Raw genomic sequence first — 176924 nt, forward strand, 5'->3', positions numbered from 1 at the left:
AGAAGATACTCCTCATATGAGGAAACACTATCTGGGTCATCTTGATCCGTTAGAATCATATACTACATTCTTTGTATTATTTTCTGGAGGTAAGGATTCTGTAGCATCGGTATTGAATCTTCTAGAGTTGGGAGTCCCTCGATCTAAAATTGTTCTCATCCATCATGACATTGATGGTGGGTCTGAAAGAAAAATGGATTGGCCGGCTACCAAAGCGTATTGTATAGCCTTCGCAGATGCGTTCGGTCTCGAGATTAGATTTTCATTTAGAGAAGGCGGATTTTGGGGTGAGGTGTATCGTTACGGGTCCAAAAAACCGGTCCAGTTCCAGGATGCTGATGGATCAATGAGACGAATAGAACCGGTTGCCTGGCAAAGAAGCCAAGAGCTCAAAATGTTAATGGATTCGGCTGAGAGAGAAGATAATCTGGAACTATTCAAACAGTACGATGAGGAGCTGCGAAGTTACGGCTATCGATTCCAGTTCCCAGCAAAGGGGGCTAATTTACAGACCCGCTACTGTAGTGGAGTTCTCAAGATCGAAGTAGGCTCTGTGGCGATTGCCCATCAATTGGATACGAAAGAGAACTGCAAGATCATGGTGGTCAGTGGTGAGCGTAGAGGAGAAAGTACTAACCGCTCTAAATACAACATGATGGAAATTCATAGAACACATGCTCCTAAACGACGAAAACGCATCGTTCATCATTATAGAAATGTAATTGATTTCTCGGAGAAGGATATCTGGGAGGTTCTAAAGCGAAATAGAGTAGTTCCGCATCCATGCTATGTTGTCGGATGGGGGCGGGCTTCCTGTGCGTGTTGCATCTTTAGTTCTCCATCCCACTTTGCAGGCATAAAAGAAATCCTGCCAAATTATTATGAGAACATAAGATCAGCAGAAATTGAACTAAACTTTACTTTTGATAACAAAAAGTCTATCGATGAGTTTGTAGGAAATGCGAAAAGCTGTGTGGACCACAGTGAACAAAGAGCAATCCATCAGCTACTCACAGGAGAAATAGGTCCTGAAGATATATTGTTGGATCATGTAGAAGAATGGAAGTACCCCGCGGGTGCATTTCGTAGTGGAGTCGGAGGACCGTGCTGAATTATGTTATTGCTTGACTCAGATAAGTTCTAAAGAAAAGCTAAAATCTCAAACTAAATGATAAATAAAGTTAAAAAACATAGAGCATTTAACTAAAGGAGAAATAACTAATGAGAACAATTGAAATTGTTGAAAACTACGAAGAAGCAATGAACAAAGCTGCTTTGATGGGATTGGATGTTACACACTTAGATCCAGATGCTGCTATTATGACGGTGAACAGCTTCTTAGTCATGGATGAAATAACTGTACCAGTGAGACCGGTTGATATCAGTGTTCTTAAAGAACATGACCTTTTATCTTTAAAGGACGATATTACCTTGGATATTGAAGAGTATCGAATTGTCAAAATTCTTGAAGAGAATTTCAGAAAATATTTAGTCCTGGTGAAGGTTAGCGAGGAGAATGAAACTGAGCACAATTTATATTTTTACGGTTTTGAAGAGAGTCAACATGAGCTGATTATTTTAACTGAAGAAGAGTGGCCGTTGGTAGAGAAGCTATATGATCTTGCTCTTCAGGAGCCCGCAATAGATCTTCAACTTGTCTAGATCCTATGGAATGAAAGTAAAAGTTGAGTATTACAAATTGATCGTTTACAATAGTAGTATTAATTACTTTATCAATATTCTTCCTTAAGCAGGCATTCAGGCTGTATACATGAATTGATCATGATGACAGATTTATATGTACCTGCAGCGGACCATTCAAAAGGATTGGAAGAATTACGTGTGTACTTACATCTATGGTGTGAGAAGGCACGATTGTGAGTCAGATTGTGGTATTAAACAGTATGACATATGACTGTTATTGCCGACTTTCAACTTCGCTATTAACACGATTTTTAGATTCCTTACAAATTAAAGTCAATCCATATTTGGACTCAAAAGACGCTAGGCTACTGAAAAGTAGCTGATGCGTCTTTTTTTATATACATAAAAAAAATTTAGAAAGTAGGAAAAAACGATGAACAACCCTTTGGACTTCCAACTATTTCTTTGTGATGCTTCAGTCATTCTGTTGCATGGACTAAGAGACCTTGGATGCAAAACGAATATGTTTGCAATAAAAAAAGAATCAGATAATACCACCTGGTATAGCAGTTATCATCCTGAACTCTGTGATATTCAGATCCCTTGGGTTGCCGTATCAGCGGACCTGGATCAGATACTGTTACATCCTATAGATCAATACAAGCGTGATCGGGATAAGATTTCAGGGATTAACAGGTTTTACATCCTTGAAATGCTGAGAAGAGGTACGAAAAAAAGAGAAGAATTAAATATTCAACGTAGAAAGTCGGTTGAGGAACAGACTCGACAACAACGAATTGATAAAGAAAATCTTAGTAAAACACTTCAACTACGTACAAGGAATTTACCATCAATACAATATAGAAATTAAAAAGGAGATATTTTCTATGAATGATTTTTTTCAGCAGCTACATCAATTAGGTTCATTTTCTTATCACTCCCTCATAGAAGGGTACGAGAACGTAGGACATGTATGGGAAGTCTATCCAGAGTATAACGAAAACGAGCTGTTTTATTACGGTTGGGTGTATGAAAAACAATGTGACAGCAGTTCTCACCGAATTATTCTTAAAAATACTGGTGATAACTGGCTTAGTTTTTTAACACCAGGAAATCCTGAAGCTATGAGAGTGTTTTCTCAGGCTCCAGCGTATGTAACAAATAAAAAAGGGGCCTAATCTCATGACTATTGATCATCAATTACAAAGCTATAATTTCTCTTCACCCTGTCCTATGGATTTTAGATATTTCTTGAATCATAGGTTTAATTGTTCAGTGTCTACGAGCCCCGTTTATAAGTTAAAGCTCAAAAATCGGGTACTGAATAAAACATTAATGAAGCTCAGAAACTTAGGAGACCTTTTTTATAAACATTGTATTTTGGACTCTTACGAGGTATCAATGAATGAAGACAACCTACTAATTGAAGAGTTAAATATTGCTGGTGACATCTACCAAATAGTCAATCAGATCGATATTTATCAAAAAGAAGATTTCTTTAAGATGATGTGTGAATTGTTCCATATCGTTATGTACGGCACCGTTAAATCTCATGAAGACGTTATCTGTAGAGATCATTTATTTACTCAACTAAGTGAGATAAATGATCGAAGTCAATATCAGATAAGGTTTTTGGATGTATACCCCAATATCAATCAATTTGTTCTGTGTCGAAGTTCAGTTACAGATGTTGTTTTAACATTAGGTGGCGGGCCGGTAACCATTTGCGGAACACCAAAAAAGTACTCTCGGTACCAATGCGTTTATTTTATGCGTCCATTGGAGACGTGGGATGAGAATTCAATTATGAAGACTCATTATACGAAGGAGCATCTACTTGAGGAAGAAGCTCTGGAACAAGTAGTGCATGACTTTAGAATTCATTATGATTACTCCAACTTATGGAGTTCAATAAGAGTCAACAATTAGGTGGGTGCACAAGATGCAGCCACTTTTTTGTTTCTAAATTTCGACTAAAGGAGAAATCAAAAATGTTGAACATATTACAGAAGTTAATCATGGCGTTGCCTCAATTAGGTGCAACCGTAGTTGATGGCATAAACACGTACACAATCACTCTCAAACCAATTCAAATCGAATTGCACTTTAAATCCAGGCATACCATCGCTTCCGTTAGGATTACCACGCCAATACACGAGCGATCGTTTGCAGCTGATGAATCCAATCCTGAACTCCTGAACATGTTGAATGTTGTCCTAGACTTCATAATCTTAGATATTGAAATCTGTAATCATCAAGACATAAAAGAAGATGTTAAAATCGATCAAATCTTAGATAGTATCGATCAACATAAGGGGAAACCCACAAAAGGTTCTTATCTCAAAAAGAAACGATTGTTTCAGAACTATTTGGATCTGAAATATGTAAAAAGGCACCATGAACGGAACCTGAATCAATCGTTGAACCCCCTATTCCATATTAGGGACCTCATTTACCGGAAGCAGTTACTTCTAAACGACATTTATATAACTAAGGTAGAGAGGGGCTTTAGAGCATATGGTGCAACCCAATCACAATTTTATGGGACGGGTCAATCTGTACCAGCTGCAGTAGAGAACTATAAACGACTGAATAAACTGAATCAGAATAGCTCAGCTTTTGAATTTGGGGAGTTAGATGAAAGTGAATTTATGGAGAGTCTAATGGCACCACTATTAATGGGAGGTTTATTCAATGATTAGGACTAGAAGCGAAAAACAGGCTCGACTTAACAAGATGAAAGAAATGAATTTTATGCTAAACCAAATAGGGCAGTGGCTTATGGATCTAGCTCTTGTCAAAAACGATCCAACATTAGTGAAACAAGCCGAAAGCTGTGGTCTTCCTGCAATTACTTTCTTAATAGAAAATCCGAAGATGCTTTACAGAATGAGCAATAAGGATGTTGAATGCATCGTACAACATGCTTTGTACAAAGCACGTAATATGGACAGTTTATTGGTGATAGACCTAGCAGAGTTGCATAGATGATTCTCAATTTAAACTTAAAGGACAGAGGAGATGTCTATGCCAAAGCCTAAACCCATAGTTCTACATGTGAATAGTAAAGGCCGTAAAAAGCATCTAATGTTTCAGAAAATCATATCAGGTTCAATGGATTGTTTCTTTCTTTCCATGAACGGCCTTCTAAAAACCGCGATTTATAACCGCGGTTTTTTAGATGGCAGAAAACATAGTATTCAGCTAGAGGATGAATTCCCTTTGTATGTTGAGGCTAAATCTATATTGATTTTACCTAAGGATGATCTTAAAGATGGCGTAATCAGTGGAACTTCATTCATAGGGGTTCTTTCTCTTGATAAGTTATTCGTTATTGATAATCAAGAAGCAACTACCTTCTTTGAAGTAGAATGTGGTTCATGTGAATTCTATGGTTCTCACGCTTGTTTTAAAAACTATGATTGCGGGGATGAAGATCGAGCTCGTTATAAGGATTCGTCATGGTTTGAACATATCAAATTTCACAAAAAGGAACTAAAGCGGGGTAAAGCATTTCCTGTTAACAGGTTGGATGAACAACCTACATCAATGCCACAGTATCCATAAAGGATTGATGTAGGATTGGTTCTTTAGTAGTCCATAAAATCATTACAGCAGAAGGTAAGGGCATAGAATGCCTTCTAGCAAGTGTAGACGATCTACCCTAAAGTTCGTCTTTATTGGTTGCCCTATTTAGAAACTGTGAGTTTCTAAATAATGAGGGCTAATAAATGCATTTACAAACCGAAAAAAAGTTCAAAGCACTTTCTTTCTTTTCCGGAGGAGGATTGTTGGATTATGGGATGAAAGAATATTTTGATTTCATCTGGGCAAACGAACTTAACCCACAACCGGCACTATGTTACAAACATAACGTGGGGAACCATATTGTTGTTGGAGACTTAGAGAATATCATCAATCATACGCCTTCAGCTCTCCCAGAAGTGGATGTAGCCGTAGGTGGACCACCATGCTTTGATTTCACATCCAACAACACTGCCGGCAAAGGGCAGCAGGGAGAACACGGAAAGCTCATTTGGGCGTATTTTAATGGCATTAAATTAGTTAAGCCCAAAGCGATCATCTTTGAGAACGTTATAGGATTATACAAGAAGCATAGATCTACTCTTGATGAGCTAATTAACTCTTTCCGCGCTATAGGCTATCAAATATCCGTTGGAAGCTTAAATGCAGAACCATTTGGTGTTGCCCAGAGCCGTGATCGATTATTTATTGTTGGCATTCGTAAAGATTTGGGTTTTACTTTTCGATTTCCTCAACCACCACACGTTCATAAAACGGTTAGAGATGCACTAAGTGATCTACCCGCCCCCACAGAAGTAAACCAACCTATTCTTGTTCCAAACCATGTAGTTACTTGGACAAGTCCAACACCTGAACGTATTCACGATTTAATGCTGCATCCTCGAAATCAGTGGATTGGAGCGAGAAGATTACAGTGGGATAACGTAAGTCCAATGATCGGATTCAACATAGGTAAGGATGGACGAGCTTTTCTGCATCCTGAAGAGGATCGAAAGATCACAGTCCGAGAATTTTTAAGGCTTATGGGCGTAGATGATTCATTTGTGATTCCGGATACCGTTAAAATCACCAATCAGTACAAGCTTATTGGTAACGGAGTAGCTATGCCGGTAGCAAGAGCTCTTGCCGAGGCCCTAAATCAACAATTAAGAGACGCACTTAGCACTTAAAGAAGGAAGAGGGTTTTAAAATGACTTTACTATTTGGAGTATGCATTATTTTCATATTACGAAAAGTCGCCTCCTGGCATTTTGAAAAAACGATGGATAGATGGAGCTACATTAACACTCAAGCCGGAGCAACAGGGGGAGAGATTGCTGAATGTTTAATCCAGCGTAATAATATACAGGCTACCCGTGTGCATATCACCGAAGGTGTTAAAACAGGTGCGTATAGCCGTTATGGGAAAACCATCTTGTTATCTAAGGATATCTATGATGGTCGTACTGTAGCTGCTATAGCAATTGCAGCACACGAAGTAGGGCATTCTGAATGTGACCGTGATAATGGGATGATAATGTATGCTCGTTATTGTTTAATCCCATTTGGTATCATCCTTTCAAAAGCTGTGCCTATTCTCCTGGTCATGTACTTTTTCATAAGTTGGATCATTTACTTCCTTGTAGCTGCAGTACTTGCCATTATGTGTCTCCAGCTTATGAGTGTATGGGTTGAACATGATGCAAGCAGACGTGCCCTGAAAATGCTGAAGAATGCCAGAAAGTACAACGCAAGCGAGATACGTGCTATAAAGAAGACATTAAACGCTGCATGGATGACTTATCTGGTGAATGTGTTCAACTTTAAAATTGGTTGAGTAATGTTTTGGACTGTCCTATGAGGAGCTTTTTACTAGTAGGACAGTTTATTGATTATAAGCGATGCTATAATTATATTATTCAAGACTTACTGAATGGAGTGATCTTTAATGAAGAGTTCAGATCTTTTTAAGTTAAAAAAAGAGAAACCCATTGTTGTTTTTACACAAAAGATTGATGACTATCAAACGGGATTCCATGAGAAAATGAAAGCAAGATTAGTTGATATGACTGATCACGTGAATGGATGCTACCGCCTTGTTTTTGATTTATCAGAATTCGAAAACAATAACAAGGTGTATGAGCAACCAAGTTACTATGATGAAAAAAGAAATTCAGTTTTAAGATGGAGTGAAATTAATAAAAACAAACTTGAGGTCTTTTTCATAGATGTAGACTCTGAAATCGATTTTCTTGAAATTGTGTCTCAAGATGCCTCTACTGTTGAAGGAGAAGCGAGTGTAAATGATATTATTGAACAGTATAAAAGCTCGCGCGAACGTAAACAAAAAATTCTAAAACCTTTACATGATAAAAAGAAAGGTTTGATTGATTTAACAATTTCCGAGAGTAGTGAAATGTTAGTCTTAGAAGCGGAAATTCGTTTGATCAATGAGTTTTTAGAAGACTTAAGCTTCTTTATCAATGACAAGCAGGGAATATAATAAATAAAGGAGATAACAAACCTATGTGTATAGAAAATGATTGGTTAAATACTGGACAACTTGAGAACGGACTTCAAGTATGGGAAAAGGAATACACTGAATCAAATGTTCCTTATTTAAAGTTGGAGTATCGAGATCATAATGGTAATCGTGTGGGAGGAAGCGAGGTCATACCAGTTACACAGATTAGATTGCATAGTGCCGTTCTTGAAAGTATAGAAATTGAATACGGGAAGAGGATAGTATAAGTACTGTAAAGCAAATTTAAAGAAATAAACAAAGTATAACAGCAATCTTATAGTAGCTGCCCCAAGATCTTACTTGAGAATACATCTGATTGATTGTATGATAATATCATAACTTTTAATTAAACTACTCAGGCACAAAATTCCATCTAGTCATATTATTTGATTGAAATTGAAGAGAATTTTGATAGGATTTCATTTCATTATTATTTACAAAATGATGAATTGAATGAACTATGAGTTAATGTATGCACATTGAGAATTTCTCTCTAATGAAGATACAGGTGGCGTAAGATATCTTTAGATGAGCAGTGGCTTAAGCTACCCATCAGTCGGATATTTTAGCTTACACGCACTACCCTAATAATCCAAAACTCAATCTATAATAAACATATTTATAAGAGTTCACCCTTTTCTAACTGGTGAGCTCTTTTTTTATGCTTAAAAACGGTATTCAGCCATTAGTGGCTTTATATATATTAAAAAATCTTGTGGAGGAGGTGGCTATATTGGAGAATGTTCCACCTTGGGTAGTTTTACTAGCAGCAGGGAGTGAGTTCGAACATCACCTTACCAGATTACTTCATGAAGAACATCTAACTGAAGATGAGGTGCATCGCCTGCTAGTTGTTGAAGGAGCTGAGTTGGATGTAGAAGAGCTTGAATTGGAACAGATCCAAGTTCTCTTTACGGAGTTCAACGCAGCGGGGAACATCGAGGAACTTGAAGAAAAGTACGGTGACAATTTGAGTAACGAAAATGTGGCATATGAACAATTGATGTGCTACTACGATCAACTGTTTACTTACTACACTAATAAAGAAAAATTGGAGGGTTCAAAATGACAATGAATAGAGCTGCAATTCTATGTATTGTTGAAACAGACGAAGGTATTTCCCCTAAACATTGGACCAAGTTAACGGAGCTGCTACATAAAGAGCCAGAAAATGAATGGATTCCATATGTGTTAGATGGAGAAAACAATTCAATTGCGTATGGCTTCATGCTAAACGAGTTGTACAGTGATCATTTTCAGAAGGATATGAAGGAAACAATCCTGCCCATTCTGAACGACTCAAATCTTGAAAAACAGGATGATCAGTACACTACTGCTTCTGGCTATCTCATATATTTAGCAAAGCATGTTGATTGTATCATTTCTGCAGAAACCTACCCATAAGGAATTGTTTCGAAAATATCTAAAGTGTAGAATAAAAGAATAAGAGTAAGTACCGAGGAGATAGAAAAGTGGATAACAACCTTAAAGCAGACTATGTATCAAGTATTACTGACGCTGAGTATGATGAATTGTTAGTGCAGTTTGAAGATTGTGATTGGTCGTGGATGGAGATGGAGCGTCCAAGATATCGTAATGTTCGTGAAAAACTGGGCATAATATTGGAGTTAATACAAGACAGTGATCAAGTAATTAGAGATCAGATACCACCACGTACAAAATATGAAATGAACGGTGGAATTAAGATTGCCATCCGGAGAGGTGCGCGACTTCAGGAGGTAGAAGTATACAACCTTTATTTTCGCTTTCGCTCTCATCTTCCTGGTGATGGTCTTGCACTTATGTACAAGTCCCCTCGGACTGATAAAGAAATCATTATCCTTCTTCCCGATAGAACTGAAATTCGAATCGAACAAGAGAGAATGCTTTATAAAGAAGAGGCCCGTAATCTTGTCTTTAAAGGCTTAATGGACCCCGATATTCAAAGTGAATTGCTTGAAAACCTTACCTTGCTGAATCTACACGAACGTTGTGCGCAGTCCTTGCAACATGAATATGGACATGTTCTTAATGTTAGAGCGTTTGAAGCGTTGAATATCTCTCCAGGGGATGAGCAGAATATATACAAGTGGTTCCTGGAATCCGGGTACTTGCATAACGTAGATAAAAGGTTTCCTGACTTTGCATCATTACATGTTCTAGACAAGCTTCATGTTCTGAAGGAGTCGCTTGTGGAGGACTACCGCATATCATTGAATATTAATGCTGAGCGTGGTAAGTTTATATTACCCAATAAGTATAGCTTCTCAGGTGATTTTCAGAAGCCCTTATTATTAAAAGAAGGAGTGGATCTTATGAAGCGGATGTTGAATAAACAACTTCAAGTCACTGCTCGTCGGCCTGCCTCCTCATCGGACTATGACACAATTAAAGCATATCGATCGGTTGTAAGTCGAAGAGAAAAATTAAACTGGTCAGCAGGTAATCCATCCATTACTGATGAAGTAATCAATCGTGACCTGGATCAGCTGAAACATTTGGCCTCGAGCCAAGTTGCTTCAACAAAATAATAGATATGCCTCGTACTCAGTACAGAATAGGTGGTTTTTAATGCTTAGAATATTTCAACTTCACTGGCTAAATGGCGAAATCAATCGCATTAAAGGTGAAACTATACAGGAAGCTTGTATTGCTGCTGGGTACGGATCTGGTGCCGTTCGAGCGCTTGATTATTATAAGGAAATTGATGAGGTACCTTATAACGAGAAGTGTTTTCATTATACAGATCTATCTGGGAAACTTAGTGAAATCATCAATCCTATATTTATGGACCAGATTAAAACTCAAAATCCATGTGTCGGAGATGAAGTAACAGTTAATTTTGCTAATACGACTTTTAAGTACACTCTTGAAGAAATAACGAAATTTAGTTATCGATTTGGAGAACAGACCATGTGTTATAATTAACTACAAGACTATAGTGTAATAATGTAGAGGCACATTCATAAAAATGTGTCTCTTTTAATTAACGAATGATGTATATATATGGCCATTTTTAAAATTTTATATAAAAAAGAAAGCGAACATGTTATGGAAGTCAAAGCTGAGACTGAAGTAGAGGCTCTTGCAAAGTATAAGAACTTTGATTGCATTAGGGTTTATGAAGTTCAGGGGATATCGGAAGAAGTTATCTCAGTTAAAGAGCAAAGAATAACAACATAAAAGGGGAGGGAGCTCCTACGCAGATAACACATTGCGAGGGCTCCCTCGTTTTGTGTTTCTGCTGTTAGAGCGAATATAGTGAATAATAATGAAACATACGTTTTTAAAGACACGGCGAGTAAAATAACACCGGTTGAGAACCTAGCAAAACATAATTCATTCTCACGGAAGATTTGGAGAATGTTGAAGAAGAGAAATTGGAACTACTTTGGAACTGTACGGAACTGGACATCGGTTTTTGAACACTCCGGACAATTTATCGCAATTCATCATTTTATAAAAGACAAGCCGCTTCAGGAGTTAATGGGCATACCCTATGGAATCCATTGGTCCGAGTTCTTAAATGAATCTGATTTTAACGAGATCATGCTATTCACACACGCACTGGAAGAACAACTCCATATGCAATGCATGATACCTGAGCAAACTTTTGTTGATGCTTTAAAAGACCCTTACAACCCTCTAATGAATTCTCCTAAACATAAGCTAATGCTTTGGTTTACTGGAGAAGACGTTACACTACTGGTTGAAATATTCTTCAACCCGCAACAATTCCCCCCATACGGCGTTAAAGCCCCTATGAACTGGCCAGATATTTCACATAGAGTAGAATATGAAACGCAATCCCTATTCGCTGCATTGGATTACATCGTACAACCAGAGAATACGTCCCCTGACGCGATGATCATAGAAGAAAGTATCAATCCAGATATCCTTCAAACATCGAAGATGGCCATTGAACGTATTTTTAAAGAATGTACTAAGGTTATCGTGGCTTATTCAGGAGGCAAGGATTCAAGCGTTATCTTGCAACTGTGTGTAGAGTTCGTTATAGAACATCCAGAGTACCAGCAAAAGCTCTACATTGTTTCAGCAAGTACCGGTGTAGAGAATCCACTTATTGAGAAGCATATTCGGACTATGCAAGAAGTTGTTACGATTAAACTTGAAGAGTTATTCGAGAATGGTTTCGATGAGAGCCGATTTGTGATAGTTGAACCAAAATCGGATCAGACCTATATAACGTGTGTGTTTGGAGATGGATTTATTCCACCATCCTCCACATTCAAGTGGTGTGTAGAAAGATTGAAGGTTAACCCTGGTAGGGAAGACTTGTTAGAACGGTTTTCTGATGAGGAGCTGGTATGCCAAGTGTTAGGACTCCGCACGCTTGAGTCCTCCAACAGGTCCAGGTCAATTCAGGAACACTTTGGAGATGATTTTTATGGAATACATGTTTTACGTGGTTTAAAGACGGCTCCCCCAATCAGACATTGGTCTGGAGCGGACGTGGCCACCTACCTTGCAACTATGCCTTCACCGTGGAATGATGAGTACTCGAATCATAGGTTAATTAATATCTACGGTATGGCATCAGGAATAATGGAATGTCCAATCGGAGCCATGATACAAAATGACAATGATGCAATCAAAAGCTGTTCTGGTTCTTCAGCTCGCTTTGGTTGTTGGGCATGTACAGTCGTGAAGGAAGACCATTCCCTTAAAAATTTGGTAGAGGCATATCCGGAAGAGTTAGGTTCTTATTATAAGATGCGAAGTTTACTTAAAGCTGTTCAAGATATTCGGTATGGTGGCTGTACCGGGTATTACAGAAATCATGGTGGTTTTAGTTCAGGCTATGGAGATTTGACCATCGATGTCCGGATCACCTTACTTCGTTACTGGTGGGAATTAAACATTCCGCTGCTGGAAATAGAAGTGATTGAGATTATCAAAAAAGTAAAAGCTCGTGAGGGACCAGAAGGATTAGCGGTTTCAAATCGTTTCTGGGATACGATGTATCGCTTCTTACCGGTCCATCCAGGTATCAACCACAGGGCGATGTATGATCCCACCTGGGAGCCAAACTACTTACGAAATGAAGTTAATAAAAAAGTAAAACTGGCTTCAGTAGGAATAGATCGAGTAACTCAAAAAGACCTGAGTTGGATTGCCAATTATAAATTTGTAAGTCAACAAATTAAAGCTATAGATATAAATGATCGTGTTGAGATTGTTTTGAAAAATCAAATAGTACGAGGTGAAATTATTGAGGTTCAAGTAGAGAAGGGGATTCCTAAAGTTCTAAAACTTCAAGTGGCCAAGCGGCAAGTCGAACTCCCGGTAGCTGTTATTAAACAGATCAAGGTTACCGAAAGTCATGCACACAGAGTTTCTTTATATCAACAGATGTTAGATTTCAGTCTGTGATTATCTATTTGCAATTACTTGTATTCCCCAGTAAAATTACACTATAATCTTTTTCTTCTATTCCGTTTTATTTGTAATCCCATGTACACATAACCAGTGAAGATGGATTATTTCAAGTAATGTAGGACTTCAGAGCAAATGCAGTCTGCTCTCAAGGAGAACGGAATAAACCTTGAACATTCAGTTATTCACTGATGAGGAAGGTAGGGTAAGATGTCTGCACTGTTACCAGTCCAACGACTTGTAATTAGTATTACATTGGTCCGGAAAGAAAAAGAGTTTCCTTCAAACATTAATTTAAACAGTCATAGAACTATTTTTAAAAGCTCATTATCATTTTGATGATATTGGGCTTTTTTTGAAGGTTTTGAGACTGCGATTTCTAAGAAAAGGAGATGTGAAAAATGGATCTGTCTAATATACAAATAAAAAACCTACTTAACTTAGGGAACTCTTTGTGTAAACCTACAATTGATAAATTTGATACGGAAGCAATAAAAGTATTAAAAAATAATGGGTTGGTCGAGGTGCTCGAAAGCAATGTAATTAAGCTGACGGACAAAGGACGCGAATTAATAGAAGAATTATAGTTATTAAAGTGGGGAGAAAAGAAGTAAATCGGGTAAAAAATCAAATCTACATTCAATATCTGAATGTAATACGTAAAGTCTCTATTTTGGTCCAATGCCAAATATAGGGACTTTTTTTATTTTCAATAAAGCGAGGGAATCCAATGTCCAGAGTAATAGCTATCAAAAATATAGATCCAGTAATGCAGTTAAATGTCACAGGTGACTGGGGACCGGCGGAAAACTCAATTAGCTATCCTGGTAGTCGGGTTGTGTATACGACTATTGAAGGGAACAAACGATACGGTATATCAAAAGGATGCAACGGATATAATCATGTCCTTGTGACCATGGAAGACAACCTCCATACTTCATTCATTGAAAAGGGCAGACTCAGTTTATCAGACGAAGACGATTCAGTTAAACCATTAGAAATTCCTAATGAATGTATTAAGAAGTATCTAAACTTGTATCCATACATTGGGTCCGAGAGTGTAGATGAAATATTATCATACGGCCGATCGTTCCATTACGAGCCTCTATATTTCTTCCTGAACAAGAAGTTTCACATTATTCTACAGAGACCTGATTTTGAATGGTTAAAGTGCGCTGCCAAGTTTCAATATTGGAAAATAATGTTTGAAAGATTAACGAAATTCAAATTACCCGATCAATGTACCAGTGATGAACTGCTTCAGTTAATGATCGATCATCACGAAATGAATAATCAAATAGATCAAGTAACATTTGATATGGAGTTCTAGTAAATAACCGTTATGAACGGAGAAAAATGAAGAAAACCATAGCAGATATAAATGTAACAACAAACGAATTTATTGGGAGATGTTATATGTGGAGAATCAATTACTAATTGGAAAAGTTAATGAATTGGAAGGTGTTAGAACGAAAGTTTTGAACATGTTTCACTTACACGAATTGCTCGTCGATGATGTTCTAGTAGGGTATATACGAGCAAATGATAAGGGGATAACTGTCATACCTGCACATAAATTTGCTGTCCATGTTGGCAAAAGTTTTGATGTAAGAGCAGAAGGATTTCATCAGATGATTGATAATTGTAGGACTTCTAAATGTCTGTATCCACTCAAAGAAGCTAACTGGAGGCTAAAATGACATGTCAGTAGATTATCAAGCAATTTCCACTGAAACACTTCAGGATAGTTCGCAAACAGTATATCAAGACTATTTAATGCTGGATAAACTAAATAAATTAAGTGGAGAAACTGCTATACTTCGCTACAAGGATGACTTAGTTGATCTTTCTATACCATTCTCTCTTTTACATATGTGGTATACGACTGTCCTGATGGATTCTAACGTACCTAAACCTATTAAATTGGGTTCAAAGGATTCTTACCTTATCATCCGGAAGTCTATTCATGAATTAATTGAGTGTAACGATAGCTACACCTTCAATTATGTTGGTGGAAATACCTTCTACAGGTTCAAAAAGGCTCCTGAAGAAGTCTGTTTGGGGAAAGCTAGGTTCTCATTAGAAGCCATAATGGGAAATGAGGAAGGTATTTTCCCAGAGATTGAAGCTGTAGAAGTAGAAATGCCTTTTGAACAAGTGAAAACACGTCTATTAGGTGCATCAATGAAGATTCATATACCCATACCAGATGACTGGATTCGTTCTATTGTGAGTTTACCATTCACACTAACGGGGTTCGAACTAAAAAGAAAAACAATTACACTTCTAGGGACGAATGGGGTAGCTGTTACGTTGAAGGGGTACGCTGGATTGAAGTCATATAGGGATAACGTATGTATCTCAGTGATTGATAAGCAAAAGAGAAACCGTGATGTTACGCTCTGTAGTAAATATTATGATCCGAGATAGATGATTTACCACTAGGGTACTATTCAACCAAACCGGTTGGATAGTACCCTTTATTTTTTGTTCTTAGATTCATTTTTTTCGTTGGATTTCCCTCAATTCTTTCTCTCTTAATTTGGGTTCGTAGTATGTCTTCATCACAATTTCGTGTATTTTAATATACCGACCAGATAATTTAACCAGCCCGAGATCCTCAAACTCTTTCAATTTGCCAAGCTGCCTGTCTTGCTTAATTGTTCCAACACGTAATCCCCATTTTGGTTCAGCTTCATTTGTAACCATAACTTTGTCCATTGAGGACATACAGTTGTTACATAGTGTCATATGTACAGGTTTAGTTGTTTTGTACTGAAAATTCAATACAGTTGGATCTTCATTTTCTTTGATCCAGTTGCTACATTGAGTACACTGTTTTTCTGATTTGAGAAACGTAAATCTTTCTAGTCGAAATCGTAAGTCATTTAGTTCATGATTGAGCAAGCTCTGAACAACATAATTGATTTCTGTAGGAAGTTTGCTACTGATAACTTTATATTCTTCAATTGTAGATTCCATCTCCGTTATCTTTTTCCTCATATCCTCAACAATCGACAAAACAAATCACCTCAACTTAATATTTTATTCTAATTAGACTATTATCATATACCAATTAGATTATAATATCCAATTGCTATGTTTTATATATTACTGGGGGAAGCTTTAGGATATGAAATATGCTTTATGTAAAGGGTTTATTGTATTAACGAGTAATTACATCGATGAAAAGAGGGGGTGCGTTTAATTCTAGTCTTCTATACGAATTTATGAATATTATCCTATGTAATTGGATATAAATGAAATTAACTATATATCAAAATCGTAAGGAGTGTTAACAATGGAAACGCGCAAAGATGGTTGGGATATTGACGCTGATATTTATCTAGCAGAGACAGTTCTAAAACATATTGAAGCTGGTAGCACACAATTAAAAGCATTTGAAGAAGCTGGTGTAAAATTAAAGAGAACAAGTGCAGCCTGTGGGTTTCGATGGAATGGGGCCTTACGAAAACAATATGAAAAATCGATTGAAAAAGCTAAAAAGGTTAGAATTAAAAATAAAAATAGCGGAAATATTGTATCGATCAATGATTCAAAGACTCAACTAACGGAGGTTCCACAAGAAACGAGAGCTAAAGATAGTTTGGTTGAGAAAAGTACTCAAGCTAATGAGGCAACCATACCCTTCCAGTTAGATCAAGAATTCGTACATGCTTTTAACGATGCTATGGATCAGGTCAGTAATAATATTATGATACTGAGACAGATTACTTTAGATTTGGCAGGGCGCCTTCAAACGGCAAATGAATTAAACTTAAAATTGCAAAGTGAATATTCAAATCTTCAAAATGAAATAATTAATGCAGTAGACATGAAGGTTTTCTTAAAGATTGCGGGTAATTTAGAATCTGAACAAATCACTGGATAATTGAAGGAGCAGCCATAAGCTGCTTCTTTTCTTTAACTATGCTGTTCCCCGGATATGATTAAATTATATTGGAAATTATACCGATATAAAGCTTAATCTAGTGAAGTGAGGAAGAGATATGTTGGAAGAAGAGCAGAAATGGTCACCTTTTATTCTAGCTGCAGAGTGCCCACATTGTTTGTCGGGAAATACATATAAGTACGGAGTCAACTCAGATTCAAAAAAACCCCGTTTCAAGTGTAATTCTTGCAAGAAAACGTTTAGTTCACGGACTAAAGAGATTTTGCGTAAACGTTTATTGAAAGAGGTCAATAAATAAGAACGCTCGAAATCAGAGGATCATTAAGATCTATTCCATTGTATAAATTAGACGGTGAGACAATAATCGGTGAATTTAAAATAGGAAGTACACAAAGCAATTAAGTGGGCATTTATATCTGGATATCTAAAGTAGTAACAAAAACTTTGGATAGGTCACTTTTGGTTTAAAAACATGAGTTGTGTTTTAAAACGTTCCTGAGATATATTCAGGAACGTTTTTTTTTGCCGAAGATAAAATAGAATACTTCAAATCACAATATCAACTGGTGATTATAAAACTAGAGATTTAACAAAAGTATTGACCGCTGGTATAATCGACCATAGAATTACTTATATAGAGTTAATCACATAAAAAATGGGTTTAAAATCTGGAAGGTGGTATCTTTTTGATGCAATTAACCAAGACGATCCGATCAGAGCTATTAAACTACATAGATCAACATGAAATAATTTTATATCGTTTTTCAGAACTGTCCGGAATCAACTCGGGAACACTTAGCAGAATAATTAATGGATCTCAACCCATATCAGTGAAAATCCTTGATAAAATTACCGCAACCATGGGTTTAAAAGAAGGTCACTTTTATGAACAGTACATCGATGAATTACGCAATCATACCAATCTGGATTGGAGAAGGGTACGCCCCTTAATCATCCGTAGTGCAGAATTATGTAAGCTCAATTGCATTGAACGGATAGTAGATATGATGATGGAAAACACTGCATACATTGCCTTGCTTTTTGACTTAGCGGATGTGTTACATACAGAAGGTAAAACGGAAGCTGCCTTGATTTTATATCGTAAAGTTTCTGAAGGAGAAAGATTCCAGCATGCAGAACGTTTGGCAATTTGTCAGTACAGGATCTTTAAAAGCACTCAAAATGATGACCAACAAAATAATCTAGAGTGTGCTGTGCAATTCGAACCATATGCTGCACGGTTAAACGAGTGGGATCAGCTTGATGCACTAAAGGATTTAACTAATCTATATCTCTCATTGAGACGCTGGGATAAAGCAAAGCATCTAGCAAAGCATATGGGCGAACTTGCTACAATACAATATGAAATTAAACATGAGCGCATAAAACACAATAAAAGATTTACTGAACCCTCCAAACCACTGTTTGGTTATATTCTGTATTCTAACCTTATTCTAGGATCAATCTCTGAAGAGCAGAATGAATATCAGCAAGCCCTTCATTATCTTTCGTATTATGAGGATCATAGTTGGATTGTTGAAAATGAGTATGCAGACGAGCAGACCAAAAAGCAATTTCGTATTTGGGCAGAAGGAAACAAATATCTCTACCGACTAATGGCAGGGGAGGTTGAAGTACTAGACGATTATATTGAATACCTGGCATCTAGGGAGCATGAAATATTAAAAGGATTATTCAAGGTAATTAAGGCAGCGAAAAAATATCATATAAATGTCGACCATATATTGGCCCGATTTGAAGATACCATTGATGCTCAAATTAAAAACCAAGAAAATGTAGGGTCCTATACTGATCAAATCATCAACGATCGCTTTGTAAATTTCTTAGCAGACGTTGGTGAATACTATGTTAGTTCAGATCGGGTCGATACTGGGATTCAATTTATTTTAAATAGTTTGGCAATCTCGGCTAAAATTAACAGTAATGCTTGTATTTTGAGGTGTTTCTGTATGTTCGATGCATTACGGCACCTTGTTACTGAGGTTGATCTCAGAAGATACAAGGAAATCCTGAAGGAGGTCCACAGACAATTATGAAGAAAAAAGCAATCTCAATCCTAGCTATATTATTTATTACTGTTCTATCGTGTACACCATTTAATTATGTGTCTGCAGATAGTGAGACTCCGGTAATTCCTGATATCCAGAAGGCAAATAGAACCAGCTCACATGGCGAAGGTGGATGGTAATACAATAATGCAATAAAACCCTACCCCCTGCTTGCTGAAGGGTGCTATAGCCTATTCTAGTCCATGTGGGGGGATGTCTACTGAATATTTTGTATTACCTGGTTAATTCTAGATTTTTACATAAAATGATAGGATATTACATAGAGGTGATGACTTCTATGGATATTCGTTGTAATGTTAGGGAATGTTTAGAGCGGGAAAGGAATTATTTGTACCAATTAGTGGATACATATGGTTTACTTCATCCCGTGGTTGTTAAACAATCACAAATTTTAGATGAGATTATAAATATATATAATAAAGAAACCGAGAATTGAGAAGAAACCCATATTTTTTGGAAGTAGCCTAATTACTTATATGGGCTACTTTTTGTTTTTATAGGGTAACTATCTGCTCATTTTTTCGTGGAGCTATCAGTTCGTTCATTGAAGAAATCAACATTATTGAATTCGTATTGGAAGCATTAGCATATAAATTATGCTCATCCTATAGGGTATTTCACAAGAAAAATAAGTAAAACATAATGATTTTTTTTGTAATTCATGTTTTACATTTCATATATTTAATGATATATTTCAAATGTTAATTGCTTTTTCTATTATTTATGTAGGGATCTTGTCTTTGAAATAGGTTTCTTCTGTAGTAAGAACTTTTGATTCTTCTTACGAATATTAAGAATGAAGTTGAAAGGGTCAGGCGTTCACACTGCTCAGAAACTATACCATGTAGACAAGAATCAAAACAGGGTTGGTCAAGATGAGCGTTCTTCGATTCTATAGAGTCAAATAAATTTTAGTAGACATGGTGGGGGAAAGAGTACAGATGATAAATGAATGTTTAGCTCCAGTTGCGATCTCTCTTGGGGATAAGATAATTGAAATGTTGGTGGATAACGGAATGGTTTTGGATGATTTATCTCGCGAAACAGGAGTCAGTAATGAAAGCTTAGTGCCTTTTTTTATGGGGGAAGAGGAACTGACTCAGGATTTTGCCGACCAGCTTGCTAAAGTGTTTAGCACGTCCGCCGAGTTTTGGCTTGAACTTGATAGGAAATACCACACACTCTCAAAAGATTATAATAAAAAAATGAATTTTTAAATCGCATTTGTATTGGCCATTTCTATTCTTTTTATAACGTTTAGCAATTTGCATACTGAAGGAGAGCATAGGAGGGCTAACGGGGCTTTTCGAGCTTCTATAAATCTACTTTTTAGCCACTCCTCTTTTCATATTCGTATGTTCGCTTTCGAATCAAAGGAAATTCTTTTTAATATACATATGCTGTTTGTATAGGGTGGACAAGAATCTGTTCGTTTAGTAATTAGATACTCTTCTAATAAGGTGCATTGTAAAGTGGATTATAATAAAGCAAAAGATTTAAATTTTTTTTATTAGTACTCTGTAAATTCATAATTGACTCTTGTTGAGTTCATCACCGTATGCTGGAACGTTTAAAGATATTGATCCAGAAGCTTGGTAAGTGTCAGAGCTTAACTCGGCCATTGAACACAAGATTACTAAAGGGTTTGATGATAATACCAATCGTCCAAATGAGGTCATTTCAAGAGAGCAAGCTGCAAGCATGCTTTCAAACGTGTTGTTGAAGAATGGATCATCCCTGTCGTCTGCTGCTCAATATAAAGATCAAGCAAACATTGCAATTTGGGCCAAGGAGAGTGTAGAACTTGTGACTCAAGAGTCCGTGATGAGTGGGTACCCTGGTAACAAATTTATGCCAAAACGCTCCTTAACTCGAGAAGAAGCAGCAATGATGATTCACAATTTGATTAATCTGATTAAATAATTAATCAACAAAGATTAGGCCGGTTTTCGATGCGATCCATCGAGCCGTCCTAATCTTTTCTTGTTTTAAGACATACCATTAGTAGATAATAAATAAAAAACTTAATCACAATTAAGAATCCCCATGAGGAGGAACTACTGTATGCATGTAAGACAAATGAAATCAACGCTGGAAGCTCTCACACGCTATAGTAACGGCGAAACGATCTCACATGAAGTAATGAGAGTTGTTGCATCCGATATCCTTGAAATGCACAATCGTATCTCAGAGGAACTGGCAGAACTAGAAAAGGAATACGATATATTATTCCATGACAAACAGGGTGATGGGAACGGGGACACTGAATTTCATTCTGACCAGGAGGATTTCTCAATAGATAATTTACTTGTCTATTTTCCACCAGATGGGAAAGATTCTTTAGAGTTTTCATTCTTTCTCGAGCATGAGGGTAAGCGATTTTTTCAATATTATCAAGATCTCTATGAACGACATACAGAAATATTACCGTTTTGTGAGACATACGACCAATATCTCAAACAATTCCTTGAACCGGCAATCAGTAAGTATACAACGATTAGGTTGGGAGTTGACCCATTTGATAGAAAGACTACATGGATGGGATTGAAAGATAAAGATCAATTCACATTGAATTTTTTGCCTCAAGTCAACTATGATTTTTTTAATGGGGCAGCCCAATATAGGTCAAAATTATTGAATGTTTAAATTCGATTTCTTTGGGGAAATTGAAAAGGTACTGGCGATGAATACATAAAAAAATTTAGTAGATAATATATTGTGAGTCTATTACTGGAGGTAAAACATATGAAGGCAAATGAAATTTTGAGGGTGCTGGAACAATACCGAAACTCAAGCTATAAGAAGATTCTTATTGATGGCCCCTGGGGCATTGGAAAAACGAAATATATAGATGACTTCATAGCTAATCATACAAATAGTTGCTATGTATCACTATTTGGAAAAAAAGACGTGGAGGCTATTCACCAGGAAATTTATTTTAGAATATTAGAGAATGCACCTCGAGGGAAATTTAAAAAATTTGTAAGCATGGTGGGCGGGAAAACAAACTCTGTAGATATATCGATTTCTGGGCTATCTCTGTCTGTACCACTCATACAGAATACACTAAAAACAATAAATAAAGAGTTGAAGGAAAGAAATACATTTGTTATTGTTTTCGATGACTTAGAAAGAAAACATGATGATCTTGATATCAAAGAAGTCTTCGGACTTATCGATAGTCTCTCTAAGGTGGACAATATCAAAATTGTATTAGTTGCTGCAACTGATAATATTAATAATGAAGATAATAAGAATTATTTGAACTTTAGAGAAAAAGCCATTGATAGAATATATTCAATTACTGATTTTGCCGATGAGGCTCCTAAAGCAATATTAGGTACTAATGTTTGGATGATTGTTGAGAAAATTGCTACAAATTTCTCCTTTAACAATTTGAGAACGTACGAAAAACTACATCATTTTATTAATGAAGTAACTCAGTCATTGGGGGATAACGTTTTTAGCGATAAATTTTCTAAAGATGATGTTTACCGTATGTGTTTTGCTACTGTGATCTTTAATGTTGAACATAAAGGTGAAATGCTACTTATAAATACATCTGATGACCGAAAAGACGCTACTACTAAGGCAATGTATGAAGGAGAAAGTAGCGGTAAGACAGCATATCTTTCAAATTACATTTTAAAATACTCGCCACTTACAAATACAATGTGCCGTCTCATTTTTCCGCTTATAGATGAATGGTTTAGGACTGGATCTTACAATGAAGAAGAAATCACAACTTTGATCACCACGATCAATAATTACCAGGAAAAACCCACTAGCTTCTATTCATCTGAAGATCAGATCGTAGCAATGATAAACAACACAAGATCATACATTCTTGAACTTCAAGAAGACGAGAAAATTGTTGATATTATTGCCAATCTAACCACAGCACTTTCGTGGTGTGAGGTCTTACAAATAGATTTTGGAATCGACATCGAAAAAATAATTGAATTGGTTCACTCTAATATTTTGTATGAGGTTAATACGATGGACGGCCTCAATTCATGGTATCCACCTGCTGATAGTGAAAATGTTAGAAAGATAATATCAAGAATTATACAGGTGTCAAACAATGAGTACCTAAAAAAACAAGTTCATGATGTTAAACTTGTTTTTGAAAATAAAAGATTTGAAAAATACGGAATACTGAATGCACTTCAAGATGCTCTGATGGCAAACCGTGACGAAGCGACACAAAGGGAAGTCGCAGAAACAATTCAGAATAATAACTTTTTCTTTCCAGTACCCGCTGGAATATTAAATGAAGAACATTGGAATTGGTGTCATCTTATCAAGGGGATAATACAACGAATAGAGACACAATGGCAGATAAAAGGGTATTATAAGAAGTTTGAGTTGTTTGCTTACTCTTTACATGTTAATGGTGAAGAGAGACTGATGAAACATCGCTTAAACACTCTTTTTGGTAAAGGGAATGAAGACAGAACTGAGATTAGTCACTGAGATATTTATAAGTGAACTTAAGTGTATATTTCTGAAGGAGAACTACAGATGGATTTAATGAGGTCGCTACTTATAATAGCGGCTTTTTTTATTTGGAATCTAAGTGTATATGCAAGCAGAATTAGAAGCTCGGTTCAACGATATGTTACTCGAAGCCCGATGTGATTTTGGTAGTATGATACAGCCGTATTTTCCCCAGCCGGCACACTGTTGCTGAAAGGACAATTCGGGGATCAGGCGAATAAGCAGTTGGAGATACGTCGAAAAACAGGAACTTGTACTGATAGCCTGCATGGACAAGAACATAGTAGCCCGATTTTCTACTAAATATTTATTTAATTAATTCATATAAAAAATTAGGTTTATATAAGGATGGGATAAAATACCTATTTATAAGCTATTGTACATGGTAAAATATTCTTAGTAATTCCAAGTTTTTTGATATTTAGGATTGGTTAGACCTAGTAAAAAAATATACCGGGAATTAATAGTAAGAAGAAGTACATATGAAAAGTAGAGGGAGTTATGCAAGTTTAGTAAAAATGGGAAGACGAGGGGAGAAACATCATGAACGCAAGTAAACATAGCAAAAACAGGCCGAATCGGGGGATCGGCCGGAGATCGGGGCGCAGGTGGGCAACCTGTCTGCTCGCTGGGGTCTTGGCCCTTACTGTTATCGTACCGGCTTATCCGGCAGAACGCGCATCCGCGGCATCGGCCTCGACGGCGTCTCAGGGAGGATTCACGCAGGATCAACTCGACGGATTGGCTTATCTGAACGAGATTAGGGCGAAGGTAGGCGTAGGCCCATTGGAGCTGGATGCGAGATTGACGCAGGCGTCGCAGGCGCACGCGGCTTATTACAATACCACCCGCTTCGAAGGGTTGACGGCCCATCGGGAGGAGCCGGGTACGGCAGGATTTACGGGAGTGACGGCCGGAGAACGGGGCAAAGCAGCGGGGTGGCCAAACACTTCGGTAGCTGAAGTCATGTCTTTTAATAATGCAACGACACGCGAAGCGATCGATTCCTGGCTAAGCACCGCTTATCATCGCAGGATTATATTGGACGACCAATATAAATCGGTAGGTATCGGGTTGCAAGGTGGTACAGCGGTTATGAACCCGGCCTTCGTGAAGTTTGAGAAGAAGGGCCCGGAAGCCAAAGTGTATCCATATGACGGCATGAAAGGAGCAGACGTTGGATTTTATGGATTCGAGAAGCCGAATCCGCTTGTCCGCTTCGGTGTTGAACATTCGGGTGGTATTATCTCGGCAGCAGCAGGCTTCGCCATCGACTCCTTCGAAGCGAGTATTATGGACTCGAAGGGGCAAGAAGTCCCGTACAACAGCGAGTTGCAAGGTGATACGGTGTTCTTGTATCCGAAGGATGTGTTGGACGGATACAGCGTCTATACGGTGAAGCTCAATTATACGCTGTATAAGGAGACGCAGCTTCACAATAAGACTTGGTCGTTCACGACAGGAAAAGGGCGTACGATGCAAGGCTTATCCGCCCAATATGACGAACTGGTGCTGAATCCGGGAAACAAGTTGCCGATTCAAATTGTGGCATCTTACGACGACGGCACGTTCGGGACACCAAAAACTCCTGTCGCCTACTCTAGCAGTTCGCCTGCCGGTCTGAAAGTCTCAGCGGACGGCACGCTTGAAGGGGTTAAGCCCGGCAGTTACAAGGTGACCCTTAGCTCCGGTGCGGTGCGAGGGACGGTGCCAGTGCGGGTATTCGAGCGCCTCAAGAGCAAGAGCTATCCAGCAACTAATCCGACCAAGGTCAAAGATATTGCAGGACGATCCGATCAAGCTGCCATCGAGTGGGCGCTTCGTTCGGGCATTGCTGGAGCGGACGCAAACGGCAAATTCCGCCCGGAAGATTCCGTGAGCGAAGCGCAGTTCCTCATCATGCTGCTGCGCACCTACAAAGTCGATGACGAATCGTATGCTTCCAAGAAGAAGAAGCACTGGGCGGAAGGCGCCTATAAAGTGGCGACGGCCCGCAATCTGCTGCTGTTCAGTTCAAGCCCGGGCAAAAGCGATTTTCGGGACAAGCCAATTAACCGTTATCGCGCGGCTGGCCTGATCGCGTCGGCGGACGGCGTGAATTTTGATTTTTTGAATGCAGTAAACTACGTGCTGGCTCATAATTACATGCGCGGGACTGAAGGCAATCAGAGCTGGATGTTCGGTTCTAACGATATCGTTACTCGGGCACAGGCTACAGTGATATTAATGCAATTGCAGTCCAGCATGAAGCAATTGGTCGGCGCACCGAAGTCGGTCACGTCCGAGAAGAAATTACCTGAACATCTGTTTCCGGAAGTGTATATCAAACCAGCGCTTGGTAGCAAGACGTTGATAGTTGAATTCCACGAGGACGGCACGCTATCGGTGGAAGGACGATTCGTTGATCAGGCGAACAAGCAGTTGGAGATTCAGATAGATCAATACAAGGATAAGGTGCAAAGTGGGAAGATGCTGGCGAAAATTCCAGTGCAGATCGATTCGTCGGGTCGATTCTCTATTTCGTCCTCAGGTACGTATACCGACGCGCTCCTGAATGTGTATCTAAGAACGGAAGGAACGACCTATGCTATCGGGGTCAAAAGAGGTACTATGAACGCGTCGGATTATTCAAGGTGAAAAAGGAATCGCCACTAGTGTGTGATGCGATGGTGGCGCTATGGAGTTGACGGTTCGGAGGGACCAGCCACATGCATGCGCATGCGCTTCAGGTTGTGGGCGCTCCTATTGTCTGATGATCGTAGAAAATTTAAATGTAGACTGGAAGTAGTCACTTCAAACTAATTAGATACGGATGTGAATCTAATGATTATTGGTACCCCTAAAGAGATGGACATTAGAGAACTCGAAAAGTGTCCATCTACAAGAGCAGATTTGTTTGATTTCTACAAAAGAAAAAGTGTAACAAGGGAACATTTTGAAACCGTGGTTAGATACGTTGAAAAAGGCAAGACAGTGTATTATAACAAAAACTTTCTTGCTTTTTATAACCAAGATGGAATGTTATTAGCGGGCGAAGGACTAGATTGGGGAGATTAAAGCAAGGATTACTGACTATGACAACTATGTCATAGTCATTTTTGATTCTATTGATTGTGTGGGGATTTTATTGAGTTTGCCTTACTAACTCTCAAAGGATCTCCAATTCTTTACAATACATTTCAGCTACTAGATAATCTTTTATTGCAACTGGTATCATTTCTGTTGGCATATCCCAAGTCACTCTAATACCGGCGATAATTGCTGTGACTTTCCAACCAATTAAAACTTTCCCGAAGCATGACAAACAGATTAGAAAAACCAAATAATGATTTGAACTTAATAATATCCAACCTTCTTGGAGATAAAGTAATAGAAAATGTAACTTCTATGGAGAAATTCATTGGAGAAGAAGAAAAGAAGTTGGAAACAACTGATTTAACTGCTCCTATAAAGTGTGATAAGGTTAATGTCAAATAAAAGAGCGATCAATATCGATCGCTCTTTTATTTGAGGTAAAATAGGATTTGAGATTTTCCAAAGTATTATTACCAGATACCCGATGTTGCACGCGACGCTCTTCCTGACCAATATGAAGTGTAGATCATAGTTGTATTTAAATCAGAATGAAAGACTATTTTATTAATGAGTTTAAGTTTTTCTTCTTTTTCCTAAATGTTTGGCCGTTTCTCGCGCTTTTTCTAATTGCGAGTTTGCGTACAAAACTGTTGTCGAAGTAGATGTGTGACCAAATTGATCCATTAATCCTCTCAAATCCCCAGTTTCTTCAATGTATTTTGTACCATACGTGTGTCTTAATTTATGAGGTGACAACGATTTCTTATTTTCAAAGAACTCCTTTGTATATTTCTCGACTATATTTTGAATTGTTCTCTCTGATAGTGGAGAGCCGGCACCATTGTACTTTGAGAGAAAAACGTAGTCTCCTGGATTATCTGAACCATTATAACGACTAATACGGATCTCTATATAGGATTTAAGATCAAGCATACTTTCGGGGAAAACAGCCACAATATCCTCTTTATTACCTTTACGAATAACTTTAATTTCATTCGTTGAGAAGAAGATGTCCCTTAATCTCAGGTTTGCTAATTCATTTAGTCGAATCCCTGAAGATAAAAACAAGGACAATATCGAGAAATCACGTTCCTTATCGCGCAAGAAGAAACTCCGTTTCCTCGAGTTCTCCGGAAGTCTATTTTCATAATCGTCCCTAACAAAGTTTAGCAGCTGAATATCCTCTTCATTATGCAGGATTTTAGTTGATATATTCTTGGCCCTAGAGTTCAAAGTACTTTTCTCTTTGTAAACCGGGATTTTTTGCATAACATTTCTGTGAAAGTAAGGTTCACCAATATCTTTGTTTTTGAGACATGGGTATTTCAGTTTTTTTTCCATTGTGATCTCTGTCTCGGTCGTCAAATATTTGAAAAGTGAGCGAAGAGAGGATATCTTGCGGCTAACAGAGTTTTCCTCAGGCTTCTTCGTTTCCTGATCAGTAACTTTGATATCCGTTCTTCGTAAATGCTTAAAGAAATTTTTAGCATTTTCTAAGGAAAGGACATCTAAATCAGATAATTGAATTTCTTTAATATCCTTAGCTTCGACCAAACATTCGGATATAAGCCATTCAAAGAATGACTTATAATCCAGCACATAGTTCAGTAGGGTAGTAGGAGAGCGCGGCCCTAGCTTATCATCAACGTACTCTTCAACAAAGGGAGGAAGGATAAGGAGTAACTCCAAACATTTTTTCTCATGTCTTTGATGTTGTCTCGAAGTTCCAGCCATATATTAATCATACCTTTCTTAATATCGTTTCGTTAACACGGTATTACAAAATAAAAGTAAAATTATGTAAGTTCGCGTATTAGACAATTAATGCGAGAAATTAATGACATTAAATATTACTATAACCTTATGCTTAACAAATCAGATGATTTAAACTGATTCAAGGTTAATTAAAGTGTTAGCAACCTGGATATTGAAGCCCAAACAAATAAGCAAAGACCCCAATCTAACGGTGAGTAACCTACCTGGTCAGTGCATAATTTTAATTATTGTGATGATCTCGTGTTGTAATATTAAATTTGTCAGAATCTCAATATATTGTGACTCATTTTTTCAATATTATTGTAACAGAACAGAACCCGAACAAATTGTGACAGAATAAAATTTAGATTAAACCTACTGTTGCCAGTATGGTGACTACAAGAAACACTAGCTCCCTTCCTGATATAAAATTAAGTTTGCAATATTTCGTATAATTAGTATTATACGCGAAGTTAATGCGCCTTGTATAGATTACTTCTAACAAGAGTTACGAAATAGTTCAAGTGAGACTTACAGAGGAAGATGAATACATCTCTTGGCTTGAAGTCCTCTCCAGAGAAGTGGTAAACTGAAAGAATTATAATCTAAGGCCTTCGAAAACAACAAACTTGATATTGAGGTGATGAGCCGTGAGAATAGTAAATGTCGGTATAAACTGTAACGAAAGACAAAAAAATAGTGACTGTGATTGTGAAAGATATGATTTTCCCTATGGCTCGATTCATAGAATAGTATGCGAAATAGTTCAAGTGAGACTTACAGAGGAAGATGAATACATCTCTTGGCTTGAAGTCCTATCACAGTATCCATCTCTTGGTTTGACTAGAGATGAATTCATTGAAAAATATGGTTGCAAAAGCTACTTCGCTGAAGATGATTTACATTCATTTAGAAATTAGTTTTAATCAACCCTTCTCTAAAAACACTTAACCGATAGTGTCTTCTGCTACCATATCACCAAACTCAAACCCTGCATTATCAGCTATCTCTTGGCGATTTTCCTGCGGGGTTTTCTTTCATCCGGAATCCGCGATATGTTTTCTTTTTTTCAAAAACAAGATCTGGAGACAGGACTTTTTCTGCAAACTATGTCTTCACTTCTCCTTCGACATTAACCAACCACAATATCGTCATGGCTCATAATGTTCAGCCACGTATCCGTTACGGACCAAATAAGTTGTCACACCTATAATTTCACCAAAGCCTCAATAATTACTTATCTTTTTTGATTCCTCCAATCTGCCCCAACCATCACATTCGGATCTAGCTTAGAGCGCCGCTCTAATGGATACCTGTGACCGGAAGAGCGGATTGGAGAATCTTTGTATCTCCTTTCCGAATGATTCTCGCATTTCGTACCTGTGTTTAGCGGTTCATTGCAATATATGCAAAGTCCCTTCTCTAATTGGATTTGTTTTTTTTGTCTTTGAACAGCTGCGTGTGCTGCGCACATCGTTTTAGTATCGAGTGGTTCTTCGCAAAAGGAGTATACACACTTACCTTCCTCCTTTCTTCTCCTCCGCAATTCACGCATTGCTTTCGCCGCATCATATTTTTGACTCATCACTAATTCCATTCCTCCTCTTTTAGAACACGCTAAGGTTCCTTATTCACTGTTTCCAATAAAATAAAAAAGCCGCTATGATAGCGACTTCAATGGTACCATGTTCTTGTTATTTGACAATTCGAAAGGCTTCCCGCTGTAGAACACACATACTCCATATAACATATTCTTCTTCATTAATAGAGGAATTAAATCCTCATAGTTGATTTACTCATTTACAAAAGATGAAGATCTTCAAGTTCCACATAACCAATTCTGCCGGTTTCGTCAAATTTAATCCTTGCTCTTAGGGGATTATCTAACTTGTCTACTTTAAATCCAACTAACTCGCCTACTTTGTCACGGTGTTTAAGTTTCTTTGGATTATCAGGGATTACTTTGTATATTCCTCCATACTTCAGTATAACTTCTCGAACTAGTTTACCCTTGTGCAGTGCTTTAACAGTACATGTTAGTGGTTTACCAGTAACTTCTGAAAACGATTTAATGTCATACAGCATAGCATTACCTCCCTCCTTAAGATTCTCACTTCTACCTCGTATTTAAGTGGTGTGTCCTTAATATTGACTTAAAGTAAATTCCCGAATTTATTAAGCTTATTAAGGATGTAGCCAGCACATTAAATCCTAAAACTGCAGCTTTACAAAGTTTTATATCGCCAAGTCTTGTAGTTCTTTCGAATCTGTAAAATTCGTAGTGCTCTTAACGAAATCTTCCGCCTCAGCTAATGTTCTAAAATACCTTATAGCTCGGAACATTCTCTTCCCAGGCATGTGATCCAAAATACATTCATATTTACTAGGATTACTTACATTCGGTATTATTTCAATAACTTTGATATCACAAAGTCCTATTACTGCGAAAAGGTCGATTTTCACCCCTAGTAATGTTAAATTCTGTTCTTGAATAAAGGTGACCATGGAATTTTGTCTTTCTATAAGTTCATCTATCTTAAAAACTGCATCAGGTTCTATCATAAATTTAGCATCTTTAAGGTACTCTCTAAAAGCTTGCTCTCTGATAAAGGAAGCATGCATTTCATGAAGTATATTAACCTCTTCCGTACTTAGTGGGAGATCTAGATAGAAAGTAATACCTAACTTATTCTCAAGAAGACTTATGTTTCTCCAGTACGATAGTAATTCATTTAGAGACTCTTGTTCAACTTCTTTTAGTGGCAAAGCGGGTAAGGACGTCGCGAAAAGTACTCCATTACCTTTGATGAATGCATCATACAACTGTAACACCTTTAAAACTTCATTTACAGAATGTAATTTTGTTAGATCAAAATTAATAGTGAACTCGATTGTATCCTTTTGCTCGTCGATTAAAAGAGAAATCTGTAACCCTGTATCATCAATATTTTTAATTAAAGTCTTGTTGAATTCTGCTAGTGGTTGTCTCTGTAAAGTTAATACTAAGTTAATATCGCCGCCTGTTAATTCGGTTTCGAGTGGAGGCGGAAAAGGTTTTGGTGTCAAGTAAAACTCATTCATTTTATTTGCCGATAGAGGGGCCAAAGCTACTTCGGTTATAGGAATTGATATACCATTGATTTTAATTGGAACGTTCTTGTCAATTTTAATTTCTGTTTGCGTACGATACAACATATCGTAGATTTGATCCAAGTTATAAATCTGCATAGCTTCAGGTATTGCTAATTTTAGTTCTAATTTCAGTTTTCTTTCGCTTTCTGGAACGGCAACAACTAAATCATGCCGTAATCGTTTATACTCAAGTCCTTCAGGTAGATTTTTACTCAATGCTGCAACTATTTCACTGGGAATGCTGTACCCTTCTGCCTTCTTAAATGTTTTTTTGAAGTTTGAGAACATGATTCACCAATCCTTTTCTATTTGAGTGAACACAATGATTTTCGATATAAGAACATATTTTTCTTCATCTTCCATCAAAAGTTCCTGAATAATAAAACGAATTAACTCTCTTCTATTGTCTTCAGAGTCTACGATCAAGTATTTAATGTCTGCATATTCAAATTCTAACCATAGTTCGCGTTTCTCTCTGATTCCCTCGGAATAAGCATTACAAACAGAGTTATTTGTGTTGTTAATCATCAGTTCAGGTGGTATGACTAATTCTAAGTCAGTGTCCAGGCCAGTGAAATTAGGAATGTATCTCCACTCTCTTTCATCGTGAAAGTTTTTTGTTATGTGTTCAAATCTCGATTCTCTTTGCTTGGCCATTGATCCATTTAAGGGTTTTATATATAGCAGCTGTGTTAACATGAAATTATGTAGTATTTCATCCCCTTTCTCCTCATTTTTTTGTTGTAGAGCTTGTGTGAATGCTCTTTTGTAATCGGATAAGAGTGCAGAAGAATCATTCATATAGCTAATAGGCTGTATTCCGCCGGTTATCCCCCAATCTTTATTCATACCAATTCCATATCTTCCGTATCCATCATAGCTATTTCTGTCACCCATGTGATAAGTCAATTTATTTAGATGGATGTCACAGAAGCAAACCATTGGAAATGCTATTTTTTTAATTACCTCTAAATCTAAATATTCCACAGTTTCTTCGTAATATCTTGGTATCATTGCTTTGTATCTTAGTTTATCTATTAAATAATCGAGTTTTGGCATGAAATTGAAGAGGACATTTGCACTTTGTCTATAAGTTACGCTTTCTCTGTTAACCTGTGGTGCTTCTTTTAAGGCCATTTGATTGATATTTGTGCTATTACCCATAAGTCACTCCATCAATAGAATTTTAATCTTGCTAAGATTAATAAGGTTTTCGCCTGAATTAAATGCGTTGATAAAGCGGTCTTTTTAAGCAGTATTGATTTAAGCTTAATTAGAGCTTATTGATACGACTATATCCTTCATATACTACTATAGCAATTCTGTTGTGAAAAATAAGAAATACCGTCCCTGTGCTAAGAGAAACGGTATTTCTTTTATTACATGCTTTAATGAATTCCTTTTAGTACTTAAAGGTCGAGATCAACATATATAGCCGCATGATCCGAAGCAGTTTGTACGGACCTGGTTATCTCAAGGTTGACTCGATCCCCTTACATCGGCAAGGTAAATGCCTTCGCTGCGTGTAATCTGAAATAGTGTTGGCGAGATCATATATAATCTCATGGAAGTACCATTACCCTTATTTTCAGGCGGCCAGCAAAATCAAGACCTTCTATTTCAGTTGAATTTTTAGATTAGAACCTTACCCTAGAATTAATGATAATGTATCTCTATCAAGACCATCATTAAAATATCCCATTACAGCAATTCAATCATTAGTAGCACAAACATTTCCAGATATTTTATGTAATCGCATTATCTGTTTCTTTCTTATTGCATCATTGCAGCCATTTGGACTTGGGACAAAGCCGCTAAGTAGGCGACTTCAATGGGACTATGTGTTTGAATTCATTCTAAACTCTTTTTTGGAACAGGTTTACTAATAGATATTACCGAAATCTGATTTTGTATCTTAGCAAGCTTGATTTTTTGATTATAAACATTTTCCAACAGATCTGTAAGACGCACTCTTAATGTGAACTCTTCTTTGTCAGGTAAAGACTTTATAGTTAAAGCTATAACCATTGCGGTACCGACTTTTAAGGCCAAAGGATCAAGATCAAGATTGATATAAAAACCGTCATCTTCTGGAAAGAACTCTATTCCTATAGCATTACCCATACCCACATTTTCAAGTCTAATCGCAGCAGTCAAGCTATCACATAACGAACTATCTTCAACAATCTGTAGACAATCAATTTTATAAGAGTATTCATTGATGTCACTTTTTCGAGCTAACCTTGCAGCTAGGTATGGTTTCATAGACAAATTTCTTATTTCTTCCTGCTCTGTTCTCAACGTCGATTGCATTTCTGCCTGTTTTTCGATTGTCTTTTTAAACACAAATAGCGTAATAATTCCACCAATTATCCCACCTAAATAGCTCCCAAAAAAACTAACCCAAGAATCCTCTTTACCAATGGTCCAATTACCTAATGGGATTCGAATGATCTGACTAATGATTATCGGGAATGCTGAGGCGAAAATTAATAATACCCAATATTCCTTAATAAATGAATTCATTGCTTTCACAATATTCTCCTCCGTCTCTATCTTTTACTTAAATATACCACTCTTCAACTTTATTAGTGAGTGAATAGAAATAAGTGTATAAATCTTTTCAACTTGGGAGAACGAATTTTTCCCCTCTTAGTGTAAAAATGGAAATGATTTTCTATTTATTAATGTCTGATTAAACGCCTGCATCTATATTCATCACAAATAAGCTTACATGGATAAACGCACATATTTCTACATGGTGATGCCTGCAAAAAATAAAATATTTCCTACTCAAGCAACCTATACTATGACATATTCGGTCCTTTAATAGAGGAAATGAAGGATTATTTGAACCACACCTCGAAAAATAACCAAATGATATTACAATAATGAGGTGACTCCAGTTGATTAAAAGCACTCGATATTGCAATTTGATTACCGAAGGACAAAATACTATGGATCAGATAGACAGAGCTGCTATCCAAAAAATATTCGTCAAGGGTAAAGCTCGACATGAGATTCGATTTGCATGGTATAAGAATAAAAATGGAAAATATTACTTTCAAGCAAGACCTCTTGATCTCACTGAGTCTGATCTTTTATCTGTTTTTGCATCTGCCCTAAAAAATGAAGTCTTCAGTCCGGAGTTCATCCGGGATCTTAAAAATATGCTTTAAGATTTTTTTTGGTGCAAATCTTTCTATGTGGATACGGCCAGGTCCTGCCGGGAACATACCGGATCTTAAGTGGCCTCCTTGCCGCTGTAAAGCCGGTAGTATAACCCCGATTGCATTTGGGGCATCAGCTCCCTTTTAAAGTGCCAGATCAGCTTTACTTCAGTCACAGCAATAAGCGCCCAAGAGGAAGAACTCCACCTGAACGCTTTTTTATTACTTAAGTTAAGATGTGCTTAATAAATTTCAGCGCCCCAAACGATAACGATTTGAATCAGCACTTGTCGTCCCTCACGTGTTCTTAAAAATTCTCGCATTTCACGACACACGCTCACCAAGCCTGTCCACATATAGTGGACGATAGATTTGAATCTCTTCAATATACCCCTCCTTTCTCCTGCTCAGCAGCCAGTAGTAATTCTCAGCCCTGGAATTACTCAGTAGATCTTAAAGCGTAAACAGGTTGTCTAACGATTCAGATAAGATATGATAAGCACTCAACTTGAAATATATAACGATTGTTGTCGTATTCCCTGTCGAACTAATAAAGGATTAATCAGGTGTATTCAAGTCTCTACTTTTCTCATCCGGGCTGGTCAATCTTGTATAGGAAGGAAGAAGATGATTCCAAGGTTTTTACATCTAAACAAAATGAAACAAAAATGAGGTTTTTAAGTGTGACATTATCATCATACGTTTTTTTGTAAGGATTATAACGCTGACCAATCAATCCCCTGTAACCTCCATTGGGTAGAATAAATTCCTGTTGGTTTAATGACGATATCGAAAAAAGGCGCTCCTAATAATCCAAGAGCGCCTTTCTCATATTTAATGTTCGTTTTGGACCAAGTAGGTCATGAAGTTATAAATAACTCCGTCACTTCAAGTGCGTGTTGGTCAAATCGTGCCTTTAGCTCAAGGCGCTCCAGGCAGGAGAAGCTTTGCTGCTCTCCCTTCAATGGGGGAAGCGGCATGTCAGTTGCCTGAGCTTCATCTCATGAGCGTTTCAGTTAAGTACAGGGAAATGTCCTTCTATAAATAAAAAGAACGGCCATCGCCGTTCTGGGTAGTGAGTGTGTACTGCGTCGGTGAGTCTATTGAGCTGCGTGGTATCGTTCTGTTCGAAATGAGCAAAAGCGTGCCGTGGGAAAGTGCTTTATGTTAGTATCTCAATTTCTTTCAGAATATCGCTGTAAGTAACCTCATTGTTCATTAGATTTTGATATGAGTTGAATGCTTTATCAAACTGAGCATCTGTAGCTTTTATATAGCCGTTATCAATCATTTCTTGATCCGTTTCATCTGGATCGCTTACCATCCTATATTCTATACTGTTTATTTTCAGAAAATTTCTTCCCATGATTCGCCTCCTATTCTTTCCAATATCTATCTACTCTCTTTGAATTATACCCCTGATAAGCTAGACAGTTCCAGATAAGATTAAATGAGCGTTTCCCGTATTGAATACGGGAAACGCTCATAACTTTACTATTTTTCTGTTTTTTCTTTTTCTCATAGGAAAGCTTAAATATCCAGATCTACGTAGATTGCGGCGTGGTCAGATGCAGCGGCCCTACCACGCTCTAGAGGGGGATTTATTGACTCGTCTATCCTGTTTCAAGTGAAAATATTTTAATTGATTCTAGAGCATTTCAGAAGGTGAAACGACCCGTGTACCTGACGTTCAGTCAAATTAGGTACACGGGTCGTTTAGGAGAATTCAGTATGTTCAGTTTCAAGTTAAGTATATTGTTCAGAAGAATCCAGAATCCACTATATCAATCGTGAAATAACGGTACCCTCATTCTTCATTGCAGCGCTATGGAGGAAAGAAATTAGTAGACAATGTGAAGTCTTCCATCTGAGTTCAATTGCACATCTTGAGACGACATTGCGAACTCTATACCACTTGTAGATCCTGATTCAGTCAATTCCGTTATTCCTTTTTCCCAGGCCAATCTATTATGGATTATAGTATAAAAGTATATTTTATCCGCACCAATTCCTTCCGAACCCTGAAGCATAAATTGATCCCCGAAGAGTCCCTTAAAGAACGTCCTCGCTTCTTCGTGTGATTTAAATAAGGGTAGATCAGCCTCAAATTTTCTACTCAATATTTTGTAGGGTACTCCTTCGCGATAATATGATGCTAAATTTTCTACTGTCACCATGGCGCTCTCTCCTTAAGGTGTAGTTACATCAATTAAACAGAATTACTGCTACAGTCAAACGGATCTTATTCATTTGTTTAGTATCTTCCATGTGATTCCAATCCTGCTTTATATTTTTTGGTCCTAGTTTCTATGTTTTAGAATATTACCAGCATCTCTGGCACTAAAATATTCGCCACTCCTCTCTTGATATTCCTCTGGTATTTCCTTTTCCCAGTGCTCTGCATATGACTTTAGTTGTCTCATGCCTACACCTTTCCCTGTCCAACCAAGAAGCATTAAATGCTTCTCGTGGTGGTTCTTCAAATCAGTTGTTCTCTTCATCAGCTCATCTAAAAATGAACTTTTCTCTGCTATATCATTTGAATAATTATGGTTACAAAAGATGTAGTTGGGTTTTCCTTTGCCTTTATATTGTTTCATTGCTGTCACTCCTAATATTTTCTTTTCGTCATTTTGTTGATTAGTTCTTATTCTTCTATCACTGTGACGATTAATTCCTTTTATTTGTCCAGTAAAGTAATCTCTAGCAGTCACTAAATAATATAATATCAAAAAAAGAGTGTGAATTTAAAGAAATCTATGGAATGTAATTTTGTTACATCTTAATTTTAAAAACTCTAAAATATCTTAATAATATATAGATTTATGTGATAAATGGTTTATTGGGAATCGAAAGAAATTCCAATTTCTATATTAGTTCCATGTAATTCAAAACTTTCGGTAAAGTTTGAAGTAGATTCGACATATTTCCAATTGGTACCCTTACAAATTGCGGATAGTATCTCTTTAGCAGTTTCTTTTGTGATACCTTCATTGAAACCGGTGCTAAAAAGAGATCGAGATTTCTGGACTTTTGCATACACTTCAATTCGTGGGTCAACACCATAAAGGGAACGGACAATTTTCCGGATTTCTAAGAGTGCATTTGCGATTGGGCTATATTTTTTTGTTGATCGTGGGAGAGTTCCTATTCGATGTTTAGTTTGGCGTTCTGATTTGTAAATGATGATCTCTGAATAGTGGTATTTATTAGAACCCTTTTTAGCGCTAGTGAATGACATACTTCCAAAAGCACCCTTGTCGTCAATAATTTCATTTTTTGTGGTCCAGTTGTTGGTTCCTTCAACCATATCTGAAATGACCAGTTGAGCTAGACGGCTTGTAGAAGGCCATGAGTGTATTCGTAAACTAATTTCTACATCTAATCCAAGTTCATTTTTGATAAGCTCTTTAAGATATTCAAGATACCTAGCAACGCTTACAGTAGGAGGAAAAGAATTTGAAGTCATACGTTATCTCCCCTATTTCTTTTAATGATAATGCAGAATTATTTCAACTTATTTAATTGGTCTCTAGGTACATATGTGTCAACTAAGTCATCGTAACCCTCCGGACGCGGGAATTCTCTATTAACGAACTTCTTGTTTGTCATGAATAAACCTTTACCAAAGTGAGTATCAATGATTCCTGCAGAGTAATCAACAAAGACTCGTTCACCGCAATATTTACATTTTGAGAATGTAGTAGTTTTTCTATAAGGTGCATGATATGTAGCAGAACATTTGCAAGTGATTTTAAATGTAACCCTAGGTATTGGTAATGAATTGTCCGTTTCAAGTATGTTACGTGTTTCATGATCTAATTCTGTTTCTGTAGAATTCTCTTCAGTTTGAGAACTATTAGGGGTATAAAGTTCAATTTGCTGTTCGTTTTGTTCAAGTTTAAAATCAGCTACCAAAGACGCATTTAAGCCGAAAATATCTTTTCCAACGGAAGTTATAAATCGTGTCTCGTTGTTATAACATTTAATCCACTCTTCAGACTGCTCTTTTGAAAGCTCAACCGTACCCTTAACACCACTATTTAGTGTGTAAACCATTATATTAAGCCCATTATCTTTTTTCATCCAAATAACTCCCCTCCCCTTTTATTCTTATTTGGTTATTATTTTTCTAGTGTTCCTCTTTCATATTCACCATATGCCTACTGCGGTAATTAACTTCACCATGTAGATATCAGTATAGCATGAATTTTAATCAGTTAATCTTCGACTACCTTCCCTTCCTTTACGAAGTGCAGGAGTAGTTCTTTGTATTCTCAATAGGATTACATTCACTTACCCTATCCCTCCCCCATCCCCTGCCTTGTATTACAGATTGAGTACTTTATAGTAACCTGGTTGTACCCGCTCATAGTCTTCATAGTACGATTTGTGATGATGTGTTGCGTTAGAGCAGCACCTAGTAGTAATGTGTGTTCTGATGGTGGATTCTACGAAAAGTGTGTTCGCTTTCTTCATATAATCTATTACTTCCTTTGGTGTAAACAAGTTATTACCTTTAGCTGAATCAATTTCTCTTGTAGCCCACAAAATCTCTTCTCTACAATTCAATTCTCCCATCAGATTACCCCCATTAACTATTTCTTTTATCTTAACATGACTTATGTTTCAGAAGAGTATAGGTTGTTTATCATCCGAGCTCTTATTTCCCCATTCAAATCCTTTGTTTTTATTACTTTTACAGACTATGCTTAAAAAAACGAGGTGAGACAATTGTTGAAAGAGGAATTAAAAGCCCAAGCTAAATCACGTGGCATTGAACTTACTGATAAAAAGATTGAACGCTACGTTGGATATGGACTACTTACGGGTATAAAAACAAGCCAAGGAAATGCAAGCCGTACCGGTGTGGTAAAGCTGTTTGATGAGCGAACCATAGATGCCATTTGCTTAATTAATGAACTGAATATGAACAAAAATATTAGACGTCAACAGGATTACATCTATGTATTGTTCTGGCGAGGTTACCCGGTTGATCTGGAGAAGCTACGAATCAGATTAATGGAGTATCAGACAAAGATGATAAAGTGGATCGAGGATAGATCAGAGTATACTGACGATCAGAGCGAATTTATGGATATGATTCGTTCGGAGGATGCAGGTAAGCTGCCTAGGAACGTTGGAAGACCGTCTAAACAGTTCTTAGCTAGGGAAAACATAGAATTTCAAAAAACTGCACATACAATGTTTAAAACAGGGAAATTACTTAGGGAGTTTCTGAATGGAAGGATTACTCCAGGAGTATTTCGTGAATTCATTCAAAGTAAGGATACACTATCAGATGAACCCCATGAAGAATCACTACTTCAACATGTGAACGATTGGATTAAAAAGAATGCTTGGGTGAACGCTATTATGACATCGAATGTTCAGGACTACAAGGATTGCTATGAACTAATTGCTTTATTAAAGGAATATTGGTTGGTAATAGAACAACAGTATGGAGACATTTATAGCATTCCGGGGGTTGGGGATACCCTAAATATACTTGAAGTACATCATCATATATCGAAGTTAGCTGATCAGCCTTTCATTTATAGATTTTTAATTTTAATTCTCATTAATGGCGGATTTAGTTGCCGACTAATAGAGTTTTTGTCCCGACCTTCAGTTTATCAAGGGTGGAAGTCGATAGTATCTGATTTAAGTCCCGCTTCTGGAGAGGAGGTGAGATTCAATGGATAACATCGGAATAGCTCTGGGTGGAGGTAAAGCCTTCTCAATCCCAACTATGTTTGTACTGTTCATCATTGCAATTGCAATATTTGGTATGTGCAAATTTGTTCATCAATTTAGAGAAGAATTGGTTTAAAACAAACAGAAAAAGCACTAATCCTACGTAGATTATGTGCTCTTTTTGTTTGATTTTGATATGTTAAAAGTTTAACAACATGTCACAGTTTTGACATTACCTTTTTGTTACATTATATGGTATATTATGTTCGTTCACTAGTTGACATTTAAAAGGTGAATAGTAAATAGAAAGGAGAATACTAATATCTTACATATTGTATCTTGTCAAAAAAGGAGACGTTAACATGTTTAAAAAGATGATAGCTGTTACTTTAGTTGCTGCAATATCGCTTCCAGTAACAGGGGCATTCGCTTCGGAATATATGAATAATAGTGGTACACCTGATACCCAGAACTTTAACGTGTCACGTGCCACAGTAACAAAATATTGGACAGTTAACACAACCGCTAATATGAGAGCTACCCCATCACGAACTGGTGCACATGTACTCTCGTTATACCCGGGAGATAAATTACAGGGTGGTTCATACACTGTTGTTGTGAACGGAGAAACATGGGGATTTTTCGTGAATCCAAATGGTATTGAGGCGGGCTATGTTTTACTCTCTTCTCTGACAGCGGACAATTAAAAACCATTGAAGAGATTCATTCAAGATCTTTAAAGGGCTGCTTTGACTTCACGAAATTTGATATTTTCAATGCCTATAACTTGAAAACTCCTCTTAAGCAAGGCGAATTGTTAAAATTGGTCATTTAAGAGAACGGAGTAACATGGGTTCGTGTTGAGACTTTAGATCAAAAATATTCGGGATTTATGCTTCTCTCAGCTCTAACTGAAATTGGCTAATAATTAAATGATTTGTCTTTTCAGATATGAAGATGAATCTATAAAAACAAAAAGATCCATTCGCTATAAATTCGCGAGTGGATCTTATTCTTAGTTAGAGTACCTTCACGCTTCTATTGATTTTGATTTTACTTCTTTCAATAACTGACTTACCCTACCCTGTGATAGATCTAACAGTCTAGATAGCTCCTTCTGAGAAGCTTTGGGATTCTCTTTAAGTAAAATTAGTAAACGTTCCATAGAGTTAGCTTTTCTTCTTACTTGTTTAACTTCTGTTTGAGTATCCTGATTTAGTATGTAGGCATGAGTACTCGTTTGCTTTGATCCTTCATTTGAGAATGATACCGAACAAGATTGGCAAATCAACCTATCTCTATATAGAAAGAGATTGTCCGGCGAACCACAAAAAATGCATAAGCGGTCCTGATACTTTCTTAACACAATCGTTCCTCTAGTGTTGTCTATTAAAAACTCAATAGGATCTTTCTCTTCTATTTCCATTGTGTCTCTCAATTCTTTCGGAAGGACGATTCGTCCCAAATTGTCCAATTTTCTGACGATCCCTGTGCTTTTCATCAACTTCCCCCCTTCTCTATTGTAACATAATATACCATTAAATACCTTAGATATATATATTTGTATCATATATAGTGAATGATAATTGTAAGAAGGTACAACCGGTAATCCAGAAACTAATGATAATGTCTTAATATAACTTTGGCTCTTAATGTTAAGACTCTTTTACTTAAAGAACCAAATTGAAATTGTTATGATACACGAAACAGATTTTTAATCCACTCGAACAGAGTCTGCACATTTGGCCAGTATTATTTTCATACCGAGGGCAATAGCTCTCCCTTCTTCATCTTAAGTTTGGGATACTGAAAGTTATTTTTCAACGCAGCTTTGGAGCTTTAAAGGAAACGATGTTTCAGAGTGAAGAAGATAATGTTATATGACTTGCTTTTAGATGGCGTTACTGCAGAAAGCTTTACGGGGCATTTCGAATTAAACATCCTACTATTCTGACAAAGTTTAAGCCTTTTTTAACTCCTAAGCATCAATCTTCGTATTAGATGAAGAATATAAGAAAGTATAAATAAAAATACTTGCTACCTAAAAAGTCAGCAAGTATTATATATTGAAAATATCATGTGGAATGGAATTAGAAGAGACCCTGGCTCATGATACTTAATTATCATTAACATCGACTATTACCGACGATCGTAGTTTACTGTAAAGAGAACACGGCTGAAATCTTACGTTAGCATGATTGGGTTCGTGAGATCTAAGATGTCCAAAACACATCATGCGCGCTGGGTTAAGACATACGAGGTATTTTGACACAAGTCTCAGTAATAGTGTTTAGCCTTTGAATAGCATCGTCTCAGGATGACGATCCAGTAAATAAGTGAAAACAGTTAAACTCTCCTGCTACTCCCCTCTTGGTAACAAATGATGGAATCACTTCCCTCTCTCGTGTACGGATGATTCGCAACAAAGGTTTAAACTTGTATGGTCCCTCCTCAATTTTACCTTACCACTGCTCAATATTATTTACATATGTTATCTCTAATGATTTATACCACAGTTTTGAACAGTTACTATGTAAAAATGTTAAAAGCTATACACCAAAGATGTACAGCTTAGCGACGTTAATTCTATCCTCCTCTCCCCTGCCTTATCTTAATTTATGCTGGTGTTGATTGACGATTAATTCTAGGAGTCCAAGTTTAAGTGATTGCATGACATCCTCTTTTGGCATTTTAATGTACTTAGCAAGCTGCTCCATCTCATCTTCAAAAATATCAACGATTTTCATGAAAGCATCTTGATCTCCCGCCCTAGCGAGTTCAACCAATCCTATGAACTCAGTTTCATTGACAACATTTTTAACGTCTTCTTTTTCCATTTGTTCACCGCCTGTTGTGAGATTTGCAGCTCAAGAGCAACTTCCTTTTCAGATTTCCCATCTAGGTATATGGCATGGATTATCTTCTTTCCTACTTCGTTATTGATAAGGTTAAATATGTCTTGAACAAAAAACTTAGAAACAGAAGAACTTTCAAATGATTCAATGGAGTTGATATCAAATACCATACCAAACTCCTTGTTAGCAGAGACTTTGCAACGATATTGCAATCGCCATGCTATTTTCTTTAGTTCAGAGCTAAACATATCTTTTGTCATTTCCATTTAGATCACCCCTCTATATATAAGGTAAAAAACGGAAGTATTTAACAACCAACAAGAACAAATGTTCTTATTTTATTTTACTTTATCATGTATAATTCATCCAGTTAAAAGTTGTAAAATGACTCTCACATTTACCTTTATTTATAAGAAGGAGGGGAGGGAATGGACATTGAAACTTTAATCCAGTTGGTACCAAATTTCGGGTTTCCTATTGTAATTACGTTTATGCTGCTGAAATATTTGATGGATAACATCAAAGAAAAATTTGATACTTTAGACAAGACTCTTAAAGAATTGATGACTCTAATCAAAGATCAAAAAAATCAGCATTGATTTTCTACATGTGTAAGTTAGTCACCGATTGGTGTTTCGGCATCAATCGGTTCGTTTTGTTCCTTGTCTCAGACATGAACTAATTATCTTAGAATAGCCTGTGGTAATTACAAGTTTACTCACCTCCTTTCCTACTCTTAACATACGAAGTGCTTTTAGGACTTAACAGCGAAAATACTTAAATTAATTTAATATGGAATATTTGGAAGTGTTGTAATATAAGCGTTTACGATGAATATGTGTCACTAGTTTCATTACAAAATTGTTAGAAATGGAATTTGTATCAATCTTCACTTGAGTAGGCGTGCTTATAAAGAATTCTTACAAGAATCTAAAATATCGTTGATCGTAGATCGTAGACTAATTACAGTCTTAGCTTAACTTCGGTATGATTATTGAATTTAAGGAATACTCTCTGAAGATTTTCATAGAATAGACTGTAGAACCTTGAAATAATGCAGAAATCAAAGGATTTTTCACAATAAACGAACACTTGTATGCGTTTAATTGTGTCACACAATTGTGCCACTTGAATGTGATGCATAACATGGGTGTCAAAAAGCCTGATTTAACAATGTTTTTTGATATACTTTATATATCAATCTGTTAATGTCGCTAAATATAGTCACACAATTGTGTGACTATATTTTTCTTTACTTAATGGCGCGATGTACTCTATAATTAACAATATAATCCTCTAAATTGGAATGTTAAGTGGGGGTGATTGAGAGTTGGAATATAGAGGTGTATCACCTGGGGAAAAGGAAGATAATTACGACGACGTTCTTTATAGTGAACGTACTCTATCTTTCTTAAGAAGCAAATTAGATGATTTCGCTATTGCAATCTTTTTGAAGATTGTAAAAGAGAATAAAGATCATCGAGGATTTGTGAAGACAAGATTAGAAGACTACCGCAGCAAAAGGTTCTATATAGACCATGCGATCTTGATCTTAGATGCTCAGGGGTTCATAGCGAGCAATAAAGATGGCACTATGAATCCCTACTTTCTAACGGATAGAGGTAGACAACTCTTAAACCTCGTCATCAATGAAAGAAATGAACAGAAGAAACAAGCGCTTAAAAGGAGTGACCAATAAACGATGGAAATTAATGAGAAGCTCATTAATATTGGCTCTCCTAAACAGTTCGTTATCGGTCTAGGTGTTGGTGGCTGTAGGCTTGCTGCTGATTTTAGAGGAGAACCTACTCATTTCCTCAGCACTTCTAAATCTGAATTACTCGAACATGTTGTATCAGTTCCTAGTGAAACAGAAATTGCAGCTGTGATAAAGCATTTTGTCAGCAGAAATGCAACCGTATAGAACTGAAATTTGTCTTAAATAAAAATTGAAGTAAGGAAGGGTTGAACTCGATATGAGCAAAATGGATTTAAATAATCTTGGATTTATGAGAAAAATGCTTTCTCCATTTGTATTTAGCGAGAGCATACAGGCTGAAATGGAAAGGCTCCCGAATCAAGTTATAATTGGATTAGGTCAGGGTGGCGGTAGAATGGCTGCTGAGTTATCTAGGTTCGGGCACCCTACATATTTATTCAACTCTTCCAAATCAGATTTAAATGAACATAAAAATTTGATTCCGGACGAAAGAAGAATTGAAACAAAATCTAAGCGACTTGTCGGCTTAGAGGGAACAGATAAAAATGCACGTCTCGGATTTGAGATTGCGAAGGAAAATATTGATTTATACAAAAAAGTTGCTGTTGAAGAGGCAGTTCAATTAGCAGATTTCGTATGGGTTACAGTGTCATTGGGTGGTGGTAGTGGTAACGGAGCTTTGAAAGTTATCATGGAGATTCTTTCAATGGTCCGTCAGAGAAAGAAATTACCGGGCGATAAGATACCACTTGGTGTTATATGCTCTCTCCCTTCATCAGACGAACGTGGTGTTGCCTTTAGAGACAATGCTTTAGCTGGGATCAATGTAATCCAGGATCTGATGTCTAAGGGGAAAATGGGCTCAGCCTTGGTGATTGATAATGAGAAACTGAAGGATTATTACGAAAATGAAGATCGTATGGCGGGTGTCGATGCACGTTCATATACTAACTTAGTAGTGGCATCCACGCTGTTTGACACATCTGCTCTTCCATTGCTTGAGGGTCGCTCAGTGTATGATAAAACTGAGTTGCTATCTACTTGGTCTACTCCAGGTTGGCTATCGATCTCGAAACGCTCAATCCCCCTCTCTGATGATGTGATTTATAAGGCCGAGATTGAGAATCTCTACAAGCGAAACGAAGTGCTGGCTAATTATAAACTTGAAAATGTTTTGACCGGCGCTATTGCCGTCATTCATCCAAGTAACCGTAAAATTTCTCCTCAGATTGCAGATGATATTTATAAAGACACGTCAGAGATTCTTGATACACGAGTCAATCACGCGATTGCGCGTAACGAGAGATTGCAAAATGAAATTCTCTTATATGGCCTTGCTGTGGTGGCGAATCCTCCTTTACGGATCGAAGAATTAAAGGAAGAACGGGATCATTGGATGAAGATTGAAGAAGAACAAAGATTATCAAGAGAACAATCTGCAGCATCATTAAGTGATTACAATGACTTCTTCTCCATCGATTCGAACAATAATACTGAAACTAACTCGGGACTCATGACTTTTGAAGATCTAAATGAGAACAATGATGAAAGCAAGACTGCAAAACTTTTTGATATTTCTGATCTAAAGGACTTGGATTTTTAATTTTTAGACTAAAAAAAGCGACTCATCAATGGATGAGTCGCTTTTTATTGTTGCTAATCAATTATCTCCCTAGATGTTGCACTTTCTTGATTCGTGTATGCGAATTCTTTCATGCCTTCTTCAATGTATTTTTGTATATATGCTTCTTTATCCGACTGGGATGAAAGAAGATTCTTAAAGACTCCCCTACTGTTCCATGATTCTGTTGCTTCTAAACGTAGAATTCTTTTCACTTGCTGCTCTTTTAACTTCAGATCCATTTCAAGGGTTCGTGCTAAAATTTCATTTGTTTTTTTAGCGCTCTCATCCAATTGTTCTTGTCTTTCCTTTAACTCATTGTGTTCTTCTGAAAGGTTTCTGAATTCGGTTCCTATGAATTCGACGCTTTCTGTTATTTCGGTCTCGAATCTTTTCTCATTATATTCAACATACGCTATTATAGTATTCTTAAGTGCATCAAAGCTTTCAATATTGTGGATCTCGCCAGATTTAACCATTGAAACAATGGTTTCTGGGGCCATACGAGCTGATGACTTTATGGATAGACCAGTTGCCATCACTTTAATGTCCTTTTGAGAGTACTTATGACAATATCTTAAAATACTAACGATTTTAGCTCTAACAATTGCGTATACATCCCAGGTCCATGAATTACCTGTTTTCTGTATGTTCAAATAGTCAATTAAGTTGTCTTCCCTTTTTGCATTTAGCCACCAACGTAATCTTGCATCATCTATCTGGTTTTCTCCAGTAGTTGTTTTCAAGTAATCGTAGGATTGCAATATTTCTGCTACATCCGCTGTGGCATATCTTGATGACTGATCCAATTTAAGTATATCAGCAGTTACTATTGGGTATGAATCATGATTAACATATTTATATAAGATGTCGGACTCTTCTAGATATGTTTTAAGTTCTGCCTCAAGAGTGTTTGGTTTTAAAGCATCATCCATGTTGTTGGAGTCGCTAGTTTCGTGCTCTGAGTTAGTTACGCTTCTTCCTGGTAATTCTTTCAAGTGAAACCCCTCCTACCCTATCAAGCTGGCTTAATAGCGCATGCAGACCGCATATGTAAGCTGTTGTTTACAATTTTATATCAAAGACTACGTCCACGTCCAGTTTATTGCTGTGATTCTACGAAAGATAATACTCTACGATAAATTCCAATCGCGAGTCACTCGTAGACTATGTAAAAACGCATGTAGATGGAAATCTACGCTGGGTTCACACTGGAATAAGGCATAAAATTGACTGTAAAGCATGATGGATTGGTTCGTGTTTCATCGTAGGAAAAGTCTACGGATGAATTATATTATATAAATTAAATGTAGACTACGATCATTTATATCGCGGGTTGGGGACTATAGCGCTATCCGTTCAAGAGTAAAATGTATGTAGGTAATGTAGTTTTGTAGATTTTAATCCGATACTAAGCTCAGTTTGATTCTACAACTACGAATGAATGTTTAATTTCTATCTACGGTCTATGCATACATGATTATTTATTCAATAAAAATCTCTACGACCATTTATGTAGTGATCTTACGTAGATGACTAACTACGGTTCGAATGTTGGCTCTGGAGAATGGATATCAATCGAAGATTGAATTCTGTGGATACTTTATACGGAATAGATGTGGTTTTGATGATGAAATCAGTCGAAGAATAAAAATTTATATGTATTGTAGATATATATCTACGTCTACAATTATTTTATTAAATCTAATACAACGATGTCTACGAATGAATAAGTGTGAAGGCTGTGTAGACGAAAAAGAGAATCACACACCTTCACACCATTTCAATATTACTTCTTAGTTTTAACAAATTCTATTTGTAATCTACCGTTTTCGGAACCTTCGAGAAGCAATTTAGCTTTATAATTTCCTTTGCCCTTTGAACTTTTGAAGGTTATAGCTGCCGTTTTTCCAACACTGAGTAGATCGAGAAGGTTTTTTGAAGTTAATTCTTTACCCAGTTGTATTTTGTTGATTCTAATCTGACACGAATTCCTGCATTTATAATAAGACTTGTCAGCGACGATGCTTTCTTCTTTACATTCTGGACATTTTCCGAGAGTGTTTATGAACTCGTCTTTAGGCGTGTCCAGTGCTGAATCTTCTTTCACCTTTTGAACAATCTTTTGAGTGAATTTGACGACTAGTTCAGAGAATGCGTTGCTAGAAGCTTGGCCTTTTGCTATAAGTCCTAGTCTTTGCTCCCAGAGAGCGGTCATTTCGGGACTGGCTAATACATGCAGATCCATCTTTCTAACAGCTTCAATTAAACTGCTGCCTTTAGCGGTTGGTTTTAATTTCTTCGCATCTACGACGATATATTCTTTTGATTTTAGGTTCTCTATAATGTCAGTTCTAGTTGCTGGCGTACCTAATTGAATATCACTCATTTCGTCTTTTAAATTTTCATCTAGAATAGATCTTCCTGCCCGTTTCATCCCATCGATCAGTGTACCTTCGGTATAGTGGGAAGGGGGAGTAGTTAGATTCTTTTTCACCTCAGAATCCATACAAAATGCTAATTCTTTCGGATTAAATGCAAAATTGGTCCGTAGATCTGTTTCTTCGACTGAGTTATCCTTCTCTTGATGTTCTTTTTCATCTTTGTAAAGAGTCTTCCATCCAGGTGAGATGTTCTCTCTAATGTTAGTTTGAAAAATATGTGAGTCTACAGTCGTAAAGATCTTATGTGTTTTATATTTTGCTGGTGGATGAAAATGAGCTAAGAATCTTTTTACTATTAATAAATAGATCTTTTCTTGATCTACAGTTAAGTCATTTGGGATTTTATCTGTTGGGAAAATAGCATGGTGATCTTCAATCTTTTCCGGACGACATATATTCTTGTTCGTTGGATTTACATATGCTTTATCGCCTGTAGCGTATATAGCGTACTTAGTATTTTTTAATTGATCGAATATGTGATGCATGATGGGCAAATTATCTTCGGCTACATAATTGGAGTTTGTCCGCGGGTAGCTGATCGCTTCAATTTGTTCATAAAGTTGCTGTGCAATTTCCAATGTTTTCTTTGCAGGGAAGTTTAGCTTCTTATTCGCATCTGATTGAAGCAAACCTAAATCATAGAGTAGAGGAGGTTTGTCCTCATTATTTTTAGCATCATATTGCGTAATACGCCCAACCTTTCCTTTGATTGTTTCCGAGATTTTTTGTGCTACATTCATGTCGATCATACGTTCATTTGTTTGTAGTGTGCCGGTATATGAAATAGATTCTTGTTGAAGTGTGGCTTTAACGGTGAAGTATGTTTCGCTTCTAAAATTAACGATTTGCTGGTGTCTGTCGTAGATCATTGCTAGAACAGGAGTCTGTACACGACCAATGCTAATGACATTGTTATGTCCACCAAATTTTGTTGAAAATGCCCTGGTACCATTCATACCAATTAACCAATCGGCTTCTCCTCTGCATCGAGCAGCCTTGTAGAGGTCATCATAATCTTTTCCGTCTTTTAATTTACTAAATCCTTCTCTGATTGCTTCCTTAGTAAGAGATGATATCCAGAGACGTTTGAAAGGTTGTCTTAAATTTAGGTACTCATATATATACCGGAATATAGCTTCGCCTTCTCGCGCTGCATCTGTACAATTCACAATTGATGTACACTCTTTAGCAAGTTCTTTGATTAGTCCAAGTTGTTTCTTTGATGATGCACTCGCTATCAGTTTAAAAGAGTGCGGTACAATTGGGAGATCCGTTAGATTCCAAGTTTTGTATCGTGGATCGTAAGTTTCGGGATTTGCCAGGCCAACCAAGTGCCCGAATGCCCATGTGATAATGTATTTATCACTTCTTAGATAGCCATTATCTTTGCTAAATCCTCCAAGTGCTTCTCCAATTTTACGACCCATGTCTGGTTTCTCTGCAATGATAAGTATTATTATATTCAGCTCCAATCTTATTAATAAGTTCTTATATCTGTATTCGATGAGAAACGTTGTTGTAAATCAAAGTTTACATCTTTAATAAATGTAGTATCATTAAGTGAATATTTCAAGTGATTAGAAGTTAATTTACTTATGAGGAGATTGGGTTAAATGGATTTACTAAAAACGGAGCTTGTAGAATACGCAATTGATAAGAGAATGCATAAATTACAGAAGATTCAGTCAGTGATGTTATCTTTCTGCTATCGGAATATACAAGAGCCGACTGAGTGCAATGACATAGAGCGCAGAAAGGCTCAGAGAAAGATTTGGACACAAGCAATAATAATCATAAAAATGTACAGTCTTACCCTAGAAGAACTGATTGATGATATGGTGTTAACTATTAATTGGATCAATCGTCAACAACTAAGCTTGGAGGATACAGAATATTTATCTAAAGAACAAGAATGGTTACATAACAAGCTAAATCAATATTATGAAGATAGAACTCACGCAGGGGAAGCTCTCTTGAAAGTTGCATATTTGTTAAGAACATTAAAAATTAAACTAACTCGGCTAGAAATTATTAATACCCTATCTCTTAGTAAGATGGATTGGGACAAACATGTTCTAATTTGTAAAGATAAGAAAGAAAATGAACGGGATATCTTTAACGTTTTAATTTTGTCATCGGTGGGTCCGAAACAGATGACTTATCAAATCATGGATGCTGCCATCCAGGGAGTGTTAGACAATAAACAAACGCGATCTAAAGTTTTATGGACTGCTAACACAATTTTCAAAGGCTTAATTTAATTAGTTATTATTGATGTGAAGACACCGGATTCCCCAATGATGGGAACCTGGTGTCTTTTTTATTTCTGAGTGAATATTGTTTTATATCGATAATAGGTTACTCGATTAAATGAAGAGAATGTATTAAAATTAACATGTCAACAAAAAAACGGAGAGGAGAGGAGGACATGAATTTTTACGCGCAGGACGAGTATAGTGCTTACCTAGTAGAGGTAAGGAAACGAAGAGAAGCAACAATTAAATCATATGTACTTGAAATCAGTTATTTTATGTCGTGGTTTAACTCAAACTATCCAAACACTGATTACATACAAATAAGTCGTGTAATACTTTTGGAATACATAGCTTCGGAAAAACTAAATGGTAAAGAGATTGGGACAATAGATAAGAAGATATCAATACTAAAATCTTACTTTGATTTTCTTTGGCAGAATAATCTTCTTGCTGGATCAGATCCTGCTAGTAAAATTAAGCGTTCCAAGAGAGAAGACAGAGGTAATGATTCTGATGTGTTAAATGACGTTGATCAAAGAATACTAAATGATTGGTTATTAACAAAACCTATTACTAAAGTGCAGAAAGCAGCTAGAGACCGTGCATTAACGGCCATGTGTTTGTACGGCGGCTTGACAGCCCGTGAATTCCAAAATTTAAGATTATCGAATATAGAAATCCTATCTGATCGGATGGTTGTTACCGTAAATGGGATGGATAGAAAAAGAGAGGTAATCATTCACTTTGGAGACGCCAAACCAATACTTGAGTACATAGCATCTATGCACCAAGAAGCGGAACCTAATTTTTATTTATTCCCTACAAGCAAAGGATCAGCATTATCTCAACGAGTGATCCAATTTATTTTTCAGAAGATAAGCAAAGATATTGGAGTACATGTATATCCCAGAATACTAAGAAATACGTATGCAAATAATAAGTTTGAAGAAGGCTTCACACGCGAAGATGTTGCTGCCTTATTAGGTATTGATCAATGGAAGCCTCCTGAACGGTTATAGATAAGAACTACGTTTGTTCTAACGACTTAATTATTTGCTCCATAACCTTTTTGCTATTTCCTTTCTCAACTTCGTGAACAAAATCTATAACCAGGATACTTATTAATTCTTCAAGAGTCATATCAAATTTGGGAGAGATCTTGATAAGGTCATACAGAAATATTTCACCACGTTCTATATACTTCCTGTGAAATTCGACTGTGATTTGTTTGGATTTCATTTTTATTGGTATCTTCTTTTCAACAAGTGCCCAGTGATTAGGATTCACCTCTTCGAAAGAAGTAACTATCCTATGTTCTTTCTCAGCTAGTTCTATTTTTTTATTCAGTATTTTTTGGCCAAGTGTTGAGAACTTTGCAGTGCTTCTCACTTGGATTAAAAATTGTTGGTAAAGTAGAGCTATGAGATCTTCGATACTTAGCAGAATCGTGTGATCGGTTAGCTCCATCACATCATCAAGAAAAGAGTTCGCGCGTAATACTTCATAGTAAGGTAACAGGATATGTAATTCATTACGTGCGTATTTCTCGAATTTCGCTAAGAGGTATGAATGCAGACCTTTTTTGTTCTCAGCTAGTTCAAGTAACCCTTGGGATAGTAAATCAATTTTGCTTAGGGGTCTCATATTAAAATTCCTCCTCCTCCAAACATCGTATACTTTGATATCTATTATTTTTTTCGAAGATTATGTATGTTTTCAAAGAAATTGGGGAGAATATTGATACAGTTTACATAAAGGAGATTTTTATATGAAAAAAGAGGATGGTTTGAAAAGTACTGCTTTGAAATTTGCAATGCTGGCTAAAAAATCTTCAAAACAATTAGGAGTGCGTAAACCACTTAAACCTGTTAAATAAGGTGGTGTAAATATAGATGTAAGTTTCGGTTTATTGATTGTTTGAGTAGTGTGGGACTAGGTCTTGAAAAAGGCTTAGTCTTTTTTTATGAATATAGATGTTTTAAAGAGTTGTTTTTTTCGATGTTTAAGCCTATGTATAGAAAATTCGAGTTTTGGTTGTAATTTTGTGTTTAGAAACACCTTATAAGTGAGGCAGAGATGATACATAAACCCAAAGAATGTGGAGCCATTCGGGGTTTTAAAGACTCCATCATATTTGCTTAAAAAACTACTTATGGAGGCGTTTAACAATGGGTTATCACATTATTGCAAATTTTCCATCCAACAGAAATTACAAGGGTACACTAAAAGTTTACGACGATAGTGGTAAGTTGGTTTATGGGCCAAAAGATGCGCTAGGTCGAGGTTCAAATCATGAGACAAATGGTGGGGATCATACCAACTGGAAGCTTCAGAATGCAGATATTCCTACAGGTGTGGCTAATACAATCATACATCCTGCGGGAGGATCCGTTTCATCTTATGGTCCACACAAACGCGTATGGTTAAATAAAGCGGTTAGTGGGAATTTCCTCACCGCAGAAAAAAATGGACGTAGCGAGATAATGATCCATGGCGGTGATCCGGCTACAGATACAGCCTTAACATGGTATCCACTGCGTCCGACTATGGGTTGCATTAGACTATCAAATGATGATCAAAAAGGTCTAATTGACGTACTCGTTAAAAACGGAAGTTCTGGGAAAATCACAATAAATGAAGTTTAAGTAAAAAGGGCGGGTATACTCCGCCCTTTTTATTTTACGGAGTTGGATATTTATCTAGCTTGAACCATTCTTTAAACTCGTTTTTGCTTATTTTTTTTACTGGTTTTACTTTTTTACTTTCCAGATTGTAGCGATATAGAATCCTATTATCTGCTGGGTATTCGCAAATATAGTCCAAGGTTCTTCCGTTTTTCTGCCAGAGAATAATTCCCGTACTGATATAATTTGTTGCTCTAGGAAGATATACAAAAGTATCATCTTTAGGGTTGTAAATGGCTAACGAACTTTTCTCTGTATCTCCGTAAGCAAAAGCAATTTGTTCTGATTTTGGAGACCAATTATAAGAAGTAACTGTTTCTATACCCTTTTTACCTGCTTTTAATAAACGATCATTTAAAATTGTTGTTTTACCCGTTTTAAGATCCATTAAGATTAGTGTGTTTCCTGAACTGCGATTTGCTTGTATAGCAAGCCAACTGTTTGATTCAGATGCTGAAACGCTACTAATATCCAGTAATTTGTCTTCATATTTATCAGTTTCTAAGGTGTACGTCTTTTCTCCCTGTATTATTACAATTGAATCAATTACGGTTTGTTCGAAAGTTGGGACATTTTCTCGCTCACTCGTGTTGGCAGTTAAAGATACATTCTTACCAGACCAAGAAATTTTAGTCGAGCTGACATTCTTTTTAAATTTACTCACGCTTTGATACGTGTTTTTATTGACTAATGTAGATTTGGCAGATATTTTGCTTACTTGTCTGTCCATTTGATTTGAAGCTGATGCCACCGATAGAGTACTAAAACTTCCTAAAATAATTGCAGTTGTTAATAAAACGGCTGTGTATTTCATTTGTTTACAACTCCTTAAGTTTGAGATGCGATTTTAGAGGGGAGTTCCCCATAATTGCTATCCGTATAATATAGACGAAGATAAATGTAAAATGTTTCTTTTTTTATTTCTTTTTTAGTAATAACCTGGATAGAATTTCTTTAAACAATTTTTGCTGAGCTCATTAGGCGAAATTTAAACTAAGAAGGGGGATTCAATCTATGTATGTGAAATGCCCATTATGTCATAAGACGGTCGTAATTAAGAATAGTGGCAATGGAAGATGTTCTTGTGGAAGTCACATTAGTGTTATAGATGATAGCAGATGTAAAAACTGAATAAAGAGTTGTGAGAGTGTTCAAAAAATAAATGCCTCAATTTGTTTAATCAATAATCGAGGTGATTGAACAATGGCGAATTTGAATTGACGTGCTAGAAAATAAGATTGGACTGGAACACGTTCTAGGCAGGTAAAAGCGGCCAGAGCCCGGGTTCGCCATCATATAATGGTAACCAACCTGGTACGTATGTGACTGCGGGTACCTTAGCTAATCTGAAGGTTTGGCAAACCTCGAATAAGATAACGGTGAGCGTCAACGTGCTCATTGTATCTCCGACGATTTTTTCAGTGGAAGCTTTGTTGGACGTCCATGTCCCCAACGGGTCGTACTGAGGTAATGTCTGTTTGCCTGGGTGCGTCTATGAGACGCTAAGTTACCTGAGAGACGAAAAGAGCGGATGTACCAGCACGTGGGCATTATTCCTGCATAAGATGAAACACAGCCATGGACATATACGTTCTTAGTAAAGATAATTGTGCCTTATGGTTCAACGAATTCCCTTGAACAGTAGCAACCGTAAATGTAATCGTGGATTCTAGGACCATTATGACTGTGGATGCTTTAACAGATGTTGAAGTAACGACGGAACTATACTTCATCCGATTTGAAATTGGCGCAAAGCATGGGAGTTACGCTGGGCAGTGGTAAGCCGGTCTACTGCATCTGTTAAATGGGGTTTGGCAGTTTAGGAGCATAGTGGCTTCAACGCCTGGCTAAATAAGCGTCGTCGACACCGCCAACCGGATCAACGAATCTTGCTGAGCTTAAAGCGAATGTGTAGGCAAGGCTGCAGCGGACAAAGAATCACTATACTAACGGGGGTGACACATAGTAGTGTTGCGTGGAATAGCGCCTCCGTGAATCGGGACATAGCAAGCTTGGACTACCGTGCTACGACACCTGGGCTGTGTACGAATACCGGCACACTAACACCACCGAGTGGATCGACCTCCCCGTCAACTGTGTTAGTAAAAGTGAAAGTCAAATTGATTCACCAGTCACGTCACCTCCTTTTGAAACTACACCAGCTGCATGCAACTACTGTGGTCCAGAGGGATGTCGGGTCGTAGTGAAAGATCAGATGGTTGTTATGACTAAGCCTGATTCCATTACGGATGTTTTTATCTCAACCTCTCAGAGACAGCAGTTCCCAGTATGCCGGTTCCGGAAATATTGGCGTCGGGAGGCCTGTTCTTTGTATGTAGTGAACAAACCGGTTACGAATCATCCCCGAGAAATTGCATGTTAATGATTCATATCAACCTCGCGAATGATCTATCAAATGTAAGGAAGTGTCACACGAATCGCCAAAAGCGTCACTTTATAGTCAGAAATCGTAATTTGATTAGCCAAAATCATACATTTCACAGCCAAAGTCGTTCCTTCACTGGATCGGCTTTTTTTATTGGAGGAATTGAAGTGATCAGCAGAAGACGGAAGAAGATACGCATTCGCCCCAACGAGCAGCCGGAGAAATGCATAGTTTGTGTATAGGGTCGCTTCGACGTGGTAAAACAGTTTTGCAGTAGACCTGTTTGTCCTAAAGAGTTAATATTTCCCTATTCAAATAAATAGAAGAGGGGATTATAAGAGTGGATTCCAAGGAGATACCAATTGAATCATTCAACAACATCTTATTAAAAAGCTTTGAATTTTTAGGTCTTATTCTGTTAGTGGTTATCATTGCGAGAGTAGTCTTCAATGTTAAGTCTGATTTTTTTAACAGAGGTCTGAGTGTGGTGAAATTTTTAGGTTATTTGTTATTAGCATGTGGTGCATACTTTGTAACTTACAGTGATGGCAGGCTTCATGCTGGGATGCCCGAAGCTCTTTCCATATCGCAATGCTTTGTAGTTGTTCTGTCTATATTCGAGGCCCTTTCTAACTTTGTAGCTATATGGAAATATCCTAAAAATGATGGTTGAGTACAGCATCCTTCGGGGTGCTTTTTCTTTTGCTCTCATATGACAGAATATGAGACGTTCTGAGCTTCTTGACATGAGAACGTCCGTTTGTAGGTATGAACCTTGTAAGGAGCGGAGAACAGCATCTGAATGAGCGTACGCATGCATATGATGGTCACCCAAACGTTGAAACCAATTCAACAGAATTCAGGTGGATCTCGATGATTCAATTCATTCATCTCCATGGAAAGATGCGTCAGAGATCCCGGTATGGTCTCAAGGTGACATTGCAATATTGAAGAAAACGCGCTTACAAAGGAATATATGTTACGTACTTTGCTTCCGCGTGGAACATGACACGAGCTGAAGAGCAGTAATGATATTACGCATGAAAACAATGATGTCACTACAGGCCGATTTGAAATGAAGCTAACATTTATAGATTTGTAAGGTCATAAACTATTTCTAAAAAAAGCCCACATCTGGGGGCTTTTTTTAAGGTTGAGAATTAGGTAACCAGTATCGAAGGGGGATAGAGCGACTCATTTGTTCAGTCTTGAATTATATTTTTTAACAAAGATTAATTATCTTGTTTTAGATTCTGATCTTTAGGTTGGGATAATTCTAGAATTAACTTAGAAATAGTATTAGTATTTTGGGTATTTAATTCACTAATTTCCTGATTCATTTTTTCATGCCACTTAGCTTTTTCATCTAGGAGAACCTCTTTAGCTTTGGTTTCGATTTCTTTACTCAGTAATTCTAGCTCCCTTTTATGGTCCGCTTCCTTTTTAACAGCCTCCTCTTTTGCGAGTACTTGAAGACTCTCATATTTTTGGTTTGCCTGCTCTAACTCAGTATTCACAGTGTTAAACAACTGTAACTGCTTACTCATCTCTTCTTCATGGAGATTATTTATCTCATTAATTTTAAATCTCAATTCTTCTGCAACTTTTACAGCATCCTCTTGTTTATCAATAGTTTTCTTCAATTTTTGGTTTTCTACTGAAGTGAACTGATTCAATTCTTCTAACAGACGCAGTGATCTTTGGATCTGCTCTATGTTAGCGGTTAATTGATCGTTACTTTCCTGGACTAGAGCTAACTCTTCCTCTTTTTCATGGAGTTTCTTTTGAGTTAAAGATAGTTTATTCGCTAATTCCTCAAGCTTTTCTTCAATAAGAGACTTTTCTCTCTCTGTCTGTTCCTTAATGTCATCTACAGTGTCAGCGCCACGGTGATACATCCGAATTAAGATATGGTATATCACATTCATATGTTTTTCGAAATCCTTCAGATCATACTCAACTGCAGGATCTTTTTTGCGCATTTGGTGAACTGTTTCTAGTGACATTAAAGATTCTAACCAGTCATATGCATCCATCCCGGACGCGGCGATCCGATCATTAACAATATTTAGCGCATCCTGTGACATTCTAAACCCTTTTATTTTTTCCTCAGCCATTAAATTTTCCTCCAATTTTGTTAACATTAAAAAGCCTGAAAATAAAGGATGTTAACGTGTTAACATCTATAATTAAGTTAACTTTATCATGAATTCATGATAAATACTATGGAAAACAAACAACGATCCTAGCTTCCGATAAGTGTAGCGTTATCGGAAGCTAGGATCTGCTATAGTATACATATTGAATATGCGAAAAAGAGGGAGGAGATGTAATGTATTTTTCCTACCATATTATTTAGCCGATGTTGAACAGATATACTCTATACGAAATTGTGTCTCAAAATTTAGCTCTCTTATGTATGATGACCATTAATTTTTTAAATATACCCTTTAGGCACAAGTTATTGATTACACATCTATTTCCATCACATTTCGATATAGAATTATTCAAATTGTCCTTATTTAAAAGCCATTAATCAGAAAAACGGAAGGTTAGCGAAATAATCACCTGAATTATAGTCACATGTATCTTAAAACTGCTAACCCTAAGTTAGTATTTTGAGTGTGCGTACAACAATCTTTATCAATTATACTTTGATGATACAATGGTAATAAAGAGCATGAAGAAAGAGGGATTAGATAACGTGAGCGTAAATGAACATTTGGAGTATGAGCTATTAGCAAAGGAAATCTACGATTCCCTTCATAGAGCTGAAGGAGTAGCTACAATTGATATTAAACATAATGTTAGACTTCTAGGGAATTCGGGTTGCAATCATCAAATCGATGTTTATTGGGAATTTGAAATGGTTGGGGAAGTATACATAGAGTAGCTGTTGAATGTAAAAATTATACTAATGAAATCTCTGTAGGGAGAATAAGAGATTTTTTTGGAGTTCTTCATGATTTGGGTAACAATACCAAAGGTATATTTGTGACTAAAGTTGGTTATCAAAGTGGTGCTAAGAAATTCGGTGACTATTATGGAATATCTTTGAAAGAGATGAGACCTCCAAATCACGAGGACTGGAATGGGAGAATTCGGAATATTGAAGGAGTTTTTAGTATGATAAAAGCGGACAATATCAGATGCGAGATAGAATTCGATGATAAATGGATTCTGAAACACTATAAACGTGAGGATTTCAATGCAGATATTTTACAAAAAAAAAGAGATCTGCGCCAACTTGTGATCGAAGATGCTAGAGGGAATATAATTAAAACATTCTCAAAATATGTACAGAGATTTACCTATATTTGGTCAGGAAGAACATAATAACCTGACACATGAGTTTGAATTTGAAGATGGTTACTCCGACGCACATGATGCAATACGGCTTAAAATTTCAAAAATTCACTTTACTTATGATGTAATCACCCTTGCAAGAGATACGGTAGTTATTGAAGGAGATGAAATTGCAAAAGCGATTCTGAAAGATGTAACAACGGGAGATGTGAAATTCTTCGATAAGTTAGGTAATGTACGTAGAAGAGAATAGATGTTCCAGATCTATTCTCCTGATAAAATTATAGCTTTATGTATTATTTGTTTGAGTGAGTATGTAACAACGTTTACATTTCTGTTTTAGGAACACTTTCTTTCTACATCTTTTCATGTGACAAACACTATAATCGTATTTTCGTAATTCATCCATTGTTTTGTAGGGCATTGTTTTGTAAGGGACATGAAATAATGGCATTAGGTTTAACAGATAATTTTTACATTTAAAACAATACTGAGCTTCTTTGTTCAGTGAATGAAATTCTACGCCGCATGCTTCATTGCAACAGATACGATAATTTTTAAATTTCACATAGTCAACCTTCTTTAATCTCGTTAAAATATATTAATATCTTAACTTTACTGCTATTTGAAGTCTAGGTTTATCAGAGGAATATTTCAATTTTCCAGCTATTCTGGATTGTGATTAATCAATTATCAGTTAAGCTTACATTAGTAGATTGCAGGGGAGGATGGGATATTTGTTATCACAAGAAGATTTAAGAAAATTAATTGTTAGAGAATTAGATGAGAGAGATCGACACAACAAGCATGAGAATCTTAATCAGATATATCGTTTCTCCAGGATCTTCTTTCCGATCATCTTAGTTATAGGATCTCTTCTATTTGTTTTGGTATACAGTGGGGTCTCATTGAGTGCTTCACACATTAAAGATATTCTGTTAACTAGGATTACCTATATCCTATCAATTATGTTTTTCATTTTTAGTTTTCTCGGAATATTATTAATATTATGGCTTCGTACTCAGTTAAAAGTGCTTAAGGGGAAATCGTTATGAAAAAAGTACGTGCTGTACTTCAAGAGGACAAGCCAAATGATGCTCTTGAAGTGAGGAAAGAAATTCTTATTAAAAATGGGAAAAGGCTTATCGGACTTTCTCATTCAAGTAACACGAACACTGCATACAGAAGCGACTGGGCTCAATTTGAAATATGGTGTTCTAAGCATGATTATACAAGTCTACCAGCAAGTGAAGAATGCATTGGAAGTTATATATCAGATTTAGTCTTACAGGAATATAAAGCAAATACGATCAAGCGTAAGATTAATGCTCTTCAATTTGCACACCAGGCTGCCGAGAAAGTATTACCTATTACACATTCCATTAAGCTGATGTTAGCTGGCACCCGAAAAGAATTAGGAACTAAACAGAATGGAAAAACCCCGCTCACTATCAAGATGTTAAAGCAAATGGTAGAAGCTACAAACACAATTGATAACAGCCTTAAAAGTTGCAGGGATAAAGCTTTGTTACTCATTGGTTTCTTGGGAGCATTCAGAAGAAGCGAGATTGTAAGTATTGATGTTGAGGATATAAAGATTGAGCCTGAAGGGTTAGTTGTTAACCTAAGAAGATCTAAGACAGACCAAGAGGGGGAGTCTGCGCTGATTGGACTACCAAAAAGTCGCGACGAGCGTACTTGTCCTATCATAGCATTCAAAAACTGGATAGAACTTTCTCAAATAAAGAGTGGACCTGTATTTCAAAGTGTAAATCGTCACGGACACTTAACTGGAAAGAGGCTCTCTGATCGAGCAATTGCAAATGTAGTTAAAGAATACGTGGAATTATGTGGTTATGATTCGGTAAACTTTTCTGGTCATAGCTTAAGAGCTGGTTTTGTTACTGAAGCAGCAAGAGCGGGCGCGAATGAAAGATCAATTGCAAATCAGAGTCGTCATAAATCAATGAAAACACTAAGACGATATATCCGGATGGGGAATGTATTTACTGAGAATGCCGCGAATGATCTTGGACTTTGAGCAGTATAGAATCACAAAAAAAAGCGAGTTCCAATTGGAACTCGCTTTCTTGTTATTTTTCTTCCATTTGACGTTGTGATGCATCTGAAAAAATAACTTTTACGGCTGCAATAATTTTACCTTTGTCCTCTTTAGAAAGAGGCTTTCCGTATAGTTGTACACCAGCTCCATTGATGAAGGAGAGCAATTCGTTGAGTTCCGGAGTGTCAGGGTGGAATCCTTTTTTGTCTGCCGCATAACCTGCAAGATAATCTGGCGTAACCTTCAGTGCTGCTGCAAGGCTATAAATATCTTCTATTGAAGCTTTAGCGGTGCCTTCAAGTATTTCAGTGATCTGCTCCATTGAAATCTCTGTTTTCTTAGCCAACTTCAGAATACTAATTGAATTCTCTTCGATCAGTTGCTCTAGTCGACTTATGAAGATAACATTTCGTTCCTCGTCTGAGATTTCGGGCTGAGCTTTTTTAACAATGCCGGCTTTCTCAAGCAGAGTTTCATAGGGGATTTCATAACCCCTAGCAAATTTTTGAAGTTTATCTGTTTGAATAATGATTTCTTTTTGTGAGCGCGGATCAATACCGTTTTCAACGTTTTTGATATAAGAGTGACTAATATCAGTTACGTCCGATGCCTGTCGGTAAGAGTATCCTTTATCTTCTCTTATTTTTCTCAAGTACCGTCCTAATACTATGGGTGCTGAAAGGAGTGCAGGGTGATCCTGATCTATAGTTGTTGTTGAGTTCTTATCTTTAGTCATTTTTATTTCCACCTTTCTTATTCTCAATCAAAGGTTCAAACATTATATACACATCTAAGGAAGTTCAATAGAGAGTCCAATTGAACAAAATTTGATGATCGCCATGGTTCTAATAATATTCCCTAACTGCTTTTGTGTAAACGAATGTAAAACTTAATATACATTTATTAAAATAAGTGTAATTCATGATTGACACTCTTGGTGTACATTCTGTAATATAAGCATTGAAAGTTGTTTTGAAATTCTCCCGTCTACCAAACGGGTTTTTGTTTCTTACATAAATTTAATTAGTTTTGGTTCTGAAAGGAGATTGTAACGATTGACAGTTTTAAATAGAGCCTTGCCTGAAGTTAATCCGTCAATTCAAGTTATTGTTAAAAGTAATCTTCGTTCTTTTCGAAAAAAGAACGGTGAAACGCAAGATGAATTAGCAAGAGCTATAGGAGTTACTCGTCAAACAATCCTCAAAATTGAGAAGAATAGACAAGTTCCTGTTTTTATCTTGGCTGCATTACTGGCGAATCACTACAATGCAACAATTGAAGAGATCTTTGAATGTTCATTCAATTGATTTTTGTATTTCTTGGAATACGAAAATGTATACCGTCGATTACATTTTAGCATAAAAGTAATTTTTAGAATAGCATTATCGAAAAAAAATCAGTCTCTAAGCTTAAGTATTTTTTTAGTTTTCACTAAGTGAGATGGTAAAGGGTGAGTGCGTTGAAAACATCTATTGAGCTATTGGCAAGTTATCAGGGTAATCGAAGTCAGGTTCTAAAAGATAAACGGATTCAACAGGAAATAAGTCTCGCTGATTATTTAAGTGATGAAGAAAGAGAAGATCTTTTGCACACTCGTAACATGAGCAGGATCGTTTCTCATTGTAATTTTGCAATCCAAACGATTGGTTACCCGATCGGGGAAAAGGTTGATGATAAGCACCTTTCAATTTTAAGTGAGATTGAAGTCGCAATCATTAAACAGAGGTTAGAAGAAGGATCGGGCTTTGATGAGATTGGTAAGGTGTATGGATACTCTCCAGCTGTAACGAAAGATATTTTCAGTAAAGCACTTCGTAAGCTCACAAAGCATATTCGTGATAACACTGTCGGAAATGAGAAGGAATAAATTTATTTAAATCATTTTTATCGGGAGGAATAACCATGTGGTATGCATTACAAGTGAGAAACGGATTTGAATTAGAAATAGCGGATCGATTAAATCAGTACGCTGCTGTAAAAAATCTTCATTCATTGATCAAAGGGATCTTCGCGGGGGTAAAGAAAGTCGTTAAAATGACTCCAAAGGGCAGAAAACTAAATATAGACTCGGTTCTTACAGGTTATATTTTTGTGAAACTCGATGAACTCACAGCCGAACTCTGGCACTTCTTCAAAGGACTGCCTGGAGTTTATAAGGTGCTTGATTCGTCTCCTATATCTTCAGAAGAAATTGAAAAATTACATAGTCAGTGCAAAGGTGAAGTTGAAGTTAAAATTGATGAAAACAGCGAGATTAATAAAGCTGCCGAAGAAGTTTGTGAGGGAACACCTTCTAATGAAGAAAAACCCAAAGTGACTGAACTGGTAAGTACTGAATCCCAAACTGAAAACAAAGATAATACAAACGTTCTTACTCATTGCTATGAGGTCATTCGTAAAGGGGCAAATAGCATGCTTCGTGTGCCAATCGATATCTATCGTCGGGCTATGGAGTATGATGATAGGCTTAAGGACAGCAGAAACGAAAGAGATCTAAAATTCATTCTACAAGCATTAAAAACTTATGCCACTGATGTTCTGCTTGTTAAGAAGAGGTATGACAAGAAGAGTATTAAACAACAGAATTTCTACTCATCCTGAAAATTATAGACATAAGGTTACTTAATAATGTATGAGAAGCGTCATAGGTTGTTCAAATTCATTCTTTAGTAATTTCTATACTACTGTTATGGATTCGCAATTATTTAGGTGTATAGATGTTGGAAAGCTATTCTTCGAAGATTAGATTGTGTATCAATGATTGATCGGCATAATGACTAAAAGTCAAAAGAAATGGAGTGGAGTAATTGAAAACGAGTAGGATTTGGAAGGTTTATTTACCGTTGATTTTTTTAGGGGCGCTAATTGTAATCATTGTAGGCATTGTGGCTAAACCGGGTGGCTCTATTATGGAGAATATAGCGCCTGATGTGAATAATAATTTAGCCAAGAATGTAATTAATATCGTTGATGCAAGTGCATACGATAAGCAGAAGGATAAAGACTACTTAGTATATTTTTATTCTGATGATTGCCACGTTTGTAATTCTTACAAGCCTTTGTTAGATAAATATGTTACTAAAGGATCTGCTCTTACGGTGTATGCAGTAGACGTACTTGATCCGGACGCCAAAAGTGTATTAAAGAATCTACATGTGAATGAAACTCCAACTTTAATAAGAATTACTAAGGGAATTGAATCATGGAGAGCACTTGGCGACCTACCTATAGAGTTATTACCTCACAAATCAACCTCAAGCCATGAAAAGCTTTAAGTTCTCTTATTAAGAGAAATGTTCAAATTTTATTAATCAATTGAAGGGGGCACTGTAGTGTACGCTAAAACTCACATGATTGCTGGAGGGATTGTAGGCTATTTAATATCTCCTACATGGGTAGGCGTCCTGGGAGGAGCCGTTTCTTCGTTGCTCTCTGATATAGATGAACCTAAAAGTTTTATCGGTAGAAAGACACTGCTACTATCAGTCCCTCTGAATTGGGCTATTGAACACCGTACAGTAACACATTCTTTATTGTTTGCGTTTGTTTCAGCTTTCATTTTTTTTGCAGTAACTGTTATGACACCGCTATACATGCTGGGATACGTTATCCTCGGTGGAATTATTTCACACATAGTAGGTGACATGTTAACAGGCAGGGTGATGCTTTTTTGGCCTATGAAAAAGAAGATCGGAATTAAAATGCCCTTTTGGATATATCGTATAGTCGATATGTTAATTCGACTTGGTTTAATCTACTTAGTCATCCATCAATTGGTTTTCGGTAATGTTTTTAAAAACTTACTATCTAATAGTATTTTGTAATATAAATTATTATCCGGAAGGAGATTCTGTATGGGATTACAGCGTATTACTACGCTCTTTATGAGGGGGGAATCCTATTGGGTTGAGCTTCCGGACGGAGAGGGAAGCGAACAGGAGGGTGAAAGGCCTGTTTTAATTGTATCTAATGACTATGGGAATACATTTTCACCAGTTGTTAATGTGGTTCCGATGACGTTAGAAGCGAAAAAACCAATTCCAACACATGCTTTGATTGAAAGTTCTCTAGGTCTTCAGACAGTTCTTTGTGAGCAAGTAATGACCGTAGACAAATCTAGATTGCTTTCGAAGCATTTAATATTTTCCCCAGAAGACATGTTCAAAGTAGATAAGGCACTTTTTAATGTTTTTTTCTATCAAGGATCATGAAATTATTACATAACTGAACAGATTATTTCTAAACCCTCTTCCATGCTGAAGGGGGTTTTTTTTATAGGTTCGAGGGGGTGACAACATTTAAGCATCAATTGTTATATGAGGTTAGATTGGGTCTAGGAAAAACAAATGGAGGAATGAAAATGAGCATTATTAAGTCAAAAAAATTCTGGTTGCAATTGGTTATAGTGGCAGTGTTTTGCCTGGCTTTTGCAACTGTAACATCAGCGGCAAAGCTGAATCCACAGGACGCCACAGCGTTCCAAACTTGGACAAAAGATTCTGCTGACCGTGGAGCAACAGCAGTAAGAGAAGTTTTTGGTTGGATTGCTGCTATCTTCTTGATTATTGGTGCATTCCAGTTTCTGACTGCTGCAGGAGATTCTTCTAAAATTCAAGCTGCAAAAGATAAATTTAAGTACACATTGGGAGCACTAGCCCTAGTCATTATGGCAGATAAAATTGTCGGATTGTTCTATGGTATCTTCGGAGGCAACCCTACCTAATTAGGAGGTATTTTTGATGTATGGAGAACAGCACTTATTAACCTTCAAAAGTCAGGAGAAAACAAAAGTAATCTACAATCTATCTTTTGCTCAAGTAGGTTGGTGGATTGCCGGAGGCTACTTATCGTTACAAGCAATCCAATACCTTCCTAAAATACCTGGTATCGGGACTGTAGGGTACTTACCACACATGATCCCGTTTGTAATTTTCTTGGCTTTTGCACATGTAACACACCCGTCAACGGGTCAACAACTACACCATTATCTATTGGGTTATCTCCTCTGCCGGAGACGTAAGCGGAGTTTCTTGTAGACAAAACAAAGGGGCGGTCCTATTATTTGGGCCGCATCCCTGCTTGATATCATTAAAGAGGAAATGGGGGGAATATCGTGGATATTATTTTGGGATTACTCTTGATTGCCATTGCGCTTGTAATGCATTTCAAAGGTAGAGAAACGAAAAAAAAATTACAGGCTTCTAAACCAGCTAATAAGAAAAAATAGTAATTGAAATACGAATAAAGATGCCTTGTATTCAAGGCATCTTTATTTGTATTTTATGAAGCTAATTAAAGAGGTGAAAGTAATGGATATTATATTGGTTGTCGCCATTGTCGGCGCGCTGCTATTTCTCCAATTCGGGGGGAAATCAAAGAAAAAAATAAAGAAGGAAGAAGCGAGTGATTGGTTTCAGGTAAAGGATCTGAGCGAGGATGGATTGATAACAACTGAAGATGAGCGATATATGTTTATGCTAGAGGTCCAGCCTATATCATTTGCATTGAAATCTCCCAGTGAACAAAAAACAATATGGATTTCTTTCAGAGAGGCCATTAATGCGATACCGCATCCCCTGCGTTTTAAATCCGAAAGTCATCCTTATGACCTAGATGGGTATTTTCAGGATCTCAAATCTCAAGCTTACGAAACGAATGATCCCTTAGACGTGCAGTATGTAAACGAATTAGAAGAGACTTTTCTAGGGATGATTGAAGCAAATAAGATTCAGGATCGGAAGTATTATGTTTTTTTGGAGACAGATGCGAGGTATTTGCTTGATTTGACAACAGAAACCTCTAATCCAATCATAAACGATCTATTAAGGAAAAATGCTGCTCGAAAAAATATGGATCAAGATATAGATGCCGTAAGACAAGAGCTAACCAATAGCATGCGGATTATACAATCAAAGTTTCACGCGGTAGGGATCATGACTACTGAAATGAATGAACGACACGTAAAACAATACTTATACCGGACACAAAATAGAGAGATTGCAGGTTTGGTCACATTAGACGAAATGATTGAAATGATTGCTGATGATGACCAAATACCACAATCGTTTGGGAAATCTGCATATACTGACGAGGTGGCTTAATGCTTAAAATACCATTTTTCAATAAGAAAAAAAGGGAACAAAGCGAACTAGAGGATGAGACAGAACAGAACTTTACTCTAGAGAAGGGGATATCAAAAAAAGAAGCTGCCCTGATTGCTCCACCATCTATCATTGAAAGAGTCCCTGGAGAGAATAATGCTACGGACTATTGGGTGGAATTTGGAGACAACACTGGCGGGGCACAGTATTTACGCTCATGGTTCTTGAAGTTCACAGGGCGAACTACTTTTGTAGGAATGTTTGATCCAATTATGCTCTCAGAAGGGGAAGGAGCAGTAGATATTACTGTTACCACGGAACCTGCTGAGATAAGCAACGAGATCAACGTCATCGCAAACCGAATCGCTGTACTTCAAGCTGAGCTAACTACTGAACATAACCCGGCAAAGGTCGGCTCTATGATGCAGGAGCTTAGTGACCTAGAAGGCCAGATGGGACGTTTACGTGTAAATGCAGAAAAATTGTTTAACACTTCTGTTTGTTTGAATGTGGCAGCGAACGAACCTGAAAAGTTAAGAAGATTGAGTCGAACCATTATCAAAAGACTAACTGGTATGGGTATTCGTTTCAATGCAGCAGACACGCGGCAATTAGAGACGTGGCGACATTCCGTGGGGATAGGTAATAAGGTTATTGCTAAACCTCACATTAAAGAAATGGAAAGTAGTAATGTGGCTGACTTTTTCTTGTTTGGATATGGGGGATTGTCACATCGTAAAGGTGTTCTACTCGGATTTGACCATTATCGTCGCCCTGTTTTTTATGACGGATGGGATCGTCGACTTGCGAATCAGCACATGGTCGTTTTTGGGCGAGCAGGTTCAGGTAAGTCTTTTGCAATTAAAGTTTTAACTCGTAGATCAGCAGCTTTAGGTATAAAAACGGGGATCATTGATCCGGAGAGGGAGTACAAAAATCTCGTACTCGCGATGAACGGGCCTTATGCGGAGTTATCTCCTAAACATGCTGATTTTCAGCAACTTAATATTTATGATGTTCGCGAAGAAGAAGATGAGTATGGCAGAGTATTCGTAGACATCGAAGAAGCTTCAAAAGGGGTTCAAGCTGTAATCTTCAAAATGATTAGAACTGTTGATCCAGAACTTCTTAATGGTACTGTCAAAGTAGCGATTCATGATACTATTATTCAACTTTACAAGGATTTTAAGATCAATAGTAACCCTGAAAGTTTGTATGAATTAGTCGATAATGAGTATGTAATTAAAACCATGCCAGTTCTGTATGATCATTATCAACTTATGCAACAGAATGAGAAATTAGAGCATATTCATCCGATTATCAAGTTGTTCACAAGAGATAGTGGGGATGAATCTAAATCTATCTTTGATGGCCAATCTACCTTCTCCATTGGTGATGCCAGAGTGTTTGGTATTTCTACGGCAGACCTCGATGAGGAATGGATGAAGCCAATTGGAACATTTGTTGCTAATAAGTGGGTATGGGAACGATTTGGTAAAAAGAATCGTAGTGAACGTAAGCGGATAGTTGGTGACGAGGCTCAGCTCATGATGGAGAATCCGGAAGAAGCAAAGTGGCTTGAGAATGCATACCGGCGTGGTAGAAAATTAAATGTATCTATGTGTGCAGTCACACAAGGCTTTGAAGTGTTCCTTCGGGTTCCTGAAGGCATGGGTATTCTTAAAAATGCTCCTACAAAACTACTATTGAGGCAAGAGAGTATTGATATTGATGCTGTGCAAGGTAAATTCAAACTTGCGGAGGGAGAGGCTAGGTTCTTACTTACAGCGCCTGCCGGTGTTGGGATATTGAAAGTGGATGAAGAGTCTACAATCGTCAGTATACAGCCTACACCAGATGAGTACTGGCTCTATACTACCAATCCGAATGATTTTGTTGAACACGGTATTGGAGCGTGATGAAATTGCATAGGAAAGGTACCGGTCTCTCAATGAGGCTTATTTTGGCGTTGTTAATTTTTAGCATCGGGATTTTGCTACCATCAATATCCGGATTTGCTCATGCGGAAACATCAACTCCTGAGCAAGTTGCAGATGGTCCAACGGATCAAATTAGAGATGGGGTGTTTGGCGAGCGCTTGGATGAGGCTGAAGATCCAGGCTATCTTGAAAGACAACTGGCGGGTTTGATCATAAATTTCGCGGAATTTATACGAAAGGCACTGGGGCTTAAAGATCTAAATGAGCTAATCTTTCTTAAAGGATCAGAAAACCTAATTTTTAATACTTTCGATTCGTCCATATTCAGTATTATTGTAGATTTTTTTAATTCCTTTTTAACGGTCAGTGCCTGGTTGGCTGTACTTTCTATTCTAGCATGGGCTTTTATGATTATGTTTAAGGGTGGTACACAGCAAGGGCAATTAAGTATAAATAGTATGTCTGAGGGGTTTGTGATCTACTTCGTTGGGCTAAACCTAGGCGGCTATATGTATAAGCTTGTTTTCTCTGCAAACTATTTGGTTGTACTGTGGGCTATTGATGGTCTGAAGATGGCAACCGGATGGGATGTAACGCAGGTCAATATATTAGACATAATGACATCCGAAACCAAAAGTTTGGGTCAAGCTGCATTGATTATTCTCATTGTATTTTGTGTGGGTATGTTGAATTATCAGTACGCACTTCGACTAGCAACTTTAATTTTTTTGATGGTTATTTTCCCTTGGGTGCTATATCGTTGTACGACTCCAGGCTCACAGAAAGTGCTGGACGAATGGTTTCGTGAATTCGCGGCTCAAGTGTTTACGCAAGCTGGTCATGCCATAGGATATGCTATTTTTATAGCGATTCTAGCCAAACAACCTAGCTTTTGGATTCTTCTCGTCTTTTTAGTAGGTATGCCTACCATCACGAGTTTGGTACGTATACCTATTGGAGCAAAAGGTGGAGGAACCGTTGGTGGCGGGTTTGGTATGGGAACAGCTATGGCGGTCCAAGGTATTGTCAAAGGTCTCCGAGGTAAAGGCAGTGGGGGTAAAAATGCACCTCCCTCTAATAACAACGGAATTATGCCTTCTGATTCGTTTGGAGCTACTCCAGCAACAGCGGATGCGTTGAGCCCTGTCAGTAGCCCAAGTTTTAATACTATGGCGGGTGGAGCAAGTAATTTGGCACCAGCTGCACCTGGAAAGGGCGGAAGTACAAAATTAAATACAGGGAGCAGAATAGGTCCAAGCGCTAACAGTAGCAGTGGTAGCAGGACCCCCAGCGGTGGTTCTTCGCAACCTTCTTCACCACTTCGGAATTTTGTGGAGTCTCGTGGAGGGGTCGTGGGGTTAGCCAAGACTGGAGGATCTATGGCAGGTAAAGCAGCTGGAGCTGTTGCAAGAAAATCCGCTATAGCAGCAGGAGCAGGAGCAGGCTTTATCGCAGGGAGCGCACTTACAGGCAGTATGTCAGGAGGGTTTGTTGGTGCGGCATTAGGCTCTCAAGGTGTAGCTAAACTAGAACAGGGTGCTGGTGCTGTTGCAAAAGGAATAAAGGGATTGAGTCAATCTTATCAATCTTATAGAACAGAAAATCCTATACAGGAAACGCAGATGGCCCAAGCGCCATTGGCTCTTCCTATGGGAAGTAGTCCTCCATTGGCCCTTCCAGCGGGCCCGGGTGTTCAACCTGGAGGGACTAACAGACCACTCGAATTGTCAGGACCAGTTCATACTCCACTCCAAGATCAGGGAGGAGTCATGGTAACATCTAAAGGTGGTGCAGGAATTACAGCACAAGGTAGCCCGACCTTACCAGGGAGACCGAATATGAGTAGTCAAAATCCTGGCCTTGGAAGTATCCCGGGTGGAGGAGGTAAGCGGAATACTGGAAGTATTTCAAACACTCCGAATCCAATGAACTCAACCATGATTCCACCAGTTCCTAGAAGTCCAATGGTGAATCAGAGGAACAGGAGTAATATGAACCATCTTCAACGAGTATATGATGAAGGAAGAAATGCAATGTCTGGCCCGAATCATTCACCTTCTAAGGGCGATCCTGGACCACAACCACCTCCTGTAGCTTCATCATCGCCTATGGGTTCTTATGGAGATCCTGGACCTCCACCACCATTGTCTGATAATGAAACCCGAGGTTTTTCTCAGTATGATGGAAATAGTAGGCCGCGGCCGATCGATATCCAACCCATTAAACGTAATGACTAAACCGATTAAATGTCTTCTCTATCAAATTAGAGAAGGCATTTTTTCTTAGTTTGAGGACGTGATCACTTGAGTTTAGAAGGACTCTTTCAAGCAGGTAAGAATGCCGGGAAGAATTATTTGAAGAAAAAGCTCGCCAAATTAGGAAAAGCAATCGCAAAAAAATTGATCATCAAATTAATGCCTTATATTATCGTAATTGCACTAATCTTAATCGCTTTTTTAAGTATTTATTCACTGTTTTTTGGGGCTCCGGATGATTTTAAACAAGAAAAAGGTCAAATGGCCATTTTTACAACGGATGAACATGACACTGAGTGGAATTTAGAGAAGGATAAAGAGCTTCAAAAGAAATACATTCAATTATCGGAGAATGGACTTGGTGAGAGTGGGGAGTATAGTTTTGGCTCTAACCAAGGTGTGCCTTATCAAGAGAGTCCCTTTGATCAGGCAACTTTATACCAAATTTCATGGGCACTTATTGCCGCAGCAGACCGTGTGATTGGAGATCCAGTTGTAGGTGACGGTAGGACACGTAAGCCTGATCCAGAACGAACATATAAGGCTATAGGACCACGGTTTACTTGGAAGGACACTGTGGTGACTATTGAAACGAAGACTACGACTTACAAAACGGTGACAGCAGAAGATGGGACTGAGCGTGAAGAGAAACAAGTCTCTGTTGATACTCAAACACATAAGACAAAGTTAATTACTAATGTGGATCAATATGATCAAACTGTTAATGTTGACTACCGTACGGAAACTGTTCAGACCGGTGATAGTGATAATTACACCAAAGTCACAGCTGAAGTACTTAGCACGGTTGTGTCGACGCCTCGTACGCAAGATCGATTAGTCACTTTTTTAGTTGATCATGGTCTCATTGAAGAGGACGCTGAATTTGTAATTGAACTGGCGAAAGTATACGACCCCCTGTTTGTCGGATTTCCTGGTAGCGGTGACGGTAATGGACAAGGAGGCAGTTATGTCAGTGGACAGATACCCCCTGAATTTGTACCTATCTATAAAGCGGCTGCAGCGAAGTATAAGATTCCTTGGTACGCACTTGCTGCAATTCATAACGTGGAAACCACGTTTTCGACTGACCCGACGATGGTATCGAGTGTTGGAGCGATTGGACATATGCAGTTTATGCCTGCAACGTGGGTAGGGTGGAAGTATAACATTGGTGGTGGACTTGTATCGGATTCTTTGGACATCACTAATTTAGGGACAATAAAAATAGGTGGGGGTTATGGAGTTGATGCGAACGGGGACGGTAAAGCCGATCCTTGGGACATCGAGGATGCAATATATTCTGCTGCAAATTATTTATCAAAGAATGGCTTTAACAAAAATCCACGTGCTGCTGTAAAGATGTATAATCATGCGGATTGGTATGTAGACAAAGTAATGGCACTTATTGAGTTATATAAAAAACCAGCTCCACTCTGGGAATCAGCTATATATCCTGTAGATCAAGGTGTGTATCGTGTTTCAAGCGTCTTTGGTTACAGAATACATCCTAAGACAGGTAAGAAAAAAATGCACTCAGGGATCGATCTAGCAGCCCCAGCAGGTACGCCAGTCAAAGCACCTATGGATGGAATAGTCACCTTTGTTGGTACTAAGAGCGGGTATGGAAATACGATCATTATTGACCATGGTGGAGGTTACCAGACGCTGTATGGTCACTTACTGGATGGTAGTACCCTCGTTAAAAATAACCAACAAGTTAAAGCCGGTGAGCAAATCGCAGGTGTGGGTTCAACGGGGGTTTCAACAGGAAACCACTTACATTTTGAGATTATCACGAATGGTATGAAAGTTGATCCTACTAGTTACATGACATTCTAAATAATTTCGTTGAAGGGAGGGATGCCGGTAAACAAAAACTTATTTGAATTTAGAGAAGGGATGAGTAATTCACATGTACAAAAAAGTTATTATTCTAACAGTAATCACGATTTTAATGTTTGTATTTGCGGTGCCGGCGTTTGCTGAATCCGGTTTAAGCATACCTTCAACCAATACCAAAAAAGAATTAGATATATCTACAGTAGACGGAGGTCGTTTCTCTAGTGCGATGGATTCCCTTACGGGTGACACTCAAACGGTTGGAGGAAAGCTGGCTTATCCTCTTTTCTTCTTTTGTTTAATTTTCGGCATATTGCTTTGTGTCGGCGGGATATTTTCGAAGAAGCTTCTAGCTGCAGGTGGACTTTCCTTAGTCCTAGGGTTTGCAATTCTGCTCGTTCTTGGCGATCTTGGGAAAGCGGTAGATTACATGGATTACGTAGCCGTAACCATAAGAAATTATTTCTGATTATTATCACGAAGAGTGACGGAATCCCGTCACTCTTTTTTTGTATTAAGGCATAAGAGCATTTAAATGAAGAGGGAGGGTAACTTATGCACATAGCTGTCATTTGTAAGCAAGCAAATTACGATAGAATCTCTGCTGCACTGATCGAACTTAATTCTCAACTACAGATATCACAACCATTGACTAGTTGGAATACAGCTCTGGAATATATCCATGGTGCCAAAATTGATGGAGTTGTGATTGAAGAAAGTATCTCCTTTTTTAGCCAGGTTAGCTCCTTACCGCTACCTAGCTTAGTGTACTCCGGTCATCATCGTGATTTTAGGGATGCCGCAAAAAAATGGATTACTTCCCTAGGATTAGCGATAACTTCAATGAACGAAGAGACAGAAGATAGTAAACAAGAAACGGAAGTAATCAGTACATCTCCGGACAATAATCAATCGAAGAAACTCAAAACAGGTACAAAAGTAGCTATTGTAGCCAAGGATTCAAATCTGGTGGAACTGATCACTTCATTTGGGGGAATACAGATTGTTGCAAGTACAAGTTCTTTCCAGGATGTGATGTCTCTGGAGACGCTAAATCACCCCGAAGTAATCTTTATTGAAGAAGGGGTGATGCCAAAAGAAGAGTCCACTCTACGTGAACTTAAAATCAATCAAATTGTTACGGAGTATAAGGATATGGTAGGCGTAAGACTAGTGATGATGCTCTTCGAACGTAAGAATACTCGATTGTATAAGAAAATGATTGAAAAAGGCTTTTACAACTTTCTAGCTAAAAATAATGTTACTTCAGCAGACATTGAACGGTTAATAAAGGTGCCGCGTACACGCCAAGATACAATCGATTACCAGGATGAAGAACCGGTTGAGCCTGTTCAGGTAGAGTATGAAGTTCAGCAATCCAATCAATCAGAGAAGAAGAACCAACCTGATGAAAACAGTAAACCGTCAGCAGTCATCTCAATGGAGGAGCCGATTGCAAAAAAGAGCTTTCTAATGTCGAGAGTGGTAGAAGATGCTGGAGTTGCAACAGTCAAAGAGGAGTTCTTACACAATCCAGAAGAGAGTGCTAAAGAGAGTAGGGAAACTTCACAAACTATTGCTGTTCTTGAAACTCCTGAACCTGCCGTTCCAAAACCAACAAAGAGAAAGCCATTTTTTCAAAATATTTTTCGCAAAGCAAACCAGACTGAGTTTATTTTACAAACATCTTCTCCTGACCAGGTGGAGAAAATGAAGAATGAAGAGATAGAGAGAGTAACTAATCATACTGTTTTTGCATACCCAATGCCGCATAGGGTCCTTTTTTATTCACCAAAAGGTGGAGCTGGTACTACATCCATCGTGGTAGATCTTGCTGAAGGAGCAGCTGTTAATGCACTCGGCGTAGCTGAGATATCGTATAGCTATGGTCAAATTGCAGGCAGACTTGGTTTGCATCCTTCTTATACCATTGCTGACAGCCCGGACGGCATGGAAGAATTGGCGGTATGTAAAGACAAGTATCTTTGCTCACCGTGGATTTATTCTGTCAAAAAGCCGTTTAATGACACGTTGGTAAAGGAATGGCTGGTCAGAGCGGAACGTGCATTTGGAGGAAAGACCATATTGGCAGATTTACAGAGTCAAAGTTCACCTTTGATATTAATGGCTTCGCATGAGTGGTGTACGAAGTCTATATGGGTTGTACAAAACACCTCCTATCATCTAGGTATGGCTGACATGCAGATGTCTCATTTGAAGAAAATGGGGAATGAGTGGCGGAAAGTAGGGATTCTCATTCAAGGTGGTACCAAAGAACAGTTACCTTGGGAAGAAGTATTGGGAATACCTGTGATTGGTACACTGCCATCAGATATGTTAAGTAAGGATTGGAAAATGAATATGCAAGATATAATGGCCGAGTATTTAGGCATGCCGGTGATGGTTTGAAGCAAACAAATTTTGAGGAGGCATCACAAAATGAATTATAAAAAAAAATTTATTAATGCTGGCTTACTTACAGCAGTTGTATCACTACTTATCGCAGGATCGGCATTTGCAAAAACAACCACTTCTATTCAAGCGACTATTGAGAGCCATATTAAAGTAATAAAAGATGGCCAAGAACTAATGCTAAGAAATGAACAAGGTAAGAAGGTGGAACCTGTAATGATAGAGGGCAGTGTTTATGTACCACTTAGAGCAATTAGTGAGACGGTGGGATGGGAAGTGGATTGGGATAATAGTGTTAAATCCATAACTTTAACTGAACCTGATAGTGGTATTGATCCCAATCAGCCATTGAATCCAGTTGAAGCTCCAGTAAGACCGATTTCACTAGTCGATTTTCCGGGAACAATTGATAGCAAGCTCCTTTTGTCCACGGTACAATCTGATCTTCAGATTGGTACAGTTTCTTTCGCCCAAGGTGGGATAATAAAAGGAAAGTCAGCACGTACAACCATTGATTTTGGTGGAGAGAGTTTTGAGACACTAAACTTGTTTATGGGGGTTAAGAAAACTGCTCCAACATCGGTAAAAAATAGTCCTACAAATGTGAATGAACCTGTAGAGGTCCGCTTCTTAGAAATTGATGGGAAGAAAGAAATCTCATTCTTCACAACGAACATTCGACCAACAGACGGCGTTAAGAAATTCACTGTAGATCTTAAAGGGAAGAAGAAAATTAGAATCGCGATTACGAGTGATTTAACGGATACACAGTTAATTTTAGGTGATCCAATGTTCGAGTGAATTAATGTTATTTTTCCGGAAGTTTTCAAATCTTAAATCAGTGATATCATTCTACTTGTCCTTACGAATTAGTCGTAAAAAGATTATCAAATAAAAGTTATATGAAGTAGATTGTTTGTGTCACTTTATTGTGCGACACAAACAATCTAGTGTTACATAAGTTTCGTGGGGACAAGAAAAGGAAGGAGTACTGATTAATGGCTTTAAGTTTTGAACGAATTCCGGAAGTGAAACAAAAGATTAATACTATAAAAATGAAGGAAGCAAATTCATACTGGGTTTGGACAAAAAAAGCACAAGAACGAAACCCTAAGCGATCTCGGGCAGGAGAAAGAATATGGGACAGTTATCAATATAAAGCACCTGAATGTTGGTTAACTGAAGGTCTCATTCTCGATGCTTTAAATAATTCTCAAGATCGGCAACTAGAGCTTAACGATTTCATGAAATGTGATTAAAAAAGACGCCTGTACATTGGGCGTCTTCTTACATTTGTAATACCGAAAACTGATGCTAAATTTGTAATGACAATAAATAAATTTAGGAGTGATGAACATGTTAAGTCAACTTAAAGGCAGATTTACATTGATAGGAGGTCGCATCCTATTATCACCACTTAATGCATCGATGGGCTCACATTTGTATGCCGCGGTAAAGGCCTACTACTGGATTAGATTGATTAATACTGGGAAGCGACCAACAAAGTGGAATAAGCCTACTTCCAAGGGGACTAGAGTAACTTTTGAGTTTCTCAAGAACGATGAGGACATTCTGAAAGCATTAGATGAATTGGATGATTACGTAAGTCATGTAAACCAAACTTTGCCGATCGATCTTTCATTAGATCGACATGTATAAAGAGCACTTATCTAAAGTGTAATCCAACTGAAAGGATGATTGAACGTATGTCATATATTGAATTAGCCGATCTGTTAAGAGTACAACGATTTCGTACAGTACAAGAAAAACAAACTCAATTGGATGTCGAGAACTTTCTTATTTCTATTAATGCCATTTTTGAAAGAGAAAAGAGATTGTCTGCCAGTGACATTCCAGATTTCTTGATTAATGGCGTTGTTCTGGAAGTGAAAACAAAATATTCGCGTATGGCAATCTACAAACAATTAGAACGCTATTCAAAACATGAAGAAGTTAAAGCACTCATTCTTTTGACGGGAACTAGTATTCAACTGCCTGCAGAGATTAACGGTAAGCCGGCTCTGGTTGTGTCGCTGGGGGAGGGGTGGTTGTGAAGAAAGTTGGTAAACTTTATCTAATGGACAACCAGTGGGTTATGGAGAACATCCCGCCACATATTTCAATTCGACTTAAACAATTATTTCCCCGTGTCCCTAAATGGCAAACCGATCGTTTTGTTTTTCCGAATGATACTACGCATTGTGCAGACATATCCTGGTTTACGCAGCGGTATCCATTAAAGATGACGGAAATCGATATGGATCTGCTCCAGCTTGGAAATGAAAAGTTCAACAGGGATCAACTTGAAATGGAACAGATCATGCATCCTGACTATATTCCATCCAAACTTGTCGGTCTTCGTGAGGGTCAGAATGTTCGTCTTTATCAAGCCCAAGCTTCAGCACTATGCTATAAACGAGGCTCCTTATTGTTAGGAGATGATGTAGGGTTAGGTAAAACATACTCAGCTGCTGCTTTCATGCTGGAACATAATACACTCCCCGCAATAGTGGTAATGCAAACACACCTACAGAGCCAATGGCAAGAAAAGTTAGAATTATTTACAACGTTGAGAGTACATAAAATTAAAGGCACGAGGCCTTATAACTTACCTGAAGCAGATGTATACCTATTCAGATACAGTCAGTTGCTCGGATGGATTGATACTTTTGAGGGTGGGTTCTTTAAAACAGTGATTTTTGATGAGATCCAAGAATTACGGACCGGAGTTGAGAGTGGTAAAGGTCGAGCTGCCTTTAAACTATCAAATGAGGTTAAGTATCGTCTTGGTTTGAGCGCGACACCAATCTATAATTACGGGACGGAAATATGGAATATAATGGAATTTATTAATCAAGGTATACTCGGTTCATATGACGAGTTCGTTCGTGAATGGTGTACTGGTGGTGCACGTAGCGTTCGTGATCCGGATGCTCTTGGAACATATCTAAGAGAACAGAATGTGATGTTGCGCAGAACTAAAAGAGATGTTGGTCAACAAATGCCACCAGTGAACGTAATTGTTGAACATATTGATTCAAATAGAGATGCACTGAAATCCGTTGAAGATTTGGCACGTCAGTTAGCGATGAAAGTCACCTATGGGACATTTTTCGAGAGAGGACAAGCTGGCCGAGAGTTGGATCTGTTAGTACGGCATGCGACTGGTGTATCTAAAGCCCGCAGCGTAGCTCAATATGCAAAATTATTATTAGAAGCCGAGATTCCTATAATGTTAGTGGGGTGGCATCGAGATGTTTACGACATTTGGCTTGAGGAGTTATCCGGTTATACACCGGCCATGTATACAGGCAGCGAGTCCGAAAAGCAGAAAAATGAATCGGTACGTCGGTTTATTGAAGGTGAGACTAATCTCTTCATTATGTCATTACGAAGTGGTGCTGGCATAGATGGTCTTCAATATAGATGTTCAACTGTTATTGCGGGAGAATTAGATTGGTCCCCTAAAGTCCATGAGCAAGTGATTGGTAGAGTAAATAGAGAAGGTCAAGTGGACAACATAACAGCCATTTATTTGAACACGGATGAAGGTTCTGATCCACCAATGGTTGAAATTCTCGGCATAAAAGCTTCTCAATCCCTCGGAATCATGGACCCTGGCAAACAACTTGAGGCAAAACACTCAGATAAGAGTCATATTAAAGCACTTGCACAACGTTTTATTGATAAAAAATTGCTCAATCAAATGCAAGAGAGTCAATTAGATCTGACCATGAGCATGGTGGACCAGCTTTAAGTGATTCGCCCAAATAATTCAGCATGGTGCAGTTTTGCAATAAAAATTATATCTCAAGAGGAGAAGCTAAGTATGACAGGATACTATTTAACTATTGGATTTCACGATGGTGATTTTGAGGTTGAGGTGCTTGTAGAAGAAAATATTGAAAACGAACAAGCAGAAGCACGTGGAAATAGTTCGTTTTATCATAGAGCACACTTACATGATACCAAAATCGTAATCAATGAGAATTTTACCATTTACAAAGATGATCTGGAAAAGTACCAATTTAGAGTTTGTAGAGTAAAGAAGTCGATTGTTTCTCTTTCCGATTACGAACCTTTAACCTGGGAAGAAGCTTTAGAATATTTAAGTTCAGAGGGGATACAGCTCCCCTTCAGTTTAGAGTCTTATTATTATGGAGTAAACAAGATGGGACTAAATCCATTTGAGATCAGAGATATGGAATCTTAAGGTCTTGTGGATTTTCAATTAGAGGTCGAATAAAGCTTTCAAAAGCTTATTCTGTATAACAAAGGAGCCTTTAGAGATGTCGAATCAATTAGAAGAAGAAACCATGATGAATCAATCCGTAGATGCTAACAGTCATAAGTATTTTGTCATAATCAAGACAAACGATACGAATAAAGTCATAGAAGTAGCTACAGACGCAATGTTAAAGAATGAAGCTGAATTGATCAAAGACAAGCTGAATTCTGAGTTGGATCTTACTAAGGAACAAGCTGTTTTAAAGCTTGATGAGGAGAACGATGAAGTGTTCGAGGTTACCGTTGGGATTAGTCATAACCGTAAAAAACTCAATCCATTTGTTATTTATGCAAAAGTAGACATCAATGATATCTCATTTCGCAGGCGACTCGAGACATGCTCCGAACAAATTCTTTTCTATGAATGTAGCTCTATTCTATCCAAAATACTCATACGAAAACATTATAAGTTTAAATTTCTGGAGTATAGCCAGTTAGACAAGACTCGTAATATAAGTGTGAACAGAACTTTTATGCAACAACAATTATTTGTACACCAATTTGAAGTAGGTTTTTTGGAAGAAGCTGATGCAAGGAAATTTGCTGTCGAGCTTCGTAAATTCTTAGGTAAATATTACAAAAACCAATACGAAATCTTTAATGCAGAACAATGGATGATTGCACTTCAATAAGAATAGGGGGGCATACTTATGAGTTTGAGAGAAAAATTAGTTTCTTATCATGAAACTGTAGAACAAATGAAAGAGCTCAATGATGAATATGAGCTGCTAATGAAATTGGAAGCTAAGTATTCAAACTCGGTGACCATTGAAGATATAATTCAAAGTTTGGATGGGAGAATGGCTCAGCTAATAGATCGTACACAACGTTTAAAGGAATTAACGGGTCACATCGCTGGTTCTAGCCCTCGAATAGTTTTACACTCAATAATTAATGATGAGAGTATAGTGCTGAGTGACTTGGCGGATCAGTTTAGAGTTTCTCTAGCAGAACTGAATGATGCTATTGAAGTTAACGAGGGCAAACCACTTGTAAATCAAGTGTTGACTCATTTCGGTTTACCAACAGAATATTATCGTAAATTCATATAGCTAGGAGGGGACACAAATTGAAGCGTGTTTTGCATACCAATTATTATGATAATTTATTGGCAGAAGTTGAAGTAGCTCGTGTCGCTATAGATGTTACTGATCAGGAAGCATCGAATAGGTGTGAGAACGCTATCATTATTTTACGAAATGATCACATCGTTGTACTTTCCGACTTTAAGAAAACAATTATAACCGATGGTGACCGCGAATTGTATTCTTTTGAAATTGTCGTAAAGGACCAACCACCTCCAATCGATCCAAGAACACTTTCGCATCAGCAAATACTTGAATTACTTGAAGATTCAGCATACATGCTGAAAGAAGAGAACGTTCGTAAAGTACCTTGGTCCATTTCCCAGGCTTATCAATGGTTGAAACAAAGCGAACCCTCTCGAATAGAGTTTGTGCTTTCTTCGTCGGCATATCGTGTTGAGAGTAAAATTTGATAAAAGAATATAAGATTTGGTTTGCACTTACATATATCTGAGTGAGATCATTCTGCTGAAAGTATTTTTTATCAAGAACAAGTTGCAGATCTGCTGTGAAGGGAGAATATATGGGAAACAGAATACGCAACTTTGATATTGGTAACTGTGATTATTGCTGTGAGAATAGACGGATTTTGAAGCGACATTATGATAAGTATGGTGATCATATTCTCAGTGAATGTATGCATGGCTGTAGTAATCCTATGAGCGAAGCAAAAAGATTATCAAAGGGTCTGAAATTTGAGGTTATCGAACTGGAGAGGTTGGAGATAACTTATATTGATAGTCTCTGGCGTGTAGTATGCTTGGATTCCAACGCAAAGAGGTTTGAAAGAAAGTTAGTAAGGCTGAACGTTGAAACGTCTGAGAGGCTTAGAGAGATCGTTGAAGGCTGCATTTCATATGTTGAACTAAATGCATTGAATCTGAAAATTAATCATGACTAATGTGCTTTATTTATGACTCCTGCACTTTAGCAAAAGCTTAACTTTAAATGTTGTTTAAGTCTGCCTTCTGAGCAGACTTTTCATTTTCTTTACATATAGTATATTGGGTGAATATTATCTTAAGTAGGCGAGGAGAAGTTTATGCAAAAATTAATAAAGGATTGGGCATTTACAACGAAACAAGTCAGTTATCTGGATTTGATGCTACAGAATGAAGGTAGAATTCTCATTATTGGAACAAAACTTGATGAGATAACTGAACTTAAGAAATACTTATTAAGCATTACTCATGCTTTAGAAGGGTTGAAGTATGCTGATACAAATTTGCAGAAATCCGCATTAGAAAATGAAGAAGAAAACTCACGTATCGTCGTACTAAGTACAATGGAATACACTGAAGAAAAACATGTTCTGTATTTCCAAGAGGAAAGAATCCTAAGAGCTCTAGCATTAAAATTTAATCTGGTGATCGAAATCGACAATAACATGGTTTTGAATTTTTCTCCCATCACAATTCATGATCATCTTATTTCACAGGCAACGAAAAAACTTGATGAAATAGAGAAGTCGAGTGCTCATCATATTGGCTCATATGTAAGGTACCTATGGTTAAAAGACCTTGACCCTGCGGAACTCGCAGCAATCCAACTTGCAGCATTAAACAGAGGTATTGAAAATGGAGGACTATCTGGTTGGTATCAAGATGGTGATTCAGCAGTGGAAGACATCAATACACTGATTGAATTTGGTAAGCAAGGTACGAGTATGAATATTGATGATTTTTCCTTCTTTTGTGATTGGTTAGTTCAAGTGAAGTCTAAATATGTTACGAAAATGGCCGAATATAGTGAGTTGGATGAACAATTCGAAAAAGATGAAACTGAATTGACGGAGAGATATTTATCTTGGTCCAATCGTCTCGAGGCGTTTGACGCTTTTCTTAGTAAATTGGCCAATAACTAACTATTCTTAACATTGGGCCTCTAGCAGATTAGATGCGTTAATCTGTCGGGCATTAATAAGCAACCCCATGTACAGTTTTGAACTGACATGGGGTTGCTTACTTAATAAAGGTAAATTGGCATGAGAATATACAACCACTTATAGATATTTATTTTTTAATACATGAAAAGATGAAAATAATAAGAGAAAATGACCATAAATGTATTGCGTGATTTACATTTTGAATATATCATGAATACGATATGGATTATAAACACTATAAATGTTATGGGCTATGATGCTACATAGTACTTGTTCTTGAGATAGTTTTTCGCATTTGTAACACCTCAGTCCAAGAGCTACGAAAATTTGTGGATCTGTTACAAAGAGCTACACAACTACATTAGACATATTATAAGGCGGGATACAATGGATCATTCGGTGTTTGAATTTTTAAGGCTAGCGGGCGTGAACAGAAGCAATTTGAGGGTTGTACTGAACCAACATCCAGAGATGGAAAAATGGATTAATACTACAATACATCAAGGAAGAAAATACAACATTTCATTAATTATGGCAGGCGATGAGCAACTCAAGGTTACTTTCAATAATGAAACGGTTACTATTCCAATGAATGAAGGGTTAGATGTTATAGAAAATGGTATAGAGATGTTAATGAAGAAATACCCGTTATCTGTTTTTCAGAATGAAGGTGAATAAGTGAGTTATTACTTATATTGGTAGGGGATTTATATATGAATGAAGACTATTCTTTGATTAAGAATGAAGATGGGTACACAGTTGTTTTTGATGACGGTAAAAAAATAACTATAAGTAAAGCAGAACTTGAAAACAGTATTGACCGACCAATACCAAAATTAAATTGGAAACAAAAAATAAGTAGTGCAATGGATAGGTTCCAACTCCCAAAACCTTTCCGAGCATTATTATTTCTCAGGACTGAGGAAGAAAAACGAACCTACATAAGCAGCCTTCCTGAGCATTCTGTTGAATCACTAACAACAATGATTGCTTATGTGATACTTAAAGGAAACATACTAGAAAAAGCTATAGAAATGGGAGTTGCCGTACCGGAAAAGTTGGCTTCTTTTTTTATCGAGATAGATGACAAGGTAAAAAAGACTGGAGAGATTACGGTTAATAGTGTGAAGACTGCCGTTGAGACAACTAAAAATATCGTGAGTGGAACGATAGTCATTCTATTCGGCATAGTGCTGTTTACCAACCCAGTTTTATTAGCAATTATCTTACCACTCTTTCTTGCGGCAGATGTCATCAGTCTCTTTCAAGATAGTCCGGAAACTGAAGAATAATGCGGTTTAACACATTTCAATACAAAATATCAGTATAGATCTAAATTTAGCTATAAAAAAATAGGAGTTGAAACAACTATGGGCACTACTACCTCGGAAGAGATCTTTCCTTCAACTAATGATGAGTTAAAAGGACAACTAACTCGCACTAGAAAATATAATATTCCTATTAATGTCAACTTAAACTCTACCAATAAAATTTATGATGAATATCCTCTAGCTTTACCACTTACTCAAGAGCACATAGAGGTTTTTAGAAAAGTTCATCTACTTTTAAACCAACATTTAATCAATGAGAACGGAGATCTTCCTCCTTCAGCAACCGGGACGCAGACCGCCTTTGGTTTATCAGAAAGGGATAAGTTATACTTTGTCCTGAAAGAATTTTTACCGGAAGTAAATGAAGCTTCAATTAATGAGACGCTTGTTGTATTAGAAGGGTTTGTAGATCAGGGGAAAGCTGTGAAGATACCTGAGATGAGAAACATTAAAACAACATTGCATCAACAAATGATTTTGGAGATTCTCAGGATGTACGATAGTGATAGCGATTATGTAAAAGTTCATATTGTCACTTAATGAAAAGCGTTCCTGGCTGCCAGGGCGCTTTTTTCATTTCTCACCTATGACTCTAAGCTACTCTACCTTGTACACACTGGATTATCGAACTACACAGTGTCTGGATGGCACTAAGTTGGAACTTCAAAGAGGAGGAGAATTTTACTTCTCTACAAGTAACCAGAAAGTCACGTGAAACAACATCAGTGAATAACAGCGGGTACCTTAATTTTATTGAATAGGAGAATATCCAGATATCCAATTGTAGGGTTGAATAAATGTTAGTCCCACTTGTGACGATAATAAGAAATAGTGAGGAAATTTCAGGAATCCACATTCATGGGGAAGGAGTAGAGAAATGAAGTTTTTGGATCGTATTTTTAAGAATAATGTGCCAAAGAAAAGAAAGAAGAAAATACAGCTTTTAGTGAATCAAATCATAGATGAATTTTCTTTGGATGGAATTGTAGAAGTGGTGTATACCGACAGCTTGCCAATGAGACAGGGGAGGTTTGACCGTTTCAAGAGTCTTGTGATAATTGGAATTAAGGAAACTCTTGATACAAGTAAAACAATAACAGATGAAGATTGGCTAGCCTTTAAAAATACAATTCATCATGAGCTCACTCATGCGAAGAATTATATATCATTGGATCATTCTACTAAGGAAAAGATCAATAACCAATTATATAGCCTTAAGCACTTCGCTTATAAGTTAATTGATGAATATAGTGCATATTCATCTGCTGACGGAAAATACAGACAAACCGGTATAGGTAGTTCAGAAGAGACAATCCAAAGAGCGCTAAGGCCGCTGTGGTCCAATGATTATTTTGTGGAACAGACTACTTCACAAAATGGTTTCAATGATGCAATGAGATATGAGCATTTCGTTGATCTGTGTACTGCAGTTCTCGTTCACAGTATTCGTAACGATAAGTTTCCCTCATTTAAAGAGACATACACCGGGTACAATGAGATGTGTAAATCCCTTGTAAGTATTTTGGAGAAATATAGTGCTCAACTTCCGCTTAATCACGAGGAATATGAAAAAGCAAGTTTGAGAATATGGGAAGCCTTGCTTATAATGGTTCCGGAGAACAAAGTTGCTTTATTCAAGAGAAATGTAGGAATTATCTTCTAGTATCGCATGAGGAAGCCTCAGTGGATGATTTGAAAAGAAGAAGGAATGATGTGATTTTCGAATATCAACATCACCGAAACCCGTGCATGGCCACCCAGAATGGGTAGCGGACACAACAGTTAATAAAGCATAGGTTTAAACAAGAAAAGGCGATTATTTCCTACATTTAGTAGAGAAATAGTCGCCGTTTTGATAATTTATTTGTATTACTGATTAATCCGTTTAAAAGATGGTAGGTTTAAATAATTATAATTTCGTCAAATCATTAGAAGCAAAGTCCCAGTTGTAAACTTCACCAGTGAGCATATCTACATAGTACCAACCGTACGTTGCAATATGCGTTGGCATATCTTCAAAGGCGCGTACTACATTGTATCCTCCATCAGTTCCCTCATCCATAAAATGCAAGTTGTATTTGTCTGCATCCTTTTTGATCTTGTTATATACGAACTTACTCGCATTATCCTCCAATTGCATTACTTATACTTCGGACAGGTACATATGTAGTATTGTTGTACGTTATTGTATCTGGTGTTAATTTCTTTGATCAATCTACATAAATATTTACTTTCTGTAGGAACCCTTTAATTTTTGTTCCACCAGCAGCATATGCTGATACACCTGTTAGCATTGAGCCAATAGTAATTCCAATTATGAGTCCTTTAACTTTGTCCTTCAACCGAATATCCCCATTTCCTTTGTAGTCACTGATGTATTCCATACATAACATAGAAATCCTTCTGGTATTATAAATATTTACCTCTTGCATAAAGAACGTGTGTTCGTTATATAATAAGGACAAACAAGTGTTCTTATTTTTTTGTGGGAGTGAAAAAATGATGGCTAAGCAAAGAACAATCATGTTAATTGATATGCAGAGCTTTTATGCATCCGTTGAGAAGGCAAAGATGCCTGAATATCGGAATAAACCTCTAGCGGTAGCGGGAGATCCTGCAAGACGATCTGGTATCATATTGGCAGCTTGTCCTTTGGCAAAAGCTAAGGGTGTTTCAACTGCTGAACCACTTTGGCAATCCCTTCAGAAGTGTCCCGAGCTAATTATTGTAAGACCACATATGCAGGAGTATATCGAAGTTTCGACTCAAATTATGAGTATTATTGAAGAATTTTCCGACTTGGTGGAACCGTATAGTATTGACGAGATGTTTATTGACGTGACAGGCTCACTTCATCTGTTTGCGAATGATCCAGTGGACTTGGCAAAACAGATCCAAGACAAAATATTTAATGCTACCGGCGTTTATGCCAGGGCTGGCATTGGGGAAAACAAAATAATCAGTAAGCTTTGCTGTGATATGATCGCAAAAAAGGTGGAAGGAGGCGTATTCCACTTAAAAAAAGATGAGCTGCATAAACATATTGGCCAAAAACCTATCCGAGATATGTGGGGGATCGGTTCAAGGATGGAAAAGCATCTTTGGAAAATGGGGATTAGGACGATTGAAGATCTTGCAAAAACACCTCTAACCAAATTGAGAAGCAAATGGGGAGTCAATGGAGAGGTTATTTGGAGAGTGGCGAACGGCATTGACTCCAGCCCTGTATCGACTGATTCTTATAGTGTACAAAAAGACATAGGAAATGCGATGACCCTTCCAAGAGACTATACTGAAGCGTGGGAAATTGCTGTTGTAATCCAAGACATCTGTACAGAAGTGTGTAGAAGAACGCGAAAAAAAGGACTAATGGGTAGTGTAGTTACGATGAGCTTATCTGGAGCTGACTTTGATCATCCAACTGGGTTTAGTAGACAGGTCAAATTGCCAGATCCCACTAACATCACCGTAGATGTTTGTAAAATTGCCAAACAGTTATTTCATCAGTACTGGGATGGTCAACCTGTTCGTCGAGTAGGAGTTTCTCTTTCAAATTTGTCTAGTGCAGACACGTACCAGCTATCTTTGTTTGATGACCAAGAACAAAAGCGTGCAATCGATAAGGTCATGGATGATATTAAGGATCGTTTTGGAGATATAGCCATACTTCGTGCAAGTTCTATCACTTCTGCAGGTCAGGCCATTGATAGAGCTGCTAAGATTGGAGGACATTATAAATGACTAAGAAACTTGAAGGTAATGGATTATGGGTATCTAGTCGTATGATGCTACCTCAGCAGAGAGAAAGAGTTATCGAGCACCGTAAACAAGAAAACTTCAAATCCAAGCCAATTTTACATGAGGATGAGTGGGAAATCATTGCTCAAAATCTAAGAATGTCATTGAATTACACTTTAGTAGCAGGCATAGAACTATTTCATGAGAGGGGTAACAAATACGTTAGGGGAATTGTTACTTCCGTAAAGGACTTTGGAAAGAAAGTCAAAGTGGAGACGGAATCAGGATTCGAAACTTTAGACTATGATCAAATGGTTTCGGTGAAACTTGAAGAAGGTGATATGGATTATGAGGGAGACTGCTGAAGAGCTTGCTCTGGTAAAAAAACATATTATTTTTCCTTTCTTGATGAGCACCGTAGAAAATGACAAGAATAAGATAGCAGGCTCTAACGTTAAAATGAAGTCTGTATATCTTCAATACTTAGATAACCTTCAGGCTAAGATCTCATTAGATATGTACCAATGTAAGAAGAACCTAAAGGATAACAAGATAATAATCATAGAACAAACAAGATCAGATCTTGGATTAATTGTGAAATACTCGAATAAGGAGTACAAACACAAAATGGACCTGCACTGGAGTAAAGTTAAAGTTGATGTAACACTGCTACTCACAGATTATATGAAGAATAGATATCACTGAACTAAGTATGAAACGGTGAGGGATTTCTCAATGCTTCGCTAGTAAGGTGTTTAGGTCGGGACCTTCGCAAGCTGTCCCTTATGGATCGTAAAGCGATTCTACACAGCCTTAAATTACCCTCAAGTAGTTTTGGACTGTTACCGTATATAGAAAGCTCAGGAGAGGCACTTTACAGCCAGATAGAGGTAATGGGAATGGAGGGGACGGTAGGAAGTAGCTACATAAGAGTGTACAAAAAGAAATATGTACATAATTCTCAGCTATACCAGTGATCTCATATACCTCTGAAGTGCCCAACATGATATGGTCATTATGGAGAGGTGTAGCAAATATGTTGAATCAATTAATTAAACCTATGTTGCTGTATCCGTTGCAGCCATATCAAATAAAAAGCTGGAAAAACAATAGTTTGAAATGGGATGGATTTAGAATACTGATCCACTATGAGAATGGTAAAGTTCGTGCATTTTCAAGGCATGGCACGGAAGTTACATCGAGGTTTCCGGAATTGTTAAATATAAAGCTATCCGTAAAATCAGCGATCCTGGATGGAGAGTGCATAGCATTTGATTTATCCCAGCCCAAGGATCAGCCACCGAAATACTGGTGGGATGATGCTATGGCAAGATTTAATACCAAAACTGAGTCAGGGGTTAAACGAATTGTGACCACGTTAAGGGCTCATTTTCCTTTGTGGGACATTTTATACATGAATGGTGAACCGATAACACAGAAGACCTTCATGGAGCGCAGAGAAGTCCTAGAATCGGTTGTAAAACAATCAGAGACATTATCAGTAACCCCTTTATATGATAACGGGCAGGAACTGTTTAAGAAGGCTAAAGAACTCGGTCTTGAGGGTGTGTGTCAGTATAATGGGGATGCTCCAATGATTTTAAATGGGCGTTCAGAACGTCATGTCGTTAAGGTAAAAGCGTATCAATACATTACCTGCCAGATAGAATCTGTTCGGCTTCAGGGGAGGTTTGGGTGGGGGCTATCTGTAAATGGCAAGTATGTTGGCATGCTAGAATTTCCACCTAGCCATGATAAAATACGTGCGTTTAATCAGATATCAAAGCAACTCATTCGTAGCGAAAGTAAAGGCTGGCGTTATCTTGACCCGATAATAAGTTGCAAAATTAAATTTCAATGTTTCACTAAGGGCGGTAAACTTCGATCTCCAAAGTTTGAAGAATTTTGTACACCTATTTCTGTACAATAATAAAAGTTAAGATATCCTTGATCCATAAGCTAAAGGATAAGTTTGAGCAATTTATTGTGTGATTAATATGTTTTTAAGGCCAAATTCAGGAGGTGCTTTGTATGTGTGGTAGATTTACGATCATTGACCCCTTAGATGCAATCATGGATAGGTACCATGCTTCTATAGCTGATGGTTTCGAATATCGCCCCAACTATAACGCAGCACCAATGCAATACATCCCAACAATTATCGGCAACAAAGATGGTAATCGATTGGGTTCCCTCCGATGGGGACTGGTCCCCGTTTGGGCCAAGGATGACAAGATCGGTAACAAGATGATCAATGCTCGTGCAGAGACATTAACCGAAAAGACTTCCTTCAAGCGTCTAATCAGTTCTAAGCGCTGTATCATTCCGACGAATGGATTCCTCGAATGGCGTAAAGAAGGGAATACCAAACAACCGATGCGGATTTTAATGAAAGACGACAGCCTATTTTCACTTGCCGGGCTGTACGATACCTGGACAGATCCGGATGGAAACAAACTGAGCACGTGTACCATCATCACTACAGAACCGAATAGTGTAATGCAAGACATCCACAATCGTATGCCGGTTATTTTACGGCCTGAAGATGAGGATGAGTGGCTTGGCCAAGACAGTGATGTTCAGTCGTTGCTCGGATTACTCAAACCATATCAATCATCTGAAATGCGGGTATATGAAGTTTCCAAAGAAATAGGAAATGTGCGGAATAACTATGAGGAATTATTGAAAGAAGTAAATTAAGAGTTCAACTGGAGTGGACCCTAGGGGGTTGCACTCTTTTTTTTGGACTGTAAATGTAAATAAATGAAAAAAGACCCATGGCCGGATTAGTGTAGATGAAAGTTTTCAAACAATCATTCACACAAAGAGAATCTACCACGGGTACACATCTCTTACCATAATTGAAAAGTAGCACGCTAAAAATTCTATACCAACAAGATATCAAATTAAAGAGCCATTGAAAGTAACTGAGAAGGCATCATTAGACGATTTGCCGTGAATTGCACCGATAGCGATCTCACAGAGCATCTGACTGAGGAAAAAAATGCATTTTAATGCGATTCTGGAAAAGGTCTTTAATCTACACATTTATTTTGCTAATCTTTACTCGTCTTGGAAACCCGGTTCCAACAAAATGCGAAAGGGTTATGCGAGAGTTTTTGTCTAAAGATACCGATTTCGCCTATGAACGCAGTTTAATAAATTACAGATTATGAAATTGCTTAGGTAGGAGATCCTCTCACGAATCTTTCACTTCAGAGCTCTTGCACTAGGTCTGACAATTCTACGAAATTTATGCTAACGTATTCAGTTAGAATTTTATTTACTCAAGACAGCGATAAGTGTATCTATTTCATTTGAGATTTGTGTATCATCTAGAACATGCTTGGTTTTGTTCAAATGTTCTGAATAGTAATTAATTTTCTTCGCAACTGATATTAGCAGTTGTTGGTGATCACCATAGATGATAGGTGAATCATCTCCAAGTTTGTGACGATTTTTATTGAGAAAGTACTTCTTATCGTAATGAGCAAATAATTGGTCTCGCCACTTTCTAATATTTAAGATTGTGTTGCTTACTTCCAGTTCTTCACGATCTGATCTGACTTGTTCAATAAGAGTTTTATTTTCTATATCAAATAGTTCAGGGTGCACCTCAATAATATTAAGCATTTTGAAGATGGTTCCAAAACCATTTTTATCAAAAATTTTGGCCACAGAAATTATGAATTGGCTATATATCGCGTCCATGGTAAGGTTGAAATATGCTGGGTAAGGTTCGCCTACCTTCGGGTTATCTACTAACTTGTTGTGAAGGTGCATATGTATCTTTAATCTGTTGTTTGCATGGTATATTTCTTCAAATAATTGATCAATAATTTCGGTAAGTCCTTCTTTAGTGTATTTCTCACTCATAGACTTCAAACCCCTTATTGTTTATTTCACATCATTATTTATTATAGCATTTACTTGGGAATTATGGTTACGAATGTATTAATAATAAAGTGGTTGAGTGTCGCTGTTATTATGCTAACGGGTAATAATGCAGCGGATAATTACATCGACAGTTTGATAAGTTAACGGGCAGTAAGCAAATTTAAATCGGTTATGTGGAGCTCAGCTTATAATTTGATATAATTAAGTTACTAAATAAATCTAGCCTTAGGTGGGGGCAGAGGTAATGATTTTCCCAGAAAGACTAATTCACGAATTTCGTTCAACTCCCTAGGTAACGTTTTTTGTAACTCTAAACTCAAACGTCTCCCTAAAAAAACGCTTGCCCGCAATCTTGATTGCTAATCGGTTATATCCTTCGACAACTCCTCCAAAATCAATAATGGTCTCCTGATCCTCCACAACATGCCAAACCGCTACCTGATCCTGCCTAATTGCAGCTACAAAAAAGTCTATATCTCCCTTCAGCACTCTATATGTATGGTTCATGTTATTCACCTCACAATTAATTTCTGTGAGAGTGAAATAAATTCCTTCTTTGTCTGTCTTGAAAGAGTAATTAGTATGTTATATAGATCTAACATGAAACAGAGTCTGTGGCTCTCCAAACCTAACTTTTTTGAATTGGAACCTGTGTTCTATAATTGGTAGTCTAAAGAGATTTAAATGTAACTTTATGGATTTATTTGCGTCTATTGTAATGAAGGTGAATTTAGATAGGGGGATTTTGGGATGAATTTAAAAAAAGCATTATTGGCTAGCAGCCTTGTGTTGAGTGTACTCTTAATGGCTGGTTGTGGATCTGACGAGGCGCAGGCACCCGATCCTGTTCAATCAACTGAGCAAGTGCCCGCTCAAACAGAAGAAAAGGATCAAGTCAAAGAGGAACAAAGTATATACATTGATGAAGCTGGTTATGAGGGTGACGAGCTGGAGATGATTAAAGTAGTAAATCTATCAACAAAGTATAGAAATGAAGGGAACGAAGAGGAATTCCTGAAGCTCTTTAATCCGAACCATATGAAGACCTTAACGCCTATGAAAGTCGAAAGTATTCAACTTGAATCAATTAACTTCATGTCTGAAAATATTGGAAGTGTGGAAACCACAATAAAATACGATACAAAACAAGAGCCTGGAATAGCTCTATTTGTATTCGAGAAGAAGGATGGAAAATGGATTATCTCTGGAACAGACTAGGAACAGCGTAAAGAAGAAGCAGTCCCTCATAGGGGGACTGCTTCTTTGTGTCGTCGAACCTTAAACCCAATCAGTTGCTTCTACGGCGACCATAGTGTAAACGGGGCGTTGTTCATTACCCGGATCGTAAGACACTGGTGAAGGGTTGCCATTACGGACAACGGCATATTTCATTTGGGAAGAACTTCCACCGTCCAGCATAATAGCCAAGTTACAACCACGGTTAATCATGAACTGACGTACTTCATATGCATTCTCTGATTGGAACACAGCTAACCAGATTTTTGATCCATCCCAACCAATTGCAGTACGTGGACGGTTGATGCTAGGGCTGAAGCGATAAGCATTTTGAGTATTGGCTTTAGCGTCAGTACATGCATTCGCGTCGCCTGTACCATTAATCGCAGTATAGAATGCAGCAGAGTTAGCATATGAAACATTCGGGAATAGACTGTAGCCACCAATGGCCCATTTGATGTTGCTCAAGCTCGTTTCAGTGTATGCTCCGACAACACCTGTACTGATGGCATTCCCGCCATTGTAACAATACATGGTACCTCGTTTAGTCGCAGTACCACATGGTCCTTGATTAAGATGTCCATTAGTGTGTACTCTTGCACCATTTTGCATTGCAATACCAGTCAACTGTCCGTTTGTAAGGTTGAAGAATGTTCCATTGACCCCGAATTTCGGTTGGTTAACAACAGCTGTAGCGCCGATATTGCGAAGTACAATGGCCCCCAGATCTGCCTTAATTGCGTGTACTACTTTGCCGTTGTGTGCGTACTGAATATGTTGAGCTACTGTCATATATAAAACCTCCATAAAAGTTAATAGTGTTGTACGAAGCTAGTGGCCACTATTTTCGTCTCTCATATATGAAGGTAATTAACTCAGTAATTTAACAACCAGTTTTTAAAAAAATTATAATTGGACGTGAATTCACTAAATCATGAAGGTCTATGTTTCTACATATAGCTAGAGTTATGAGACTGGGTTATCCCTTAAAACTCCAATAAATTGATTTATTCCCATGGAATATATGGTATTATCAGACTAGTTTGTAGTGGAGGTAGCCCTAATGGACTATATTATTTTAGTATCAATCATTGTCGTGATTTTTGCGCTTTTATTGTTGTTATTGAGTTTAAAGCGTAAACAAAAGCGATCAGCCATATTCAATGAGGAGGATTACGATTTAAAATCAGTAACTATAGCTGATATAGACAGGATGGAGGATGGATCTGGCTTTGAGATGTATTTGTACAGATTGTTAATAGAGTTGGGCTATTCAGGGGTCTATAAGACGATTGGTAGTCGCGACTTTGGAGCTGATGTGGTTTTCACTGATCGGGAAGGTGTTAGAAATGTCATTCAAGCAAAGCGATATTCAGTTGAGCATCCAGTAGGAATTAGCGCTGTACAAGAGGTCTTTTCTTGCATGAGGTATTACAAGGCTAAGAAAGCCATCGTAATTGCTACAAGCAAGTTTACAGATTCTTGTGAGACATTAGCCGGCATCAACTATGTGAAATTGATTGATCGAAGAGACTTGATTAACGTGATTGAGGCTTTTCGAGCCGGTGATATTTACGAAGCCCGTGAAATCATTGAAGGTGAACCGAGGATGATACTTGAATCCTGGTCAGAAGCGAATAGCAACACGTTACATGAAGTGCGTAAGGATTACAAGGCAGAGAAGTATGTAAAAGAAGTGATGAGTAAGTGACATACAACTTAATTGTAATTTTGAGAATGCGGACTCTTGTTCGTCTTTCATATATATAAGTATTAATGGGGGACTTAATGAGAGATGAAGAATATTATGATGGTATTTCACACATTGGAGGTTGCTATCTGTTGTCTAAGTTTATTGCATTCAAGTTAAGTAGCGGGGAATCCTTTTATATCGAAACAATGGTAAATAAGCGTAAGAAGACAGTTCTTGTTGATGGGGGTGAAGGAAGAGCAATAACAGATCATTTTAAGAACGTAGTAAGGCGTGACAAAGTGAATGTAGTTGTTTGTACACATCAAGATAGCGATCATTCTAGGGGAATACATGCATTTTTGAGTAGATATCATTGTGACGAGGTGTGGCTTCCGGCAGAATGGGGAGATTTATATGGATACTTTAAAAATACACCTGATATAATTAAAACCTTTCTTGAGTTAGACTCGTTAGTACGAGGTTTTGAGAGTGAGAAACGGGAGGAAGTACCTACTATAGAATATTTGGAAGAATATATTTCAAGTAAAGTAGAGGCTGGAAAAGAAGAAGAGGAATGCTATTTTGAAGACTATAAACATATTGAAATAGAAAATATAGAAATGGTGTATAGTGCGCTAACACTCATGAATCTTGGTCTATCTGATATAGGGTTTTCTAACCTATCTAAGGATGTCTCGAACCTAGTAAGCGAGATTATTGGACATTATAAAAATATAGTTAATATTGCAGCTTTAGCGTTAAATAAAGGCATTTTAATCCGTTGGTTCGAATACCAAGAAGAAGCCCCTCTAAGAATACATAAAAATGATCCTCTGATTCCTTTAAACTCTAAAGAGGTTCTTCAAATTAAAAGATTTAAAAGTTCTACTGAATTTTTATTGCAATTAGTATCTCAATTTAATCTGTCTACGACGAACCGGCGTTGTCTAGTTTTTAGTACTAATTGGAAGAATAAAAAAACACCTCCGATCTTACTTACTGCAGATTCTAACTTGGATGGTAAAGAAGTAGAAAAAGCTAATTTTAAGAGTGGTATGATAATCACAGTTCCACATCACGGCTCTAAAAATAATAAGCCCGCTTTTGATAAAATAAAATGTAAAATTGTATCAAAACGAATTGATAGGACAAACTGGGTTAAGAGTTTTCACCAAGCGGTAGATTTGGATAGTTGGTACTTGAAAGATATTTTGGAGATAAAAGGTGGAACCAAGAGATATTGTACTAAATGCGAAAATAGCCACGTAGAATTCAAATTCATTCAACGAAGATGGAAACGAATCAAGACTAAGAAAAGAAGAGACGGATGTACTTGCACGTCAAAATGAAATTATACTGAGGAATACAAAGGCGGAATACGATAGTGAAGAACAGACTAATGAGATGGAATTATACTATCCGATATCATCAACAATAGCTCTACTCGTAAAGAAGGGGGGCCCTCTAGAAAATGAGTCAATAGATATTGAGGAAAGCGAAGTCCAAAAATATAACTATCTCATTTTTAAAGCATCTGAAGAACAGATATATGCTAACGACCCAGCGTTCCTTAATAGCTTCAACGTGGCAGATACCGAACAATAGTTTCAGATTAGTTTTGACTTTTGAATTATTGGAGTAGTCAAGAGTTCTTATTTCATATTTACATCTGTTCTTCAGAAGTACGTGGTTACAGTTGATTACCACGTTCAGTAGTATAATCTTTTAATTTTTCATACAACTTCCTGATCGAGCCATCACCCAGGTTTCTTACACGACATAGTCCATCGTAGTTAAACTCTAGGAGCTCATCAATTGTGTGTATATTCATACGTTTTAAACTGTTATATATTCTTGCTTCTACTTTTGGACTCACAAGTATCTCAATATCTTGTTCAATCGCATTATTTATTTTTAAAATATCCTTAAGTTTCATTTCCGGATGATGCTCAAGGTCTTTGAAAGAGTCTTCGAATTCGAATCTCTGCATTCTTTTCTGTTCCATTTCTTTTTTCCAGCGTGAACTCTTACACTTGGCGCAGCCAGCATCACGGACCCTGATCCTAACGGGATTAAATTCTACATGGCCAAACTCACATACCCACCATGCTCTTCTATGAGAATCGGCAGTTACATCGCTTGGTGATATTCGTTTGTTTTTTTCTACAATCCATTCTTCTGCTATATCACTATGAGATATCGAGAGGGGAACCTTCGCTTGTTCAATCAAGTATCTTCACTCCAAGTAGGTAAATTTCTATCTGCAGTATTAATGTTAGATAACATAAGTATATACCTGAATCTTTTTAAAGGTAATTACCAATAGAAGCGTTACCGATATTATTAAATATAAAAATGAAAATCAATTTGATTAAGGGGGTAGGGATATGAAGAAAATAACGATTGAAAATTATTATAATGCTGATGAACCTTTCAATATTTTTGGCATGGTTAACCATGAGACTGGAGAAACACAAAAAATTACGGAGAAAGATTTAATCAAACTCATTGATGATATTGAACTGAATGCCAACGTTTCTTCTGACATCAAAGAAATAATAGAGGTATCTAAAGCTCTTTTTACATACGGGTATTTGTATTGGAGTTTTTTAACACTTTCAATGGAGCATGCTTTTAAAGCATTTGAGGCGTCTGTTTCTTATGTTCATAAGGAGATTTATGGATCGAATTATAGTGGTAGCAGTCGCCTGACGCTGTCAGCCATGATTGATAGATTGCTAAAGAGAGAAATTATTGATTTAGAGCGGAAGGCTAGGTACGATATCATAAGAGAACTTAGAAACATGCATGCTCATCCGTCTTACCAAACGCAACTTGGGTTGCCGTCCTATAATGTATTGAAAGATATATGTACTGAAATAGACTTCTTATTCATTACAATCAATACATCAACTGAAACCGATGACTTATAGCAATTGTTAAGGATATTTAATTCAGTCCATTATCTATTGAACTGGTGTAGTGGTTCTTCGATCAAGAATGAGATGTACAGTAGTCAGATATTGAAAAAATGAGAACTAGGAGAGACCTATAAATGATGATCAACAATCACAACATTACTTTGTCTTATGATGAGAAACAATATGTTTATTCAGAAACACTCCGCACTACTGATAAATATAAGGGACCAGATCAAAATGACTCAATTAAGTATGTATATAAACTAGAATCCATCGATGAAGAAGAGAGTATTTTTATTAGATTTGTTTCAGATGTGGGTAATCTTATCCCAAAATGGATGGCTTATTACTTCAGTGATGAAAAGATAGATAATGTAGATAAGATGTACCCTAATCCAATGGGAATTTTAAAAAAAGAATCTGCGAAACTTTTAAAAGATAACATCGATAGAATCCGAGAATGGTTCATGTGGCCATCTGCTAATGGAAAAGGCGTCTTTGTTATTGAGGAGAATCTGAAAATAGACATTCAGATAATGGACATGCAGATCCTTAATTCAAATAAAGAACTGATCCATCAAAAGAAGGGGGTAGAAATTCTAGATAGACCGATTAAAATCTCAGAGTACCGTCATCTCTTAGAATGGTTACCTAAAGAACGTAATTTGACGCTCTTTAATCTTGGAATAAGACAGAGTAGGTACCCATATCCTTTGTTCGAAGTAAACTTTAGTGACAATAGTAAATCTGTGAAAATTGATTCCAAATTGAGTTTTTATCCTAAGTTGCAAAATGCTACTGTTAATCCGAAGCATTGGAATGGATATATAACTCAAGTACTGCACGACCCAGGTACGACAGAAGTTGTTAATAAGTTGCTTGAAGAGGAACTTCAAAGAATAAGAGATTTGAAAGCTCTCGGGCTTAAACAATAATTAAGATGCTAAATGAATTGAATTGTATCTTAATTTCAAGGATCATTTTTTAGTTTTTTTTGCTGTAAGCAACGCTACTCTCATCCTCGCTGTATTTTTCATTACCTTTAGAACTCGTACCTGAGTCAGAGAGGTTATAGATGGCGGCCTACGAAATACAAAGGCAAGCAATGTTTTGTCATACTCTCTATTAAAACTGTTAAGTAACCGTGATGGGATCTAACTTGAAGCACTCCCCTATGCCGATAATAGACTTAGGGGGGATAATATATGAGAAATATTCACTGGTCAGTTTACTGTGCAGTTAGTTATTTTATTCTTATTTTCATCATTAATGTGTGTATTTCAACTTGGGCTTCTTCTGAACACGCCCGATTAACGCAAGGTGCTAATAGCTCAGGTCAAGCAGCACCATCCATTGCTCAAGGAGTAGAGAGTCTGTTTGATAGTATGTTCGAGCCTTTAGAAAACACAACTGCAAATAATGGCCTCAATGAAATACATATAAATGCGGAGGAAATACAAAAAAAATCAGCGCAATTAGTTAATACAGCTAAGTCTGCACTTATTTACATGTTGATAAGCATCTTTGCGAGTGTTTTAACAACTATTGCATTACTTTTTCCTAAAATTGTAATGGATATAATCGAAAAGTTCACCGATCTTACTGATATTGACTATGATTCACTTTCAAAATTAAAATTTGTTATGGTGACAGCTAATATCAGTATTCTATGCTGGGATGTTTATGGAGCAGTGAATATATGGAAGTATTTCTAGACCACTTGCAACAGTAGGTTAGGATTTCCTCGTAGATTAGAGTATGCTTAAGTATGAAAGAATGGGACATTCTATAAAAGTGTCTCAGCAAATGAAGTGTACGGCTCATTAATTAAAGTAGGCTGGGGGAGGTCGAGTATATTGAAAAAGATCATAAGTTCTCTAACGGATTGGATTTCATTTGGGAATGATGTAGGATATATATTCGCATTGAGATACAAGTTAGGAATTGCTCAAGAAGGTAAAGACTTTTTTTGTACAGGGGATTTGGATAACGAGATAACTTTAGATTCCCACTCTAACTCTTAAGAAGCATGCCTACGTGAAATAGTGAAAGACTACTAAGTATAATGTGTGCATCAGTACCTAGTTGAAGAAATAGTGAGCAGTAATTGTTCTATGATCGGTGTTGTTTTTTTGGGAAATTTTCTGAATATATGTATTGCAAGATTTACAAATGTGGGGTATTATAATTCTTGTGAGTAACACAGAAATGAAAGGTGACCTACATATTATGTGGGTCGCTTTTTCATTTGATTAAGCAATGAAATTAGTTTGACAGGTATTTAATACAAATCAATCAGAAATAAAAATGAAGTATTTAATTCAAACAATGTATTGCATGATTTACATTATTGATATATAATTCAATTATGCCCCCGTGAGAACCATGATGATGTGTTGTTGCTGCAAATAAAGTATGATCTCATTAAAAAAGAGATTGTGCTTTATTTTTTTTGACAGAAACAGACAGGGATAGTGTTCATCATGCTTCTCACATCGACGATATATATGCAGAGAGGGAGAGGTTCATGGAAGACAATACTATACAGGAAGCAACACAGGAGCCTGAAAGAAAACATATATTTTTGATATCGATTAGTAGTTTTGCAATTTATGTAACAGCTATGAAGCTTCTGATTACATTATTTCCGGAGATGAAACAACAGTTCAGTACCTCTCATATAGGGGTATACGAGCTTTTGTATCTAACGATTACCTTTGTAAGTCAGCCGATTTTCTATAGTGTGATCTGTGGATTATGGTTGATGTCTGCATGTCAGTCTTTCAAATGGGAGTTTGCTTTACGCTATTTTGGGGATTAGAAACAGGGGCTTATAAAGACTTTGTATGGTATTGGACCGATGCCCTATCATAATAATGATGTGGCCGAACCATACCTTAGTGATCCTGGTACTCTGACGATAATACATAGTAGAGAGGTAGAGACTGATGGAAGATAGCTCAAAACAAAAAAATGAAAAAAATATATACTATTAAAGTCAGTTAGCAGTATTGCGATAAGCTTAACAATTATAAAGTTTTTAATTACTTTATCTCCGCATTTACTAGATATGCTTGGGACATCCAGTTTGCAGCTAACAATCTGATATATCGAGTGACTACAATTCTAATTCTTCCAGGTTTCTATAATGTTATCTGTTGTTTATGGCTAATAACTGCATTTTTAGCTTTTTCCCAAGACAATAATTATGAGATTTTCAAAAAATCATTCTTATTGATGAGCGTTTGTTTAACGCTTTTTTGGTCGCTAGAAACAGGAGTCTATAGAGAGATGATTATTTACTTGACTAACGCATTATCATTCTGAAAGTTGTGATTCAATGAAGTCATGATACATTGAATATGTGTTTAAGATTCAGTGTTGATTAAATATTAGGAGGGATACTAGTTGAAAACTAACTCTAAATCGAAAATGTATCGAAAAATGATTATTGGTTTCACGGTGCTTACAGTAATAGCTACATCGTTTGCAGATAGTAAGTTCACAGACATTCCAGCTAATTATTGGGCCCAAGATACAATCTCATGGGGCGTAGAACGGAATATCATCCAAGGTTATCAAGATAATACGTTTAAACCTGACCAAAATGTCACAGAAGCCGAATTCATCACGATGTTCATCAACGCTTTTGAAGGTGTTCAAGAGAGTGAAGATACATACTGGGCTTCAGGTTACTATGAATATGCAAAGAATCATAACTGGGCGATTAAGGGATACGGGGATACCAAAGCAGCAAGTACCAAAATCAATCGGACTCGCGTTGCTGAGATCGTTACCGGTGCAGTAGGGGTGAATTACTCCGGAGATAATGCAATTCGATATATGCTCACAAAGGGACTAGCTGAAGGTAGAGGTTCATCTCCTTCAGTTTCGGGTTATCAGGGTTCATCTTTGCTTAAGAGATCAGAAGCAGTTCAGTTCATTAAAAATCTGATGGATAAAGGTGTGACAGAGGTGAAGGAGCGTCCAACAAAACCATCCGATCCAAAAGATATTTCTGCGCTGCCTGGTGAGAATAGTTCAAGTGGTGATGTAACTCTTAAAGAATTGAAAAAGGCAGATGCATCACCTGACGTAGCAAGAGCGATTGGATTTATGCCAAAAGACGCAGTAAGTGAATCATATATCAAAGATTTTTTGAGTAGTGTTGTTATCAAGAGTGGTAAAGCAACATTCACTGTGCCTAAGACGATCCCTAAAGGGTATACGGTTTATCTAGATGGGGTTGATGGCTCTGCTTATAGTTTAAAAGTAAGTGGAGGAGAAACTAAAACAGTTGATATCAAAGATGGTATTGGTATTTCGATGTATGTAGGATCAACCGCAAAGCAAGGAATTACTATTATGGCGAATGGTGATGTGATTTGGGGGGCTAAACATTCATGAGTGATTCCAAAATAAATAAGAGATTTAATTTTAAGAAGCGGGCCGTTATGGCCACGCTTCTTTTAGTTGTCGTAATGCTTGTATTTGTAGGGTGGAGAGTCTTTGCAGCTGCAACTCCTCCATCTTATGGAAAGCAATTCTATCCATATACCCGAGAAACAACTGTCAGACTAACTGGAGATTTGACTCCAAGTGGACCTGGAAGGCCAGAGTTAGAATATGCCCAACGTCAGTCATACGCATTATGGTCAGATATACGCTTCAGAGATCTTGCGACAAAAGCTTGGAGTGATGCTACCCCCGGAGGAGACTATAAAGGGGTAATCACCTTTAACATTATAGAAGAAGATGCAAAGGATGACTTTAATAAAAGGGAAGGATATAACCTTATTCCATTGACTGAAAATGGCGTATCGTACGGACCGATTAAAATGGTGTCAGAATGGGCGAATGGTAATCCGGACTACATCATTAACAAGCTAAAAGAAGGGTCCGATGAAAGTAATTATTATCTGAAGGCGAGTAATCGATATTTTGTTGGAGCTCCGACCCCCAACAACACGTGGTATCGATTACCATCACTGATTGCTCTCTCAGGTGGTGGATTAAATATGACTACGGACATGGTGGCTCAAGCGCCAACTACCAGTGTAAATCGAGGAGTAACTTTCCCGTCTTTTAAAACAACCTATTCTACCACACCATGGCCAAAGATTTTCACCATCTATGGTGCTGAAGGAACTGCAGAAAGACAGACGGTGAGCTCAGCTAAAGGAATGCTGCGAATCAGCACCACGACGTCTTCCTATTGGGGGAATAAGCATAAGCTGTGGTTTGTGGAAGGGAAATTCTCACAAGAACAGATTATGGCTGAAATCAATAAAACTACGGCAGCGTCCGGAAATAAAGATGCTACGCGGTTTGATAGTTTTGCCAAGAATGTTTACAAAGAAATCAGTACAGGTGGTAAACAAACGTTCAGTTACAATACATCGATCCCGGTAACGGACATTAAAAAAATAACCAAAGCGGATGGTACAGTTAGAGATTATACACTCGTGGTGAGTGATGGATATGATCGAATTGCCGTCCAAAACTTTAAACTGGGTGTGTCTGATCCGGATCTGGCGGTTGACCCGAATAGTATTTCGATTACGCCCGCAGCTCCTCAGCCGGCCGGAAGTACAGCGTCGGTATCGATTGACGTGCTGAATAACGGTACCAATGATATCGCGAGTACCTACTTATTATGGCGTTGGAACTCAACAACTGCAGTGCAGAAAGTTCCGATTGCAAACTTTAAAGCCGGTGAGCGGAGAAAGCTTAACATCGAAGTGAAATATCCTAATCATCCGGATGTACTCATTTTCAATATCAACGGGTACAAAGATAATCCACCAAATGAGTCGGATTGGGAGAACAATAGGGCCCAATATAAAGTGGGTACCGGTTCAGTGAACTTACGAGCAACTGAGATCCGCGTAACACCATCAAAGCCACAACCTGGACAGATTGCAAGGTTCCAGGTACTCGTTGAAAACGAAAGCTATACAGAAACAATCACGAACACGTATTTAGATTGGTCTGTTAATGGAGTGGCCAAAGAACGGATTAGCTCTATAACTCTTGCACCACGGGAGAAGAAGTGGATAACCGACTTGAAAGTTACGAGTGTTCCAGAGGGAGATAAGCTCACGATCAAAGCAGAGATAAATAGTGGTCACAATCGACCTTCCAATGAATATCGCGAAGGAGGCTTAGATCCGTGGATAGATAACAAGATTGAAAAAGTTTACGACTTGAAGGAGAAAACACTGAATCTATTCGTTAAGAGTGTAAGCTCCGGTACAGCTACTCAGAGCCAAAATGTGACCACTCGCGTCGAGGTTGGCCGTGAGAATCTTCCCGGTGATCCGATGGAGGCAAAGACGTTCGCTGTGAAGCTCTTCCTCGTTGATGCGAGTGGAAAGGATACACTTGTTGGTACGCAGCAAGTCACCTTCTCTAAACCAGGAGAGAGCAAAACCCTCATGTTGAGCTGGAATACGGGTGGACGAGACTTAGGGAATTATAACTTGGTCGCTACCATCAATCTACCGCCATCACAAGGCGAAAAAACGTATCAGGATAATCAACTCAGTGCAGGATTCACCATATACGGTCGGGCTACCAACGGTACGTGCAAAGTAACGAATCATACCTCCGACATTTCAGGCACTTATGAATATTGTGCGAGGTATGGAACAGGCTACGACAGTAACGGTAACTCATACTCGTATTGCGCACGATATGAAACAGGTTATTATTATGAATATTTCAACTCCAATTTCAATAAAGCTTTATCCGGAACATTTGTTCAAGAGAATGCAGATGAAATCAATGGAACCGATGTACCGCTTGTCCGGAGTAACAGCACGACCATTAAAGCTGGACAGGGATTCAATTTTGTAATTGACTCCAAGTACACGGAGGACCGCGGTAGAACAGGTAACATTTACCGGGCAGTAGCTCATTTCCCTAAAGCAGACGGTACGATCGAGGATATTGAGTTAGTAAAATTATCTTCCTCTACGAATCAGGTCCAATGGGGAATACCACTCGCTTGGGTAGCTAAGCATGGTGACGAGGTCATTTATAATGAGGGAGGAAATCCTGGATCGAGAAATCCCGAACAGGACAACTATTACTATCCAGGCGGCCGTGCGTACTATGCGTCACTTGCTATGCCTGATGGGACCTATAACATCGGTGTAGATCTATATGCATCCGGAGTAAATAACCTAACACAATGTATCAATATTCAATTTACTGTTTCTGATAATTTGATGAATGACTTTTATGTGCGTCAGGTGATGCCGGAAGATCCATTCCCTTCACAACTATTCCCGACCGGTGCAACGAAACCATGGGTCGGATCTGTAGAAACATTGAAACGTTTGGCGGATTGGGTTAATTTTTCGGAAAATACCATCAATTGGCCAAACTAAATTGTTGCAGTAAAGCCTTCGCGAAAGCGGAGGTTTTTTCTATTTATATGAAGGTACAACGATATGAGAAGGAGGCTCATAAATGCTAGTTATCACCGCAATATTAATTGGCATATACAACGCATTTAATATGTATTGTGATGTCCGGTGGCGAATTACTAAAAACCTATGGCATCTGCTATTCATGATTATCTTCTTTGCTTTAATCATGTGGCAGTTTCCGACAACGATAGTTTGGGTGCTGATTTGTGGTTTCTTTGGAATGCTCGCGATCGGATTGATTTTGGAACATGTAGGTTCAACAGCGCCGGGCGATACCAAGATGATGATGATTAATGGGGTAGGCGTATCATTATTTGCGCTCATTGGTAGTGAGGGAGTAGTAGGTGGACATTACCGGAATGTAGTTCTTCTTTTTATAGGCTCATTAGCGCTGATTCTATTTAGTATTGATGTCTACCGCTTTGGAAAGAAACATGGTTTAACCAAAGTACTTAAAACACTATTCAGTCATTCCTTTGGGTTCATTTTAAGAAAGTTTGGATTAGGCCTATTTGCTGCTGAACCAGATCTAAACAACACATCGATGCGGGTACTACCAGGTGCAGTGATGATCACCATGGCCGTCTCTGTCACCCTTTTGGTCTTCTATCCATGATGGAGAAAGAAAGGAGGAGATCCGGATGTCTACTTCACCCAAGATGTTGATGTTTCTCATTGTTTTTACGCTGTTTGCTTACTTCACTATTGATTACATCAGTATAGGAACACAGAAAGTGAAAATGCAAAGTTCCACACGCAACACGACACAAACGGCAATGATGCGATCGGTGGAAGAGGGTGGAATACGAACAAAGCATTTACCAAGAATCGATATCCAACAGTTTGATCAACAATTTGGAATATACGGCGAGCTGAATGCAGGAACAAAAGCGATGATGAGTTCTTACACCGGTATATATCAAATTAATCGATTGGCCCCATATGCAGCTGTTCAGATGGGCACACCTGTAGAATCGTTATCGATGAAGATGCTCAAAAGCGACAAGGTTAACATCTGGCATTATCCAAGACATCGCGTTGTCTTTATTTGGGATAAAAAAACAAACTAATTATTGGAGGTTAGACGTTTCATGAATAAACGTAGGATAGCTGCTGTAATGATTTCAGCATTGGTCGTAATTGGATTCGTAGGAATCAGTGAGTATCGCGTGAGTAATGAATTAAGGCCGACCACGGTCTATTTCGCAAGTCAGGATATCCCGGCACATACAGAAATCTTGGATAGTATGGTGACAAGTATGGAACTCCCCTTGAAAGGCCTGCCGCCAGGCATTATCACAAACAAAAAAGATCTAGTGGGTAAATACACGCTTGATCAATACGGACTGGCTCAAAACAGTTATTTCTTCCAATCCAAAATTGTTTCACAAGACGAGTTGATGGATGCAGCCCGTATGAAACTGAAAGATGGTCAATCTCTTTGGACCGGAAGTGTGAATCTACTCGAATCTTCTGCAGGTAATGTCCTACCTGATACTGACATTGATATTTGGTTCAGCGCCGTAGAAACAGATGGAGCAGATTCGAAGTGGGTTATCGGTAAAATGTACGAAGGTGTTACGGTCCTGAGTGCTAAGAATAAAAAAGCTGAAGATATTGTGGCGAAAAATAACACCAACACAGTGAATGCACAAGGTCAGACTACAGCTCCGAAAAAAGAGTTGTATCCGACAGTCGTTCAACTGGCAGTGGATGATGATCAGCTGCAGATATTAAATGCATCGTTGTCTACCGCATTCAGGGATGGAACCATCATTTTGGTACCCCACAACGATAATCGTGAAGCGGGACTTCCGGAGTTAGGTGTAACAGGTGTCTACGACATCAAGCCTTACATTAAGTCCAAACAATTGGATCTCGATCAGTACATCAATAAAACCAAAAGCACATCTGATACAGAAACAAAACAAGTTGAATCACTATCTGCTATTCAACCAGAGGGAGAGAAAAACTAATGACGACTGAAATTATGGACGATACCGTAAACATATCTTTTGCGAAGACGAACAATAAGGTAATTGTAGGGTGGTCATGCGAAAGCGGGATGGGTGTTAATACCTTCTTGAACGCAGCCGCAGTAGAAAGTGCAAGAAGGGGAGTGAAGACTGCCTTAGTGGAATTAGATGTATTACACGCTTCAACCTCTATTTCACTTGGTATGAGTCATCGGACCCGTAATCTGGAAACATGGTTGGCAAAGAGTAAAGAATCGAATAAGCTTCGTGATATTCGAGATTATCTAGTGAATTCAAAACTCTGGATGCAAGACATGGCTTCCTCACATCCTGGTCTGGTAAGTGTCATTTCAGAACTCCCAGAAGATTTGTATCTATTTGCACCTTCTCAATTTATGGATCGTTTCCAGGCGCATTCATTGCCCATGAGTAAGGATATGCCTTATTTCATAATCGAACAATTAAGTGAATTAGGATTCGAAGCTATTTACTTGGATATTCCAAGTGAAATGCTTATGCCGGTTACAGGTGTAAGTCTGAAGCTTGCCAGTGAGCTTTTAATTTTCGTTGATGGGCATGTAGCGCACAGCGTGTATACAGGTCAAGAAATTAAGCGGATGCTTAGTAACAATGGAGACCAGAGAGGATTGAAAATCATTCTGAATCGTGCGCCAGGTTTGGCACCGGCCGTGGAGAAAATTCTTGGACAACCCGTGTGGAAGTCATTACCGGATGATCCAACCATTACGGAAAAATCGTTGGATCTTATTCCAGGCGGTGGAGAGAAGTACAATTCCGTAGTGAATAGTTTCGTGGATACTATCGGTTTTAAAAAGAAAAAAAATCAGCAACAAACCAATGATGGAAACAAAAAGGGACTTAAAAGATTATTCTCCAGATAAAACTTTAATTCAAGCCCACGATGCATCGATCGTGGGCTTTTTTCTTTTCTATATAAATGACAGAGTCACAAGTTGAGAGAGGAGCAAATAAAAATGGCTACAGGTACGGATTTGGTGAGTCCTGCAAAGGATATTATGCAACACGTTATAAATTCAGTGAATTCAACAGAGAACACCGCAAATGAACCAAAAGAGGGCATAGTGAGCGATCCTCCTAGTTTTTTTATCTCTCAAGAAGAATACTATGAAGGCGTAAATAATCCGACCGGCGCAACTGAGTCAAAACATGGGCTATCTATTGATTCCATGGTATCGGCAGATGCCTTAAATGTAGTTCGAGATAAACTTTCATTATCTTTCGGCAACGAACTTTCCAGAGCATTTTACAATCGTGAAATACGAAATGAAATGGAAAAAGCGGCCCGTAAATTCCTTATGGAGAATGAACAGTTAAAAGATCACAGTAAGGGACTCAAGGAGCAAGCGAAGGATCTCGTAGATGAGATAGTAGGGCTAGGACCTATTGATGGCGTCATGAACGACAACACAATCATGGAAATTATGATTAATGGTGATAGTGAAGTATACGTGGAAGATCACAATGGCATACGCCTTACGGATATCAAGTTCAATGATGAAGAACACGTACTATCCATAGCACGAAAAATGCTCAACTTTTCTAATGCGACGATTAATGAAGCTTCCCCAATCTGTGATACAAGGTTGTCTGACGTACGGTTGAATATCGTGATACCACCAATCTCAAGAAATGGTACAACCATCACGATACGAAAATATCCTCCTATTAACCTATCGGCAGAGAAGATGATTCAAAATGGGCTGCTTACGGAGGAGATGTTTAAGTTCTCTCAATTGGCTATTCGTGGTGGGGCGAATATTTTAGTTGTTGGTAGTACCGGATCAGGTAAAACAACATTTATTAAGCGTTTATGTGAAGAGATCCCTGATCATGAAAGAACACTGACCATTGAGGATACAGAGGAACTTCGACTCAAGGTTCTATATCCTAAAAAACATATCGTAAGTCTGGAATGTAGATTTACCGGCAATAAAGATACCACAATTGACTTGGGTGGATTGTTAAAATCCTCTCTTCGAATGTATCCATATCGAATAATTGTAGGTGAAATTCGTTCACAGGAAGCACTCGATTTAATTGAAATTTTCAATACGGGTCATGACGGTGGTTTGAGTTCACTTCACGCCAATTCTGCAAAAGATGCTGTCACCCGTATTGTACAGATGATTCTTCGGAACGGTTTACCATTAGCACCAAACATCATCGGAAAAATGGTGAGTACTGCGATAGATATTATTTACTTTGTGGAGAAACTGGCAGATGGAAGTCGTCATATTACAGAAGTTGTTGAGTTGCTCGGTTATGAAAACGATGAACCTATTGTCAATCACTTGTATAAATATGAAGTGGCAGATGTAGAGGCTAAAAGTGATGGAAAGCTGAAGTTCATTGGGAAACATAGCGTGGGTGAAGATTGTACAATATCTACCAAACTAATGAAGAAGATGATCACACGTGGTGTCCCACGGTCAGAACTGAAAAAATGGACGAAAAACGACTTCAATTTGACAGCCATTTAAAGAAAGGGGTACATCATGGATTTATCAAATATTGTATACTTCGGCTCATTTGTTATCATGTTCGTCTTGTTGATCTTCTTACTACTTTATCTCTTGCCAAAGAAAAAGTACCGCTCTTGGAGCATGATTAAGTCAGAGAATGAAGAAGAAATCCAAAAAAAGACACAACAGACTGTAGCTTCAAAGCGATTCAGATTCACGCGTTACCTTTCAGCTAATACCTATGAAATTGAAGCGGACAACATTAATTGGGACGTCGGGGCGAAAGCGCCCCTTTATCTTTATGGGTGTCTGCTTTTAGGTGTCGGATTTGGAGTACTAATGGAGTCTCCGATTGCAATGATTTGTGGAGCGTATGCTGGGCTGTGGGCTCCTTGGTTTGTATTGAATAATAAAAAACAGAACTACGAGGATTTCACAGAGGAACAAATAGAAGTCCTGGTCCAAGCGGTAAGCGCGGGTTATTCCATTACACAGAATTTGACAACTTCCATGGACAAAGCTACTGAAAGCTTGGAGGGCCCAGTTAAAGAGAAATGGAAAAAACTCGTGGATGATTATTATACCGGTATCATGCTGCCAGATTTGCTCAAGGACATGCAAAAATCGATTCCTGTCAAGGAATTCAAAATGTTCTCTGATGTTTTAATCGTTGTTGAGAGAAACGGCGGAGACGCTTCTCCTACAATGAAGCAGATCGCGGATGTCATCCAAAGTAATCGTCTCTTGAAGGAAGAAGCAAAAGCGGAGTTGATTCAGCAGCGTCAGGCTCATAGAACTAACGTTATAATAGCTATTGGTATGGTGCTGTTTTTTAGATTTGCTCAAGCAGAGCAGTATAAACAACTCATGGATCTTCCTTTGGGTCAAGGGTTACTCATCGCATTAATCGTGTACATCCTTTGGTCTTTCCCAAAAGTAAATCAGATGACTCGAATTTAAACAGAACGGAGTGTAATTAACTTGATCTATATCATTATTGGTGCAATCTTCTTTTTATTACTATATGTGAGTCTAACAACGCTTTTGGCGACGGGCAGATCGTATCGGGCATACGCCTATATTGCGGATAATAATCAGGCTATGTGGAAAAAGGTAGCGGGATCATTAGAGGTGGCTGCTCGTAGCAGAGTTAAGCTTTCAACAGAACAACATTCTGCTTTGGAAAAACAACTGTATCGTCTAGGTTGGAAAGAGCGACCTGAAGATATCGCTGGTCAACAACTCATGTTTGGAGGCCTTGCGTTTGTAGGATTTACATTCTTCGCAATACTTACGAATTCGGCGCCTTTTTTCTTTCTAGCAATTGGTGTAGGATTCTACTTTTATCGTTATCCGGTATCTCGCTTGAAAAAAGAGTTGGCATTCAAAGAGAGATTAGCACAAGAAAAATTGCCTGACTTCATTGATCACCTCATATTACTGTTTTCTGCTGGATTAACTCCCTATGCAGCTATCAAATTAGCCTGTGAGCATGCCCCAGATGGGCTTGAGCTTGATTGTACTCGTTTATCAAAGGACATGGACCTGATGTCGGAGTCCAGGGCGTTAGAACGATTTGCTGAAAGCGTAGGAACTTCGTCTATCAAACGATTCGTATTTGCTATGAAACAGGCTATTCAGATGAGCAAAGAAGAGGCAGAAGAAATATTCAAATCGCAAACCAAACTCATGAGGGAAATTCGTGTACAGAACAACAGAAAAATAATTAAAGAGCGCCCTGCGAAACTACAACTTATTAGTACGGGGATGTTCGCTTTTGTTTTAGCTGTACCTCTAGCCATTATCGTTATCAACTTTATGGCTCAAATGAAAGGCATGGGATAAATTCAATGGAGAAATCGATCTGTAAGCGCGGATCGATTTTTTTATTTAATGACAAGCAAAATGAGAAAGGAAGGTTAACTCATGCAATCACCAGAGAAACTGCTATGGATACCGCTTCTGGCCTTCTTCCTATTTTTCACTCCGGATATCATAACTTATGGGCAATGGCAGTGGAAAGCGAATCAACTAACGGATTTCGCTGTTGAACGAATGGCATCAAGTGGGGGATGGACAGACACGGTAGAACAAGAAGTAACATCGAAGATGGAAAAGATGGGTTTCGATAAAGATAAGTGGATCATTTATCGGACTGAGGGAGTTGTTAAAGCACCAGGTAACGTCCAGTTTCAAATATCAAGTAAGTATCATTTAAAGGCATTTGGGATATTTGGTGAAAAAATGAATAAAGCGATGGGTGACTCGACTGTACTCACATTGTTGGCCAATCAGCAGAAGAGTTCGCAGATATACTAAATGTTTTTGAGTTTGTGTATTGCATGATTTACATCAATGATGTATAATCAATTCATCGGGAACACCAACCACCCGATAGAAGTGTTCGATCTCCTTTTAATAGATTTACTACCTTGGCAGAAGAGTGTTTTATCACTCTTCTGTTTTATTTTTATCTTGTATCAGACAGTCACCTGCATTACAAGGTACTGTCTTTTTTTCTGTATATATATAAGGAGGCGATATTCTATGTCAAGTTCTGAGGCGATACTAAAAACATTGGAAGTAACGATGTATCGATGCGATTTAAGGGAAAAGCAACGCACTGTGTTGTGGATGCTATTACAGGGGAAAGAGAAAAAAGAAATCGCAAATACACTTCACCTTAGTGAAGAAGCTATTAGAAAACATCAGCGGACCATATATAACAAGCTCGGGATCGAGGGTAAATCGCAACTTGTTAAGTGGGTCATTGAACAGATATCTATTTCAATTCATGAACCTCAGCCACTATCTAAAGATCAGATCTTCTGGGAACAGATGCAGCAGAGAAATCCTTATGAAGCGGGTGAAATACGTGGAAATAGATTTTAATCAGAATTACTTTAAACAGTTGGAACGTATTAGGACTCGTTTGCAGTCAGAATATTATGAACGAGAATCACTTATCCGCTGTGCGTTAGTGAGTGTGATTGCCGGTGAACACATGTTATTGATAGGACCTCCAGGTACAGCAAAAAGCTCTGTTCTGGAAAGATTATTTCAATGTTTTCGTGAACTAAACATATTTAAATGGAGTATGAATTATGATACGACTCCAGACGAAATCTTAGGCCCTTACGAAGAAAGTCTATACACTAAAGGTCAATTGAGACGAAAGACAGTGGGTAAGCTTCCAGAGGCTCATATGGCGATATTGGATGAGATCCTAAGAGCTAAAGGGGAAACGTTGAATAGCTTGCTGGATGTTATTAACGAAAGAACTATTCTTCAGATGAGTGAGCGAGTTAAAGTGCCATTGATTAGTTTGTTTGGAGCAACGAATGAACTTCACGATGAGGAACAGAACCATGCGTTGTATGATCGTTTTTTGATACGGATAAAAGTTGGATACGTAATTTTTCCAGATGCTTTGAAGGATATGCTAACAAGTAAACATATGCATGAAGAAAGTTATGATTCAATCTCCCTTATTGATTTGAATAAGTTGAGAATGAATTCTGAATTTGTAATAATTCCAGATGAGATTATCGATGCGATTGTTCTAATCCGTACCCAGTTATTTAAAGCGAGAATATATCCTTCGGATAGGAGACTTAAAGCGAGTCTGAAGCTTCTTAAAGCTTCAGCGTTACTGGATGGACGGTTGGTAGTTCAGAACAGAGATCTTCAGATTCTTTATTACGTTCTTTGGAATAAGCCGGCAGATGAAGATAAGGTCACACGCATATTGAGTGACCATTTACGTTAATTAAAATTGATTGGAGGATTAACCTGGTGAACAAAATCACTGCTTTTACACCAAAACACCTGCAGAACCTATTAAATGAGTGGGAGAGCGATTACAAGCTTAAAACACATGATGGAGAAATCCGCTCTATTGAAATGACGAAAAGTTATGAAGTCTCAGGCCCAATAACTACGGCAAACACATTTATCATCAATGTGTGCAGAATGTACAAATATATGACTGTAAGCAAACAAGGAAGTACAATTACATTGAGTATTAGTGTCAAACCGGAAACAGTTGATGATTTTTTGGCATTTTGCAATAAGCTGCAACTTCAAGAAAAGGCTTCTAAAGATGGGCTCATCTCATGAATATCAACCTTAAATTATATGTCGTTCAATGAATGAAGAGTTAGTTCATTGAGGCGAGTTAAGTTCTTTGGAACTGGAATACGCCTCATATTTTACATAAAAAAACATCGCCGGTATAAAGCAGAGAGTTCGTAATCTACGACTCTCTGCTTTTTTTATTAGGTGAAGGCAGATCCTTTGATAAATCAAAATTCAAAGAAGGGAGCCGCTCGATGAATCGTGAAGAAATTCTCACAGTTTTATTAAACAACATTGAAGAAACTGGTTTATGGATGTTAGCTACATTAAAGGTGGCTGGGAAACCGGTTAGTAAAACCAATCTAAGAGATCAGACAAACAAGAGATATTTCGAGACAAAGGAGAAGTCACTTATCTCTTCAAGATATACGCTCGATATCTTCACAGCTAAATTAGAAGGGGCTGGTTTAATTGCTGTAGAAAAAGTGGGCCAAGCGAGGCTATATCAACTGACTTTATTGGGCAATGAAATCATTAAGTTTCGTGAAAATCAAAGAAGCGGAGTGAATTAATATGGGTGATTTAGGACTGAAATATGGTTTTTGGGGATTTGGACTTGGTGGTACATCAATAGCTAACGCTTGTGCCAATATTCGAATGAACGTCAAAAATAACATGCAACCGTACACCGCGCTCTTAGTTAATACAAATGAAGTCGATATGAATAAAATCCCACATTGCTCAACGGCCACAAAGTACATCTTACGTGGTTTTGAGAAAGGCGCTGCCAGAGATATTCAAGTGGGCGAAGAAGCATTTCTCACACATAAAGAGGATCTCATCAGTAAGGTGCAGCAATTATTTTCTGACCGGGATTTTATATTCTTGGTTGTAGGATTAGGAGGGGGTACTGGAACCGGTGCAGTAATTGAAGCGGCAAGAGTTTTACATGCCAATGGTTTTAAAGGGAGATTCGGATTAGTTCTCACTTTACCTCGAGATCAAGAAGGTAAAGTCGTTTTAGATAATGCTATACGAAGACTGCAACTAATAGCTAAGGCCATGAAAGGACTAGGCTCTATTCTATTAGTTGATAATCAACAACTATTTGAAGATTATTTGCAGAAGAATTCAAAAGGAAATGTTGAGGATTTCCTAAAAAGCACGAATGAGTACATTGCTGAGTTACTTCATGATATCAATATGGTTACCAGTAACTATAATCCAACGGGACCATATCACTTCGATATTTCGGAGTGGCTAAAAATGTTGCAAACCTCCGGAATTATCATGATCGGAAAAACAGTATTGTATGAATCTGATGTAGATGCAGAGAATCAAGGCACATATCTGGCGCTTATGAAACAATCAATTGAGAGAGGAGTATTAAGTGGTGGTTACAAATTGGAGAATGCAGATCGATGTGCCCTTAGTCTATTGGCCAGTCCTGCAGGAGCAAAACGGATGTTCACATTAGGCATGATAAACACCTTGGAGAAACAAATGATGGAATATGCACCATACGCTAATGAGCGTCCTGTTGCAACATATGGCGATAAAGCTATTAACCAGCTGCATATATATTCTGTTTTTGCAGGTTTATCACTTCCTAAAAGAGTGTTAGATATCGTGGAAAGTTCAAAAAAACTGGTGCGAACAGTAGAAGCAACTGATGAAGCATTAACGATGCTCCAAAGCTATAATATTTCAGATGGTTCAGAAGTTGACGATCTAGAAGCATTGCTTAATTCGAATGAGAGAACAGAGCCTGACCCGAAGAATTCAGACGATCCTTTCTCTAATTTGTAAACGGGTTTTACTGCCGCAGTTTGGGCTTCAATAACAGAAGCAGTAAAAGCCTCAGTAATTACCGCAATATAGACACAATCCTGATTGCAATATGCTTATACTGCCGCACTAAATGCGGCATTGGAGTGGGAGGGGAAATGAAGCTTCTTCATGGATTTGTTCCTGAGCAAATGGGAAACGTTCGAGTTATAGAAACACTGGACCAACAGAGTTATATTTTGCACTTCTCATTACCTGGTATCCTTCCACATTATCAAGTGGAACAGAGAGATAAAAGAGTGGTTAGAAAACAAATTAGAGAATCCAAAGAGTATTACAATAGGTTGTTTTTTGATCTCAGCTCTTCTTTACCTGCCAGGTATTCGTATAAAAAAGCCTTTATATATATAATTCAATTTTTCTCGGATAGAGTTATTCGAGATTTCGATAATCGTGAACGGAAGTATGTTTTTGATGCTCTCCGCGCTGCTTTGGTAATCAAGGATGATAATTGGCAGAACATGTCCGTATGTGAATCAGGAGAGTACGATCAAGGCAATCCCCACACGGAAATCTTTATCAGCGAACACTGTTATTCAATTGAATTATTTAGCTACATTCAAAAATACTGTATCAGTACTGAACAGGATAATTGATATCAGTACTATGTCTTCGATTATTCGGCATAGTACTGATACCGTTGTACTGATACTAAAAGATACTCAGTATTCTTCAATTTAACCTTATGGGATATGGCTTCTATGCTTGTAATTACATGCTTGAATCGAGGGATACTTGTCCTGATATGAAAAATGACTTGAAATCCCCGTGTTTACAATAAGTTTGCGGTTGTAGTATCAGGTGAACAAAGAAAGGAAAAAGGAGGGGAGTATCCCTGCTGAAAGCAGGGGTGCTATCCCTCCTTGAATTTAACGTGTGAAGTAAGTACACGGCCCTTTGGCCTTGAACAGCTGCTTTTTGGGTGAGCTAATCAAATCCACAGGTTTAGGTATCTCTAGCAGCCAAAGGTCACAAAAGAAGGGAGGCTGAGGTGGTGAAAATCAAAAACCTCACGGAAAGAGATCAAAATATTCTGCATGCTCTATATCGGTTTAGGACGTTCACAACACCGCAGATTTACAGGTTGTTTTTCAGTACCAATAAGACGAGGGATTACTGTTGGCAAAGAATGTCTTACTTGAAGCGGGATGGGTACATCATGGCAAAGCCTGTCGTGAAGAACGGAAAGAGAGAGACCCATTCTTACTTCTTGACGGCTAAAGGAATGGAGACACTGAAGAGCAAAGGCATTGTAGACAAGACGACTTTTGCTAAAGATCTGCAGCTGTCAGGTTACCGGATGATTTACGCGAATCTGGTCAACGAGATTTATGTTCAATTGAAAGCCTACGGTTTCGAAATGTGGGACAGCAGACAAGTGAAGAACATATATGAACTGGATCGAAACAGTCTCATTCAAGGGTGCATTGTAGCTCCCGACCAAAGAGAGTATGGAGTATATCTTCTCACAGCTGATCCTGAAGAAAAGACGATAGCGAAGGTTATGTCAGAAATTAAAAAGAACTTCTCAATAAAGTACTACCTGGTGCTTTGCTCAACTCCTGATGCATTTACAAACTTTGAGCGTGCGCTCAAATATGAAGAGACTCGAATTCGTTCCAGTGTAAGTCTGCTTCCTTATGATGATGCACTGATCGTTCTCAAAACAATTGGCACTGAAGAACAGAGGGTAGCTCTCTATCAGAAGTATGGGGCGGTGCGGCATGTCGAGAAAGGAGCCTTTCCATATACAGTGGTCCATAACGGCGAGATAAAGTATGTTTGTGAAAATTTGCACAACAGCACTGGTGTACGTAGAAGATTATCTCTATACACTTCTCATGAATATAAGAGGGAAGGAAAGAAGGTTTTACTTTTGATACGTAAGGGGTTTATGCAGGACCTGCAGGATGAATTTAAACATTATCCCCACTTTGAGTATGAAATTGTTCTGAAGTCAGATCTGATAGATCAGATAGAATCAAAAGATTAACCCCCACATTAACATTGTGAATTTACTCACAATATATCGCATTATATTCTGAATGAAGGGTAGTGTGTTTTATGGATTTTAATATTTTGGTGGAAAAAGCAAATCAGCAACAGACCGATAAAGCATTTGTACAGCTTGTTTCTGAAGTACAGCGTCTAGAAGAAATGTTTCTTCTTATGAGTCCTGGTAACAAAGAAGTTCCTTTCTTTGGTGAGGAGGATAATAAAAATTGGATGTATGTTTATACCAGCTATCCACAACTTGAAGCAAACGCTCCTTTGATCTTTCAAGAGAGTGTACAGCTCCACTATGTTAAGATTCCTACTCATGAATTGCTACCTTGGTTAGTACAACATCAAGATCATGGAATTTTTGGTATTCGTATAAATGAGGGTCCATTTGGGTTCTGGATTTCACTAACAGATCTAAGAAACCTTATATCTGAAACTGGTGAAAGAGTAGAGCAGTTGACGACAACCCCCGATAAAGAACAGTAACCGGCGTTCAAAGCATAAGAAATTGTCTATATGATTTATGATGCAGTGTAAGGCGTAATATGATACTATGTATTACATGAATTACATTAACGTTATGACAATTTCAGATGCTACCCGCGAACGTTTTATCAACGATGGCGTACATTATAGAATCTGAATAGGACGTAAATCTAGTTACTTAGTTTACGAAATTGTCTAATCAGTATGAACACCACTTTGATTGTTGATGGTGAAGATACTACTTCAAGAGTACAGGAGATTAGTTGAAATTCTTTGAGTTCCTATTTCTCCCTACACCTTTGATGTATGAAAGGCAGCCTATCTTAAAAAAACTAATATGGATTCTAAAGAACTGAATTCCAATGGGATTCGGTTCTTTTTTATATAATCAAATCCACAAAATTACTCTAGAGGAAGGAATTTAAAGATCAAGCAAAAAGATGTAAGATGGATCACTATGATTGTTTTAGCTATACTGTGTGGTTCACTGTTAAGCTCAGTTGCATCTGCAAAATCCACTTCAGTTAAGATTATTTTTTCTGATGAACAGTTAACAGAAGCATTAAAATGAAGCACTACAGTCTCATACATTGGAGATAAACATCGATTTATATGATTCTATTGGAGTTGGCAAACGTATGGTTCCCACTTATCAGAATGAATGCAAAATTACATACTTTGAGACTCCAGAGAAAACCCAATATTTGGACCAAGTTGTAAGTGGTACTATCAGCTCTATCATTAATCCTTCTATGGACGACTTTACGAAAGAGAAGGTGATTCATGATTGGCTCGTGAATCGACAGAATACTATCCCGCTGCTGTCACAGATTTTAAGGACGCTTTGTAACAGTAACATCGGCATGGGAAAAATGTCTTGGAATTTGTAGCCATGGCAAATCTTTACCGCAGTTTGTATAAACAATCCATTAATGACTAATTGACCACTTGGGGGAAGAAGTATGACTACGCAAGATAAGTTAGACAAGCAGGAACAAATTGATAAAAACTTTGAAATTATCGATGCTTATTTGTTCGGTAATGTTCAGGATGATGATCTTAGAAGAAAAGCAATAAAAGCATTGATTCATGAGAATATGGATTTGATTGATCTAAGATTCAATTCAGCTGCATTAGCTAGTGTGATTTGAACTTAGGAGCACATTAATGGGAAATGATACATAGAATCAAGGACACACAAAGGTGGTCCTTCTCAATAAAAGATGATTAAAGGCAGCTCACTTTATGTGATGCTGCCTTTTTTTGTTTAAAGGGTGTAACACACTTTATTCTAATTGTTTAGGAGGAGGGATCATCAATGGGTGCAACATTCACTTTATCTGAAGAGATTGATGTAGTGGTGAAGAAGCTTATTGAACAGGAGAAAGATTTCAAGATTCTTAGTGTTGCAAAAATTGTTACCAGGTTCAGAACAGGTACCTGGTATACACGGGGTAAACTCATCTATGCGAAAACGAAGATATTAAGCATGTATGAGCGTTTTGAAATGGGTGCTGAGGTTTTGATATTGGTTAACAAGCGTATGTGGGAACATCTTACTGATCAGCAGAAGGAAGCGTTGATTTTTCATGAATTATGCCACATTGAGGCCTCAGTTGATAAAAATGGTTCTCCACGAAATTCACCAAATGATGGAAGGCCGGTCTTCAGACTGTGTAGTCATGATCTAGAGGAATTTAAGCTTGTTGTAGAAAAGTATGGACTCTGGCGTCCAGATACTCAAGAATTTATGGAATCTGCTAAGAAGGGTGAGCAGTTGACTATGGAGTTTACCTCCCCCAAGAATAAGAATGACCGAAAAAATAAAGTACTTCAATTCAAAGCAAATTAAATTATTCTTACTAAGGGGCATAGTTGCATAAGGTGCCCCTCCCCCTCCCAATGTCTATAATCACTCTACATATCCCAGGAAAATCCCTAACCCTATCATCTCTATTAAACTCAATGTTTATTATGAGTTGATAGGTAGGTATAACGTTTTTGGTTTAGCAAGGAGCAACATAGTAAGATATAGAAGAACGTTATTAACGCCGGAAATGGGAAGCTTGAAATGATATACCATTTAAACAATTTAGACGATCGTACTGTATGTTCATCATGTGCCATGGATATTTTTGTTTTCTTTAAAACGGTATGGAAATCGATAACATTGTATGAGAGATTTGTACAGAACCACGTTGCCTCAGCTGAAAGCAAAGTATGCTGCGAGATCTGTCATCAACAAATGACTGAGAATGAGGAATATAACATGCTTAGTGTAGAAGAGCAATTCCTTATACCTATTGCAGATAAATTTTCTGAAGATATTGGTGGATGCGAGCATTGTTATGGTAATGAAATGAGTGCATTGGCTGTTAAACTTAATGATGATCCGGACCCACAGTATTCTGGAGGCTCTTATTATAAAGCAGGTGAGTACCTATACGAGAAGCATGGTGTTGTTCCCCTGTTTCTCTCACTTATACAGTGTCCGTGTGGCTTTGGAAAAAACCATGCAGATAGAAAAGATCAGCTTGGAGGAACATTCTCTGAGGATATCGACGTCTATATGAAACAAGAAGTAGACACGTTCTATGGATTTGAAGCGAAAGAGTTCTCTGAATTTGCTGAACAATATGGGGAAAAGATCAGTGTTCAGGAACTAAAGGATTTCCGAGAAGTTCTCAGAACAAATCCGATGCTTGCGTATCAACATAAAACAGGAATAGCCATATATAATGTTTTGCAAGAACATTATAAGCATGGAAATATCCGAATCATAACCGCAGGTCAAATGGATCTGTACCGGGGGAGGACTAGGGTAACGGATTCTAACAAGCCTTTTAGTATTCGTGATTTATGGACAGCTCCTGCCGGCAAATCGTCACACGGGCGATATAATTTCATTGGTGTACCTGTTCTGTATCTTGCGGATTCAAAGAACGCTATTCCTTATGAAATTAATCCAACGCATGACCAGCTAATTGATATTGCGACTTTTACGATTATGAGGAGAGAACTTCGTTTATTTGATTTGGGTGGATTTGATCCAGAGTTTCAAGGGTTCTTCAGTGAATCGAATATAGAGACTGAACAAACAAAAGTGAAGTCCGCGTACCTATTGCCTAATTACATCGGGGCATGCTGTAGCCATATTGGATACAATGGCGTAGTCTATTCAGGTGTACATGATGTCGATGGTTTAGAACCGTATACCAACTACGCTTTATTCGATATGGGCTATGAATTGGATTTATCTTCAGCGTCACAAACAGTCAGTACATTTAAACCCATATTAAAAATTACCCTTGAGCTCCAAGAAAAGAAGAGACCGGAAGATTATTTCTAAACGGCCTGAGCAAAGTGCCATATTATCACAGGATACATGAGGGGGAGTCTGCTAACCAAGACGTCATCCCCCGCATGTTGTGACCTTACCAAGGAAGTTCATAAGTAGGAGTATTCAATATAATTGAAAATTGCATTATAAGTCGCTATTTATGTGGCTTTTTTTCTGTTTAAATAAAGGACCGTACTTTTCATTGATTGGATTCATCTCTTTCCATAAAGTAACATATGTGTTATTATTCTTATAAGGTTAATTATACAAGCGATTATAAATGAATGTAATTTAAAGGATATATTTGGATTAAATAACGTATGTAATACATCTTAATAAATAAAAGATCAAATGATTTTTAATACTGAGTGATACTAAAATAAGTATGAAGGGAGTTATGTTTATTATGAATAAGAATTTCCGTACTAGTGCAATTGTGGCAGTGGCTGTAGCAATTCTTGTACCCACTGCTTTCGCTGTGAATTATGCATTGAAAGCAGAGTCTGTACCGGATACGTATGCAATAAAAGATCAATCCTCTTCCGTTTATCCAGTTAACGAGCAAGGACAAACCTATGGTGAAGGGCCGTTCAAGCCTGGTATTGGACAAGAACCGGACCTGATTAAAGCTGTCGACGAAAAGGGTGTCGAGGGATATGTAAAGTCTTCAGATTTACTTCCAGGAGTAAGTTCGCCTGAAGAAGCTATGGAATACCAAAAATCTGCTGATGCTGCAGGCTCAAAATCCATTCCATTATATAAATCAGATGGTAAGACGGTAATTGGTCAATTCAAATTTGGCTCAAATGGGGATTAATGATATAACACATAAATCCAAAATTAGTTAAACAACAAGGAGGAAAAAGTACCATGAATTTGAAGACATTTAAAAGAGGTAGTATTTTAATGACCAGTGTGTTGTCTTTGTTTTTGGTTTCATCATCAGCTTTTGCTAATACCGCTTCTGATCCCTATGCAACTCCTAAAATCAATGGAGAAAAGTATACTTTTACATCAGAAATATGGGAACGTTTCCCTTCAACAGGAAAAACTGTAGAAGCAGTAGCTACCGTTAAAGCAAATGGGGTTAATGTCCCTGTGGGATATATGGGGAGTATGGCAAGATTATTCAATAGCTCAGGGAACTTAGAAGTTGCAAGTAAGATGACATACAATCCTGTCAAAGTATCTTCATTTTATGTATACTCGAATGCTGTAAGTAAAGTAGGGACGTACTATTCTCATAGTATTGGAGAATTCTACAATGGTAATGGATATGATAGGTTTACTGGTTATCAATCTCCTAAATTACAAATAACATCCGCTAAATCGATTAATGCTTTTTTTGGAAACGAAATTGAGAGTTCGCTAGTAGTCGAAGCATTAAAACTCAAGTCTGAGTATGATGTAAATAATAATGGAGATACATATGGTTCAGCTTTATCTGAACAAACAATTGGAGTTGAACCTGACTTAATAGCTGCTGTTGGAACTAATGGATTAAATGGATACGTTAAAGCTGTTGACCTGACACCTGAAGTAAATTCCATTGAAGAGGGTTTAGAACAAATGCAATCCAACAATGCTACTCGAACAATCCCATTGTATGATGTTGAAGGAATTACAGTTATTGGGCAATTTGATTTGGTAACTAAATACGAATTGATAGAGTAGTTCTTGTTCATAGAATTATTTTTCTTTGAAGGAGTGTTCCTATTTTAGGAATACTCTTTTTTGTGAGAAAAAGTGCAACTATTATGGAATACAGCTTTTCTATATCAGACACACCGTTGCTTTGTCTCTGCGGATAATGCTAAATGGACCTATCTGTTGTCTTTAGTCACGTATCGATAATTCCATATAGAATCAATGACTGTTTAATAACTAACTAAGGGGGGAGTTCTGGACGAAGAATGAAGAAAACCCCACGACGATCGCGTACCAAATTGTGTTTGATTTAGCATCAAGGGTAGTCAGTACATATAAACTTATGTTAAATATACCTAGGGCTCCAAGATCAGAAGTGATCAGATGAGTATTAAACGTTCTAAACGTCCTGAAAGTTTGCCATATTATCACAAGATACATGACTATACATGTCATGGGCTGTCTGCTAACCAAGACGGCATCCCCCTCTAAAAGAGACCCTACCAGGGAATTCTTATGTAGGGGATTTAATATAATTGTAAAATACATTATAAGTCGCTAGTTATGTGGCTTTTTTCTGTTTAAAAAAAGGACCGCACTCTGAGATAGAATGAATTTTGATTATGGTTATTAGCTTTTATGAAGTAGATAAGGCCTCAAAAAAATCCAAAACAAATATTGGATATATCATACATAAAAATATATTATTTTATATTTAATTACAAATTGTAACAAATTTAAAGGATGGATATGGTAATATACTTTTGAACAAAAATTGGGGGAGGTAAATATTTGTGGTAAAATGGATTAATGTATGCAGTAAGCTTCTCGTCTTATTTGTCTTTGCAGTCGTATCATTTTATTTGCCAACAGGTAAAGTTGATGCTGCCCTGAGCTCGTGGGACAAAAAGACGTACGTTTATGATGTTAAAACTTCTGGGCTGAATATCCGAAGTGGTGCCGGCACTTCATACCCAATCATTGGACAGGTGAGTAATGGGACAGACATCGTGGAATATTGCCCATCTGGTGCCTGTGGTGTGACGACATCAGATGGTTTTGCATGGATTCGAAATTATTATCCAGATGGTAGCATCGGATACTACGCTAATGCAGCATTAGGTTGGGCTGCTTGGTACAATACTACTGGGTCTAAAACTTTCAATTATTATTATACAGCTGTAGCCAAAACGAGCAGACCAACACCAATGTACTCGAATGACTGTAGTAATATGAGCAATCTCGTGAAAGGACTTAGCGAGAATTATTATTTACAATCTTATGATGCGGAACTGAGGGCATCTACATGTAATCCCAATGCTTGGAGATTACAAGATCATCAAGCCGGTTCTAACTCATCAGGAAACTTTGATAGTGGATATGTAAATGGATGGAACTTAAAAGCGGAATAATACGTTGAGTATATATACGTATAACAAAAAGGAGGACTCAACCTGTGAAGAAAAAAACATTCATTTCTCTACTTACCATACCACTTGTTGCTGTAACCGTGAGTGGTTACATGTATTTTAACCAACCGGCCGTAGTTAGCGCTCAAAGTGATGTTGTAAGCGCAGCAAATAAGGCAACTCAAGGTAAAGTGGAATATATTAAACAAACGTCAGAAGACGGATCTTACACAGTACGTTACCGGGACCGAGTTAACTTGATTGAAATCACTGAGGAATATCGTGATAACCAACTTCATAATAAGTTGATTATCGAAGATGGCGGAAAAAAAATCACTTCGTATGGACGGGATTTTGAGACAGGTAAATTGGTTGGAAATACTTGGACCATGCCAGAAAACCTAGCTGCTGAAAATGAAAAATTGCTTCAGATCTCCCTTCTGGAGAATGCAAAAGAAGAATTGAAAAGCCAGGACTGGAAAGTCCTCGAGACAAATGATGTACAATCCTTGTCTACTGCCGGAGGTAACGAACAAAAGGCTATTTCAGAAGATGATCTCCACAAAGAAATAGTAACGATTGATTTGAATACCGGCTTACCAACACAACGTGTCATTTACGAGAAGGATAAAAACGGAAAAATTGTTGCTAATTCAACGAAAACCGAAGAGTACAAATCTTTGGATTCTATGCCAGTGAAGATTCAGAGCTTTGGACCTGAAGAATCAATTGAGATCAAAGAGATACCAGCCCCTGTAATTGAGGATAAGGTACTTGAAGGTTCCTAAGACCATGTACAGTATTTCATTTGTCAGTAAAGAACCAGCTCCGCTTAATATGAGCTGGTTCTTTTCTTATTTTATTGCTAAACAAAGTTCCTAATCTTTAAGTACTCATAGTGGGGGGGAATACAATCAATAACTTCCCATGAATACACGCCATTTAACATCTCCCCCTCTAGGGTAGATCTGGCTATTACTCCTACGGCTTTAACCAAGACGAAGAAGAAGCGAAGTTTGGGGGCATACAGATTACCAACCGATAGAAGTCTGTTCCATACGTTCGAACAATGTGATTTCATCCGGGAGATTAAGAAGAGATTGTGTAATCTGTCCGAAGCCAATTTACATGAATTAGAGTTAGGGAATTATAGACCCTTACATAATATTCGGCCGGTGCATCTCTTTGGAATCGAAATTGAGAATCAAACCAACCCTAAACATCTGATGGGAGATTTTTTAAATGTAATTAGCCTCTCGAAAATTCGAATTGTACTGTTCCCTGAAGATAAATTTGATGGTTGTATCAAAATGTTGATATTTTCGAAGGCAGTGAACCATTTAAAGGACGTACCTATTTTGATACACTCCGGAGTGCTCTAATTCTGAAGGTTCATCAATTTCGTGACACTATGAATGAGTTTTTGAGTAGAGAAGGATTAGATCTAATTGAAGTATATGAATACAAATGATTTATAACTCTCTGACACCCTAATAATGTGGGTGTTTTTTTCTGTCTTAATGATACCCATATTGGCGGAGTTGTCATTTTTAAAATCCATTATATTCTACCTGTGAGGGGACTCTTCTTCAATTTGTACTGCGGATGCCCCTAACAGAAGGCCTATGGATTGGTCTACAAAGGAGGGGCGTATTTACCAATCCATATTTCCAAAATGGGGGGATGCAAACAAACAAATGGGTTGTATAAATGTGAGGTTATATAAAATCTTTAAGTTACCCGATCCATGCTGTCCTAATCCGGATGGAGGTCTGCAAATGAACCATAAACTCTCACAGTTGTCTGCTATGACTGACGAGCAACTGAATGGAATTATTGCACGGTGCTTGGGGTACAACCTAATGGATGATTATCGACAATACAACAACCCCCTTGCCGAAAAGATCTGGTTCAATCCACAAAAAGCAGAGTATGTTTGCAAGTTATCTGAATTTACCCCCTGTAGTGATCATAATGCTTTAACCTATGTAACACATGAGGTACTCTACCAGGATGCCGGTGGGTATATAAACAACTTGGTTCATATTCTAGGAGTGACAAACCAATACCACTATAATAACCCCAACAATTTATGGACGATTACGTTAGAGGGTGTAAGTGTTTTGTTGCAGAGTTCCCCTAGAAGTTGTGTCATTGCGGCAATACTTGTACTTCAGTATCGTATTTAGTCATCTTTGCACAGCTACTCTCAGAATTTGAGGGTAGCATTCTTTACTTTTTCGGAATCTAAATAGAATAAAGATATGAGCCTTCACAGAGAAGGTATCAACCTAAAATTCAGAATGGAGGAGTTAAGATGAATCAGGAGCTGCTGCAACCCAATTACTATTGGATACGTGTGTTTGATTACAAATTTGAGAGAGATCAATCGGATAAAGGTGTGATGCTTGATGAATTCTATACAAAGGATTCAGCTGACCGAGAAAGTGTAAAAGAGCTAGTAAAAGATCGGTATTGTAAGGCAACTAGTGAGCACATAGGATTTGCTAAACCGAAAAAAGGAAAGAGCGGTATGTATGCCATTATCATGGAAAGTGAGCGCTTCTTCTATAATCGTTTTTATGCCATGATCAATACATCATGCTTTGTCTGTTTAAGAGACATACAGGGAAAGGCCAGTACTTTTCCTAGGGCATATATTGGTCCAAGAATCGGTTACCAATCTGGGGATGATGTTTTCCTGGATCTCACTATCACAGCATATTTTTGCTGCGGCACATGCCAACAAAATTATTACCGAATAAAATCAAATCAGGAAGGGGAATTTCAATCTCGAGAGGAAGGTGATCAGGGTGCGGTATATGGCTACATCTACTTAATATACAATCGGAAAGAAGACATGCATTATATCGGTAAGAGTAGGTACATACCCGCTTTCCGTTGGCAAGAACATATTAAATCAGGCCTGAAGGGAGACATTTGCGATTTGAATTTTTCGGTATTAAGCACCGTACGAAGAGATCCGGCTTTAAATGAAGAGGGAAACATGAATTATTTAAGCAGCATGGAAGCATGGTGGATCAATAAATATGAAATGGAAAACCACAAAGTCATGAATATTGTCAAACCAAAAATAACAGTGGATGACCTACGTGAAAAGTTCAATGATCTTGTTGTTAGACAAGAGCAACTAACGCTAGATGGGGATCTGTAATTTTGGGGATATCGGTATTTGTGAAATATTCGAGAATAGAAGTATATCCACATTCCATATGTGCCTTGATATAATTAACAGTATTTTTTTGTTCAAGTCCATCTGTTCCATGCTCGTGCCGGCTGCTAAGAATCAAGTATACGGAGGGAACCAAGATCGTCATAGCCTATTGAGCAAGTAATAAAGTTTGGCCACGTGCTAAAGTGTTAACATGAATCTGAGGTGCTTTTTATCCAATCAGGGGGGATATACATTTTGAAAAAGTACATAAGACGAACACATTGTCTTCTTAATGAAAGAATGGATTCTTGTCGAATCGATCAATGGGGAAAAGTAAAAGAGCATCAAAAATGGATAGACTCTAAAATGAGTGAGGTAGATCAGTATTATAAAAAGCTCAAACAGGATTGCCTTAACTTTGAAACTATTGATGATGTGTTAAACTACCAAATTGATTATGAAGTCGAGGAATTCCTTAGGACTGAGAGGTCAATTCTTCGTGCTACATGTGAATTAGAACCATCAAGCTGCAATAAGGTTGTTGAACATGAAAAATACGTATTATCTAATAAGCAAATGGAAATGGATGCATTACTAGAAAGAGTTTCATCACAGCACATACTGATAGGAGATCTGAAGAAACGATTTAAATACAAAAATAACCTTGTCTTTAACTTCAAAGAAGACAAAGATGGAGAAATCACATGTACTTATTTTAATTGTGATGACTTTAATATCAAAGATGGCTGTTACCTCTATCTTTCACATCGTGAAGTAATTGATCCTCGTTCAAATATTAATTTCTCTATCAAGGATGGAGGGTTGCATATTGTATTTATAACTTCACATAAGGAAGGGAAAAATCATGGATCTTTTATGTTGTCTTTACTCATGGACCTGATCCCAGTATTTAATAAGAAGATAGAAGAATATAATCTACAATCGTTCAACAAATTACCACATTTAACATGGGAGCAATTCAGGAAGAGTGTATTGTATAAAGACAAAGCAAATCATATCTATGGAACGATTGGAAGCCCTGGAATATCAGAGGTTGAGATGCAGAGATTGATAAATTTTTATAAAAGGAATGATCTTCATAAAGATGGTGCGATTTATAGAGAGATATGATCCATTGTAAATTAGCCTCCTCAGATGATAGTGTTATTATACAATTGTTCAGAGAACCGGCATTCTATTATCCTTCTATTTCATGATTCTTAAAGAATTACTGAGTTTAATTATGTTCAATTCTTATCGCAAAGGATCATCTACATCTTGTTTTGAGTGCAGATGATCCTTTGTGCATCGTTAAATGAAAACCCATCTGATCAGGCTATTACCTACGCTGGATGCTGGATTTCGCTAGAATAGCTTTTATCAATTATAAGTTCAGTCTATGGACACAATGCTCCATTTCCCCTCTGGATCAGCCGCAAAATAATAGGTTATGGCTGCATCTTCAATTGCATTATCTCTTAACATTTCTCCGGTTACGTTTACTAAGATTTGATCTTTGGTTTTATCTTCTGAAATATTATAAATCTTAGTAAATTTATATTCCCCTCCAAAGGTTCCCATGTATGCATCTGCGGTCTTTAAGTCTTTAAAAGTACTACGGAAGGCTTCTTCATCTAAGTTAACTTGAGCATCAAGATTCTTCTTCAAAACTGCCTTAATTTGTTCGTTTAACAAAGGATTATTTTCTTTTTCCAAGTCTATGAAGACACCTTTTTCAAATTCAACCTTTGTTTCGGCTGGTTTCTCAGTGGCTGCTTGTTCCTCAGTTGCTCCGTTCTCTTGTTTGGAAGTTTGATTAGCTTCCGGACTATTCTCTGTTGCGTTTCCACAAGCAGAAAGTGCCACTACGAGTGCCACCGATAGTAAGATAGTTGATGTTTTCTTTTTCATGTTATATCCCTCATTTCTGTGTTATGTTGAAATTGTATATATAAGTAAATAACGATAGTAGTCAGAAAATGTTACAGATAAATAAAAAAAGAAGCCGAATTGGAATCGTCCGGCTTCTTTTGAACTTTGTTTTAGCGTAGTGCCATCATTTGATAAACCGGGCGTGGTGTTGAATCAGACCCACTATAAGAGCCCTCTGCTACTTTGTATTGCGAAGATCCACTTCCGTCCAGCATGATACCATCGACTAGAGTCCCCGATCCAATTTTCTCTAGAATAGCGGCCCGGAATTTGGCAGCAGTTGTTTTAGTATCTGTAACCACCAGCCAGAGATTCTTAGTGTTGTTGTATACTGCTGCAGTACGACAGGCACCACCATCTGGATTCTGTATGTTCTCTTTATTGGCTTGAGTTCTCCATACTGACTCGCTACTTGATAATTTCAAACTGATCCCGCCTTGGGCCCAGTAGCTATTTCGATTACCGAGTGCAAGTTCACTCGTTGTTTTAACGACTTGTACCGAGAGTTCTTCGTATTTAGCATCCCAGACCAATGTACCTCGTGCATGACTTACGTTCTCTGAACCGCCTGTACCTTGGCCTGTAGGTGCGACAGTGTTACCATTATTCACGGCAATCTGAAGCAAACGTGATCCTTCGAAGAAACCACCGTTAACACCATAAGTGGATTGAGCTGGAACAGAAGATGGTCCGATCCATTTAATGTATACCTCTTTTGGACTTGTCTTAATTGCGTACAGTTTTACTCCGTTTGATGCTGTAACAGTCGAGAATGTATATGCCATTATAATTGCTCCCTTATTATTAGTTTTGAGAAACAAAGGGGGAATCAACAGTGTTCCAGCACTCCCTAGCTGAGAACTTGTTGCCTTTGTTCCTCTCATTAATAAAGGTAATTATTATCATCAATTAACAACCAAACAAAAAAAGTAATGAGTCACGAAAGCGTAATTCATTGGACTTGTATCGTATTTACTCTAAATGTTTTATCTGAGATAATATGAAAGTTGTTAGATTTATCCTGCTGGAGAGGTTGGTGGTAATATAAGAATGTTATAGAACTTCAATGATCGAAAGAGACATACATACTAGGAGGAATACCAAGTGCATCATCAAAAGCTTAATCAATTTAAAAGGACTTTTGTTATTTTTAACGTGTTCATTCTATTGTTTGTGGTAGCGATACAAGTGAAAGCGGAGGCTGCAAGTACAGACTTTGCTCCTGGTGAACTGGAAGCGGGTGCTATCATGCAGTGGGGTGGAACAGCACTCCTTGCAGCAGCGGGGAACGCAACCGGTATTGAACCCGCTATTATGGAGCAAGTGCATGATTTTGGAATACAGGCTTGGCAAGATGCGGACTCGTCTACAAAAGCCGCGATTACTTCCTCAATCAAGGGTTTAGATGATCTTTGGGGGACAAATAGAAAATACAGTCTTCAATGGGACTCAGATGCACAAATTTATCTTGTGAAAAAATTCGATGAATATTTCGGTGCGGGAGCACTAATTAAAGCAAATAAAATAGTCAAAGTTGCAACTGTAAAGTCTATTATTCTAGCTTCTATGGTGAACTACGGAAATAACATAGTTGGAGATCTTGGCTTTATGGGTACTTCTACTGGGCGAGACATGATCCTTCAAAGTGTAAGTGTAGATACGATGGGTCGTGTGTCGGTGAGTTTCAATGTTCCCTTCACGTTACCTCCGACTTTAGCAAATGAAAAATTCCCTAACGCTCTCGCTGCTTACCATGCAGTGGTGAAAGAATTAGGAATCAAACCAACATTCCAAACAGTAAGACCAACTTTTGCAGATTTATCTCAAAGCATCCAATATAAACCCTTATCATATACAAAAAATTTCCCTACACGCTTGACGATCCCCGCGTTAAAAGGAATTGTAGATAGCCGCGGGGAAATAACGACTCTTGAGAAACCGAACATCGGTCGGGTTGGGAGTAGCCTTACAGGAGAAATTGCGATTAGTTATCCTACCTATATTGGAGATACGGGTACGTTTACTTCGGCAGACGCTGTGACTGTTGCACCTCCTGAAGTACCGGTCGGTGGAGGAAATGGTAACGGAGATGGGGGAGCAACGGATTCCCCAACATACTCACCACTAGATCTAATGGTTTACAAAGCAATGTTGCAATTTATACAGGATTATCGAGTTAACCATTCAAATAACTTGGATCAACTACTGGACTATATGAAATTAAATGATTCAGGTAAGCCTTCAAATAAAGAAGCTTGGAACACCTGGTTGGGAAGCTTTTAAAATCCAGCCTATGCCTTGCTAGTCAGTCTGACTAGTGAGGTTTTTTTCTTGCTAAAACCCAATCACAATCATGTCTGGTACACCAACATTAGCCTAATTACCCGAAGCAATATCAAAGGAGAATACATATGAAGTATTTAAGAATGTTTATGTTATCAAGTGCACTACTAATGATCCTTGCAGGATGTTCATCCGATAAGTCTGAACAAGTGGAGCTTGAAGAGATAAAAACGGAGCAACAGCAGCCCATCCAGGTGGAGATATCTGTGAATGCAGAATTCGATAGAGATGATCGACTCGCGATTAGTGGTAATACGAATCTGCCGGCAGATATGGAACTGATGTTATCCGTGAAGAGTGAAGGAGGATACAGCGCTCAGTCGAAGGCCTATGTCTATAACAGTATGTTTCAAAGTGAGCTGTTTACTTCAGGCGGGAAGGGGCTTCCGGATGGTAAGTATATTGTCTCAATCTCTACACCTACAGCCAATGTACAACCTCAAAATGTGAAAGAGATTATAGGTGAACAAGGCATCAATCTGTCCGGAGAGTATGTGAAGGATGACGAGATATGGGGGAAAATGGTTGAGTACTCTTATGAGTTTAGTAAAGGAGAATCTTCAGCTCAACTCATGCCTGAAGATGATCAGGTTTGGTCCACCATTAATGGATATCTAGCAACTGGCCAATACACTGAGGTAGCAGAGTTGGTGGAAAAGCTCTCGAATCCAAGCAAGGATATTCAGATGATTTACAAGTATGCCATGTACCATGTATATGGACAGGACGGAGAAGATGAGAAATCACTTGAATCACTTTATGCTATACCTAGAGGTTATACCGGTCACAACGCTGACTTGGTTTCATATTACAAATATACCCATGAATCATATGAAGAAGGACGCAGTGATCCAATGATAAGCTTCGATGATTACATAAAACTGTACAAAAACGGAGAGATGGTAAAGGACTCATACGCATCTTACCGCTCTGAACAAAAACAATCATCATCTCGAGAAAGCGACTCCTATAGTGGAAACACGCAAAGTACAGATACTTACATGGATAAAACGCCAGGGTATGATGATAGTGGAGACTACAATAAGTATGGCGAGTACAAGCCGGTTGAAACAATGACACCCGATGAAATACGAGCTGAGCTAGAAGCAATATTAGAGGATACAATGTATGGAGAGTAGTCTAAGCATGCATAAATCTAGTTGTCACCGCTTTACAGAAGGGAGGCTTGGTATTGTCTAAATCGACTATATTTTTCCGGGATCGGTACTGTATCTGACCATCCTTTATTATGAGTTTAGGAACTCTAAAGATTAATAGCACCCCTTAAAGACGATTTTTTTTGGTTTGTGTATTACAAAAGGGTGGTACCCAGTTGTCATTCTCCAGATAAATGTTAATCTATATTTGAGTCCTAAACGCATTAACATAACAGCGTAGAAAACTACTAGATTTAGACAAAATCGCTAGAATGGACAGAAAGATTTGGATTTCAAGGCCTCACTAACGAGACATTTTAAACAGGATGGCATCCAAAAGCTGAGGATTTGGCGATGGGCGTGGACTTGATCACTGATCATAAATAATCATTGAGTTGATTTGTGGAGTAGAGTGCAGTCTAACAGATGTACCTAAGAATAGCTAAACATAAAGGAGATTCTAATGATGATTGAAAAAGATCCAGTACTACCAAGACTAATCTTGGGTGAACTACGTGACGAGAAGGGTTTCAAAGAATTTCTCGCTGCAATTTCAACCGGTCATCCTGTTAAACCCGTAGATCATAGGGAACTACTATTTGAAGTAATCCGAGAGAATCCAGCTAAATATGGGGTTTCATTGGACCAAGTGAAAGAAATTCTCTCTAAAGTTGACAAAACTAAGAGTCGAGAAAACAGGTAGCTACTGATTTATACTATACCTGTGATGAGAATTTTAACGCTATAGAGGGAGTCGTTCATTTGAAGGTGAGAAGGAGAAGAAAATGGGAATATTACTTATGGGATATATTTTGATTCTAACTGGGAATTTTCTATTCACAATTATTGGTAACGCCGTTTTAGGACCTGATAGTTTAAGAGAATCCGCTGAAGAAGGGATGACTTCGAGTATAAAAATTGCTGTGCCTTTAGCTTTTGTGCTCACAGTTGGATACATTTACAGTCTCACTATGTAATGATAATTTATACTAAACCTAGTTTTTAGGGTTCATTGGATGCTTGCCATGGAGTCGATAAGTTGGACTTAGATTAATAGGAGGATCAGAAAGATAAAACTTCCACAGAAGACTACATAATAGCCGATCATCTAGTCGAATATTGGCTTTGAATGGGATTCCAGTGGTAGCATGTGAACGAATTTGATGTGCTCCCTACATCTAACCATTCACCTGGTAATGATGGTCGAAAAAGTTTCGATTTGCTCAGTAGGATATTGAAAGGAGAGATTTAGATGAAAGAAATTATTGAATTAAACGAGTGTCCTGAAGCTCTAATAACAGAAGTTCAGTCGTATTTAGAACGCCAGCCTAAAGCGGAGATACTTTCCGTTCAAACATGGACGAGTACGCCGTACAAAGATACAACTATTATTGATACTGCATATACGGTGTACACTCTGGTTGGTAACTACTTCAAAATTTTCTCAATAAGAAGAAGCACTAATGAAGAGTATAATGTTGCATCCGTAAGAGTCAATGGAATGATTGCAGGGGAAATTGCTGAAATCATTAAACTAAGTCCTGAGTGGTTCCAGAATCTTTAATACAGGAAGACAACAAAGGATTTTCGATTTCCTTATGTTCTAATCGAAAATTATGATTCTAAAGGTGGGGTGATGAGTAGATCCGCTGGGTGGAAGGTTTGCAAAAGAGTTTTTAGCAACCATTGACGACTATTCTTGGGGGTTATATATCTCTGATGAAGGTTTAATTTAGAACATCAAGGGTTAGGGATCTGGAGAACGCGGGACGCGGGAACTGGTTGACACCTCAATTTTATCAAATAGAGCGTATGATCAATGAAATAATGGAGGCGGATTGATAAATGAAATTACAGGTTCAGAAGGTAATTGATGATATCACTGATTATATGCAAGCTGCAGGTAAACGTGGGCATCATGAGGCATCAAATGCATATGACAATGCTATTGGAAAAGTAAGTGGACTGCTTCATATTTACCAATCAGACGACCCTTTTCTTTTAAATTTTGACTACATCAATTACCGCCCTGGGATGAAAATTGTTTTGCAGCAAGAACTTCATGATCACATTGAGGTAACTGAAGTTCTAGAGATCGCGAAGGTTAATGGTTACGACCTTCCCACTGATACATATCATCACCCGAAAGATGGAGATTTACATTTTATAACTACAGAAGGCCTTAAAATCGTCTGGAATCAAGTTGCAATATCTTGTTTTATCGAATTGGACCAAACTACAACTTTTCTTAAAGAAATGTTCAATCACTATCGTAATGAAGCTGAAAGACGCCTGAACGAACCTAAATATGATTGGGATCAAAGAGATTACGATCAATATATTAAAGATTACGATCAATATATTAAAGATAAAAATGATCAATTGTTGGAAATGCTGATTGTAAATGAACACAAACGATGTGAATCAGTAAGACAATGGAATTTGTATCAAACACAAATAGGCTGACAGGCGTCCCTGCAACCCGCATTTTATTCGGATATGGGTTGTACTGCCCTTTCCGATAAAAGCGACACTTATCATGTGTGTATTGACGGTGAGCTTTATGCCTGCGCTTTGCAGCAGCTCGGTGTCTCTAATGATGATGTGTATTTGTGTGGCCCTTCCCGGGTGGCCAACATTACCAAGTATGATCAAGATATGATATAAATAAATACTAGTGATGAGGCACTACAATCACAGGAATAGGGGACCGGAGTAAAATGAGTAGTAATTGGGTAGGTAAACCTTCTCCCAAAAGTATGCGTGTAGGCAATGGTTGGTTTGCAGAGATGAATAGGGCTTACTCAAGTAAGGATGGGAAATATGCTGTGATGACGCGGGAAGTAGAAACAGATTGGGGAACAGTAACTCATGCATGCATACGTAATATTGAGGGCACAGACATCTGCTGGTCCGAAAAACAACGTATAAAAGATGAATTACTTGGTGTGGAGAGAACAGCCATTGAAGTTTTCCCAAAAAGATCCGAAGTAGTAGATGAAGCTAACATGTACCATCTATGGGTGTTGCCGGTCCAGATGCAGATGCCCTTCTCAATCAAGAATTAAAGCTGTTTTCCTCATTGATCACATTGAAGAAAAGCATCCCTGTTAATCCAACTTGACTGGGGAAACGACTGCACCGACAAACTTGGGATCATCCAAATGTAACAGTAAAATGTTCTCTGCTAATTCTTGACTTGGCAATTGACATTTGGCGGACCAGATCAGCCAGTCGTTTTTATCAAAGTCCCAGAAGGTAGCCATCTTTGTTCTCAATACCATATAAACGTACGTTATCACCACAGTCGGATGGTAAACGATTAAATGACGTAAAGTCAACAGATTAAAAACAATTAAAATGTAATTTGAATTTTTACGTATTCGAAAAAGGAAGTGTACACTTATGGGTTTAAATAAAATAGACATGTCTCAAGCCTCTTGGACAAATGCCTTAAGGCAGATGAAGGAAGAAGGAGTTCTTGATTCATCTGAAACGGAGATCCTTATTGATAAAGTTAGAGACTGGGCGTACGAGAACAGGAAAGAGCAGATTAGTTATGATGAGCCTGAATTCTAAGTGACACATCAGGATAAGAGCGTGTAAATGATGAGTAGAAATAAATGTATTGTTGTTTTCCGTTTTTATAAAATGGCATCTGCTAGGAAACAGAATGAAAAGTAGGGAGAATTGCCTTACATAATAATCGTAATTCAAATCGATATAAACAAATCTTACGGGATAATCCCGATGAATCTAATCAGTACAGAGTACAGAAAGAAACTTCGTCAGGATGAACCTGATGATCCGCGTGATTATAGTCGGTTGGTTTCCTGCATTTTGAGCGGGGTCTCATGGAGATGGTCAGAATAACATCCTTAAGCGCATTAATCGAATCTATTATTGATTTGAGTAAAAATGGAATATCATGTATTATAAAATCATTGTTATTGCTATTACTTCATTTTTGTTCCTATTCGGGCGTGTACTTCATTTCTAAGAAGATGCCTTTTTTATGAACAATGGACATGAGATGCTTTACTCATGGAACAATGAAGATCGACGTGTACCACTCTTGGGGTGAGATGACGTTTTTGCTTTTAAACAGTGTCTTTAAGATTTTTTGTGAAAATCTTATGAGCACTTTTAACAGTGAAAAAGATCTTAATTGTTACTACAAAATCAGAAAATACGAATATCATTGTATATCTAAAGCGAGATTCCTTAACGGAGTTTCGCTTTTTTTGCGTTCAATGATAAAGGGGGCCAGAGAATAGAATCCATGTTTTGATGATTTTCTTTGATAAATGCTGCGGGTACGAAAAGGTACCGGGCTGAAGGAATGTGACTATAATGACTGAGCACATTGATACTAAGGCATTATCCTTAATTGAAATCGAAGCGGCTTACCAAGAGAGATTAGACTATGTAGCGGACTGCTTGGAGATTGGGGTTGCTCGTATCGTAGAATCAATTAATAAGCGATTAGGGACAAACTGGGTACCGGATGAAAGAAGATCAGCTGAAATGGGAACCTCTTATCTTACCTGGGGGGTACATGACCCATTCATAAAGAAGTCCTATCTCGATCTTGAGTTTAATTATGAGGAACTTTCGATGGATTTTGGAAAGGGATTTTACTACAACCTAGTACTTGAACCGTCAGCATCTTCTAGTATTGAGCTGGGTTTCCCAATGGAACATCTTGTGATCGATGAAGGACAAGTCCGGATCGATGTAATAACGAGTGCCGATGATGAAGACACCGAACCAGTTATCAGTATTACCAAGCCTGTTTCTAAAAAGTTTCTTTTTGGTGAAGATGCTGCTCGTGCAGTGAAAAAACGAGATGAAAAGATCCGGAGGATAGAAACAGTACCTTATGATCAAAAATCATATGATGCTGTAAAAAATGTGTTTACATGTTTACCTTCATATGAAATTGTAGAGCAGGCTCTCCTAGGAAGTACTGAATTACTCCTGGATTGGTATGAAGAAGTGAAACGCCTCGAGGAATCCCCCTTCATGAATCAACATCAAACGTACCCCACTATGACAATCAAAGGAATGGGTGAGATTAGATTTATTCTTCCCTTTACTTCTAGGGTTGTACTTCTACAGAGACTAAATGAACAGTCTACTATGGATCTGATCTTTCCGGGAGCTGGAAGCACCAAAGAAGCAATGTTAATCATTGAAGCACTCCGTACATCTGAATGCAGCGGTCAAGTCGTGGAATTTGGAGGTTCTGTTCTCACAATTAGGGAATACATGCCGCGTGCAAGCAAAGAATCTGTGCTGTATGACGTGGAATTGTACAATGGGTTCGGTGAGAGGGTGAATTGTAATAATCCCTTGAGCATCATTACAGAGGCGTTTCCCAACAGTAAAATATTGAGTAGACGAGTCGAAACTGATCGAGATCTCAATGCATATGTAGAGAAGGCTATGAACGAGTTAATCGGTATCATTGATTTTAATGAAGCTATAACGATCGCGAAAATATTTAAGGTATTAAAACATGATAATCGCTCACTAATTGGTTGTGTTTGGGTTAAAGTACCCATGCACAAAGACTGGGCAACTGAATCAAAGTTTAACCTTGCTGTCTTAGTAGATTCAGAATTACAAGGTGTTTTCGATGCATCTAAATTCAAGATAACTAGTCACTGAGCAACCAACAGATAACCACAAAAACCACCTTACCGTTTGTTAAGGTGGTTTTCTCATTATTCTATTGAAGCAATAATGACCAGAGAGATATCATTGTTGTTTATGTATTACGGTTTATAGAAAATGAAGCGATGGTCGATAAAAAATTATATAACACTAACGGAGGAATCTATGAATTACACTCAATTGATTTTGAATGATTTTATTATTGGACTGGTATGGTCTATTATTGTGTGTGCTTTTGTTCTACGCGGAAAAGGTGAGAAAACGATAAGAAGACTAAAAAATATTGAAAAGAGTATCGTATTGTCATTTGTTATAGTTGTATTAGCAAGTGGAGGAGTTTGGTTTATAAGTTCAACCTGGGTGATGCCCCACATACTTTTTATATTAATAAGCATCTTAATTCCAATGTCTATTCTGTATATTATTACAGTTTCACGGGTGAAAACACTATCCAGAGGCCATCTACACGATTATAAAAAGGGATTCAAGCAGCATCTTTGGTCAGAGAAATCCTATAATTATCTTCAGTCCATTGAATGGGATAATACCGTATTTAAGAACGTACAAAGCAAGAATTTAATTCATTTAAGCCGTGATCCTGAGAATCCATCGATTATCATGAGTGTAAGTGCCAACAGAGCTCAACATGAACTCAAATTGTTTGAGATGATAAAAGATATCTACAGTGTTCGATTTATTTGTTCGGACCTGCAGAACGCAAAGGCTGAAGCGAAGCTAGTTGATGATGAGCGCTTTAGTTATTTAGACGGTAATCTTGACGCATTTAACCTTTCTGAGACATTGTGTGAATTACAGCTGGAGAAAGTAAATGTCCTGTTAGACAAAAAAGGTGCCCTTTGGCATAATGTCTCTCAGGTAAAAGTAGACGAATTCTTTCAAATAGCACATAAACATCTGAGTAGTGATGGAGTTTTAATTATAGATGGGAGTGTACAAAGCAGCCTTAAACAAATGGTGAGCTATGTCTATTATCATTTATTTGATAGAATTATATTTCCGACCGAGAGATCTACAATATCGAAAATTAAAAAGTACATTGGGCCAGGTAGTTTTGCTGGAGATCATTTCGAAAAACATGAGGTGGGGAGTGGAATGTACCGCGTCATTGTATTTAAAAAGAAAGAATTAAGAGGGGCATAACGTTGAATAAACTTTTTAAGAAGTACAGTCTGTTGGCGAGAATCTTAATCTTGACTACAATTAATATTTTACTGTTTGGTATCCTGATCATGTTTCTGGGTTACTTAATTCAGAAACATACCCTTATAGATCAGTTGCACAGTCAATTGGTTATCAATAGCCAGGAGTGGGCATCTGAAATAAATCCTGAAGACGTTGAGAGGGCTCGGAAAGAAGAAAGCTTTGATGATCCCATTCAAACTAAACTACGTCTCTTCTTAGATCAAGTGGGTTATAACAACTCCAATATAGCCCAAGCCTACATATTTGGCGTAGAGCTTGAAAATGGAAGAGATACATCCATTGTAGCTATGCCTACAAACCTGACCAAATCTTTTAATGAGATGGGCATGTCTGTAGGAGCTATGTACGAGCAGCCGATAGAAGTAGCCAATGGAATCAGTAGCATGCTTGATTCCGGAAAGGTGACATTTACAAGCTTCTATGATGATATCTTTGGGACGTGGACCACAATATTATATCCTTTAAAAGATAATCATGGTGACACCTTTGCTTACTTCGCGATTGATACAAATGCCAGCAGTATTCCAATCTCATTAGGGAAATATATTTCAACTGCGCTGTATGTTTTGATTGCATTTATTATCATTTTTATTACGACGCAATATTTTACGATGAAGGAGATCCTTAAGAACACTTCCAAAAAAGACATATAAAAAAACCAAAATATCTAAGGTAGGAGTGTAACTAGCATGGAATTAATTGATTGCCTAAACTTGCTTCCGGATAATTTGGAAATGATCGATCTATCATCAATTAGTAAAGCGAATAAACATAAGACTGTAAAAGATTTGAAAGCAACGATTAACCCTCTCGAGGATGGTTATGAAATAAGGAAAAGTCAGAAGAATTATGGACAAACAACTATGAGATCTATAGGAATCATAGGAGGTAATAATGTTTTTAATGAGAGAACTTAACTATAATTTAAGCTAAAATCTAGCCACTTTAAAAGAGTGGCTTTTTTTATTGCGACTCTAATATTTAACTTTTTATTCAAGATAGTTCATAGTCCATTGGAACCGCTATTTATATATTTTATGTTTCTATATTTTACCTATAGTATTGATAATGATATTATGATGGGGAATATAGTAAAGGAGATGTGAAGATGTTATTTTGTACAAAATGTGGTTCAGATTTATCTGAGGGGAGTTTGTTTTGTAATAAATGCGGTACAGAAATTAATGCAGTTCAAAAAGTGGTTCAATCTGCTCAATTAGCTCAATCGTCCAAAGTAAATGACGATAACCAAGATATCACATTGACACAAGAAGAACAGAGAGCCAAAAATATAAAACAGATAAAAAGAGATGTTAGACCCATCCTTGGCTGTTTTGGACTCATTATTTTAATTTTTGTCCTTCTTGCAGCTTGTGCGGCTTTCAATAAAACAGAACCAAAAAGATTAGAAGATTATACGAATAAAGAGATGAATGATTTTTTGAAATGGAAATTAAAAGAGGATCAGAAACAGCGGGATAATGAACCATTTTTCAAGTGATATACATACATATATTCAAACCTACTATGAGCTAGTAGGTTTTTTTTGATGTGATGCCATATAAATAGCGCCAACATCTGTAAATATACAATAATGGCCAGTGGATCGAATCGTTGAGAGGCAACCACCTGGAAACCTCTTTTGGCAAATATCTCATCATGGATTAACAAACTATCATAGAAACATAGTTGTAGATATTTTTAATCAGTTCTTGATCTTTAACTCGTATTCATTTATTATTTTAAATGTAAATCACGAAGAACAATTTGTTGCTTAGGCATCCTTTTCATTTCCCCGAATTGGATGTCTTTAATTTTGCTGATTTCTATGGGTAAAGGAGAAATATTAAACTTGAATACAAACTCAATAACTCCAAAAGAGGTGATTTCTCTTTTAGGAGAACTGCAGTCTGTTGTTTTACGTCTTCAACAAACTACAGCATCTGCACCAATACCTGTCCAAGAGGCACTGAGGATCTCTGCAATTGAAGTTGAATTACCCGGGGACCTGATAATGAACTGGACAGAGAAGTCAATTGTGAACTTAGCCTCGATTAGGAATAGTAGTGTCGATGTGGGCTAGTAGCTTAAGGGAGAGAGTTTGATTGATGCCGATAGGATCAATATTGGGATACTGCATCATTGCAGTGGGCATAATCTTCTGTGCCATTCAGGTCAATATAAATCGAAGATTAAATTTCGAGATGTCCAGACAGTTTATTCAACAGTCAGTCGATGAAGAAATAAAATGGCAAGAAGTTATCTTAACAGCTGATCCTCCTTTTCCTGAGGGTGAGATAGGTTGGAGAATCAATAACAAAAATATGTATCTGCTTGGGCACAAATTAAACCAGGCACTTCGGGCTAATTCATATGAGGAAAGGATCAAACAGAACATCCTGGCGAGTCATCCGGAAATCAATCTCAATGAACTGAGTTGGCTGTTTATAGAGTTCAAAAGATTCCTTATGCTTAATGAGTTGTTGAGGGTAGCCCCAGTGTATTCGGAAAGAATTGATCTGGTTTGGAAAGAAGCCATCCGGCTAACTGATGATTATGAATGTTTTTGTATCCATTTTGCGGGCCGCACGATACACAGAGGCGATAATACCTTTAGAGTCCACGACTCTGCTGCCAGAGCGATCTATGAGAATGTATATTCTTACCTCTTTGTTTGTCGTGCTGAAAATAGGTTCCTTCTAGGCGAATTTATAAATCCAATCCATACGCTGCCGGCTAAATTTAAAAAGGACTTAAGTTCTAGCGGTAACCACTGGATTCGTGAGAAACATTTTAACAACGCACAGTGTAGAGAAGTGAGTTGTATCATCAATCATCTTATCGTTTACTTCAAAATTATGCTGAATCCTTCCATACCAACAATAGATGATAAAACGTGGAGCGAGATATACAGTATGTGACTTAATCCAAGGAGCTGGTTATACAATGATTAAAGAGAAGAGTGGATTAGAGAAGATCCTGTCGCGAATTGAGCAGGAAAAAGTAACTGTTGTCGAGATTGACAATTTGTTTGATGAGGAAAATCCATTACATTACTATGCTGTCGTTCGAAGAGGATTCGGTGGTACATATATCACTGTCCCAAAACATAAGAACCTCCGTCCGGAGGAACATTTGTTTGCAATAGCACATGAATTGGGACATATCATACTCCGGAGAAAGTGGTCTAATTCAATGAACTATTGGACGAGAGTATCCAGATCTATGATGAATCAAGGTCATCTTATAGGAATTCTATTGGTTTTAGTGGAGGAGCTTTATGCATGGATTGAAGCCTTTAAGACCTGTAAAGAAAATGAGATCGATACTACTCATTTCATTTCTCAATCTATTTATTCATTAACAACCTACTTTATGTTTATCCCGAGAACAATATATAAACTAGCTAAACAAGTATTAGGTATCTATTTAGGCGCGTTCTTTTTTGTTAAAGTTGCGAGTATGCATCCTCAAATGCAATCATATTTTGAACTGTTTGGTGTTTTCAATGTTGATTTTAAATGGGTGATGCCCCTGTTCCAGTACCTAATAACCGTGTTCTTAATTGGACTATTTCTTAAGCAGAGTTATCATTTAATACGCTCCATCTGACTGGAGCGTATCAAACGATAGCTGTGATCAAGGGAAAGCACTTTGATATTAGATTGACAGTAAACTCAACTATTCTTAGAATTATCATATATGCTGGTTATGCAACTATAAGAGGTATACATATTTAGCGGGAGAGGAAACACTATCATTGTAGTAGATAGTGTTTTTTGAAATGAATCGGAGGATAAAAAATGAAGAACAAACAGGATGTAAGTGCAGGGCTTTTAATTAAAGCAGCAAGAATTGAAAAAGGCTTAACAATGACTAAGGCAGCTGACCTTGCTGAAATGTCACTTTCGACATTCTCTTTGGCTGAGAAAGACAGCGAAAAGCATCCATCCACGTATGACACTATTTATAAAATAGCTCATGCTTTAGGTTTAGATCCATTAGTATTGATCGAAATGTCACCTCATTTAGACGTCACCGAAGCACCTGATATTGCACTAATTAAAGGTGAGTCAAATGATCCAAAGGTAGTTCTAGCTAGAAGATTAAAAGAATTGCGGAAAGATAAAGGGATGACGCAAAAAGAGGTCCGCAGGATAGTTAGTATGTCAGAAATTCGTTTTAGTCATATGGAGTTAGGCAGGTACATGCCTGATGAGATAAAATTGGAACATTTAGCTGAAGCGTTAGGAACTACAGTGAAGTACTTGTTGGGGTTATCAGACAGTAAGACCGATGATATAGAGTAACAGTGGCATTGTTGATCCAAGGTAGAGCATGGGGGAAACGATAAAAATTACTTACAGGCAATACTTGGAGCCACCATTTCGAAATAGGGAAAGATTGCGTTATTGTTGAATGGGATAATTTCAGTGATGAAGAAGATGGCGGTTCTGGAGTTGAGGCAATGGCTATAGGGGATAAAGAAGGAGACACATTTTTTGTGAGACATTCTGATTATGTGTTCAAAGTAAAATAATATTTAAAAACATATGCAAGAATGAAGAGTAGCCTAATAGCTACTTTTTTAATTATTGTACGGGTATAGATTGGAAAATGTAAAAAATGGCTTACAATTTGTCGAAAATGCTGTTAAATGTATTTCCATTTAGTATAATAGTTATGCGCATATAGAACTATTTTCCTGCAGAATGAGGGTAGCTCGTACTGAATTGAGAGTGAGGAACTAAATAATGAGTTACTGGATTCAAGTGGCCATATCACTTGTCTTATCAACCTTAGAGATCACTACCATTCTGATCTTGACGTTTGTGTTGTTCCGTTTCAAATTGAGAAGGTATTTAATGTCCATGTTGTTGATTGGAACGGTACTCTCATACTGTTCTTATGAAATTAGAGAAAGTTTTCAATTACCTCTATTAGTGGATACGGGCTTTCAAGTCGTTGCACTATATCTAACATTTCGCTTCATATACAGAGTAGGCTATTTTTATTCCTTTGCTATGACGGCTAAGGGAGTAGCACTTTATATGGTGATCAACTATGCGGTTAGTAAAATTATTCTTTTCTCAATCCAGGACTCTGCTTCAGCATTACATATGAGTTCATACATATTACAGTTTTCGACAATATTATGTGGCCTTATAATTGCTTACCTGATGAGAAGGTTTAATATTGGAGTGTCTTATGTACCTTTTTCACACAAAGAAAGAGTGATTTACAAAGGGGTAAACAAGCATATCCTGGTTACAGGATTATTCGCGACGTTGGCATTCTGTTCAACATTACTCAGCATCTATTTTCATTGGGATTCTGCTTTATTAGTATCTATGATAGTTATGCTTGTTTTATTTATCATATTAATGAGACTATCTTACGTTAAAGAATATACAGAAAATAGTGATGGGGTAGACATTAGTAAAAATGAAAAAGATTGAGAAACTGGCAGATCAGATTGCTTCTTGGGTATTTCTCTATAACGATAGAGAGCAGTGGTTTGGGAAAAAAGTTACTAAGGCTAACTTGTATTATTATCTTATTAACACATTCAATAATCTTGGGATAGTTTTTGTGACGTTTGTAGTTGGACTGATTTTGAATGAAACAAATATGTTTGTTCAGACTATGTTTGCCTTTGGCTTGTTTAGGTTGTTCACGGGCGGCCGTCATATGAATTCTTCATTGGGTTGCATTGTTGTCTCGACCTTGATAATCATTACAGGTGCACTTTTGCCATTACCAGGTTACGCACCTATGTTGGTGAGCATACTTACTTTAATAATTACCTTTCTTTATGCTCCAGCCTCATTTGGAGTGAGGGGGATTCAACTCCCCCATGAAAGAAAGAAAATCTATAGGCTCATATCTTTTTTGTTGATTTTGGCTAGTTTAGTTATTGATAAAAATCATTTAACATCTGTGTTGTTCATACAGAGTCTAACCTTAATTGATGGGAAACCACATAAGAATGGGAGGAGGTGGAGAGTTGTTTAAAGTAAAACGTTTTGTTGCTCGATATTCTGCAGCTACTATTATGTTGATGGGGACTGTTATTATGGTTACGGCCTTTAAATTCTTCTTATACGACCCCCCAGCTCCAACAGAGGAGTAGATAACCGTCGATCCGATAAGACAAGAGAGTGGATGTACTTCTCTCTCTTGTCTCTACATAGTAAGTCACAATGCTTGGAAGGAGGTAAACAATGGGGAATCCGGATAACAGAGAAGTAGAATATATTGACAGGTTGTTAGTATTTAAATGGGATGAGGGAACAAACGAGACTATTCCCAAGCTTATTAATATGAGCGATATATTGTTTTTCTCCACTGATGACATTAACGGTACCACAATCTTTGCAGTTACGGATAAGGATCAATATTTAATCCGCAGCTCACTCAAAGAGCTGAGTCAATTACCTGGCTTCTATAAAACGGATCGTTCTTATGTGGTTAATTGGAGCCAGGCGTATTCGTTTGATCCCACATGGAACCAGTTAATTTTCAAAAGTTCTGATAAAAAGGTGAACGTCGCAGGAAGTTACTTTAAGGCCTTGAAATCCAAAATTCTCGCTCTGCCTACACACCTATAAAAAACACTCCAAACTGGAGTGTTTTTTTTATATATGAACAACTGTTTGAGAAAGACCTCCTGAGAAAACTGACATTATACCGTATATTATGATGAATGTAAATGAAAGTTTACAGGTGGGAAGTAGCATGGAACAAATACGATACCAGTGTTAGACTAAGTACATAGATTAAACTTCTCGTACATAGTTTAAGGAGGTTTTAGCTTTGACGTTGTTAGCGTTAGTGTACGATCCTGAAGTAACTGGTCAACTCACTAATATTAATGTGGATGATACATTATATATTGAATCTGTTAATCGAATCATTACTTTTCACCACAAAAACGGTAAAACATATAAAGCACCTCAAAGGTTAGAAGATTTCGAGAAAAGTAGCATTTTGAGATATATGAAGTTAGTTAGGCTTGATCATCGTAATTTCATTAAAGTATCTGCTATTCATAAATTTGATAAAGTAACTGGGCTAGTTTATTTTTTTGAAGAACCTAACTTTGGCCCGTTAGGCCATGTGGCTGAAAAGAATAGAGAGTTTTTAGATTTGACACTTAATTTAGAGCAGGAGCCTTTAGAGATGTACGCATTAGTTCTCAATGAAGAAGAAACTGAGTTAATGAACATCAACATTGATGATTGCCTGATGATTGAATCTGTTAATCGAATCATTACTTTTCACCATAAAAACGGAAAAACATATCATACTCCTCAGAAAATGAGAGAGTTTTCAAAGAGTCTCATACTCCGGAAGCTAGGCATAGTCAGGCTCGATCATCGTAATTTTGTACACCTTACATACATCAAAAGATTTGATGTGAAGAATGGACTTGTATATTTTGATGAAAACCCTAAACCATATAGTAAAAAAGCTCACGTAGCAGGGAAGTACAGATCTTTTTTAGAAATGGAATTGGAGTTGATGGAAGAGTCCGATAAGATTGTTAACCGATGAGTAGGTTCTGATGCTCAGAATGGATGGAGTGGATAACATGGTTAAGAAAATTAGAGTATTAATCGCTGAAGATAATAAACAACAATCAGACATTTTGATTCAGCATTTAAATACGATGGGTAACGTCGAAGTTAAGGGTGTCGCCAGGGATAGTCAAGAGTTGTTAAATCACGCGATAGAGCTTGCAGGAGAGATTGATGCACTGATTCTTGACATTGAGCTAGGAGACGGTGGTTCAGGCCTGGATACGTATATTCGTTTTCCTTACCGTGGAGTAGATTTGTTGCCAGCTATATTGGTCACTGGAGCCAATCCGGAGGCCCCAGTGACCTATGATGTTGGTATTATTGATGTTGTAGGTAAACCTTATACTTTTGACCGCATGGTGAAAGCGATAACGAAGCTAGAACAACACTTGAATTATAATCAATATATTCAAGATGGGGGAGTCATGGTACCCGTATACGATACAAAGACTATCATACAATTATCCTTGTCAGATGTACTCTTTATTCAAGCCAGCAAGGGGATGAAACATCAGATTGTCAAGACTCGTGATGGTGAGCACGATTCGATCATTACGTTAAAAGTGTACGATGCATTTTTGCTTCCTCATCACTTTTATCGTTTGAATCGCCACACTATCTTAAATCTAAGGGCAGTGAAGGATATAAATAAGGAGAACATTGTGTTTAAGGGGTGTGACATCGAACTTGATGAGAAGGATGAAAAAACTTTGAAAGATTTACTAGCCGCTTGGACTCATGCTCAAACAGGATAAGTAAAATCGAATGAGAGGTTAATATGTTACCAAGCCTTCAAACGCCTCAGAGGTTAGATCGTCAAATTACTACACCGATAGTGATTATTATTTTTGTAATTTGTATTTTAAATACGATCTCAATGATTACGTTTCTAAATAAGTCCGTTGACGCTCATATGAAAGAGACTCTGGATTGGATAGCTAATGTTGGAGGACTTGCAACTAATATTAGTGAAACATCACATAAGTCTCTAGAGGCGGGGCTCGATAACCAAATGGAGATGACTAGTAACAAGCTTTTTCGTGAATTTAATCGCAAAAATTTTACCATGAATGATCCCTCCTTAACTGAGTTAGTTTTCAGTCATTCTCTAAATGGAATGTATATTGTAAATAATGACGATGGTAAAACGATTCTCGCGCACTCTGTTAACTTAAAGCGATGGCAAGAACTGAGTTCTATACATCCTGAAGTTATTACTCCCGAATTCTATTCGAAATTTAAAGTAAAGGGTTTAACTGAGGGGCGATATGTTAATGACGTTTGGATTAGTCCGTACACGCTTTTGTCGAGTGGTGAGTACGTAAAGTATAGTGTAGCTTTCAACAAAAAAAGGAATGAATATTTAGTTACTGTGGTGTCTGGAATCGAGACCTACCAGGCTGTCAACACTACAAACTCAAATAATATGATTGAAGATATTTTAGGGAGTAGTCAAAGTATAGAAGAAGCAGCTGTGGTTGAGATTCATGATTTTATAAACAGTCAAAATGATTCGATCAGTGATGAAAATAACAATAATCATGCGACTGTCTATGGCAGATATACCTATGCGGACAAATCGGATGAAGATTATTTGATAGCATTGTTGAAATACAAGAAGAGTATTACAGTTCCATTCAACTATGGATCACATGAATGGACCAAAGCTTATCTTCCAATTAATGATGATCAAGCTGCTATTGTGATTTTTAATGACCACAGTAAGAAAGATTTAACTAAAATTGTAACTTGGCTCTCAATAATCTCGAATCTACTAGCAATTGTTGCGATAAGTTTTTACGTGTTCATACTTGTCCAAATGAGATTAAGGCCGATAAAGCGATTGGAAGGTCATCTTTCGAATGTAGCAGAAGGGGACTTCTCAGGACGTGTTTATATTAAAGAGGGAAACGAATTAGACTCCCTAGGTGAAATAATTGATGATATGACGCTACGAATGAAAATGATGATTGAGAAGCTTAATCAAGCCGCTGCTGAAGATGTCAGAAGCACTGAGCAAGTTTACCAGGAAAATATTGAATCATTGATGATCTCCATAGATTCATCGAGGCATGATATGAGAAATCACGTTAATGTCTTACACGGTCTTATTACAGATGAAAAATACAATGAAGCTCGATCTTACATGGAAGAAGTATATAAGGACCTGAAAGAAATAGACTTGTCCATACAAACAAAAAATCTTCAAGTAGGAACCTTGATAAGAACCAAAGTTAAAAGGGCCGAGATGGACAAGATTGATCTTGAAGCAGACATTGATAATGATTTGTTTGACTTGACCAAACAAACTCATTTGGTTAAGATACTATCCAATCTTATTGATAATGCAATGGATGCAGTAATGGCCCGTCCTGAAGGTAGTCGTTGGGTACATGTTTCATTATCTAAGAAATTTCAATCATATTATGAGATTGTAGTAACTAACAATGGCCCGAAAATTGATGATGATTTAAAAGAAAAAATATTTGAACGCGGCTTTTCTACAAAGCCTCCAAAGAAGTCATCTCACCCTACTGAAAGAGGTTCAGGGTTGGCCATTGTGCAAGACATCGTGAAAAATTATAATGGTGAATTCAACTGTAAATCCACAGACGAGCAAACTGTCTTTTCTGTTATGCTAGATGTAAGGTAATATGCATTATGATGAAAATATTTCCGTTATTATAGTTCTAAGTACCCATAATAATTAATGGGTGCTTTTTTTGTGATTGATAAGAATGAGTTGCGAAAAATGAAAAAGTTCAGAATTTAGTAACCCTGCATTCTATAAGGTTTTTATATCTGTATTATTACCTTGAATTTTCTAATTTCGTCAGGATAGAAGGTGTTTTATCCAGACGAATAGTTGTTTATCTGGACGGGAATATGTTTATTAGCGTATTTATTTTTGGTAAAATAGTCCTTGTAGCAATGAGACGAATCATGCATTTTCGACTTTAATCTTCAATCACAAGATTCTTTGGTACTATATATAAAAGCATATTGATCATGGGGGAGCTGGATATTATGACAACATCATATATACAAGATATAGCGTTGGCTTTGGTCAAACAATATAAATCAGGTGACTTGTATAGCATCGCGAAAGGTGAAGGAATTCAGATCATGAAAGATCCAATTGATCTTCCTAAGGGAATTGTCCTCGGAATTGCAGCTGTGTGTAAAGGGTACAGAAGTATTTATTTGCAACAATATCTGAATGAAGCTGAAAAACATCAGGCAATAGCTCGGGCACTCGGTATACATATTCTATTTTTATTGGATCTGCAGCCTGCATGTATTGCAGTGATGCAAAATGGAACTGATGAACAACAAGAAGATGCTATCAATTTTGCTGAAGCCTTGCTGAAAGAATTACATGTATCAGCTTAATATCTAATCTGGTGACCATAAGACGTGCTCAAATGAGCACGTTTTTTTATTTTATAAGAGATGAAATATTTCTAAAATTGATGTAGAGGAGTTTTTATCATGGAAATGGTCAAATATTTGTTGGTATGGTTCGACGGTAATTCCTCAATGCAAAAGTTTATTGTTCAAATGGAGGAAATGCAGGGTTTATCTATTGTCGACCTGAAGACTTTAGTGTCTATACTTGCAAGCAATGAGGAACTCACCAAATTGTCAGATAATCAGTTCCAGATCTTTAAGATTACATCTGATGGTGACGTTCATTCTTTGGGATGTGCGTCCGAACCTGTTGAAAAAAGTTTGGTGACTAATGTAGATAAAGAGTTGCAGCCTCATCCCCCATTTGACATTGAATTAAGGAAAATACTTCATGAACTAGGTATAGCTAAACATCTAAAAGGATACCGGTACATAGTTGAAGCACTCCAAATGATGAATAGAGAACCTAAGAATATTAAAAATTTCACCAAGGTTTTATATCCATTGATTGCAGAACAATTCAAAACTACACCTAGTTGCGTAGAAAGGACTATTAGGCATGCCATCGAAACTAGTTGGAGTAATATGAACCGATCCAAAACTGAGAAATACCAAATCTACTTTTCAAACATTGGGAAAAGACCGTCAAATCGCGAATTCATTGTTGCAATATTTGAGCACATTTCTTTCGAGGTAGGACGACTGGAACAAACGGCGTAAAATTTAAGTTATAGACGAAAGGTATTCAGAATGTTAAGTTTGTGTAAATCACGAAATACATTTTAAGGAGATTTGCTATGGATGCTCTTACAAAGTTCGTTATCAGGAAAGGAATTCCCCTCGCAACTAACTTTTCATATCGGATTAAAGATAAAACAATAGAATATACGGTCACTGACATCTTGTTAAGGTACTCTAAAACCTCAACAAAAGAAGAGTATAAAAACTCCATTTCTCATTTAAAAAAAGCTACCAGAGAGTTAGCTCTCAGCTTCTTAAATGGTATTGGCCAAAGAAATGCCATTATAGAGGTATATGGATATGAGAAGTATACACGGTTTGAATATACAACTATGACCTTAAGTTTAACTGAAGAACCAATTCTTTTTAGAGTCACAAATCCAGAATTGGCCAATTGGGTTATGCAAAAAAAGGGGGATACATGCTATTTAAATCGTCAAGACGAAAGGGTATCTGATCCGATGAATATACAACAGTTGTTTACGGAGCTATGTACAAGATTTGATCCAGATGATATTGAAATTGATTTCGTTGATAAAGAAAATGGAGCACCATCCTAAATAAATAGCAAGTGGGGGTTTATATTGAACGAGATTGGTAATTTGTTAGTTATATTCATATTATTGTTCTACTATTGGTTCCTTAAATACGGAATTGCCATACTGTTGGTTATAGTTGGATATTTTATATTCCGAAAATCTAAGACACTCCGGAGTGAAAATACCACTAAAAAGTTTAAACAACAAGAAAACATTAAGCCATGAAGTGAATTATTCAAAAGTTGGCTAATGAGGGGTGTATGTTGGCGTTTGTTTTCACAGGGTGATTTTTAATACTTACATATTAGGAGGTTGTTATGCCAAGAGATATGACTTTCTTAGTATCTTTTACTGGTGCGTGTTTACTTTTTATCTTGGGGATGGTTATGGGTCGTAGTATCGCTGATAGAGTAGGAATGATATTTGGAGGGTTTTTGGGGATAGTAGTAGGGATCACCTTTGGCGTTTTAGTGATTCATTATGGCACTGCACAGCTATAATACATCGATTAGTATTCGGCTTTACACCTCAACGGTAAATAGTAAGTTGTTGTATTGTGTACAGCCGGCACTGTACCAAAACTACTTTTAATGAGAAAAGAGAAGGTAATTATGAGTAAAACTAAATCTTTAAAGCAAGGGGATTATGTCGTCATGCATAGTTGCATCGAGGCAGAGTCTGAAAATAATTATGGTCGTGTATGGCGATGTAAATCGGATCAGTGGGCTGAAGGAGAGAGCGGTCATGAAAAGTGTTTCGTTCAACTTCAAGATTGGAAAGGGCCATTCCTTAGGGAGTATCTACAGGAAGTGAATTTGAATGAGAACTCTACTGAAGCGGAAGAGATATTAGAGCTTCGGAGAAAGCTTCAGGAGTCACAGAATGATCGATTTGAATACGAAGAGTCAGCTGCAGAGCACCAGGCGGAGGCTTCTCGTCTCGCGAGAGAATTAGACTGGTATGCAGATCGTGTCAACTGGTCTCAAGGTGAATACCACGAAGGCAATTTTCTAACCCTTGCGCAAGTTGATAACGGAGCACGAGCTCGCCGTGCCCTTACGCAACAGAATTTATAGCTCATACGTTAATGGTTGCTAAATGAGGAGAGTGTACTCGCACAAAGGCAAACTCTATATCATAATGGGTAAGGTTGTTGCTCAATTAAAATTATGTGCTAAAGTAAATTTGAGAAGCATTGTTTCTTAATGAGATCTAATAACTACTTACCACGATGGAGGATTTAATATGAGCGAAGCTGCAGTCAGTTTGTTTGGAATTGATATACTGGATTGTGAAGATGTAGACTTAACAGAAGAAAGCATTCAATACAACAACGTCACATTTTACATCGAATCATTGAAACAATATGAAGGTTGTACTATTGAAGTTAAGAGTGATTGGACCATGATAATCTGGGGTGAAGAGGGAACTGTCATTCATCAATTCTCCTTGATTGAAAATGATGAATTCAGACAAACCTTATATGATAAATATCCAAGATAGAGGTCTCCTCATCTTCATTAACAAAAGCTCAGAGCGCTGTTGTATTCGGCGCTCTGAGCTTTTTCTGTTTGTTTTGAATTATCCACCAGAGAACTTACCCTGAAAGTGAGTAATAGCTCGATAGAGATCTGAAGCTTGTCATATTTAAAGACCAGGGTATGATTTGTCTATCAGATTTTTAACGGAGGTTTTTACTTATGAAGCTGGCTATAATCGGTGGTACTCAAAAAGATACTTTTATGAAAATAGGAAAAAAAAATGGTTTAGTTGTAACACATCACGATGGCAAATGTAAAAAAGCACTAGAAAAAGAGTTTACTCCTATTATCCGAAACAGTGACGTAATCATCATTTTAAAAGGTGCATTACAACATGCCTCGATGTGGGCGGTAAGGGATCTTGCCAGAGAATATAATAAGGCACTTGGGTTTCATGAAGGTAGGGGGGCGACTGGAGCCATTGAAAAAGCTATTCATCTAATTGGTAGCGTACAACATTAAATAATTAATATAAACATCAGCTTCTTCACAAAATGTAAATCATGGTGTACAATTATATAGTTCGTTGATTACATTATTGGATTACAAGAAATGAGGATCAGCATAGGAGATGGATGAGATTACTCTCAGTAGCGTTAATAATTGGATCAATGAGAAGAAGTTGATGTCGGTAAAGAAACGGACATCAGGAGATCTAGAAGGATTATGGTCATATGGGTTTATAGTTACTTTGATCGATCAGAACCTTTTAGTCTATGATTTGGATCGAAGATCTGTAATGAATGTAAATCTCATTGATTTTGATATTGCTCCATGTAGTCCAAGTGATTGGAAATATAAAAAGACTATCTTACCATACGATTAAACGAAAGGAGTGTACCTTTGACTCATGAGAATCGAGATCTTTCCATTGGTAACGATGAAACCACCTGTTCATTCGAAGAAAGTCCCCAATTCTGAGCAAAGCGTGGATACAACTTTCGCCTCTTTGCTTGCACAGAGCATGGCAGGGACAGTAGTAGATATGAGTGAACGTAAACAAATCTCTAGAAAACGGAACATGTAATGGAGGGGACCACTATGAGTGAATTTTCAATTCTGAAGAAGGTGTTTCATGTTATTAACACCACGGCTATAGCGAATAGAAATGAATTCAAGAGTTTAGAATATCATCGAAGAGAAATTGCTGAATCAATGAAGCAATTACTGTTGGATATTAAAGATAAGCAAATCAATTTTGAATTGTCTACTCGTGGTGAATTAGAGAATTTGGGGTTTACTTTTAGGAGAGCAGATAATGGTGCATCGATGATGTTGATACCTTTATACATATTGTCCGTTATTCCGGAAGGCACCGAAATAATTAATTTCAATGGTTCAAAACTTTATATCGGTATTGATCACTTAGATGATGACCATAGAGGCGGTTACCTTTCTTACGGTATTGAGCTGAAAGATACATAAATAAAATTGTTCATCTCATCGGCAGATCAGATACACCCATTTTGATACAAAGCGAGGATAAATATGAACAACCAATCAAATATTATGACTCATCTTGTTGCAGCGGGAAATATTACTTCTTCAATCCACGATTTTCTGTGTAAAGCGGTAGACGAGAAACAAAGTATATTAATTATCGGTCCACGTAATGTTGAAGGGAAGATGGAACTTTTGTATTCCTTAGCGGAATATAACGCAAATACAAGTTTAAAGTCAGTCGTTATTGAGGACCATAGACCGGCACCGTTCAACCCAGGTTCACTTAATGTTGTTTACACTGCAACTAACAGCGATATGAAGATATCTTTAATGGAAACAGCTCTATCAATTCGATCTTCCTACCTATTTGTTTCTGAACTCAGAGGGAGTGAGATCGCACCCTATTTTGATGTAATATCTGAAGGGCTTAAAGGTACCATGAGCACATTTGTCGCAAAAAGTCCTGAGAACGCTATCCATAAGTTAAGCAGGCTCTTGTCGAACAAATCAGTAGAACTAACATATGCAGAAAGTAAATTTCTGGAACGGTATGTTTCTGCGAAAATTGATCTCATCGTCAAAGTAGAGTGCAAAGATGAGGATGACCTCAAATCTTGGGAAGTAACAGAAGTGATTAACGTAAGCTTGGATCAATCTGGAGAAATTTCTTATCAAAGTGCAATGCAATTTAAAAAAGAATAGGTGGGGCACATATGTCAACAAAACAAAAAATATCATGGGTACCTATAGCCATTATCGGTACTTTGGTTCTTATTTTGGGTTTTAACTCGACTTATACAGTACAGGAGAAGGAAGTAGCACTGGTAACAACCTTCGGGAAGGTAACTGATGAGAACACTCAGGGATTGCACTTCAAATGGCCTTGGCCGGTTCAAAAAGTTGAAAAAGTAGATGCCAATAAAACACATCGTATTGAGATTGGCTTCAGGCAAGATGGTGACAAAGTAAGTACTGTTGGCAACGAAGCATTAATGATTACTGGTGATGAAAATATTGTTTGGGCAGATGCAATTGTGGAATACAATATTTCGAATGTCAGAAATTATCTTTATAACACTGACAGTCCTGAAAATTTCTTAGGTAATGCAACAGTTGCCTCTATTAGAACTGTAATCGGTAGTAAGAACCTGGACTACGTCATAACTGAAGGGAAGACTGAGATCCAGGCTGAGGTTAAAGATCTGTTGATAGCTTCTAACGATTTGTACAACACCGGTATACATATCTTAGATGTAAAATTTCAAGACATTGAACCTCCGGAGGGAGAAGTATCTAAGGCTTTCATGGCTGTAACGGACGCCAGAGAAGAGAAGATTACCAAGATCAATGCTGCAGAGAAACATCGAAACCAAGTTATTCCGAAGGCACGGGCTGCCGCTAACGCAGCTGAAGAAGAAGCTCTGAGCCAGAAGACAGAACGGATAAATGATGCCAGGGGTGAGGTACAAGAGTTCAATGCCATTTATAGCGAATATGTAAAGAATCCAGGCATTACTAAGAAAAGGTTGATTCTCGAAACGATTGAGAAAGTATATCCGAAATCTAAAATATTCATTGTCGATAGTAAAGGCAATACTGTAAATTACCTACCTCTTAATGATCTCATGAAAAAATAAGGGTTTCGAATTCTCGATTGAATAGTAAGATTACAATTTCCAACTATAAGGGAGCTATGTAAGTATGAAAGTATTCATATGAATATTCATAATCCATATGCTGGTCAACATCCTGTAGAGCTTGGAAATGAGGTAACCGATAATCAACCTTAAAAGCTAATAACAAACACATACTTAAATAAATGAGGTATCCAAAATGGAAGATTTCCTGAGTGAACTGGGGAATATCAAAATTCCCAAGATGTACAAGTATTTATTAATAGCTTTAGTTTTACTGTGTATGGTTTACCTCTTATTTACTTTTAAAGTAAAAGAGAACGAATATGCTGTTATAACCCGATTTGGCGAGATAATTAGTGTAAAAGATAATGCTGGATTAAATGTTAAAATCCCATTACTGGATAAGGTTTCTTACCTACCTAAAGAACAAAAATTGTACACGAGTAAATCAACCTCTATTCTGACCAAGGATAAGAAACCAATGATGGTTGATAACTACACGGTTTGGCGTATTACTGATGTAACTAGATTTGTTAAAAGCGTTCAGAATGTTAAATCCGCTGAAGAACGAATTGATGCAGCTGTATACAATACCGTTCGACGAAAATTGTCAGAGTCTGAGTATGGTGAAATTATTAATGCTAATGAAAAATTCACGGATACCGAAAAGAAGAGTTCCTCTAAAAATGAAAAAGGGAGTGCTCGGACCGATCTGAACGTAAGTATTACGAATGAAGTAAGGCGATTAATGGAGAAAGATTATGGCGTATCCATTGTCGATATTAAAATAAAATCAACAGATCTGCCTGAAGAGAACAAAAACAGCGTCTTTAAAAGAATGATTTCAGAACGGGATTCAATCGCCGCAAATTATTTGTCTGAAGGGGATGAAGAAGCTCGCAATAAAACCTCTCAGGCTGATCGGCAAGCTAGAGTTATTGAGTCAAACGGTAACTTGGCTGCGAAAGAGATCATTGCGGATGGAGAAGAACAGGCTGCAAAAATTTACAACCAAGCCTATAGCAAAGATCCTGCATTCTATCAGTTGTATCGAACGTTACAGTCTTATACAACATCTCTTCAAGGTGAACCTGTAATTATGATCCCTTCTGATTCGCCTTACGCCAGGATTCTGACTGGTGAGCTTGAATAAAGGGAGGATTAATAAGAGGGGCCTAGCAGCTCCTCTTTTTTGATGACATTTTCCTCAAGTTCTACAAGAGAATAGTACAGAGTATGATGTGGAGTCATTTCGACTCACAAGGAGGAACTAGGTTGTGACTAAAGAAGAGCTAATTTTTCTTTTTCACTTAATTTAGGGCAGGGATAATACAGATGATTGGATTATTGAAATCGTATTGTGAAGATTGCAACCAGAAAGGATTCCAAGTTCCAGAAGGTGAGTTTATTAATCACTATGTCAAAACTAACCAGACCTTTGATCTCTATTGCAAAGAGCAGTTAAGTAAAGGGAAAAACATTATTCATGGCATTGATGGATGTTCCTTGTGTAACCCTGAAATGAAATGGCCGCCAGGAGCATTTGTAAGATGGTGTAAACGATTTTTTGGTCTAGGTTGAAACGAAAAAATAAAAAAATTCAAAGTTTCATTTTAAGAGACTACTTAAGCTTAAATTATACAGATATATGCCGGTTTATAAGCCGATAGGTTAAAGGAATTGAACAAGTACAAAAGGAGGATTTATATATGAGTAAACTATTCAATATTTTCAAAGAAACATTCCAACATATGACTATAGACGAAATTGCACTACAACTTTATCTAATCAACATAAACAGAAAATACCCGGTCCCAGGAGACACCGTTGATGTCATCAATGAGTTTGAATTTCCGTTTCTTAAAAGGGTGCTACTATACAGCATTGAGTGGTTTCGTTTTGGTACTTATGCCAAGTTAAGTTATGAAGATCAACTGTATAAAATACCAATTGAACGTGTGGTCATAGCTGATCAGGAAGGAACTAATCTACAGATTGAGGAAGCGATTAGAGATTTCATTGAAACAGTAAAGGAACTGCCACGAGATGTGCTAATCTACCGGCTGTTCCTGGTTACTACTACATTCAATAATTTGAGGATTCCTTGGCAAAGGTATGACCCTAGCAATCCCCCTGCGAACGGAGAATACCTGGTTAGCAATGGGAAAGAAGTTGATGCCGCGATTATGAATCGAATTTATGATTTGACTTGGTCTATAAGAGACAACAGTCCAATAGATGGGGCCGTGTCTGTAACACATTTTGCTGTAATCAATTTGCCAGAAGGAGAATAAATTGAGACGCAAATAATCCAGATTAGTAGAGTGCAAGTCTGAGAAGTTGGGACAAGTTATGTTATGGCTGTCGTAGGAAGGTGTTGACTCAATCAATCGCAATCAAGCAGCGAAGCATTGTATTGATTTGGTATACAACATCATTAAAAAGAAAGATGGAACGATTAAGGTTAACCTTTAGACAGAACCGCCATATGATGCAGTAAAAATGGCAGTCGATTAACATTAGGTAGGGGTGGGAGACATGCCAAAGATATTTCCTTGGATTTGCATGTTTTGTGGAAACAGGTGGGTAGACGGTCTATTTGTTACTTGGGAGCATTGTCCGGAGTGTCACGGAGAAGCTCAGCACGACTCTGTTCGAGAATTGCGAGATGATGATGAATGGTATGAAGATTCAAATGAGGAAGGTGAAACCTTGTAGTAGGCTGATCTGATTACATTAAATCAATAATAATTCCCTAAAAAGGGTGGGTAATAATTTGAAAAAATATATTGTAACAATTACTTTGGGGATTATTGCTTTCATTATCAGCAATGCGTTTCTAAGTGTTATTTTCTCCTTTTGGACAGGTGCTGAATTTTGGGAAGAACTCACTGTTGTTTATCTTTCACCTATTTATCATCTTGGATTAAGTTTTTGGATTTTTAAACAAAAAGGAAGACGAGGAAAGCATGTCGGGATATTTGTAGTTACTTTCGCTGTATCGTGGTTTTTTTTAATCTCACAAGAGCTCTTTAGAGAGTATCACATCAATCAAATAGAACTTAATAATCCAACAGTTTCCATAATTAAAAATAAAGAAGATTCGGGCATCCATTATTTAAATCTGAGAGAGGTGTACTATCGGTATGCGAATGATACGGTGAGTGTTTCCTTTGAACCTGATAACGGCTACACAGAAAAGGACATAAATTTAATTATAAAATGGCTACCAACATCTAAAAATGATTACATTGTAGTGATCGATGCTACTCCTAACACTATTGAACCTTTTACTGGTTCCACGTATCTTGAGTTAAATTCTGATAAAGAGGTTATGTATTGTAAATCCGATTATGAAAATATGTGTGACTCATTCATCATGTCAGACCTAAAGGATGTTTTTCATCCTCTTTAATCGCTCTCGAGCGCTTAAAATGCATTCTCTCATCCGTCAGCTGAAGAGGTGGAAAAAGAAGTACAAGGCGCACGTGGTTCGCTCAGGGCTCTTTTTGTCTAGCGCAAGAGTATACAGGTTGCTGTTTAGATGACATAAGAATGACAATGATTAGATGAAATATCAGAAGTGAAAATAAAAAGTGACTGAAGGTACTTACCTTGCTTAGACTTTAGTCTAAATAATACGGATTATAAGGAGATGTCAGTATGCCGAATAATGGTAGTTTTGAGAATAAGATTTTAATAGCGGCGGTCCTTTCTATTGTTATTTTTGTCGTATATATATTTGTGTAGCATAGTCGTATTTATACGTCATTATCAGTGTGGATTGTTTTAATCACTATCGTGCATTATAACAGTTCTGGTGATGTTGTAGACTAGGAAATGAAAAAGGAGATTACTGAAATGAAGTATTTCTAAACTAAAAATCCATTTTATGTCCTGATTAAGGCAGAAACAAAGGAACAAGCTGTCACTAAGTATATCGAAGTTATAGCAGACGTCAGCAAAGAAATATTAAGTGTAGAGATTAAGGAAGTAGAGCTTGATTACGCTCTGGTACTTCTCGCAAGAGTGCATTCAGAAGATGGTGGATTAATCAGAAGCATAGCTGAAACAGTGGAATCTTTTAATTCGCCAGGAGTAGAGATTTGGACCCTAGCACCTACCCACTGGTAAGAAGTTATGAACAACGAAGACCTGCTAAATGACGGGTTAATGGATTCGGTTAGTGGTCAATACAAAGAATAAGAGGAGCCTGATAGTTGATCGTAAAAGCCTTGAGTTGTAATTAAACCTTAGAAAGTAGGAGAAGAAGCATGGGAAGTTTAGCAGGAGTATTGTTAATTACTTTAACATTTATCTTCGCTATTATTACCAATCCTAATGGTGTCATTCGGAGAAGCTGCGTTTAATAGAAAAATTACCTTGTTAGCTATAGTGCTACCTATTTACGTAATACTCATTGAAAGTTTTTCGGGATTTTGGCAGGTGGGAGTAAGTAAAATTTCGGAAGTTTCTTCAGTATTTTTTGAACAATTTGCAGACCCGTTATTTTTGTCTTGGTACATACCATATACTGTTCTAATTATATTGTTTGCTTTGTTATACTTGACTGTTTGGAGGGCAAGGATACAAAACTAATAGACCGATGAGGGAGGTTGCTTGATAAATGATGACACTCAAAAATGCAGTTTGGTTATATATTGACGAGGAGAATGAAAACTTAGAAGGAAAATGGATTCCACGGGGTTATGTATATTGTGAAAATGTCGTTGATGCCAGTGACCGTATTGAGATTGAAGATGCATTTAATGATAATACAATCGAAATAGTTCAACAAGTAGAAAACAGCGAATTCACTCATATCGTTCAGGATTCATTAGGCAACTATTTTGCTGTGACTGTTATAAAAGGTTGACTGGATCTGTTTTGGACTACAAATTCTTATAATGAAAGGATCATGAAAAGTGAGTAATAATCTACCTGAATTACATACGAGGATTTCAATTATGCAAGAGGCAAGAGTACATTTTAAAACGGAAACCTTGAAACTATCTGAAAAATATAAGGTTACCTTGAATCAATCGATAACGATTTATGGCAATATAATATCAAACCTGTGGGAGCAAGTAGATGAGAGTATGAAGGATGGATTCCAAACGGAAGTAGAAACCCTACTTAAGGATTGCACTAACAGATATAATTTAACTTTTGGAGAAAAAACACAGATTCTTGCTGAAGTAATTGAAGATAACGCTAAATACGTTATTCGTTGGGAAAGGCATGCCAGTCTCGATAAGGGAGGAGATTTGACGTAGGAAAAAACGATTTGCAATGGATCTAAGTTCTCTTTATTGAAGATCCTGAATTTCATAAGTTTAGTTAGTAAATATTTAGCTCAGAACGCGAATCATTCTTCGTTCTGAGCTTTTTTGGTAAGGGTATATTATCACTGTAATGCATGGCAATACTACGGGGTTAGTTCTGAGGTAAGAGAGAGAAGGAGAATAGGAGGCATAAGTTTGCCATGAGTTTTTGGAAGCATAAGCTTGCCAAATGGCAAACTTATGGGTTAATTAGCGAAGAAAGAAGAAGAGTGCTTCCCAAAATGTAAATCATGATGTACAATATTTATTGGATTTGATTACACCTTGAAACGTTTGAGTTACAATACTTTTATTGAAGGGAGCCCCGATTTAAAACTTAAAATTTAGCTTTCCCCGTACTACCGCATAAAGGTCACGGCAATCAAGTTTACTTTAAAATGCGTACCCAGAATTGAAGGTCTTCATTTAATAAATATCTCGTTGATATTAGAGGTCATTTAAATGTAAGAACACAACTTACATTAGGAAAATGAATTGAGAGGTGCTTAATCAATGAATATGTATCCTGAATTACATCGCAAAGAAATTACTGAATCAATCTGTACAAGAACAAAAATGCTTGATCCATAAGCTTTAATCAAAAGTGTGGTATGAGGATATCTTTTGTAAACGTTTAATAATTTCTAATCTGACCCTTCTTAAATTACAGGGAGAGGTTAATCACTTTTTCTAGGAGGATATATTTTGAGAATTAAATCATATATTTCTAAATTGCTCGTCATTGCTATTTTGATAGGTTCATTTTTTGATTATTTTGGTACACCTCAAGTGAAGGCTGCTGCATTGTACACATGGGAGAAATTCAATGTTGAACAGGGACAAGAATATCAATCCCAGACACTTAATTATTACGGATCGGATTATGGAGGTAGGACCGTTTATCCCTCAATGTCCGTAGATAAACGGACCGGTTTAATCACACTAACTGGTGAACCCTATTACTCTGAGAGTAGCGGTTACTATTATAATAATAATGGTTCAGGTGGTCAGGTCGTGTATCGGTACCTTCAACGAGATTCATGTGATAATTGGGAAAATTGTTACACAGAAACATACGTTAGTTATTTCATAGGAACAAGATTAGTAAATATAGACGTGAAAGGTACATCAACAGGAACATACGTAACATCTTCATCCCAATATGCATATCCAAATGATCGGAAACATACAGATGGCTTCTGGTATGTGAGTAAGGGTTTAAATAGTGAGCCTACAATAACGATCAATTCGAGTTCAGCCAGTATGACTATAGGTAATGGTCAGGATTTAGTACTGAGTGGCACAGTGCAAGATCAAGAAGGTGATGCTGTTACAATTTCAGCAACGTTGCCCACATATAATATCACAAAGTCAGTGACTGTAACCTCAACAAGAACAGCAAAGAATTGGCAGCTTAGATGGCCAAGCTCAGAACTTATTGGAGACAATAGGATTAATCAGAAAGTAAAGATTACAGCTGATGATCAAAAGGGTGGCCAGGTCCTGAATGAATTTGTTGGTGAGATAATTGTAGATAGAACTGCACCAAGCCAGCCCGGTATAGTGGTGAATCCTTCTGAATGGTCAAATGAAGATGTGCAGGTATCCGTTACTGAGGGGACTGATGAACTCTCTGGGATACGTCAAACAGAATATCGTTTAGGTAATGGAAGTTGGACGATATATACAACGCCATTTACTGTATCGACCGAAGGTGTAACCCAAGTACGAGCACGGTCTATTGATAAGGCGGGGAATATAAGCTCCGAGTCTACTGCAGAGGCGAAATTAGTTAAAAGCCCACCATCTACCCCTGATATTCAACTACAGTCTGGCGGATGGTCATCAGATCCAGTTGAGTTTGAAATTTCAGGGAGCATAGGTTATGGGGATATCACCTATGAATATAGCATTGATGGTGGTTCATACACGGTTGGTAGTTCTGGACTAGTTACAAAGGAAGGTACTAGTCAAATTACAGCCAGAGCAACCAACATGTTCGGACAAAAAAGTACGGAAAACAACGCATTAGTAACAATAGATCAATCAGTTCCGCAAGTGGTAGTCACACCTAATGGACGGGACTGGTCATCTGAACCAATTAAAGCACAAGTGACCGTTACGGATGAGTTGTCAGGTATCAAACCTAATAGCACATATTTTAAAGTAACCCCATCAACGGAAATACCGAATGAATGGGAAGTACTCAATGATAGTGAAATTCATATTGCTGCTGAGGGACAATGGTACATACATGTAAAGGTGACTGATAATGCAGGGAATACCGCAACTTACACCAGTTCTGCATTCAAAATCCAATACCAACCATCGCCTCCTTTGAATGTTAAACCCGTTAATGTTCAAAATAATCAGGTTACAGTGACTTGGGATCTACCGATTGGTTCTTACTATACTGATGGGTACGTCTATGAATTGATTAATAATGTAACAGGAGCCACGTTCCAAAGTCTTTACCCAAAGAATTCTATTACGGATCAGAGTGTCACGGGAGGGAACCTATACAATTACACTCTCAAAGTCAGTAATCATGTAGGTGAAGAGAAGACGACATCACTAGATGTTTTGACGAAGCCGGATGCGCCAGATAGATTAGAAATTCGAAAAATTGATGGAGATTACAGTAGAGCTGATCTTACCATATCACCTGTAAATGGTGCCGAATCATATCGCATTGTTGTTGAGGATGCTGGTCATATGGTTTCAGATGACACTGTGGTTGGAACTAGCTATACAGTAACCGGTCTACAACCAGGTAGTTTGAACAATATTAAAGTTTCCGCATTAAATGCAACCGGGGAAGGAGATTCAAACAGTATCGCTTACCTAGCATTACCTGGTGCGCCTGGCGCTTTCTCAACTGCTAGAATTGACGAGCATACGATTGAGTTAGAATGGGAGCCAGTTATTTCAGCGGAATATTATAACTTGGATCGATTTATTGACCAAATCTACAGTGGTACAGATACAACATTCTTAGACTCAGGGTTACAATCTGGGACAAGTTATACTTATCGTGTAGTTGCAGCCAACGAAACTGGTGTGGGAGAATACGCGGAGTTAGATAATTTGATGACCTTACCAACTAAACCAGGGAACCTGGCTATATCCCTAGCAACTACAAATAGCATTACCCTACAATGGGAACCTGTACAAGGCGCTGATGGATACGAAGTAGCGGTAGATGGACATAGTCAGGTTGTTAATGATACAGATCATACTTTTACAAGTTTGAGTGCCGGTACAGAATATAAGTTTACTGTTGTAGCGCAAAATCAATCGGGTAACAGCCCATCTGTAAGCATTTCGGGTTACACCGTACCAGAACAACCCGCAGGAATAACGGTCACAGATATTGAAGAGACAAGCGCTATTATTACCTGGGAACCTGTTTATGGTGCAGACAAGTACTTGGTACAGATTAACGGAACAGATTATGAAGTCTCAAGTCCAAATCTAAATTTGAATAGTTTAGAGGGAAGTCGCATTTATGATTTAACAGTTTGGGCAGGTAATATTGCTGGATACAGTGCCGCGGGATCTGCAGAGTTTCTAACTAAGCCTCATGCACCGTCAAATGTAACAGTATCGAAACTTAGTTCCAACTCTATTACGTTGGGTTGGGAAGCAGATAATACGGCTATTCACTATCGTGTAGTGAATGTAGAGTCCGGAGAAGAGATGAAAGTTCATAGCAACGATATTGCATTTGATGAACTACATCCAGGTAAGTCATATCAATTTGATTTGTGGACTGATAATACAACAGGCGAGAGTGTACCTGTACGAATAATGGTTACCACTAAAACATTACCGGTAAATCCAGATGATATTATAATTGATGTTCAACATGAAAAAGTGGAAATTGAATTTTCGCTGATTGATGAAGCTAAGGAATACGTCTTACTAGATGAGCATGGTACCGAAGTTTGGAGAGGATCAGAGGGACCTATTGTAATTTCTCCAATTATCCCTGGTAAAGAGTATGATTATGAACTTGTTGCTATAAACGATCAAGGAGCTGCATCTAACCCAAGTAAAATTGAATTTACCGGTATACCAGGTGCACCGGAGGGAGTAATAGTCTCAAGTATATTGGAGTTTAGTATTGGTTTTGATCTTTCAAATGCCAATAAAAAAGGTGCTGAGTCGATTCAGGTTTATCGCGATGGGAAAGAAATAGGAAAAGTATCAGTGACAGATAAGGAATTCGTTGATAAAAAATTGAAAGATGGTACTAATTATCACTATGAGTTTAAAGCAAGCAATTCATATGGAATCAGCAAAGATAGCAAAAAAATTGAAGCAACTACTTTACCCGTAAGAACTCAGGGCGGCGGATTTGGAAGTGGAAATGGTAGTGATCCTATAAAGGTTCCTGACTCGAATGATGCGCAAAATACCGGTGGGGAAGAGTCTGCAAACAGTAACGATACAACGAATGTTCCAGTAGGGAATAACGAAGATATCATATTCGTAGATATTGAGAAGAACTTTGCAAGAGATCAGATCATTGACTTGGCAAACCGTGGAATCTTGAAGGGGACAAGTGTTAACAAATTCGAGCCTGATCGTGCCATTACGCGGATAGAATTCGTATCAATGATCGTAAGGGCATTAGACATATCATCAGATGTCGATGAAAAACCTTTTGAATTTGATGATATTGACTTAGCGAAATGGTATGGTCCTGAATTCAAGATTGCATGGGATAATGAGGTAACGCATGGTTTTAGTAACAAGAAGTATCTCCCCAATAATCTTATAACTCGTGAACAAGCTTCCAAAATGCTTGGGAATGTAATGAACATCCGGAACGATGCTAATGTCGAGTTATTTAGTGATGGATTTAACATTGCAGATTGGGCTAAGAGTGAGGTTACAGGGCTAACGAGAATGGAACTCGTAACTGGATATCCCGATGGTACCTTTAGACCAAAATCAAACCTCACTAGAGCTGAAGGTGCAGTATTAATTTACCGTTCAATATCCAATAAGAATAAATAGAGATTTGACAGTGGTTACCTAGTCTATCTTCATCAAGTAGACAAATCATATAATGATGTTATAATGCAGCCTTGGTTCAGAATTCTACTGAACAAGGCTGTTTTCTTTTAAGGAAAACTATTGTAAATGTAAAAGCAGCAGCTTCACAGTCAATAAGTTTTCATAATGTAAATCATGATTTACATTATATTGGGCGAATGCTATACTTTGTTTAATAATTACAAGAAGAGATGCGATTAGAGGGGGATAGAAGAACATGGATAGCAAAAGAGCAATTAAAATGAAATCTTACTTTTTAGGGGCATTTCTTAGCTTAGCCCAACTCGGGCTACTTTTTATAGTGTCGTATGGATTTCTAAATATATTTAATGTTTCATTTCAGATGGATATTTCCTTAGACTGGTGGGTTATGGTTGGAATCATTGTGGTTTGTATAATACACCTCATCAGTCACATCTACATCTTCAGCAAAACATCTTAACATTGGAGGGCATCATATGATGACCAACTTGTGTGGTCCCAACGAATTCAAAAATCCTCCACTCTATATCAATCAATCTCATCTAAGAGGATACAGACTAAATTTCTCTCAACGCTATGTCTCAGACTGGATAATGATCGCGGAGCAGCTAATTGAGCTATATTATTGTTATTTATATGATTATAGTACCGGTCCGTTACCCCTGGAAGGTGAGCATAATGATTATCTAGAAAAGTATGGGTTCAAGCAGAGAGAGTTGAACATTCATCTTCTAGCAAATGAGATAGAATATTGGGGTGAAGTATGGAGGATTCTCAATGAAGAGGTCTCCATTGAAAGAACCCCCTTTCAGCTGATCAACTCTTTTGACATTCTTTTTATGATAAAAGGGCTAACTGTACTTTTAAAACGTGCAAATCAGGATACATTTTATACTCAATTTTGTACAATTGGACTCAATATCATCGATCAATTTTTCAATTCAACCCCAGATCTCAAAGCTAAATTACAACACCTCTATAATGGCCATAACAATCTAATGAGCAATAAATATCTCTATGGATACAATTTGTCTGTAACCCTGGAGTCAAAAGTCATTACATAGTAAGACACACTTCCGGTGCGGATAACCCGAATAAAATGTTCAAAATTCACTTTGCTACAATTTCTTATGATAAGTGTTCTGAAGGGGTTGATCAAATGAACAACGAGATTTATGAATTCCGCAAAAAGTTGACCATCGCTTATCATTATCTGGTCTTGGACATGTATATAAAAAAGACAGCCCTTCAGAAGAATCACTCCACCGTTAAATTGCAAAAGGCTCATCAATTAAAAGAGTTACTCGAGTCTGCTCTTACATAGTTATGAGGTGAGATAGTTGATAGGACCAGCAATTGGATATATTGTGATTGGATCAGCTCTGTATCGCTTCAGAAAGAGACTGAAAATGGTTCCACATGCAGAGAGTGAATGGATCGGCTTCGCTTTTTATTGGGGAGGATGGTTTGCCTTACTGTGGAGTATTCTTTCCTGGGTATTCGAGTTTGCAGCACCCTTAAGTTTTGCTATCTTTTGGTGTAGTTTCCGAGGTCTAAAAGTTGCAAAACACCTGAGAGAATCATCTTAAATCTTTTTAATGTGCGACTTAATTGAGTTACATAATTGTGTAACACAAACGATTTCCTATTCTTTTATAAAAAATTACGAACGGAGTGTGCGTAGAATGAATATCCAGGATCTTTTTCTAAATCAATGTCGGAAAGGGAAGGCTGAAGTTACACTGTTCTTAACAATCGGAGTACCGATGAAAGGGAAAATTGTTCATTTTGATCAACATTCTCTAACCATTGAATTGGAAAAACAAAATCAACAAGCTCTCATCTACAAGCATGCTATTTTATCAATTCAACCCAAAGTCCCTTTAGCAATTACTTCTTCGCAGAAATTGGGCATGGACTTGAAGCAGAATGAAATGTTATCACACTGTGTAACGAAGAAAATACATGTAGAACTATACTTGATGAATGGAAAAAAGTTTGAAGGAGCTATCTCCCACTTTGATACATATACAGTTATTCTTAATTTAGTAGATCGTAAACAAATTCTCATATTTAAACATGGAATATCTACAATAATTCCAAAGGAGAAAATTCATCTATCACCGGCCAAACCAAAGTTGAACTAATCTGAAACAAATAAAACTCTAAGGTTTACAAATTCTTCTCTCTTCAGTATTATAAATATATAATTATTCGCTCGTTGCTTTTCTCATCATTCAAAATCTGTGTGTGGACATGTATAATCATGAAGACATGAAGATGATTTTGTACAGGACTCATGAGTAAGTAATAAACTTGCCATGTGGAATTTGAGGGAAGTGGTTGTTATCTTGCAGCAGTGGGATGAAACAACTTATGAGATTTTTGAGAGGAAAGCTTCCAAGCTCAGTTTGTCCAGTGAGCTGTTTTCCAAGAGAATATTCTTATTCAAACTGTACACTCATTTCAAAAACATATACTCTTCCTGAATTGGAACTCCAAAAGAACGTATCTTAATTGATACGTTCTTTTTTTATATAGAATTTATCCGTTTTCATTCAGTTAACTTCATACTGAGTTGTGTTCCCAAAAATACGATCTAAGATATACATACAAGTAGTCAGTATCGAAAAAAAACCTAATCCAGGAGGATAATTATGAAAAAAGTATATGCTATCACATTGTTTCTGTTCTTCTCTATTTTATTATTGACGGGCTGCATGAGTTCGAAAATTGAGTCTGAGATTGAATACTCGAATTTACAGCTCGGAGTCATCTCGGATATTCAGAAGGACATGCGGGAGAATAATCTTACTGAGCTGCCGGTTGAATTAACCGAAATGAAAAGCGAAATACAAGCTGATCTCCTACTTACAGCTAAAACAGATAATGTTCAATTACCTGCAGATCTGATTAAAGAGATTGATAAAATCTCGAATCTGAAATTGATATTGGAAACACAACGGCTTGAAAGATTAGCCAGTCAATCTCACGGTGCATCTGTTTATGCATTAGATAAACTCAATAATGAAATTGAATCCAGTTATAAACATATCTACTTAGAAAAAATCGAGAGAGAGTTTTTAACAATCGCTGAGCTAGAATCGAAGGTACCTGCAGCACAAGAGAAAGACTTTGGTAACCTGGCTGAAAAGAAATTGCAATTAGCGCGTACTGAACAGAATTTAGAAATATGGGCACAATCGCAACGTCAAGATGGATTAGATCCAGCGCCCACCTTACAAAACGCTTATGTAGCTCTCACGACGGCAGCAGCACAGCTAGATGATGCTGAAGTTAAAGTAAACGATGCCGGAAGAGCGATCAATCAATTTGTAATACTCGCAAGTGAGATTTTAGAGGAGACGAAATAGTCTCATAACTCTTAATTCTATAGATTTATCAAAAGGGGCAGAGGTGCACTACACCTACTGCCCTTTTACTATTTTATGAAGGAGCATAATTAAAATGAATATTATCAATACGCCATTATCCAAGGAAGATGTAATTTCTAGTGCAAATACAAACGGTGAGTTAGTCGTGATCGTGTCAGTAACCTTACCTGATATTATCGCTAGAGATGAATCAAATTTAAAAACATTTCTAGCCAAAAAGGTGACTACCGCTCGTAATTTTGGTGTGGATGCATACAAAGTTGCAGGTATCATAGGGAATCATATTTTAATACAAGTCTCTGGCAACGTTAATTCAATCCCAGATTCATTCAACCAATTGCATTTGTTTGAACTGGAGACGCTATTCAGAAGTCCAGGACGCCACGATGAACTGCTTCCTGTGAAGTGGCGGGACGGACTATTGTCTATCTTAAATGAAGCCATGCTGGAGGGTTCTAGTTGTTTAGGGAAATCAGAAGATCAACGCACCTCTAAACAAGTGAAATTCATAGAAAAATATTGTACAGAAAGCAATATAGATTATGACATCCAAACTATTGATGGAGAAATTTATCTGGTATTCGATGGCAGAAATCCCTTAACTACATTTCATGTAGATTCATTCCTAAGTGAATTCGAACAATACGTTGATACAGAGTTTGCACTAGGAGACCAAAAGTACGTGGTGAAGAGCTTAACATCGATGAATAAACTCCCCGCGGTTGTGCTTCAACCGATTGGTGGTGGGCAAATTGTGCTTTATACCCTAGACGAATTTCTTAAACAGCTTAGGCTCAATGATACTGATGGAGGCGATACGATATGAACAATCTTTCTGGAACAACAGAAATGTGTAGAGATTTCGCTACTAAAGCTAAAGTTAAAATTGATATCGTTACTGTGGTCCAGGATTATCTTATATTGAGACAGAGTGGCCATATCTATAATAGTCTGTGTCCTTTTCATGTACCTACAAGTGCAACATTCCAGGTAGATCAGCGGAATCAAAGTTTCCAATGTGTGGAATGTGGAGCAGCCGGTGACTATTATGATTTCTTATTAAATATCCAACAACTCAATAATCCGGATTATTCCTGTGTGGATGCAATCAAAGAGATCCAGACGGTGTACATTGGCCATAACTATAGTCACTTACTGCGTAAAACCTCAGATAGATACCATGAGGTAGAAGAGATCTATTCAGCTCACCAGTTTCTCGCTGATTTATATCACAATTTTCTATTTAGCGAGGATGGAAGACATGCAAGGAAGTATCTTGCAAATAGAAGTATCAGTCTTGAAGCTATAAAAGAATTTAACATCGGTTTTGCTCCTGATATCCCAGGGTTTGCATCTCAGCAACTTGAGGCAGCTGGATATAACATGGAGCTTATGGTTGAAGGAGGATTAGTTGGACGCAATGATCAAACGGGAAATTATTATGATTATTTTCGTTCGAGAGTAATGTTCCCTATCCATAACATAAATCAAAGGGTTGTCGCATTTGGTGGAAGGGCTCTTTCCGATCGTGCTAAACCCAAGTACCTAAATAGTAAAGAAACGCCAATTTTTATTAAAGGTGAACACCTATATAACTTAAGTAGAGCGGCTGGCCAGATTAACAAAGATAATCAGAAATTTTACATCTTTGAAGGTTATCTTGATGTGATCGCTGCATGGCAGGGAGGCTGCTTAACAGGTGTGGCTCCTTTAGGGACATCGCTAACGGGCTCTCAGTCGCGATTATTAACAGAGTACTCGAACCAAACCAGTATTTGTTACGACGGTGACGAAGCGGGGCAGAAGGCCACATTGAAGGCTATCCGAACTCTTCAGAGTTATGGGTTTGGTGTCAGTGTAACGGTTATGCCCGATGGACTTGATCCGGATGAGTTCATTAAGAAATTCGGTGCTGAAGTTTTTCAAACGCACCTTCAAGAATATGAGATGAGTCTCACCGAATATTATTGTTTTCAGAATCGCATCTATTTTAGGCCTGACGAGCCAAGTACTTTCAAGATGATGTTAGATAAAATTATGAAAGCTGTAACGTTAACTCCGAATCTTCCTAGTGAAACAGATGAATCATTTTTGGAGGATCAATTCAACATATCTTTAAAGCAGTGCACGAGGAACTATTATATTCCAATTAAATAATTGTGTTTCATTACAAAGCTAGAAGGTCTTACCTTTAGGGTGCCTTTTAGCTTTTTTTATTCCACTAAAATCTTAGCTAAGTTGTGATTTTCAAAAACAGATATATGATGCATGTGCAAACAGACTATAAGGAGTGACAAAACAATGCAATTAATTAGAGAAGACTGGAAGCTGTTTAGAAACATCGATACACTGTGTCAGAAAGCAGGAGTTCACAGAGAGTTTATACCAAAGTTAGTAGTGAAAGAACTGGTGGATAATGCTCTTGATGCCACCGGTGATTGTGAACTCGAATTGGTAGATAACCACAGCTTTAGAGTTACCGATAATGGATCAGGTATTGATCCGGACTGGCTGGAGGATTACTTCTCAATTAATCGTCCAATGATCTCATCTAAACTTCTACGCTTACCAACGCGGGGAGCTTTAGGAAATGGACTACGTGTAGTAACTGGAGCCGTAATTTCTACAAATGGGTACCTCACTGTCACTACTCGAGGTCAAACATTTAAAATTATTCCTCAAGATGATGGAACAAGCATTAAACAATTCCTAGGATACAACAACGATTATAAAGGTACTTCTATACTTGTAACTCTGGGGCTCTCGATAACCAAAAGTACATTGTCTTGGGGAAAGATGGCTATTCAATTTTCCAAGAATAGCGAAGTTTTCGAAGGGAAGTCATCTCCTTACTGGTATACTTCTGAAGCATTTTTTGAATTGGTGAATGCGGCAAACATGCCAATCAATGAATTTGTAAGTTTATTTGTGGCGGGACCGATTAAGGCGAAGAAGTTGATTACTGATCTCACTAATGAACTTGAATTTTCTATGTTAGGTACAGCGGATCTGTCGTTTGAAGAGTCAGATCAACTGCTTACCTTCTTGAGAAGTAAAATAAGAAAGACGTTACCTAGAAACTTGGGTGCTGTAAACAAAAATTTTGTGAATACAATGTCTCATAAGACGAATGGTTCATTTAATTTAGAAACTGTTCGTGGAGAACACGATGCTGAAATTCCGATAGTTATTGAAGCTTGGGTTAAATATGACACTGATCAGGATGATGAGAGTCAAAAACATTCAAGTATCAGTGTGCTCGTAAATAAATCTCCTGTCACTGCTGATATGAGAACTTCAACTAAACAAGCAAGCACCACAATATGGGGTGGTGGATTATACATTGACCTTAGATCAAGACCAACGGATTTTTCCGTAAGTATAATAACCCCCTATCAACCGATAAAGTCGGATGGAAAAGAGCCAGATTTTCGTCCAATGCATAATGAAATAGAGTATGCGTTGAAAAAAGCAACAGCAAAAGTGAAGAAATTCAACCAAAATATGTCGTCCGGAGGACGTAATGAGCGTGAAATCATTATTCAGAATTTACCGAATGCTATTGATAAAACAAGCGGTGACGGTGAATTCATATTTAGCCAAAGACAGTTATATTACGCGATACGTCCTTTCGTAATGGAAGCCTTTGGTGGTAAACAATTGAATTATAATTATTTCTGTCAGGTTATTACTGATTATGAGGCGGATTATGGAGAGATAGAAGGAATGTATAGAGATCCACGCGGAACGTTGTATCATCCTCATACAGGTGAAGAGATTCCACTAGGCACTATTGCTGTTCAGAAATACAACAGGCCTACGTGGACGTTCAATAAGATCATCTTTATCGAAAAGGAAGGATACTTTGCTAGCCTGCGGGACGTTGGATTTCCGGAGAAATATGATTGTGCCCTATTGTCCTCTAAGGGGTATGCTTCGAGAGCAGTAAAAGATTTATTCGACCTTCTTGGTGAAACGGATGAAGAAATTCAATTCTTTTGTGTTCATGATGCTGATGCAGCAGGAACCAAGATATTTGAAACGCTTCAGGAAGCGACAAGCGCAAGACCTGGGCGAAGAGTCCGAGTTATTAATTTGGGCTTAGAACCCGAAGAGGCGCTGGAATTAGATCTACAGGTTGAAACTTTTGAAAGTAAGAGAAGCAGACCTGTTGCTGACTATGTTTCTTATGAGTGGGAGAGATGGCTGCAAACTCATCGTGTAGAATTGAATGCAATGACGACTCCAGAATTTATACAGTGGCTCGAAGATAAGATGGAGGATCATGGTGTGGGCAAAGTTATTCCTGGAGTGACGATTCTTTCTAGCGAAATGGAAAGTAATGCAGAAACTCTCGTTCGAGCACAAGTGGCTAAGAAGATACTTCAACAGAACCTTTATGAAGAACAAGTATCTTTGGAGCTAGATAGAATCAAAGGTGATTTAGAATTGGCTAAATTGCATGTTAGAGACACCGTCAAAGAAAAACTTGATAATAATCCCCATTCCCTGTGGAGTCTTCCAGTGAGAGAAATAGTACAAGACATTATAAACAATCAGGAATAATTACAATACACCTCAAAACTCTCTTCAACAGCAGTTTGGGGTGTTCTTCTGAAGTGTTGAGTCTTCATTAGTGAAAGAGTAGTTTCATAATAAGAAGGAGTGTTACTTATGGAGAAGGTACAGGTTTATGCTAGAAAGTCTTCGAATATGTACGGCCTTACTGATAAACAATTGGAGGAAGCATTTACGCTATATGATTTGTTAGTAAAGTCGAAAATTACATCTAAGATTCAAGAGGAATACCCCATGTTAGACTTTGATGAAGATGATTCATTATTAGAGTTGATTCATAGAGTCATTGATCTTGCTACTGTTGAGGGTGCTGATATGGTTTCTGATCATAGAGTTATTAATAATTATCGTGAATATCTAAAAGAACAAGGCCAAACGACGTATTCAGTTACAGATCATGAATTTGTTGAAGGTAAGGGTGTGTGTGGAGCATTATTTCCGGATGGCAAATTTGTTAAATGTGGAAATGCAGAACATTATATCATTATGGAAAATGTAGACTTTGAAATACAAAAAAAATGTGTTTACTTTTCAAGTTTACACGACGGGAAAGATGGGGTAGTAACATTTTCTCCATTTGGTGACAAACTTCTTACAGATGATCAATCTAAATGGATTTCTACAAATATAATATATATGGATTCTAACCAAATAAGCATGTTGGAAGGATATCTTAGTTAACTAATTTACCGATGTATCAATTATAGAGCAATGTTTTTTTTATGATTCAATAGTGTTTAATTCCGACGCTAAACCCTCCAAATGTGGAGGGTTTTTTTGTTTCTACCAAATGTAATTTCATGCTTACAAAAATATACCCAAAGGGGTACCATAATGTACCCGATAAGGTACTTACAGATTCTGCGGTCAATTAGTATGATTATACATGTGAACGGCACCGAACGGATACGCCGAAATACATCGAAAAGTGGAGGGATTTAATTGCGTAAGAAAATGAAGTATTGGATGAAAAATGAAGCATCTGCATCACAAACAACAGAAACAGGTATGCTGATGTTGGGCGGTATCGCCATTGCAGTCGGATTGGGTTGGTTGGTTTCTCAGTACATGCGT

General features: G+C 37.6%; 191 protein-coding genes (1 of these 191 only partly in view). 162 read left to right on the forward strand and 29 right to left on the reverse strand.

The window, feature by feature from the left end:
* From CRO25_RS24785 to CRO25_RS24885, 21 genes are all read left to right on the forward strand, one after another.
* Positions 1-1111, forward strand: the 3' portion of a protein-coding gene (locus CRO25_RS24785) for a phosphoadenosine phosphosulfate reductase family protein (protein ID WP_218670789.1). The gene continues 188 nt to the left of window position 1, outside the view; only the last 1111 of its 1299 coding nucleotides appear in the window; the start codon falls outside the window, past its left edge; the stop codon is at positions 1109-1111.
* 110 nt (positions 1112-1221) lie between these two features.
* The gene (locus CRO25_RS24790; RefSeq protein WP_079696769.1) at positions 1222-1662 is read left to right on the forward strand and encodes a hypothetical protein; all 441 of its coding nucleotides are present in this window, start codon (positions 1222-1224) and stop codon (positions 1660-1662) included.
* Positions 1663-2077: 415 nt separating this feature from the next.
* Positions 2078-2515 carry a hypothetical protein gene (locus tag CRO25_RS24795; protein WP_079696770.1) on the forward strand — a complete coding sequence of 146 codons (438 nt, stop codon included), beginning with the start codon at positions 2078-2080 and terminating at the stop codon, positions 2513-2515.
* 16 nt (positions 2516-2531) lie between these two features.
* The gene (locus CRO25_RS24800; protein ID WP_079696771.1) at positions 2532-2822 is read left to right on the forward strand and encodes a hypothetical protein; all 291 of its coding nucleotides are present in this window, start codon (positions 2532-2534) and stop codon (positions 2820-2822) included.
* A gap of 223 nt (positions 2823-3045) precedes the next feature.
* Positions 3046-3573 carry a hypothetical protein gene (locus tag CRO25_RS24805; protein ID WP_143806587.1) on the forward strand — a complete coding sequence of 176 codons (528 nt, stop codon included), beginning with the start codon at positions 3046-3048 and terminating at the stop codon, positions 3571-3573.
* Between the two features lie 62 nt (positions 3574-3635).
* Positions 3636-4346 carry a hypothetical protein gene (locus CRO25_RS24810; RefSeq protein ID WP_079696773.1) on the forward strand — a complete coding sequence of 237 codons (711 nt, stop codon included), beginning with the start codon at positions 3636-3638 and terminating at the stop codon, positions 4344-4346.
* On the forward strand, positions 4339-4635 hold the full coding sequence (locus CRO25_RS24815; protein WP_079696774.1) for a hypothetical protein: 297 nt from the start codon (positions 4339-4341) through the stop codon (positions 4633-4635). The genes CRO25_RS24810 and CRO25_RS24815 overlap by 8 nt, the downstream gene beginning before the upstream one ends.
* A 36-nt stretch (positions 4636-4671) precedes the next feature.
* Complete coding sequence (locus tag CRO25_RS24820) at positions 4672-5211, forward strand: hypothetical protein (RefSeq protein WP_079696775.1); 540 nt, start codon at positions 4672-4674, stop codon at positions 5209-5211.
* A gap of 164 nt (positions 5212-5375) precedes the next feature.
* Positions 5376-6359, forward strand: a complete 984-nt coding sequence (locus tag CRO25_RS24825) for a DNA cytosine methyltransferase (RefSeq protein ID WP_079696776.1) — start codon at positions 5376-5378, stop codon at positions 6357-6359.
* A gap of 20 nt (positions 6360-6379) precedes the next feature.
* A complete protein-coding gene (locus CRO25_RS24830) occupies positions 6380-7006 on the forward strand; it encodes a zinc metallopeptidase (protein WP_079696777.1) in 627 nt (208 codons plus the stop codon).
* Positions 7007-7117: 111 nt separating this feature from the next.
* Entirely contained in the window at positions 7118-7672 is a 555-nt protein-coding gene (locus CRO25_RS24835; RefSeq protein ID WP_079696778.1) for a hypothetical protein, read from the forward strand.
* A 682-nt stretch (positions 7673-8354) separates the two neighbouring features.
* Entirely contained in the window at positions 8355-8762 is a 408-nt protein-coding gene (locus CRO25_RS24845) for a hypothetical protein (protein ID WP_079696780.1), read from the forward strand.
* On the forward strand, positions 8759-9097 hold the full coding sequence (locus tag CRO25_RS24850; protein WP_079696781.1) for a hypothetical protein: 339 nt from the start codon (positions 8759-8761) through the stop codon (positions 9095-9097). The genes CRO25_RS24845 and CRO25_RS24850 overlap by 4 nt, the downstream gene beginning before the upstream one ends.
* A 68-nt stretch (positions 9098-9165) precedes the next feature.
* On the forward strand, positions 9166-10224 hold the full coding sequence (locus CRO25_RS24855) for a hypothetical protein (RefSeq protein WP_079696782.1): 1059 nt from the start codon (positions 9166-9168) through the stop codon (positions 10222-10224).
* Between the two features lie 40 nt (positions 10225-10264).
* Entirely contained in the window at positions 10265-10621 is a 357-nt protein-coding gene (locus CRO25_RS24860; protein WP_079696783.1) for a hypothetical protein, read from the forward strand.
* A 78-nt stretch (positions 10622-10699) separates the two neighbouring features.
* Positions 10700-10876, forward strand: a complete 177-nt coding sequence (locus CRO25_RS33520) for a hypothetical protein (protein ID WP_179132255.1) — start codon at positions 10700-10702, stop codon at positions 10874-10876.
* 78 nt (positions 10877-10954) lie between these two features.
* Positions 10955-13087: a phosphoadenosine phosphosulfate reductase family protein gene (locus CRO25_RS24865; protein ID WP_143806588.1), complete on the forward strand. Its 2133-nt coding sequence runs from the start codon at positions 10955-10957 to the stop codon at positions 13085-13087.
* A gap of 404 nt (positions 13088-13491) precedes the next feature.
* Positions 13492-13677: a hypothetical protein gene (locus CRO25_RS24870; protein ID WP_079696785.1), complete on the forward strand. Its 186-nt coding sequence runs from the start codon at positions 13492-13494 to the stop codon at positions 13675-13677.
* Positions 13678-13820: 143 nt separating this feature from the next.
* Positions 13821-14420, forward strand: a complete 600-nt coding sequence (locus CRO25_RS24875; protein ID WP_079696786.1) for a hypothetical protein — start codon at positions 13821-13823, stop codon at positions 14418-14420.
* Positions 14421-14508: 88 nt separating this feature from the next.
* Positions 14509-14790, forward strand: a complete 282-nt coding sequence (locus CRO25_RS24880; protein WP_079696787.1) for a hypothetical protein — start codon at positions 14509-14511, stop codon at positions 14788-14790.
* Between the two features lies 1 nt (position 14791).
* Positions 14792-15520 carry a hypothetical protein gene (locus tag CRO25_RS24885; protein ID WP_079696788.1) on the forward strand — a complete coding sequence of 243 codons (729 nt, stop codon included), beginning with the start codon at positions 14792-14794 and terminating at the stop codon, positions 15518-15520.
* Between the two features lie 69 nt (positions 15521-15589).
* Here CRO25_RS24885 and CRO25_RS24890 read toward each other — a convergent pair whose 3' ends face one another.
* The gene (locus CRO25_RS24890; RefSeq protein WP_079696789.1) at positions 15590-16111 is read right to left on the reverse strand and encodes a hypothetical protein; all 522 of its coding nucleotides are present in this window, start codon (positions 16109-16111) and stop codon (positions 15590-15592) included.
* Between the two features lie 280 nt (positions 16112-16391).
* On the opposite strand from CRO25_RS24890, the gene CRO25_RS34190 reads away from it, so the two are divergent.
* From CRO25_RS34190 to CRO25_RS33095, 10 genes are all read left to right on the forward strand, one after another.
* A complete protein-coding gene (locus tag CRO25_RS34190) occupies positions 16392-16982 on the forward strand; it encodes a hypothetical protein (RefSeq protein ID WP_079696790.1) in 591 nt (196 codons plus the stop codon).
* Positions 16983-17692: 710 nt separating this feature from the next.
* Complete coding sequence (locus CRO25_RS24900) at positions 17693-19060, forward strand: transcriptional regulator (RefSeq protein ID WP_079696791.1); 1368 nt, start codon at positions 17693-17695, stop codon at positions 19058-19060.
* A 310-nt stretch (positions 19061-19370) separates the two neighbouring features.
* Positions 19371-19529, forward strand: a complete 159-nt coding sequence (locus tag CRO25_RS24905; protein ID WP_101749466.1) for an aspartyl-phosphate phosphatase Spo0E family protein — start codon at positions 19371-19373, stop codon at positions 19527-19529.
* 505 nt (positions 19530-20034) lie between these two features.
* Positions 20035-20310, forward strand: a complete 276-nt coding sequence (locus CRO25_RS24910; protein WP_079696793.1) for a hypothetical protein — start codon at positions 20035-20037, stop codon at positions 20308-20310.
* Positions 20311-20692: 382 nt separating this feature from the next.
* Positions 20693-21016: an S-layer homology domain-containing protein gene (locus CRO25_RS24915; RefSeq protein ID WP_079696794.1), complete on the forward strand. Its 324-nt coding sequence runs from the start codon at positions 20693-20695 to the stop codon at positions 21014-21016.
* 141 nt (positions 21017-21157) lie between these two features.
* The gene (locus tag CRO25_RS24920) at positions 21158-21739 is read left to right on the forward strand and encodes a hypothetical protein (protein WP_079696795.1); all 582 of its coding nucleotides are present in this window, start codon (positions 21158-21160) and stop codon (positions 21737-21739) included.
* A 99-nt stretch (positions 21740-21838) separates the two neighbouring features.
* A complete protein-coding gene (locus CRO25_RS24925) occupies positions 21839-23569 on the forward strand; it encodes an ATP-binding protein (RefSeq protein WP_079696796.1) in 1731 nt (576 codons plus the stop codon).
* 567 nt (positions 23570-24136) lie between these two features.
* A complete protein-coding gene (locus CRO25_RS24930) occupies positions 24137-26230 on the forward strand; it encodes a CAP domain-containing protein (protein ID WP_079696797.1) in 2094 nt (697 codons plus the stop codon).
* 186 nt (positions 26231-26416) lie between these two features.
* Positions 26417-26650: a hypothetical protein gene (locus CRO25_RS24935; RefSeq protein WP_079696798.1), complete on the forward strand. Its 234-nt coding sequence runs from the start codon at positions 26417-26419 to the stop codon at positions 26648-26650.
* A 240-nt stretch (positions 26651-26890) separates the two neighbouring features.
* Positions 26891-27070, forward strand: a complete 180-nt coding sequence (locus CRO25_RS33095) for a hypothetical protein (RefSeq protein WP_143806590.1) — start codon at positions 26891-26893, stop codon at positions 27068-27070.
* Positions 27071-27241: 171 nt separating this feature from the next.
* On the opposite strand, the gene xerS is transcribed toward CRO25_RS33095, so the two are convergent.
* The 5 genes from xerS to CRO25_RS24965 all read right to left on the reverse strand — a co-directional run bounded on the left by xerS (position 27242) and on the right by CRO25_RS24965 (position 34090).
* Positions 27242-28402, reverse strand: coding sequence for a tyrosine recombinase XerS (xerS, locus tag CRO25_RS24940; protein ID WP_079696799.1), 1161 nt, complete (start codon positions 28400-28402; stop codon positions 27242-27244).
* A 1821-nt stretch (positions 28403-30223) separates the two neighbouring features.
* Positions 30224-30508, reverse strand: coding sequence for a hypothetical protein (locus CRO25_RS24950; protein ID WP_079696801.1), 285 nt, complete (start codon positions 30506-30508; stop codon positions 30224-30226).
* Between the two features lie 150 nt (positions 30509-30658).
* A complete protein-coding gene (locus CRO25_RS24955; protein ID WP_079696802.1) occupies positions 30659-31843 on the reverse strand; it encodes an abortive infection system toxin AbiGii family protein in 1185 nt (394 codons plus the stop codon).
* Positions 31844-31846: 3 nt separating this feature from the next.
* Positions 31847-32719 (reverse strand): abortive infection system antitoxin AbiGi family protein, encoded by an 873-nt coding sequence (locus tag CRO25_RS24960; RefSeq protein WP_079696803.1) that lies wholly within the window; start codon positions 32717-32719, stop codon positions 31847-31849.
* 687 nt (positions 32720-33406) lie between these two features.
* Complete coding sequence (locus tag CRO25_RS24965) at positions 33407-34090, reverse strand: hypothetical protein (protein WP_079696804.1); 684 nt, start codon at positions 34088-34090, stop codon at positions 33407-33409.
* A 422-nt stretch (positions 34091-34512) separates the two neighbouring features.
* On the opposite strand from CRO25_RS24965, the gene CRO25_RS24970 reads away from it, so the two are divergent.
* Positions 34513-34734 (forward strand): hypothetical protein, encoded by a 222-nt coding sequence (locus tag CRO25_RS24970; protein ID WP_143806591.1) that lies wholly within the window; start codon positions 34513-34515, stop codon positions 34732-34734.
* Positions 34735-35887: 1153 nt separating this feature from the next.
* Here CRO25_RS24970 and CRO25_RS24975 read toward each other — a convergent pair.
* The 5 genes from CRO25_RS24975 to CRO25_RS24995 all read right to left on the reverse strand — a co-directional run bounded on the left by CRO25_RS24975 (position 35888) and on the right by CRO25_RS24995 (position 38811).
* A complete protein-coding gene (locus tag CRO25_RS24975) occupies positions 35888-36091 on the reverse strand; it encodes a hypothetical protein (protein ID WP_079696806.1) in 204 nt (67 codons plus the stop codon).
* Between the two features lie 475 nt (positions 36092-36566).
* Complete coding sequence (locus CRO25_RS24980) at positions 36567-36902, reverse strand: hypothetical protein (protein WP_079696807.1); 336 nt, start codon at positions 36900-36902, stop codon at positions 36567-36569.
* A gap of 123 nt (positions 36903-37025) precedes the next feature.
* Positions 37026-37439, reverse strand: coding sequence for a hypothetical protein (locus CRO25_RS24985; RefSeq protein ID WP_143813202.1), 414 nt, complete (start codon positions 37437-37439; stop codon positions 37026-37028).
* A gap of 125 nt (positions 37440-37564) precedes the next feature.
* Entirely contained in the window at positions 37565-38194 is a 630-nt protein-coding gene (locus CRO25_RS24990; RefSeq protein ID WP_079696809.1) for a hypothetical protein, read from the reverse strand.
* 38 nt (positions 38195-38232) lie between these two features.
* A complete protein-coding gene (locus CRO25_RS24995; protein ID WP_079696810.1) occupies positions 38233-38811 on the reverse strand; it encodes a hypothetical protein in 579 nt (192 codons plus the stop codon).
* Between the two features lie 651 nt (positions 38812-39462).
* Here CRO25_RS24995 and CRO25_RS25005 point away from each other — a divergent pair.
* The 3 genes from CRO25_RS25005 to CRO25_RS25010 all read left to right on the forward strand — a co-directional run bounded on the left by CRO25_RS25005 (position 39463) and on the right by CRO25_RS25010 (position 41129).
* Positions 39463-40431: a hypothetical protein gene (locus tag CRO25_RS25005; RefSeq protein WP_079696812.1), complete on the forward strand. Its 969-nt coding sequence runs from the start codon at positions 39463-39465 to the stop codon at positions 40429-40431.
* Positions 40424-40558: a hypothetical protein gene (locus tag CRO25_RS34015; RefSeq protein WP_256863749.1), complete on the forward strand. Its 135-nt coding sequence runs from the start codon at positions 40424-40426 to the stop codon at positions 40556-40558. The genes CRO25_RS25005 and CRO25_RS34015 overlap by 8 nt, the downstream gene beginning before the upstream one ends.
* A gap of 226 nt (positions 40559-40784) precedes the next feature.
* Positions 40785-41129, forward strand: a complete 345-nt coding sequence (locus CRO25_RS25010) for a hypothetical protein (protein WP_079696813.1) — start codon at positions 40785-40787, stop codon at positions 41127-41129.
* A 323-nt stretch (positions 41130-41452) separates the two neighbouring features.
* Here the strand turns inward: CRO25_RS25010 and CRO25_RS25015 are convergent, their stop codons facing one another.
* The 3 genes from CRO25_RS25015 to CRO25_RS25025 all read right to left on the reverse strand — a co-directional run bounded on the left by CRO25_RS25015 (position 41453) and on the right by CRO25_RS25025 (position 43543).
* Positions 41453-41923 (reverse strand): AbrB/MazE/SpoVT family DNA-binding domain-containing protein, encoded by a 471-nt coding sequence (locus CRO25_RS25015; protein WP_179132257.1) that lies wholly within the window; start codon positions 41921-41923, stop codon positions 41453-41455.
* A 1105-nt stretch (positions 41924-43028) separates the two neighbouring features.
* On the reverse strand, positions 43029-43259 hold the full coding sequence (locus CRO25_RS25020) for a helix-turn-helix domain-containing protein (RefSeq protein ID WP_079696815.1): 231 nt from the start codon (positions 43257-43259) through the stop codon (positions 43029-43031).
* Positions 43211-43543: a sigma-70 family RNA polymerase sigma factor gene (locus tag CRO25_RS25025; protein WP_079696816.1), complete on the reverse strand. Its 333-nt coding sequence runs from the start codon at positions 43541-43543 to the stop codon at positions 43211-43213. Before CRO25_RS25025 ends, CRO25_RS25020 begins: the two co-directional genes overlap by 49 nt.
* Positions 43544-43705: 162 nt before the next feature.
* Between CRO25_RS25025 and CRO25_RS33525 the strand changes: the two genes are divergently transcribed.
* The 4 genes from CRO25_RS33525 to CRO25_RS25040 all read left to right on the forward strand — a co-directional run bounded on the left by CRO25_RS33525 (position 43706) and on the right by CRO25_RS25040 (position 46600).
* Positions 43706-43876: a hypothetical protein gene (locus CRO25_RS33525; protein ID WP_177031279.1), complete on the forward strand. Its 171-nt coding sequence runs from the start codon at positions 43706-43708 to the stop codon at positions 43874-43876.
* Positions 43877-44607: 731 nt separating this feature from the next.
* Positions 44608-44976, forward strand: a complete 369-nt coding sequence (locus CRO25_RS25030) for a hypothetical protein (protein WP_079696817.1) — start codon at positions 44608-44610, stop codon at positions 44974-44976.
* A 3-nt stretch (positions 44977-44979) separates the two neighbouring features.
* On the forward strand, positions 44980-45201 hold the full coding sequence (locus CRO25_RS25035) for a hypothetical protein (protein WP_079696818.1): 222 nt from the start codon (positions 44980-44982) through the stop codon (positions 45199-45201).
* 52 nt (positions 45202-45253) lie between these two features.
* Positions 45254-46600: a cell division protein FtsZ gene (locus tag CRO25_RS25040; RefSeq protein ID WP_079696819.1), complete on the forward strand. Its 1347-nt coding sequence runs from the start codon at positions 45254-45256 to the stop codon at positions 46598-46600.
* Between the two features lie 53 nt (positions 46601-46653).
* Here CRO25_RS25040 and CRO25_RS25045 read toward each other — a convergent pair whose 3' ends face one another.
* Together CRO25_RS25045 and CRO25_RS25050 are read right to left on the reverse strand one after the other, a co-directional pair.
* Positions 46654-47616, reverse strand: coding sequence for a hypothetical protein (locus CRO25_RS25045; RefSeq protein WP_079696820.1), 963 nt, complete (start codon positions 47614-47616; stop codon positions 46654-46656).
* Between the two features lie 791 nt (positions 47617-48407).
* Entirely contained in the window at positions 48408-50534 is a 2127-nt protein-coding gene (locus CRO25_RS25050) for a type IA DNA topoisomerase (RefSeq protein WP_256863750.1), read from the reverse strand.
* A gap of 141 nt (positions 50535-50675) precedes the next feature.
* Between CRO25_RS25050 and CRO25_RS25055 the strand changes: the two genes are divergently transcribed.
* A complete protein-coding gene (locus tag CRO25_RS25055) occupies positions 50676-51323 on the forward strand; it encodes a hypothetical protein (RefSeq protein ID WP_079696822.1) in 648 nt (215 codons plus the stop codon).
* Between the two features lie 167 nt (positions 51324-51490).
* Positions 51491-52336 (forward strand): tyrosine-type recombinase/integrase, encoded by an 846-nt coding sequence (locus tag CRO25_RS25060; protein ID WP_175381752.1) that lies wholly within the window; start codon positions 51491-51493, stop codon positions 52334-52336.
* 7 nt (positions 52337-52343) lie between these two features.
* Here the strand turns inward: CRO25_RS25060 and CRO25_RS25065 are convergent, their stop codons facing one another.
* A complete protein-coding gene (locus CRO25_RS25065) occupies positions 52344-52961 on the reverse strand; it encodes a hypothetical protein (RefSeq protein ID WP_079696824.1) in 618 nt (205 codons plus the stop codon).
* Positions 52962-53485: 524 nt separating this feature from the next.
* On the opposite strand from CRO25_RS25065, the gene CRO25_RS25070 reads away from it, so the two are divergent.
* Positions 53486-53962, forward strand: a complete 477-nt coding sequence (locus CRO25_RS25070; protein WP_079696825.1) for a L,D-transpeptidase family protein — start codon at positions 53486-53488, stop codon at positions 53960-53962.
* A 34-nt stretch (positions 53963-53996) separates the two neighbouring features.
* On the opposite strand, the gene CRO25_RS25075 is transcribed toward CRO25_RS25070, so the two are convergent.
* Entirely contained in the window at positions 53997-54815 is an 819-nt protein-coding gene (locus tag CRO25_RS25075) for a hypothetical protein (RefSeq protein ID WP_079696826.1), read from the reverse strand.
* 1912 nt (positions 54816-56727) lie between these two features.
* Here CRO25_RS25075 and CRO25_RS25080 point away from each other — a divergent pair.
* Complete coding sequence (locus CRO25_RS25080; RefSeq protein WP_079696827.1) at positions 56728-57060, forward strand: hypothetical protein; 333 nt, start codon at positions 56728-56730, stop codon at positions 57058-57060.
* Positions 57061-57619: 559 nt separating this feature from the next.
* On the opposite strand, the gene CRO25_RS25090 is transcribed toward CRO25_RS25080, so the two are convergent.
* A complete protein-coding gene (locus tag CRO25_RS25090; RefSeq protein ID WP_090811046.1) occupies positions 57620-58504 on the reverse strand; it encodes a hypothetical protein in 885 nt (294 codons plus the stop codon).
* A gap of 563 nt (positions 58505-59067) precedes the next feature.
* On the opposite strand from CRO25_RS25090, the gene CRO25_RS25095 reads away from it, so the two are divergent.
* The 4 genes from CRO25_RS25095 to CRO25_RS25115 all read left to right on the forward strand — a co-directional run bounded on the left by CRO25_RS25095 (position 59068) and on the right by CRO25_RS25115 (position 61734).
* The gene (locus tag CRO25_RS25095; protein ID WP_079696830.1) at positions 59068-59280 is read left to right on the forward strand and encodes a hypothetical protein; all 213 of its coding nucleotides are present in this window, start codon (positions 59068-59070) and stop codon (positions 59278-59280) included.
* A gap of 44 nt (positions 59281-59324) precedes the next feature.
* Complete coding sequence (locus tag CRO25_RS25100; RefSeq protein WP_256338062.1) at positions 59325-59723, forward strand: hypothetical protein; 399 nt, start codon at positions 59325-59327, stop codon at positions 59721-59723.
* A complete protein-coding gene (locus CRO25_RS25105; RefSeq protein ID WP_079696832.1) occupies positions 59683-59946 on the forward strand; it encodes a hypothetical protein in 264 nt (87 codons plus the stop codon). Before CRO25_RS25100 ends, CRO25_RS25105 begins: the two co-directional genes overlap by 41 nt.
* A gap of 798 nt (positions 59947-60744) precedes the next feature.
* Positions 60745-61734: a tyrosine-type recombinase/integrase gene (locus CRO25_RS25115; protein WP_079696834.1), complete on the forward strand. Its 990-nt coding sequence runs from the start codon at positions 60745-60747 to the stop codon at positions 61732-61734.
* Positions 61735-61786: 52 nt separating this feature from the next.
* On the opposite strand, the gene CRO25_RS25120 is transcribed toward CRO25_RS25115, so the two are convergent.
* A complete protein-coding gene (locus CRO25_RS25120) occupies positions 61787-62491 on the reverse strand; it encodes a helix-turn-helix transcriptional regulator (protein ID WP_079696835.1) in 705 nt (234 codons plus the stop codon).
* A 319-nt stretch (positions 62492-62810) separates the two neighbouring features.
* Between CRO25_RS25120 and CRO25_RS25125 the strand changes: the two genes are divergently transcribed.
* The 27 genes from CRO25_RS25125 to CRO25_RS25265 all read left to right on the forward strand — a co-directional run bounded on the left by CRO25_RS25125 (position 62811) and on the right by CRO25_RS25265 (position 86553).
* Positions 62811-63062 carry a helix-turn-helix transcriptional regulator gene (locus tag CRO25_RS25125; RefSeq protein WP_256338061.1) on the forward strand — a complete coding sequence of 84 codons (252 nt, stop codon included), beginning with the start codon at positions 62811-62813 and terminating at the stop codon, positions 63060-63062.
* Between the two features lie 152 nt (positions 63063-63214).
* Entirely contained in the window at positions 63215-63622 is a 408-nt protein-coding gene (locus tag CRO25_RS25130; RefSeq protein WP_079696836.1) for a hypothetical protein, read from the forward strand.
* A gap of 35 nt (positions 63623-63657) precedes the next feature.
* A complete protein-coding gene (locus tag CRO25_RS25135) occupies positions 63658-64356 on the forward strand; it encodes a transcription termination/antitermination NusG family protein (RefSeq protein WP_079696837.1) in 699 nt (232 codons plus the stop codon).
* A gap of 206 nt (positions 64357-64562) precedes the next feature.
* Positions 64563-65030 (forward strand): thioredoxin family protein, encoded by a 468-nt coding sequence (locus CRO25_RS25140; RefSeq protein WP_079696838.1) that lies wholly within the window; start codon positions 64563-64565, stop codon positions 65028-65030.
* A gap of 57 nt (positions 65031-65087) precedes the next feature.
* Positions 65088-65579, forward strand: coding sequence for a metal-dependent hydrolase (locus tag CRO25_RS25145; protein ID WP_079696839.1), 492 nt, complete (start codon positions 65088-65090; stop codon positions 65577-65579).
* 30 nt (positions 65580-65609) lie between these two features.
* Positions 65610-65966, forward strand: coding sequence for a type II toxin-antitoxin system PemK/MazF family toxin (locus tag CRO25_RS25150; protein ID WP_079696840.1), 357 nt, complete (start codon positions 65610-65612; stop codon positions 65964-65966).
* 149 nt (positions 65967-66115) lie between these two features.
* Entirely contained in the window at positions 66116-66478 is a 363-nt protein-coding gene (locus CRO25_RS25155) for a hypothetical protein (protein WP_079696841.1), read from the forward strand.
* Between the two features lie 586 nt (positions 66479-67064).
* Positions 67065-67856, forward strand: coding sequence for a hypothetical protein (locus tag CRO25_RS25165; protein WP_079696843.1), 792 nt, complete (start codon positions 67065-67067; stop codon positions 67854-67856).
* Positions 67856-69775 (forward strand): VirB4 family type IV secretion system protein, encoded by a 1920-nt coding sequence (locus tag CRO25_RS25170; RefSeq protein WP_079696844.1) that lies wholly within the window; start codon positions 67856-67858, stop codon positions 69773-69775. Before CRO25_RS25165 ends, CRO25_RS25170 begins: the two co-directional genes overlap by 1 nt.
* A 32-nt stretch (positions 69776-69807) precedes the next feature.
* A complete protein-coding gene (locus CRO25_RS25175) occupies positions 69808-72033 on the forward strand; it encodes a hypothetical protein (RefSeq protein WP_143813204.1) in 2226 nt (741 codons plus the stop codon).
* A 66-nt stretch (positions 72034-72099) separates the two neighbouring features.
* Positions 72100-73890: a peptidoglycan DD-metalloendopeptidase family protein gene (locus CRO25_RS25180; RefSeq protein WP_079696846.1), complete on the forward strand. Its 1791-nt coding sequence runs from the start codon at positions 72100-72102 to the stop codon at positions 73888-73890.
* A 73-nt stretch (positions 73891-73963) separates the two neighbouring features.
* Positions 73964-74359, forward strand: a complete 396-nt coding sequence (locus CRO25_RS25185) for a hypothetical protein (RefSeq protein WP_079696847.1) — start codon at positions 73964-73966, stop codon at positions 74357-74359.
* 86 nt (positions 74360-74445) lie between these two features.
* Positions 74446-76299 carry a hypothetical protein gene (locus CRO25_RS25190; protein ID WP_079696848.1) on the forward strand — a complete coding sequence of 618 codons (1854 nt, stop codon included), beginning with the start codon at positions 74446-74448 and terminating at the stop codon, positions 76297-76299.
* 30 nt (positions 76300-76329) lie between these two features.
* Entirely contained in the window at positions 76330-77103 is a 774-nt protein-coding gene (locus tag CRO25_RS25195; protein ID WP_079696849.1) for a stalk domain-containing protein, read from the forward strand.
* A gap of 197 nt (positions 77104-77300) precedes the next feature.
* Positions 77301-77561, forward strand: a complete 261-nt coding sequence (locus CRO25_RS25200; RefSeq protein ID WP_079696850.1) for a hypothetical protein — start codon at positions 77301-77303, stop codon at positions 77559-77561.
* Between the two features lie 447 nt (positions 77562-78008).
* The gene (locus CRO25_RS25210; protein WP_079696852.1) at positions 78009-78356 is read left to right on the forward strand and encodes a hypothetical protein; all 348 of its coding nucleotides are present in this window, start codon (positions 78009-78011) and stop codon (positions 78354-78356) included.
* On the forward strand, positions 78353-80059 hold the full coding sequence (locus tag CRO25_RS25215) for a DEAD/DEAH box helicase (protein ID WP_079696853.1): 1707 nt from the start codon (positions 78353-78355) through the stop codon (positions 80057-80059). The genes CRO25_RS25210 and CRO25_RS25215 overlap by 4 nt, the downstream gene beginning before the upstream one ends.
* A 72-nt stretch (positions 80060-80131) precedes the next feature.
* On the forward strand, positions 80132-80515 hold the full coding sequence (locus CRO25_RS25220; RefSeq protein ID WP_079696854.1) for a hypothetical protein: 384 nt from the start codon (positions 80132-80134) through the stop codon (positions 80513-80515).
* Positions 80516-80591: 76 nt separating this feature from the next.
* Positions 80592-81221, forward strand: coding sequence for a hypothetical protein (locus tag CRO25_RS25225; RefSeq protein WP_079696855.1), 630 nt, complete (start codon positions 80592-80594; stop codon positions 81219-81221).
* Positions 81222-81239: 18 nt separating this feature from the next.
* The gene (locus tag CRO25_RS25230) at positions 81240-81641 is read left to right on the forward strand and encodes a hypothetical protein (RefSeq protein WP_079696856.1); all 402 of its coding nucleotides are present in this window, start codon (positions 81240-81242) and stop codon (positions 81639-81641) included.
* Between the two features lie 17 nt (positions 81642-81658).
* The gene (locus CRO25_RS25235) at positions 81659-82087 is read left to right on the forward strand and encodes a hypothetical protein (protein ID WP_079696857.1); all 429 of its coding nucleotides are present in this window, start codon (positions 81659-81661) and stop codon (positions 82085-82087) included.
* Positions 82088-82332: 245 nt separating this feature from the next.
* Entirely contained in the window at positions 82333-82575 is a 243-nt protein-coding gene (locus CRO25_RS33100) for a hypothetical protein (RefSeq protein WP_143806595.1), read from the forward strand.
* Positions 82576-82716: 141 nt separating this feature from the next.
* Positions 82717-83538: a hypothetical protein gene (locus CRO25_RS25245; RefSeq protein ID WP_079696859.1), complete on the forward strand. Its 822-nt coding sequence runs from the start codon at positions 82717-82719 to the stop codon at positions 83536-83538.
* Between the two features lie 408 nt (positions 83539-83946).
* Positions 83947-84237, forward strand: a complete 291-nt coding sequence (locus tag CRO25_RS25250; RefSeq protein ID WP_079696860.1) for a hypothetical protein — start codon at positions 83947-83949, stop codon at positions 84235-84237.
* A gap of 35 nt (positions 84238-84272) precedes the next feature.
* Positions 84273-84851 (forward strand): hypothetical protein, encoded by a 579-nt coding sequence (locus CRO25_RS25255; RefSeq protein WP_079696861.1) that lies wholly within the window; start codon positions 84273-84275, stop codon positions 84849-84851.
* 78 nt (positions 84852-84929) lie between these two features.
* Positions 84930-85430 carry a hypothetical protein gene (locus tag CRO25_RS25260; protein ID WP_079696862.1) on the forward strand — a complete coding sequence of 167 codons (501 nt, stop codon included), beginning with the start codon at positions 84930-84932 and terminating at the stop codon, positions 85428-85430.
* 337 nt (positions 85431-85767) lie between these two features.
* The gene (locus CRO25_RS25265; protein ID WP_079696863.1) at positions 85768-86553 is read left to right on the forward strand and encodes a hypothetical protein; all 786 of its coding nucleotides are present in this window, start codon (positions 85768-85770) and stop codon (positions 86551-86553) included.
* Between the two features lie 246 nt (positions 86554-86799).
* On the opposite strand, the gene CRO25_RS25270 is transcribed toward CRO25_RS25265, so the two are convergent.
* Both CRO25_RS25270 and CRO25_RS33530 read right to left on the reverse strand, forming a co-directional pair.
* On the reverse strand, positions 86800-87030 hold the full coding sequence (locus tag CRO25_RS25270; protein WP_079696864.1) for a hypothetical protein: 231 nt from the start codon (positions 87028-87030) through the stop codon (positions 86800-86802).
* A gap of 70 nt (positions 87031-87100) precedes the next feature.
* A complete protein-coding gene (locus tag CRO25_RS33530; protein WP_179132258.1) occupies positions 87101-87274 on the reverse strand; it encodes a hypothetical protein in 174 nt (57 codons plus the stop codon).
* Positions 87275-87392: 118 nt separating this feature from the next.
* On the opposite strand from CRO25_RS33530, the gene CRO25_RS25280 reads away from it, so the two are divergent.
* The 4 genes from CRO25_RS25280 (at position 87393) to CRO25_RS25305 (ending at position 91328) form a co-directional block, all read left to right on the forward strand.
* A complete protein-coding gene (locus CRO25_RS25280; protein WP_179132259.1) occupies positions 87393-88631 on the forward strand; it encodes a DNA polymerase IV in 1239 nt (412 codons plus the stop codon).
* Positions 88628-88993 carry a YolD-like family protein gene (locus tag CRO25_RS25285; protein WP_079696867.1) on the forward strand — a complete coding sequence of 122 codons (366 nt, stop codon included), beginning with the start codon at positions 88628-88630 and terminating at the stop codon, positions 88991-88993. Before CRO25_RS25280 ends, CRO25_RS25285 begins: the two co-directional genes overlap by 4 nt.
* Before the next feature lie 671 nt (positions 88994-89664).
* Positions 89665-90558 (forward strand): DNA ligase, encoded by an 894-nt coding sequence (locus tag CRO25_RS25300; RefSeq protein WP_079696869.1) that lies wholly within the window; start codon positions 89665-89667, stop codon positions 90556-90558.
* 101 nt (positions 90559-90659) lie between these two features.
* The gene (locus tag CRO25_RS25305) at positions 90660-91328 is read left to right on the forward strand and encodes an SOS response-associated peptidase (RefSeq protein WP_079696870.1); all 669 of its coding nucleotides are present in this window, start codon (positions 90660-90662) and stop codon (positions 91326-91328) included.
* A 579-nt stretch (positions 91329-91907) separates the two neighbouring features.
* On the opposite strand, the gene CRO25_RS25310 is transcribed toward CRO25_RS25305, so the two are convergent.
* Entirely contained in the window at positions 91908-92504 is a 597-nt protein-coding gene (locus CRO25_RS25310; protein WP_079696871.1) for a hypothetical protein, read from the reverse strand.
* Between the two features lie 309 nt (positions 92505-92813).
* A complete protein-coding gene (locus tag CRO25_RS25315; RefSeq protein ID WP_079696872.1) occupies positions 92814-93032 on the reverse strand; it encodes a hypothetical protein in 219 nt (72 codons plus the stop codon).
* Between the two features lie 243 nt (positions 93033-93275).
* Between CRO25_RS25315 and CRO25_RS25320 the strand changes: the two genes are divergently transcribed.
* Positions 93276-93743, forward strand: a complete 468-nt coding sequence (locus tag CRO25_RS25320) for a hypothetical protein (RefSeq protein ID WP_079696873.1) — start codon at positions 93276-93278, stop codon at positions 93741-93743.
* A 60-nt stretch (positions 93744-93803) separates the two neighbouring features.
* On the opposite strand, the gene CRO25_RS25325 is transcribed toward CRO25_RS25320, so the two are convergent.
* Positions 93804-94553: a phosphodiester glycosidase family protein gene (locus CRO25_RS25325; RefSeq protein ID WP_179132260.1), complete on the reverse strand. Its 750-nt coding sequence runs from the start codon at positions 94551-94553 to the stop codon at positions 93804-93806.
* A 271-nt stretch (positions 94554-94824) separates the two neighbouring features.
* On the opposite strand from CRO25_RS25325, the gene CRO25_RS25330 reads away from it, so the two are divergent.
* The 3 genes from CRO25_RS25330 (at position 94825) to CRO25_RS25340 (ending at position 97059) form a co-directional block, all read left to right on the forward strand.
* Positions 94825-95472 (forward strand): restriction endonuclease, encoded by a 648-nt coding sequence (locus CRO25_RS25330; RefSeq protein WP_079696875.1) that lies wholly within the window; start codon positions 94825-94827, stop codon positions 95470-95472.
* Between the two features lie 77 nt (positions 95473-95549).
* Positions 95550-96803: an MBL fold metallo-hydrolase gene (locus CRO25_RS25335; RefSeq protein WP_079696876.1), complete on the forward strand. Its 1254-nt coding sequence runs from the start codon at positions 95550-95552 to the stop codon at positions 96801-96803.
* Between the two features lie 55 nt (positions 96804-96858).
* Positions 96859-97059: a hypothetical protein gene (locus tag CRO25_RS25340; protein ID WP_079696877.1), complete on the forward strand. Its 201-nt coding sequence runs from the start codon at positions 96859-96861 to the stop codon at positions 97057-97059.
* A gap of 85 nt (positions 97060-97144) precedes the next feature.
* On the opposite strand, the gene CRO25_RS25345 is transcribed toward CRO25_RS25340, so the two are convergent.
* Complete coding sequence (locus CRO25_RS25345; RefSeq protein WP_079696878.1) at positions 97145-97684, reverse strand: zinc-ribbon domain-containing protein; 540 nt, start codon at positions 97682-97684, stop codon at positions 97145-97147.
* Positions 97685-97841: 157 nt separating this feature from the next.
* Here CRO25_RS25345 and CRO25_RS25350 point away from each other — a divergent pair, with 157 nt between their 5' ends.
* From CRO25_RS25350 to CRO25_RS25520, 32 genes are all read left to right on the forward strand, one after another.
* Positions 97842-98387, forward strand: a complete 546-nt coding sequence (locus CRO25_RS25350) for a hypothetical protein (RefSeq protein WP_079696879.1) — start codon at positions 97842-97844, stop codon at positions 98385-98387.
* A gap of 122 nt (positions 98388-98509) precedes the next feature.
* On the forward strand, positions 98510-99310 hold the full coding sequence (locus tag CRO25_RS25355) for a hypothetical protein (protein WP_079696880.1): 801 nt from the start codon (positions 98510-98512) through the stop codon (positions 99308-99310).
* 270 nt (positions 99311-99580) lie between these two features.
* Positions 99581-100090, forward strand: a complete 510-nt coding sequence (locus tag CRO25_RS25360; protein WP_079696881.1) for a hypothetical protein — start codon at positions 99581-99583, stop codon at positions 100088-100090.
* Positions 100091-100902: 812 nt separating this feature from the next.
* Positions 100903-101196: a hypothetical protein gene (locus CRO25_RS25365; protein WP_079696882.1), complete on the forward strand. Its 294-nt coding sequence runs from the start codon at positions 100903-100905 to the stop codon at positions 101194-101196.
* A gap of 587 nt (positions 101197-101783) precedes the next feature.
* Positions 101784-102782: an S-layer homology domain-containing protein gene (locus CRO25_RS25370; RefSeq protein WP_079696883.1), complete on the forward strand. Its 999-nt coding sequence runs from the start codon at positions 101784-101786 to the stop codon at positions 102780-102782.
* Positions 102779-105769, forward strand: a complete 2991-nt coding sequence (locus tag CRO25_RS25375; protein ID WP_079696884.1) for a hypothetical protein — start codon at positions 102779-102781, stop codon at positions 105767-105769. Before CRO25_RS25370 ends, CRO25_RS25375 begins: the two co-directional genes overlap by 4 nt.
* An 82-nt stretch (positions 105770-105851) precedes the next feature.
* On the forward strand, positions 105852-106427 hold the full coding sequence (locus tag CRO25_RS25380; RefSeq protein WP_079696885.1) for a hypothetical protein: 576 nt from the start codon (positions 105852-105854) through the stop codon (positions 106425-106427).
* Between the two features lie 25 nt (positions 106428-106452).
* Positions 106453-106881 carry a hypothetical protein gene (locus CRO25_RS25385; protein WP_079696886.1) on the forward strand — a complete coding sequence of 143 codons (429 nt, stop codon included), beginning with the start codon at positions 106453-106455 and terminating at the stop codon, positions 106879-106881.
* A gap of 21 nt (positions 106882-106902) precedes the next feature.
* On the forward strand, positions 106903-107787 hold the full coding sequence (locus CRO25_RS25390) for an SAF domain-containing protein (RefSeq protein ID WP_079696887.1): 885 nt from the start codon (positions 106903-106905) through the stop codon (positions 107785-107787).
* A complete protein-coding gene (locus CRO25_RS25395; RefSeq protein ID WP_079696888.1) occupies positions 107787-108689 on the forward strand; it encodes a hypothetical protein in 903 nt (300 codons plus the stop codon). The genes CRO25_RS25390 and CRO25_RS25395 overlap by 1 nt, the downstream gene beginning before the upstream one ends.
* Before the next feature lie 93 nt (positions 108690-108782).
* Positions 108783-110309 (forward strand): CpaF family protein, encoded by a 1527-nt coding sequence (locus CRO25_RS25400; RefSeq protein WP_079696889.1) that lies wholly within the window; start codon positions 108783-108785, stop codon positions 110307-110309.
* Between the two features lie 15 nt (positions 110310-110324).
* Positions 110325-111251: a type II secretion system F family protein gene (locus CRO25_RS25405; protein WP_079696890.1), complete on the forward strand. Its 927-nt coding sequence runs from the start codon at positions 110325-110327 to the stop codon at positions 111249-111251.
* Between the two features lie 21 nt (positions 111252-111272).
* Positions 111273-112136, forward strand: a complete 864-nt coding sequence (locus CRO25_RS25410) for a type II secretion system F family protein (protein WP_079696891.1) — start codon at positions 111273-111275, stop codon at positions 112134-112136.
* A gap of 81 nt (positions 112137-112217) precedes the next feature.
* Complete coding sequence (locus tag CRO25_RS25415) at positions 112218-112610, forward strand: hypothetical protein (RefSeq protein ID WP_079696892.1); 393 nt, start codon at positions 112218-112220, stop codon at positions 112608-112610.
* 228 nt (positions 112611-112838) lie between these two features.
* Entirely contained in the window at positions 112839-113183 is a 345-nt protein-coding gene (locus CRO25_RS33535; RefSeq protein ID WP_179132261.1) for a response regulator transcription factor, read from the forward strand.
* Entirely contained in the window at positions 113167-114060 is an 894-nt protein-coding gene (locus CRO25_RS25425) for an AAA family ATPase (protein ID WP_090810948.1), read from the forward strand. The genes CRO25_RS33535 and CRO25_RS25425 overlap by 17 nt, the downstream gene beginning before the upstream one ends.
* A gap of 26 nt (positions 114061-114086) precedes the next feature.
* Entirely contained in the window at positions 114087-114410 is a 324-nt protein-coding gene (locus CRO25_RS25430; RefSeq protein ID WP_079696895.1) for a hypothetical protein, read from the forward strand.
* Between the two features lie 212 nt (positions 114411-114622).
* On the forward strand, positions 114623-114940 hold the full coding sequence (locus CRO25_RS25435; protein WP_079696896.1) for a hypothetical protein: 318 nt from the start codon (positions 114623-114625) through the stop codon (positions 114938-114940).
* Position 114941: 1 nt separating this feature from the next.
* Positions 114942-116177, forward strand: a complete 1236-nt coding sequence (locus tag CRO25_RS25440; protein ID WP_079696897.1) for a hypothetical protein — start codon at positions 114942-114944, stop codon at positions 116175-116177.
* A gap of 137 nt (positions 116178-116314) precedes the next feature.
* Entirely contained in the window at positions 116315-116812 is a 498-nt protein-coding gene (locus CRO25_RS25445) for a hypothetical protein (RefSeq protein ID WP_079696898.1), read from the forward strand.
* Between the two features lie 398 nt (positions 116813-117210).
* On the forward strand, positions 117211-118209 hold the full coding sequence (locus CRO25_RS25450; protein ID WP_177031273.1) for a replication-relaxation family protein: 999 nt from the start codon (positions 117211-117213) through the stop codon (positions 118207-118209).
* A gap of 71 nt (positions 118210-118280) precedes the next feature.
* Entirely contained in the window at positions 118281-118706 is a 426-nt protein-coding gene (locus tag CRO25_RS25455) for a hypothetical protein (RefSeq protein WP_079696900.1), read from the forward strand.
* A gap of 962 nt (positions 118707-119668) precedes the next feature.
* Positions 119669-119857 (forward strand): hypothetical protein, encoded by a 189-nt coding sequence (locus tag CRO25_RS25465; RefSeq protein ID WP_079696902.1) that lies wholly within the window; start codon positions 119669-119671, stop codon positions 119855-119857.
* 167 nt (positions 119858-120024) lie between these two features.
* Positions 120025-120558, forward strand: coding sequence for a putative metallopeptidase (locus CRO25_RS25470; RefSeq protein ID WP_079696903.1), 534 nt, complete (start codon positions 120025-120027; stop codon positions 120556-120558).
* 273 nt (positions 120559-120831) lie between these two features.
* Positions 120832-122055: an RES family NAD+ phosphorylase gene (locus tag CRO25_RS25475; protein ID WP_218843448.1), complete on the forward strand. Its 1224-nt coding sequence runs from the start codon at positions 120832-120834 to the stop codon at positions 122053-122055.
* Between the two features lie 397 nt (positions 122056-122452).
* Entirely contained in the window at positions 122453-122863 is a 411-nt protein-coding gene (locus tag CRO25_RS25480) for a hypothetical protein (RefSeq protein ID WP_079696905.1), read from the forward strand.
* A 53-nt stretch (positions 122864-122916) separates the two neighbouring features.
* Positions 122917-123720, forward strand: coding sequence for a peptidase (locus CRO25_RS25485; RefSeq protein WP_079696906.1), 804 nt, complete (start codon positions 122917-122919; stop codon positions 123718-123720).
* A gap of 767 nt (positions 123721-124487) precedes the next feature.
* Positions 124488-125105 (forward strand): SH3 domain-containing protein, encoded by a 618-nt coding sequence (locus CRO25_RS25495; protein WP_079696908.1) that lies wholly within the window; start codon positions 124488-124490, stop codon positions 125103-125105.
* A gap of 44 nt (positions 125106-125149) precedes the next feature.
* Positions 125150-125890, forward strand: coding sequence for a hypothetical protein (locus tag CRO25_RS25500; RefSeq protein WP_079696909.1), 741 nt, complete (start codon positions 125150-125152; stop codon positions 125888-125890).
* Between the two features lie 990 nt (positions 125891-126880).
* Positions 126881-127291: a hypothetical protein gene (locus CRO25_RS25510; protein ID WP_079696911.1), complete on the forward strand. Its 411-nt coding sequence runs from the start codon at positions 126881-126883 to the stop codon at positions 127289-127291.
* Between the two features lie 128 nt (positions 127292-127419).
* The gene (locus CRO25_RS25515) at positions 127420-128277 is read left to right on the forward strand and encodes a hypothetical protein (RefSeq protein ID WP_079696912.1); all 858 of its coding nucleotides are present in this window, start codon (positions 127420-127422) and stop codon (positions 128275-128277) included.
* 255 nt (positions 128278-128532) lie between these two features.
* Complete coding sequence (locus CRO25_RS25520; RefSeq protein ID WP_079696913.1) at positions 128533-129408, forward strand: hypothetical protein; 876 nt, start codon at positions 128533-128535, stop codon at positions 129406-129408.
* Between the two features lie 261 nt (positions 129409-129669).
* On the opposite strand, the gene CRO25_RS25525 is transcribed toward CRO25_RS25520, so the two are convergent.
* Complete coding sequence (locus CRO25_RS25525) at positions 129670-130188, reverse strand: hypothetical protein (protein ID WP_079696914.1); 519 nt, start codon at positions 130186-130188, stop codon at positions 129670-129672.
* Between the two features lie 131 nt (positions 130189-130319).
* The gene (locus CRO25_RS25530) at positions 130320-130994 is read right to left on the reverse strand and encodes a phosphodiester glycosidase family protein (RefSeq protein ID WP_079696915.1); all 675 of its coding nucleotides are present in this window, start codon (positions 130992-130994) and stop codon (positions 130320-130322) included.
* Between the two features lie 319 nt (positions 130995-131313).
* On the opposite strand from CRO25_RS25530, the gene CRO25_RS25535 reads away from it, so the two are divergent.
* The 7 genes from CRO25_RS25535 to CRO25_RS25565 all read left to right on the forward strand — a co-directional run bounded on the left by CRO25_RS25535 (position 131314) and on the right by CRO25_RS25565 (position 136777).
* Positions 131314-132492 (forward strand): hypothetical protein, encoded by a 1179-nt coding sequence (locus tag CRO25_RS25535; protein WP_079696916.1) that lies wholly within the window; start codon positions 131314-131316, stop codon positions 132490-132492.
* A 128-nt stretch (positions 132493-132620) separates the two neighbouring features.
* On the forward strand, positions 132621-133691 hold the full coding sequence (locus CRO25_RS25540; protein WP_079696917.1) for a hypothetical protein: 1071 nt from the start codon (positions 132621-132623) through the stop codon (positions 133689-133691).
* 484 nt (positions 133692-134175) lie between these two features.
* The gene (locus tag CRO25_RS25545; protein ID WP_079696918.1) at positions 134176-134412 is read left to right on the forward strand and encodes a hypothetical protein; all 237 of its coding nucleotides are present in this window, start codon (positions 134176-134178) and stop codon (positions 134410-134412) included.
* 82 nt (positions 134413-134494) lie between these two features.
* A complete protein-coding gene (locus CRO25_RS33540; protein WP_079696919.1) occupies positions 134495-134686 on the forward strand; it encodes a hypothetical protein in 192 nt (63 codons plus the stop codon).
* A 275-nt stretch (positions 134687-134961) separates the two neighbouring features.
* Entirely contained in the window at positions 134962-135273 is a 312-nt protein-coding gene (locus CRO25_RS25555; RefSeq protein WP_079696920.1) for a hypothetical protein, read from the forward strand.
* A gap of 281 nt (positions 135274-135554) precedes the next feature.
* Positions 135555-136175: a hypothetical protein gene (locus CRO25_RS25560; RefSeq protein ID WP_079696921.1), complete on the forward strand. Its 621-nt coding sequence runs from the start codon at positions 135555-135557 to the stop codon at positions 136173-136175.
* A 254-nt stretch (positions 136176-136429) separates the two neighbouring features.
* Positions 136430-136777: a hypothetical protein gene (locus CRO25_RS25565; protein WP_079696922.1), complete on the forward strand. Its 348-nt coding sequence runs from the start codon at positions 136430-136432 to the stop codon at positions 136775-136777.
* A 42-nt stretch (positions 136778-136819) separates the two neighbouring features.
* Here the strand turns inward: CRO25_RS25565 and CRO25_RS33545 are convergent, their stop codons facing one another.
* Positions 136820-136987 (reverse strand): hypothetical protein, encoded by a 168-nt coding sequence (locus tag CRO25_RS33545; protein WP_179132265.1) that lies wholly within the window; start codon positions 136985-136987, stop codon positions 136820-136822.
* 148 nt (positions 136988-137135) lie between these two features.
* On the opposite strand from CRO25_RS33545, the gene CRO25_RS33550 reads away from it, so the two are divergent.
* The 41 genes from CRO25_RS33550 to CRO25_RS25790 all read left to right on the forward strand — a co-directional run bounded on the left by CRO25_RS33550 (position 137136) and on the right by CRO25_RS25790 (position 176531).
* Positions 137136-137288 carry a hypothetical protein gene (locus CRO25_RS33550; RefSeq protein ID WP_179800950.1) on the forward strand — a complete coding sequence of 51 codons (153 nt, stop codon included), beginning with the start codon at positions 137136-137138 and terminating at the stop codon, positions 137286-137288.
* A gap of 774 nt (positions 137289-138062) precedes the next feature.
* Positions 138063-139382 carry a hypothetical protein gene (locus CRO25_RS25575; RefSeq protein ID WP_079696924.1) on the forward strand — a complete coding sequence of 440 codons (1320 nt, stop codon included), beginning with the start codon at positions 138063-138065 and terminating at the stop codon, positions 139380-139382.
* Between the two features lie 171 nt (positions 139383-139553).
* Positions 139554-140549: a hypothetical protein gene (locus CRO25_RS25580; RefSeq protein WP_079696925.1), complete on the forward strand. Its 996-nt coding sequence runs from the start codon at positions 139554-139556 to the stop codon at positions 140547-140549.
* Between the two features lie 2 nt (positions 140550-140551).
* Positions 140552-141265, forward strand: a complete 714-nt coding sequence (locus CRO25_RS25585) for a hypothetical protein (protein WP_079696926.1) — start codon at positions 140552-140554, stop codon at positions 141263-141265.
* 36 nt (positions 141266-141301) lie between these two features.
* Positions 141302-141529, forward strand: coding sequence for a hypothetical protein (locus CRO25_RS25590; RefSeq protein WP_079696927.1), 228 nt, complete (start codon positions 141302-141304; stop codon positions 141527-141529).
* Positions 141530-141720: 191 nt separating this feature from the next.
* The gene (locus tag CRO25_RS25595; protein WP_079696928.1) at positions 141721-142113 is read left to right on the forward strand and encodes a zinc-ribbon domain-containing protein; all 393 of its coding nucleotides are present in this window, start codon (positions 141721-141723) and stop codon (positions 142111-142113) included.
* 351 nt (positions 142114-142464) lie between these two features.
* On the forward strand, positions 142465-142695 hold the full coding sequence (locus CRO25_RS25600; RefSeq protein WP_079696929.1) for a hypothetical protein: 231 nt from the start codon (positions 142465-142467) through the stop codon (positions 142693-142695).
* Positions 142696-142816: 121 nt separating this feature from the next.
* Positions 142817-143533 (forward strand): hypothetical protein, encoded by a 717-nt coding sequence (locus tag CRO25_RS25605; RefSeq protein WP_218843449.1) that lies wholly within the window; start codon positions 142817-142819, stop codon positions 143531-143533.
* A gap of 25 nt (positions 143534-143558) precedes the next feature.
* Complete coding sequence (locus tag CRO25_RS25610) at positions 143559-144224, forward strand: hypothetical protein (protein WP_079696931.1); 666 nt, start codon at positions 143559-143561, stop codon at positions 144222-144224.
* 191 nt (positions 144225-144415) lie between these two features.
* A complete protein-coding gene (locus CRO25_RS25615; protein WP_079696932.1) occupies positions 144416-144922 on the forward strand; it encodes a helix-turn-helix domain-containing protein in 507 nt (168 codons plus the stop codon).
* Positions 144923-145477: 555 nt separating this feature from the next.
* Entirely contained in the window at positions 145478-146071 is a 594-nt protein-coding gene (locus tag CRO25_RS25620; protein ID WP_143806599.1) for a hypothetical protein, read from the forward strand.
* On the forward strand, positions 146058-146627 hold the full coding sequence (locus tag CRO25_RS25625) for an accessory gene regulator B family protein (RefSeq protein ID WP_079696934.1): 570 nt from the start codon (positions 146058-146060) through the stop codon (positions 146625-146627). The genes CRO25_RS25620 and CRO25_RS25625 overlap by 14 nt, the downstream gene beginning before the upstream one ends.
* 251 nt (positions 146628-146878) lie before the next feature.
* Positions 146879-147223 (forward strand): LytTR family DNA-binding domain-containing protein, encoded by a 345-nt coding sequence (locus CRO25_RS25630; protein ID WP_179132267.1) that lies wholly within the window; start codon positions 146879-146881, stop codon positions 147221-147223.
* A gap of 205 nt (positions 147224-147428) precedes the next feature.
* Positions 147429-148169 carry a LytTR family transcriptional regulator DNA-binding domain-containing protein gene (locus tag CRO25_RS25635; protein ID WP_079696936.1) on the forward strand — a complete coding sequence of 247 codons (741 nt, stop codon included), beginning with the start codon at positions 147429-147431 and terminating at the stop codon, positions 148167-148169.
* Between the two features lie 37 nt (positions 148170-148206).
* Positions 148207-148950 carry a LytTR family DNA-binding domain-containing protein gene (locus tag CRO25_RS25640; RefSeq protein WP_179800951.1) on the forward strand — a complete coding sequence of 248 codons (744 nt, stop codon included), beginning with the start codon at positions 148207-148209 and terminating at the stop codon, positions 148948-148950.
* Positions 148951-148973: 23 nt separating this feature from the next.
* Positions 148974-150848, forward strand: coding sequence for an ATP-binding protein (locus tag CRO25_RS25645; RefSeq protein WP_079696938.1), 1875 nt, complete (start codon positions 148974-148976; stop codon positions 150846-150848).
* A gap of 374 nt (positions 150849-151222) precedes the next feature.
* Entirely contained in the window at positions 151223-151588 is a 366-nt protein-coding gene (locus tag CRO25_RS25650; RefSeq protein WP_079696939.1) for a hypothetical protein, read from the forward strand.
* Positions 151589-151687: 99 nt separating this feature from the next.
* Positions 151688-152326 (forward strand): sporulation initiation factor Spo0A C-terminal domain-containing protein, encoded by a 639-nt coding sequence (locus tag CRO25_RS25655; RefSeq protein WP_079696940.1) that lies wholly within the window; start codon positions 151688-151690, stop codon positions 152324-152326.
* Between the two features lie 77 nt (positions 152327-152403).
* Positions 152404-152907: a hypothetical protein gene (locus tag CRO25_RS25660; protein WP_079696941.1), complete on the forward strand. Its 504-nt coding sequence runs from the start codon at positions 152404-152406 to the stop codon at positions 152905-152907.
* A 296-nt stretch (positions 152908-153203) separates the two neighbouring features.
* A complete protein-coding gene (locus CRO25_RS33555; protein ID WP_079696943.1) occupies positions 153204-153386 on the forward strand; it encodes a hypothetical protein in 183 nt (60 codons plus the stop codon).
* A 111-nt stretch (positions 153387-153497) separates the two neighbouring features.
* Positions 153498-153962 carry a hypothetical protein gene (locus CRO25_RS33560; protein ID WP_179132269.1) on the forward strand — a complete coding sequence of 155 codons (465 nt, stop codon included), beginning with the start codon at positions 153498-153500 and terminating at the stop codon, positions 153960-153962.
* A gap of 169 nt (positions 153963-154131) precedes the next feature.
* Complete coding sequence (locus CRO25_RS25680) at positions 154132-154389, forward strand: hypothetical protein (protein WP_079696944.1); 258 nt, start codon at positions 154132-154134, stop codon at positions 154387-154389.
* Positions 154390-154586: 197 nt separating this feature from the next.
* A complete protein-coding gene (locus CRO25_RS25685; protein WP_079696945.1) occupies positions 154587-154889 on the forward strand; it encodes a DUF2325 domain-containing protein in 303 nt (100 codons plus the stop codon).
* 579 nt (positions 154890-155468) lie between these two features.
* Entirely contained in the window at positions 155469-155852 is a 384-nt protein-coding gene (locus tag CRO25_RS25695) for a hypothetical protein (protein WP_079696947.1), read from the forward strand.
* 63 nt (positions 155853-155915) lie between these two features.
* Positions 155916-156572 (forward strand): ATPase, T2SS/T4P/T4SS family, encoded by a 657-nt coding sequence (locus tag CRO25_RS25700; RefSeq protein WP_079696948.1) that lies wholly within the window; start codon positions 155916-155918, stop codon positions 156570-156572.
* Between the two features lie 11 nt (positions 156573-156583).
* Positions 156584-157507, forward strand: a complete 924-nt coding sequence (gene hflK / locus CRO25_RS25705; protein WP_079696949.1) for an FtsH protease activity modulator HflK — start codon at positions 156584-156586, stop codon at positions 157505-157507.
* 196 nt (positions 157508-157703) lie between these two features.
* Positions 157704-158660, forward strand: coding sequence for a protease modulator HflC (gene hflC / locus CRO25_RS25710; protein WP_256863751.1), 957 nt, complete (start codon positions 157704-157706; stop codon positions 158658-158660).
* A 182-nt stretch (positions 158661-158842) separates the two neighbouring features.
* Complete coding sequence (locus tag CRO25_RS25715) at positions 158843-159088, forward strand: hypothetical protein (protein WP_079696950.1); 246 nt, start codon at positions 158843-158845, stop codon at positions 159086-159088.
* Positions 159089-159216: 128 nt separating this feature from the next.
* Positions 159217-159801 carry a hypothetical protein gene (locus tag CRO25_RS25720; RefSeq protein WP_079696951.1) on the forward strand — a complete coding sequence of 195 codons (585 nt, stop codon included), beginning with the start codon at positions 159217-159219 and terminating at the stop codon, positions 159799-159801.
* 482 nt (positions 159802-160283) lie between these two features.
* A complete protein-coding gene (locus tag CRO25_RS25730; RefSeq protein WP_079696953.1) occupies positions 160284-160922 on the forward strand; it encodes a hypothetical protein in 639 nt (212 codons plus the stop codon).
* Between the two features lie 1212 nt (positions 160923-162134).
* Complete coding sequence (locus CRO25_RS25735) at positions 162135-162383, forward strand: hypothetical protein (protein ID WP_079696954.1); 249 nt, start codon at positions 162135-162137, stop codon at positions 162381-162383.
* A gap of 91 nt (positions 162384-162474) precedes the next feature.
* The gene (locus CRO25_RS25740; protein WP_079696955.1) at positions 162475-162783 is read left to right on the forward strand and encodes a hypothetical protein; all 309 of its coding nucleotides are present in this window, start codon (positions 162475-162477) and stop codon (positions 162781-162783) included.
* 753 nt (positions 162784-163536) lie between these two features.
* The gene (locus CRO25_RS25745) at positions 163537-167856 is read left to right on the forward strand and encodes a fibronectin type III domain-containing protein (protein WP_079696956.1); all 4320 of its coding nucleotides are present in this window, start codon (positions 163537-163539) and stop codon (positions 167854-167856) included.
* Positions 167857-168353: 497 nt separating this feature from the next.
* On the forward strand, positions 168354-168941 hold the full coding sequence (locus CRO25_RS25755) for a hypothetical protein (RefSeq protein ID WP_079696958.1): 588 nt from the start codon (positions 168354-168356) through the stop codon (positions 168939-168941).
* A gap of 95 nt (positions 168942-169036) precedes the next feature.
* The gene (locus CRO25_RS33570; RefSeq protein WP_179132270.1) at positions 169037-169201 is read left to right on the forward strand and encodes a hypothetical protein; all 165 of its coding nucleotides are present in this window, start codon (positions 169037-169039) and stop codon (positions 169199-169201) included.
* Between the two features lie 361 nt (positions 169202-169562).
* The gene (gene hfq, locus CRO25_RS25765; protein ID WP_179132271.1) at positions 169563-170024 is read left to right on the forward strand and encodes an RNA chaperone Hfq; all 462 of its coding nucleotides are present in this window, start codon (positions 169563-169565) and stop codon (positions 170022-170024) included.
* Positions 170025-170534: 510 nt separating this feature from the next.
* Positions 170535-171251, forward strand: a complete 717-nt coding sequence (locus CRO25_RS25770; RefSeq protein ID WP_079696961.1) for a hypothetical protein — start codon at positions 170535-170537, stop codon at positions 171249-171251.
* 94 nt (positions 171252-171345) lie between these two features.
* Positions 171346-172098: a hypothetical protein gene (locus tag CRO25_RS25775; protein WP_079696962.1), complete on the forward strand. Its 753-nt coding sequence runs from the start codon at positions 171346-171348 to the stop codon at positions 172096-172098.
* Positions 172095-173429 carry a DNA primase gene (gene dnaG / locus CRO25_RS25780; protein WP_079696963.1) on the forward strand — a complete coding sequence of 445 codons (1335 nt, stop codon included), beginning with the start codon at positions 172095-172097 and terminating at the stop codon, positions 173427-173429. The genes CRO25_RS25775 and dnaG overlap by 4 nt, the downstream gene beginning before the upstream one ends.
* 144 nt (positions 173430-173573) lie before the next feature.
* Positions 173574-175838 carry an ATP-binding protein gene (locus CRO25_RS25785; protein WP_079696964.1) on the forward strand — a complete coding sequence of 755 codons (2265 nt, stop codon included), beginning with the start codon at positions 173574-173576 and terminating at the stop codon, positions 175836-175838.
* A 108-nt stretch (positions 175839-175946) separates the two neighbouring features.
* Complete coding sequence (locus tag CRO25_RS25790) at positions 175947-176531, forward strand: hypothetical protein (protein ID WP_079696965.1); 585 nt, start codon at positions 175947-175949, stop codon at positions 176529-176531.
* The last annotated feature ends 393 nt before the right edge of the window (positions 176532-176924 follow it).

Source organism: Paenibacillus sp. RU5M, assembly GCF_900221055.1.
GTDB lineage: Bacteria > Bacillota > Bacilli > Paenibacillales > Paenibacillaceae > Paenibacillus > Paenibacillus marchantiae.

Coding starts and splice junctions, on each gene's coding strand:
- CRO25_RS24790 (WP_079696769.1), top strand. CDS start 1,222: ATGAGAACAATTGAAATTGTTGAAAACTACGAAGAAGCAATGAACAAA.
- CRO25_RS24795 (WP_079696770.1), top strand. CDS start 2,078: ATGAACAACCCTTTGGACTTCCAACTATTTCTTTGTGATGCTTCAGTC.
- CRO25_RS24800 (WP_079696771.1), top strand. CDS start 2,532: ATGAATGATTTTTTTCAGCAGCTACATCAATTAGGTTCATTTTCTTAT.
- CRO25_RS24805 (WP_143806587.1), top strand. CDS start 3,046: ATGAATGAAGACAACCTACTAATTGAAGAGTTAAATATTGCTGGTGAC.
- CRO25_RS24810 (WP_079696773.1), top strand. CDS start 3,636: ATGTTGAACATATTACAGAAGTTAATCATGGCGTTGCCTCAATTAGGT.
- CRO25_RS24815 (WP_079696774.1), top strand. CDS start 4,339: ATGATTAGGACTAGAAGCGAAAAACAGGCTCGACTTAACAAGATGAAA.
- CRO25_RS24820 (WP_079696775.1), top strand. CDS start 4,672: ATGCCAAAGCCTAAACCCATAGTTCTACATGTGAATAGTAAAGGCCGT.
- CRO25_RS24825 (WP_079696776.1), top strand. CDS start 5,376: ATGCATTTACAAACCGAAAAAAAGTTCAAAGCACTTTCTTTCTTTTCC.
- CRO25_RS24830 (WP_079696777.1), top strand. CDS start 6,380: ATGACTTTACTATTTGGAGTATGCATTATTTTCATATTACGAAAAGTC.
- CRO25_RS24835 (WP_079696778.1), top strand. CDS start 7,118: ATGAAGAGTTCAGATCTTTTTAAGTTAAAAAAAGAGAAACCCATTGTT.
- CRO25_RS24845 (WP_079696780.1), top strand. CDS start 8,355: ATGCTTAAAAACGGTATTCAGCCATTAGTGGCTTTATATATATTAAAA.
- CRO25_RS24850 (WP_079696781.1), top strand. CDS start 8,759: ATGACAATGAATAGAGCTGCAATTCTATGTATTGTTGAAACAGACGAA.
- CRO25_RS24860 (WP_079696783.1), top strand. CDS start 10,265: ATGCTTAGAATATTTCAACTTCACTGGCTAAATGGCGAAATCAATCGC.
- CRO25_RS33520 (WP_179132255.1), top strand. CDS start 10,700: ATGGCCATTTTTAAAATTTTATATAAAAAAGAAAGCGAACATGTTATG.
- CRO25_RS24870 (WP_079696785.1), top strand. CDS start 13,492: ATGGATCTGTCTAATATACAAATAAAAAACCTACTTAACTTAGGGAAC.
- CRO25_RS24875 (WP_079696786.1), top strand. CDS start 13,821: ATGTCCAGAGTAATAGCTATCAAAAATATAGATCCAGTAATGCAGTTA.
- CRO25_RS24885 (WP_079696788.1), top strand. CDS start 14,792: ATGTCAGTAGATTATCAAGCAATTTCCACTGAAACACTTCAGGATAGT.
- CRO25_RS34190 (WP_079696790.1), top strand. CDS start 16,392: ATGGAAACGCGCAAAGATGGTTGGGATATTGACGCTGATATTTATCTA.
- CRO25_RS24900 (WP_079696791.1), top strand. CDS start 17,693: ATGCAATTAACCAAGACGATCCGATCAGAGCTATTAAACTACATAGAT.
- CRO25_RS24905 (WP_101749466.1), top strand. CDS start 19,371: ATGGATATTCGTTGTAATGTTAGGGAATGTTTAGAGCGGGAAAGGAAT.
- CRO25_RS24910 (WP_079696793.1), top strand. CDS start 20,035: ATGATAAATGAATGTTTAGCTCCAGTTGCGATCTCTCTTGGGGATAAG.
- CRO25_RS24920 (WP_079696795.1), top strand. CDS start 21,158: ATGCATGTAAGACAAATGAAATCAACGCTGGAAGCTCTCACACGCTAT.
- CRO25_RS24925 (WP_079696796.1), top strand. CDS start 21,839: ATGAAGGCAAATGAAATTTTGAGGGTGCTGGAACAATACCGAAACTCA.
- CRO25_RS24930 (WP_079696797.1), top strand. CDS start 24,137: ATGAACGCAAGTAAACATAGCAAAAACAGGCCGAATCGGGGGATCGGC.
- CRO25_RS24935 (WP_079696798.1), top strand. CDS start 26,417: ATGATTATTGGTACCCCTAAAGAGATGGACATTAGAGAACTCGAAAAG.
- CRO25_RS33095 (WP_143806590.1), top strand. CDS start 26,891: ATGACAAACAGATTAGAAAAACCAAATAATGATTTGAACTTAATAATA.
- xerS (WP_079696799.1), bottom strand. CDS start 28,402: ATGGCTGGAACTTCGAGACAACATCAAAGACATGAGAAAAAATGTTTG.
- CRO25_RS24950 (WP_079696801.1), bottom strand. CDS start 30,508: ATGCTGTATGACATTAAATCGTTTTCAGAAGTTACTGGTAAACCACTA.
- CRO25_RS24955 (WP_079696802.1), bottom strand. CDS start 31,843: ATGTTCTCAAACTTCAAAAAAACATTTAAGAAGGCAGAAGGGTACAGC.
- CRO25_RS24960 (WP_079696803.1), bottom strand. CDS start 32,719: ATGGGTAATAGCACAAATATCAATCAAATGGCCTTAAAAGAAGCACCA.
- CRO25_RS24970 (WP_143806591.1), top strand. CDS start 34,513: ATGGATCAGATAGACAGAGCTGCTATCCAAAAAATATTCGTCAAGGGT.
- CRO25_RS24975 (WP_079696806.1), bottom strand. CDS start 36,091: ATGGGAAGAAATTTTCTGAAAATAAACAGTATAGAATATAGGATGGTA.
- CRO25_RS24980 (WP_079696807.1), bottom strand. CDS start 36,902: ATGGTGACAGTAGAAAATTTAGCATCATATTATCGCGAAGGAGTACCC.
- CRO25_RS24990 (WP_079696809.1), bottom strand. CDS start 38,194: ATGACTTCAAATTCTTTTCCTCCTACTGTAAGCGTTGCTAGGTATCTT.
- CRO25_RS24995 (WP_079696810.1), bottom strand. CDS start 38,811: ATGAAAAAAGATAATGGGCTTAATATAATGGTTTACACACTAAATAGT.
- CRO25_RS34015 (WP_256863749.1), top strand. CDS start 40,424: ATGGATAACATCGGAATAGCTCTGGGTGGAGGTAAAGCCTTCTCAATC.
- CRO25_RS25010 (WP_079696813.1), top strand. CDS start 40,785: ATGTTTAAAAAGATGATAGCTGTTACTTTAGTTGCTGCAATATCGCTT.
- CRO25_RS25015 (WP_179132257.1), bottom strand. CDS start 41,923: ATGAAAAGCACAGGGATCGTCAGAAAATTGGACAATTTGGGACGAATC.
- CRO25_RS25020 (WP_079696815.1), bottom strand. CDS start 43,259: ATGGAAAAAGAAGACGTTAAAAATGTTGTCAATGAAACTGAGTTCATA.
- CRO25_RS25025 (WP_079696816.1), bottom strand. CDS start 43,543: ATGGAAATGACAAAAGATATGTTTAGCTCTGAACTAAAGAAAATAGCA.
- CRO25_RS33525 (WP_177031279.1), top strand. CDS start 43,706: ATGGACATTGAAACTTTAATCCAGTTGGTACCAAATTTCGGGTTTCCT.
- CRO25_RS25035 (WP_079696818.1), top strand. CDS start 44,980: ATGGAAATTAATGAGAAGCTCATTAATATTGGCTCTCCTAAACAGTTC.
- CRO25_RS25040 (WP_079696819.1), top strand. CDS start 45,254: ATGAGCAAAATGGATTTAAATAATCTTGGATTTATGAGAAAAATGCTT.
- CRO25_RS25055 (WP_079696822.1), top strand. CDS start 50,676: ATGGATTTACTAAAAACGGAGCTTGTAGAATACGCAATTGATAAGAGA.
- CRO25_RS25060 (WP_175381752.1), top strand. CDS start 51,491: ATGAATTTTTACGCGCAGGACGAGTATAGTGCTTACCTAGTAGAGGTA.
- CRO25_RS25065 (WP_079696824.1), bottom strand. CDS start 52,961: ATGAGACCCCTAAGCAAAATTGATTTACTATCCCAAGGGTTACTTGAA.
- CRO25_RS25070 (WP_079696825.1), top strand. CDS start 53,486: ATGGGTTATCACATTATTGCAAATTTTCCATCCAACAGAAATTACAAG.
- CRO25_RS25075 (WP_079696826.1), bottom strand. CDS start 54,815: ATGAAATACACAGCCGTTTTATTAACAACTGCAATTATTTTAGGAAGT.
- CRO25_RS25090 (WP_090811046.1), bottom strand. CDS start 58,504: ATGGCTGAGGAAAAAATAAAAGGGTTTAGAATGTCACAGGATGCGCTA.
- CRO25_RS25095 (WP_079696830.1), top strand. CDS start 59,068: ATGAAGAAAGAGGGATTAGATAACGTGAGCGTAAATGAACATTTGGAG.
- CRO25_RS25105 (WP_079696832.1), top strand. CDS start 59,683: ATGTACAGAGATTTACCTATATTTGGTCAGGAAGAACATAATAACCTG.
- CRO25_RS25115 (WP_079696834.1), top strand. CDS start 60,745: ATGAAAAAAGTACGTGCTGTACTTCAAGAGGACAAGCCAAATGATGCT.
- CRO25_RS25120 (WP_079696835.1), bottom strand. CDS start 62,491: ATGACTAAAGATAAGAACTCAACAACAACTATAGATCAGGATCACCCT.
- CRO25_RS25135 (WP_079696837.1), top strand. CDS start 63,658: ATGTGGTATGCATTACAAGTGAGAAACGGATTTGAATTAGAAATAGCG.
- CRO25_RS25150 (WP_079696840.1), top strand. CDS start 65,610: ATGGGATTACAGCGTATTACTACGCTCTTTATGAGGGGGGAATCCTAT.
- CRO25_RS25155 (WP_079696841.1), top strand. CDS start 66,116: ATGAGCATTATTAAGTCAAAAAAATTCTGGTTGCAATTGGTTATAGTG.
- CRO25_RS25165 (WP_079696843.1), top strand. CDS start 67,065: ATGGATATTATATTGGTTGTCGCCATTGTCGGCGCGCTGCTATTTCTC.
- CRO25_RS25170 (WP_079696844.1), top strand. CDS start 67,856: ATGCTTAAAATACCATTTTTCAATAAGAAAAAAAGGGAACAAAGCGAA.
- CRO25_RS25175 (WP_143813204.1), top strand. CDS start 69,808: ATGAGGCTTATTTTGGCGTTGTTAATTTTTAGCATCGGGATTTTGCTA.
- CRO25_RS25185 (WP_079696847.1), top strand. CDS start 73,964: ATGTACAAAAAAGTTATTATTCTAACAGTAATCACGATTTTAATGTTT.
- CRO25_RS25190 (WP_079696848.1), top strand. CDS start 74,446: ATGCACATAGCTGTCATTTGTAAGCAAGCAAATTACGATAGAATCTCT.
- CRO25_RS25195 (WP_079696849.1), top strand. CDS start 76,330: ATGAATTATAAAAAAAAATTTATTAATGCTGGCTTACTTACAGCAGTT.
- CRO25_RS25200 (WP_079696850.1), top strand. CDS start 77,301: ATGGCTTTAAGTTTTGAACGAATTCCGGAAGTGAAACAAAAGATTAAT.
- CRO25_RS25210 (WP_079696852.1), top strand. CDS start 78,009: ATGTCATATATTGAATTAGCCGATCTGTTAAGAGTACAACGATTTCGT.
- CRO25_RS25220 (WP_079696854.1), top strand. CDS start 80,132: ATGACAGGATACTATTTAACTATTGGATTTCACGATGGTGATTTTGAG.
- CRO25_RS25225 (WP_079696855.1), top strand. CDS start 80,592: ATGTCGAATCAATTAGAAGAAGAAACCATGATGAATCAATCCGTAGAT.
- CRO25_RS25230 (WP_079696856.1), top strand. CDS start 81,240: ATGAGTTTGAGAGAAAAATTAGTTTCTTATCATGAAACTGTAGAACAA.
- CRO25_RS33100 (WP_143806595.1), top strand. CDS start 82,333: ATGAGCGAAGCAAAAAGATTATCAAAGGGTCTGAAATTTGAGGTTATC.
- CRO25_RS25245 (WP_079696859.1), top strand. CDS start 82,717: ATGCAAAAATTAATAAAGGATTGGGCATTTACAACGAAACAAGTCAGT.
- CRO25_RS25250 (WP_079696860.1), top strand. CDS start 83,947: ATGGATCATTCGGTGTTTGAATTTTTAAGGCTAGCGGGCGTGAACAGA.
- CRO25_RS25255 (WP_079696861.1), top strand. CDS start 84,273: ATGAATGAAGACTATTCTTTGATTAAGAATGAAGATGGGTACACAGTT.
- CRO25_RS25260 (WP_079696862.1), top strand. CDS start 84,930: ATGGGCACTACTACCTCGGAAGAGATCTTTCCTTCAACTAATGATGAG.
- CRO25_RS25265 (WP_079696863.1), top strand. CDS start 85,768: ATGAAGTTTTTGGATCGTATTTTTAAGAATAATGTGCCAAAGAAAAGA.
- CRO25_RS25270 (WP_079696864.1), bottom strand. CDS start 87,030: ATGCAATTGGAGGATAATGCGAGTAAGTTCGTATATAACAAGATCAAA.
- CRO25_RS33530 (WP_179132258.1), bottom strand. CDS start 87,274: ATGGAATACATCAGTGACTACAAAGGAAATGGGGATATTCGGTTGAAG.
- CRO25_RS25280 (WP_179132259.1), top strand. CDS start 87,393: ATGGCTAAGCAAAGAACAATCATGTTAATTGATATGCAGAGCTTTTAT.
- CRO25_RS25285 (WP_079696867.1), top strand. CDS start 88,628: ATGACTAAGAAACTTGAAGGTAATGGATTATGGGTATCTAGTCGTATG.
- CRO25_RS25300 (WP_079696869.1), top strand. CDS start 89,665: ATGTTGAATCAATTAATTAAACCTATGTTGCTGTATCCGTTGCAGCCA.
- CRO25_RS25305 (WP_079696870.1), top strand. CDS start 90,660: ATGTGTGGTAGATTTACGATCATTGACCCCTTAGATGCAATCATGGAT.
- CRO25_RS25310 (WP_079696871.1), bottom strand. CDS start 92,504: ATGAGTGAGAAATACACTAAAGAAGGACTTACCGAAATTATTGATCAA.
- CRO25_RS25315 (WP_079696872.1), bottom strand. CDS start 93,032: ATGAACCATACATATAGAGTGCTGAAGGGAGATATAGACTTTTTTGTA.
- CRO25_RS25320 (WP_079696873.1), top strand. CDS start 93,276: ATGAATTTAAAAAAAGCATTATTGGCTAGCAGCCTTGTGTTGAGTGTA.
- CRO25_RS25325 (WP_179132260.1), bottom strand. CDS start 94,553: ATGACAGTAGCTCAACATATTCAGTACGCACACAACGGCAAAGTAGTA.
- CRO25_RS25330 (WP_079696875.1), top strand. CDS start 94,825: ATGGACTATATTATTTTAGTATCAATCATTGTCGTGATTTTTGCGCTT.
- CRO25_RS25335 (WP_079696876.1), top strand. CDS start 95,550: ATGAGAGATGAAGAATATTATGATGGTATTTCACACATTGGAGGTTGC.
- CRO25_RS25340 (WP_079696877.1), top strand. CDS start 96,859: ATGGAATTATACTATCCGATATCATCAACAATAGCTCTACTCGTAAAG.
- CRO25_RS25350 (WP_079696879.1), top strand. CDS start 97,842: ATGAAGAAAATAACGATTGAAAATTATTATAATGCTGATGAACCTTTC.
- CRO25_RS25355 (WP_079696880.1), top strand. CDS start 98,510: ATGATGATCAACAATCACAACATTACTTTGTCTTATGATGAGAAACAA.
- CRO25_RS25360 (WP_079696881.1), top strand. CDS start 99,581: ATGAGAAATATTCACTGGTCAGTTTACTGTGCAGTTAGTTATTTTATT.
- CRO25_RS25365 (WP_079696882.1), top strand. CDS start 100,903: ATGGAAGACAATACTATACAGGAAGCAACACAGGAGCCTGAAAGAAAA.
- CRO25_RS25375 (WP_079696884.1), top strand. CDS start 102,779: ATGAGTGATTCCAAAATAAATAAGAGATTTAATTTTAAGAAGCGGGCC.
- CRO25_RS25380 (WP_079696885.1), top strand. CDS start 105,852: ATGCTAGTTATCACCGCAATATTAATTGGCATATACAACGCATTTAAT.
- CRO25_RS25385 (WP_079696886.1), top strand. CDS start 106,453: ATGTCTACTTCACCCAAGATGTTGATGTTTCTCATTGTTTTTACGCTG.
- CRO25_RS25390 (WP_079696887.1), top strand. CDS start 106,903: ATGAATAAACGTAGGATAGCTGCTGTAATGATTTCAGCATTGGTCGTA.
- CRO25_RS25395 (WP_079696888.1), top strand. CDS start 107,787: ATGACGACTGAAATTATGGACGATACCGTAAACATATCTTTTGCGAAG.
- CRO25_RS25400 (WP_079696889.1), top strand. CDS start 108,783: ATGGCTACAGGTACGGATTTGGTGAGTCCTGCAAAGGATATTATGCAA.
- CRO25_RS25405 (WP_079696890.1), top strand. CDS start 110,325: ATGGATTTATCAAATATTGTATACTTCGGCTCATTTGTTATCATGTTC.
- CRO25_RS25415 (WP_079696892.1), top strand. CDS start 112,218: ATGCAATCACCAGAGAAACTGCTATGGATACCGCTTCTGGCCTTCTTC.
- CRO25_RS33535 (WP_179132261.1), top strand. CDS start 112,839: ATGTCAAGTTCTGAGGCGATACTAAAAACATTGGAAGTAACGATGTAT.
- CRO25_RS25435 (WP_079696896.1), top strand. CDS start 114,623: ATGAATCGTGAAGAAATTCTCACAGTTTTATTAAACAACATTGAAGAA.
- CRO25_RS25440 (WP_079696897.1), top strand. CDS start 114,942: ATGGGTGATTTAGGACTGAAATATGGTTTTTGGGGATTTGGACTTGGT.
- CRO25_RS25445 (WP_079696898.1), top strand. CDS start 116,315: ATGAAGCTTCTTCATGGATTTGTTCCTGAGCAAATGGGAAACGTTCGA.
- CRO25_RS25455 (WP_079696900.1), top strand. CDS start 118,281: ATGGATTTTAATATTTTGGTGGAAAAAGCAAATCAGCAACAGACCGAT.
- CRO25_RS25465 (WP_079696902.1), top strand. CDS start 119,669: ATGACTACGCAAGATAAGTTAGACAAGCAGGAACAAATTGATAAAAAC.
- CRO25_RS25470 (WP_079696903.1), top strand. CDS start 120,025: ATGGGTGCAACATTCACTTTATCTGAAGAGATTGATGTAGTGGTGAAG.
- CRO25_RS25475 (WP_218843448.1), top strand. CDS start 120,832: ATGGATATTTTTGTTTTCTTTAAAACGGTATGGAAATCGATAACATTG.
- CRO25_RS25480 (WP_079696905.1), top strand. CDS start 122,453: ATGAATAAGAATTTCCGTACTAGTGCAATTGTGGCAGTGGCTGTAGCA.
- CRO25_RS25485 (WP_079696906.1), top strand. CDS start 122,917: ATGAATTTGAAGACATTTAAAAGAGGTAGTATTTTAATGACCAGTGTG.
- CRO25_RS25510 (WP_079696911.1), top strand. CDS start 126,881: ATGAACCATAAACTCTCACAGTTGTCTGCTATGACTGACGAGCAACTG.
- CRO25_RS25515 (WP_079696912.1), top strand. CDS start 127,420: ATGAATCAGGAGCTGCTGCAACCCAATTACTATTGGATACGTGTGTTT.
- CRO25_RS25525 (WP_079696914.1), bottom strand. CDS start 130,188: ATGAAAAAGAAAACATCAACTATCTTACTATCGGTGGCACTCGTAGTG.
- CRO25_RS25530 (WP_079696915.1), bottom strand. CDS start 130,994: ATGGCATATACATTCTCGACTGTTACAGCATCAAACGGAGTAAAACTG.
- CRO25_RS25540 (WP_079696917.1), top strand. CDS start 132,621: ATGAAGTATTTAAGAATGTTTATGTTATCAAGTGCACTACTAATGATC.
- CRO25_RS25545 (WP_079696918.1), top strand. CDS start 134,176: ATGATTGAAAAAGATCCAGTACTACCAAGACTAATCTTGGGTGAACTA.
- CRO25_RS33540 (WP_079696919.1), top strand. CDS start 134,495: ATGGGAATATTACTTATGGGATATATTTTGATTCTAACTGGGAATTTT.
- CRO25_RS25555 (WP_079696920.1), top strand. CDS start 134,962: ATGAAAGAAATTATTGAATTAAACGAGTGTCCTGAAGCTCTAATAACA.
- CRO25_RS25560 (WP_079696921.1), top strand. CDS start 135,555: ATGAAATTACAGGTTCAGAAGGTAATTGATGATATCACTGATTATATG.
- CRO25_RS25565 (WP_079696922.1), top strand. CDS start 136,430: ATGAGTAGTAATTGGGTAGGTAAACCTTCTCCCAAAAGTATGCGTGTA.
- CRO25_RS33550 (WP_179800950.1), top strand. CDS start 137,136: ATGTCTCAAGCCTCTTGGACAAATGCCTTAAGGCAGATGAAGGAAGAA.
- CRO25_RS25575 (WP_079696924.1), top strand. CDS start 138,063: ATGACTGAGCACATTGATACTAAGGCATTATCCTTAATTGAAATCGAA.
- CRO25_RS25580 (WP_079696925.1), top strand. CDS start 139,554: ATGAATTACACTCAATTGATTTTGAATGATTTTATTATTGGACTGGTA.
- CRO25_RS25590 (WP_079696927.1), top strand. CDS start 141,302: ATGGAATTAATTGATTGCCTAAACTTGCTTCCGGATAATTTGGAAATG.
- CRO25_RS25595 (WP_079696928.1), top strand. CDS start 141,721: ATGTTATTTTGTACAAAATGTGGTTCAGATTTATCTGAGGGGAGTTTG.
- CRO25_RS25605 (WP_218843449.1), top strand. CDS start 142,817: ATGTCCAGACAGTTTATTCAACAGTCAGTCGATGAAGAAATAAAATGG.
- CRO25_RS25610 (WP_079696931.1), top strand. CDS start 143,559: ATGATTAAAGAGAAGAGTGGATTAGAGAAGATCCTGTCGCGAATTGAG.
- CRO25_RS25615 (WP_079696932.1), top strand. CDS start 144,416: ATGAAGAACAAACAGGATGTAAGTGCAGGGCTTTTAATTAAAGCAGCA.
- CRO25_RS25620 (WP_143806599.1), top strand. CDS start 145,478: ATGTCCATGTTGTTGATTGGAACGGTACTCTCATACTGTTCTTATGAA.
- CRO25_RS25625 (WP_079696934.1), top strand. CDS start 146,058: ATGAAAAAGATTGAGAAACTGGCAGATCAGATTGCTTCTTGGGTATTT.
- CRO25_RS25640 (WP_179800951.1), top strand. CDS start 148,207: ATGGTTAAGAAAATTAGAGTATTAATCGCTGAAGATAATAAACAACAA.
- CRO25_RS25645 (WP_079696938.1), top strand. CDS start 148,974: ATGTTACCAAGCCTTCAAACGCCTCAGAGGTTAGATCGTCAAATTACT.
- CRO25_RS25650 (WP_079696939.1), top strand. CDS start 151,223: ATGACAACATCATATATACAAGATATAGCGTTGGCTTTGGTCAAACAA.
- CRO25_RS25655 (WP_079696940.1), top strand. CDS start 151,688: ATGGAAATGGTCAAATATTTGTTGGTATGGTTCGACGGTAATTCCTCA.
- CRO25_RS25660 (WP_079696941.1), top strand. CDS start 152,404: ATGGATGCTCTTACAAAGTTCGTTATCAGGAAAGGAATTCCCCTCGCA.
- CRO25_RS33555 (WP_079696943.1), top strand. CDS start 153,204: ATGCCAAGAGATATGACTTTCTTAGTATCTTTTACTGGTGCGTGTTTA.
- CRO25_RS33560 (WP_179132269.1), top strand. CDS start 153,498: ATGAGTAAAACTAAATCTTTAAAGCAAGGGGATTATGTCGTCATGCAT.
- CRO25_RS25680 (WP_079696944.1), top strand. CDS start 154,132: ATGAGCGAAGCTGCAGTCAGTTTGTTTGGAATTGATATACTGGATTGT.
- CRO25_RS25685 (WP_079696945.1), top strand. CDS start 154,587: ATGAAGCTGGCTATAATCGGTGGTACTCAAAAAGATACTTTTATGAAA.
- CRO25_RS25695 (WP_079696947.1), top strand. CDS start 155,469: ATGAGTGAATTTTCAATTCTGAAGAAGGTGTTTCATGTTATTAACACC.
- CRO25_RS25700 (WP_079696948.1), top strand. CDS start 155,916: ATGAACAACCAATCAAATATTATGACTCATCTTGTTGCAGCGGGAAAT.
- hflK (WP_079696949.1), top strand. CDS start 156,584: ATGTCAACAAAACAAAAAATATCATGGGTACCTATAGCCATTATCGGT.
- hflC (WP_256863751.1), top strand. CDS start 157,704: ATGGAAGATTTCCTGAGTGAACTGGGGAATATCAAAATTCCCAAGATG.
- CRO25_RS25715 (WP_079696950.1), top strand. CDS start 158,843: ATGATTGGATTATTGAAATCGTATTGTGAAGATTGCAACCAGAAAGGA.
- CRO25_RS25720 (WP_079696951.1), top strand. CDS start 159,217: ATGAGTAAACTATTCAATATTTTCAAAGAAACATTCCAACATATGACT.
- CRO25_RS25735 (WP_079696954.1), top strand. CDS start 162,135: ATGATGACACTCAAAAATGCAGTTTGGTTATATATTGACGAGGAGAAT.
- CRO25_RS25740 (WP_079696955.1), top strand. CDS start 162,475: ATGCAAGAGGCAAGAGTACATTTTAAAACGGAAACCTTGAAACTATCT.
- CRO25_RS25755 (WP_079696958.1), top strand. CDS start 168,354: ATGATGACCAACTTGTGTGGTCCCAACGAATTCAAAAATCCTCCACTC.
- CRO25_RS33570 (WP_179132270.1), top strand. CDS start 169,037: ATGAACAACGAGATTTATGAATTCCGCAAAAAGTTGACCATCGCTTAT.
- hfq (WP_179132271.1), top strand. CDS start 169,563: ATGAATATCCAGGATCTTTTTCTAAATCAATGTCGGAAAGGGAAGGCT.
- CRO25_RS25770 (WP_079696961.1), top strand. CDS start 170,535: ATGAAAAAAGTATATGCTATCACATTGTTTCTGTTCTTCTCTATTTTA.
- CRO25_RS25775 (WP_079696962.1), top strand. CDS start 171,346: ATGAATATTATCAATACGCCATTATCCAAGGAAGATGTAATTTCTAGT.
- dnaG (WP_079696963.1), top strand. CDS start 172,095: ATGAACAATCTTTCTGGAACAACAGAAATGTGTAGAGATTTCGCTACT.
- CRO25_RS25785 (WP_079696964.1), top strand. CDS start 173,574: ATGCAATTAATTAGAGAAGACTGGAAGCTGTTTAGAAACATCGATACA.
- CRO25_RS25790 (WP_079696965.1), top strand. CDS start 175,947: ATGGAGAAGGTACAGGTTTATGCTAGAAAGTCTTCGAATATGTACGGC.